This window comes from Kribbella sp. NBC_01510 (assembly GCF_045040325.1).
In the GTDB taxonomy this organism is placed as follows: Bacteria; Actinomycetota; Actinomycetes; order Propionibacteriales; family Kribbellaceae; genus Kribbella.
The window spans coordinates 7,838,513-8,066,354 of record NZ_CP109418.1 but is presented as its reverse complement, the minus strand read 5'-3'; the positions used below and the strand labels follow the sequence as shown (position 1 = coordinate 8,066,354).

General features: G+C 69.0%; 213 protein-coding genes (2 of these 213 cut by a window edge). 125 read left to right on the top strand and 88 right to left on the bottom strand.

What is annotated here, in order from left to right:
• A protein-coding gene (locus OG558_RS39425) for a helix-turn-helix domain-containing protein (RefSeq protein ID WP_405067583.1) crosses the window boundary here: on the bottom strand, positions 1-413 show its 5' portion. It extends 235 nt beyond the left edge of the window; the window shows 413 of its 648 coding nt (coding positions 1-413); it begins with the start codon at positions 411-413; its stop codon lies off the left edge, out of view.
• A gap of 227 nt (positions 414-640) precedes the next feature.
• On the opposite strand from OG558_RS39425, the gene OG558_RS39420 reads away from it, so the two are divergent.
• Positions 641-1,297 (top strand): response regulator, encoded by a 657-nt coding sequence (locus OG558_RS39420; RefSeq protein WP_405067582.1) that lies wholly within the window; start codon positions 641-643, stop codon positions 1,295-1,297.
• Between the two features lie 44 nt (positions 1,298-1,341).
• On the opposite strand, the gene OG558_RS39415 is transcribed toward OG558_RS39420, so the two are convergent.
• From OG558_RS39415 to OG558_RS39405, 3 genes are all read right to left on the bottom strand, one after another.
• A complete protein-coding gene (locus OG558_RS39415; protein WP_405067581.1) occupies positions 1,342-1,845 on the bottom strand; it encodes a flavodoxin domain-containing protein in 504 nt (167 codons plus the stop codon).
• 71 nt (positions 1,846-1,916) lie between these two features.
• Positions 1,917-2,741 carry a universal stress protein gene (locus OG558_RS39410; protein WP_405067580.1) on the bottom strand — a complete coding sequence of 275 codons (825 nt, stop codon included), beginning with the start codon at positions 2,739-2,741 and terminating at the stop codon, positions 1,917-1,919.
• The gene (locus OG558_RS39405; protein ID WP_405067579.1) at positions 2,738-5,116 is read right to left on the bottom strand and encodes a phosphoketolase; all 2,379 of its coding nucleotides are present in this window, start codon (positions 5,114-5,116) and stop codon (positions 2,738-2,740) included. The genes OG558_RS39410 and OG558_RS39405 overlap by 4 nt, the downstream gene beginning before the upstream one ends.
• A 128-nt stretch (positions 5,117-5,244) precedes the next feature.
• Here OG558_RS39405 and OG558_RS39400 point away from each other — a divergent pair, with 128 nt between their 5' ends.
• The gene (locus OG558_RS39400; protein ID WP_405067578.1) at positions 5,245-7,953 is read left to right on the top strand and encodes a GNAT family N-acetyltransferase; all 2,709 of its coding nucleotides are present in this window, start codon (positions 5,245-5,247) and stop codon (positions 7,951-7,953) included.
• Here OG558_RS39400 and OG558_RS39395 read toward each other — a convergent pair whose 3' ends face one another.
• The 8 genes from OG558_RS39395 to pta all read right to left on the bottom strand — a co-directional run bounded on the left by OG558_RS39395 (position 7,954) and on the right by pta (position 18,199).
• Positions 7,954-9,321 carry an MBL fold metallo-hydrolase RNA specificity domain-containing protein gene (locus tag OG558_RS39395; RefSeq protein ID WP_405067577.1) on the bottom strand — a complete coding sequence of 456 codons (1,368 nt, stop codon included), beginning with the start codon at positions 9,319-9,321 and terminating at the stop codon, positions 7,954-7,956. It lies immediately after the preceding gene.
• Positions 9,318-9,677 carry a hypothetical protein gene (locus OG558_RS39390; protein ID WP_405067576.1) on the bottom strand — a complete coding sequence of 120 codons (360 nt, stop codon included), beginning with the start codon at positions 9,675-9,677 and terminating at the stop codon, positions 9,318-9,320. The genes OG558_RS39395 and OG558_RS39390 overlap by 4 nt, the downstream gene beginning before the upstream one ends.
• A complete protein-coding gene (locus tag OG558_RS39385; RefSeq protein WP_405067575.1) occupies positions 9,674-10,651 on the bottom strand; it encodes an Acg family FMN-binding oxidoreductase in 978 nt (325 codons plus the stop codon). Before OG558_RS39385 ends, OG558_RS39390 begins: the two co-directional genes overlap by 4 nt.
• A 98-nt stretch (positions 10,652-10,749) precedes the next feature.
• The gene (locus OG558_RS39380) at positions 10,750-12,495 is read right to left on the bottom strand and encodes a GAF domain-containing protein (protein ID WP_405067574.1); all 1,746 of its coding nucleotides are present in this window, start codon (positions 12,493-12,495) and stop codon (positions 10,750-10,752) included.
• Positions 12,496-12,517: 22 nt separating this feature from the next.
• Positions 12,518-12,973, bottom strand: coding sequence for a pyridoxamine 5'-phosphate oxidase family protein (locus OG558_RS39375; RefSeq protein WP_405067573.1), 456 nt, complete (start codon positions 12,971-12,973; stop codon positions 12,518-12,520).
• A gap of 122 nt (positions 12,974-13,095) precedes the next feature.
• On the bottom strand, positions 13,096-14,829 hold the full coding sequence (locus OG558_RS39370; protein WP_405067572.1) for a GAF domain-containing protein: 1,734 nt from the start codon (positions 14,827-14,829) through the stop codon (positions 13,096-13,098).
• 86 nt (positions 14,830-14,915) lie between these two features.
• Positions 14,916-16,121, bottom strand: coding sequence for an acetate/propionate family kinase (locus OG558_RS39365; RefSeq protein ID WP_405067571.1), 1,206 nt, complete (start codon positions 16,119-16,121; stop codon positions 14,916-14,918).
• Complete coding sequence (gene pta, locus OG558_RS39360) at positions 16,118-18,199, bottom strand: phosphate acetyltransferase (protein WP_405067570.1); 2,082 nt, start codon at positions 18,197-18,199, stop codon at positions 16,118-16,120. The genes OG558_RS39365 and pta overlap by 4 nt, the downstream gene beginning before the upstream one ends.
• A 114-nt stretch (positions 18,200-18,313) precedes the next feature.
• On the opposite strand from pta, the gene ppdK reads away from it, so the two are divergent.
• Positions 18,314-21,028 carry a pyruvate, phosphate dikinase gene (gene ppdK / locus OG558_RS39355; protein WP_405067568.1) on the top strand — a complete coding sequence of 905 codons (2,715 nt, stop codon included), beginning with the start codon at positions 18,314-18,316 and terminating at the stop codon, positions 21,026-21,028.
• 60 nt (positions 21,029-21,088) lie between these two features.
• Entirely contained in the window at positions 21,089-21,319 is a 231-nt protein-coding gene (locus tag OG558_RS39350; protein ID WP_329478735.1) for a hypothetical protein, read from the top strand.
• Here the strand turns inward: OG558_RS39350 and OG558_RS39345 are convergent, their stop codons facing one another.
• Positions 21,320-23,710 carry a glycoside hydrolase family 65 protein gene (locus OG558_RS39345; RefSeq protein ID WP_405067567.1) on the bottom strand — a complete coding sequence of 797 codons (2,391 nt, stop codon included), beginning with the start codon at positions 23,708-23,710 and terminating at the stop codon, positions 21,320-21,322.
• Positions 23,707-24,690, bottom strand: a complete 984-nt coding sequence (locus tag OG558_RS39340) for an Acg family FMN-binding oxidoreductase (RefSeq protein WP_405067566.1) — start codon at positions 24,688-24,690, stop codon at positions 23,707-23,709. Before OG558_RS39340 ends, OG558_RS39345 begins: the two co-directional genes overlap by 4 nt.
• 191 nt (positions 24,691-24,881) lie before the next feature.
• Here OG558_RS39340 and OG558_RS39335 point away from each other — a divergent pair, with 191 nt between their 5' ends.
• Positions 24,882-25,571 (top strand): CBS domain-containing protein, encoded by a 690-nt coding sequence (locus tag OG558_RS39335; RefSeq protein WP_329478729.1) that lies wholly within the window; start codon positions 24,882-24,884, stop codon positions 25,569-25,571.
• A gap of 37 nt (positions 25,572-25,608) precedes the next feature.
• On the opposite strand, the gene OG558_RS39330 is transcribed toward OG558_RS39335, so the two are convergent.
• Genes OG558_RS39330 through OG558_RS39320 form a run of 3 tightly spaced genes read right to left on the bottom strand, consistent with a single transcriptional unit; the run spans position 25,609 to position 27,424 of the window.
• Positions 25,609-26,475 (bottom strand): universal stress protein, encoded by an 867-nt coding sequence (locus tag OG558_RS39330; RefSeq protein WP_329478727.1) that lies wholly within the window; start codon positions 26,473-26,475, stop codon positions 25,609-25,611.
• The gene (locus OG558_RS39325) at positions 26,472-27,152 is read right to left on the bottom strand and encodes a helix-turn-helix domain-containing protein (protein WP_405067565.1); all 681 of its coding nucleotides are present in this window, start codon (positions 27,150-27,152) and stop codon (positions 26,472-26,474) included. Before OG558_RS39325 ends, OG558_RS39330 begins: the two co-directional genes overlap by 4 nt.
• Before the next feature lie 59 nt (positions 27,153-27,211).
• Positions 27,212-27,424: a DUF1918 domain-containing protein gene (locus tag OG558_RS39320; protein ID WP_405067564.1), complete on the bottom strand. Its 213-nt coding sequence runs from the start codon at positions 27,422-27,424 to the stop codon at positions 27,212-27,214.
• A gap of 253 nt (positions 27,425-27,677) precedes the next feature.
• Here OG558_RS39320 and OG558_RS39315 point away from each other — a divergent pair, with 253 nt between their 5' ends.
• The 14 genes from OG558_RS39315 (at position 27,678) to OG558_RS39250 (ending at position 39,673) form a co-directional block, all read left to right on the top strand.
• Entirely contained in the window at positions 27,678-28,118 is a 441-nt protein-coding gene (locus OG558_RS39315; protein ID WP_405067563.1) for a hypothetical protein, read from the top strand.
• Positions 28,118-29,044 (top strand): hypothetical protein, encoded by a 927-nt coding sequence (locus OG558_RS39310; protein WP_405067562.1) that lies wholly within the window; start codon positions 28,118-28,120, stop codon positions 29,042-29,044. The genes OG558_RS39315 and OG558_RS39310 overlap by 1 nt, the downstream gene beginning before the upstream one ends.
• Positions 29,031-30,350 carry a V-type ATPase 116kDa subunit family protein gene (locus OG558_RS39305; protein ID WP_405067561.1) on the top strand — a complete coding sequence of 440 codons (1,320 nt, stop codon included), beginning with the start codon at positions 29,031-29,033 and terminating at the stop codon, positions 30,348-30,350. Before OG558_RS39310 ends, OG558_RS39305 begins: the two co-directional genes overlap by 14 nt.
• Complete coding sequence (locus OG558_RS39300) at positions 30,347-30,724, top strand: ATP synthase subunit C (protein WP_329478714.1); 378 nt, start codon at positions 30,347-30,349, stop codon at positions 30,722-30,724. Before OG558_RS39305 ends, OG558_RS39300 begins: the two co-directional genes overlap by 4 nt.
• Positions 30,721-30,942: a hypothetical protein gene (locus OG558_RS39295; protein ID WP_405067560.1), complete on the top strand. Its 222-nt coding sequence runs from the start codon at positions 30,721-30,723 to the stop codon at positions 30,940-30,942. Before OG558_RS39300 ends, OG558_RS39295 begins: the two co-directional genes overlap by 4 nt.
• Positions 30,939-31,466: a V-type ATP synthase subunit E family protein gene (locus OG558_RS39290; protein ID WP_405067559.1), complete on the top strand. Its 528-nt coding sequence runs from the start codon at positions 30,939-30,941 to the stop codon at positions 31,464-31,466. Before OG558_RS39295 ends, OG558_RS39290 begins: the two co-directional genes overlap by 4 nt.
• Complete coding sequence (locus tag OG558_RS39285) at positions 31,463-33,181, top strand: V-type ATP synthase subunit A (protein ID WP_405067558.1); 1,719 nt, start codon at positions 31,463-31,465, stop codon at positions 33,179-33,181. Before OG558_RS39290 ends, OG558_RS39285 begins: the two co-directional genes overlap by 4 nt.
• Entirely contained in the window at positions 33,178-34,563 is a 1,386-nt protein-coding gene (locus tag OG558_RS39280) for a V-type ATP synthase subunit B (protein WP_405067557.1), read from the top strand. Before OG558_RS39285 ends, OG558_RS39280 begins: the two co-directional genes overlap by 4 nt.
• Entirely contained in the window at positions 34,560-35,171 is a 612-nt protein-coding gene (locus OG558_RS39275; RefSeq protein ID WP_329478702.1) for a V-type ATP synthase subunit D, read from the top strand. Before OG558_RS39280 ends, OG558_RS39275 begins: the two co-directional genes overlap by 4 nt.
• Positions 35,168-35,626: a universal stress protein gene (locus OG558_RS39270; protein WP_405067556.1), complete on the top strand. Its 459-nt coding sequence runs from the start codon at positions 35,168-35,170 to the stop codon at positions 35,624-35,626. The genes OG558_RS39275 and OG558_RS39270 overlap by 4 nt, the downstream gene beginning before the upstream one ends.
• Positions 35,623-36,291, top strand: a complete 669-nt coding sequence (locus OG558_RS39265; protein ID WP_405067555.1) for a dienelactone hydrolase family protein — start codon at positions 35,623-35,625, stop codon at positions 36,289-36,291. The genes OG558_RS39270 and OG558_RS39265 overlap by 4 nt, the downstream gene beginning before the upstream one ends.
• A 75-nt stretch (positions 36,292-36,366) precedes the next feature.
• Entirely contained in the window at positions 36,367-37,347 is a 981-nt protein-coding gene (locus OG558_RS39260) for an ATP-binding cassette domain-containing protein (protein WP_405067554.1), read from the top strand.
• A gap of 2 nt (positions 37,348-37,349) precedes the next feature.
• On the top strand, positions 37,350-38,516 hold the full coding sequence (locus OG558_RS39255) for an ABC transporter permease (RefSeq protein WP_329478695.1): 1,167 nt from the start codon (positions 37,350-37,352) through the stop codon (positions 38,514-38,516).
• On the top strand, positions 38,513-39,673 hold the full coding sequence (locus OG558_RS39250) for an ABC transporter permease (protein ID WP_405067553.1): 1,161 nt from the start codon (positions 38,513-38,515) through the stop codon (positions 39,671-39,673). Before OG558_RS39255 ends, OG558_RS39250 begins: the two co-directional genes overlap by 4 nt.
• Positions 39,674-40,384: 711 nt before the next feature.
• Here OG558_RS39250 and OG558_RS39245 read toward each other — a convergent pair.
• From OG558_RS39245 to OG558_RS39230, 4 genes are all read right to left on the bottom strand, one after another.
• Positions 40,385-42,349 carry a DUF222 domain-containing protein gene (locus OG558_RS39245; RefSeq protein WP_405067552.1) on the bottom strand — a complete coding sequence of 655 codons (1,965 nt, stop codon included), beginning with the start codon at positions 42,347-42,349 and terminating at the stop codon, positions 40,385-40,387.
• A 279-nt stretch (positions 42,350-42,628) separates the two neighbouring features.
• Positions 42,629-43,504, bottom strand: coding sequence for a hypothetical protein (locus OG558_RS39240; RefSeq protein WP_405067551.1), 876 nt, complete (start codon positions 43,502-43,504; stop codon positions 42,629-42,631).
• 386 nt (positions 43,505-43,890) lie between these two features.
• Complete coding sequence (locus tag OG558_RS39235) at positions 43,891-44,475, bottom strand: CBS domain-containing protein (RefSeq protein WP_405067550.1); 585 nt, start codon at positions 44,473-44,475, stop codon at positions 43,891-43,893.
• 157 nt (positions 44,476-44,632) lie between these two features.
• Positions 44,633-45,112 (bottom strand): HPP family protein, encoded by a 480-nt coding sequence (locus tag OG558_RS39230; RefSeq protein WP_405067549.1) that lies wholly within the window; start codon positions 45,110-45,112, stop codon positions 44,633-44,635.
• 275 nt (positions 45,113-45,387) lie between these two features.
• Here OG558_RS39230 and OG558_RS39225 point away from each other — a divergent pair, with 275 nt between their 5' ends.
• The 3 genes from OG558_RS39225 (at position 45,388) to OG558_RS39215 (ending at position 47,992) form a co-directional block, all read left to right on the top strand.
• Complete coding sequence (locus tag OG558_RS39225; RefSeq protein WP_405067548.1) at positions 45,388-46,275, top strand: universal stress protein; 888 nt, start codon at positions 45,388-45,390, stop codon at positions 46,273-46,275.
• A gap of 89 nt (positions 46,276-46,364) precedes the next feature.
• Positions 46,365-46,973, top strand: a complete 609-nt coding sequence (locus OG558_RS39220; RefSeq protein WP_405067546.1) for a hypothetical protein — start codon at positions 46,365-46,367, stop codon at positions 46,971-46,973.
• A gap of 272 nt (positions 46,974-47,245) precedes the next feature.
• The gene (locus OG558_RS39215) at positions 47,246-47,992 is read left to right on the top strand and encodes a DUF4386 domain-containing protein (RefSeq protein WP_405067545.1); all 747 of its coding nucleotides are present in this window, start codon (positions 47,246-47,248) and stop codon (positions 47,990-47,992) included.
• Between the two features lie 183 nt (positions 47,993-48,175).
• Here OG558_RS39215 and OG558_RS39210 read toward each other — a convergent pair whose 3' ends face one another.
• The 4 genes from OG558_RS39210 to OG558_RS39195 all read right to left on the bottom strand — a co-directional run bounded on the left by OG558_RS39210 (position 48,176) and on the right by OG558_RS39195 (position 52,231).
• The gene (locus OG558_RS39210) at positions 48,176-48,463 is read right to left on the bottom strand and encodes a hypothetical protein (protein ID WP_405067544.1); all 288 of its coding nucleotides are present in this window, start codon (positions 48,461-48,463) and stop codon (positions 48,176-48,178) included.
• Between the two features lie 157 nt (positions 48,464-48,620).
• Positions 48,621-50,189 carry an FAD-dependent monooxygenase gene (locus OG558_RS39205; RefSeq protein WP_405067543.1) on the bottom strand — a complete coding sequence of 523 codons (1,569 nt, stop codon included), beginning with the start codon at positions 50,187-50,189 and terminating at the stop codon, positions 48,621-48,623.
• Positions 50,162-50,728, bottom strand: coding sequence for a hypothetical protein (locus OG558_RS39200; RefSeq protein WP_405067542.1), 567 nt, complete (start codon positions 50,726-50,728; stop codon positions 50,162-50,164). Before OG558_RS39200 ends, OG558_RS39205 begins: the two co-directional genes overlap by 28 nt.
• Before the next feature lie 153 nt (positions 50,729-50,881).
• Entirely contained in the window at positions 50,882-52,231 is a 1,350-nt protein-coding gene (locus tag OG558_RS39195) for a ferric reductase-like transmembrane domain-containing protein (protein WP_405067541.1), read from the bottom strand.
• Positions 52,232-52,421: 190 nt separating this feature from the next.
• Here OG558_RS39195 and OG558_RS39190 point away from each other — a divergent pair, with 190 nt between their 5' ends.
• Positions 52,422-53,897: a serine/threonine-protein kinase gene (locus tag OG558_RS39190; protein ID WP_405067540.1), complete on the top strand. Its 1,476-nt coding sequence runs from the start codon at positions 52,422-52,424 to the stop codon at positions 53,895-53,897.
• A gap of 128 nt (positions 53,898-54,025) precedes the next feature.
• Positions 54,026-54,664 carry a VIT family protein gene (locus OG558_RS39185; protein ID WP_329478666.1) on the top strand — a complete coding sequence of 213 codons (639 nt, stop codon included), beginning with the start codon at positions 54,026-54,028 and terminating at the stop codon, positions 54,662-54,664.
• A 39-nt stretch (positions 54,665-54,703) separates the two neighbouring features.
• Here OG558_RS39185 and OG558_RS39180 read toward each other — a convergent pair whose 3' ends face one another.
• From OG558_RS39180 to OG558_RS39160, 5 genes are all read right to left on the bottom strand, one after another.
• Complete coding sequence (locus tag OG558_RS39180; protein ID WP_405067539.1) at positions 54,704-55,105, bottom strand: arsenate reductase ArsC; 402 nt, start codon at positions 55,103-55,105, stop codon at positions 54,704-54,706.
• Positions 55,102-55,851, bottom strand: coding sequence for an MIP/aquaporin family protein (locus OG558_RS39175; RefSeq protein WP_405067537.1), 750 nt, complete (start codon positions 55,849-55,851; stop codon positions 55,102-55,104). The genes OG558_RS39180 and OG558_RS39175 overlap by 4 nt, the downstream gene beginning before the upstream one ends.
• A complete protein-coding gene (locus tag OG558_RS39170) occupies positions 55,848-56,513 on the bottom strand; it encodes an arsenate reductase ArsC (RefSeq protein WP_405067536.1) in 666 nt (221 codons plus the stop codon). The genes OG558_RS39175 and OG558_RS39170 overlap by 4 nt, the downstream gene beginning before the upstream one ends.
• Positions 56,510-57,214: a helix-turn-helix domain-containing protein gene (locus OG558_RS39165; RefSeq protein WP_405067535.1), complete on the bottom strand. Its 705-nt coding sequence runs from the start codon at positions 57,212-57,214 to the stop codon at positions 56,510-56,512. The genes OG558_RS39170 and OG558_RS39165 overlap by 4 nt, the downstream gene beginning before the upstream one ends.
• Before the next feature lie 78 nt (positions 57,215-57,292).
• Entirely contained in the window at positions 57,293-57,661 is a 369-nt protein-coding gene (locus OG558_RS39160; protein WP_329478656.1) for a metalloregulator ArsR/SmtB family transcription factor, read from the bottom strand.
• 79 nt (positions 57,662-57,740) lie between these two features.
• Between OG558_RS39160 and OG558_RS39155 the strand changes: the two genes are divergently transcribed.
• The 3 genes from OG558_RS39155 (at position 57,741) to OG558_RS39145 (ending at position 60,661) form a co-directional block, all read left to right on the top strand.
• Positions 57,741-59,141 carry an FAD-dependent oxidoreductase gene (locus OG558_RS39155; protein WP_405067534.1) on the top strand — a complete coding sequence of 467 codons (1,401 nt, stop codon included), beginning with the start codon at positions 57,741-57,743 and terminating at the stop codon, positions 59,139-59,141.
• A gap of 161 nt (positions 59,142-59,302) precedes the next feature.
• Positions 59,303-60,001, top strand: a complete 699-nt coding sequence (locus OG558_RS39150; RefSeq protein WP_405067533.1) for a hypothetical protein — start codon at positions 59,303-59,305, stop codon at positions 59,999-60,001.
• A 75-nt stretch (positions 60,002-60,076) separates the two neighbouring features.
• The gene (locus OG558_RS39145; protein ID WP_405067532.1) at positions 60,077-60,661 is read left to right on the top strand and encodes an AAA family ATPase; all 585 of its coding nucleotides are present in this window, start codon (positions 60,077-60,079) and stop codon (positions 60,659-60,661) included.
• Here the strand turns inward: OG558_RS39145 and OG558_RS39140 are convergent.
• The 3 genes from OG558_RS39140 to OG558_RS39130 form a co-directional block, all read right to left on the bottom strand.
• On the bottom strand, positions 60,634-61,692 hold the full coding sequence (locus OG558_RS39140) for a YbhN family protein (RefSeq protein ID WP_405067531.1): 1,059 nt from the start codon (positions 61,690-61,692) through the stop codon (positions 60,634-60,636). The two genes, OG558_RS39145 and OG558_RS39140, sit on opposite strands and share 28 nt — an antisense overlap.
• Before the next feature lie 29 nt (positions 61,693-61,721).
• Positions 61,722-61,976: a DUF308 domain-containing protein gene (locus tag OG558_RS39135; protein ID WP_405067530.1), complete on the bottom strand. Its 255-nt coding sequence runs from the start codon at positions 61,974-61,976 to the stop codon at positions 61,722-61,724.
• A gap of 136 nt (positions 61,977-62,112) precedes the next feature.
• Positions 62,113-62,676, bottom strand: coding sequence for a cysteine dioxygenase (locus OG558_RS39130; RefSeq protein WP_405067529.1), 564 nt, complete (start codon positions 62,674-62,676; stop codon positions 62,113-62,115).
• 227 nt (positions 62,677-62,903) lie between these two features.
• Between OG558_RS39130 and OG558_RS39125 the strand changes: the two genes are divergently transcribed.
• Positions 62,904-63,092, top strand: a complete 189-nt coding sequence (locus OG558_RS39125) for a hypothetical protein (protein WP_329478640.1) — start codon at positions 62,904-62,906, stop codon at positions 63,090-63,092.
• Positions 63,093-63,266: 174 nt separating this feature from the next.
• Complete coding sequence (locus OG558_RS39120) at positions 63,267-64,007, top strand: alpha/beta fold hydrolase (protein ID WP_405067528.1); 741 nt, start codon at positions 63,267-63,269, stop codon at positions 64,005-64,007.
• Between the two features lie 69 nt (positions 64,008-64,076).
• Here OG558_RS39120 and OG558_RS39115 read toward each other — a convergent pair whose 3' ends face one another.
• The 3 genes from OG558_RS39115 to OG558_RS39105 all read right to left on the bottom strand — a co-directional run bounded on the left by OG558_RS39115 (position 64,077) and on the right by OG558_RS39105 (position 66,266).
• Complete coding sequence (locus tag OG558_RS39115) at positions 64,077-64,751, bottom strand: sigma-70 family RNA polymerase sigma factor (protein ID WP_405067527.1); 675 nt, start codon at positions 64,749-64,751, stop codon at positions 64,077-64,079.
• Positions 64,752-64,930: 179 nt separating this feature from the next.
• Entirely contained in the window at positions 64,931-65,767 is an 837-nt protein-coding gene (locus OG558_RS39110) for an alpha/beta fold hydrolase (protein WP_405067526.1), read from the bottom strand.
• A gap of 82 nt (positions 65,768-65,849) precedes the next feature.
• The gene (locus OG558_RS39105) at positions 65,850-66,266 is read right to left on the bottom strand and encodes a 4-oxalocrotonate tautomerase family protein (protein ID WP_405067525.1); all 417 of its coding nucleotides are present in this window, start codon (positions 66,264-66,266) and stop codon (positions 65,850-65,852) included.
• On the opposite strand from OG558_RS39105, the gene OG558_RS39100 reads away from it, so the two are divergent.
• Positions 66,247-67,413 carry a LuxR C-terminal-related transcriptional regulator gene (locus tag OG558_RS39100; RefSeq protein ID WP_405067524.1) on the top strand — a complete coding sequence of 389 codons (1,167 nt, stop codon included), beginning with the start codon at positions 66,247-66,249 and terminating at the stop codon, positions 67,411-67,413. The two genes, OG558_RS39105 and OG558_RS39100, sit on opposite strands and share 20 nt — an antisense overlap.
• 11 nt (positions 67,414-67,424) lie before the next feature.
• Here the strand turns inward: OG558_RS39100 and OG558_RS39095 are convergent, their stop codons facing one another.
• Entirely contained in the window at positions 67,425-68,120 is a 696-nt protein-coding gene (locus OG558_RS39095; RefSeq protein ID WP_405067523.1) for an alpha/beta fold hydrolase, read from the bottom strand.
• 124 nt (positions 68,121-68,244) lie between these two features.
• Between OG558_RS39095 and OG558_RS39090 the strand changes: the two genes are divergently transcribed.
• Entirely contained in the window at positions 68,245-71,037 is a 2,793-nt protein-coding gene (locus OG558_RS39090; protein WP_405067522.1) for an ATP-binding protein, read from the top strand.
• A 91-nt stretch (positions 71,038-71,128) separates the two neighbouring features.
• On the top strand, positions 71,129-71,872 hold the full coding sequence (locus tag OG558_RS39085; protein ID WP_405067521.1) for a metallophosphoesterase: 744 nt from the start codon (positions 71,129-71,131) through the stop codon (positions 71,870-71,872).
• 18 nt (positions 71,873-71,890) lie between these two features.
• Here OG558_RS39085 and OG558_RS39080 read toward each other — a convergent pair whose 3' ends face one another.
• Together OG558_RS39080 and OG558_RS39075 are read right to left on the bottom strand one after the other, a co-directional pair.
• Positions 71,891-72,667, bottom strand: coding sequence for a phosphotransferase (locus tag OG558_RS39080; RefSeq protein ID WP_405067520.1), 777 nt, complete (start codon positions 72,665-72,667; stop codon positions 71,891-71,893).
• A 33-nt stretch (positions 72,668-72,700) separates the two neighbouring features.
• Positions 72,701-74,041 (bottom strand): PLP-dependent aminotransferase family protein, encoded by a 1,341-nt coding sequence (locus OG558_RS39075; RefSeq protein WP_405067519.1) that lies wholly within the window; start codon positions 74,039-74,041, stop codon positions 72,701-72,703.
• A 103-nt stretch (positions 74,042-74,144) separates the two neighbouring features.
• On the opposite strand from OG558_RS39075, the gene OG558_RS39070 reads away from it, so the two are divergent.
• A complete protein-coding gene (locus tag OG558_RS39070; protein ID WP_405067518.1) occupies positions 74,145-74,960 on the top strand; it encodes an alpha/beta fold hydrolase in 816 nt (271 codons plus the stop codon).
• Complete coding sequence (locus tag OG558_RS39065; RefSeq protein WP_405067517.1) at positions 74,957-75,712, top strand: SDR family NAD(P)-dependent oxidoreductase; 756 nt, start codon at positions 74,957-74,959, stop codon at positions 75,710-75,712. Before OG558_RS39070 ends, OG558_RS39065 begins: the two co-directional genes overlap by 4 nt.
• Position 75,713: 1 nt before the next feature.
• On the opposite strand, the gene OG558_RS39060 is transcribed toward OG558_RS39065, so the two are convergent.
• On the bottom strand, positions 75,714-77,123 hold the full coding sequence (locus OG558_RS39060) for a purine-cytosine permease family protein (RefSeq protein WP_405067516.1): 1,410 nt from the start codon (positions 77,121-77,123) through the stop codon (positions 75,714-75,716).
• A gap of 106 nt (positions 77,124-77,229) precedes the next feature.
• On the opposite strand from OG558_RS39060, the gene OG558_RS39055 reads away from it, so the two are divergent.
• Positions 77,230-78,795, top strand: coding sequence for a PucR family transcriptional regulator (locus tag OG558_RS39055; RefSeq protein WP_405067515.1), 1,566 nt, complete (start codon positions 77,230-77,232; stop codon positions 78,793-78,795).
• Positions 78,796-78,799: 4 nt separating this feature from the next.
• Here OG558_RS39055 and OG558_RS39050 read toward each other — a convergent pair whose 3' ends face one another.
• On the bottom strand, positions 78,800-79,393 hold the full coding sequence (locus tag OG558_RS39050; RefSeq protein WP_405067514.1) for a DUF1989 domain-containing protein: 594 nt from the start codon (positions 79,391-79,393) through the stop codon (positions 78,800-78,802).
• Positions 79,394-79,509: 116 nt separating this feature from the next.
• On the opposite strand from OG558_RS39050, the gene OG558_RS39045 reads away from it, so the two are divergent.
• Both OG558_RS39045 and OG558_RS39040 read left to right on the top strand, forming a co-directional pair.
• Positions 79,510-80,637 (top strand): tRNA-dihydrouridine synthase, encoded by a 1,128-nt coding sequence (locus OG558_RS39045; protein ID WP_405067513.1) that lies wholly within the window; start codon positions 79,510-79,512, stop codon positions 80,635-80,637.
• The gene (locus OG558_RS39040; protein WP_405067512.1) at positions 80,634-81,503 is read left to right on the top strand and encodes a polysaccharide deacetylase; all 870 of its coding nucleotides are present in this window, start codon (positions 80,634-80,636) and stop codon (positions 81,501-81,503) included. The genes OG558_RS39045 and OG558_RS39040 overlap by 4 nt, the downstream gene beginning before the upstream one ends.
• Before the next feature lie 2 nt (positions 81,504-81,505).
• On the opposite strand, the gene OG558_RS39035 is transcribed toward OG558_RS39040, so the two are convergent.
• Complete coding sequence (locus OG558_RS39035; RefSeq protein ID WP_405067511.1) at positions 81,506-81,955, bottom strand: winged helix-turn-helix transcriptional regulator; 450 nt, start codon at positions 81,953-81,955, stop codon at positions 81,506-81,508.
• 137 nt (positions 81,956-82,092) lie between these two features.
• On the opposite strand from OG558_RS39035, the gene OG558_RS39030 reads away from it, so the two are divergent.
• From OG558_RS39030 to OG558_RS39015, 4 genes are read left to right on the top strand one after another with little or no spacing between them, the layout of a single operon-like run.
• Positions 82,093-83,004, top strand: coding sequence for a nitrilase family protein (locus tag OG558_RS39030; RefSeq protein ID WP_405067510.1), 912 nt, complete (start codon positions 82,093-82,095; stop codon positions 83,002-83,004).
• A 4-nt stretch (positions 83,005-83,008) separates the two neighbouring features.
• A complete protein-coding gene (locus OG558_RS39025) occupies positions 83,009-84,274 on the top strand; it encodes a hypothetical protein (protein ID WP_405067509.1) in 1,266 nt (421 codons plus the stop codon).
• A complete protein-coding gene (locus OG558_RS39020; protein WP_405067508.1) occupies positions 84,271-85,614 on the top strand; it encodes an amidase in 1,344 nt (447 codons plus the stop codon). Before OG558_RS39025 ends, OG558_RS39020 begins: the two co-directional genes overlap by 4 nt.
• Before the next feature lie 14 nt (positions 85,615-85,628).
• The gene (locus OG558_RS39015; protein WP_405067507.1) at positions 85,629-86,042 is read left to right on the top strand and encodes a hypothetical protein; all 414 of its coding nucleotides are present in this window, start codon (positions 85,629-85,631) and stop codon (positions 86,040-86,042) included.
• Between the two features lie 4 nt (positions 86,043-86,046).
• Here the strand turns inward: OG558_RS39015 and OG558_RS39010 are convergent, their stop codons facing one another.
• Positions 86,047-86,241: a hypothetical protein gene (locus tag OG558_RS39010; RefSeq protein ID WP_405067506.1), complete on the bottom strand. Its 195-nt coding sequence runs from the start codon at positions 86,239-86,241 to the stop codon at positions 86,047-86,049.
• Positions 86,242-86,445: 204 nt separating this feature from the next.
• Between OG558_RS39010 and OG558_RS39005 the strand changes: the two genes are divergently transcribed.
• Complete coding sequence (locus OG558_RS39005; RefSeq protein ID WP_405067505.1) at positions 86,446-87,006, top strand: DJ-1/PfpI family protein; 561 nt, start codon at positions 86,446-86,448, stop codon at positions 87,004-87,006.
• A gap of 58 nt (positions 87,007-87,064) precedes the next feature.
• The gene (locus OG558_RS39000; protein ID WP_405067503.1) at positions 87,065-87,388 is read left to right on the top strand and encodes a plasmid stabilization protein; all 324 of its coding nucleotides are present in this window, start codon (positions 87,065-87,067) and stop codon (positions 87,386-87,388) included.
• A 9-nt stretch (positions 87,389-87,397) separates the two neighbouring features.
• On the opposite strand, the gene OG558_RS38995 is transcribed toward OG558_RS39000, so the two are convergent.
• Complete coding sequence (locus tag OG558_RS38995; RefSeq protein ID WP_405072275.1) at positions 87,398-88,039, bottom strand: GAF and ANTAR domain-containing protein; 642 nt, start codon at positions 88,037-88,039, stop codon at positions 87,398-87,400.
• A 138-nt stretch (positions 88,040-88,177) separates the two neighbouring features.
• Positions 88,178-88,825: an HAD family hydrolase gene (locus OG558_RS38990; protein ID WP_405067501.1), complete on the bottom strand. Its 648-nt coding sequence runs from the start codon at positions 88,823-88,825 to the stop codon at positions 88,178-88,180.
• 62 nt (positions 88,826-88,887) lie between these two features.
• On the opposite strand from OG558_RS38990, the gene OG558_RS38985 reads away from it, so the two are divergent.
• Together OG558_RS38985 and OG558_RS38980 are read left to right on the top strand one after the other, a co-directional pair.
• Positions 88,888-89,907, top strand: a complete 1,020-nt coding sequence (locus OG558_RS38985; protein ID WP_405067499.1) for a DUF4037 domain-containing protein — start codon at positions 88,888-88,890, stop codon at positions 89,905-89,907.
• A gap of 3 nt (positions 89,908-89,910) precedes the next feature.
• A complete protein-coding gene (locus tag OG558_RS38980) occupies positions 89,911-90,972 on the top strand; it encodes a mandelate racemase/muconate lactonizing enzyme family protein (protein WP_405067498.1) in 1,062 nt (353 codons plus the stop codon).
• 572 nt (positions 90,973-91,544) lie between these two features.
• Here OG558_RS38980 and OG558_RS38975 read toward each other — a convergent pair.
• On the bottom strand, positions 91,545-93,254 hold the full coding sequence (locus tag OG558_RS38975) for an MOSC domain-containing protein (protein ID WP_405067497.1): 1,710 nt from the start codon (positions 93,252-93,254) through the stop codon (positions 91,545-91,547).
• A 152-nt stretch (positions 93,255-93,406) separates the two neighbouring features.
• Entirely contained in the window at positions 93,407-94,858 is a 1,452-nt protein-coding gene (locus OG558_RS38970; RefSeq protein ID WP_405067496.1) for a sulfatase, read from the bottom strand.
• Between the two features lie 85 nt (positions 94,859-94,943).
• On the opposite strand from OG558_RS38970, the gene OG558_RS38965 reads away from it, so the two are divergent.
• From OG558_RS38965 to OG558_RS38945, 5 genes are all read left to right on the top strand, one after another.
• On the top strand, positions 94,944-95,960 hold the full coding sequence (locus tag OG558_RS38965) for an acetylxylan esterase (protein WP_405067495.1): 1,017 nt from the start codon (positions 94,944-94,946) through the stop codon (positions 95,958-95,960).
• A 76-nt stretch (positions 95,961-96,036) separates the two neighbouring features.
• Positions 96,037-96,450: a VOC family protein gene (locus OG558_RS38960; RefSeq protein WP_329478578.1), complete on the top strand. Its 414-nt coding sequence runs from the start codon at positions 96,037-96,039 to the stop codon at positions 96,448-96,450.
• Complete coding sequence (locus tag OG558_RS38955; protein ID WP_405067494.1) at positions 96,447-97,412, top strand: RNA polymerase subunit sigma-70; 966 nt, start codon at positions 96,447-96,449, stop codon at positions 97,410-97,412. Before OG558_RS38960 ends, OG558_RS38955 begins: the two co-directional genes overlap by 4 nt.
• A gap of 21 nt (positions 97,413-97,433) precedes the next feature.
• Entirely contained in the window at positions 97,434-98,180 is a 747-nt protein-coding gene (locus OG558_RS38950; protein WP_405067493.1) for a beta-phosphoglucomutase family hydrolase, read from the top strand.
• Complete coding sequence (locus OG558_RS38945) at positions 98,177-100,549, top strand: glycoside hydrolase family 65 protein (protein ID WP_329478570.1); 2,373 nt, start codon at positions 98,177-98,179, stop codon at positions 100,547-100,549. The genes OG558_RS38950 and OG558_RS38945 overlap by 4 nt, the downstream gene beginning before the upstream one ends.
• A gap of 7 nt (positions 100,550-100,556) precedes the next feature.
• Here the strand turns inward: OG558_RS38945 and OG558_RS38940 are convergent, their stop codons facing one another.
• Both OG558_RS38940 and OG558_RS38935 read right to left on the bottom strand, forming a co-directional pair.
• Entirely contained in the window at positions 100,557-100,829 is a 273-nt protein-coding gene (locus OG558_RS38940; protein ID WP_329478569.1) for a hypothetical protein, read from the bottom strand.
• Between the two features lie 104 nt (positions 100,830-100,933).
• Complete coding sequence (locus OG558_RS38935; protein ID WP_405067492.1) at positions 100,934-101,764, bottom strand: hypothetical protein; 831 nt, start codon at positions 101,762-101,764, stop codon at positions 100,934-100,936.
• A 156-nt stretch (positions 101,765-101,920) separates the two neighbouring features.
• Between OG558_RS38935 and OG558_RS38930 the strand changes: the two genes are divergently transcribed.
• The 3 genes from OG558_RS38930 to OG558_RS38920 all read left to right on the top strand — a co-directional run bounded on the left by OG558_RS38930 (position 101,921) and on the right by OG558_RS38920 (position 105,044).
• Positions 101,921-103,036 carry a DNA glycosylase AlkZ-like family protein gene (locus tag OG558_RS38930; protein WP_405067491.1) on the top strand — a complete coding sequence of 372 codons (1,116 nt, stop codon included), beginning with the start codon at positions 101,921-101,923 and terminating at the stop codon, positions 103,034-103,036.
• Positions 103,037-103,108: 72 nt separating this feature from the next.
• On the top strand, positions 103,109-104,542 hold the full coding sequence (locus tag OG558_RS38925) for a ricin-type beta-trefoil lectin domain protein (protein WP_405067490.1): 1,434 nt from the start codon (positions 103,109-103,111) through the stop codon (positions 104,540-104,542).
• Between the two features lie 13 nt (positions 104,543-104,555).
• Positions 104,556-105,044, top strand: coding sequence for a DinB family protein (locus OG558_RS38920; RefSeq protein WP_405067489.1), 489 nt, complete (start codon positions 104,556-104,558; stop codon positions 105,042-105,044).
• A 33-nt stretch (positions 105,045-105,077) separates the two neighbouring features.
• Here OG558_RS38920 and OG558_RS38915 read toward each other — a convergent pair whose 3' ends face one another.
• Together OG558_RS38915 and OG558_RS38910 are read right to left on the bottom strand one after the other, a co-directional pair.
• Positions 105,078-105,707 carry a hypothetical protein gene (locus OG558_RS38915; protein WP_405067488.1) on the bottom strand — a complete coding sequence of 210 codons (630 nt, stop codon included), beginning with the start codon at positions 105,705-105,707 and terminating at the stop codon, positions 105,078-105,080.
• Positions 105,704-106,234, bottom strand: a complete 531-nt coding sequence (locus OG558_RS38910; protein ID WP_405067487.1) for an RNA polymerase sigma factor — start codon at positions 106,232-106,234, stop codon at positions 105,704-105,706. The genes OG558_RS38915 and OG558_RS38910 overlap by 4 nt, the downstream gene beginning before the upstream one ends.
• 142 nt (positions 106,235-106,376) lie before the next feature.
• Between OG558_RS38910 and OG558_RS38905 the strand changes: the two genes are divergently transcribed.
• Positions 106,377-106,904: a hypothetical protein gene (locus OG558_RS38905; protein WP_405067486.1), complete on the top strand. Its 528-nt coding sequence runs from the start codon at positions 106,377-106,379 to the stop codon at positions 106,902-106,904.
• On the opposite strand, the gene OG558_RS38900 is transcribed toward OG558_RS38905, so the two are convergent.
• Positions 106,845-107,612 carry an SDR family oxidoreductase gene (locus OG558_RS38900; protein ID WP_405067485.1) on the bottom strand — a complete coding sequence of 256 codons (768 nt, stop codon included), beginning with the start codon at positions 107,610-107,612 and terminating at the stop codon, positions 106,845-106,847. The genes OG558_RS38905 and OG558_RS38900 overlap by 60 nt on opposite strands.
• Before the next feature lie 44 nt (positions 107,613-107,656).
• A complete protein-coding gene (locus OG558_RS38895; protein WP_329478556.1) occupies positions 107,657-107,845 on the bottom strand; it encodes a DUF1918 domain-containing protein in 189 nt (62 codons plus the stop codon).
• A gap of 203 nt (positions 107,846-108,048) precedes the next feature.
• Here OG558_RS38895 and OG558_RS38890 point away from each other — a divergent pair, with 203 nt between their 5' ends.
• On the top strand, positions 108,049-109,017 hold the full coding sequence (locus tag OG558_RS38890) for a zinc-binding alcohol dehydrogenase family protein (protein ID WP_405067484.1): 969 nt from the start codon (positions 108,049-108,051) through the stop codon (positions 109,015-109,017).
• 3 nt (positions 109,018-109,020) lie between these two features.
• On the opposite strand, the gene OG558_RS38885 is transcribed toward OG558_RS38890, so the two are convergent.
• From OG558_RS38885 to OG558_RS38865, 5 genes are all read right to left on the bottom strand, one after another.
• Positions 109,021-109,665, bottom strand: a complete 645-nt coding sequence (locus tag OG558_RS38885) for a LysE family translocator (RefSeq protein WP_405067483.1) — start codon at positions 109,663-109,665, stop codon at positions 109,021-109,023.
• 54 nt (positions 109,666-109,719) lie between these two features.
• Complete coding sequence (locus OG558_RS38880; RefSeq protein ID WP_405072274.1) at positions 109,720-111,015, bottom strand: sensor histidine kinase; 1,296 nt, start codon at positions 111,013-111,015, stop codon at positions 109,720-109,722.
• A gap of 133 nt (positions 111,016-111,148) precedes the next feature.
• The gene (locus OG558_RS38875) at positions 111,149-111,802 is read right to left on the bottom strand and encodes a phosphatase PAP2 family protein (RefSeq protein ID WP_329478551.1); all 654 of its coding nucleotides are present in this window, start codon (positions 111,800-111,802) and stop codon (positions 111,149-111,151) included.
• A 3-nt stretch (positions 111,803-111,805) separates the two neighbouring features.
• Positions 111,806-112,483 carry a response regulator transcription factor gene (locus OG558_RS38870; RefSeq protein WP_329478550.1) on the bottom strand — a complete coding sequence of 226 codons (678 nt, stop codon included), beginning with the start codon at positions 112,481-112,483 and terminating at the stop codon, positions 111,806-111,808.
• A gap of 45 nt (positions 112,484-112,528) precedes the next feature.
• A complete protein-coding gene (locus OG558_RS38865; RefSeq protein ID WP_405067482.1) occupies positions 112,529-113,356 on the bottom strand; it encodes a PIG-L deacetylase family protein in 828 nt (275 codons plus the stop codon).
• An 81-nt stretch (positions 113,357-113,437) separates the two neighbouring features.
• Here OG558_RS38865 and OG558_RS38860 point away from each other — a divergent pair, with 81 nt between their 5' ends.
• The 8 genes from OG558_RS38860 to OG558_RS38825 all read left to right on the top strand — a co-directional run bounded on the left by OG558_RS38860 (position 113,438) and on the right by OG558_RS38825 (position 123,969).
• The gene (locus OG558_RS38860) at positions 113,438-114,451 is read left to right on the top strand and encodes a lysylphosphatidylglycerol synthase domain-containing protein (RefSeq protein WP_405067481.1); all 1,014 of its coding nucleotides are present in this window, start codon (positions 113,438-113,440) and stop codon (positions 114,449-114,451) included.
• Positions 114,448-115,527 (top strand): glycosyltransferase family 4 protein, encoded by a 1,080-nt coding sequence (locus OG558_RS38855; RefSeq protein ID WP_405067480.1) that lies wholly within the window; start codon positions 114,448-114,450, stop codon positions 115,525-115,527. Before OG558_RS38860 ends, OG558_RS38855 begins: the two co-directional genes overlap by 4 nt.
• On the top strand, positions 115,524-116,900 hold the full coding sequence (locus tag OG558_RS38850) for an FAD-dependent oxidoreductase (protein WP_405067479.1): 1,377 nt from the start codon (positions 115,524-115,526) through the stop codon (positions 116,898-116,900). The genes OG558_RS38855 and OG558_RS38850 overlap by 4 nt, the downstream gene beginning before the upstream one ends.
• Positions 116,897-117,604, top strand: coding sequence for an SDR family NAD(P)-dependent oxidoreductase (locus OG558_RS38845; protein ID WP_329478545.1), 708 nt, complete (start codon positions 116,897-116,899; stop codon positions 117,602-117,604). Before OG558_RS38850 ends, OG558_RS38845 begins: the two co-directional genes overlap by 4 nt.
• Positions 117,605-117,648: 44 nt before the next feature.
• Complete coding sequence (locus OG558_RS38840) at positions 117,649-118,809, top strand: hypothetical protein (protein WP_405067478.1); 1,161 nt, start codon at positions 117,649-117,651, stop codon at positions 118,807-118,809.
• Positions 118,806-119,729: a decaprenyl-phosphate phosphoribosyltransferase gene (locus OG558_RS38835; RefSeq protein ID WP_405067477.1), complete on the top strand. Its 924-nt coding sequence runs from the start codon at positions 118,806-118,808 to the stop codon at positions 119,727-119,729. Before OG558_RS38840 ends, OG558_RS38835 begins: the two co-directional genes overlap by 4 nt.
• Positions 119,730-119,839: 110 nt before the next feature.
• The gene (gene yicI / locus OG558_RS38830) at positions 119,840-122,065 is read left to right on the top strand and encodes an alpha-xylosidase (protein ID WP_405067476.1); all 2,226 of its coding nucleotides are present in this window, start codon (positions 119,840-119,842) and stop codon (positions 122,063-122,065) included.
• Positions 122,062-123,969: a beta-galactosidase gene (locus tag OG558_RS38825; protein ID WP_405067475.1), complete on the top strand. Its 1,908-nt coding sequence runs from the start codon at positions 122,062-122,064 to the stop codon at positions 123,967-123,969. The genes yicI and OG558_RS38825 overlap by 4 nt, the downstream gene beginning before the upstream one ends.
• On the opposite strand, the gene OG558_RS38820 is transcribed toward OG558_RS38825, so the two are convergent.
• From OG558_RS38820 to OG558_RS38810, 3 genes are all read right to left on the bottom strand, one after another.
• The gene (locus OG558_RS38820) at positions 123,945-124,970 is read right to left on the bottom strand and encodes a LacI family DNA-binding transcriptional regulator (protein ID WP_405067474.1); all 1,026 of its coding nucleotides are present in this window, start codon (positions 124,968-124,970) and stop codon (positions 123,945-123,947) included. The genes OG558_RS38825 and OG558_RS38820 overlap by 25 nt on opposite strands.
• Positions 124,971-125,059: 89 nt before the next feature.
• Positions 125,060-127,039 (bottom strand): glycoside hydrolase family 36 protein, encoded by a 1,980-nt coding sequence (locus OG558_RS38815; protein WP_405067473.1) that lies wholly within the window; start codon positions 127,037-127,039, stop codon positions 125,060-125,062.
• Positions 126,951-127,886: a DMT family transporter gene (locus OG558_RS38810; RefSeq protein ID WP_405067472.1), complete on the bottom strand. Its 936-nt coding sequence runs from the start codon at positions 127,884-127,886 to the stop codon at positions 126,951-126,953. The genes OG558_RS38815 and OG558_RS38810 overlap by 89 nt, the downstream gene beginning before the upstream one ends.
• 40 nt (positions 127,887-127,926) lie before the next feature.
• Here OG558_RS38810 and OG558_RS38805 point away from each other — a divergent pair, with 40 nt between their 5' ends.
• The 4 genes from OG558_RS38805 (at position 127,927) to OG558_RS38790 (ending at position 133,729) form a co-directional block, all read left to right on the top strand.
• On the top strand, positions 127,927-128,424 hold the full coding sequence (locus tag OG558_RS38805) for a MarR family winged helix-turn-helix transcriptional regulator (RefSeq protein WP_405067471.1): 498 nt from the start codon (positions 127,927-127,929) through the stop codon (positions 128,422-128,424).
• A gap of 214 nt (positions 128,425-128,638) precedes the next feature.
• A complete protein-coding gene (locus OG558_RS38800; RefSeq protein WP_329478530.1) occupies positions 128,639-129,631 on the top strand; it encodes a glycosyltransferase in 993 nt (330 codons plus the stop codon).
• A complete protein-coding gene (locus OG558_RS38795) occupies positions 129,628-132,192 on the top strand; it encodes a YfhO family protein (protein ID WP_405067470.1) in 2,565 nt (854 codons plus the stop codon). Before OG558_RS38800 ends, OG558_RS38795 begins: the two co-directional genes overlap by 4 nt.
• An 82-nt stretch (positions 132,193-132,274) precedes the next feature.
• On the top strand, positions 132,275-133,729 hold the full coding sequence (locus OG558_RS38790) for a glycosyltransferase family 87 protein (RefSeq protein ID WP_405072273.1): 1,455 nt from the start codon (positions 132,275-132,277) through the stop codon (positions 133,727-133,729).
• On the opposite strand, the gene OG558_RS38785 is transcribed toward OG558_RS38790, so the two are convergent.
• The 5 genes from OG558_RS38785 to OG558_RS38765 all read right to left on the bottom strand — a co-directional run bounded on the left by OG558_RS38785 (position 133,726) and on the right by OG558_RS38765 (position 138,958).
• Complete coding sequence (locus tag OG558_RS38785) at positions 133,726-134,652, bottom strand: threonine/serine dehydratase (RefSeq protein ID WP_405067469.1); 927 nt, start codon at positions 134,650-134,652, stop codon at positions 133,726-133,728. The two genes, OG558_RS38790 and OG558_RS38785, sit on opposite strands and share 4 nt — an antisense overlap.
• Before the next feature lie 21 nt (positions 134,653-134,673).
• Positions 134,674-135,522, bottom strand: a complete 849-nt coding sequence (locus tag OG558_RS38780; protein ID WP_405067468.1) for a RimK family alpha-L-glutamate ligase — start codon at positions 135,520-135,522, stop codon at positions 134,674-134,676.
• Entirely contained in the window at positions 135,479-136,822 is a 1,344-nt protein-coding gene (locus OG558_RS38775) for a glycosyltransferase 87 family protein (RefSeq protein WP_405067467.1), read from the bottom strand. Before OG558_RS38775 ends, OG558_RS38780 begins: the two co-directional genes overlap by 44 nt.
• 214 nt (positions 136,823-137,036) lie before the next feature.
• Positions 137,037-138,311 (bottom strand): DUF2064 domain-containing protein, encoded by a 1,275-nt coding sequence (locus OG558_RS38770; RefSeq protein ID WP_405067466.1) that lies wholly within the window; start codon positions 138,309-138,311, stop codon positions 137,037-137,039.
• Positions 138,308-138,958, bottom strand: coding sequence for a glycosyltransferase family 2 protein (locus OG558_RS38765; RefSeq protein ID WP_405067465.1), 651 nt, complete (start codon positions 138,956-138,958; stop codon positions 138,308-138,310). Before OG558_RS38765 ends, OG558_RS38770 begins: the two co-directional genes overlap by 4 nt.
• A gap of 122 nt (positions 138,959-139,080) precedes the next feature.
• Between OG558_RS38765 and OG558_RS38760 the strand changes: the two genes are divergently transcribed.
• Complete coding sequence (locus OG558_RS38760) at positions 139,081-139,779, top strand: response regulator transcription factor (protein WP_405067464.1); 699 nt, start codon at positions 139,081-139,083, stop codon at positions 139,777-139,779.
• Positions 139,776-140,933, top strand: a complete 1,158-nt coding sequence (locus tag OG558_RS38755) for a sensor histidine kinase (protein WP_405067463.1) — start codon at positions 139,776-139,778, stop codon at positions 140,931-140,933. The genes OG558_RS38760 and OG558_RS38755 overlap by 4 nt, the downstream gene beginning before the upstream one ends.
• On the opposite strand, the gene OG558_RS38750 is transcribed toward OG558_RS38755, so the two are convergent.
• Positions 140,916-141,950 carry an NAD-dependent epimerase/dehydratase family protein gene (locus OG558_RS38750; protein WP_405067462.1) on the bottom strand — a complete coding sequence of 345 codons (1,035 nt, stop codon included), beginning with the start codon at positions 141,948-141,950 and terminating at the stop codon, positions 140,916-140,918. The two genes, OG558_RS38755 and OG558_RS38750, sit on opposite strands and share 18 nt — an antisense overlap.
• The gene (locus OG558_RS38745; protein ID WP_405067461.1) at positions 141,947-142,720 is read right to left on the bottom strand and encodes an S-methyl-5'-thioadenosine phosphorylase; all 774 of its coding nucleotides are present in this window, start codon (positions 142,718-142,720) and stop codon (positions 141,947-141,949) included. The genes OG558_RS38750 and OG558_RS38745 overlap by 4 nt, the downstream gene beginning before the upstream one ends.
• Positions 142,721-142,806: 86 nt before the next feature.
• Between OG558_RS38745 and OG558_RS38740 the strand changes: the two genes are divergently transcribed.
• Positions 142,807-143,292, top strand: coding sequence for a hypothetical protein (locus OG558_RS38740; protein ID WP_405067460.1), 486 nt, complete (start codon positions 142,807-142,809; stop codon positions 143,290-143,292).
• Positions 143,289-144,257 carry an RNA polymerase subunit sigma-70 gene (locus tag OG558_RS38735; RefSeq protein WP_405067459.1) on the top strand — a complete coding sequence of 323 codons (969 nt, stop codon included), beginning with the start codon at positions 143,289-143,291 and terminating at the stop codon, positions 144,255-144,257. Before OG558_RS38740 ends, OG558_RS38735 begins: the two co-directional genes overlap by 4 nt.
• Here the strand turns inward: OG558_RS38735 and OG558_RS38730 are convergent.
• Positions 144,239-145,894: a bifunctional 3'-5' exonuclease/DNA polymerase gene (locus tag OG558_RS38730; protein WP_405067458.1), complete on the bottom strand. Its 1,656-nt coding sequence runs from the start codon at positions 145,892-145,894 to the stop codon at positions 144,239-144,241. The two genes, OG558_RS38735 and OG558_RS38730, sit on opposite strands and share 19 nt — an antisense overlap.
• Positions 145,895-145,961: 67 nt before the next feature.
• Between OG558_RS38730 and OG558_RS38725 the strand changes: the two genes are divergently transcribed.
• The 5 genes from OG558_RS38725 (at position 145,962) to OG558_RS38705 (ending at position 150,246) form a co-directional block, all read left to right on the top strand.
• Positions 145,962-147,317: a PLP-dependent aminotransferase family protein gene (locus tag OG558_RS38725; protein WP_405067457.1), complete on the top strand. Its 1,356-nt coding sequence runs from the start codon at positions 145,962-145,964 to the stop codon at positions 147,315-147,317.
• A 74-nt stretch (positions 147,318-147,391) separates the two neighbouring features.
• The gene (gene pdxS / locus OG558_RS38720; protein ID WP_405067456.1) at positions 147,392-148,291 is read left to right on the top strand and encodes a pyridoxal 5'-phosphate synthase lyase subunit PdxS; all 900 of its coding nucleotides are present in this window, start codon (positions 147,392-147,394) and stop codon (positions 148,289-148,291) included.
• Entirely contained in the window at positions 148,288-148,860 is a 573-nt protein-coding gene (locus OG558_RS38715) for a DUF6891 domain-containing protein (RefSeq protein ID WP_405067455.1), read from the top strand. The genes pdxS and OG558_RS38715 overlap by 4 nt, the downstream gene beginning before the upstream one ends.
• A complete protein-coding gene (pdxT, locus tag OG558_RS38710; RefSeq protein WP_405067454.1) occupies positions 148,857-149,450 on the top strand; it encodes a pyridoxal 5'-phosphate synthase glutaminase subunit PdxT in 594 nt (197 codons plus the stop codon). The genes OG558_RS38715 and pdxT overlap by 4 nt, the downstream gene beginning before the upstream one ends.
• Before the next feature lie 34 nt (positions 149,451-149,484).
• Positions 149,485-150,246 (top strand): YebC/PmpR family DNA-binding transcriptional regulator, encoded by a 762-nt coding sequence (locus tag OG558_RS38705; RefSeq protein ID WP_405067453.1) that lies wholly within the window; start codon positions 149,485-149,487, stop codon positions 150,244-150,246.
• A gap of 167 nt (positions 150,247-150,413) precedes the next feature.
• Here OG558_RS38705 and OG558_RS38700 read toward each other — a convergent pair whose 3' ends face one another.
• The 10 genes from OG558_RS38700 to OG558_RS38655 all read right to left on the bottom strand — a co-directional run bounded on the left by OG558_RS38700 (position 150,414) and on the right by OG558_RS38655 (position 163,386).
• The gene (locus tag OG558_RS38700) at positions 150,414-151,277 is read right to left on the bottom strand and encodes an alpha/beta fold hydrolase (protein WP_405067452.1); all 864 of its coding nucleotides are present in this window, start codon (positions 151,275-151,277) and stop codon (positions 150,414-150,416) included.
• Between the two features lie 91 nt (positions 151,278-151,368).
• A complete protein-coding gene (locus tag OG558_RS38695) occupies positions 151,369-154,059 on the bottom strand; it encodes a Tat pathway signal sequence domain protein (RefSeq protein WP_405067451.1) in 2,691 nt (896 codons plus the stop codon).
• The gene (locus OG558_RS38690) at positions 154,032-156,614 is read right to left on the bottom strand and encodes a Tat pathway signal sequence domain protein (RefSeq protein WP_405067450.1); all 2,583 of its coding nucleotides are present in this window, start codon (positions 156,612-156,614) and stop codon (positions 154,032-154,034) included. The genes OG558_RS38695 and OG558_RS38690 overlap by 28 nt, the downstream gene beginning before the upstream one ends.
• Positions 156,611-157,504, bottom strand: coding sequence for a carbohydrate ABC transporter permease (locus OG558_RS38685; protein WP_329478503.1), 894 nt, complete (start codon positions 157,502-157,504; stop codon positions 156,611-156,613). The genes OG558_RS38690 and OG558_RS38685 overlap by 4 nt, the downstream gene beginning before the upstream one ends.
• 13 nt (positions 157,505-157,517) lie before the next feature.
• On the bottom strand, positions 157,518-158,516 hold the full coding sequence (locus tag OG558_RS38680; RefSeq protein ID WP_329478501.1) for an ABC transporter permease subunit: 999 nt from the start codon (positions 158,514-158,516) through the stop codon (positions 157,518-157,520).
• A gap of 3 nt (positions 158,517-158,519) precedes the next feature.
• Positions 158,520-160,070, bottom strand: a complete 1,551-nt coding sequence (locus OG558_RS38675; RefSeq protein ID WP_405067449.1) for an extracellular solute-binding protein — start codon at positions 160,068-160,070, stop codon at positions 158,520-158,522.
• Positions 160,067-160,690: a YesL family protein gene (locus OG558_RS38670; RefSeq protein WP_405067448.1), complete on the bottom strand. Its 624-nt coding sequence runs from the start codon at positions 160,688-160,690 to the stop codon at positions 160,067-160,069. The genes OG558_RS38675 and OG558_RS38670 overlap by 4 nt, the downstream gene beginning before the upstream one ends.
• 131 nt (positions 160,691-160,821) lie before the next feature.
• Complete coding sequence (locus OG558_RS38665) at positions 160,822-161,451, bottom strand: DUF1961 family protein (RefSeq protein ID WP_405067447.1); 630 nt, start codon at positions 161,449-161,451, stop codon at positions 160,822-160,824.
• A complete protein-coding gene (locus OG558_RS38660) occupies positions 161,451-162,488 on the bottom strand; it encodes a LacI family DNA-binding transcriptional regulator (RefSeq protein WP_405067446.1) in 1,038 nt (345 codons plus the stop codon). The genes OG558_RS38665 and OG558_RS38660 overlap by 1 nt, the downstream gene beginning before the upstream one ends.
• A gap of 397 nt (positions 162,489-162,885) precedes the next feature.
• Positions 162,886-163,386: a GNAT family N-acetyltransferase gene (locus tag OG558_RS38655; RefSeq protein ID WP_405067445.1), complete on the bottom strand. Its 501-nt coding sequence runs from the start codon at positions 163,384-163,386 to the stop codon at positions 162,886-162,888.
• A gap of 308 nt (positions 163,387-163,694) precedes the next feature.
• On the opposite strand from OG558_RS38655, the gene OG558_RS38650 reads away from it, so the two are divergent.
• The 13 genes from OG558_RS38650 to OG558_RS38590 all read left to right on the top strand — a co-directional run bounded on the left by OG558_RS38650 (position 163,695) and on the right by OG558_RS38590 (position 178,617).
• On the top strand, positions 163,695-165,578 hold the full coding sequence (locus tag OG558_RS38650) for a hypothetical protein (RefSeq protein WP_405067444.1): 1,884 nt from the start codon (positions 163,695-163,697) through the stop codon (positions 165,576-165,578).
• A 781-nt stretch (positions 165,579-166,359) separates the two neighbouring features.
• On the top strand, positions 166,360-166,827 hold the full coding sequence (locus OG558_RS38645; RefSeq protein WP_405067443.1) for a hotdog fold domain-containing protein: 468 nt from the start codon (positions 166,360-166,362) through the stop codon (positions 166,825-166,827).
• A gap of 10 nt (positions 166,828-166,837) precedes the next feature.
• Positions 166,838-168,010: an enhanced intracellular survival protein Eis gene (eis, locus tag OG558_RS38640; protein WP_405067442.1), complete on the top strand. Its 1,173-nt coding sequence runs from the start codon at positions 166,838-166,840 to the stop codon at positions 168,008-168,010.
• A gap of 71 nt (positions 168,011-168,081) precedes the next feature.
• Entirely contained in the window at positions 168,082-168,678 is a 597-nt protein-coding gene (ruvC, locus tag OG558_RS38635) for a crossover junction endodeoxyribonuclease RuvC (protein ID WP_405067441.1), read from the top strand.
• Complete coding sequence (gene ruvA, locus OG558_RS38630; RefSeq protein WP_329476161.1) at positions 168,675-169,277, top strand: Holliday junction branch migration protein RuvA; 603 nt, start codon at positions 168,675-168,677, stop codon at positions 169,275-169,277. The genes ruvC and ruvA overlap by 4 nt, the downstream gene beginning before the upstream one ends.
• A gap of 3 nt (positions 169,278-169,280) precedes the next feature.
• A complete protein-coding gene (ruvB, locus tag OG558_RS38625) occupies positions 169,281-170,333 on the top strand; it encodes a Holliday junction branch migration DNA helicase RuvB (protein ID WP_405067440.1) in 1,053 nt (350 codons plus the stop codon).
• Between the two features lie 225 nt (positions 170,334-170,558).
• Entirely contained in the window at positions 170,559-170,993 is a 435-nt protein-coding gene (gene yajC / locus OG558_RS38620; RefSeq protein WP_405067439.1) for a preprotein translocase subunit YajC, read from the top strand.
• Between the two features lie 123 nt (positions 170,994-171,116).
• Complete coding sequence (gene secD, locus OG558_RS38615; RefSeq protein ID WP_405072272.1) at positions 171,117-172,817, top strand: protein translocase subunit SecD; 1,701 nt, start codon at positions 171,117-171,119, stop codon at positions 172,815-172,817.
• Entirely contained in the window at positions 172,817-174,016 is a 1,200-nt protein-coding gene (gene secF / locus OG558_RS38610) for a protein translocase subunit SecF (RefSeq protein ID WP_405067438.1), read from the top strand. The genes secD and secF overlap by 1 nt, the downstream gene beginning before the upstream one ends.
• Positions 174,016-174,555, top strand: a complete 540-nt coding sequence (locus OG558_RS38605) for an adenine phosphoribosyltransferase (RefSeq protein ID WP_329484905.1) — start codon at positions 174,016-174,018, stop codon at positions 174,553-174,555. The genes secF and OG558_RS38605 overlap by 1 nt, the downstream gene beginning before the upstream one ends.
• Before the next feature lie 284 nt (positions 174,556-174,839).
• Complete coding sequence (locus OG558_RS38600) at positions 174,840-177,038, top strand: bifunctional (p)ppGpp synthetase/guanosine-3',5'-bis(diphosphate) 3'-pyrophosphohydrolase (protein ID WP_329484906.1); 2,199 nt, start codon at positions 174,840-174,842, stop codon at positions 177,036-177,038.
• A gap of 40 nt (positions 177,039-177,078) precedes the next feature.
• On the top strand, positions 177,079-177,651 hold the full coding sequence (locus OG558_RS38595; RefSeq protein ID WP_405067437.1) for a GrpB family protein: 573 nt from the start codon (positions 177,079-177,081) through the stop codon (positions 177,649-177,651).
• A gap of 309 nt (positions 177,652-177,960) precedes the next feature.
• Entirely contained in the window at positions 177,961-178,617 is a 657-nt protein-coding gene (locus OG558_RS38590; RefSeq protein ID WP_405067436.1) for a hypothetical protein, read from the top strand.
• 3 nt (positions 178,618-178,620) lie between these two features.
• On the opposite strand, the gene OG558_RS38585 is transcribed toward OG558_RS38590, so the two are convergent.
• Positions 178,621-179,520, bottom strand: coding sequence for a hypothetical protein (locus tag OG558_RS38585; protein ID WP_405067435.1), 900 nt, complete (start codon positions 179,518-179,520; stop codon positions 178,621-178,623).
• Between the two features lie 190 nt (positions 179,521-179,710).
• On the opposite strand from OG558_RS38585, the gene OG558_RS38580 reads away from it, so the two are divergent.
• From OG558_RS38580 to OG558_RS38570, 3 genes are all read left to right on the top strand, one after another.
• Entirely contained in the window at positions 179,711-180,292 is a 582-nt protein-coding gene (locus OG558_RS38580; protein ID WP_405067434.1) for a papain-like cysteine protease family protein, read from the top strand.
• Positions 180,293-180,294: 2 nt separating this feature from the next.
• The gene (locus OG558_RS38575; protein ID WP_405067433.1) at positions 180,295-181,104 is read left to right on the top strand and encodes a hypothetical protein; all 810 of its coding nucleotides are present in this window, start codon (positions 180,295-180,297) and stop codon (positions 181,102-181,104) included.
• 226 nt (positions 181,105-181,330) lie between these two features.
• The gene (locus OG558_RS38570; RefSeq protein WP_405067432.1) at positions 181,331-185,185 is read left to right on the top strand and encodes a hypothetical protein; all 3,855 of its coding nucleotides are present in this window, start codon (positions 181,331-181,333) and stop codon (positions 185,183-185,185) included.
• 38 nt (positions 185,186-185,223) lie between these two features.
• On the opposite strand, the gene OG558_RS38565 is transcribed toward OG558_RS38570, so the two are convergent.
• Positions 185,224-186,450 (bottom strand): DUF349 domain-containing protein, encoded by a 1,227-nt coding sequence (locus tag OG558_RS38565; protein ID WP_329476171.1) that lies wholly within the window; start codon positions 186,448-186,450, stop codon positions 185,224-185,226.
• A gap of 234 nt (positions 186,451-186,684) precedes the next feature.
• Here OG558_RS38565 and OG558_RS38560 point away from each other — a divergent pair, with 234 nt between their 5' ends.
• The 3 genes from OG558_RS38560 to aspS are packed head-to-tail and all read left to right on the top strand — an operon-like array spanning position 186,685 to position 190,497.
• Entirely contained in the window at positions 186,685-187,374 is a 690-nt protein-coding gene (locus OG558_RS38560) for an MBL fold metallo-hydrolase (protein WP_405067431.1), read from the top strand.
• Positions 187,375-187,384: 10 nt separating this feature from the next.
• Positions 187,385-188,716, top strand: coding sequence for a histidine--tRNA ligase (gene hisS, locus OG558_RS38555; protein WP_405067430.1), 1,332 nt, complete (start codon positions 187,385-187,387; stop codon positions 188,714-188,716).
• Positions 188,713-190,497, top strand: coding sequence for an aspartate--tRNA ligase (gene aspS, locus OG558_RS38550; RefSeq protein WP_405067429.1), 1,785 nt, complete (start codon positions 188,713-188,715; stop codon positions 190,495-190,497). Before hisS ends, aspS begins: the two co-directional genes overlap by 4 nt.
• 9 nt (positions 190,498-190,506) lie before the next feature.
• Here aspS and OG558_RS38545 read toward each other — a convergent pair whose 3' ends face one another.
• Positions 190,507-191,178, bottom strand: coding sequence for a class I SAM-dependent methyltransferase (locus OG558_RS38545; protein ID WP_405067427.1), 672 nt, complete (start codon positions 191,176-191,178; stop codon positions 190,507-190,509).
• An 82-nt stretch (positions 191,179-191,260) separates the two neighbouring features.
• Between OG558_RS38545 and OG558_RS38540 the strand changes: the two genes are divergently transcribed.
• The 4 genes from OG558_RS38540 to OG558_RS38525 all read left to right on the top strand — a co-directional run bounded on the left by OG558_RS38540 (position 191,261) and on the right by OG558_RS38525 (position 194,801).
• A complete protein-coding gene (locus OG558_RS38540; RefSeq protein ID WP_405067426.1) occupies positions 191,261-191,725 on the top strand; it encodes a helix-turn-helix transcriptional regulator in 465 nt (154 codons plus the stop codon).
• On the top strand, positions 191,722-192,150 hold the full coding sequence (locus OG558_RS38535; RefSeq protein WP_405067425.1) for a VOC family protein: 429 nt from the start codon (positions 191,722-191,724) through the stop codon (positions 192,148-192,150). Before OG558_RS38540 ends, OG558_RS38535 begins: the two co-directional genes overlap by 4 nt.
• A gap of 50 nt (positions 192,151-192,200) precedes the next feature.
• Positions 192,201-192,554, top strand: a complete 354-nt coding sequence (locus OG558_RS38530; protein WP_405067424.1) for a GntR family transcriptional regulator — start codon at positions 192,201-192,203, stop codon at positions 192,552-192,554.
• 231 nt (positions 192,555-192,785) lie between these two features.
• Positions 192,786-194,801, top strand: coding sequence for a GxGYxYP domain-containing protein (locus tag OG558_RS38525; RefSeq protein WP_405067423.1), 2,016 nt, complete (start codon positions 192,786-192,788; stop codon positions 194,799-194,801).
• 52 nt (positions 194,802-194,853) lie between these two features.
• Here OG558_RS38525 and OG558_RS38520 read toward each other — a convergent pair whose 3' ends face one another.
• A complete protein-coding gene (locus OG558_RS38520) occupies positions 194,854-195,456 on the bottom strand; it encodes a hypothetical protein (protein ID WP_405067422.1) in 603 nt (200 codons plus the stop codon).
• Between the two features lie 107 nt (positions 195,457-195,563).
• On the opposite strand from OG558_RS38520, the gene OG558_RS38515 reads away from it, so the two are divergent.
• From OG558_RS38515 to OG558_RS38440, 16 genes are all read left to right on the top strand, one after another.
• Positions 195,564-196,361, top strand: a complete 798-nt coding sequence (locus OG558_RS38515) for a GNAT family N-acetyltransferase (RefSeq protein ID WP_405067421.1) — start codon at positions 195,564-195,566, stop codon at positions 196,359-196,361.
• A gap of 44 nt (positions 196,362-196,405) precedes the next feature.
• Entirely contained in the window at positions 196,406-198,919 is a 2,514-nt protein-coding gene (gene secA2 / locus OG558_RS38510; RefSeq protein WP_405067420.1) for an accessory Sec system translocase SecA2, read from the top strand.
• Positions 198,920-198,995: 76 nt separating this feature from the next.
• Positions 198,996-199,637 (top strand): VC0807 family protein, encoded by a 642-nt coding sequence (locus OG558_RS38505; protein ID WP_405067419.1) that lies wholly within the window; start codon positions 198,996-198,998, stop codon positions 199,635-199,637.
• 58 nt (positions 199,638-199,695) lie between these two features.
• Positions 199,696-201,063: a replication-associated recombination protein A gene (locus tag OG558_RS38500; protein WP_405067418.1), complete on the top strand. Its 1,368-nt coding sequence runs from the start codon at positions 199,696-199,698 to the stop codon at positions 201,061-201,063.
• Positions 201,064-201,429: 366 nt separating this feature from the next.
• The gene (locus OG558_RS38495; RefSeq protein WP_405067417.1) at positions 201,430-202,257 is read left to right on the top strand and encodes a hypothetical protein; all 828 of its coding nucleotides are present in this window, start codon (positions 201,430-201,432) and stop codon (positions 202,255-202,257) included.
• 515 nt (positions 202,258-202,772) lie between these two features.
• Positions 202,773-203,060 (top strand): hypothetical protein, encoded by a 288-nt coding sequence (locus OG558_RS38490; protein ID WP_405067416.1) that lies wholly within the window; start codon positions 202,773-202,775, stop codon positions 203,058-203,060.
• A 19-nt stretch (positions 203,061-203,079) separates the two neighbouring features.
• A complete protein-coding gene (locus OG558_RS38485; RefSeq protein WP_405067415.1) occupies positions 203,080-203,208 on the top strand; it encodes an excalibur calcium-binding domain-containing protein in 129 nt (42 codons plus the stop codon).
• 140 nt (positions 203,209-203,348) lie between these two features.
• The gene (locus OG558_RS38480; protein ID WP_405067414.1) at positions 203,349-203,759 is read left to right on the top strand and encodes a DUF948 domain-containing protein; all 411 of its coding nucleotides are present in this window, start codon (positions 203,349-203,351) and stop codon (positions 203,757-203,759) included.
• Entirely contained in the window at positions 203,756-204,028 is a 273-nt protein-coding gene (locus tag OG558_RS38475) for a DUF6167 family protein (protein WP_405067413.1), read from the top strand. The genes OG558_RS38480 and OG558_RS38475 overlap by 4 nt, the downstream gene beginning before the upstream one ends.
• Positions 204,029-204,033: 5 nt before the next feature.
• A complete protein-coding gene (gene alaS, locus OG558_RS38470) occupies positions 204,034-206,703 on the top strand; it encodes an alanine--tRNA ligase (protein WP_405067412.1) in 2,670 nt (889 codons plus the stop codon).
• On the top strand, positions 206,703-207,161 hold the full coding sequence (gene ruvX, locus OG558_RS38465) for a Holliday junction resolvase RuvX (RefSeq protein ID WP_405067411.1): 459 nt from the start codon (positions 206,703-206,705) through the stop codon (positions 207,159-207,161). The genes alaS and ruvX overlap by 1 nt, the downstream gene beginning before the upstream one ends.
• Positions 207,158-208,354, top strand: coding sequence for an endolytic transglycosylase MltG (gene mltG / locus OG558_RS38460; RefSeq protein ID WP_405067410.1), 1,197 nt, complete (start codon positions 207,158-207,160; stop codon positions 208,352-208,354). Before ruvX ends, mltG begins: the two co-directional genes overlap by 4 nt.
• 121 nt (positions 208,355-208,475) lie before the next feature.
• Positions 208,476-209,300 (top strand): shikimate dehydrogenase, encoded by an 825-nt coding sequence (locus OG558_RS38455; protein WP_405067409.1) that lies wholly within the window; start codon positions 208,476-208,478, stop codon positions 209,298-209,300.
• Entirely contained in the window at positions 209,287-210,759 is a 1,473-nt protein-coding gene (locus OG558_RS38450; RefSeq protein ID WP_405067407.1) for an FAD-binding protein, read from the top strand. Before OG558_RS38455 ends, OG558_RS38450 begins: the two co-directional genes overlap by 14 nt.
• Before the next feature lie 13 nt (positions 210,760-210,772).
• Complete coding sequence (locus OG558_RS38445; RefSeq protein WP_405067406.1) at positions 210,773-211,813, top strand: DUF2330 domain-containing protein; 1,041 nt, start codon at positions 210,773-210,775, stop codon at positions 211,811-211,813.
• A gap of 32 nt (positions 211,814-211,845) precedes the next feature.
• On the top strand, positions 211,846-212,553 hold the full coding sequence (locus tag OG558_RS38440) for a prepilin peptidase (protein WP_405067405.1): 708 nt from the start codon (positions 211,846-211,848) through the stop codon (positions 212,551-212,553).
• Between the two features lie 9 nt (positions 212,554-212,562).
• On the opposite strand, the gene OG558_RS38435 is transcribed toward OG558_RS38440, so the two are convergent.
• A complete protein-coding gene (locus OG558_RS38435; protein ID WP_405067404.1) occupies positions 212,563-213,684 on the bottom strand; it encodes an ADP-ribosylglycohydrolase family protein in 1,122 nt (373 codons plus the stop codon).
• Between the two features lie 131 nt (positions 213,685-213,815).
• Here OG558_RS38435 and OG558_RS38430 point away from each other — a divergent pair, with 131 nt between their 5' ends.
• From OG558_RS38430 to OG558_RS38405, 6 genes are all read left to right on the top strand, one after another.
• Positions 213,816-214,079, top strand: a complete 264-nt coding sequence (locus OG558_RS38430; protein WP_328520013.1) for a type II toxin-antitoxin system Phd/YefM family antitoxin — start codon at positions 213,816-213,818, stop codon at positions 214,077-214,079.
• Positions 214,076-214,486 (top strand): type II toxin-antitoxin system VapC family toxin, encoded by a 411-nt coding sequence (locus OG558_RS38425; RefSeq protein ID WP_405067403.1) that lies wholly within the window; start codon positions 214,076-214,078, stop codon positions 214,484-214,486. The genes OG558_RS38430 and OG558_RS38425 overlap by 4 nt, the downstream gene beginning before the upstream one ends.
• A 44-nt stretch (positions 214,487-214,530) precedes the next feature.
• Complete coding sequence (gene aroC, locus OG558_RS38420; protein ID WP_405067402.1) at positions 214,531-215,736, top strand: chorismate synthase; 1,206 nt, start codon at positions 214,531-214,533, stop codon at positions 215,734-215,736.
• Positions 215,733-216,242 carry a shikimate kinase gene (locus OG558_RS38415; protein ID WP_329476198.1) on the top strand — a complete coding sequence of 170 codons (510 nt, stop codon included), beginning with the start codon at positions 215,733-215,735 and terminating at the stop codon, positions 216,240-216,242. Before aroC ends, OG558_RS38415 begins: the two co-directional genes overlap by 4 nt.
• Positions 216,239-217,339, top strand: coding sequence for a 3-dehydroquinate synthase (gene aroB / locus OG558_RS38410; RefSeq protein ID WP_405067401.1), 1,101 nt, complete (start codon positions 216,239-216,241; stop codon positions 217,337-217,339). The genes OG558_RS38415 and aroB overlap by 4 nt, the downstream gene beginning before the upstream one ends.
• Positions 217,340-217,438: 99 nt before the next feature.
• Positions 217,439-218,521, top strand: a complete 1,083-nt coding sequence (locus tag OG558_RS38405) for a Gfo/Idh/MocA family protein (RefSeq protein ID WP_405067400.1) — start codon at positions 217,439-217,441, stop codon at positions 218,519-218,521.
• Here OG558_RS38405 and OG558_RS38400 read toward each other — a convergent pair.
• On the bottom strand, positions 218,482-220,506 hold the full coding sequence (locus tag OG558_RS38400; protein WP_405072271.1) for a HelD family protein: 2,025 nt from the start codon (positions 220,504-220,506) through the stop codon (positions 218,482-218,484). The genes OG558_RS38405 and OG558_RS38400 overlap by 40 nt on opposite strands.
• A gap of 54 nt (positions 220,507-220,560) precedes the next feature.
• On the opposite strand from OG558_RS38400, the gene OG558_RS38395 reads away from it, so the two are divergent.
• The 3 genes from OG558_RS38395 to OG558_RS38385 all read left to right on the top strand — a co-directional run bounded on the left by OG558_RS38395 (position 220,561) and on the right by OG558_RS38385 (position 222,522).
• The gene (locus tag OG558_RS38395; protein ID WP_405067399.1) at positions 220,561-221,151 is read left to right on the top strand and encodes a TetR/AcrR family transcriptional regulator; all 591 of its coding nucleotides are present in this window, start codon (positions 220,561-220,563) and stop codon (positions 221,149-221,151) included.
• A gap of 19 nt (positions 221,152-221,170) precedes the next feature.
• Positions 221,171-221,608 (top strand): type II 3-dehydroquinate dehydratase, encoded by a 438-nt coding sequence (aroQ, locus tag OG558_RS38390; RefSeq protein WP_329484908.1) that lies wholly within the window; start codon positions 221,171-221,173, stop codon positions 221,606-221,608.
• A 242-nt stretch (positions 221,609-221,850) separates the two neighbouring features.
• Entirely contained in the window at positions 221,851-222,522 is a 672-nt protein-coding gene (locus OG558_RS38385; RefSeq protein ID WP_405067398.1) for a LuxR C-terminal-related transcriptional regulator, read from the top strand.
• 50 nt (positions 222,523-222,572) lie between these two features.
• Here OG558_RS38385 and OG558_RS38380 read toward each other — a convergent pair whose 3' ends face one another.
• The 3 genes from OG558_RS38380 to OG558_RS38370 all read right to left on the bottom strand — a co-directional run bounded on the left by OG558_RS38380 (position 222,573) and on the right by OG558_RS38370 (position 227,436).
• Positions 222,573-225,299 carry an ATP-binding protein gene (locus OG558_RS38380; RefSeq protein WP_405067397.1) on the bottom strand — a complete coding sequence of 909 codons (2,727 nt, stop codon included), beginning with the start codon at positions 225,297-225,299 and terminating at the stop codon, positions 222,573-222,575.
• 590 nt (positions 225,300-225,889) lie between these two features.
• Positions 225,890-226,531 (bottom strand): NAD(P)-dependent oxidoreductase, encoded by a 642-nt coding sequence (locus OG558_RS38375; RefSeq protein WP_405067396.1) that lies wholly within the window; start codon positions 226,529-226,531, stop codon positions 225,890-225,892.
• A 2-nt stretch (positions 226,532-226,533) separates the two neighbouring features.
• The gene (locus OG558_RS38370) at positions 226,534-227,436 is read right to left on the bottom strand and encodes an EamA family transporter (RefSeq protein ID WP_405067395.1); all 903 of its coding nucleotides are present in this window, start codon (positions 227,434-227,436) and stop codon (positions 226,534-226,536) included.
• Between the two features lie 73 nt (positions 227,437-227,509).
• Here OG558_RS38370 and OG558_RS38365 point away from each other — a divergent pair, with 73 nt between their 5' ends.
• On the top strand, positions 227,510-227,842 hold the 5' portion of the coding sequence (locus OG558_RS38365; protein ID WP_329476207.1) for a MarR family transcriptional regulator. Its footprint extends 165 nt past the window's final position; the window shows 333 of its 498 coding nt (coding positions 1-333); its start codon is at positions 227,510-227,512; its stop codon lies off the right edge, out of view.

The following is a 227,842-nucleotide window of genomic DNA, read 5'->3' as shown; positions in this document are numbered from 1 at the left end:
GCCGCGGTCCGGAAGATGATCAGGTCGTTGAGGTAGCAGTAGTTGACCGGGAAGACCACGAGCTCGTCGGCTCCGTTGTACGCGATCCGGCCGACATCACCGGCGTCGATGAGCTTCACGCACTCCTCCTTGCGCATCGGCTCGAGTACGGGCGCGGTCGGTGACTGCCGAGGGGTTCTGGGCCGATAGGGCCCGGTCAGGTCGCCGACGCTGATGTCGAGGGCACGCGACAACCGGATGAGCTCCGCGCCGGTGAGAGCGAACGCCCGGGTCTCGATGTTCTCGATGCGCTCCGTGCTCACGCCGGTCCGCTCCGCGACTTCCGCCGTACTCAGGCCGAGGGCCAGCCGGCGGCCCCGAATGCGGATGCCGAGGTCGCTCGGCTTGCCTGTGGTCCCTGATCTGGTGTCCATCGGAGTCCGCCTTCCCATCGATTTCTGCAGTTCCAGACAATCAGGCGGGCACCCGGGCGGGCAGGGCATGATGTCCTGAAGAACCAGGGCCGGTCGGCACGTTCGCGCCGAAGGTCCCGCCCGGGGTAGGACCGTTGCCCCTGGCGCGTACCGCGCGGGGAACGAGATCCTGATGTGGGCGTGCCGGGCCACGTCGTACGGTGGGTGAAAAGCCGAAGGAGACGGTGATGACGATCAAGGTGTTTCTGCTCGACGACCACGAGGTGGTCCGGCTGGGACTGCACCAGCTGCTCGACGCGGAGCCGGACATCGACGTCGTCGGTGACGCCTCGACCGCCGCGGAGGCGATCGCGCGGATCCCCGCCGTACGCCCCGATGTCGCGGTCCTGGACGTCCGGCTGCCCGACGGCGACGGCATCACCGTCTGCCGCGAGATCCGTTCGTCGATGGAGACTCCGCCGGCCTGCCTGATGCTCACGTCGTACTCCGACGACCAGGCGCTCTTCACCGCGATCATGGCCGGCGCGGCCGGCTACCTGCTGAAGCAGATCCACGGCGACGCCCTGATCGACGCGGTACGGCGGATCGCCGCCGGCGAATCGCTCCTCGACCCGACCATGACGATGAAGGTCCTGGAACGCCTCCGCCACCCGGTCGCCGACGAGGACCCGAGGTACGCCGCGCTCACCGAGCAGGAACGTCGCATCCTCGCCGAGATCGCCGAAGGCAAGACCAACCGCCAGATCGCCCAGTCGCTCTACCTGGCCGAGAAGACCGTCAAGAACTACGTCTCCTCGCTGCTGCGCAAACTCAACCTCGAACGCCGCACCGAGGCAGCCGTCTTCGCCATCGAACACTCGAAGAACCACCCGCAGCAGCGGTAGGTGGCCACTTCAGCAGCCGAGGAAGTGCCCGGTGCAGCCGGTGGCTAGTGCCGGCCGGCGGGGATGGCGGTGCTGATGTCGGCGGCCCAGGCGCGGATCTTGGCCCAGTCGCGGGAATCCCCGGCCAGGTTGCCTTTGGCGAGTCGGCGGGCGAGGAAGCCTTTGGCGGTGGCGGCTTCGAGCCGGCCGGCGAAGGTGACCGCTGGAGTGGCTCCGATGTCGCGCGCGAGACGGCGTACGGCGGGAGGCATCTGCTGGTCCTGGTCCTTGTCGGGGCCGACCGGGCCGCTGTGGAACAGCCAGACCTGGCGCGTGCGCAGCTCGTCGACGTTCGCCCGCAGGAAGTGGACGGCTTCGCGCCGCCAACGGCGGATGTAGATCGCGCTGCCGAGCACGACAGCGCCGTACGGATCGATGGTACGGACCTGAGCGACGTCGAGGACGTCGACGTCGTGGCCGTGCTCACGCAATTCGGCGCCGATCGCCTCCGCGATGCCGGCGGTCGCGCCCATCTTGCTGGCGTAGGCGACCAATACCTTCCTGGACATCGAGACCTCCTTGTTGTCACCCCAAGCACACCAGTCGCGGGCACGGCCCCGGCAGTGCCGAACGGCCTCGGCTAGCGGGCCTCAGGGCCCTCGATCGCCGCGCGTGGGATGACGGCGACCGGGCAGGCGGCCTGGTGCAGCATGGTCTGGCTTACGGAGCCGAGCAGCAGCCCGGCGAAGCCGCCGCGACCGCGGGACCCGACGACCAGGAGTTGTGCGTCGGCGGACCACTCGAGCAGAAGTTCTGAGGGATGACCGGGCACCTCGATCACCTCAGCGGTCCGCGCGTCCGCGTGAGCCCGGAGCGCGGCCGTGAGGTCGTGGTCGTCGTCCTCGTCGTCCGCCAGGACCGTCACGATCCGGGCGGCGAGTTCGTGTCGCCTCGCATACTCGAGCCCGAAGTCGACCGCCGCGTCGGCGGCCGCGGACCCGTCGTACCCGATCACCACCCGGCTGCCCACCAAGGAGTCGTCGCTGGGGCGTACGACGACCACCGGACAGTGCGCGTGGGCGGCGAGCTCCAGTCCGGTGGAGCCGACGAGCAGGCTGACGACCCGCCCGGACGCCCGGCTGCCGATCACGATCAACCCGGCGTCCCGGGACGCGGCCAGCAGAACCGGCGTGGGAAAGCCATCGACCCGCTCTGCTGTGATGGGCACACCAGGGTCGAAGCTGTGCGCCACCTCGAGCGCCTCCGCGACGATCTTGTCGCCGGCGGCGCGCAGCCCCGGCGCCATATCGCTGGGTCCGAGCGGAACCCGGAACTCCGCCCACACGAACGCGTGCACCAGCTGCAGACCGACCCCCCTGGCGGCGGCCTCGGCGGCACCCCACCGGATCGCGTTCTCGGAGTCGGCCTCGCCGTCGATGCCGACGACAACCTTCTTCGCCGTCACGTCGACGTCCCTGGCCAGCGCCAGTTCGTGATCTCGGGCATGTCCTCGCCGTGGGCCAGGATGTAGGCGTGGTGTCGCGCTCGCTGGTCGATGAGCCATTGGCGGATCTCGGCGGCCCGCTGACCGAGCCCGGGGACCCGGTCGATGACGTCGAGGGCGAGGTGGTAGCGGTCCAGGTCGTTGCGGACCACCATGTCGAACGGCGTTGTGGTCGTGCCTTCCTCCTTGTAGCCACGGACGTGGAGGTTGTGGTGGTTAGTCCGCCGGTAGGTGAGCCGGTGGATCAGCCACGGGTACCCGTGGTAGGCGAAGATGACGGGCCTGTCCGTCGTGAACAGCGCGTCGAAGTCGGCATCGGCCAAGCCGTGGGGATGCTCGCTGGCCGGTTGCAGGCGCATCAGGTCGACCACGTTGACGACCCGGACCTTCAACGACGGCAGGTGCTCGCGCAGCAGGCTCACCGCGGCGAGCGTCTCCAGCGTCGGTACGTCGCCCGCGCACGCCATCACCACATCGGGTGAGCCGTCGTCGTTGCTCGCGAAGTCCCAGATGCCGAGGCCGCGCGCGCAGTGCAAGGCGGCGTCCTCGGGGCCGAGCCAGTCCGCCTGGGGCTGCTTGCCGGCGACGATCACGTTGATGTAGTCATGGCTGCGCAGGCAGTGCTCGGCGGTCGACAGCAGCGTGTTGGTGTCCGGCGGCAGGTAGACGCGGATCACCTCGGCCTTCTTGTTCACCACGTGGTCGATGAATCCGGGGTCCTGATGGGAGAAGCCGTTGTGGTCCTGCCGCCAGACGTGCGAGGTGAGCAGGTAGTTGAGCGAGGGGATCGGTCGCCGCCACGGGAGCGAGCGGGTGACCTTGAGCCACTTCGCGTGCTGGTTGACCATCGAGTCGACGATGTGCACGAACGCCTCGTAGCAGGAGAACCAGCCGTGCCTGCCGGTCAGCAGGTAGCCCTCGAGCCAGCCCTGGCAGGTGTGCTCGCTGAGGATCTCCATCACCCGGCCGTCCACCGCCAGGTGCTCGTCGGTGGGCAGGACCTCGGCGTTCCAGGCTTTGCCGGTGACGTCGTACAGGGCGTCCAGCCGGTTGGAGGCGGTCTCGTCCGGACCGAAGACGCGGAAGTTCCGATGCGGCAGGCTGGCTCGCATCACGTCGCGCAAGTAGTCGCCGAGGACCCGCGTGGGCTCGTGGTCGGTTTCGCCCGGGCCGGCGACCGGTACTGCGTACTGCGTGAGCTCCGGCAGCTCGAGGTCCTGCGATAGCAGGCCGCCGTTGCTGTGCGGACTGGATCCCATCCGGCGGTCATCAGGTGGTACTTGCGCGAGCAGCCGGGCAACCGGCCGGCCGTCGGCGTCGAACAGTTCTTCCGGCCGGTAGCTGCGCATCCATTGCTCGAGGAGCCGCAAGTGGTCCGGTGACGTCCGTACGTTCGTCAGCGGCACCTGATGTGACCGCCACGTCCCTTCGACCTGCAGGCCGTCGACCTCGTGCGGTCCGGTCCACCCCTTGGGCGTGCGGAGGACGATCATCGGCCAGCGGCGACGAGGTGTTCCCTCATGGGCGCGCGCTTCGGCCTGGATCTCGGCGATCTCGTCGAGCACCTGGTCGAGGGTCAGCGCCAGAGCCTGGTGGACGTGCTCGGGCTCGTCGCCGTCGACCAGGTACGGCTGGTAGCCGTAGCCCTCGAACAGCCGGGTCAGTTCGTCGTCACCGATCCGGGCCAGTACGGCGGGATTGGCGATCTTGTAGCCGTTGAGGTGCAGGATCGGCAGGACCGCGCCGTCGGTGCGGGGATCGAGGAACTTGTTCGAGTGCCACGAAGTCGCCAGCGGGCCGGTCTCGGCCTCGCCGTCGCCGATGACGCAGGCAACGACCAGGTCCGGATTGTCGAGTACGGCGCCGTACGCGTGGCTCAGGGAGTAGCCCAGTTCGCCGCCCTCGTGGATCGAGCCGGGCAGCTCGGGGGCGACGTGACTCGGGATGCCGCCGGGGAAGGAGAACTGACGGAAGAGCTTCGCCATCCCGTCGGCGTCCCGGGACACGTCCGGGTAGGTGTGGCTGTAGCTGCCTTCGAGCCACGTATTCGCCGCGATGGCCGGCCCGCCATGTCCCGGACCGATGACGTACATCATGCTCAGGTCGCGCCGTCGGATCACCCGGTTGAGGTGCGTGTAGAGCATGTTCAGTCCAGGCGTCGTACCCCAGTGACCGAGCAGGCGTGGCTTGATGTGCTCGGGCCGCAGCGGTTCGGTGAGCAGGGGGTTGCCGAGGAGGTAGATCTGGCCGGCGGACAGATAGTTGGCCGCTCGCCAATAGGCGTCGAGGTCGGCCACCTCGTCGGCGGACAGGGGCTTACCGATGAGCTCATCCATGGCTCCCAGCGTCGCGGCAGCGGGCAGTGCTCACCCAGAGTCGAAGGTCCCGCCGTCGTGGGACCCATCGGCACTGGCCTTTGCAGGCTTCGCCGCGGTGAGCTGGTGGGGTGTCGGAAGGAGACGCCATGACGGCGGTCGAGCAAGTGGGTGGGCGGTCCGGCGCGGGTTGGGATGTGCTCGCCTCGGACGGTTCGGTCGTGCGGATCCGTCCGCTCCGGGAGGACGACGAGCCGGCGCTGGAGGCGATGAACCGGCGGGTGTCGGACCGGTCGATCTACCTGCGATTCTTCGGGATCAGCCGATCCAACGCCGACCAGCACACGCACCACTTGGCGACAGTCCACGACGACGGGCATGTCGCGGTGGTGGCCGAGTACGGCGGCCAACTGGTGGGCGTGGCGAGTTACGAACCGCTGCGCGCGGGTGAGGCCGAGATGGCCTTCCTGCTGGAGGATTCGGTGCACGGCCGGGGGATCGGCACCCTTCTCCTCGAGCAGCTCGCAGCGATGGCCCGGGAGAACGGGATCCAGCGGCTGCGCGCCGACACCCTGGCCGAGAACGCGGGCATGCTGCGCGTGTTCGCCGACTCCGGTTTCGAACAGGTCCGCAGGCTCGACAGCGGTGTGGTCGAGCTGGTGCTGGATACGGCGTACCGGCCCTCGACGCTGGAACGGATGGCCGACCGCGAGCGGGCGGCTGAAGACCGTTCGCTGCACCGGCTGTTCTCGCCCCGCGCGGTGGCCGTGATCGGCGCCGGCCGGAACCCTGGCGGGATCGGCCACGAGGTCCTGCGGAACCTTGTCAAGGGCAACTTCACCGGACCCGTGTACGCCGTCAATCCGCACGCGGACCGGGTCGCGGACCTGCCGTCGTACCCGTCGGTCGCGGACGTGCCCGGTGAGGTCGATCTCGCGATCATCGCGGTCCCGGCCGAGCAGGTCCGGCAGGTCCTGACCGAGTGTGGCGCCAAGGGCGTGGGGGGAGCAGTTGTGCTGACCTCGGGCTTCTCCGAGCTCGGGGCTGCCGGGCACGAGGCGCAGCGGGAGATCCTCGAGGTCGCCCGCCGGAACAGCATCCGGCTGATCGGCCCGAACTGCCTCGGGCTGGTGAACACCGACCCGGCGATCAATCTGAACGCGACCTTCGCCGAGGTCTCGCCCACGCGCGGAACGCTGGCGATCGCGGCGCAGTCCGGTGCCGTCGGCATCGCGGTGCTCGATCAGGCGGCCCGGACCGGGCTGGGCATCTCCGAGTTCGTCTCCCTCGGCAACAAAGTCGATGTCAGCGGCAACGATCTGCTGCTGCACTGGTGGGGCGACCCGCGGACCGCGGTGATCGGGCTGTACCTGGAGTCGTTCGGGAACCCGCGCAAGTTCGGCGGGCTGGCCCGCCTGGTCGGCCGGACGAAGCCGATTCTCGTCGTGAAGGGCGGTCGTTCGGCGGGTGGCCGGCGGGCCGGCGCCTCGCACACTGCCGCGGCGTCGACTCCTGAGACCGCTGTGGACGCCCTGTTCGCGCAGTCCGGCGTACTGCGGATGGACACCGTCGAGGAACTGGTGGAGACGGCCCGGGTGCTGAGCGTCCGGCCGTTGCCTCGTGGCCGTCGGCTCGCCGTCGTCGGCAACGCGGGTGGTGCGGGAGTGCTCGCCGCTGACGCGGCCGGCCGGCTCGGTCTCGAACTGCCGGAGCTGAGCTCGGCTGTTCAGGGTGAGCTGGCGGCGGTCGGTGCGGTGGGCAGCGGCAACCCTGTCGACCTCGGCGCGGCCGCGTCTCCGAAGAGCCTGGCCCGAGCCTTGAAGGTCATCGTCGAGAGCGGCGAGGTCGACATCGTGCTGGTCTGCTATGCCGCGACGCGCGCCGGCCGGGTCGAGGACATCTACGACGCTGTCGCCAGGACCGCGACCCAGGCCGAGGTGCCGATCGTCGTGAACTGCGTCGGTGCGACTCACGCCGCGCCGGAGGTCGCGCTTGCGGACGGCCGTCGCTTGCCGGTGTTCCCGTTCCCGGAGAGCGCCGTGCGCGCGTTGGCCCATGCCGTTCAGTACGCCGAGTGGCGGTCGCGGCCGCAGGGCGTCGTACCGGAGCTGGCGCGGGTCGATGGTGTTGGAGCGCGAGCCGTCGTGCGGTGGTTCCTCGAGCAGAGCCCGGACGGTGGCTGGATGGGGCCGTTGCAGGCCGGCCAGCTTCTGCAGTGCGCCGGGGTTCCGGCGATCCCGGTCCTCGCCGCGTCGACTCGTTCCGAGGCGATCCGGGCGGCGGAGTCGGCGGGGTATCCGGTCGCACTGAAGACTGCTGCGCCCGGCGTCCTGCACAAGACCGATATCGGCGGTGTGCGGGTTGGGTTGGCGAACTCGGTGCAGGTGGCCACGGCGTACGACGAAGTTGTCGCCGCGGCCGGGGACCCGCAGGTCGTGGTGCAGGCGATGGCACCGAGTGGGACCGAGTTGGTGATCGGCGTGGTGCGGGACCGTCTGTTCGGGCCGCTGCTCATGGCCGGTAGCGGTGGCATCCTCACCGACCTGCTGGCCGACCGCCAGTGGCGCGGCCTACCGCTCACGGACCTCGACGCCATCGAGACGCTGCACTCACTGCGCTGCGCACCACTGCTGGCCGGCTACCGCGGCGCCCAAGCTGCGGACCAGGAGGCCGTTTTGGACGTCATCCACCGCATCGCCTGGCTCGCCGAACAGGTCCCCGAGCTGGCGGAACTCGACATCAACCCGCTGATCGCCGGCCCGTCCGGCGCCTTCGCGGTCGACATCCGAATGCGCCTCACACCGGCGAACCCCGAACCCGACTGGCACGCCCGCCGCATGCGCGCGGACGATGCGTGATCAGAGCCGGATCCGCTCGAGGTGGCTCGGCGCCACCGCGGTCCAGTCGAGCTCGTCCTGGATCCTCCGGACGAGTTCGGCGCGGGCGTGGTCCTCACCGTGCACGACGTGGACGACCTCCGGTGCCCGAGGCGTTGCGGAAAGCCACCCGATCAGCTCGTCGGAGTCGGCGTGCGCGGAGAACTCCGGCAGGCCGACTACCTGTGCGCGGACCGGGACGTAGCGGCCGTGGATCTTGACCGAGCGGGCGCCGTCGAGCAGCGCCCGGCCACGGGTGCCGGGAACCTGGAAGCCCGGGAGTACGACGGTGTTCCGGGCGCTCGGTAGCAGTCGGGCCAGGTGGTACAGGACCCGGCCGCCGGTGGCCATGCCGGACGCCGAGATGACAATCGACGGACGGCCGGGATCGCTGATCCGGATGGATTCCTCCACCGAGTGAACCAGGCGCAGGTCGCCGGGATCGAAGGGGTCCGGGCCACCGACGACCTCTGGCCGGAGCTCGGGTGACTTGGCGTCGACAGCCGCGCGATAGACGTTCAGCGCGGCCAGGGCCATCGGGCTGTTCACGTACACGGGCAGCTTGGGGATCAGGCGATCGTGAGCCAGACCAGTGAGCTCGTGCAGCAGGACCGCGGTCCGGTCGATGGCGAACGCGGGCATCAGGACGACACCGCCGCGAGCGGCCGTCGCGCTGATCAGCCGGGCCAGCCGGGCGTGGTCGAGCGGCTGATGGCGGCGATCGCCGTACGTGGACTCGACCAGGATGGTGTCGACGGCCGGCGGAAGTTCGGGTGGCAGGAGCAGCGGATGCTCCTGACGGCCGAGATCGCCGCTGACCAGCAGGCGGCGGTCGTCCTGCTCGAGGACGGCGAAGGCCGAGCCGAGGATGTGGCCGGCGCGATGGAGCGTGACCGTGGCGCCGCCGGGCAACTCGGCCTGACCGACGGACGGCCGGAACTGGCCGATGGCCCGCTCGGCATCGGCGGTGTCGAACAAGGGCAGCGGCGGATCGTGACGCGAGTACCCACCCTCGCGGGCGTGCTCCGCGTCCTCCACTTGGAGATGCGCGGCGTCGCGCAGCACGATCGCTGCAACCTCCGCTGTACCCGGGGTGCAGATCACCGGGCCGTGGAAGCCCTGGCGAACCAGGCTGGGCAGGTAGCCGCAGTGGTCCAGGTGCGCGTGGGTGAGGACGACGGCGGACAGTGATGCCGGGTTCACCGGGAACGGATCCCAGTTGCGCCGGCGCCAGCGGGCGTCGCCCTGGAACAGGCCGCAGTCGATCAGGATCCGCTGCTCGTCCTGCTCGACCAGGAACTTGCTGCCGGTCACCGTCCCGGCGGCGCCGAGGAAGGTGAGACTGGTCATCGCACGTCTTCGAGTGATCGCCCGTCCCGCAGAGCGGTTCGGGAGAGGGCGCGCAGTGCAGCCACTGTCTCGGCGATCTCCTCGTGGGAGGTGGGCGGGTGGACGGTTCGGTAGAGGTCGTTGCGGAGGTCTTCGAGGCGGTCGACGAGGTGCTCGATCTCGTGCGAGACGACCGCGTCCTGTGGCTGCTGGTGCGCGACGAGGGGCAGGATGTGGCCGCGGAAGGCCATGATCGTGTGCTGCGCTTCGGCGAAGCGGCGTTCCTCCAGGAACCAGCTGTCCGAGGCACTGTTCGCCGCGATGGTCTCGAGGTCGGCCTCCCAGCGGTCGATCTCCTGTTGCAGGGTGGTGGTCATGGCTGCTCCTTGGTGGTTCGGAAGTCGGCGATCGGCCGGCGGGCAGTTCCGACGCCGGGATGGCTGCGACTGAAGCGGATGATCATGTGGGCGTGCCCCGGCCGCTGGGTGAGGCGCTGCACCTTGCGGCGCAGGTCCTCGAACTCGAGCGGCTGGTTGAGGAACGACGCGCTGACGCCCTCTCGGGTCGCGGTCAGCAGGACACGTTCGAGCGCGGCGCCGGCGGTGACCTGGTCTGCGGGCTCGTCGAAGTCGGTGGACAGGATGGCGAGATCCGGGTTGGCCTCGAAGGTGCCCTGATCGCGGGCCCGGTCGGTCGGCCGGGTGGCCAGGTCCCGAACGGCCGCCGGGTAGCTGGCGGATCGTGGTCCGAGCGCCGAGCTCGGCACTCCTTCGGTGGTGCGCTCACCGCCGACCCAGTGGGCGCGTTCGGCGCGGCGATGCCAGTCCCTGATCTCACGCAGGTCGGTGTCGAGCACCAGGTCGAGCACGGCGCGGATCTCAGGTTCGCCGAGCCACGTCAGCTCGGCACCCTCGGCGAACGCCGCCCGCAGCAGACCGACGCGGATCTTCTCGGCCAACGGCGTCGGATCGGATGGGCGCCGGTCGGTGTGTCGGCGCGGAATCTGCTCGGCGAGGTTGCGAAGGTCGTCGTCCTGGGCGCTCGTGGGTTCGATGACGATGCGGGCCAGCAGGTCGGGTTCTTCCGGGTACGGCGCGAGGCCGAACCAGGTGCCGTAGCCGAGTGCGGCGGCCGCGCAGCGCAGGTTGAAGGTCGCGGCACCGGCCGCGATCCGCATCGCCCGGCCAGTGGGGTCCTCGGCGGGCAGGGTGCGTGAGCCGTCGAGGAAGAGGTCGATGACGTGACCGTTCACCTCGAACCGCCACGGCTGGGTGTTGTGCATGCTGGGCGCGGCGATGGCCGCTGCGAGCAGGCTGTCGACGTGCTCCGCCGGCAAGTGCTGGTCCGACATCGGTGGCTCCTCCCACTGGTGATACCTCAGCTTCGCGCCAGGGAGGAGGGTGGCGCTGCGGGCAAGAGTCCCGATTCGGGAGGCCCTTCGGCAGTCGGTCAGTCGCCGATCGGCGCCCTGAACTCCACCACCGTGCCGTGCGGCTCGTTGCCGGTGAGCTGGACGCTTCCGCCGAGGGCCTGAGCGCGCTCGGCGAGGTTGCGCAGCCCGCTTCTGCGATCGCTGGTCCCGATGCCGACGCCGTCGTCGGAGATCCGGGCCATCACCTCACCTGAGCCGACCGCTATCTCGACCGTCGCGTGGGAGGCCTGGGCGTGCCGGACGACATTGGACAGCGTCTCCCGGACGGTGGCGAGGATCTGCGGGCGGACGGGATCCGGTACGACGGTGTCGATCGGGCCGGTGCAGATCAGCTGGGGCCGGAATCCGAGTGGTTCGGCGTACTCCGCGACGAGCGCCTGAACGTCGCCGCGCAGCGAACTGGATTCCGGTGTCTGCTGAAGCTGGAAGATCGCGGCCCGAAGATCGTGGATGGTCGTGTCGATGTCCTCGACCGCCCGGCTGAGTCGATGCTGATCTTCGGGGCGGGCAAGCCGATGCATGCCCTGGAGTTGCAGCCCGGTGGCGAAGAGCCGCTGGATCACCAGATCGTGCAGATCCCGGGCGATCCGGTCGCGATCCTCGAGCACCGCGAGCACGTCGCGGTCGTGCTGCGCCTGGGCGCGTTCCAGGGCCAAGGTGGCCTGGCCGGCGAACATCCGGATCAGGTCCGTGCCCTCGGACACTCGCGTGGTGGACCCGTGTTCCATGGCGACCACGAGCAGACCGCCGGTGCCGGTGCCGCCGGCCGGCAGCGGCACCGTCGTCGTCCGCGCGAGGTCGGCCGCCTCGGGGAACTCGGTGAGGCCGCCGGTGTCCTTCAGCACCTGAGCCAGATCCTCGATCACCACCTGGGCGTGCCCGGTGATCGCGTGGCCGACCACCGGAAGGTCGGCCGGGACATGGCGGCCGAGGAAGCGCTCGAACTGCGGTGGTCCGTCGACTGCCCGCACGACGAGGTCGGAGTCCTCGATGAGCAGCACCGCTGCCACGAGTGCCCCGGACAGTTCGCGGGATCGCTGTGCGATCAGTTGGAGTGCTTGCCCGGGTTCGAACTCGCCGAGCATCAGCTGCGTGATCTCGGCGGTGACCTCGTGCCAGCGCCGGCGCTGCTCGGTATCGGCGTACAGCCGGGCGTTGTCGATCACGACCCCGGCGGCAGCGGCGAGTGCGGTCACCGTGCGTTCGTCGTCCTCGGTGAAGTCGGCGCCGCCGGTCTTCTCGGTCAGGTACAGGTTGCCGAAGGCGTGCTCGCGGGTCTGGATCGGAACACCGAGGAAGCTCTTCATCGGTGGGTGGTTCGCCGGGAAGCCGTACGAGCGCGGGTCCTCGGCGAGATCGTGCATGCGGATCGGTTCGGGGTGCTCGATCAGCAGACCCAGGATGCCGTGACCCTCGGGGTACGGGCCGATCGCGGCGATCTGCTCGTCGGTGACACCGTGGGTGATGAAGCGGACGAGCCGCTTGCCGTCCGGGCCGACGACACCGAGAGCGCCGTACTGGGCACCGGCCAGTTCGCAGGCGGCGCTCACGATGCGGTCCAGGGTGCTGTTCAAGTCGAGGTCGGCGCCGATGCCGACGACCGCGTCGAGGAGGGCGCGCAGGCGCTCCTGGGTGTCCATGACCTCGTCGACGCGGCCGAGGACCTCCTGCAGGAGGGCATCAAGACGCACCCGGGACAAGCCTGCGAACTCCAGCGCTCCTTCGTCCCAGCTTCCACTCCCTGACCGTGAGCCCTCAGCCACGGGTCCAAGGTACTCGAAAATATCACTGCTGGTGTGAGCTCGCGGCCCGAGGACGCTGCCCCCAGGGAACCAGGCGCCGCCCGTGGACGGATTCGATTCCGAGCCGGACCAGCTGTGGATCGTCCATCGGCAGCCACGAATGCAACGGCACGGTCTGGCGGAGCTCGGCGGTCTCCTCCGGGGAAACCACGGACAAGTGCCCGATGGCGGTCACGGTCCAGCCGAGGTGACGCTCGAGGTCCACGTCATCGGCCTCGAAGGCGACCACGTCACCCCGCTCCGCGGCCCGGAACTTGTCGCCGGTCGCGGTGCTGAACACGATCGTGTCGTCGTCCAGCACGAAGTTCACCAGCCGGACGGCGGGGAGACCGCCGTAGGTGTAGACCAGCCGCCCGAGCGGGACCGACTCGAGCAGCTCCAGGCAATCTGCCCGGCTGACGATCTGCAGACGCGAGTGATCGAACTGCTGCGTGCTCATGGGGGCCTCCCTGCGGTGGACAAACCAACGATCATCTGGCGGAGAGCGCCGCAGTAGGGCCGAAAGTCCCTGACTCCACTGGGACTCGGAGCAAGCGATCGTCGGGGCCCGGCGAGACGTGATCAGTTCAACGGGGTGCGCAGCTCCACCACGGTGCCGGTCGGCTCATTGAGACCGATGTGGACGGCGCCACCGAGTGCGGCGGCCCGCTCGCGAAGGTCGCGCAGGCCGGTCTGATGGGCATCAGGAGGCAGACCGACGCCGTCATCGGCAACCCGGGCGACGACCTCCTGGCCGGTGACGATCACCTCGACGGTAACGTGCGTTGCCCGTGCGTGGCGTACCACGTTCGACAGCGACTCCCTGATCGCGGCGAGGATCTGCGGACGGACAGCGGCGGGTACGGCGGTGTCGAGCGGCCCGGTGCAGGTCAGCGCGGGCCGGAAGCCCAGCGGCTCGGCGTACTCTGCGACCAGCGCACTGACATCCGCGCGCAAAGAGATGTCGTCGGGGCGATGATGGAGCTCGAAGATGGCGGCGCGCAGATCCGTGATGGTGGCGTCGATGTCGGCGACGGCCCGGCCGATCCGTTCCCGGACGTCCGGCCGTGCCACCTTGTGCATTCCCTGCAGTTGCAGGCCGGTCGCGAACAGCCGCTGGATGACGAGGTCGTGCAGGTCCCGGGCGATCCGATCCCGGTCCTCCAGGACGGCGATCGTCGACCGATCGCGTTGTGCTTGAGCGCGCTCGAGAGCGAGCGTCGCCTGGTTGGCGAACATCCGGAGCAGATCCGTCCCCACCGTCACGGAGAGGGTCGCGCTCTGGCTGGCGGCGACGATCAGGAGCCCGCCCGTACTGAGGCTGCCGGATGGAAGTGGCGCGATGATAGTGCGCCCGAGCATCTCGACCTCCGGGACCTCGGTGAGTATGCCGTGTTCCTTCACGAGTTGGGCGGCGTTCTCGATCACCACCTGCTGATCACCGCGCATGATGTCGCCCAGCACCGGAAGATCGGCCGGGATCTGCCGTCCGGTGTACGGCTGGAACGCCGCCGGGCCGTCGACGGCCTCGATGACGAGTACGTCGTCGAGCACGAGCAGAACCGCCCCGACCAGGGAACCGGACACCTCTCTGGCCCGGCGGGCGATCAGTCGCAAGGCATCGTTCGGGTCGTAGTCACCGAGCATGAGCTGGGTGATCTCCGCGGTCACCTCGTGCCAGCGTCGCCTGCGTTCGGTGTCGGCGTAGAGGCGGGCGTTGTCGATCACGACTCCCGCCGCCGCGGCCAGCGCGGTCAGGGCGCGCTCGTCGTCCTCGGTGAAGTCCGCACCGTCGGCCTTCTCGGTGAGGTAGAAGTTGCCGAAGACGTGGTCCCGGGTGCGCACCGGCAGACCGAGAAAGCTCTTCATCGGCGGGTGGTTCGCGGGGAAGCCGAACGATCGGGGGTGTTCGGACAGGTCGCGCAGGCGGAGCGATGCGGGGTGATCGATCAGCGCGCCCAGCAGGCCGTGTCCCTCGGGTAGTGGCCCGATCGCCGCGATCTCTTCGGCGGTGACACCGTGGGTGATGAACCGGCTCAGCCGCTTGCCGTCCGGTCCGACCACGCCCAGCGCGCCGTAGCGGGCGCCGACGAGCTCACAGGCCGAGGTGATGATCCGGTCCAGCGTGCTCGTGAGGTCGAGGTCGGCGCCGATGACGACGACGGCGTCCAGCAGCGCACGCAACCGCTCCTGCGAGTCCATGATCTCGTCGACGCGGCCGAGAAGCTCCTGCAGGAGGGCGTCGAGCCGGACCCGGGACAGCCCGGCGAACTCCAGCGCGCTCTCGTCCCAGCGATCGCTCGGGGCCTCACTCACATACCCAAAGCTAACCGGTCGTCACCAGTGGCGGAACTGCCCGGCCAAGCGGCGGGCAGATCGTCGCCGTTCATCAGAGCCATCAGTCACGCCCCCGAACCGTGACGTACGACGCCGAGGGTCTCGCGCGCGATCTGCCACTCCTCGTTGGTGGGGACCACGAACACCGCGACCTCGCCGGCATCGGTGGAGATGCGGTGCGCTCCGGAGAACGCTGCGTTGTTCCGGTTGCTGTCGATGGCGATCCCGAGGCGTTCCAGACCGGCCAGAGACGCAGCCCGGACCTCGGCCGAGTGTTCACCCACACCGGCGGTGAAGACGACGGCGTGGACTGTCCCCAGGACGGCGTAGTAGGCGCCGACGTACTTGCGGATCCGGTGGCAGTAGACGTCGAAGGCGAGACTGGCGTGCTCGTCACCCCGTGCGCGCAGTCGCGACAGTTCACGGAAGTCGTTCTCGCCGGCCAGGCCTTTCAGTCCCGATGCCGAGTTGAGCGCACGGTCGATCTCGTCCACGGACATGCCCAGTTCCCGCGCCAGGTAGGCCGGGATCGCGGGGTCCACGTCGCCGGAGCGGGTCCCCATCACGAGTCCCTCCAGCGGAGTCAGGCCCATCGAGGTCTCCACCGACCGGCCGCCCAGAACGGCCGAGGCCGAGCACCCGTTGCCGAGGTGCAGCACGATGACGTTCGTCTCGGCCGGATCACGTCCGAGCAGTCGAGCGGTCTCGTGGGAGACGAACGCGTGCGATGTTCCGTGGAAGCCGTAGCGGCGGACCCCGTGGTCCTCCAGCCAGGTCAGCGGCACCGCGTAGGTGTAGGCGTGCGGAGGGAGCGTTTGATGGAACGCGGTGTCGAACACGGCGACCTGTGGCAGGTCGGGGAAGAGCCGGCGGGCGACCCGGATTCCCTCCAGGTTCGCCGGGTTGTGCAGCGGGGCGAGCGGTACCAGCCCGGTCACTTCGGCGAGCAGTGCGTCGTCGATCGGCGCCGAAGCCGAGAACCGGGAGCCTCCGTGGACTACGCGGTGGCCCACCGCCCTGAGGTCGAGGTCGGCGAGTGATGGCCCGTGCTTGTCGAAGGTATCGATCGCCGCGCGCAGCGCATCCTCGTGGGTGAGTATCGACCGCGTCGTCTCGGTCTCGCCGGCCGGGCCGCGATGGACGTGGCGGCCCTCGCCTTCCCCGATGCGCTCTACCAGGCCGGCGGCCGCCGCTTCACCGGTGCGGGCGTCGACCACGCTGTACTTGAGCGACGAGGAGCCGGCGTTGATCACCAGGACGTGGTCGCTCATTGCGTGCGGCTCCCGGCGGCCTGGACGGCGGTGATCGCGACGGTGTTGATGATGTCTCGTACGGTCGCTCCGCGCGACAGATCGTTGACGGGTCGGCGCAGACCTTGCAGGACCGGCCCGACCGCGACGGCGTTCGCCGAGCGCTGCACCGCCTTGTAGGTGTTGTTGCCGGTATTGAGGTCGGGGAAGATGAACACGGTCGCCCGGCCCGCCACCGGCGAGCCGGGCAGCTTCGTCCTCGCCACCGCGCTGTCGATCGCGGCGTCGTACTGAATCGGTCCCTCGACCGGCAGCTCCGGTGCTCGTTCGCGGATGATCATCGTTGCCTTCGACACCTTTTCGACGTCGGTCCCCGAACCGGAGGTCCCGGTCGAGTAGGACAGCATCGCGACCCGCGGTTCGATGCCGAAGGCAACCGCTGTCGCGGCCGAGGAGATCGCGATGTCCGCGAGCTGCTCGGCGGTGGGATCCGGGTTGACCGCACAGTCGCCGTACACCAGGACCTGGTTCTGCAGGCACATGAAGAACACCGAGGAGACGACGGAGACCCCGGGCACGGTCTTGACGATCTCGAGCGCGGGCCGGATGGTGTGGGCGGTGGTGTGCGCCGCGCCGGACACCATGCCGTCGGCGAGGCCGAGCTGGACCATCATCGTGCCGAAGTACGAGACGTCTCTGACCAGCTCGCGGGCTCGGTCCAGGTCGATCCCGCGATGCTTCCGGAGCCGGTGCAGCTCGTCCGCGAGCCGCTCGGCGAGATGGTCGTGCTCGGGGTCGACGATCCGGGCGGCCGCCACGTCGGCGCCGAGTGCGGCGGCCTTCGCGCTGATCACCACCGGATTCCCGAGCAGGGTCAGGTCGGCCACTCCACGGCGGAGCAGGACGTCCGCGGCCCGCAGGATCCGCTCCTCCTCGCCTTCGGGCAGGACGATGTGCTTGCGGTGGGCAACTGCTTCGTCGATCAGCTGGTGCTCGAACATCAGCGGCGTCACCGCGTTGCTGCGCGCGACCTCCAGTTGATCGAGGAGGGCCTCGCCGTCGACGTTCTGCTCGAACAGGGACAACGCCGCGTCCACCTTGCGCGGCGAGTCCTTCGTGAGCCTGCCGCGGACGGCGGTCAGTGCCGCCGACGTGGCCTGCGTGTCGAGAGTGGTCTCGAGGATGGGCAGTGTCACCCCGACCCCGTCGAGCAGCCGCTGGACCTGCGCCGGCAGCGTGAAGCCGCCATTGAGGACGACCGCGGAGATCTGCGGGAAGTTGAGCGACGCGTGCGCGACCAGCACCCCGAGGACCACCTCCGGCCGATCTGCCGCAGTCACCACCGCTGCGCCGTCGAACAGCCTGTCGAGCACGTTCGGCATCGTCATCCCGGCGACGACGAGGCCGGTGACCTCTCGCGTCAGCAGGGCGGGATCACCCCTCAGCAGACGGCCTTCGACCGGGACCATCAGGTCCGCGACCGTGGGCTGAGTGAGGAGCGGCTCCTCCGGCAGGGCGAACGCCGGTGCACCGGCGCCTACCAGTACCGCGACGGTGTCAGCGAGGTGGTGGGGGGTGACGCGGTTGGCGACCACCGCGGCCAGCGAACCGTGGTTGCCGCGCAGTTCCCCGACAGCCATGTCGGCGATCATCCGAACCTCATGCGGGCTGCGCTGGAACCCGTTGAGGACGAGGACGACCGGTGTGCCCAGGTTGGCGGCGATCTTGGCGTTGAAGGAGAACTCTGTCGGAGTCCCCACATCGGTGTAGTCGCTGCCGACGACGAGTACGGCGTCGACGTGGTCGGCGATCTCGTGGTAGCGCTGCACGATCGCGTCGAGCGCGGCGTCGGGGTCCGCATGCACCTCGTCGTACGTGACGCCGAGGCTCTCGCCGTACGCCGACTGGACCGCCTCGTGGGCGGTCAGGAGGTCCAGTACGTAGTCCCGACCACCGTACGTCGCCGTGTCCGGACGAACGATGGGACGGAACACAGCCACCCGTTCGACCCGGCGCGACAGTTGCTGAAGCACTCCGAGGGCGACCGTGGACTTTCCGGTGGACCCCTCCACCGACGCGATGTAGACGCTGCTCCCCATGCCTGCACCCTAACCACTCACGGCGACCGCAGCGGACTGGTCCTCGAACGGGACCTTCGGCCCTGTGCCCGCGGCGCGAGGGACAGGACCGTGGGAGAGGGAGGTGGCATACACATGACCACAATGCCGACGACCGGTCGCTACGTCTTCGACTTCGCCGAAGGGAGCATGGACCAGAAAGAGCTACTCGGTGGGAAGGGCGCCAATCTCGCGGAGATGACCCGGCTGGGGCTCCCGGTTCCGCCGGGATTCACGATCGGGACCACGGGGTGCCGTGCCTATCTGGAGACCGGAGACCTGCCGGCCGGGCTGGCCGGCGAGATCACGGCGCACCTCGGCCGGCTCGAACAGGTGATGGGTCGCCGGCTGGGTGACCCGGCGGACCCGCTGCTGATCTCGGTCCGCTCGGGTGGGAAGTTCTCGATGCCCGGGATGATGGAAACCATCCTCGACATCGGGCTGACCGACGAGTCGGTCCACGGGCTGGCGAAGCACTCGGGCGACGAGCACTTCGCGTGGGACTCCTACCGGCGGCTGCTGCAGATGTACGCGCGTACCGTTCTCGACGTCCCGGACGACCTGCTGCAGGCGGCCGTGTCCACGGAGTACGCCGAGTGGGGCGTCGGGACTCCTGAGGAGCTGCCGGCCCCGGCGATCGAACGTGCCTGTACGGCGCTGAAGCAGGTGATCGCCGACCACGCAGGCCGGCCCTTCCCGCAGGATCCGGCGGAGCAGCTCGACCTCGCGGTCCGTGCCGTCTTCCGCTCGTGGTCGACGCCTCGGGCTCGCTTGTACCGGCGCCAGGAGCACATCCCGGACGACCTCGGCACAGCGGTCAACGTGATGGCGATGGTCTTCGGCAACCGCGGTCCGGACAGCGGCACCGGTGTCGCCTTCACGCGCGACCCGGCGTCGGGTGCGACCGGGGTCTACGGAGACTACCTCCAGGACGCTCAGGGCGAGGACGTCGTCGCCGGGGTCCGCAACACCGTTCCGTTGGCGCGGCTCGCCGACATCGATCCGGTGAGTTATGCCGGACTGGTGACCGCGATGACCACCTTGGAACGGCACTACCGCGACTTGTGTGACATCGAGTTCACGATCGAGCGTGGCCGGCTGTGGATGCTGCAGACGCGGGTCGGCAAACGTACCGCCGGGGCGGCGTTCCGGATCGCGGTCCAGTTGGTCGATGAGGGCCTCATTACCCTCGACGAGGCATTGTTGCGCGTCAGCGGCGCCCAGCTCGGACAGTTGATGTTCCCACGGTTCGGCGAGCGGCACGGCGTACCGGAGTTGGCCCACGGTGTGCCCGCCTCGCCGGGTGCCGCGGTAGGAGTCGCGGCCTTCGACTCCGAGGCGGCACAGCGGTTCGCCGCCGACGGCCGGCACGTCGTTCTCGTCCGCCGGGAGACGAACCCCGACGACCTGCCCGGCATGCTGGCAGCGGTGGGGATCCTCACCACTCGAGGTGGCAAGACCTCCCACGCCGCGGTCGTCGCTCGAGGAATGGGCAAGACCTGTGTCTGCGGCGTGGACAGCCTGTCCGTGGACCCGGTGGCGCGTCGCGCTGTCACGGCCGAGGGTGCCGTCGTCGAGGAAGGCGACGTGCTCTCACTGGACGGGACGACGGGCGTCGTCTACCGCGGTGAGGTTCCTGTGGTGGCCTCTCCGATCGTGGAGTACTTCGAGGGCCGTCTCAGCCTCGCCGAGGCGGACGACCTGGTGCGTGCGGTCGACCGGCTGCTGCGGCACGCGGATGTCCGTCGCAGGCTCGGCGTCCACGCGAATGCCGACACTCCCGCGGACGCCGAGCGCGCCCGGCAGTTCGGCGCGGGCGGCATCGGGCTGTGCCGGACAGAGCACATGTTCCTCGGTGAGCGTCGCAGGCTCGTCGAGCGGCTGGTGCTCGCCGAAGGTGCCCCGGACCAGCAGACGGTGCTCGAGGAACTGCTGCGGCTCCAGCGCGACGACTTCGTCGGGATCTTCCGGGCGATGGCCGGTCTGCCGGTGACCGTGCGCCTGATCGATCCGCCGCTGCACGAGTTCCTGCCCGACCTGACCGACCTGTCGGTGCGGGCGGCCGTCGGCCGAGCCACCGGCACGCCCGACGTCGACGCGGAGCGCCTGCTGCCGGCGGTCCAGCGGATGCACGAGAGCAACCCGATGCTGGGACTGCGCGGTGTCCGGCTGGGCATCGTCATCCCGGGGCTGTTCGAAATGCAGGCCAGGGCGATCGCCGAGGCGGCCGTCATCGTGACGGGCGAGGGCAAGACGGTGCTCCCGGAGATCATGGTGCCGTTGGTGGCCGGCGAAGCTGAGCTGCACCTGGTGCGGCAGGAGATCGAAGGTGTCCTCGCCGAGGTGGCGACCCGAACCGGCCGCACGGTCCCGACCCGGATCGGCGCGATGATCGAGGTGCCGAGGGCGGCGCTGGGTGCCGAGCAGATCGCCCGGTCCGCCGACTTCTTCTCGTTCGGCACCAACGATCTCACCCAGCTGACCTGGGCGTTCAGCCGCGACGACGTGGAGGCATCGATCTTCCCGCGCTACTTCGACGCCGGGATCTTCGCGGTCTCGCCGTTCGAGTCGGTGGATGTCGTGGGTGTGGGCCGTTTGGTCCGGATCGCCGTCGCCGAGGGACGCAGCGGCAACCCCGACCTGGTCATCGGTGTCTGCGGTGAGCACGGCGGCGACCCGGCGTCGATCGCCTTCTTCGCCGAGGCCGGGCTGGACTACGTCTCCTGCTCCCCGTACCGCATCCCGATCGCCCGCCTCGAAGCCGGCCGCGCCGCTGTGGCGCCGACCTCGGCGGACAGCGACACACGCTGAGCAATGCGGGCCTGGCCGACCTCCCTTGCCGGGGAGGTCGGCCAGGCGCATGGTGGAGACGTGGCCGGAACCAAGTGGCACGACCTCAGTCCTGGCAGGCGCCGTGTCATCATCGCCGGTGCCGCCCTCGAGAGCGCCTTGAAAGCTGCCGCCCTCGCTGACCTGGCGCGCCGCCCAGCGACCGAGGTCAGAGGCTCCAAGGCACTCTGGGCGCTCGCGATCACGCTCATCAACGCGGTCGGTGCGGTGCCGATCGCCTACTTCGTCTATGGCCGCCGACCGTCCAGCTGATCAGCTGGACGGCCAGGTGTGGGACTCGCCGGCCTTCAATTGCCGCGTTCGGCCGAAGCAGCGCACGGTGATCGGCGCGCCCGGGCCGGGATCGACGGTGAGCGTCAGCCCGCTGGTGGACACTTCGGCGACGAGACGGTGTCCTCGGTAGCGCAGCACCATCCGGAGTGTGCCGAGTTTGCCCGGCCAGTGCGGCCCGAAGCGGAGTACGTCGTTCGACGTGCTCAGGCCGGTGAAACAGCGCTGGATGAGATCGGCACCGCCGGCCATCGCGGCAAGGTGGATGCCCTCGGCGGTCGTGCCTGTCTGGCTCGGATCGCCGGCGTCGCTGTGCAGTGCCTGTTCGAGGAAGCCCAGAGCCCGATCGGGATCGAGCATCGCCAACCCCCAGGCGTGCACAACCGCGCTCAGCGACGAGCCGTGGCACGTGCGGGCCAGGTAGTACTCGACCGTGGCGCGGATCGTTTCGGCGGTCAGCGGGTAGCCGAGCCTTTCCATCAGCTCGCGCAACTCCCGGCGGGGCAGGAGGTACAGCAGCATCAGTACGTCGGCCTGCTTGGAGACCTGGTACGCCGTGACGTCCTGCCCCTCGGCTTCGAGGATCCGGTCCAGCCGGCGAATATCGCCGTACTCGGCCCGGTAGTGCTCCCAGTCGAGCTCGGAAAGCTGCTCGTATCCCTCGAACTGGCTGATCACCCCGTCGTGGAACGGGACGTACATCCGACGGGTCAGTTGGTCCCAGTGACTCAGTTCCTCGGCGCGGAGGCCGAGGGACTCGACCAGCTGCGTGCGCTGCCAGTCCGGTAGCAGCGCGAGGGCCTTCGCGGCCACGCCGAACAGCCAGACGGCCATCACGTTCGTGTAGGCGTTGTTGTCGATCCCAGCGGCCGGCTGATCGGGATAGCCGGTGTGGAACTCGTCGGGTCCGACCACACCGCGGATCACGTACCGGTCGCGACCCTGGTCGTACTCCGCGAGGCCGGCGAAGAACCGCGCCACCTCGACGATGACCTCGGCGCCGTAGTCGCCGAGGAATGCGAGGTCGCCGGTCAGCTCGACGTACTGCCACATGGTGTAGGCGATCGCCAGGCCGACGTGCCGTTGCCGGAAGGTCGCGTCCTCGCTCCAGCGACCGGACAACGGGTTGAGATGCAGCCGCTGGCTCTCCTCGCGGCCGTCGCTGCCGGACTGCCACGGGTACATGGCTCCCGGACAGCCCGCCAGCCGAGCCGCCAGCCGGGCGGCGGGCAGCCGCCGGTACCGGTACAGCAGCAGTGCCCGCGTCAGCGCAGGCATGCGCAAGGTGAGGACCGGAAAGACGAACAACTCGTCCCAGAAGATGTGGCCCCGGTACGCCTCCCCGTGCAGGCCGCGAGCGGGTACGCCGGCATCGGTGTCGGCGCTGTACGGCGAGACGGATTGGAGCAAGTGGAAGAGGTTCAACCGGACAGCGGCCAGGGTGCCGTCGAACGGCTCCTCGAGATCGAGCGAGAACTGCCGCCACAGGTGTGACCAGGCCAGCACGTGGGCGTCGCGCAGTTGGTCGAAGCCGCGCGCGTTCGCGACTGCGGTGCGGCTGGCCAGCAGCGGTTCGGAGATCCCCGGGTCCCGCGAGCCGTAGAGCGCGGCCACCTTCTCGGCGGTGACGACGTCTCCGCTCCGGACCGGGACGACGACCTCGGCACAGGCGGATGTCGCGTCCGTCCCCGAGGTCCACTCCGTGATCGGCGATCCGTTGTGGGCGGCAACGGTTCGCGTCGCGACGGCAACCCGGTGGCGGGATTGCGACGTCGTCGCCGCGACCATGAGGTTGCCATCAGCAACCGTTGCGGAGACGTCGGTCAGATGCCGGCCGGACAGTTTCCGGTAGCGCTCGACTCCGGCGTTCCGGACGGCTCCGTTCACCGCGGTCCCGAGCCGTAGCCGGCCCTCCCAGTTGAGGACGGTGACGGCCAGGGTCTGGCCGGCCAGGTGTGGCTCGGCCATGCTGGCGAAGCGCCGTTCCACAGCCTGAACCTCCCGGCCGTGCGGATCGCGGAGCCGGAACCGCCGGGTCAGCACGCCGCGCAGCAGGTCCAGCTCCTGGTCGTGCTCGACCACCTCGCAGTTCTCGGGAGTGAGCCAGTCGCCGTCGTCGATGGCAGCCGTCAGCGGCAGCCAGTCCGGCAGGTTCACCAGGCTCTCGTTCTCGAGTACGTGGTCGTTGACCTGGTCGGCCAGCCGGTTGTAGTAGCCGGCCAGGTACGTCCCCGGGTAGTGGTGTTCGCCCGCTACCGCACCCGCCCACGCCCCTCTGGTCGCGAAGTACCCGTTGCCGACGGTGCACAGCGCCTCACGGCGCCGCTCGTCGGCCGGGTCGTAGCCACCGAACCGGTGGACCCAGTCGTTCATGGCTCGAGACCGACCCAGCTGGTCGCGTCCCGCCACGGGCGGCGGCCGGTGTGTTCCTCGGCCTGGGCCGGATAGCCGATCCGGAGGATCATCTGCGGCCAGCTCCGTCCGCCGATCAGGTCCCGGACCTGTGCCCGCAAGGTCGGGTACTCCAGCGCCTGATTGAGGAAGGAGACGGCCAGCACCGAGGAAGTCGCGGCCAGCAACACACGCTCCAAGGCCAGGCCGGCCAGCACCCAGGCGGGCTCGTCTTCGTCCCCGGTGGCGAGCACGGCGATGCGCGGGCGCTGTTCGAAGACGGCGTGCTCCCGGCCCGGTGTGTCGAGACCCGTCGCCAGATCCCGGACCATGGCCGGATCGGTAGGCACCGGCCCGAGTGCGGAGTCCGGTACGCCGTCGTGCGGCCGCTCGCCGCCGACCCACCGGCCGCGCTCCAGCAGGCGGTCCTCGTCGTGCGAGTCGAGGTCGTCGGCCTGCCGCAGGAGCTGCCCGAGCGTCCGGGTGGCATCGTCGTCCAGCCAGTGCAGTTCGGCACCATCGATCTCGGCAGCGTCGGTCAGCGCGCTGATGACGATCGGTGGGATGGCCTGGTCGAGCATCGGGCCGCGATAGGTGTGCCGGCGCGAGATCTCGCCGTACAGGGCGGACAGGTCGGCGATCAGGCCGCTGCGATCGGACAGGTAGATCCGGGCGACCAGGTCCGGTTCGGCCGGGTCGGGCGCGACGGCGAACGTCGACTCGTGCCCGAGCATGGCGGCGGCAACCCGGAGGTTGAACGCCGCCGCGCCCAGACCGATCCGGATCGCCCGCCCGGCCGGGTCGGCGACGGGCAGGACCAGGTCCTCGTCGAGCCGGACGTCGATCACCGGCCCGGCGACCTCGAACCGCCACGGCTGGGTGTTGTCCATCGACGGAGCGTGGACCGCGGCGGCGAGCAGAATGCCCACCTCGTCGCCGGTCAGTGCCTTGGTGGTGTTCACGGGCGTCCTCCTCGTGCGGTCACTTCCAGGACACGGCAACGGGTGGGCGGCCGGCAGGGCCGTCAGTCCTGAACCAGGCGGGTCCATGGTCGGCGACCGAGCCCTGTGGCGGCAGGACCGGGACCTTCGGCCCTGCGCGCGCGATCGGCCGGCTCGTGGAATGGGAGTGGACGCCTTGCCGAGGGGGAGTTATGAAGCACCGGCTGACGGTCGCGGACGTGATGACCACCGACGTCATCACCGTGCCCGACGACGCGGGATTCAAGACAGTGGCCGAAGTGCTGGCCGAGCACCACATCAGCGCCGTACCGGTGGTCGACCGGTACGGCACCGTGGTCGGCGTGGTCTCGGAGACGGATCTGCTCCGCAAGGAGCAGTTCCAGCGGGCCCGCCGATTGCCGTGGTTGCTTCGCTGGTGGCACCACCGATCGCGGTCGAAGGCGGCCGCCGTGACCGCCCGGACGCTGATGACGCGCCCGGCGGTCACCATGACCGACGGCTCGACCCTCGACGAGGCGGCCCGCCGGATGGCGGCGCGGAGCGTCACCCGACTGGTCGTCACCGACGCCGGCGGCGACGTCATGATCGGCATCGTCACCAGGTCGGATCTGCTGCGCGCGTTCGTTGCTCCGGACCACGAGATTCTCGCGCGGGTACGGCGTGACCTGGTCGAGCACGCGCTGGGGGACGACCCATTCGGGGTGGAGGTGACGGTGGCCGACGGTGTCGTCACTCTGACCGGGGAACTCGACGACCGGAGCATGGCGGCGACCGCCGAGCGGCTGACCCGTGAGGTCGACGGGGTGGTCGACGTACGCAACGAACTCACCTGGGCGTTCGACGACACCGTCCCGGCCCCTGGCGCCACCGACTTGCAGTAGGCAGCCGGCTACCTACTGCTGAACGTGTCTTCCTGAGTCAGCGGACGACCGCGACCGGGCAGGGTGGGTGGTGGACGAGGGCGCGGCTGGTCGAGCCGAGCAGGAGGCCACGGAACGCGCCACGGCCCCGGGATCCGACCACGAGGAGTTCAGCGGACCGGCCGGCGGAGAGCAGTGCGTCGTGCGCGGTCCCGTGGACGAGAAGCTCGTCCACGGGGACGTCCAGGTACTTGTCCCGGTGGCCGGCCATCGACTCGGCCAGCAGCGCCGCGCTTTCCTCTTCGAGGGTGTCGAGGTCGTAGACAACAGGCAGCGGATCGTTCGCGCCGGTGCTGATCGGGTCGTGCCAGGCCATCACGGCCATCAGCGTCGTCTGCCTGGACTCGGCCTGCTCGAAGGCGAACTCGATCGCTTGGAGTGAGCACTTGGAGCCGTCGACTCCGACGACGATCCCGCCCGCCTGGCCGGACTCCCACCGCGGCGGTACGACGACGGCCGGACACGCCGCGTGCGTCGCCACGTGGGCCGATACCGATCCCATCGCCAGGTCCCGGAACTCGCCGAGGCCCCGGGAGCCGACCACGACCAGCTCGGCGTTCATTGCCTCCTGCAACAAAGCCGGTGCGGCGCCACCGAAGGTGACGACGGCGTCGACCAGCAGGCGCGGAAAGGTCTCCCGGATCTCCTGGGCGGCTTCGGCCAGCAGGTGTTCGGCCGTGACCCGCAGCATGTCGGTGGGGAGCGGAACCGAGGGGATCCCCAGTGGGCTGCTGAAGAACGGCAACGGCTGGGCGTAGGTGAGGCGCAGTCGCGCCGATCGGCGGTCGGCCTCATCGGCCGCCCACCAGACCGCGGTCTCGCTCGCGGGAGACCCGTCGTACCCGGCGACGACCGTGGTGATCATGGGTGACTTCCTCCCGTCGTCGCGTCGTGCCCGGCGCGGACCCGGCGACCGGTGATGCAGGTCGGTGTGATCACAACGTAGACCTGGCGGTCACCACCCGCCCAGGGGTCGACCGTCGTACTGAGCAACGAGGCTCGGTCGGAGTCGGCGTGCCGGGCGGGGCCGTCGATCAGGACGCTCCAGCCTTGGCGCATGCCCTGGTCGAAGCGGTCCACCTCGAAGGCGACCGGTCCCTCGCCGTACTGCGCGATCGATGTCGTCGCCGCGGTCCGGAACACGATGCCGCCGTGGTGTACGGCGAAGTTCACCGGGAGAACGTGCAGCCGGCCGGCCCACTCGAAGGCGACCCGGCCGATGCCGCCGGGTTCGATCAACCGGAGGCATTCCTGCTCGCTCAGCTCGGCCAGGACGGCGCGCAGGGCGGCGCGACCGTGACCCGGGGGCTGTTCGGGGATCGCGCCGAGAAGCTCGGCGACAGTGGTGTCGAGGGCGTCGGCGAGGCGGATCAGGGTGCTGGTGGTCAGGGCGACGGGCGCATGCTCGACCCGGGCCAGGTAGCCGGAGTCCATCCGCGCCCGGGCGGCCACCTCCTCGCGGGTCAGCCCCAGTACGCTGCGGCGTCTGCGGACGCGCCGGGACAGATCTCCGCCGCCGTCCGGCTGCTCGTTCGCGGTCATCTGCGGTGCCTCCACTCGAGAACCTCGCTGTTCCACCAGCCCAGCCACCTGTCCGCCGCTCAGCGGCCGTGCGCCTGCTTCATCTGTTCGGCGGTGAGGATATGAGCGCCCGCGCTCGGGATGACCAGGGTCTCGGTCCCGGTGTCGTCCCAGCGAACGATGTACGGCGGCGAGCCTTCGGGGCCGTGGACCTCCAGGATCAGACCGTGACGTTTCGGCTCGTCGAGATGGGTGCCTTCGATCATCAACCAGTCGCCAGGTGCCGCTTTCATGGTCGTGCTCCTCCCGGTGAGGGCTGCCGGCGGTCCGCCGGCGCGCCCACCCTCAGCTGACACCTGAACGGGGCGCTACGGCAGGGGCCAAGTTCCCGCGGGCTGGGACCGAAAGGCCTTCGCCCGGCCGGAGGTCCCTTGTCCGGGGTGGTCGGGACCTTGTGCCCTGGGAAGAGCCTGCGCCGCGCGGCCACGATGCTGATAGACCCGGAGCGCGGTGACTGGGACCCGTGACAACCGAACGGGGGGTGCGATGAGCGTGATGCTGGATCGGCTGCGCCGCTTCCGCCCCGTTGGTTCCCCGGGAGGAGCCGGACCGGTCGGCGTGCCTGTGGACCACCGCCCCGGTGTTCCTACCGAACTCGTCGCGGTCTTCGACGCCCTGGACGGTGTGATCGCCGAGTGCCAGGAGATCCGCGCGAGCGCCGAGCAGACGGCGGCCGAACTGATCGAGGAGGCGCAACGCGAGGCGGCCGGCCTGGTTGCCTCCGCTGCCGCCCGTGGAGCCGCCGAGCGCGCCGAGGCGGCAGCCGCGATCACGGCCGGCGGGGATGCCGTGGCCGAGCGCACCCGGACCACCGCGGCAGCTGAGGCGGAAGTGCTGACCCGGCGCGGCCGGCAGCGGATGGACGAGCTGGTCGCCCTGATCCTCGACCGGGTTCGAGCCGACGCCGGACGAGCCGGAGCGGCGTGATGGGCGCGGGCTGGGTGGCCGCTACCGTCCGGGCGAAGGCGATGGCACGGCGACGCATCGGAGCCGGTGCGGCCCGGCGGATCGCGGGCTCGCCGAACCTGTCCGATGGGCTCGGTCTGCTCCGCGGTACGGCGTACACGAAGGCGTCGGCACCGGGCACGTCCCTGCCGGCGGCAGAGCGGCTGGTCGCGGCCGCGGAGCTGTGGCAGTTGCGGGTGCTGGCGGGCTGGCTGCCCAGATCGGCGGTCGGACTGGCCCGGGCACTGGGCGCGCGTTACGAACGCGCCAACATCGAGACGCACGCGCGGAGCCTCGCCGAGCCCGGCCGGTCCGGGCAGTACTACGACCTCGGCAGCCTGGCGCTGTCCTGGCCACGGATGGCCGGGACGACCTCGCCACAAGCTCTCCGTGAAGCGCTCGCGGCCTCGCCGTGGGGCGATCCGGGCGACAGCACGGTGGAGGCGCTGCACGACGTACTCGCGCTGCGCTGGCTACGGATGGTTGCCGCCGAGGCGGCCCCGACGATCGAGTGGGTGACCGGTGCAGCAGCCCTGCTGGTGGCCAAACAGTTGCTAGTAACAACTACTGGACCAGCCGACTGGCTGGTCCGGGCCGCGGCTCCGTTGGTCGGGACGAACTGGGTGCGGGCGGGTTCGGTGTCTGCGCTGCGCGAGGCGATCCCGGTGGCCGGCCGCTGGGTCCTGGAGGGTGTCGACGCCCCGTCCGGCCTCTGGCGTGCCGAGACAGGTCTCGCCGTCCGGATCGAGTCGGACGGCTTTCGGCTGCTGCGTCACGGAACGCCGGATGTGGAGCCGTTCCTGGGCGCGATCGCCGTACTGGCGGTCGACGGCTGGCGGGTGCGGGTCGCGCTCGGGGACGCGGCGCTCGGCGCCGGACCGGGGGAGGTGCTCGATGTCCTGGCGTGACGCCGTGCGGCCGGTGCGGATGCAGCGGATCGGTCTGGTCGTCCCGGCCGAGCAATCCCGTGAGCTGCTCGCGCGGCTGGACGCGGCCGGTGTGGTCGACCTCGATCCGGTGCAGCCCGAGGTCGAGCTGGCCGTCGCCGCGGAGCGCGAACCGGGCTGGTCGGCTCGCGAGACTGAGTTCCGGCGGCGAACGGCTCAGGCGGTCGCTCACGGTCCCGTCACGGCCTGGCTCGGCTGGACACCGAGTGCGGCGATGCCCGGCCTGACCTCCGAGGTGACCTCGATCGGCGGCGCCGCCGTACCTCTCTCGCAGCCTCCGGGCATCCAGCCGCCGACGTTGTTGCGGCAGCAGGGTCGTGGCCAGTCCTTCGAACTGCTCGTGCAGACCTATACGACGGTGCCGTACGCCGATGTGGATCCGTCTCTGGTCGCCGGGATCGTCTATGTCGCGATGTTCGGGATGATGTTCGGCGACGTCGGTCACGGTTTGCTCCTGCTGATCGGTGCGGCGATCGTCCGCAGCGGACGGTTCGCCCGGCTCGCGAAGATCCGGCGGGCCTGGCCGTTCCTGGCCGGCGCGGGCGCGATGAGCGTCGTCTTCGGCTTCTTGTACGGCGAGATGTTCGGTCCGACCGGCTTGGTGCCGGTGCTCTGGCTGTCCCCGATCGACGCCGTCACCACCTTGCTGCTGACGGCGATCGGTGTCGGCGCGGTGCTGCTGGGCGGTGCGTACGCCCTCGGCATCGTCAACCGCTTCCGTGAGGGCGGTTGGGGTTTCGCCCTCTATGCGCGGACCGGCATCGCCGGCAGCCTGCTGTTCCTGGCGCTCGGTGGTGTTGTCGCCGGCATCTACTTCGACATCGGCGGTATCCTGCTCGCTGCCGTCCTGGTCGCGATCGCCGGGTTGGTGCTCACCTTCGTCGGTCTGCTCGCCGTGGCCGGTGGTGGCTCCGCCGGAGTGCTGCAGGCGGTGGTCGAGTTGTTCGATGTGGTCGTCCGGCTCGGCTCGAACGTCGTCTCGTTCGCGCGCCTCGCCGCCTTCGGCCTGACCCACGCCGCGCTCGGTGCGATCGTCTGGCTGGGCGCGACCGCCCTGTGGGGCGGCGGTTCGCCGGCGGGCCGGCTGGGTGCCGTTCTGGTGTTGCTCATCGGCACCGCCGTCGCGTTCGCCCTGGAGGCGCTGGTCGCAGGCATTCAGGCCCTTCGTCTCGAGTACTACGAACTGTTCTCCCGGGTCTTCGAGTCCGACGGGCGGCCGTTCCGTCCGTGGCGGCTGCCCGCGGAGGACATGGAGGTGACACCGTGAGAAGTTTCCTTCGCCGGCATCCCTGGGCGGCGGCCCTGCTGACCGTGCTGAACGTCGTACTGCTGACCGCGGGGATCGCCTTGCTGATCACCATCGTGACCGCGGACTGGGGGTTTGCGGCCGGCCGGCCGGAGGTGGCCACGGCAACCGCGGCCGCGGCCAACGGGTCTGCCCTGCTGGGTGCGGCCATCGCGGTGGCCGGCTCTGCGATCGGCGCAGGCATCGCGGTCGCCTACACCGGCGCCGCGGCCTTGGCCGCGATGAGCGAGCGGCCGGAGTTGTTCGGCCGGGCGATGGTGGTCGTCGGACTCGCCGAGGGCATCGCGATCTACGGCCTGATCGTCGCCCTGATCCTGGTGGGCCAGGCGAGATGACCACGGTCGCCGTGCTGGGAGAGCCGGTCCGCACCTCAGGGTACGGACTCGCCGGTGCAGAGTTGCTCACAGCAACTACACCCGACGACGTACGGCGGTGCTGGCACGACCTACCCGTTGACGTCGGGGTGGTGCTGCTGACGCCGGCCGCCGCTGACGCGCTCGGCCCCGAGGTGTTGGAGTCCGCCGCAGTGCTGACGGTGGTGTTGCCACCATGAGCCGTCCGCTCACGTCGATCGCCGACGCCGCCCTGGAGCCGGTTCGGACGGCGTTGCGTGCGGCTGCCCGCGCCGATGCCGCGGAGGTGCTTCGGAAGGCACACCAACGCAAGGACGAGCTGCTCGCCGATGCACGACGTACCGCTGACGAGATGCTGGCCACGGCTCGCGCTGACGGAGCGGCCGAAGCGACTGCGGTCGTGAATGCTCGGCTCGCTCAGAGCCGCCGGGACGGGCGCCGGAGCATGCTCACGGCACAGCGAGACCTCTACGACGAGCTGCGGTGGCGGTGTCGTGCTGGGGCGAAGGCCCTGGCCGAAAGCCCTGGATATGAAGAGCTCCGGCGCCACCTGGCCGAACGAGCTCTGGCTCAGCTGGGTTCCGACGCGACGGTGGCGGACAGTGCGGACGGCGGCGTACTGGCTTCGGCTGGTGACCGGCGGTTGGACCTGACCCTTCCGACGTTGGCGGAACGTGCTCTGGAGCGGTCGGGTGCGGAGGTGGCAGAGCTGTGGGCGGCATGACGCAACCGGGCCGGATTCGGCGCATCAACGGTCCGCTGGTCGAGGTACGAGATGTGCCGGACACCGCGATGTACGAGGTGCTGGAACTCGGTGACCTCCGGATCCCGGCCGAGGTCGTCGCGATCAGCGGTGACACCTGCACCTTGCAGGCCTTCGAGTACACCGGGGGCCTGCGGGTCGGCGACTCGGTTCACCGCACCGGGCGCCCACTGTCCGCCCGTCTCGGACCAGGCCTGCTGGGACAGGTCTTCGACGGATTGCTGCGTCCGCTGTCGACCGCGCCGACGTGGTTGTCTCCGCAGCAATTGTCCCTGGAGGAGTCCGCAGGGGATCGTTGGCACTTCGTGCCCGGTATGGAACAGGGACACCAGGTGTCGCCGGGCACGGTGCTCGGAGTGGTGACAGGTTCGGGAGCGATCGAGCACCGCGTGCTGGTGCCGCCGGGAGTGACCGGGGAGCTGCGATTGCTCGCCGAGGCCGGCAAGGTGCCGGCGGACGCGACGGTGGCGCGCGTCGGAGACGTCGACGTGGGTTTGTTCGAGCAGTGGCCTGTCCGCCGGCCGCGGCCGTTCGAGCGCCGCGAGGAGACCTTCGTCCCGCTGCACACCGGGCAGCGCGTGCTGGATCTGCTGTTCCCGATCGGTGCGGGGTCGACGACCGCGGTGCCGGGCGGATTCGGCACCGGCAAGACTGTGCTGCTGCAGCAGGTGGCGAAATGGTGCGATGCCGACGTCATCGTGTACGTCGGGTGTGGTGAGCGCGGCAACGAGATGGCGGACGTGCTGGGCGAGCTGGCTGAGCTCGCCGATCCGCGCACCGGTGGGCGGATGATCGACCGTACGGTGATCCTCGCCAACACGTCGAACATGCCGATGATGGCGCGAGAGGCCAGTGTGTTCACCGGCGTCACAGTGGCGGAGTACTTCCGGGACATGGGATATCACGCGGTCGTCGTGGCCGACTCGACCTCGCGCTGGGCCGAAGCGTTGCGGGAGTTCGCGTCCCGAACGGGAGCGCTGCCCGCGGAGGAGGGGTATCCGGCCGACTTGTCCTCGGCACTCGCCGCGTTCTACGAACGAGCCGGCCGGGTCCGGACGCACGGCGGCCAGGTCGCCGCCGTCACGGTCGTCGGTGCCGTGTCCCCACCCGGTGGTGACCTGACCGAGCCGGTCACCACCGCGACTGAGCGATTCGTCCGCGGCGTCTGGTCGCTGGACCGCGACCTCGCGTACGCGCGCCACTATCCGGCCGTCAGCTGGGCGGCGTCGTACTCGCACGACGTGGCCGCCGTGGGTGCCTGGCACGCCGGTCATGGGAACCAGGGCTGGGCCGCGCGGCGAGCCCGGGCGATGACCCTGCTGGCCGAGGCGGCGCGATTGACCGAGCTCGCCGAGATCGTCGGCACCCGGACGCTGCCCGGGCGCGAACGCATGACGATCCTCGGCGGCCGGCTGCTGCGCGACACGGTCCTGGCCCAGAGCGCGCTGAGCGCGGTCGATGCCAGCTGCACCGTCGAGCGCGGCGCTGAGCTGCTCCAGTTGGTGCTCGATGTCGTCGACCGCTGCCTGGCGCTGGTCGATCGAGGGGTGGCGGCGACGGAGTTAGAGGAGTTCGATTTCGGCGCGCTGATCAGGGCGCGGGAGGACGCTCCCGAGCAGGCGGATCTCGAGCGGTGCCGGACCGAGATCCTGACCGCGTTGGAGGCGTTGCCATGAGAACGGGTTCAGACCTCGAGTACGGCGCTGTCGAGTCGCTGCGTGGATCGCTTCTGGTGGTGCGTGGCGTCCGTGACGTGGGTTGGGACGAGTCGGCCGTCGTACGGCTGGACGACGGCACCGAACGCCACGGCGTCGTGCTGGAGGTGGCCGACGACCTCGCCGTACTGCACGTGCTGGAAGGCACCGACGGGATGCGCCTCGGCGGGGTCCGGATCGGGTTCAGCGGCAGCCCGTTCCGGATCCCACTCGGTTCCGGCTGGCTCGGCCGGATCTGTGACGGGCGCGGCGAGCCATTGGACGGTGGCCCGCCGGTGCTCGGCTCGATCACCGCGCCGGTGAATGGTTGGCCGCTCAACCCGGTCGAGCGGGAGCCACCGCGGCAACCGGTACTGACCGGCGTGTCCGGGATCGACGCGCTGACCACACTGGTCCGCGGGCAGAAGCTGCCGATCTTCTCGATACCCGGCCTGCCTCACCTGCAGCTCGCGACGCAGATCGCGGCCCAGGCCTCCGCGGTGGGCGACCCCTTCCTGGTCGTCTTCGCGGCGATGGGCCTGCCACATGCCGACATCGACTTCGTTCGTACGGCGCTGGAGGGGCGAGCCGCCGCGGGGGAGCTGGTGATGCTGCTGAACAGCGCGGACGACCCGGTGATCGAACGGTTGCTGACGCCCCGGATCGCCCTCACGGTCGCGGAGCACCTGGCCTTCGATCTGGGCAGCCACGTGCTGGTGGTGATGGCCGACATGACCAGCTACTGCGAAGCGGTGCGCGAAGTGGCGGCGGCGCGTCAGGAGATCCCGGCCCGGCGTGCCTATCCGGGCTATCTGTACAGCGATCTGGCTTCGCTGTACGAGCGGTGCGGCCGGATCCGGGGCCGGCCCGGTTCGGTCACGATCATGCCGGTCCTGACGATGCCCGCCGGTGACATCACCCATCCGGTGCCGGATCTGACCGGGTACATCACCGAAGGACAGATCGTGCTGGCCGAGGATCTGCATGCGCGCGGCCTTTACCCGCCGCTAGACGTACTCAGTTCGCTGTCGCGGTTGATGCGCCACGGTGCCGGCCCAGGCCGGACCAGAGCCGACCACCTGGACCTGGCCGCCCAGGCGATCGCCGCGCTCGCGCGGGCTCGGCAGGCCGCCGAACTGGCAGACCTGATCGGCGGCGGTGCGCTCAGCGCCATCGATCGCGGCTACCTGGCTTACGCCACTGCGCTGGAGGATTCACTGCTACGCCAGCGAGTTGACGAGGCGCGGAGCTTCGACGAGACGCTGGACCGGCTGTGGCAGGCGGTGTCGGTGTTGCCTCGGCGTGAACTGACCATGTTGTCGCGCGCCTTGCTGGACGAGCATCTGCCGGGCGGTGGACGATGAGCGGCGCGGCGGCCACCGGCCGCGCCGGACGGCTCGCACTGACCGCCCGACTGGCGACCGCACGGCGTGCGGTCGAGTTGCTGGATCGCAAACAACGAGCGCTCGCGGTGGAGTGCGAACGGCTGGAGTTGGCCGCCGCTCGAGCTGCCGAGACCTTCGAGCAAGAGTCGCGTGTTGCGACCAACTGGCTGCGGCGAAGTACTGCGCTGGACGGTCAACGCGGTCTGCAGGCGTCGACCCCATTGGCTGCCGCCGACGTCACCATCGGATATGACGTGACCATGGGTGTGCGACATCCGACCAGTGCCGAGATCCGCTTCGTTCCGCGGCCCGAACCGGCCGGAAGCTCTGCCTTGGCCTATACGGTCGAAGCCCACCGCACCGCGCTCCTCGCCGCGGTACGGCTGGCCGCGGCCCAGCGCGCGGTCGCCCAGGTCGCCGCCGAGCTGGCGCTGACCCGGCAGCAACAACGCGCGCTCGAACAACGCTGGATCCCCAAGCTCGACCGGCGGCTGGCCGAGATTGTGCAACGCCTTGACGAGACAGAGCGCGAGGAGAACCTGCGGCTGCGCTGGGCGGCGGCGAATGCGTCCCGGGAGGACCGATGACGGACCGGTTCCTGGTGGTGGTGGACGACTCGGCGGCGGCCCTGCATGCAGCGCGAGTGGCGGTCGACCTGGCCGCGGCGGCCGGCGCAAGGCTCACGCTGGTCACGGTCGTCGAGGACCACGTGCTGGACGCTCGGCTCAGTGCAGCCGCGATCCCGGATGCGGCGAGTCGACGGGCTCGGGGTGCGGTGGCGATGGTGAGCCGGGTCGCCACGATGGCGGATCGCCAAGGCGTGGCAGCCGAGACGGAGGTGCTGTCCGGGCACGGCGCCGAGCAAGTGCTGGCGGCCGTCGGCCGATGCGGCGCGGACCTGATCGTGGTCGCGCGGGAACCACGGCTGCCGGCCGGCAGCCGCATGGCGCCGGTGAACGTCGAACACTTGCTGGAATTCGCCGATGTCCCGGTCCTGGTCGTGCCGCCCGCGCCGAAAAGACAGCATCAGGAGGCGCCATGAGAACCGAATCGCTGGAGAGTTCCTACCTGGCTCTGCCCGACGACGGAGGTCCGTTCGCCGGTGTGGTTGTCGTTCATGAGGCCTTCGGGCTCAACGACAACATCCGCGACATCTGCGGCCGGTTCGCCGGCGAGGGATATGCGGCCCTGGGCGTGGACCTGTTCGAGGGACGGAGCCGTGCCGCCTGCATGGCCCGGATGCTCGTGGGCGGCCTGGCCGGCAACCTCGACTATTACGGCGTTCCCGGCCTGAAGGACGCGCTCGGGAGGCTGGCGGGCCATCCCGAGGTGGACGGCGAGCGGATCGGTGCCATCGGGTTCTGCCTCGGCGGATCCATTGTCCTCACCTGGGCCTGTACCGAAGCCCGGCTGACGGCTGTCGCCCCCTTCTACGGCTCTGCTCCGAGACCTCGCGAGGCGATGAGGAGGTTGTGCCCCGTGGTCGGCTCCTGGCCCGGGAAGGACTTCACGACCAAAGCTGCGGGCGTACTGGAGACCGAACTGACGGCCGCCGGTATCGCGCACGATCTGAAGGTCTATCCGGGGGCCAAGCATGCGTTCTTCAACGACCGATGGCGCAACTTCCAACCGGATGCGGCGGCTGACTCGTGGCGGCGGGTCCTGGCCTTCTTCGAAGAGCATGTTCGTGAACGCCCGACTGGCTGAGGCATCGCCGATGGTCCCGCGAAAGGGGGACTGTCTGCCCTGACCGTGGCTGCGGGTGGGGCAGACGCTGGACTTATGTACAGCGTCGCGACTGTTCCCGCGCAGGCCGGCCCGGCCACTAGTCAGGTGCTGGTCGCGTCGCATCTGGGCAAGCGGTTCGGGGATCGGGTCGCTGTCGACGACGTCAGCTTCGAGGTGGCGGCGGGGGAGACGTATGGCCTGCTCGGGCCGAACGGCGCCGGCAAGACGACGACCATCCGGATGGTGTGCGGGCTGCTCCGTTCGGATGCCGGCAAGACTCTGATCGCCGGCCGGCCGGTCAGCACGACGGCGACCGCGGCGAAGAAGTGCGTCGGCTACGTGCCGCAGGACATCGCGCTCTACCCCGATCTGACCGCGCGGGAGAACCTGAGGTTCTTCGGCCGTCTCTACGGGCTGCACGGCAAGGCCCTGAATCGCCGGGTCGGCGAGGTGCTGGACCTGATCGGGCTGTCGGAGCGGGGTCGCGACCGGGTCGAGTCGTTCTCGGGCGGGATGAAGCGGCGGCTGAACATCGGTGCCGGTCTGCTGCACGAGCCCACCCTGCTGGTTCTCGACGAGCCGACCGTGGGGGTGGATCCGCAAAGCCGGCACGCCGTGATGGAGAGCGTGCGCGCCTTCGGTGCGGCAGGTATGGCGGTGCTCTACACCACGCACTACATGGAGGAAGCCGAGCGGTTGTGCGATCGCGTCGGCATCATCGACCACGGCCGATTGGTTGCCGAGGGCACCCGTCGTGAGCTGGTCGCGCAACTCGGTGAGCACGACCGGATCGATCTGACGGCGACCGGTGACCTCGGCGCGCTGGCCGACCGCTGCCGTCGCCTCGACGGGATCGACCGCGCGGACGTGAAGGACGGTGAGGTGCAGTTGCTGGCCCGTGACGGACGTCGGCTGCTGCCCGCCGTACTGGAGGCCGCGGAGCACCTGGGTACGCCGGTTCGGTCGGTCGAAGTGGCCGAGCCCGACCTGGAAGCAGTGTTCCTGCACCTGACCGGCACTGCCTTGCGGGAGTGATCGTGAACGCAGCCCTCGTGATCGCCGCCAAGGATCTGCGCCAGCGCTTCCGGGACCGCTCGGCCATCATCCTCGGCTTCGTCGCACCCGTGCTGGTGGCTGCTCTGATGAGTTTCGCCTTCTCCTCGGTGGAGGCCTTCCATGCCGATGTCGCACTGGTGGACAACGACCACGGGCAGATCGCCGTCGCCTTGCGTACGGCGCTGAGCGGGCCGGACCTGTCCGACGTCCTGACGGTGAAGCCGGTCGGTGACGAGCAGCAGGCCCGCAAGTTGGTGGATCACGGCGACGTCGGCGCCGGCCTGGTGATCCCGCCGGGGTTCAGTGCGTCGGCAGTTGGTGACGAACCGATCGGCTTGACGGTGCTCGGCAGTCCGGACAACCCGCTGGAGGCACAGGTCGCCCGGGCTGTCGCGGACGCCTATGTCGCACAGCTGAACGCCGACCGATTGTCCGTGCATGCCGCGCTGGCGGCCGGAGTGCCGCCGAGCCGGACCGCGGAGTTGGCAAAGGCGGTGGCCGGCCTCAGGTTGCCCGAATCGGTCGAGGCTCGCGCGACGGGTTACCGGCAGTTGACGACCGCCAGCTACTACGCGCCGGCGATGGGCATCATGTTCATCCTGTTCGCGATCGGCTTCACCGCGCACAGCTACTTCGCCGAGCAGCGCGACAGCACCCTCGAGCGGATCAGCGCCGCACCGATCCGGCGGGGCGTCGTACTGCTCGGCAAATCGCTGGCGGCCTTCGCCTACAGCGTCGCGAGTCTGACCAGCCTCGCCGTGGTGTCCTCGTTGGCGTTCGGCGCCCAGTGGGGTCCACCGATCCCGGCCGCGGCGTTGATCCTGGCGATGTCGGCGGTCCTGGTCGCCCTGACCGCTCTGGTGATCGCGGTCTCGCGGACCGAACGGCAGGCCGACGGGATCGCGATGATGATCACCTTCACCCTGCTGCTGCTCGGCGGGAACTTCGTCCTGATCAGCCAGGCACCCGAGACATTGCGCAAGCTGGCGCTGCTCACGCCCAACGGCTGGGCGCTGCGTGGCTTCACCGACCTCGCCACGGGCGCGGCCGCAACGAGCGTCGTTCGGCCTGTTCTTGTCATTCTCGGTATGGCCGCGCTGGTCGGCGTACTCGCCGCGGCAGTTGGTCGCTGGAGGGCCGCCTCATGACAGCTCTGGCTGTGGCCAGCGCCTCGCTGCGCCGGATGCTGCGCGACCGGACGGCGCTGTTCTTCGTCGTGCTGCTGCCCGTTCTCGTGATCGCGATCATCGGCACAGTCGTGAGGAACCCGGGTGGCTTCCGGATCGGCGTCGTGTCAGCACAGGCCTCCGGGCAGCCGCTTGCCGGCACCCTCGTCGACGACCTCGGCGCCACCGGACCGGTGCATCTCCAGTCCGACGAGCAGACCGCGCGTACGGCGTTGCGGCGCGGCGAACTGGACGCGGTGGTGCTGATCCCGACCGGTCTGGAAGCGGCACTGTTGCGGGGACACGACGTGGTGATTCCGGTGCTGGCCGGCGGCGCGGAGTCGACGCAGAGTGCCGTACGATCCGCCGTCTCCGCCGCGGTGGCGCGGCACGCGGAGCGGATCCAGGCAGCTGCGTTCGCCGCCCGCAAGACCGGTAGCACCGTCGCCGAACAGTTGCCCAGAGCCACTGCTTTGCAACGGGTCACTCCACGCATCACGGTGAGCACCGAGAACGTGGCCAGCGGCAGCAACTACCTTCCACTGGGATTCGGGTACAGCGCGCCGACCATGCTGGTGCTGTTCGTGTTCATCAACGCACTGGCCGGTGGCGCGACGGTCGTCCAGACCCGCCGGCTCGGCATCTACAGCCGCGCGCTGGCGGCGCCTGTCCGGGCGCGTGACCTGGTGCTGGGTGAATCCTTGTTCTACCTGACGTTCTCGCTGCTGCAGTCGGCGCTGATCATCGGCACCGGATCGTTGCTGTTCGGCGTCAGCTGGGGCAACCTGCCGGCGGCGATCGCGCTGGTTGTCACGTGGGCGCTGGTTGGCACCGGCGCCGGGATGCTCAGCGGCGCCGCGTTCAAGACCCCGGACCAGGCATCGGCGATCGGGCCAGTGATCGGCATCGCGTTCGCCATGCTCGGCGGCTGCATGTGGCCACTGGAGATCGTGCCGGACAAGGTTCGCATCCTCGGTCATGTGACCCCGCACGCTTGGGCCGTGGATGCCTGGATCACTGTGCTGTCGCGCGCGGGCGGTGTCGCGGACATCGCGACGAACCTGGCCGTGCTCACCGGATTCGCCGTCGGGATGCTCGCGCTGGCCTCGGTCCTTCTCCAGCGCCGCCTGAGCAGCTGACCGGTTGTTTCGCCTCCTCTGGACCCGCATCGCTTTCGTCTGCGGCCGGTGATCGCGTCCGTCGCGCTTGTGCGTGGTCGGTGACCGCGTCCGTCGTACTTGTGCGTGGTCGGTGACCGCGTCCGTCGTACTTGTGCGTGGTCGGTGACCGCGTCCGTCGTACTTGTGCGTGGTCGGTGACCGCGTCCGTCGTACTTGTGCGTGGTCGGTGACCGCGTCCGTCGTCGGGATACGGAATCTCGCGTGGCTTGCTGATGATGGCAGCGGCGTCGCTGACGCCGTGGCCGAGGCAAATCGCATCGATCCAGCTCGGAATACCTGAACCTGTCGTACTCGGTAGCCCCTACTGGCGGGATGAGGGTCGGTTGTCTGTCTGTGGCTGGACATGCGCCGGCATAGTGGGGCCGTTTCAGCGGTGGTTCTTGGTGGTGCTCGTTCAGGCCGCGGCGGTGTTGCCGCGATGCCCGGTGGATTCGCGCCGTGGGCCAGCAGCGCGACGGCCGGGTTCCGAATCGTTGTCGCCGTCCTTGTCGTGGTCGCCGCCAGGTTTGCTGTTATCGGACTCGGAGGCAAGGTCGCCCCACGGATCGAACGTCCGATCGACGCGCCCGCACTCCACGCCCGCGCTCCGGGTTGGCGCCAGGGCTGACGGCGTACCGGGGGTGATGTCCGCCTCGGGTTTGCTCCGGCGGTGAACGGTTCGGTTCGGGATCACCGCATCGCCCCAGACGTCTGTGCAATCCGGGCCTCCGTTGACTGGCACCTTGGGTCGTGTGGTCGGCTGTCGGAGTCTTCGCCCCAGGGGTCGAACGTGCTGGTGGGTGGGCGCGGCGGTCCGGGTTCGGAGGTCGGGCCCTGGTGGTTCTGGTGCTTCTGCTGGTCGTGGGTGTCGGGTGCACGGTGGTCGGGGGTGTCGCCCCAGGGGTTGAGGCGTGCGGTGTCGTCGGGGGTGATCCAGGGTGGGTCGGTGTCGCGTGGCCAGGCGCGGGCGGGTGCGCCGGGTGTGGTCACCCCGGGTGTGGTCGCGTCGGCTGCTCCGCGCGTGGATGAGCGGGGTGTCGGTTTGGTGGTGTTGGGTGTGGTGGTTGGTGGCCGGTATCTGTCGCGGGGGACGGGGTTTGGGGTGGCCCAGGCGGGGCGGGCGACCTCGACGATGCCGTTGGTGATCTGGATGGTCCAGTGCCCGGCGTGCAGATCGCGGTGACACCGTTTACACAGCAGCACGAGGTTCGTGATCTTCGTGGCGCCGCCGTCGATCCACGACTTCACATGGTGGGCGTCGCAGTAAATGGGTGGGGCGCCGCAGCAGACACAACCCTTGTCGCGGGCGATCAGCGCTTTGCGGATCGGGCCGGTCGCGAGCCGCACGGTGGTGCCGACATCCAACGGCTGGGAGTCCGAGCCGAGCACGATCGGCAGGATGTGGGCGTCGCAGGCCAGCCGGCGGATGGTGGCCGCCGACAGGGCGTCGCCGTAGATGAGGTGGCCGAGTTTGTCGGCGGTGGCGGCTTTGAGGTCGTTGTAGTCGATGGTGACGGTGATGTGCGGCTTCGGGCCGTGCCCAGGGATGAACCCGAGCGGGCGATCCCTACCGGCGCCGATGTCGCTGGTGGTCGACGGTGAGCGGGGATCGGTGGGCAGGTGCGGCTGCATCGCGTCGGGGATTCGCGCGGTGTCGGTGGTGGCGGCAGTGTCCGTGGGCGCACTGGCGCTCGTGGAGGCGCTCGCAGGGGCGGCTGTGGCGGTGTCTGCGGGCGCGGTGGCGCGTGTGGTGGCGGCGGTGGTGGTGGTGGCTGTGCCCGTTGTGGGGTTTGTGGTGGTGAGGAGGGTGGTGAGGGCGTCGGCTTGGCGTTTGGTGCGGGGGCGGGGGTCGGGGGCGCCGTCGATGGTTTTGTGGGGTTTGGCGTGGGTGTGGATGAGGGTGCGGAACAGTTCGGCGTTGTCGTTGGCCAGGTAGCCGGTGAACGCGACGCCGTTGGCGGCGTTCTTCAGGGTGAGGGTTTCGCGGTCGTAGGCTTTTTGTTCGGTGGGTTCGGGGCCGTCGGTGTCGAGGCGGTCGCGGATGAGCCGGCCGGCTTTGCGCAGGTCGAGGGGGCCGTGGGTGCGGCCGAGTTCGACCAGTTGCTGTTCGGCGACCTGCAGGTCGTCGGCCGCGACGGTGGTCGGGATCTTGTCGAGCGCGGCCACGATCGCCTCGGCCTGCGCCGGATGCAGCAACACCCCCACCCCCGCACAGGTCCCGCCCGCACCATCCACACCCGCACCATCCGCAGCCGCGCCGTGCTCGCCGTCGCTCCCATTCCTGTCGCTCGTGTCGCTGTCGCTCGCGTCGTCGTCGGTCAGGTCGCTGTCGCTGGCGCCGGTATCGGTCGTTGGGTTGTCTGTCAGGGGGTTGGGGTCGGGGAGGGCGGCGGCGACGGCGGGGTATTTGGGCAGGGTGGTGGCGAGGTGGACGTCGCGGCGGGCCTTGGTGGGGTCGATGCGGTAGCGGAAGGTCAGCAGTCGGGCGGTGGTGCCGGCTCCGAGTTCGTGGGCGTGGCCGGTGGTGTCGAGGCCGGCGATGAGGTGCAGGGCGAGGGTTTCCAGGCGGGCGATCTCGGCGTAGGTGGCGTCGAGAGTGGACAGCATGTCGCTGCCGCTCATCGACCACACCGGTCGCTGTCCGAGAATCTCCATACACAAACTGTAAACAGCTCCGGGGACAGTTTTCAAACCCGGATGCCCTTGTTTTCAAGGGATTCCGTTCACAAGAGGTTGTCCACAGAAGTGCCGACTTGTGGACAACGACCGGATCGAGGTACTCGCGTGTGGTAGGCCTGCGACCGCAGATATCATTGCTGCAAGCAACTAGCTCGAACGCTGGTCCGGGGCCGCCCTGACCGCCCTGGCCGCGACTTCGCCGCGGTTGAGGACGCCGTCCTGTCGATCGAGGGCCGGGTTACAGGATCTGTGCGGTCAGTTGGCCGGGGCGGGGTGCAGGCCTGTGATGGCAAAAGCCTCGACGCCTTGCAGGTGACCGCCGGTCGAGGCGACGACGGTCAATGCCGAACCGGTCGCGCCGGTGAAGCTGACCCGGGCCGACCACGGTTGCCGTTCACCTCCGGCGGGGAGGCAGCAGTACGTACCGATCGGCTTGGTGGACGATAGCTGTCGGACGTCGACCCGGATGGATTCGTCGACACCGGTGATCAGCCCACCCACAGTCAACGGCGAGGTCACGGTTGCGCCGTACCGGGGGTGGTCCAGAGTGAGGGTGGTGTCGATGGTCCCGACGACCTCCCATGGCGCGTCCAGTCCCAGACTGATCCGGACGAGGTGCAGTGTCGCGGCGTGGGCGAGTCGGCCTTCGGCCTGGTATCCGACGCCGATCCGCGCTTCGTCACCGCTGACCGAGCTGGACACCACCCGGTCGACCTCGGTGAAGCCAAGGTACCCGGTCGTGAACGACAGCGCCGTCTGCTCCGGATCGAGATGCCAGGGCTGATGTCCGCCACTGCGATAGCTGCGTTGCCATGCTGCCGCGCCGGCGACCGAGCTGAACGGCCACAGGGCCTGGTAGGCAAAGGGCCCCACGGTCGTGGTGGGCTTCGACGGTGTCGGCGATGGCGTAGGCGTCGTACGGGCGGATGTCGTCGGGGTCGCGCCGGCCGACGGGGGTGCGGCGACGCCCGGTTCCGATCCCGTGTCCCGGAGGAGTACGACGGCCAGCACGGCGATCAATGCGATGCCGGTGACCGCGGCGACGACGATCGCGATCCGCATCCGCCGGGTTGCCCGGCGCAGTGGAGCCGGATCGCCGCCGGGAAGGTTGTCAGGGCCCGTGGTGGTCATCGCTCCGCCTCCCGAATCTCAGCGCTGTGGAGCGAGGGAAGCCCACCACCGCTACTGCAGCGGGCCGAGATGTACGGTGCACGGCTGAGAGCCGTTTCTCCGTACCCTTTCGCCTGGCTTCCCTCGCCCACTTCCATTGCAGCTCCGATGCCCCGCCGGACGCAGGGCCGAAAGTCACTACTCCGAAGGCCTCTCGGGTCAGGCGCTGAGGAAGCTCACACAGTCGGCCATGGACAGTGTGCTCGCGGTGGGTGTCTCGATCAGGGCTGCTCCGTGCGGGCCGTCCGGATGCGGCGGGCGGCGACGGTCAGGCCGGGGATGATCGCGAAGGCGGCGGCGTTCACCACTCGGACGCGGCCGCGGACGGCGGTCGCCGGACCGGCAGGTCAGCAGATGCGAACGGCGATGACGCCGCGGACAGTGCCGGCCAGGGAGTCGGCGAGGTTGCGGTCGCGGGGGTCGGCCGGACCGGTCACCGTGACGACTCCGTCGCGGACGTCGACCTGCCAGCCAGGGTTCTCGGCCTGGATGATTTCGCGAACCTCGGCGCGGATCCGGTCGTCCCGGCCCGCCAGCAGGTGGATGACGTCGCTGCGGCTGATCATGCCGATGACGTGGCCGTGGTCCAGCACCGGCAGGCTCTTCACCATCGTCGACCACATCAGATCGATCGCGACCTCCAGTTCGTCATCGACGTCGACGGTGGCCACCAGATGGCTCATCACGTCCGCGATCCGGCGTGCCGGCGTGTCTGTGGTCGTCCGGACGGTGGCCTTGGGGACGCGGTCGTCCAGCAGGCCCTCCTCCTGGACGAGGTCGGCCTCGCTGACGATCCCGACCAGGATGCCGGCCGTGTCGACGACCGGCATGGCGGTGATCTTCCGATCGTCGAGGAGCCGGAGCGCCTGGCCGATCGGCGTCTGCGCCGTCACGGTGACCGCGGGTGTGGTCATCAGGTCGCGGATCAGCATCGTCATCACCTCGTTCTGCCGGCGGTTCCGGCGTCTGTCGCGCGGAACTCGTGCGCGTCGTCGTGGCGGATGAGTCTCCGGCGCGTCTACTTCTACGATGTCCTGGCCACGAGGGCGATCCCAGAGACAAAGGTCCCGGGCGGCACAGGATTTGTCTTCAGTGGTGGTTGCGGACTGCGTCCACGCCGCGCGCCGTACCGCAGGAGGCCTCGAACTGGCAGAAGCGGCTCGGCGAAGGGAGCAGGCGGGTCATGTCACCGCGGCCGACCGTCCCGACCACATGGTCGTTCTCGACGACCGGCAGCTGCTCCAGCATCATCGACCGCATCAGGTCGACTGCCACGTCGATCTGGTCGTCAGGACTGACGGTGACGACGTGGTGAGTCATCGCGTCGCCGACCCTGCGCGATGGCGTCGTACCTGCGACGCGCCCGGCCGATGCCAGGACGCGGTCAGCGACCAGAGCCTCGTCCTGGACGAGACCTGTCTCGTCGATGATCCCGATCAGAGCGCCGCGGTCGTCGACGACGGGAATCGAGCCGACCTGCTCCGTACGCATCAACCACAAGGCCGTCGCGGTTGAGGACTGCGTCATCACGGTCACCGCCGGAGTGGTCATCACCTCGCGGATCAGCATTGTCCTCACCTCTTCGCGCCGCCGACTGTTCTGCCTTCAGCGTCCAGTTGGTCAGCTGAACCCGGCAGGGCCGGAAGACCCGCAAAGGGTCCTGCCGTGCGCAGGTATCGATCCGCGGGAGTCGCCGGGTGGCTTTGGTCCCGAATCGGAAGGCACTCCGGCCCTGGATGGGGCCCGGGGGCTGGGGTGACGGTGGAGCCAGGTTCGTCCGACGTACCGCCGGCGACGACATCGACGCGCGCGCGGGTAGAGAAGCAAGCAATGAGGCACTGGTCATGAGAGAGCGGATCACGATCGCCGTCGGGATCGACGACAGTTGGTCCGCGAACGGCGCCGTCGACTGGGCGCTGTACGAGTCAGGGCTCAGTGCCGCTTCGATCAGGGTGCTGCACGTGGTCGGCGACCGGCCGCCGGCGGGCCTGTTCCACGACGGACGTGGTGCCACCGAGGCGGGCAAGCGGCTGGTGGCCGACGTCCGCGAGTACCTGGATCACCGTGACAGCAATGGGCTGCACACGGCCGTCGTGCTGTCCGGTACGCCGGCGCACATCCTCGCGCAATCCACCGGGAACGACCGGATGCTCGTGGTCGGGCGGCACGGGCGTGGCATGCTGGGCCGGCTGCTGATCGGTTCCACGGCCGAAGCCGTGGCGTACGGCGCCGAGACGGCGGTGGTCGTCGTACCGCCGAAGTGGAGTCCGGGCGATCGGGACGCGCCGATCGTGGTCGGGGTGGACGAGCTCGAGTACTGCGAGTCAGCGGTCGACTTCGCGGTCGGCCTGGCCGGGGAGCGGCGGGCTCCGGTCCGCTTGGTGCACGTCTGGGACATTCCCACGATGTTCACCGGAGACGAGCCCGACACGGCGGGCACTGCCGAAACCGCGCGCCGCTACTACGGCGACCGGTTGGATGCGACAGTACGGCGGTGCCGCGACAAGTACCCCGGCGTCAGCATCGAGGCTGAGCTCAGGCGCGGCCACCCGGTCGCCGGATTGACCGACGCCGGCCGCGAGGCAGGCGCCCAATTGCTGGTGGTCGGCGGCCGCAGTCACCGGCGGATGATGGCGCTCCTGCTGGGCGGGACCGCCCGCGGCATCCTGCAGCACGCCACCGGCCCGACAGCCATCGTCCACCAACCGGGAACGCGACCCGCCCAGACCTAGGTCCGGCCTGTTCTCCCGGCCTGCGGGACTTTCGGCCCTGCCACGAGCAGCGGCGGACAGGCATGGTGTAGAGAGGGGAGGAGTTCGCGATGAGCATCGGCCGGAGCAGGTCTGGGGAACTGTGGGTGCTGATGCGGGCGCGCCGGCTCGGGTACGGGCGCAACCCGTTGCGGCGCCGAGTGGATCGGATCGAGTCGGCGATCGTGTTCGGTGCCGTGCTCGCCGCCCTGTTGATGATTCCAATCGCTGCCGCAACGGGCACCGCCGTACGGAACGCGAGTGAGCACGCCGCGGCACATCGGCGCGCGGTTCTGACCCAGGTACAGGCACGGACGTTGGAGGACACCGAGTCGGCCCCCGACGGAACTGGACAGGTCGATACCACGGTCCGAGTGACGTGGATCGATCCGGCCGGCCGGCCCCACGAGGGGCGGGCGAACGTTGCGTTCGGGACGAAGAAGGACGCCGAGGTGATTGTCTGGCTCGACAGTTCGGGTGCGATCACTCTTCCGCCGCGGCCCGCCGGAGACAGTGCGGCGATCGGCAGCGCGGTCGGATTGAGCCTGGCGATGGTTTCGTGGCTGCTGATCGCCGGCCTGGCGCGACTGTCCGTCGTACCACTGAACCGACGCCGGATGCGCGCCTGGGAACGCGAGTGGGAGATCGTCGCCCCCCGCTGGCGCCACCGCCAGGGCTAGTTCGCGCGACGCAACCTGTGGATGGAATCGAGCCTGTTATGACGACTACACGAGGCGCTGATCGCGGAGGAGGAATACGCAGCCGCCACCACCCAAGCGATCCTCGATGTCGTTTCCTCGGTCCAAAGCGGAACACCGCTGGTCAAGTGAGCCAGGGCTGGGTGGTGGACAGTTCCAGTGGGAAGGAACATGCTGAGGCTTGAGCGGTCGCATCGTGCGTTTGGGGACCGGAGGGGGTTGCCGAGTTATGTCCGCTCGGGGGGCGGTTTCAAATGGACACGGGCACGGATCGCTACAGCAGCACGGTGAATGCGAGGAAGATTGCCGCCCTGACGGGTTGGTTGATGGTGGTCACCTTCGTCGCCTCGATCCCGGCGTACTTCATCCTCTACGCGCCGGTGCGGGATCACCCCGACCGCATCACCGGAGCCGGAGCCGACCCCACCTCGAGCGTGGCCTTGGGCGCGACCCTCGAACTAATCGTCATCATCGCCAACATCGGCACCGCCGTGGTGCCGTACGGAATCTATAGGCGATATAGCGAAAGCCTCGCTCTGGGCTACGTCGCAGCACGTCTCGTCGAGGCCACCTTCATCGCCATCGGTATCGTCAGCATGCTCACGTTCCTGTTGATGCGGCAGGAAGGCACGGCCGGCACGGACGCCGCTCTCGGCCAGGCTTTCGTCGCGATTTACGATCGGGCATTCCTGATCGGACCAGGCTTCTGCGCCGGCGTCGCGAACGGAATAATCCTGGGCTACCTGATGTATCGGTCTGGTTTGGTGCCACGAGGCATGACGATGTTGGGGCTCATCGGAGGTCCGCTGATCGTCGTCTCGGGCATCCTGGTCATGTTCGATGTCATCGAGCGTGGCGGCACGGTGCAGGGCGTCGCGACGATTCCGGAGTTCTTCTGGGAGTTGTCGTTCGGTATCTACCTCATCGTCAAGGGATTCAAGCCCGCTCCGATTCTGGCTGGGCTGGACGGCGGATCTGTCGCCCGCAGTGAGAGTTCGTAGCCGGCCGTCGCTAGCCCGAGGGGGGACCGATCATGAAGCGCAGGCAGGTGATGATCCAGCGGCCGAAGCGCCCGCGCCGGCCGGAGACTCTCGACCTCCGTACGCCGTCCGGCCGCATCCTGCCGTTCTGACCTCGTTTCGCCGGGCGGGTGTTGGTGGACAGAACGACGCTGCGCCGCGGCGTCAGCGCTCGGCGAGCAGGCGGGCGATGACGTCGGACTCGGACGTGAGCTCACGTCCGAAGGTGATCAGCTCGTCCTCGGTCAACGGCAGGAGCAACGGCGGGTACGGCCAAGGCTCGGTGCCCGGCTCCGCGCTGTCTGTCCGGCCGGTAGCCGGGTCTGCCGCGCGCCGCCGGCCGAAGAGACGCCAGGAGCGGGCCGGGCGCTGCGGATCGCGCTGGGCGTCAGCGAACTCGGGGCGCGCCCACACCTGGAAGAACCACGGTACGCCGAACAGGAAAGGTGTCATCTCCGTCACCGCCAGGAACTCCGCCGCCGCACTCGCGCGGGCGACATCGGGAACGTCATCTCCGTCCGACGATCCCCGCCTTCGGCACCCGCCCGGCAGTGCGTTCCGGCCCGAACCCCAAGGCCAAAGGTCCCCATCGCGACGGTCTGACCGACAGTCAGCAGGCGCCGGGTGGGACGGCTCCGACGAGTTCGAGCCACGCCCGGAGGGCGCCCGGGTCGGTCGTGCTCGACTGGTAGCCCAGGTGGCCATCAGGGCGGACGGCCACGATGCCCTGACCCGGCCGGCTGCTCAGGTGGTGCACCTGAACACGGGGGCCGAAGTCGTCCGAACCCAGCAGTTGCGCGTCGCGCTGGAGCAGAACGTGCACGCCTGGCGACGCAGTGAGTTCGTGCAATCGGACCGTTCGCCCATCGCTCGTCACGGTTGCGTCCGGCAACCGGTCACCGGGTCGGAGGTGTCGATCGATCATCGACGTCCTGGGTCTCGACAAGACACTGCCGCGGTAACTCACTCTGAGCTGGGACAGCGTGCGGACGGCCTCGGCGACCAACCGCCGCTGGCGGAGGAAGAGCGGAACGGCGGGAGCCGCGAAGGGCGCCAGCGTCCCGCGAACGAAGGCCGGCAGCGGATGTGTGGACGCTTCGGCGAAGAAGATCAGGTGCGTCATGGCCAGCACCTGCCGCGCGACCGGCCGACGTTCCTGATCGTAGGAGTCGAGCAGTTCGGTCCGCTCACCGCCTCCGGCGTACGCCAGCTTCCAGCCCAGGTTGACCGCGTCCTGGATCCCGAGGTTCATGCCCTGCGCGCCGGCGGGGGAGTGTGTGTGGGCCGCATCGCCGGCCAGGAAGAGCCGGCGATCCCGGTACGCCGCGGCCAACCGATGCTGCACGCGGATCCGGGCTGACCATTGGACGTGGCCGATCGCGATGTCCTGCGTGGACTCGTCGAGCAACTGCTGGAGCTCTACGGCGGGCACCGGCGGCCCGATTCCCTCGACGACAGGCCCCTGAGCCGGCCGGGTCGCGAGCAGTCGCCATCGCGCGCCCTCCCCGAGGGCGAAGAGGAAGAGCAGGCCGCCCCGCCCGGCGGCGACATGCAGGACCCCCGGGGCCAGATCGCCATCCAACTCCAGGTCAGCCAGCACGACCTCCTCGTTGTAGGCCGCGCCCCGCCAGCCGATTCCGGTGAGCGTACGCACGGTGCTCCCCGGACCGTCGCAGCCAGCCACGAATCGGCACGATGCCCGCGTGATTCCGTCTGCCGACCGGAGTGTGGCCCGGACGCCGGCGGTGTCCGGGGCGATGTCAATCAGTTCCACACCGCGATCGATGCGGACGCCGCGCTGCGTAAGGGCCTGCGCGAGGACACTCTCGACGTCCATTTGCCTCACCAGGGTCAGGTGCGGAAACGCGGTGTCGGGCAGGAGGAACTCGGCCAACGGGACAGACACCCGGCTTCGGCCCAGATGCAGCTCGGCGCTCGGCGACGCGTCGCCTCGGTCGAGCAGCTCTCCGGTCACGCCGAGAGGTCGAAGGCACTCCAACGTCCGCGGGTGCATGATCATCGCCCGCGAGGGGCGGAAGGCCTCGTGGCGCCGTTCCACGACCCGGACGGTCGCACCGTGAGCGTGAGCCTGGAGAGCCGTCGTCAGTCCGGTCGGCCCTGCGCCGACCACGAGGACATCGACGGGCTCGCTCAGCTTGCGCCGACCATGCGCCACCATGCCCCCTGGTTCGCCGGTTGGACGGGGTCCTGTAGGTGCGGATCGCGAAGCAGTTCGTCGCGTCGCATATCGGGCACCACGTGGTAATGGATCGAGCCTCTCACGCTCACGAGCTCGAGCACCCGCCACAGTGCGCGCGCATACGCCTCGGCCGGCTCGGCGCCGTCCCACTCGTAGAGTCCCCGGTAGGTGCCGACGTCGTCATGGGCCAACCACAGCTTGGACACGAAGCCGGGGAAGCCGACAAACAGCGGGGTGTTGAACCAGGACACCCACCGGAACACGGCGTGTCCCCGGCCATGCACACCACGCAGCCGAAACGCGACCACCAGTACGCACGGATCCGCCGGGGTGGGCCGATCGACCACGGTCTCCCGGTACACCCGGCCCCGTGTCCCATCGGCGAATCGAAGCCATCTGCCGACGTACTTGCGCGGCTGATGCACGCGTCGTTGTGCCAGCAGCCGCATCGTGGACGCGACGCACCGGCAAACCGCAGCCAGCGCGACAACCCTGGGCAAAGGATGCTGCACAGTCATGAGCCCTCCCTCCACTCAACTCCAGCCTTCTGCGGGCTTCCCTTGCGTGACACGGCCGATGGACACGCGTTCACCAGGTCTTTCAGCGCCAGCCGGTGGCAAGTCCGCGTGTGCGTGCAGGAAGGCCGGGCCCGTCTCGTTGTGGATCGAGCGTCAGACCGAGCTGAACAGTTCCGTGTGGACGCGGCGCAGCGGGACTCCGAGGTCACGCAGGTCCTCGCAGATCCCGGACACCATCGTCGGCGGACCGCAGAGGAAGTAGTCGAGGTGCCGGGCACGCCGGGGCAGCACCCGGGACAGCAGGTGAACGTCGATCCGGCCGACTTCGCCGCGCCATTGGTCGCCCGGGGACTCCACGACTTCGATCACCTTGAGGTTCAGCCGACCGCGGAGTTCATCGATGCTGGGGCGCAACAGCATCCGGTCCTCGGTCCGGGCTCCGACGATCAGCCGATGCCGGCGCTGGTCGCCGCGATCGGCGAGCGTGCGCAGCATGCTCAGCAGTGGCGTGATCCCGACCCCGCCGGCAATCATCACGAAACCCTCCGAGGCGGTGTGTCCCTCGATCGTGAATCCGCCGTACGGGCCGTCGAGGTACACCCGCCGGCCAGGCCGTAGTGCGCTGACCAGTTCGGTGAAGTCGCCGAGCGCCTTGATCGTGAACTCGACGTGTTCGGGATGCTCGGCCGTCGAGGCAACGCTGAACGGGTGCTCCTCGAACACGAACGGCGTCGAGCCGATCTTGATCCAGGCGAACTGGCCGGCGTGGAACTGCATGCCGTCGTGACCGTCGGCCCGGAGCACCAGGGTGACGGCATCACCGGGCTCCGGGCGCACGGTCTCGACGCTGTACACGTTGCGCCGGGCTTGCAGCGGTAGCCAGATCCATCGGCGTGCGGCGAGCCCGGCCGCCAGGCCACCGACGAGGACGAACCAGCCGCCGAGCAGTGGATGGTGGACCAGATGGCCGAGGAACCACACATGCAGCCAGGCACCGGCGAGCACGATCGCCGCGAGGCCGTTGTGCACCAGTCGCCAGCCCTCGTAGCGCGGCTGGCGGCGACGGCGCCGGATGGCGAGACCGATCATCAGGACCAGCGCCGCGGTCGACGCCGTCGCGGCTCGTGCCGCCCAGGTAGTGTGCCAGAGTTCGAAGATGTGCAGTCCGCGTGGGTCGACGAAGAGCACGACTACCACGTGCACCAGGACCAGGACTCCGGCCAGCATGGCGATCACGCGATGAATCCGGAGCACCGTCTCGATCCCGAAGGTCGCGACGAGTCGCCGGAGCCGGGCGGGAAGCACCACCGCGACCGCCAGCGCCGAGAATCCGACGATGCCGGCACTCAGCGCCAGCCCTTCGCCCGGCCTGATCCGGCTGCCGCGCAAGACGAACCAGGTGAGGAGGAACGGAAGCAGAAGGACGGCGATGTACCCGGCGAACCAGCGCAACTTCGCAGCTGGTCCGTACATCCGCATCGAGGTAGGTCGATGGGACGACATGCGTGACTTCTCCTGGCAGTAGGGGCCCCGATGGCTCAGACGGCTGAGGGTATACCCGCGGCGCCCCGCGTCGATGCATCGAGTCAATGGCTGTCCCGGCTGCAGCCGGACATCATCACTCCGCTGTTGGGTGCGCTTGCGTTACCAGGCTGTTATCTGTATTTTCCCACTCCTAGAGACGGAGGCATGGGTGGGCGACGAGTTGCTCACGGGGAGATACGACATCCGCGGTCTGCTGGAGCGAGACGAGACGGATGAGCGGTGGCTGGCGGTGGACTTGGCGATGCGTCGTCCGGTGGTGATCTGGTTGTCGCAGCCAGGCCGTCGGATCCGTGTCCCGGACGGGAAACCGGCGCACGGTCGACTCCCGGTGGCCGGGGTCGTGCACCCGAACGTCTTGCGGATGTACGACGCAGGCCGTGCCGCCGACGGCCGGGATTACCTCGTCACAGAGTTCGTCGAGGGAACTGACCTCGCGGCGCTGGTGCGCACCCGCGGGCCACTGCCGGGGGCACAGGTCGCCGACGTGGCCGTACAACTGGCGCGCGGTTTGGAGGCCGTCCATGCGACTGGGGCCGTGCTCGGCCGCGTGGAGCCTCGAGCCCTGCTACTGACCGACAGCGGCAGCGTGAAGATCACCGGGCCGTCCAACGCACTCACGGTGGACCCCGACACCGGCCGGCCGGCCGGTGATCCGGCCTACATCGCACCGGAGCGCGCGTCCGGACAACCGGCGAGCACCGCGAGCGACTGGTACGGCCTCGGTTGTGTGCTCCATCAGCTCTTGGTCGGACGGCCGCCTTTCACCGGCGACGCCGAGTCGGTGCCGGCGTCGCAGGTCGGCGTACCCGTGACTCCTGTGCAACAGTGGCTTCCGGACGCCGACAACCGTGTTGCGAGCCTGATCGACGGGTTGCTGGCCAAGGACCCGCGCCAACGTCCGGCGTCGGCCACGGAGTTCGAAGCCCGTCTCGCGACGGCGCCGGAGCGGACCCTGGTCCTCGCGGTCCCAGTCGCCGACACAGACCCATCTCGGTCGGACACAGCCTCTGATGTGCCGGTCATCCGACTGACCGTGCCGCCTCCCTTGTTCCGGCGCCGGACGCCGATCATGGCCCGTGCTCGCCGCCTGACAGGGGCGGGCAGCGTGGTCAGCGCGGTCATCGTCGTGGCCGCCGGCGCCGTGCTGTTCGGCGCCGCCGGCGAAGAACAGGCACAGAGCACCCCTGCGTCGATCGATATCCGGCCGAGCCATCCGGTTCTGGCGAGCTCGCCGCCGCGCCCGCGAGCGTCGTCGACGGGGCGGCCGAGCCGGAACGAGCCGACGCCCCGGCCAACAGTCGTCACGACGAGTCCGGTCACCCATTCCAGTCCAGCGCCTGATCCAGCGGCCCGGCTCCGCGGTCTGGCCGTTCTCCTGCGCGCCGACCGGCGTGCGGAGCACAACCAGCGAGTTCAATCGGCGGCGGCACTCTTGGATCAGGCGGCTGCTGCCGTCACCGACAGGAGTCCGGCCACGGACCTGGTCCGCGCCGCCTTCGAGCAGCTCGCGGACGCTGAGCGGTCAGACAGCTGGCATCCGAGCGGCTCAGAGTCGACAGTGCTCAGGGCGCTCGGATACCGCTCACCGATGACAACCCACAGGCGTAGTCGACATGACAACTGAAGCTCCGGCCGAGCGGCACCAGGACGGGAGGCTGAAGCAAAGTGTCTCGGCGTGACGAGGCTGCAACCCACCCTGGTGAACCGCATCGTGGGGGACTGGCCGGACGTCTGAACTGGCTTCGTGCCGGTGTGCTGGGCGCCAATGACGGCATCGTCTCGACAGCAGGGCTGGTCGTCGGAGTGGCCGGCGCGACCACTTCGACGACCGCCATCCTGACAGCGGGCGTGGCAGGCCTGACTGCGGGTGCGGTCTCGATGGCGCTGGGCGAGTACGTCTCGGTCAGCAGCCAACGTGACTCCGAGCAAGCCCTGCTGGCGAAGGAGCGAGCAGAGCTGGCCGCGTCACCGGAAGACGAGTTGGACGAGTTGGCTGCTCTTTACGTGGACAAAGGCCTGCGCCCCGAGACGGCAAAGCTGGTTGCGGCCGAGCTCACCGAGCGGGATGCTTTCGCGGCGCACGCCGAGGCCGAGCTCGGGATCGACCCCGATGAGCTGACCAACCCTTGGCACGCTGCCGGCGCGTCCGCCCTGGCTTTCACCGTGGGCGCGTTACTGCCTTTGGTCGCGATCTTGCTTCCACCGCCGGGAATCCGTGTCCCCGTCACCTTCGCCGCCGTTCTGCTCGCCCTGGCCGGAACCGGCGTGCTGAGCGCACGCCTGGGCCAGACTCGATGGGCGCCCGCCGTCAGCAGGCTCGTGGTGGGTGGCGCCATCGCGATGGCGGTGACGTTCGGCATCGGACAACTCGTTGGCTCCTCCGTCTTCTGAGGCTCGGCGATGTCGGTTTCGGCGATCGCCGTCGAGACGTCATGCGGCCTGTAGTTCGGCGACGAGCTTCTCGATCCGGCTACGGATGTCGTCGCGGACTTCGCGGACGATCTCGATGGGTTGGCCGGCGGGGTCGGTGAGTTCCCAGTCTTCGTAGCGTCTGCCGGGGAAGATCGGGCACGCGTCGCCGCAGCCCATGGTGATGACGACGTCGCTATCGCGCACGTCTTCGGTTTCGAGGATGTGCGGCACGGCGCCGGTGATGTCGATGCCGACCTCGCGCATCGCCTCGACGGCGACGGGGTTGATCTGGCTGGCGGGCTCGGACCCGGCGGACCGGACTTCGATGCGGTCGCCGGCAAGGTAGCGCAGCCAGCCGGCGGCCATCTGTGAGCGGCCGGCGTTGTGGATGCAGACGAACAGAACAGCGGGCTTGCTCACGCGGACGCTCCTGTGTGGGTGGTGTCTGATTGAGGTGTGGCCACGTTGTCCGCGGCCTCGCTCGCGCGGGGGTAGAGGACCACGACGAGGGCAGCGCCGAGGATGGCGCCGAAGGCTTGGAAGAAGATGAAGCCGGGCACCGAGCTGGGCGCGATGCCGGCGAAGGTGTCGCTGAACGCGCGCCCGATCGTGACCGCCGGGTTGGCGAACGAGGTGGACGAGGTGAACCAGTACGCGGCCCCGATATAGGCGCCCACGGCAACGGGTGCGAGCCGAGCGCGGCCGGACCAGGCCAGCGCGAAGATCAGCAGGATCAGACCGGCCGTGGCAACAGTCTCGCCAAGGTAGAGGTGTCCGGCAGATCGGTGCTTGGTTGACCAGGAGACCGCGGGCTCGCCGTACATGAGGTTCGCGAGAATCGCCCCGGCGACGCCGCCGCCGATTTGAGCGGGGATGTAGGCGGCGAGGTCGCGGCCCGTCAGCCCGCTGCCTGTGCGCTGGCCGAGCCACCAGTCGATCACGGACACGGCCGGGTTGAAGTGGGCGCCGGACACGGGACCGAGCATGAGGATCAGTACTGCCAGCCCGAGCGCGGTGGCGAAAGAGTTCTCCAGGAGCTGTACGCCGGTGTCGCTGGGCGACAGGCTGGCCGCGGCGATGCCGGAGCCGACAACGACGGTGACGAGCAACCCGGTCCCCAAAGCCTCGGCGACCGCGCGGCGCCACAACGGTTGTGCGTGGCTCATCCGCGGCTCACCGGTACGGCGAGTTCGTCGAGCAGGACGCGGACGCGGCGTTCGATCTCGTCGCGGATCGGGCGGACGTCGGCGACGTCGAGTCCATTGGGGTCGTCCAGGTCCCAGTTCTCGTAGCGCGTGCCGGGGAAGATCGGGCACGCGTCGCCGCAGCCCATCGTGACCACCACGTCGGCGGCGCGGACAACCTCGTCGGTCCAGGGCTTGGGGTATTCGGTGGAGATGTCGATGCCGCGTTCGGCCATCGCGCCGGCAGCGGCCGGGTTGATGTCGATGCCGGGTTCGGAGCCGCCGGACCAGGCGATCGCGTTGTCGCCGGCCAGGTGCTGGAAGAACCCGAGCGCGATCTGCGACCGGCCGGCGTTGTGGACGCAGAGGAACAACACGACGGGTTTGCCGTCGTCGCGATGACCTTCGACCCGCGCGAGTGCTGTGAGGCGTTGCCGCGCGAACCGTTCGGCCAGCAGGGGGAGGAAGTTGGGGATGGTGCTGCCGGTGACGAACTGGTCGTAGCTGGAGTGCAGGAACCGTTCGATCGTCTCCGGACCGTAGATGTCGGAGAACTCATCGGTGAGTCGTACGGAGGCGGTGCGCAGGGCGAGATGTTGGTCGATGGAGAGGTCGGCGTGCCGGTGCCAGGTGAGTTCGGTCATGGTGTGCTCCGGGTGGAGTCGGTCGCCTCGGGCGACAGTGCAGGCGCCAGCCGATCGATCCGGTCGGCGATCTCGGTGTAGGCGGACTCGAAAGCCGCGTCGGTGTCCATCGGTGCCGGATCGGGAATCGACCAGTGCAACCGGGGCCGTTGCTCGGACGGCAGATGCTCATAAGCGTTGTCGCACACGGCGATCAGCAGGTCATCGCGTCGTACGACGTCACCCAGGTTGGAGGTGTGCCAGTCAACGGGGTTCAGACCGTGGCGGCGGGCGATCTTCAACGCCCGTGGATGGACGCGCTCGGCCGGTTGGGTGCCTGCGGAGACGGCCGGCACATGGCTGCGGCGCGACCAGATCGCCGCGGCGAGTTGTGAGCGTGCGGAGTTCTGGGTGCAGACGAACACGACCCGTTTCGCCGCGAGCAGCGCAGGAGTGGCGATCGCGGTCAGCGCGTCCGGTTGGAGCTGGACATAGGTACGCCGACGGTCACCCTCGGACCGGGTTCGCAGGACCAGGCCGGCATCCTCCAGCACCTTCAGATGATGGGCGACCAGGTTGGTCGGCAGGTCCAGCGCAGCCCCCAGCTCGCCCGGCGCCGCGTCACCCGCGACCAGAGTGTCCACGATCGCGAGCCGCGCAGGATCGCCGAGTGCCGCATGGATGCGGGCTCGTTCAGCCAAGGTCAGTCGCTCAGTGTTCATTGACTCAATGCTCACTGAGGTATCTGCCGGAGTCAAGCCGGCGTGGCCTACATCAGTTCAGATCGGCGCGACCGTGAATCAGCGAGGCGACACAGGCTCCGGCACAGCGAGAAGAGTCGAGATCCATTGCAGCCGTTCAGGCACGGGCCAGTAGTAGACCCATGTGCCCCGCCGCTCGCAGTCGACCAGGCCGGCCTCGCGCAACACCTTCAGATGATGGGAGATCGTCGGACCGCTCACCTCGAACTGTGGGGTCAGGTCGCACACGCACATCTCATCGCCCGCGGACGTGATCATCGACAGGAGGCGGAGCCGGATCGGGTCGGCCAGCGCCTTGAACACCGCCGCGCCCTCGGCCGCCCCGGCTGCATCGAGTGCAGCATCGGAGATCGGCGCACAACAGCCACCGGTCCCGACGGGCGTCAGCGTGAGTTCCTGTTTCGACATAGGTCTATCTTGACTCTTGTCTAATCACGAGGCAAGCTAACTGTTGTTTCGATGATCTTCTAGACAGGGAGTTGGAATCGTGAGCGAGCAGACAGCGGCGCCGGTGGTCGTCATCGGTGCGGGGCCGGTCGGCCTGGCCGCGGCAGCACACCTCGCGGAACGCGGGCTGGACTTCGTCGTGCTGGAGTCCGGGCCGACCGTCGCGGCGGCGATCGGTGAATGGCGGCATGTGAAGCTGTTCAGCCCATGGCGCTACGACATCGACTCCGCCGCCCGGCGCCTACTCGAGGCGAGCGGATGGACGGAGCCCGACCTGGGCACGCTCCCTACCGGTGGTGACCTGATCGACTCGTATCTCGCACCGCTGACCAAGACGCCACAGCTCAACGACCGCATTCGGTACGACGCAACCGTCGTCGCCGTCACCCGGGTCGGCTTCGACCGAATCCGCACCGCCGGCCGCGAAGCCGCGCCATTCCTGATCCGCCTTGCCGGCGGAGCCGAGCTACTCGCCTCCGCGGTGATCGACGCCGCCGGCACCTGGCGCAAGCCGAACGTCCTCGGCGGTTCCGGCATCCCCGCCCAAGGTGAAGCCACCGCAGCGGACGGCATCGTCGACGCCCTGCCCGACGTCCTTGGCGTCGACCGTGATCGCTACGCGGGACGTCGTACCGCGGTCGTCGGTGCGGGTCACTCGGCAGCGACTACCCTCCTCGACCTGGGCGAGCTGGCTGAGCAGGTTCCCGGGACCGAGATCGTCTGGGTCGTGCGCGGCACCGACCAGGCCCGCACGTACGGCGGCGGCGAGGCCGACGAACTCCCCGCCCGTGGCGCGCTCGGAAGCCGTCTCAGGAAGTTGGTCCAGTCCGGGCACGTCGAGTTGGTCGGCTCGTTCCGGATCGAAGCGATCACCCGCACCGCCGACCGCCGCGTCGAACTGGCTGCCGGCGAACGCCGGGTCGTGGCCGACACCGTGGTGAACTCGACCGGCTTCCGCCCGGACCACGACTTCGTCTCCGAACTGCGCCTCGACCTCGACCCGATCATGGGATCGACCCGCGCTCTCGCCCCGCTGATCGACCCGAACCAGCACTCCTGCGGCACCGTCCCGCCCCACGGGGTCGACGAGCTCGCGCACCCCGAACCCGGGTACTACGCGGTCGGCGCGAAATCCTACGGCCGGGCACCGACGTTCCTCCTCGCCACCGGCTACGAACAAGCCCGCTCGGTCGTCGCCGCACTGGCCGGGGACTGGGACGCGGCCCGCGACGTGCAGCTCGACCTACCCGAGACGGGTGTCTGCTCGTCCAACCTCGCGTACGGCGGCACTGACGACGAGGCCGGCGGTTGCTGCGGCCCGGCACCCCAAGCCGTAGAGATCTCCGCGCCGGCGGGACGCGGCCTGGCCACTGGGATCAGCGGCGGCCTGCTGACCGTCATCGAGGACACCTCCACCAAGCAGTCGGGCTGCTGCGGCTGATGATGGCGTGGGCACCGGCGTACGTCGGTCCGCGGTTCGGTGCGGCTGCGCTGGGCCTTGGACATGATCCGGCGGACACGCGCATACCTGCCCCACGCGGGGTACCTGACCAATCAGACGTTGGTGGTTGGTCTGAGGAGGCGTGTACCAGGGTGACCCGCATGAACGAACGGACGACGACGCAGGCGCATCCGGGTGAGCCGCGGTTGCCGGCTGCCGTCGGGGTGGTGGCGGCGATCGGGCTGTACGCCCTCCTGCCCAGTGCGCTGCAGATCGGGCCACGGTTCGTGGTCCCAGGGCTGGAGTTGCTGTTGTTCATCCCGTTGGTCCTGGCCAATCCGCGCCGGATGGGCAGGCAGAACCGGTTGCTGAGGCGACTGTCGATCGGCCTCGTGTTGCTGATCGCGTTGTCCAACACGACCGCCCTCGTGCTGCTGATCCGATCGCTAGTCGCAGGAGACGCGGAGGCAGGTGGTCAGTTGCTGGCAGCCGCTGGGCAGGTGTGGCTCACGAACGTTCTCGTCTTCGCGCTCGCGTATTGGGAGCTCGACAGGGGCGGTCCGGTCACCCGCTTCCGGGTGGCGCGGCCGCGACTGCCCAACGCGGACTTCCGCTTCCCGCAGGACGAGGACCACGACGCGATCAGTGAGGTGGCGCAGCGGTCATCGGCCAAGTCCGGCTGGGCGCCGGGGTTCATCGACTACCTCTATGTGTCGGTCACCAACTCCTCGGCCTTCAGCCCGACCGACACCATGCCACTGTCCGTCCGGGCCAAGCTGTTGATGGCTGTCGAATCGGTCTCGGCGCTGATGATTTCGGTCCTGGTCGTCTCGTTCGCCGTCGGCCTGCTCGGCCACTGACCAACTAGCCCGGTGGCGGGTGGTCAACGCTGCTCAGATCGGCGAGACTTGCCAGTTGAGCGGCAGGACATCGATATGGGCGTCTCCAGCGGTGGACCCGGAACGGGCCTTCTAGACCGGCGCGTCGAGCGCGGGGCAGTGGATCGGGTGCTTGACCGGGCACGGGCGGGCAACAGCGCCGTGCTGGTCGTGCACGGCGAGCCCGGGATCGGCAAGACGGTCGTGCTGGATTATGCGGTGCGCCGGGCGTCGGCATCGGACCTGCGTGTGGTCCGGGCGTCGGGCGTCGAGTCGGAGCTGGAGCTCGCGTACGCCGCGCTCCACCAGCTGTGCGTGCCGTTCATCGGACCCCGGCTGGAGCAGCTGCCGAGGCCGCAGCGTGACGCGTTGGCGGTCGCATTCGGGCTTCGGGAAGGGCCGGCACCGGATCGTTTTCTGGTCGGCCTGGCCGTCTTGAGCCTGCTGGCCGCGGCGGCGGAGGACCAGCCGCTGGCCTGTGTGATGGATGACGCACAGTGGCTCGACCGCGCCTCGGTGCAGTGTCTGGTGTTTGCGGCGCGGCGGTTGCTGGCCGAGCCGATCGCGCTGATCTTCGCCGTACGTGGGGCTGGTGGTGACCCACGCGGCGTACGTCAGCTCCGGGCGTTGCCGGATCCGTAGCGCTGGCGGAAGAGCAGGTACGCCACGCCTCCGGCCAGGAGCGGGAGCCAGTACGAGACGATGCGGTAGAGCAGGGTCGCCGCCAGGGCGTCGCCGCCGGGCACGCCCGCGAGAGTGAGCGTCGTGACGAGGCCGGCCTCGACGAAGCCGAGGCCGCCGGGGGTGAATGGCAGGAGCGTCAGGAGTTCGCCCGCGACGTACGCGAGAAGGACGAGCGACGGGTGCGGGTCGGCTCCGACGGCGTGAAGGGCGGCGAGCAGCGCGAAGTAGTCGAACAGGCTGTTGCCGGCGGCCGCCAACAGTGTCGCCTTCCAACGCTTGCCGACCGTGGTGCGAACGAAGTCGCGATCCGCGAGCAACTTCTGCGGAACGTCGGTCACGTGCTTGCGTCGTCTGACGGTCGCGTTGAGGAGCCACTGAACGGCGCGGCCGGCCCGTTCGACGGGTTTGTCGCTGACAAACACCGCCGTACCCACTGCCAGGATTGTCACGAGTACGGCGACGCCGAGGTAGGCCGCCGTCGCCAGGCTGTGGTTGACCGCGGCACCGCCCAGGATCGCTGGTAGCGCCAGCACGGGCAGGGAGAACGTCGTCGCCATCTGCAGGATCGCGGCCGCGCCGTACGCCGTGACGATGTCCTGTGTTTCGGCGATGCGGGCCTTGCGCAACATCGCGGTCGCGGCCGCTGTGGACGTGGCGCCACCGCCCGGCAGTGCGTGGCCGGCGGAGAACCCGGTGAGCTGGGCGGCGGCGACGGGGAACCAGGCGCGCGTGCCCAATGCGATCCGATCGACCTCCCACAGGCACACATAGCTTGTGATCTCGCAGGCGAGCGCCAGGATCGCGAACGGCCAGTCCAGATGCTCGAGCGATCGCCATGAGCCGAAGACCGAAAGCAGACTCGGGAGCACCAGGTACAGCGACACGCCGCCCAGCACGAGATAGGCGGCCGGGCGTACCTTCGGCCACCACCCGCCTTTCCCTCCTGCCGGCGGCTGCGGCGCCGCGGACTTGCCAGGGTCCGCGGTCACGTCAACCTCGCGCCCTCCGGTCGAGCGACCTACGTCGCGGAGGTCATCCGCCCGACGGTTCGGCCCGCCGAACGGAGCTGGAACGCGAAGACGATCTCCATGATGCCCAGCACGAGCAGCCACACGCCGAGGACGACAGCGAGTGTCAGCAGGGAGATCCCCGGCCAGACCAGGACCATGACCCCGAGGAGCAGAGCGATGATTCCGTAGGCCGGCGGCCAGCCCCAGTGCCGCCCGGCTCCGCGCAGAAGTTTCGTCGTGTGGTCAGCGAGCACATCGCTCATTCGAACCCCTCCGATCGGGCACGTAGGCGCTCCGGCGTGATCGTCCGTCATGCAACCAGAGCGGCGAGCGTATTCGAGGCTACTCTCACCGACTCCGGAGCCGCGTCATTCCGTTGCGGGCAACAGTCGATTTGCTTCAGTCGAGGGGACGGAGCTCGTCGGCGTACGAGACGGAGGTGCGGCGCAGTACGCCGTCCTTGACGGAGTACTGGCCCATCCGCCACAACGGCGGGCTGTAGGCGTGCACGGTGACACTGCCCTCGCCCAGGCCGGTCAGGCGGTGGATGTGATCCGGGCCGAAGCCGTAGACGTCACCCGCGGCGACCTCGGTCTCGATCGAGTCGACGCCGATCGCCAGGTTGTGCTCGACCACGCTGCCGCGAGCAACCGCCACCGCGCCGGACGAGACGTCGTGGTCGTGCCAGCCGGTGTCGTTGACCGGCGTCCAGCAGATCAGCCAGACGTCGACGTTGGCGTCGCGGTGCAGCGAGGCGAACACACGTTCGTCATCGCTGTAGCTGACCTTGTCCTCCCACAGGTGTGGCTGCGCCGCGATCGAGGCCGCGAGCTCGGCGAGTTCGCTCGGGTGCAGGTCCCGGCCGGGAAGGGTCTTCAGCGACAGACAGCCGTTGAGCTCCACGAGCCGGCCGGCCCGGCGCGCGGGAACGCCGGGCATGTCAGGGTCGGGCTGGGCAGTCATCGCACTCCCTCTCGGAGTCGGTACAGGTGCAGTCGTTTGCCTGTCTCGACTATCTCGATCACACGCGCGCCTGCGAATCCGAGAACCAACTGATCCGCCGCGCAGAGTCTGCAGGTCGGCATCGCGCTGCCACGGGATGCGATTGTCACGGAATGGGGTTGTGTCTGGTCCTAGCTTTGGGATGAGTGGATGCCGGATGGCGTCTGCGTTCTTGGGAGCGGGCAAACATGGCGATTCTGATGAAAGCGGAGGCGCTCGCGATCATTCGTCGCGCCTACGGACCTGATGTTGCCGATTCGGTGGCGGATCAGTTGCCAGATCGGATCGACCCTGACAACGACGCGGACGCGGAGTTGCTGGTCGGTCTCGGCCTGACCCGGGACGGCCTGGCCGGCGCGCTCGGCGGCGAGCTCTGAAGCGACCTCGCGGAAGAGCCGGCGACTCGTGTCACACGGCGGGGTGGTGTCCGGTCTTTAGAACCGAGCCGATCAAGACGCAGTCGGCTCCGACTCCGCTCCGGCGAGGAGTGTCGCCAGCACAGAGGTCCGCCGACAGTTGGAGCCGTCCTTCGCACGGAATAGGACAGATCGATGACCAGTCCCGACAATCACGGAAGCCCGCCCACCATCGTGCTGGTGCACGGAGCGTGGGCAGATGCCTCGAGCTGGAGCCGAGTCGTGTCGACGCTCCAGCACGAGGGCTACAAGGTCAGGGCGATCGCCAATCCGCTGCGATCACTGTCGGGCGACGCGACGTCCGTCAGGGCGTTCCTGGACAGCTTGACCGGCCCGATCGTCCTGGTCGGCCACTCGTACGGCGGTGCCGTGATCACCAACGCGGCCACCGGAAATCCCAACATCAAGGCACTCGTGTACGTCGACGCCTTCGCACCCGACACCGGTGAGAACGCGACGGCCCTCGCCGGGCCGGATTCCGCGCTGTCCGTCGACCCGACGACCGTTTTCGACCTTGTCCCCCCGACGTTCCCGCCGACCGCGGCCAGCGATCTGTACCTCAAGGAGTCGACGGTCTTCACGTCGTTCGCGAACGGGTTGAGTGACGATGAGAAGGCGGTCGTGTTCGCCACCCAGCGGTCGGCCACCGTGGGTGCACTCGGCGAGCCGTCCGGAACGCCGGCCTGGCGGACGATCCCGTCCTGGTACGTCCTCGGCACGCGGGACAAGATCATCCCGCCCGGCGTCCAGCGGTCGATGGCCGAGCGGGCCGGCTCCACGATCGTGGAGTTCGACGCCGGCCATGTCGGCCTGATGTCGGACCCCAAGACCGTCACTCAAGTCATCGAGCAGGCTGTGCGAGCGACCGTCGGCTAGCCGGACGGATGGGGTCAGGGCATCGAGCCGATGCGACTCGATGCCCTGACACCGACGTTCGGGATACCGTCAGGCCGCCAGATCGGCGGTCAGGAGTTCTTCGAAGCCGGTGAGGTCGCCGGCCCGGGCCGCGTCGAGGAATGCGTGCAGGAAATGCCGATGGAGGGCCGGCTTCACGGTTCTTTGTTTGTCGGCGGCGATCCGTTTGCGGGCTCGGCAGACGAGTTGTCTGCTGTTGGCGGGGCCGAGGTGGAGGAGTTGCGAGATTCGCGGGTAGGGGTAGTCGAAGGCTTCGCAGAGGATGAAGGCGGCGCGTTCCTTGGGGGTGAGGTTGTCGAGGACGACCGCGATGGCTTGTTCGAGGGCTTCTTGGTGGTCGGCTGTTGTGGCTGGGTCGTTGCCGGTGTCGGCGGGTTCGGGTGCGGTGGGGGTTTCGCGGCGTCGCCGGGCGGACTGGCTGACGTTGATGGCGAGGCGGGTGGTCATCGTCGCCAGGAGTGCCTGCGGGTTCCCGACGACCGTGCGGTCGGTCTTCTGCCAGCGAAGCCAGGTCTCCTGCACGATGTCCTCGGCCTCGCTCGTGCCGGCGAGGAATCGGTACGCGATCGCCAGCAGCCGCGGTCGCACTCTGAGGAAGGTCGCGACCGCCTCGTCGATATCGCCGCCGGCTCGTCCGGTGTTCGCGGTCTGGACCGCAACGTTGTCCCCGTCGTTCCCCGTCCGCCTTGCTTCTCTGGCGTTCACGCTCCCGGCTCCTTCCTGCTCGGCGGGCATCTCGCAACGCCCTTGCCATCACAGTGCGGGTGCCGATCCAGTCCTCGCGCCTCGGGAAGTCCGTGGGTGGTCACGTGGTCCCGGCCGACCACGAGATCGTGGCCAACCACGTACTACGACAGGGACATGCCGGGTCAGTCGGTGCCTCGTCACAGGAAGGCGTGGACGTCCGCGGCGAACTCGGTGTGGTGCTGGAAGAGGAATCCGTGGGCAGAGTCGGGGTAGATCTTGATCCGTGCGTGCGGGATGAGGCCCGCCAGCAGGTACGAGTAATGCGGCAGGATCATCGGGTCGCTGTCGCCGTTCGTGACGAACACGGGGACTTCGATGGCGCTCACCCGTTCGAGCAGTGCGTGGTTGGGGACACCCCAGTCACAGACGGCGTCGTACTGCGCGAGCCGGGTCGCCCACGTGGTCTGGTCGTCGCGGTCGGTGGTGCGGGCCGCCATCCGGCCGAAGGCGTCGATCCCGGCCTGCCGGCTGGTCTCGGAGTTGGCGAAGAAGACGCCGAGCACCCCGGCCGGGTTGGGTTGCGGTTGGCCGACGGCGCCGATCACGTCCGGCGCCCAGCCGTGCATGCCGGCCGCACCCTGCGGCGCTGACGAAGCAAGGACGAGACGACGTACGGCGCTCGGCCGGATCAGCGTGATCTCCTGCGCCACGAAGCTGCCGAGGGAGAAGCCGACGAGGTCGACCTGCTCGAAGCCCATCGCGTCCAGGAACGCCAGCGCGTCTCGCGCCATCTCCGCGACCGACCGCGGCGTACTCCCGCCGGACGCACCGACACCAGTGTTGTCAAAGGCAACGACTCGCCGATCGGCCGCGAGTGCGTCGACCAGAGCGGGATCCCAGTTGTCGAGGTTCCCCCGGAAGTGCTGCAGCAGAACCAGCGGTACGGCGCCGTCGCCGGACTCGCGGTAGGCGTAGTCGATCCCGTTACCCGCCGTGACCCGTTTGGTCGGGGCATCGACGTACGTGACTGTCACCCTTCTCCCTCCTTCACCCTCCAGGAAGCACCTACAGCATCACCCGAACACTTGAGGCCGACTAGTGCTCCGCCACGGCGAATCACTGGTGGGACTTGAGGTCCGCGATCTGGGCGTGGGCGGCGAGGACGAGCTCGTCGTTGGTGTTGGCGTGGCCGCCCAGGCCCCAGCCGCCGGGTGCGGCTTCGGTCAGCAGGACCCAGGTCCGGTCGGTGAGGCCGGGGTCGCCGGCGGCGGTGGCGACGATCCGGGTGAGTTCGTCGACGACGGCCAACTGCTTGTCCCGGTCGAGGGCGCCGGCGTTGGTGAGGACCTGGACTCGGACGTAGGTGCTGTCGCCGTCGACGTTGGACAGGCTGTCGGCGGGTAGCTCGTGGACGAACGCGGACCGGGCCGCGATCGTACGTGCCCTCGAGCGGCTTCCCGAGCCTGTCCGGCCGCCGGCTGATTGGCCGGACGGCCTCGCCGACGAGCAGCGGGTGTGGGTACGCGCGTGCACCGAGCCGCTGATCGCACACGCGGACGGCGTCGGTCAGCTGCACCGGATCGCCGCCCGGGCAGTGACCGATCTTGCCAAGCTCGGCGCGTCGGCCTGGTTGCTCGACGAGACCGAACTCGCAGTGCGGCTACTCCGCGAAGCGCTGAGCCGGCTCCGCGCACCCGGAATGCTGGGGCGCAGTGGGGCCGCGCTGTCCGCGCTCCAATGGGCGTGCATCGACAGCGGCCGCTGGGACGAAGCGCTCACAGCGGCCCGGGAAGCGAGCGACGCTGCCGCCGCGTACGGTATGGAGACCGTCGCGGCGACTGCTGACCTCTGCACGGCCTCGATCCTCGCCTTGCGCGGCGATCACGAGCAGGTGCAGTCACTGCTGACCAGTGCGGCGACGTACACCGACGAGCGGGAGTATCGGTCGATCGCTGCCCGCGCCCGCCATGCCGCAGGGATGGCCGCGTTCGCGCAGGGCAACTTCCTCCCGGCCTTTGCCCAGATGCGGCAGCTCTTCGACGCGGACGGCGAACCCCTGCACCATCACGTTTCCTACTTGGCCATCGGCGATCTCGCCGCCGCCGCGGTACGGGCCGAGCGTCGGCTCGAGGCGCGGACGTTGATCGAGCGCGCGCTGGTTCCGGTCGAGGAGAGCAGCGGCCCCCGGCTGCACCAGCTCGCGGCGCGCGCCCGCGCCCTCCTCACGGAACCCGTGGACGCAGAGGCCCACTTCGACAAGGCTCTGGCCGATCCTGCGGGGGAGCAGTGGCCGTTCGAGCGGGCCCAGTTGCGGCTCGACTATGGCGAATGGCTGCGCCGGCAGCGACGGATCAATGACGCCAAGCCCATCCTGGCGACCGCCCTGGAGACATTCCGCCGACTGGGCGCGGCACCCTGGACCCGACGTGCGGAAACGGAGCTGCGCGCCTGTGGCGTAGCCGAGCCGGTCACGCCGACAGCACCCGACGCCCTCGCCGAACTCACCGCACAGCAGCGCGAAATCGTCATCCTCGCCGCCCGCGGCCTCACCAACGCCGAGATCGGCGACCGCCTTTTCCTGTCACCGCGCACCGTCGCCTCGCACCTCTACCGCTCGTACCCGAAGCTAGGCATCACCGGCCGCCACCAACTCCACAACCTCACCACCCCGGAGCACTAGCGCCGATCGGGTCAGGCGAGAGAGTCGACCGCGGTGTTGATCAGGTCGGCTACTGCTTGGGGCTGCGAGACGTAGACCGAGTGGCTGCCGGGGATCTCGCGGACGGTCGCGCCGGCGCGCTCGGCCATGGCGCGCTGGGCCGGTGGCGGGATCATGTGGTCGTCGGCGGCGACCAGGTACCAGGTCGGCTTGCTCCGCCAGCCGGGGTCGGTGACCGAGCCGGCGAGTGCGTCGACGCCCCAGGGGACCTGCGAGTCGGCCATGAACGCGGCTTCGTCGGCCGGCAGGTCGCCGGCGAACGAGTCGTGGAACTTCTCCCGGTCGAGGAACAGGTAGCCGTCCCGGGGCGGCAGGATCGGCGGAACCGGTGCTCCCGGCGGCGGGTCGGCGATCAGCGTGTTCACGGACTCACCCTTGTCGGGGGCGAACGCCGCGATGTAGACGAGTCCGGCGACGCGCTCGTCGCTGCCGGTCTCGGTGACGACGACACCGCCGTACGAGTGACCGACGAGGATCACCGGGCCGTCGAGCTCGTCCAGGACCTGCTTGGTCGCGGCCACGTCACCCGCGAGCGACACCGTCGGGTTCTGCACGATCGCGACCCGGTGCCCCTGGGCCCGGAGCCGGTCGTACACGCCGCGCCAGCCGGAACCGTCGACGAATCCGCCATGGATCAGTACGACGGCCGGTCGGGTGCTGGTGTTCATGGTGTTCCTCCTTCATCGGTGGGATCACCGGCGACGCTAGGTGTGGGCCGACGGCCGAGGCATCAGGGATACCCCTCGACCGCGACCCTCGATCCCGTCTGCGACTTGCAGGATGATGACCCTCGTGAGTGAGGTATCAGCGGCCGCGTACGGGTTGTTCGGCCGGGAGGACGCCGTACGCGTGATGAGCGACGTCGTGGACCGGGGTGGAAGTGCGGTCGCCGTCGGCGAGCCCGGTACGGGCAAGAGCAGCCTGCTGAAGGTCGCGGATCAGTTGGCCCAACGCCGGGGGCGAAGGGTGCTCTCCGTGACACCAACCCAATTCGACCGGGGACTTCCCTTCGCCGGGCTGGCCGAACTGGTCGGCCAGTGTCCGGACGGAGCGGAGCGGGATCTTCCGGGTCCGCAGCGGCACGCCTTGGCGGTTGCTCTGCAGCGTGTCGAGCCCGACGGCCGGGAGGTCGACGCCTTGGCGGTGCCGTTGGCGGTCCGAAGTCTGCTGACGCACCTGTGTACGTCGGAACCGGTCGCGATCATCATCGACGACCTGCAGTGGCTGGACCAGGCAAGCGTCGGGAGCCTGAGCTTCGCACTCCGCCGTATCGCCGGCGAAGCTGATCGGTTGAGCGTCCTGATCGGAACCCGACCGGACCCGGGCACCGGTGCCGACCTGATCCGGTGCCTGCCCGAGCCTGGACACGAGTTCACGCTGCCTCCTCTGGAGGAGTGGGCGATCGGCCAGCTGCTTCGCAAGCGCCTGGGCACGCGATGGACTCCGCCCCTGTCCGCCGGGGTGGCTCGGGCGAGCGGAGGGAATCCGTTCCTGGCTCTCGAGATCGCGCGGGCCATGCAAGCCGACGTGTCCAGCTGGCGGGGGAGTGCGCAAGCCGGCCACGATCCGGTCCTTCCCGTGCCGCCAGGGCTGGTCGACCTTCTGCACGAGCGCGTCGCACGACTTTCGCACCAAGCACGCGAGGTCCTCTTGCTGGTGTCGGCGGCGGGCCGGCTCACCGTGGCGCAGTTGCAACAGTTCGTCGCGGAAGACCAACTGCGGTCGGCTCTCGAAGCTGCCAGGGACGCAGATGTGGCACGTGTCGGCGCCGGGTCGGTCGTTGCCTTCACCCACCCGTTGCTGGCTTCGGCCATGTACGACGCCGCGGCACCGGACGCACGGCGTCGTACGCACGGCTTACTCGCGGAAAGGCTCGAGGATCCGGTCGAGCGCGCCCGCCACCGGTCGAAGTCGATCACCGCCCCCGATGAAGCGGCGGCCGGCGACCTGGAACGCGCAGCCGAAGTCTCCCGGCGCCGTGGCGCCCAGCAATTGGCCGGTGAGTTGCTGGAAGGAGCCGCGCTGGCCACCCCGTCCGATCTGGGCACCGCCGACGGCTTTCGTCGGTGGCTCCGCGCCGTGGACACATACATCGACGCCGGCGACATCCTCTCGGCGAGGTCGGCCCTGGACAAAGGGTCGGCGCTTGCCGCTGTCCCGCAGCAGCATGCCCAGGTACTGGCGCGGCAGGCCAAGCTGGCCGACGACCTCAGAGGGTCTCGGGTCCTCGCCGAGCAGGCGTTCCGGCTGGCACCGCCGGGCGAGGTCCGTGCGGAGATCCTGCAAACGCTCAGCGAGCAGCGCCGGATGGAAGGTCACGGGCGCCTCGCGCTGCGGCTGACCAAGATGGCGATCACCGAGGCGGGCGCGGCCGGGCGTCCGGACATCCAGCTCGTCGCGCTGTACCAGCGACAGTCCATCGAGCAGCTCTGGGGATTGGGCGATCCGGAGCAGACAGTGCGCGAGATGGAGCGACTGGTCGAGAGTTCGCCACTCGAGCTGTCCCCGGCCGAATGGGCCGGCGCCCGAGCGTTCTACGCGGGCTGGAACGATCACCGGGCCGAACGGGTCGTCCGCGACGCCATCGCGCGCGCCGTCGACGCCGGCCGGTACGGCGATCTGTCCAGCCTCTACATCTGGTTGATCCTGGTCCTGATCCGTGCCTCGAAGGTGCGGGAGGCTCAGGCCGCTCTGGACGAAGCGGATCGCCTGGGTGCCTGGACGACCTTGGGTCTGCAGGAGAACATGGCCCGCATCCTGATCAGCGAATACGCGGGCGACCTCGATGCGGCTCGCGACGTGGCCGAGCGCGCGGCGGCGCGCTCGAGAGCCGGCGGGTTGAGGTATTGGCTGGGTGGCTTTCTGGCACAGCTCGGCTTCGTCGAGACCTCCGCACGGAACTGGAACGCGGCACTCGAACCGCTGCGCGAGCTCGCGGAGATCTTCGCGAGCACCAAGCTGGTCGACCTGGAGCAACTGTTGTGGCCTGTCGACCTCGCCGACGCCGCCTTACAGATCGGCGCACTGCAGGACGTCGAGACGGCCATTGTCCTGCTGCGACGCCAAGGCGCAGCCGGCCGGCCGGAAGCCGCAGTGGCCGCGGACCGCTGCCAGGCCCTGTTGAGCGCTGCGCGTGGTGACTTCGACGGCGCTGTGAAAGAGCTCCGCAGGATCGTCGACGAACCGGGATCCGAGTGTCCGTTCGAGGCGGCTCGTTCCCGGCTGGCTCTGGGCCAGGTCTACCGGCGCGCCGGATACAAACGCCTGGCCGAGGAAACGCTGAGCGCGGCCGCGAGCATGTTCGAGGAGCAGGGCGTCCCGCGCTGGGCGGAACGAGCCAGGGACGAAGCCGGTCGGGTCGGGCTGCATCCCACCACCAACATGCTCACGGCAACGGAGCGCCGCGTCGCCCAGCTGGTCGGAGCAGGACACTCCAACCAGGAGACCGCCGCCGAACTCTTCCTGTCCGTCAAGACCGTCGAAGCCAACCTGACCCGGATCTACCGGAAGTTGTCGGTCCGCTCGAGGACAGAGCTGGCTCACCACTTGAACAAACTGAAGCCGACGACTGCCTCAGACCAATAGTCACTTGCTGAGGTCACTCTGCGTATCGTAGGGTCTCTAACGGAAGAACGGACAGCTTCCATTAGGACCTGCCAGCGGAGGAGACAGTGAGATGACAGCACTCTTTGCACAGATCAGTGACCTGCATCTGGACGGCACCGAACGGGCGACTCGTCGTGCCGTCCGCGTCATGGACTACCTGCGAGCCCTGCCTCGCCCGGTCGACGCTCTGCTTGTCACCGGGGACATTGCCGATCACGGCGAGGAGGCCGAATACGAGGAGGCGGCTCGGATCCTGACCGCATCCTTCCCGGTGCTGACCTGCCCCGGGAACCACGATGTGCGCCCGGCGTACCGCAAGGCTCTGCTGGGCGAGGCGCCGGACGACGGCCCCATCAATCAAGCGCACCACATCGCCGGGACCACCATTCTGATGTGCGACTCCACGATCCCGGGCCGCGATGAGGGACGCCTGGACGCCGAGACCCTCGCGTGGATCGACTCCACCCTCGCCGAACTTCCGCGTGACGCCTCAGCGCTGATCGCGTTCCATCAGCCACCGGTCGAGCTTCACCACCCGATGCCCGACTCCGGCATGCTCGAACAGCCCGGACAACTGGCCGACCTGCTCGACGCGCATCCGGAGGTCGCCGCGGTCATCACCGGCCACGCTCACACCGCAGCGGCGTCGATCTTCGCCACGCGGCCTTTGATCGTGGGGCCGGCGATCACCTGGACCTTGCGGATGCCGTGGGAGGGTGACGAGGCCGCAGACCTCGAGCAGCCACCCGGGCTGGCCTTCCACGTCCTGGACGACAACGGCCGCCTGACCACCCACTACCGCGTCGTCCTCTGATCCCGGCTCGCCGGATCCTTACACCAGAGAGTCGCGCATCAGGATCAACGACTGCGCCGCCTTGAAGTAGCCCGCGGCATGGTTCTCCTCAGCATGAACCGCGAATGCGGGGTCCTTTCGGGCGACCTGGCCGGCGATATGAGCTCCCATGCCGTAGAGCCTGATCACAGCGGTGTCCACGATCTCGCGGGCCTCGATGCCGAGACCGTAGCTCTCGAGGAAGAGTCGCAGCCTCCGCCGTCGATCCGGCTCGTCCAGCCAGCCCCACGCAGCGAGATCTGCGCTGGGATGGAACGGGACGAACTGATGCGCCGCGTACGCCAGGTCCCAGACCCTGCTGGACGGCCGTGCCGTGTCCCAATCGATGATGCCGCGGACTTCGGTCCCGTCGAAGAGGATGTTCCACGGCGCCAGGTCGTTGTGACCGATGCAGTCCACCACAGGCGGGCCGGCGATCTCGTAGCTCAGACCGGGCATCAGGCTCGACATCTCGAAGCCCTGGCTTGCGTCGTGTACCTCACGAATCGCGCGCGCGACGTTGGCCAGCGCTTCGTCCGAGCGGACATCGTCAGACAGCGGTGGGTAGCCGGTGTCGCCCGCGATGAAGGTCAGCCGCTCCGCACCATCGGCCGCGATACCGAGGAATCGCGGAGTCAGGGCGCAGCCCCTGGATTCGAAGTGCTGGAGGAGGCGGTGGATCTCGGAGTTGTCCTGTCCCGGATATCTGTGGACCTCGTCTCCGGCACGTCTCGGCTTGGCGAACCGGCCGCCGGCCAGTTCGGGTACGTCGTCCACGGGACTCCTTCTCGCCTGATGTGCTTCGGCTTCTCACTCGACCCCGACGTCCTCCGGCAGCCCGCGCGCGATCTGCGCGAGCGTGTCAAGCGCGCCGGCAAGTTGGTCGTACGGCGGGGACGCGAGAGCCAGGCGTACTGCGTTGGGAGCGCGTCCGGGAGTGACTGCGAACGCGGCCGCGGGGCTCACCGCGATTCCGTGCCGAGCGGCAGCGGCGACGAACGTATCAGCACGCCACGGCTCCGGCAGGCTCCACCAGCAGTGATAGGAGCGGACGTCGGCCTGAACCGCGAAGCCCTGCAGGCGTTCGCCGACGAGGTGCTGCCGCGCTCGTGCGTCGGCTCGCTTCCGATCCTGGATGGTGTCCGCGGTGCCGTCGCCGATCCATCGGACCGCGGCGTCCAGCGCGAACCGCCCAGCTGACCAGGCGCCGGATCGCAGTGCCGCACCGAGCCGTGCGGTCAGGCGGGCGGGCGCCACCAGGAAACCAAGCGTCAGGCCTGGTGCGATCCGCTTGGACAGGCTGTCGACGAAGATCGTGTGGTCCGGCGCTGCCGCTGCGAGCGGCGGCACGGCGTCGGCGGCGAGGAACCCGTTCACGTTGTCCTCGATCGCGACCAGGTCGAGGCGTTGCACCAGCTCCGCGAGCTCCGACCGACGGGCGGCGGGCATGGTGATACCGAGCGGGTTGTGCAGTGTCGGCTGGAGATAGATTGCACCGAGCCCACCGGAGCGACGCGCACTCCGTACGGCGCTGGGCAGCACGCCGGACTCGTCGACCGGCAAGGGGATCAGCTCCACTCCGAGCCGGCTCGCGATCGACTTCACCACGGGGTAGGTCAGTTCCTCGACGCCGAGGCGTTGGCCGGCGGGCACGAGGGTCGCGATAGCGGCTGCCAGCGCCTGCCGGCCGCTTCCCGCGCAAAGTATGGTCGCGGGCTCCGGAGCCCAGGCGCTCGTACGGAGCAACTCAGCGGCTGCCTCTCGCGCCGCCGGAGTGCCCTCGGCGCCGACGGGCCGCAGGGCGGCGCCGAGCGCGTCGGTGCGCAACAGTCCTGCCAGGCTTTTGGCCAGCAGTTCGGGTTGATCGGGCAGCATCGGGAAGTTCAGCTCGAGGTCGATGCGTGCGGTGGCCGGCTCGGACAGCAAGGGCTCGGTCCTCGGCGGCGCGGCGCGGATGAACGTGCCACGGCCGACTTCGCCGACGGCCAGGCCTCTGCGGATCAGTTCGCCGTACACCCGCGCCGCGGTCGAGTCGGCAATGCCGTGCTGGCGGGCGAACCGCCGCTGAGGTGGGAGCCGATCACCGGGGCGCAGCCGTCCGCCCGCGACGGCGGCGGCGACCTCGTCGGCGATCAAGCGATAATCCTGCATGGGTCCTCACGATTGCACCGAGTGCAATGAAATTATTGCACTCGTATCTTGTCCCGAATAGCATCGAGTGGCAACAGGGTCGAAGCATCTGTGAGGACTGATCATGAGCACTGCGCAGATCGGCGGCATCACCGTCGGCTATGACGACATCGGGGCGGGGACACCGCTCGTGCTGGTGCACGGGCATCCCTTCGACCGCAGCATGTGGCGGCCGCAGACGGAACGCTTCGGCGCGGACGGGTGGCGCGTGATCGCCGCCGACCTGCGGGGGTACGGCGACACCACGGTGGTGCCAGGGGTGACGCCTCTGGAGGTCTTCGCCACTGACATCATCGGATTGCTCGACCACCTGGGGATCGAGCGCTTCGCACTCGCCGGTTTGTCCATGGGCGGCCAGATCGCGCTGGAGCTGTATCGGCTCGTGCCGGAGCGGATCCGTGCGTTGGTCCTCGCCGACACCTTCCCCGAGGCGGAGACCGCCGAGGGCAAGCGGCAGCGCAACGAGGTGGCTGATCGGCTGCTGCGCGAAGGAATGTCCGAGTACGCCGACGAACTGCTGCCGAAGATGATTGCGCCGGGCACCATCGAGGCGCGGCCCGAGGTCGCGCGGCACGTCCTCACGATGATGCGGAACGCTCCGGCCGAAGGCGCGGCGGCGGCTCTTCGCGGCCGGGCGGAACGGCAGGACTACGTGGACCTGCTGCGGCGGATCGACGTACCGACGCTCGTGATGGTCGGCCGCGACGACGAGTACACGCCGGTGGAGTGGGCGACCAGGACGGCCGGCTACATCCCCGGAGCCGAGTTGGTGGTGATCGACGGCGCGGGTCACCTTCCCAACCTCGAACGACCGGAGGAGTTCGGCCTCGCACTGGCGGAGTTCCTGAAGCCGATGAGCGACGGAGTTGATGCACGGTGACGGCGCCGCGCACCGTCCTGGTCACCGGCGCGAGCTCCGGCTTCGGAGCCGCTGTCGTCCGTCGCTTCGCGAACGATGGCGCCCGCGTCGTCGCGGCGGCGCGGCGAGCCGACCGGTTGGCCGGACTCGCCGCCGACCTCGGTGCGGACGTCCTTCCGGTCGTCCTCGACGTCACCGATCCGGAGGCGGTCGCGCGGATCCTCGGCGACCTGCCTGAGCAGTTCGCCGCGATCGACGTGCTGGTGAACAACGCGGGTCTGGCACTCGGTCTCGAGCCCGCGCACCGCGCCGACCTGGCCGACTGGGACCAGATGATCGACACCAACTGCCGCGGTCTGGTGCATGTCACCCGTGCGGTCGTTCCCGGCATGGTGGAGCGAGGCGGTGGTCAGGTCATCAACCTCGGATCGGTCGCCGGCAGTTATCCATATCCCGGTGGGAATGTGTATGGCGCGACCAAGGCTTTCGTTCACCAGTTCAGCCTGAACCTTCGCAGGGACCTGCACGGTACGGGCGTTTGGGTGACCTGCGTCGAGCCGGGGATGGCGGCGACCGAGTTCTCCGCCGTTCGGTTCGCCGGCGACCAGGAGAAGGCCGAGGCCGTGTACGACGGGATGCAGCCGCTCACTGCGGACGATATCGCCGACACCATCCACTGGGTGGCCACCCGCCCCGCGCACGTCAACATCAACACCATCGAACTGATGCCGACCGCCCAATCCTTCGCACCCTTCCAGGTAGCCCGCGGGTAAGTCAGCTGGTTTCCAGGGTGAAGTCGGCGGATCTGAGGATGACCCGGCGGCTGGCGAGGTAGTAGAGGCCTCCGCCGACCAGGGCCCCTGATAGCCAGGAGAAGTCGGTGTTGTGGAGAGCAACCGCGATGGGGCCCTGCATGGCCGGGACCAATCCGTATTGCCAGCTCCAGCCGGCGACCAGGCCCAGCAGCAGGCTGACGAGTGCCCGGACGTTCCAGCGGCCGTACGGCGAGTTGGCCGCATACAGACCTGGGATGTCCAGGCGACCCCGGCGGAGGATCAGGTAGTCGACCGCGACGATGGCGCTCCATGGGCTGATCCAGACCAGGATCGAGACCATCCAGCTGTCGAAGGCCTGCCCGAAACTGCCGGCGCGCACGAACACGACCAGGACGGCGGACGCGACCACGCCGGCCAGGAGGGTGACCTTCCACCGCGCAGCCTTGATCCCGATGGAGAGTGCGGCGAGCGAGCACGAGTACAGATTCAGGATGTTGGTCGCGACCGGACCGTGCATGATCAGCAGGAGCACGGGCACGGCCATGACGCCGAAGGCTTCAGTGACGAGAGCGGAGGGGTCGCTGCTCGTGCCCGCGCCGGCCAGGCAGGCGCCGAGGGCCGCGAGCCAGACGGTCGGGACGTACATCCCGAGGGCAGTGGCCCAGAAGACGGATCGGCTGGACGCCTCGGGCCGGACGAAGCGGCTGTAGTCGGCGGAGTACGGCAGCCAGCTGATTCCCCAGCCGACACCGATAGCGGTCATCAACTGGGTCATCGCCGTCAGCTTGTCGGCCGGCGTGCTCGCGGTGGCCGCGGTCCAGTGCAGCTCCGTCCGGCTGAGCGCGAGCACCGTCATGATCGCCATCACCAGCACCGTCAACGGGACGGTGTACTTCTCGAAGGTGCGGATCGCGTAGAACCCGTACAGCGCCAGGCCGAGCTGGACGATCATGATCGCCGCCGCCACGCCGTACTCGAGACCGGCGCCGCCCCGGATGCCGAGTTTGCCGAGTACGGCTAGGACGAGGTCGAGGACGACCCAGGTGTTCACGCCGACCCACGCCATCGTCAGCAGGCATTGGATCAGGCCCGGTACGACGGCACCGTAGCGTCCGAACGGCGCCCGGCCGAGCACCATCTGGTTGACGGCGGTCCGGTGACCGATGACGTTCAGCAGGCCGAACAGTCCGCAGCCAAGGACATTGCCGATGGCAACGATGAGGACGGTCTCCAGCAGGCTCAGGCCGAGGGTGATGCCGAGCGCGCCGAGGACCCAGTTGATCGGAGCCAGGTTGGCGCCGGCCCAGATCCAGAACTGCTCACGGGGACTGGAGTCCCGGTCGGCCGGCGGGATCGGGTCCACGCCGTGCGCGTCGAACGGCACTGCCTCGGGTGCGGGGGTGGTCATGGCGGCCTCCAGTGGATCGAGTTGGCTCAGAAAACCAGCCGTGACCACGTCGGGGCAGTGGGTAGATGTCTAGTGAATCCGGGCTCTCACTGGATATGTTCACACCATGCTGAGTCTGGCGGCGCTTGTCGGCAATCGTGCGCTCGAACTGAAGGTCCTGGTCCCCGGCCCGACGGGGGCGCTCGACCGCGAGGCCCTGTGGGTGCACAACACCGAGTTGCCCGACCCGTCGCCGTACGTGCGGGCCGGCGAGATCGTCCTCACCAACGGGTTGTGGCAGCACGAGACGTCCGCCGGCGCGTTCGTGGCGAGCGTTCGCCGGGCCGGCGGAGTCGGCATCGTCTTCGGCCTGCGTCAGGAGACACCGGTCACGCCCGACGGGTTGGTCGAGGCCTGCCGGCAGGAGGGTCTGCCGCTGGTGGAGATCTCGATCGAGGTCCCGTTCACCGCGGTGACCGAGGCCGCTTCGGCGATCCAGGCCGATCGGCGCCGGGACGCACTGGTCGGCATGGTTCGGCGCGGCGACGCCTTGGCGTCCGCGATCTCGCGCGGTGCGGGAGCCTCGGGTGTGCTGGCCGTGCTGCGGAAGGAACACGACGTTCCGCTGGTAGTGGTCGACCGGATGGCGCGGCAGCTCGCATCCACCGGCGGCGAGTTGTCGGCCGAGCAGCGGCGAACGGTGGCCGACGGCCTGGCCCGGCACCCGCCGCCGCTCGAGATCGACCTCGGGGCAGATATCGGCCGTGCGACGGTGTTCCTGGTCGGCGCGGTCGGCGACACCGACGCCGCGCTGCTGTGTCTGCGGCCGGTGAGCCGGCTGGGGAGGGCGGAGCAGGAGGCGCTCGACCAGGCCGCGCGCTTCCTCAGCCTGGAGGTCGCCAAACAACAGGCGATCCAGGCGATCGAGTCGCGGTTCGCCAGCGAGTTGCTCGACATGATCCAGTCCGGGCCGCAGCGGGCGGCCGAGGTCGCCGACCGGCTGCGGGCGTTCGGTGTGGACCCGTCGGCCGAGCTGGTCGTTCTCACGGTCGCCTTCGCCGACGGTGCCGAGTCGACCTTGCCGGGACTGGCCGAGACGGTCGGTGAGTTCTTCCTGTCCCAGAGCCTGGCCGTTGCCGTCGCCGCAGGCAGCCAGGACGTGGTCGCCGTCGTACAACGTCCTCGACGGGATCTCGGCAAGCTGGCCAGCGAGCTGTGCTCCGCGGTGCGGACCCGGTTCTCCGATCGGCGGCCCGTCGTCGGGCTGGGAGACACCGCTTCCTCGGCGGCGGAGCTGCGGCAACCGCTCGTGCAGTCTCGCGAGGCGTGTCAGGTGCTGCGGCGCCGGCGCGGCGGTCCGGCGGTCGCGTCGTTCCGGGAGCTGGGCACTCACCGGCTGCTGCTCGGCCTCCAGGACGCCGCGACGCTCCAGGGGTTCGTGGACGGAGTGCTCGGACCACTTCGCGAGCACGACAGACTGCGCGACAGCGAGCTGGAGACCACGCTGCGGGCGTTTCTTGCGAACGACGGACAGTTCGCCGCCACCGCGACCGCGCTCTACGTGCACGTCAACACATTGCGGAACCGGCTGGCGAAGATCACCGAGCTGACCGGTCGCGACGTCGCCCGGACCGAGGACCGGGTCGATCTCTACCTCGCCCTCGAGGCGGGCGACATGGCGAAGTCGCGGTAGCGGGTTACCGCAGTACGTCGACGGCGAGGTCGGTCGGTGCCTCGCCGTTGATCACCGTCAGGTCCTGCGGGCAGGCCGACACCACCACGACGCAGTCGAGTTCGGCGCGGAACGTGATCGAGTCGCCCGGACGAGTTGCCGCAGGCAACCAATCCAGCGTGTTCCCGGCGCCGATCGGGACCCGCATGAACACGTTGACCGGCTGCGGTATGAGGTCGACGCCGAGCGCATCTCGCAGGTTGCGCGCACACGACGGATGATCCGGTACGCCGAGAGCGGCGTATCGGGCGTCGTCACAGGCCGCGATGAGCAGGTCGTGCACGCCGGGCGACGTGTCTTCGACCAGCGTGAGAATGGGCCGGCGTCGATCGGTCACAAAGGCCTCACCGACGGCCGGGAACAGGCGGCTGACGGCGGCCCTGGTGTGGGAGGCGCTCAGGTGTTCCGCGGTGATGCCGTCCGGCGTGGCGACGTATGCGAAGAGGTCACCGACCTGTGCTCCGGCGAGGTCGACGACCCGAACGTGGTCACCGCGCTGGACTCGGACTGCTCGTCCGGTCCGTGCCGGGACGGTGGTGCGCGAGATGGTCTGTGTCATGGGGCAACCCAACCAGGAGGGCTGCCCGGATTCAGTGGAGAATCCTCCAGCGCAGGCCCGGTTCTCTGTGGCCGACTCCATCGCGAACGGGGTCGACGGATGGTGCAGTTGTCGGCATGGATCTGACAACCACGAGCCTCCACCCCGCCCTGGAACCTGCCGAACTCTCCGGCCTCGCGCTGGCGAACCGGTTCGCCGTCGCACCGATGTCCCGGGTGTCGGCCGCACCCGACGGTGTGCCGACGCCGGAGATGGCCGGCTACTACGCCGAGTTCGCCGAGGGCGGGTTCGGTCTGGTGATCACCGAGGGGATCTACCCGGATTCGTCGTACAGCCAGGGGTATCTGAACCAGCCAGGGCTGAGCACTTCGGAGCAGGTCGACGGCTGGCGAGAGGTGACCCGCCGGGTGCATGCCGCCGGGCGCCCGATCCTCGCGCAGCTGATGCACGCGGGCGCGCTGTCGCAGGGCAACCCGCATCGCTCGGAGCGCGTCGGGCCGTCCGCTGTCCGGCCGATCGGCGAGATGCTGACCGAGTACGGCGGCAGCGGTTCCTGGCCCACGCCACGCGAGCTCGCCGTGGCCGAGATCGAGGAGATCGTCGCGGGATTCGCCGCGGCGGCGGTGCGAGCACATGACGCCGGCTTCGACGGAGTCGAGATCCATGGCGCCAACGGGTATCTGCTCGACCAGTTCCTCACCGTCTACACCAACGAGCGCGCCGACTCGTACGGCGGTCCTGTCGCGAACCGGATCCGGTTGACCGCCGAGGTCGCGGCCGCCGTAGTGGCCGCGACCCCCTCGGATTTCGTCCTCGGGGTCCGGCTGTCGCAGACCAAGGTGAACGACCTCGACTATCGCTGGCCGGGCGGCGCTCACGACGCCGAGATCATCTTCGCGACCCTGGCCGACACCGGCATCGGCTACCTGCACGTCGCCAGCGAGGGGCGCAACTGGCTCGACACCGCCCGGTTGCAGGGCGGTCACACGATCACCGGACTCGCGCGACGGGTCAGCGGCTTGCCGGTGATCGCGAACGGCGGGATGCACGACCCGGAACAGGCGGATCGGGTGCTGACCGACGGGCACGCCGACCTCCTGTCGCTGGGCCGGGGAGCCTTGGCGAATCCTGACCTGCCGCAGCGCCTTGCCGACGAGGCGGAGCTGGCTCGCTTCGATCGCCGGATGCTGGAGCCGGCAGCAACATTGGCCAACGCCCTCCAGTGGCAGACTGATCAGCCATGACGGATTCGACGTGGCACGGTGGGGCGGCCGCTGTTGTCACGCTGACCTTCGACGTCGATGCCGAGACGCCGATCCTGGCAGCGGGCCGCCGGTACGCCGATCATCTGATGACGATGTCGCACCAGGCCTACGGGCCGGACGTCGGAGTGCCACGGATCCTGGAGTTGCTGGCGGAGCTCGGCGTACCGGCGACGTTCTTCGTTCCAGGGTGGGTGGCCGAGCACCGACCGGGGCTGGCGGCAACGATCGTCGAGCGCGGCCACGAGGTCGCGCATCACTCCTACAGTCATCGTGCGCCGACCTCGCTCGGCGCGGCCGAGGAGCGTGCGGACTTCGAGCGGGCACTGGCGGTGTTCGATGCCCAAGGCATCGAAATCCGTGGGCACCGGGCGGCACTGTGGGAAGCGACGCGGGTCACGCTCGACCTCATCGCCGAGCACGGGCTCGCCTACGACTCGTCGCTGATGGGGGATGACCGGCCCTACCGGCTCGAGGTCGACGGCGGGATGTTCGTGGAGTTACCGGTGCACTGGTCGCTGGACGACTGGGAACAGTACGCGTACCTGCCGTCCCCGCAGATCGGGTCGGTGATCGAGTCGCCGCGGAAGGTGCTCGAGATGTGGCGGGCGGAGCTGGACGCGATGCGCCAGTACCGCTGCTTGTTCAATCTGTGCATGCACCCGTTCCTGACCGGACGTCCGAGCCGGCTGGTGGCATTGCGCGAACTGATCGAGTACGCCCAGTCGTGCGGCGACGTCGCATTCGCCCGCTGTCGCGACCTCGCTGAATCGGCAGCGGCCGACCCGACGCTGCTGCCTCGAATCCCACCCACGGTCACGCCGGACCCGGGCACCTATCCCGACTGAGCTCAGTGCGAGACCTTGCGGACGAAGGTGTCCGACGAGGTCACCGTGCGGCCGGTCGCGTCGATGACCTCGAGCCGTTGCAAGGGTCGTTCGTTGGCGGCGTCGAGGAGAACGGAGTGCGGCTCGCCGTCCTCGAACAGGTGATCCTCACCCCACTGCCGCAGCGCGACGACGATGCTGAACAGTTCGCGACCCTTCTCGGTGAGCGCGTACTCGTGGTAGGCGCTGCCGTCGGCGGCGGGCACCACCTCCAGGATGCTCGCGCCGACCAGTTCCTTCAGTCGCGACGCGAGGATGTTCCTGGCCAGCCCGAGGCTGCGCTGGAAGTCGCTGAACCGGGTGATCCCGTCGAAGGCGTCGCGAACGAGCAGGAGTGACCAGCGGTCGCCGATGATGTCGACCGCCCGGGCGACCGGGCACTCCGCCCCCTCGTGGCTCACGCGTCGCGCCATGTCACTCCCTTACCGATCGATCCGCCCACAAGTTTTTCTTCGCAACTGGTTGCAAGTATAAACCAGCCGCTGCTACGGTCCCTCGCATCGGTTTCAAGTTGAAACCAGTTGGTGCGGGGCAGAACAGAGGAGAGACCATGACGGAGCAGTCGGAGGCCGGCCGGGACACCAGGGTGAGCCCGGTGCGCGTGGCGGTGGTGCAGTTCGAGCCGCACGTCGGAGTGGAGAACCTGAAGGCCAACGCCACCGCCGTGGAAGAGCGGTTGACGACTGCCGCCGATCACGGCGCGGGCCTCATCGTCCTTCCCGAACTCGCGACCACGGGCTACGTGTTCGAGACCCGCGAGGAGGCGTACGCGCACTCCGAGCCGGTGCCCGGCGGCCGCAGTGTCGACATGTTCACCCGGATCGCCGCTGAGCGGGACGTCTACATCGTGGGGAACGTCGTCGAACAGTCGAACGGAAGGCTCTTCGACACCGCGGTCCTCGTCGGCCCGGACGGCTACATCGGCCGGTACCGCAAGACCCACCTGTGGAACAACGAGAAGCTGTGGTTCACCCCGGGCGACGAGGGGTTCTCGGTGTTCGACACGCGGATCGGCCGGATCGGGCTGCTGGTCTGTTGGGACATCTGGTTCCCCGAGACCGCCCGGATCGTCACCCAGCTGGGCGCCGACATCATCTGCATCCCCACTGGCTGGGTCTGGACCCCGCCGCCCCTGTACGACGCGAGCGGTGTGTGCATGGCCGCACATCTGACCATCACGGCCGCGCACGCCAACAACGTCTTCATCGCCACCGCGGACCGGATCGGTCAGGAGCGCGGCGCCGGCTTCATGGGCAACTCCCTGATCGCCGGCACGAACGGCTGGCCGGTGGACCGGATCGCCGGACCGGACGAGGACACGATCATCTACGCGGACATCGACCTCACCGCCGCGAGGACCGCCCCGATCTGGAACCAGCTCAACGACCTGCATCGCGATCGCCGTACCGATCTGTACGACCAGATGCTCGGCTATCGCGGCGCGGCGCCGCTGCCGCGGTGACGTGATGACGACGACGGTCGGCCGTCCGGGCAGCACGCTCCGGCGGTACCGGGTCGAGTACGTCGCCGGCGGCATCCTTCTCGTGGTCCTGGTCGCCTGGGTGTTTGCTGCAGGCAACGAATCCGGTGGGCAGGTGTGGGATGGCCGCTACGCCGATGCGCGGGGCCTGGCCCTGTGGTTGATCACCTCCATCAGCGAACCGCAGTACTACGCCGTCGCCTCGGCCGGCGCGTGCCTGCTCGTGGGTGGCGCGATCGGGCACCTGGCGGATCGGAGGTCATGGAAATGGCGAGGTTTCGTGCAGGCCTGCGGCACCGGGCTCTGGCCGTGGGCTGCGGGCAGCGCGATCGGGCACCTGGCGGATCGGAGGTCATGGAAATGGCGAGGTTTCGTGCAGGCCTGCGGCACCGGGCTCTGGCCGTGGGCTGCGGGCAGCGCGCTCCTGAGCTTGCTGCTGGGCACCATTGCGTGGGGGTGGACGCTGGAGCCTGGCATCTGGCAGCCCCTCTTCGTGCCGCTCGTCTCCGTGGCGCCGGCCATGGTCGTGCTCTACGGTCCCGGACGGATCGTCGGCCTGACGGCGGCCATCACCGGAGCGCTGTTCGCTCCACCGGCGTCGATCGCCGCGGTCGACCTTGTCTGCAAGCCATTGGAGCTGCCTCTGGTCGTCGGCGCAACCAGCGGGATGTGGATCGGCGCCCTCGTCGCGTTCTCTCTCGTCCGATTCCTGCCCTGGATGCCCGCGCCTGGCGCCTGGCGGGCAGCCAAGGCAGATGACCCCGATCCACGCACCGCTTCCTGGCTGTGGGTCCCACGCCGCGCGCTGGCCGACTTCACCGAAGCGCAGTTCTTCGGTAACGAATGGGCGAGCGCCGCGATGCTTGTCGGGGCCGTCGTCGCCTACGCGATCAGCCCCTCGGCGCTGGTCTACGGCTCGGGTCTCTTCCTGGCTGTCCTTGCCGCACAGGCCGTCACCGCATTGACCGGTGTCCTCATCTGGCGCAGGCGTTGGCATGCCCACGGCTTCTACCCCACATTCGTACCGGTTGTGTCGGTCGCCCCGGCCACCGTGCTGGCCTTCGGTGGGACGGTCCCAGCCGTCCTCCTGGGCGCCCTGGTCGGCGCACTCATCGCTCCGCCGGTCGCAGCTGCGATCTCGCGCCGCCTCCCGGCGTCCTTCCATCCCTTCATCGGCAACGTGGCCTCGATGAGCGTCTGTACGGCGGTCATCGTGCCTGTCCTCGGCCTGATCCCTGGAGTCGCCTCATGACCGTCACTCCCAGCATCACCGAGCTCTCGCGCGCCTTGCGCAGCGGCGAGACCTCGGCCACAGACCTGGTCGGCAGAGCGCTGCGCCGGATCCACGAGCTCAACCCGACCGTGAACGCCTTCGCGCTGATCGACGAGGAAGGTGCCTACAGTTCGGCGCGCATCGTGGACGAAGAGCGGGCAGCCGGTATCGATCGCGGCCCGCTCCACGGCGTACCGGTCGCAGTCAAGGACCTCATCGACATGGAAGGGCTCCCGACCACGTGCGGATCGGCAACCTCCTTCGGCGCCACGGCCACGGAGGATGCCGAAGTCGTCAGGCGACTGCGTGACCGCGGTGCCGTCATCGTCGGGAAGACGACGCTGCACGAGTTCGCCTATGGAGCGACTGGTGACCGCTCCGTCCATGGGCCGTCGCGCAACCCGATCGACCCCAGCAGGATGTCCGGCGGCAGCAGCGGTGGGAGCGCCGTGGCCGTAGCTGCGGGAATGGTGCCGCTCGCGATCGGCACGGACACCGCCGGTTCCGTCCGGGTGCCGGCCGCGCTGTGTGGAGTGGTCGGCTTCAAACCCACTTACGACGCGATCTCGACCAAAGGCGTGTATCCGCTGGCACCGAGCCTCGACCATGTCGGCCTGTTCGCGACAACCGTCGAGGACGTGCGCCTCGGATATGACGCACTCGCCGACCAACCGACGTACGACGCGGAGCGTGGGGGCGAGGTGGTCGGATGGATCTCGCCTCGTGACATCGCGATGACCGACCCACGCGTCGAAGCGCTGGTCCGCGATGTTCTCGACCGCTCCGGGTTCGCTGTCGAGGAAGCGCCACGGTTCCCGCGGGCGCCTGGCGACCAGACCTGGTTCGAAGCCTTCACGACGCTGCAAAGCAGCGAGGCCTTCCGCGTACACGAGCACCATCTGGACGGTGACCGCGAGCTCATCGACACCGAGGTCTTCGCACGACTCCAGGCCGGAGGGCGGGTTCAGCCTGGGCGCTACGCCCAGGCTGAACACGCTCGCGACTACCTGCGGGCAGTCGTGGATGGGATGCTGCGGGACTTCGACATCCTGGCCCTCCCGACGGTGCCGATCGTCGCACCAGAGATAGGGGCCCGCAGCATCCATGTCGCCGGCAACGACCTCGAGGTCCGGTCGGCGCTGCTTTCGCTCACCAGCCCCTGGAACCTGACCGGGATGCCGGCGATCAGCATGCCCGCCGGACACCTCGACGGTCTGCCGGTGGCGATCCAGCTTCTGGTAGCCCCCGGCAACGAACACAAGCTGTTCGCGGTAGCTCGAGAACTGCAGGCGACGCAAACCACCGCCCAGTCACGCTGAAGAGGAGAGATCTCATGCCGTCCATCCAGATCGACCTGCCGATCACCATCGACGCAGCCGCCAAACAAGCCTTGGCCCACCGCGTCGGTGTCATCTACGGAGCAACGATGCAGGTGGCCATGGACCTCCTGACGGTCTCCGTGCACGACCTGGGCGAAGGCGGCGTCTGGCGGTGCCACGAATCCGGCCCGCCCACACCCTCGGCCCTCATCATGTGCGACATCCGCCAGGGCCGCCCCGACGAAACCCGGGCAGAGCTGGCCCAGAGCCTGATCGACGTGTGCGTCGACATGTTCGACCTGGACCGGCTCTGGATGAAGGTCGAGTTCACCCAGCACGCCGGCAACGAGATGTACCACCCCCATCTCAACGGCTTCAACTCGGACTGGAAGGGCGACGAAAGACGAAGTCAGGCCCAGGCCGGATGAGGACTCACCCGACGTGAGGCCGGTGGCCCGGCTCCTGACGTGGGGCGCGCTGCTCGCTGCCGGGGATGGTTGGCAGTGGCAGCTGAGAGGCCTGGTACTGCGCCAGGTTGTACTGGCCGGTGGTGTCCGGCAGCGTCGGCGCGTGCTTGGTGTCGCCGAACCGGAACGCACCGGTCAGGTCGCCGACCGTGTCGTTCATCAGGTCCTCACATCCACGTGCTGAGGCGCCGATCATTCGGCGCTGTGCCACCGTCGGACCGCGACGTAGCTTGCCGCCGATTCCCGGATGACCACCGGGCGAACGTCCGACGACCAGCAGCAGCACCGCAGGGACCACCCTTGACCGGTGTTGGGGTGCGGAGGAGGCTGGCGGTGGTGACGGACGCTGCGAAGGAGATGCATGATGGCGAAGGTTCTGATTCTCACCGGTGATGCCGCGGAGGACCTGGAGGTGTTCTACCCCTACCAGCGGTTGCTCGAGGAGGGGTACGACGTTGACATCGCCGCGCCGGCGGTGAAGAAGCTGCAGTTCGTGGTGCACGACTTCGTGGACGGCTTCGACACGTACACCGAGAAGCCCGGCCACACGTGGCAGGCCGACGTCGCGTTCGCGGATGTGGATCCGGCCGACTACGTGGCGGTGGTGATTCCCGGTGGGCGGGCGCCGGAGTACATCCGCAACGACGCGGATTGCCAGCGGATCGTCAAGCACTTCTACGGCGAATCCAAGCCCGTCGCCCAGCTCTGTCACGGACCGCTCATTCCCGCGGCGGCCGGTGTCCTGAACGGTCGCAAGACCTCGGCGTACCCGGCCCTGGAGCTCGATATGCGCGGCGCGGGAGCCGAGTGGGTCGACGGCGACGCGGTCGTCGACGGCAACGTCGTGTCCGGACGAGCCTGGCCTGATCACCCGGCCTGGATGCGCGCCTTCATGACGATCCTGAAGGAGCACGCACCGGCGTAGACCGGGGATTGTGCTGTTGCGCGGCGGGTACCGGCGGGCTACGGGAAAGGAGTAGACCATGCCGGCAGGATCGAGCCCGAAGCGGGAGCGGCAGTACGAGCACATCAAGGCCGGGCTGAAGAAGCGCGGCCGGAGTGAGGACACCGCGGAGGAGGTCGCGGCGCGCACGGTGAACAAGGAACGGGCGCGGTCGGGTGAGGCGAAGCAGAAGAGCCGGAGCTCGACGCACGACATCTCGTCGAGCCGGCGTGGTGGGCTGCGCTCGCACACCGGGTCGAAGGGCCGGACCAAGGAGCAGCTCTACAACGAGGCGAAGCAGAAGAACGTCAAGGGCCGGTCGAAGATGACCAAGGCTCAGCTGGCGAAGGCCGTGGGGCGGTAGCCGGCCCGGTCAGCGCGGGAGCTTCCGGGTGTCGATCAGTTGCTGGGCGACGTCGCGGAGCTTGGTGTTCGTGTCCTGTGAGTAGCGCTTCAGGATGGCGAACGCGCGGTCGCCGTCGACGGCGTACCGCTCCATCAGGATGCCCATCGCCTGGCCGACCAGCTTGCGGGCGTCGACCGCGGCCGACATCGTCTGCTCGTGCCGCGCGGTCGCGAGCGCGACGGTGGCGTGGCGGGCCAGGATGTGGGCGATCGCCTCGTCGTCGGTGTCGAAGGCGTCCGGCTGCGGGCTGTACAGACCGAGTACGCCGACAGTCGGCGAGGCTGCGTCACCCAGAGCCAGCGGTACGTCGAGCACGCTGCGGACTCCGAGAGCGGTGACCTTCGCCGCCCAGTCGGGCCAGCGGGTGTCGGTCGTGGTGTCGCGGACCAGTACGGTCGCCCGGTCGCGCATCGTCGCGAGCAGCGGACCGTCCTCGCCCTTCATCTGGAACTGGTAGATCTCCGCCACGACCGGGTCCGTCACCGCCGGTACCTCGGGCTGCCCGCCGCGGGTGTACAGGGCGACGCCCGCATAGCTGCAGTTCAATGCCTGGAGCGCGAACTGGACGACCGCATCGACGGTCTCGTCCACGCCGTCCGCCTCATGCATCTCCAACGCCAACCGCGCGAAGGTCGCGGCCACGCGACCGTTCGCCTGCGCGTTCTCCACTGAGCTGTCACCGGTTGAAGCTCTCAGCCGAGCTGTGTCCTCCATAGCTCCATCATGCCCTCACTGCCCATCCCGGTGTCAGGGCTCGAGGAGGTGGAGGGCTTCGGTGACGGTGTTGGTGACGGGAGCGCCGGTGGATTCGAGGGCGGACCGGCTCATGGCGCCAGTGGTGACGAGGATGGAGTGGGCGCCGGCAGACCGGGCGGCGTGCGCGTCGTCGACCACATCACCGATCAGGACGACCTCGGCGGGATTGAGGTTCTGGGCCTCGAGGTGGCGGATCAGGCTGTCGGCTTTCGAGTCGCCACCGACGTCACCGGCCAGGCCGTCGATGCGGGCGAAGTACTGCGTGAGGCCGAACTCTTCGATGGTCGGGGTCAGCCGGGTGTGGAACCACATCGACAGCAGCGACTGACTGCGGCCGCTCTCGTTCCACTGCCGCAACGCGTCCGTCACCCCTGCTGCGAGACCGCAGGTATGCAGGAGTGCGTCGTACCGGTCGTGGAAGAGCTTGTCGACCCGAGCCCACTCCTCGTCGTCGAGCGCGCGGCCCAGGATCCGCTCGTACGTCGCCCGCAGCGGCCGCGCGTACGCCGCCTGCCACTCGGGCCAGCTCAGCTCCGCCCGGCCGAACCCGGCACACACCTCGTTGACCGCGGCCAGCACGACCTGGTTGTCGTCCAGGAGGGTCCCGTTCCAGTCCCAAACCACATGCGAAACACTCATCACCCGCGACACTCTAGACGGACGACGATCGGGTGCGACGTCGAGCTGTTGAGGAGGCAAAGGTGGAGTTTCGTGGTGCGGGGGAGCTCGGGGTCGGCTTTCACGCCGAGGTGATCGCGCCGTTGGTGGGCGAGGTCGGGTATGCGGCGGGGCTTCTGGGGTGGGGGTCGGACGTACTGGGCTATGACACCGAGCGGTCGACGGATCACGGGTGGGGTCCGCGGGTAGTGGTGTTGGTGGATGCGGGAGAGGTCGAGCGGGTGCGAGCGCTCGTGGAGACTGGGCTGCCGGAGGAGTATCAGGGCTTCGCGGTCCGATTCGGGTGGGACGGTCGGGAGCCGGGACACCATGTGACGGTCGCGACGCTGGGGGATTGGCTGCGCGGGCAGTTGGGGTTCGATGCCTCGCGGGGGATCGGCCTCGAGGATTGGCTGGTCACTCCACAGCAGCAGATTCTCGGAGTCGTTGCCGGGCGCGTGTACGCCGACGACGGCCGGCTGGAGGCGGTCCGTCAGGCCCTCGCTTGGTATCCGGATGAGGTGTGGCGCTGGCTGCTCGCGTGTCAGTGGTCTCGCATCGCGCAGGAAGAGGCGTTCGTCCAGCGCACCCACGAGGTCGGCGACGAGCTGGGGTCGCGGATCGTGGCCGGGCGGCTGGTGCGGGATGTGATACGGCTGGCCTTCCTGCAGTCGCGGACCTATGCGCCCTACTCCAAATGGCTCGGTACGGCGTTCGCCCGGTTGGGGCACGAGGACGGGCTGGACCAGGCGCTGGCGGAGGTGGTCGCCGCCGATGACTTCAGTCAGCGTGAGCGCGCCCTGGTGACGGCGTACGAACTGGTCGCCCGTCGGCATAACACCCTCGGGATCACGGAGGTGATGGACCCGTCGCCACGGCCGTATTTCGACCGGCCCGCGATGGTGGTGGGGGCTTCGCGGTTCGTCGACGCGTGCCTCGCCACGGTCGAAGATCCCCGGCTGACGAGGCTCGGGCGGTTCGGAGCGATCGATCAGTTCGCCGACAACACCGACGTCCTGAGTGCTCCGGGCGCGTACCGTCGGCTGGTCGGTCTCTATCGTTGAACGATGACACTTGCCAGGCATGTCATCAGAGCTGTCACAACCGCCGAGATCGGCCACCGGTACGTCCGTCCCGTCGGGCGCAACTCGTTCCGTGGTGATCACGGCAGTGGCGGGACGGCAACGGCGTACGTCGTCGAGACGGATCGTGGGGCCACCGGCTGGGGACTTCCCTTGTCCGCCGGGGATCCGGCGCGACTCGTGGGCCGGAATCTGGCCGAGCTGATCGACCCGGATCGAGGCGTGATCGACCCCGCGGCCGAGTTCCTCGACTATCCGCTGCACGATCTGGCGGCGCGGATCCTGCAGGTGCCCGTCTACGCGATGCTCGGGGCCGCGGGTACTCCGAGGGTCCGGTGCTACAGCGGCGGCATCTACTTCGACGATCTCGATGCGGCGGAGGGGATCGAGGTGATCCGGGCGAACCTTCGCCAGGACCACGAGCTCGGGTTCCGCGACTTCAAGCTGAAGCTCGGACGCGGGTACCGCTGGATGGACCCGCAGGCCGGCCTCGAGCGGGACATCGAGGTGACCCGGCTGGCTCGCGAGCTCCACCCGGACGCCGAGATCCTGGTGGACCCGAACGACGGCTACACGGTGAACACGCTGACGGCGTACCTGGACGCGGTCGGGGACTGCCGGCTCTACTGGATCGAGGAGCCGTTCGCCGAGCGCTGGGAGGACTTCCGTTTCCTGCGCGAGCTGCTCGGCACCTCCGGGCCGAAGATCGCGGACGGCGAGTTCGATCCGGACGAGGAGCACATCGTCAGGCTCGCGCAGGAAGGGCTCCTGGACATCGCGCTGATGGATGTCATCGGCCACGGCCTCACCGCGTGGCGGCGGACGATGCCACGCCTCGTCGACGCGTCCACCGAAGCCTCCCCGCACGCCTGGGGCCTGCCCCTCAAGACCCTGTACGCCGCTCACCTCGCCGCCGGACTCGGCAACATCCCCATCGTCGAAGGCGTCCCCGGCCACACCGAGGGCACCGACGGCGACGGCTACACGCTGGCGGACGGGCACGTAACGCTGTCGGAGCAGCCCGGGTTCGGCATCAAGTTGCCGTAGTCAACGTTTGCGTCGACGTCGCGAACGGGCAGATTGACAAGTTGGAGGGCTCTTCTGCTGGATGTGTGGGTGGTTTCGGAGCGTGTTGCGTGGTGCTCCTGGTCGGTTCCCGCTCCGTCCCGGCCTCACCCGGTGTGGTGGCGGTGCGGACTGTCGACGGTCGGCCGCTGTTGGTCGGTGCGGGTATGTCTGGGCAGCGTCACCCACCTGGATCGGCAGACTCCCCCGACCCCGATCTGACTCGAGGGAGAGGCCTGGCCATGGGTCCGTGGCGCTGGAGGGTGTGGGCACGCAGATACCGGCCCCGGGGTGCGCCCTGTTCTGTTCGGGTGGAGGGTTTTCTGCCGGTTCGGGGAGGGTTTTCCTCCCGGATCGGGCTAAAACCCTCCACGCACCAGGACTCCGACCCCACCGAACCCCACTGACCAGGTGATGGACGATTGCCTGAGCCTGGGTCGGCCAGCCGACCGCGAACACGTCCTGTCGAAAAGTCCGCTGTACCGCACCCACCCCCAGTACCACCACCCCCACCCACACATCAGTCAGAAGAGCCACTTGGAGCTTGAATTCCACTACATGTCCAGAACCAGGTCGGTGGTTGGGCGAGAACAGCAGATGAGGACCTGGCCGTCCGGCGGTGATTCCAGCGGAGTGGGGGAGTAGGCGACCTCTCCGGACAGCAACGGCGTCACGCACGTCTGGCACACGCCGGTGCGGCAACTGAAGCGCGTCGGGACGTCGCAGGCGTCGGCCAGGTCGAGCAGACTGCCCTCGCCACCTGGCGTCGAGAGGCCGCTGCGGGCGAACGTCACCAGCGGCCCGGTGCCGAGCTCGGCAGGTTGGTGGGGTGGACGCAGCGTCTGGTTGACGATGCCCGGGTTGGTCGACGGCAACGCACTGAACAGCTCGGTGTGGATCCGCTCGATCCCCACGGCGGTCAGCGCCTCGCGCATGTCCGCCATGAACGCGACCGGGCCGCAGATGTACGCCGTCGCATCGACCGGGAGCGCCAGGTCGACCAGCTTCTCCTTGGTGAGCCGCCCACCGGATGAGCTGTAGTAGACGTGCTCATGGGCATGCGGCAGCGTGCCCAGCACATCGTTCGCTTCTGCGGCCAAGGGGTGTTCCGCTGGTCCGCGGGCGGTGTAGATCCACCAAATTTCGCGAGTACTGCGCGCGGCCGCGAGCGCATGCAGCATCGCCATGACCGGTGTGACGCCGATACCGGCCGACACCAGCACGACCGGCTCGGTGCCGTCCTCGAGCACGAACTCGCCTCGCGGTGCCGCAACCTCCAGTACGGCGCCGGGCCGCAGCCGGCTGGTCAGGTAGCCGCTCGCGATCCCGTGTGGCTCGTGTTTGACGCTGATCCGGTAGCTGCCGGTCCCGGGCGTGGAGGACAGCGAGTAGCTGCGCACCGGGACCGGCTGTCCGGCGTCCGGCAACCGGAACGTCAGGTATTGGCCCGGCCGGGCCGCAGGCAGGTCCATGCCGTCGGTCGCCGCCAGCCGGATCGACGAGACGGTCGGGGTTTCGGTGACCACGTCGGTCACCCGTAACGCACGGAAGCCCTCCCAGGCGGGCGGTGTCGCCACCGATGTCCCCGCTGCCGTGAACGTACCCGCGCCGGTCGCATCGGCCTCCAGGAGTTCACGGAACGACCCCTGCCAGCCGGGGCTGAGGGCCGGGATCTTCAGGGCACGACGCACACCGTCGAGGTCTCGATGCGGGAGATAGAGCAGAGCGTCGGTGTCGGCCACGCTCAGCGCGCCCGGACCGGTCCTGGTCTTGACGATCGCGTCACCGGCCTCGACCCGGCCCTCGGTGATCACCCGGAAGTAGAACCCCGGCCGGTGGTGGGCGACCAGCAGCGCCGGCAGCTCCGGCTCGCCCATCCGCAGACCGACCCGGTAACAGGTGACCCGTGGCTGCGTCACCTCGAACTCGGCCTCGCCGATCCGGTACCGGTCGCCGATACACACCTCGTCGTCCGGCAACCCGTCGACCGTCAGGTTCTCCCCGAACTGCCCGTACACGAAGTCGTCCCGGCCGAAGTGCTGCTCCCAGTGGTGGTACGACTCGATCTGGTAGACGAACACCGCGCGTTGCTCACCGCCGTGACCGGCGGTGTCGCCCTGGCCGTCGCCGTCGAGGTTCAGCCGCCGTGCCATCACCGGACCGTCGACCTGCTCCTTCCAGACGCCCGTGAAGACGGTCTTGCCGTTCCACGAGACGTTCTTCGGTAGGCCGACATTCACCGACAGCAAACTGGCACTGGTCATCCCGAGCGTTCCTCCACGGTCAGGTTCAAGCGTCCTCGTAACCCCACGCGGCACCGCGAGCGTCGCCGATGTCGTAATCGCTGCACAAACCCTTGTAGGGACAGAATGTCTGACTCTCGACCGGTGTCAACGCTCGACCAGGTGCTGCCGCGCTAGCTCCACGGCCACGTCGGGTGCGGGGTCGACGGGCCGGTGTACGGCGTGTCCGCGTAGTGCTGCTGCAGTTCGGCGAGCTGGTCGGTCAACGCCGCACGGGTCTCGGCGTACGCCGGATCGTCCGCAAGGTTGACCAGTTCCTCCGGATCGTTGCGCAGGTCGTACAGCTCCCACTCCGCAGCGAAGATCCGGTCCGACGACCCCGGTACGCCGAGGCCCGCGCCGTAGTAATGGATGAGCTTGAACTCCTTCGTCCGTACGCCGTAGTGCGCCGGAGCGTGGTGACTCGGGTCGTCGTGCTCCCAGTACCGGTAGTAGATCGCGGACGGCCAGTCCGGAACGTCCGTTCCGCGTAGCAACGGCAGGATGCTGCGGCCCTGGGACGTCGGCAGTGCGACCGCGGCCTCCAGCCCGGCCATGTCGAGGAACGTCGCGGCGAAGTCCACGTTGGTCACCATCGCGTCGCAGGTGCCGCCGGCCGGGATCTCCGGGGGCCAGCGGATCAGCATCGGCATCTGCAGGGACTCGTCGAACATCAGCCGCTTGTCGTACCACCCGTGCTCACCGAGGAAGAACCCCTGGTCGGAGGTGTACACGACGACGGTGTTGTCGCGGAGCCCTTCGTCATCGAGGACGTCCAGCAACCGGCCGACGTTGTCGTCGATCGACTGCACGCACTGCAGGTAGTCCCGCAGATAGCGCTGGTAGTTCCACCGCATCCGCGCGTCCCGGTTCTCCGGGCCGCGCAGCTCGGCCGGCAGTTCCTCGCCGAGCTCGTCCGCACCGAGGTCGTCCGCCACCGACATCCGCACGCCGCGGACCGCCTGGCTCCGGGTGGAGTAGTCGTCGAGCAGTGTGGCCGGCTCCGGGATCGATCCGACCGGGTAGAGGTGCTTGTGTTTCTCGTCCGGAACCCACGGCCGGTGCGGCGCCTTGTGGTGCACCAGCAGCAGGAACGGCCGGTCCGGATCGCGCTGCCGGATCCAGTCGATGCTCTGATCGGTAACGATGTCCGTCGCGTAGCCGGGCACGATCCCGGCGCCGTCCGGGCCGATCATCAGCGGATCGACGTACTCGCCCTGCCCGGGGAAGACCCGCCACGCGTCGAAGTGCCGCGGGGCGGACTCCGGTCGCTCTCCGAGGTGCCACTTGCCGAACAGCGCGGTCTGGTAGCCGATGTCCTTCAGCACTTCCGCGAACGTCGGCACCCGGTAGTCGATCTCGGTGTAGATCGACGCCACCCCGTTGACATGGCTGTAGGTGCCGGTCAGGATCGACGCCCGCGACGGAGAGCAGATCGAATTGGTGCAGTACGTCGCATCCATCCGGACCCCGTCCTGGGCCAGCCGGTCCAGGTGCGGAGTGCTGTTGACCTTGCTCCCGTACGCCGAGATCGCGTGGGCGGCGTGGTCGTCGGACATGACGAAGACGATGTTCGGACCAGGCATCAGCTCACCTTAGCGGGAAGTTGTCCGGTATTGGAGATCGCTTACCGCCGGCGTCCGGTTCGGCGTAGGTTTGTTGCTCATGGCCATGTTCGATCTTTCTCTCGACAAGCTCCGCGGATACCGGCCCGAGGTGGCCGCACCCGCCGACCTGGTCGATTTCTGGCGCCGCTCGATCGAGAAGGCGCGCACCGACGACCTGTCCGCCTCGTTCACCGCGATCGACAACAAGCTCGCCGTGATCGACACCTACGACGTCACGTTCGCCGGCTTCGGCGGTGCGCCGGTCAAGGGCTGGCTGCACGTGCCGGCCGGCGCCACCGGTCCGCTCCCGACCGTCGTGCAGTACTTCGGTTACTCGGGCGGCCGTGGCTTCCCGCACGTCACGAACCTGTGGGCGCAGGCCGGGTACGCCCACTTCGTGATGGACACCCGCGGTCAGGGCTACAGCGCCGGCGGCGGCAGCGGTACGCCCGACGACAGCGCGTACGCCGGTCTCAACCACACCCCGGGCTTCATGACCGCGGGCATCACCGACCCGGAGGCGTACTACTACCGCCGCGTCTTCATCGACGCCGTCCGCGCACTCGAGGCCGCCAAGGCGTCCCCGCTGGTCGACCCGGACAAGATCATCGTCACCGGCGCCAGCCAGGGCGGCGGCATCTCGATCGCGGCGGCCGGGCTCGCCGGACTGGCCGGGATCGACTTGCTCGGCTGCGCCCCCGACGTGCCGTTCCTGTGCCACTTCGAGCGGGCGCTGCAGATCACCGACGAGGATCCGTACGGCGAGATCACCCGGTACCTGAAGGGTTTCCGCCACGACGTCGATGCGGCGCTGCGGACGCTCAGCTACTTCGACGGGGTGAACCTGGGCCGGCTGGCCACGGCGCCCACGCTGTTCTCGGTCGCGCTGATGGACGCCATCTGCCCGCCGTCCACGGTCTTCGCCGCCTACAACCACTACGGCGCCCGGCCTGACGTCGCCAAGGACATCGAGGTCTACAGCTACAACGAGCACGAGGGCGGTCAGACCTACCAGCAGCTGGCCCAGCTCGACTGGTTCGCGAACATCTTCGCCGCGAAGGAGTCATCGACGGACCGATGAGTTTCCGGTGCGAGCGGCGTTACACGGTCACATGCGTCGGTCAGACTGAGACCGACCCGACCGCAGGAGGCCGTCAATGGACTGGAAACTCGAACTCGTCATCGTCCCGGTAACGGATGTGGACCGGGCGAAGAAGTTCTACACCGACCAGCTCGGGTTCCACGAGGACGTCGACCACAGTGTCGGGGAGTCGTTCCGCGTGGTGCAGCTCACCCCGCCGGGGTCGGCGTGCTCGATCACGATCGGCATCGGGCTGACGAAGGCGGCGCCCGGGACCTACCAGGGCACGCACCTGGTGGTGAACGACATCGAGGCGGCCCGGGCCGAGCTGGTCGAGCGCGGGGTCGAGGTCAGCGAGCCGTTCCACTTCACCGCCGAAGGACAGCAGACCGGTCTGAGTCCGAACCGGAGTGACTACGAGACCTTCCTCAGCTTCTCGGACCCGGACGGCAACGGCTGGACGGTCCAGGAGGTCGGGAAGACCAAGTGAGCACGCTGGAGGAGTTGGCGTTCGCGGGTGACGAGTCCGCGTTCGCCGACCTCGCCGGACGGCACCGGCGCGAGCTGCATGTGCACTGTTACCGGATGCTGGCGTCGTTCGACGACGCGGAGGACGCCGTGCAGGAGACGCTGCTGCGGGCCTGGCGCGGACGGGACAGGTACGACGGGCGGACCTACTTCCGCGCGTGGCTGTACCGGATCGCGACCAACGTCTGTCTGGACGTCGTACGACGGCACACCCGGCGTACGGCGGCACCCGGGGAGGTCTCGTGGTTACAGCCGTACCCGGACCGGATGCTCGACGAGATCGCGGCACCCGCCGACGAGCCGGATGCCGTCGCGGTGGATCGGGAGACGATCGAGCTGGCGTTCCTGATCGCGCTGCAGGCATTGCCCGCGCGTCAGCGGGCAGCCCTGATCGCGCGGGACGTGCTCGGGTGGTCGGCTGCGGAGACCGCCGTACTGCTCGAGACCAGTGTGGCTGCGGCGAACTCCGCACTGCAGCGGGCGCGGGCGACGATGCAGCAGCGGTTGCCGGCTCGTCGTACCGACTGGAGTGCGCCGCGGCCGACCGCCGAGGAGCGCGACGTGCTGGATCGGTTCATCGACGCGCATGAGCGGTGTGACGCCGCGGCGGCGATCGCGATCGCGGCCGAGGACCTGCGCGTGTCGATGCCGCCGAACCCGCTGACCTTCGACGGCCTCGCCGCCGTCCTGCCACTGTTCGAGCGGGCGTTCGGTCCGGATCGGGACGGCGAGTGGCGGCTGGTGCCGACGTCGGCGAACCGGTTGCCGGCCGCGGCGTCGTACCTGCTGCGGCCCGGGGACACGGTGTACCGGGCCTTCAAGCTCGACGTGCTCCGGGTCAGCGACGGCAAGGTCGTCGAGATCATGACCTTCGGCTACTCCCGTTTCCCGGCGTTCGGACTCCCGGACCGATTGACGACCTGAGGCACGGCCTAGTCTGGGGACATGCTGCTGGGACTACCCACGGGGATCCGGGCCTGCTTGTTCGACCTGGATGGTGTGCTCACCGACACCGCCGCCGTTCATGCCGCCGCGTGGAAAGAGATGTTCGACGAGTTCCTCCGTGCCTACGCGCAGCGGCAGGGAATCCCGTTCGTGCCCTTCGACGCGCGCAAGGAGTACGACGCCTACGTCGACGGCAAGCCGCGGGCCAACGGGGTGCGGGACTTCCTGACCGCGCGCGGGATCAGGCTGCCCGACGGTACGCCGGACGATCCACCGACCGCGATGACGGTGAACGGCCTCGGCAACCGGAAGAACGTGGCGGTCCAGCGGCGGATCCGGACCGAGGGCGTGCACGTGTTCGAGGGTTCCCGGCGCTACCTGCAGGCCGCCGTCCAGGCCGGACTCCGGCGAGCCGTGGTGTCGTCGAGTGCGAACACCCACGAAGTACTGGATGTCACCGGACTCGCGCAGTACGTCGAGCAGGTCGTCGACGGCGTGACGATCAGGACCGAAGGGCTGCGGGGGAAGCCCGCGCCGGACACGTTCCTGGCCGCGGCCAAGGGCTTCGGGATCGACCCGTCCGAGGCGGCCGTGTTCGAGGACGCCCTGGTCGGCGTGTCGGCCGGCCGGTCCGGACACTTCGGGCATGTCATAGGTGTCGACCGCGTCGGACAGGCCGACGAGCTGAAGATCCACGGTGCCGATGTCGTGGTCCGCGACCTGGCCGAACTGCTGGAGGGTGAATGATCGACCGCGGGCATCATCCGATCGAGCCGTGGCGGTTGCGGGAGACCCGGCTCGCGCTCGACAAGCTGGCTCAGTCGGAGTCGTTGTTCGCCTTGTCGAACGGTCACATCGGGCTGCGCGGCAACCTCGACGAAGGCGAGCCGTACGCGATCCCCGGCACCTACCTGAACTCGTTCTACGAGCAGCGACCCCTCCCGTACGCCGAAGCCGGCTACGGCTACCCCGAGTCCGGTCAGACCCTGGTCGACGTCACCAACGGCAAGCTGATCCGGTTGCTGGTGGACGACTCGCCGTTCGACGTCCGCTACGGCTACCTGACCAAACACGAGCGGTCGCTGGACTTCCGCACCGGCATCCTGCAGCGCGACGTGGACTGGACCTCGCCCGGTGGCAAGCGGATCCGGGTCCGCAGCCGCCGGATGGTGTCGCTGACCCAGCGGGCGGTCGCCGCGATCGAGTACATCGTCGAGCCGGTGGACCAGCCCGCGCGGTTCGTGATCCAGTCCGAGCTGGTCGCGAACGAGACCCAGCCGAAGCTGTCCGACGATCCGCGGGTGGCCGCCGTACTGGACAACCCGTTGAAGCCGGTCAGCCACGACGGCGGGGAGAACGGCGTCGTCCTGATCCACCGGACGACGCGCAGCCGGCAGTTGATGGCGGCCGCGATGAGCCACGAGGTGGACACCTCGGTGCGCTACGCGATGGACCTGGATGTCCGCGAGGACTGGGCCCGGTCGACGGTGATCTGCCAGCTCCAGCCCGGCGAGAGTCTGCGCGTGGTGAAGTACCTGGCCTATGGCTGGTCCAGCCTGCGGTCGGAGACCGCAGTCCGGGACCAGGTCGCGGCTGCGTTGGCGAGTGCGCGCTTCTCCGGCTGGGACGGGCTGACCGCCCAGCAGACCGAGTTCCTGGACGACTTCTGGGACGGCGCCGATGTGGAGGTGCATGGCCATCCGGAGTTGCAGCAGGCCGTGCGCTTCGCGCTGTTCCACATCCTGCAGGCCGGTGCCCGGGCCGAGCGGCGGGCCATCCCGTCGAAGGGCCTGACCGGCGCCGGGTACGACGGTCACACGTTCTGGGACACCGAGGGCTTCGTGCTGCCGGTCCTGACCTACACGATGCCCGACGCTGCCGCGGATGCGTTGCGCTGGCGGCACTCGATCCTGCCGTTGGCTCGCGAACGGGCCGAGGTGCTGGGGCTGCGCGGCGCGGCCTTCCCGTGGCGGACGATCCGCGGTCAGGAGTGCTCTGGCTACTGGCCTGCCGGTACGGCGGCCTTCCACATCAACGCGGACATCGCCGAGGCGGTGATGCGCTACCACCGGGCCACCGCCGACGATCAGTTCCTCGAGGAGGTCGGGCTCGAACTGCTGGTCGAGACGGCCCGGCTGTGGATCTCACTGGGCCACCACGACCGCAACGGCCGCTGGCATCTGCCGGGCGTGACCGGACCCGACGAGTACAGCGCTGTTGCCGATGACAACGTCTTCACCAACCTGATGGCGGCGCGCAACCTGCGCTCGGCGGCGGAGACCGCGGCCCGGCTGCCGGCCACGGCCCGCGAGCTCGATGTCGACGCGGAGGAGGAGGCCGCCTGGCGCGACGCCGCCGCCGCTGTGTATGTGCCGTACGACGAGGATCTCGGCGTACACCCGCAGTCGGAGGGTTTCACCGGGAACGCCGTGTGGGACTTCGAGGCGTACAAGGACAAGTACCCGCTGATGCTGCATGCGGCGTACTTCCAGCTGTACCGCATGCAGGTGGTCAAGCAGGCCGACCTGATGCTGGCCACGTACTGGTGCGGCGACGCGTTCACGCCGGAGGAGAAGGCGCGGAACTTCGACTACTACGAGCGGCTGACGGTCCGGGATTCGTCGTTGTCCGCGTGTGTGCAGGCCGTGATGGCGGCGGAGGTCGGTCACCTGGACCTGGCCTACGACTACGCCTACGAGGCGGCGCTGATCGACATGCGGAATCTGCACCACAACACCGGCGACGGTCTGCACATGGCGTCGCTCGGCGGTGCCTGGAGTGCCCTGGTCGCCGGCTTCGGTGGCCTGCGGGACCGGGAGGGTTGTCTGTGTTTCGATCCCGCGCTGCCCCAAGGCCTGTCCGGGCTGAACTTCGCGATCCGCTGGCGTGGGGTCCGGCTGAAGGTGGAGATCGATCCGGTGTCGGTGAAGTACTCGGTGCACGACGGCGAGGGCGCTCAGGTGACAATCCGGCACGCGGGGGAGGACATCACCGTCACCGCGGACAAGCCGGTGATCCGGACGCTGGACAAGCGCACGCCGTTGCTGCCCCGCCCGCCGCAGCCACCCGGCCGCGAACCGCGGGCCGCGATGGCGAGCAACGAGCGGGACCTCTAGCCGGGGCTCACTTCTTGTTGCGCGACGTCAGCTGGTTGCGGGCCGACAGCGACTCCGCGGTGCCGACCAGCAGCACCGAGGAGATCACGGCGACGATGAAGCCGAGCACGTTCAGCTCGAAGATGCCGCCGGTGCCGAGCAGGCTCGCGATCGTGCCACCGATCACGGAGCCGGCCAGTCCGAGCAGCAGCGTGGCGAGCAGACCGAGCTTCTGCTTGCCGGGCGTGAAGAGCCGGGCCAGCGCTCCGATGATGAGTCCGGCGATGATGAAGCCGATCATGTCTGTGTCCTCCGAGTGCTATTGGGTCTCTGCATCCAGTGTCCGGGCCCGATGGGGTCCGGTGCAGTGGAGTTCACCCTGATCGCACCCGGAGCGGACCCTGGTCAGGCGTGCGCCAGCGCTTCGAAGAGCCTGGTGGTCTCGAGCAGGCGCGGGGTCCGCTCGAGCACGTTCAGGACAGTGGTACCGGTTCGTTCGGTGGCGCGCTCGTCGTGGCCGAGCAGTTCCTTGTAGCCGGCCCGGCAGGTGGACTCCGCGCCGAGGATCTCGGCGTACAGCTCGACGTCCGCCAGGTCGGGATGCGCCCTCAGCAGTTGCAGAGTGTTCTTCACGCACCGGATCAGCGTCGGCCTGGCCTTGTTCGACTGGAACCGTGAGAGCAGCTGATCGGCCAGCCCCTTCGCGACGAAGTACTCCGCACTCGACACCTTGTCCCGCAGGTAGCGCACGCCGGCGGCCTCGCGGATGTCGTCGGTGAGCGCGCAGACCGCCCACTGCGGCGGCACGATGAACACCTGCGTCGCCGGTACGTACGCCGGCAGCCCGCGATCAGGGCCGAGGGGGCCGCTGTTGGTCACCGCGTTCAGCGCCGCCTTCGACGCCTGGTCGGTCGGATTCGCGTAGGGCGCCGTGACCAGCCGGGACGCGAAGCTCGCATCCGGTACGACGATGACCGACAGGCTGCCGGTGTTCTGCAACAGCAGCGACGTGTGGGTCGGGTCGGTGCTGGCGTCGAGCCGCACCCCGTCCATCTGGGACTCCGGTTCGAGCGGCTCGGTGGACTGCGAGCAGTCCGTCGCCGGCTTGAGGACCGCGGTGGGGGTGCGCGGGATGACGATCGACGGGGTCCCGACCGTACCGTCGCCGGAGTCCGCGCCCTCCGCACTCGAACAACCCGCGACGGCGACCGTCGCGATCAAGACCGCAAAGGGCATAAGCGCCCGACCACGCACCGCCACGATGACCCCCTGCACCGCCGAGCTCCCAGGTCCCCACCTGCTCGGTTGGCCCTCAGTCTCGCATCACGCGGAGTAGTTGGACAACCGTCCCGGCGGCCGCGAACTGTCCTGGGCGTGGCTTAGCCTCGCGGTATGACTGTCCATCAGCTGTCCCGGCGCGACGCGCGGCGCCTTGCGGTCCGGGCGCAACTGCTGACGAGTGAGCGGCCGGCCGGGCTGTTCGAGGTGGTCGAGGGGCTCAACGTGCTGCAGCTGGATCAGACCGCCCACGTTGCGCCCAATGCCGATCTCGTCGCGTGGAGCCGGCTCGGATCGTCGTACGACGTGCGCGAATTGGCCGACGCGCTGGCGACGCAGGAGCTGCTGGAGCTGCGCGGGTTCGTGCGGCTGCCGCAGAGTCTGGCGCTGTTCCGGGCCGAGATGGCGGAGTGGCCGGCCGGCAGGAGGCCGGATGGGAAGCTGCTCGACGACCAGGTGTACCGCCGCGACTGGGTCCAGGCGAACGAAGGCTGCCGGCTCGACATCCTCGAGCGGCTGCGTCAGGACGGCCCGTTGCTGATGCGCGACCTGCCGGACACCTGCGTCGTGCCGTGGAGGTCGAGCGGCTGGACCAACAACCGGAACGTTTCACAACTGCTCGAGTTCATGATGCAGCGCGGCGAGGTGGCGATCGCGGGCCGCGACGGTCGCGACCGCCTGTGGGACCTGGCTTCGCGGGTGTATCCCGACGAGCCGCTGGTCCAGGTCGAGAAGGCCCGGCAGATCCGGGACGAGCAGCGACTGCGCTCGATGGGCATCCTGCGGGCGAAGGGCCCTGCGTGCCCGGGCGAGCCGCTCGATGGCGGCGTCGCGGGCGAGCCGGCCGTCGTCGACGGTGTCCGCGGTGAGTGGCGCGTCGACCCGGAGCTGCTCGACCGGCCCTTCTCCGGACGTACGGCGCTGCTCTCGCCACTGGACCGATTGGTGTACGACCGGAAGCGGATGACCGAGCTGTTCGAGTTCGACTACCAGCTGGAGATGTACAAGCCGGTCGCCAACCGCAAGTGGGGCTATTTCGCGCTCCCGATCCTGCACGGCGACCGCCTGGTCGGGAAGGTCGACGCCACGTCGGACCGCAAGGCCGGCGTCTTCCGGGTCGACGCGATCCACGAGGACGCGCCGTTCCCGAAGTCGCTCGGCACCGCCGTCCACCGCGAACTCCGCGACCTCGCGCAGTGGCTCGACCTGGAGTTCGTCGTCATGATGTGATGCCGGTCACATCTGATGTTGACGCAAACACAAGGCATTGACGGTCCCAGATGTCTACGTGAACATCGCCGCGTGAGATCAACAGTTCGCCGTATTGCCGCCGCAGCGCTCGCTGCCACCGCCATCGCAGCTGCCATCACCATCCAGGCCGAGGCGTCACCGACCGCGACGCCGGCCGCACCCGCCGCCGCGCAGGCGGGCGGCCCGGCCGGGACCAACGACTTCCGGGGAGTGAACTGGGCCGATCCGCGGGACAACTACGCCGACGACGAGGTGGTCCCGTCCGGACTGAGTACGACGGACGACTACGGGACGACGTACCGGAAGGCGACCGGGATCGTGGGCGAGTTCCGCAACGAGCTCAAGGCCAACACGATCCGCCTGCCGATCAACCCGTCGAGCGTCGGGACCACCTGGTGGAGTTCCTACCGCGGGGCGATCGACGCGTCGGTCGCGAGCGGCTTCAAGGTCATCCTCAGTTACTGGGAGGCCGACAACGCCAAGGACGGCCGGGTCGACGATCCGGTCCAGTACGCAGCGATGTGGGACACGGTGGTGAAGGCCTACGCCAAGAACCCGCACGTCTACTTCGAGCCGATGAACGAGCCGTTCGGCTACTCGCTGACCGAGTGGGTGTCGCTGACCTCGTCCTGGATCGCCCGGCACAGCAACGTTCCGCGCAGCCGGATCGTCATCTCCGGCACCGGCTACAACGACAACGTCACCGGTGTCGGTGCGGCGCCCGAGCTGACGGGCACGCTGCTGTCGCTGCACTTCTACGGCTTCTGGGCCTCCGACACGACCGAGGCGGCCTGGCTGGCGAACCTGCGGCCGCGGATCGGTTCGTACGGCTGGCGCACGATCATCGACGAGGCCGGCTCGCCGATGACCATCGGCCTGAACTACGGCAACCACGAGGGCAACGTTTACACGGCGTACCTCGGAGCGCTCACCCAGGTGGCGAACGAACAGAAGATGGGCATCGTCTACTGGCCGGGGCTGCGCACCGGCGACTCGTACTCGATGACCACGCAAGTCGGTCCGGCCGACCTCCAGGTCAACAGCCAGAGCGGTCGCGCGCAACTGTGGTGGGGCTTGGGCCTGCTGAAAAAGGAGCCCACGAACACCCTGCCGCCCGCTCCGCCGGGTGAGCCCCTGCGTGGCGTGGCCAGCGGCCGGTGCGTCGACGTACCCGGCTTCTCGACGACTCCCGGTACGGCGCTCGACCTGTGGGACTGCAACAACGGCGGCAACCAGTCGTGGAACTACACGGCCGACAAGCAACTCACCGTGTACGCCGACAAGTGCATGACCGCCGGCACCTCGGTCACGATCGAGGCCTGCACCGGTGCCGCCAATCAGGCTTGGGAAGTCAACGCCGACCAGACGGTCACCAGTGTTGCCATCCCCACTCTCTGTCTGACCGCCACCGGGACCGGCAATGGCGCAGCCGTCAACACCGCCCCCTGCAACGGCTCCGACGACCAGAAGTGGACCCGCTCCTGAATACAGTCTCCCGATGGAGAGCTTGGTTCGTACGGCGGGGGAGCGTGAGGTACTCGAAGCGTTTCTCGACTCGCATCGGCAGGTCGCGGTGGACAAACTCCGCGGCCTGTCCGAGTCGGACGCGCGCCGCCGGCTGGTGCCATCGCTGACCACACCGATCGGGTTGGTGAAGCACCTGGCCGCCGTCGAGCGGAACTGGTTCCAGCACATCCTCGCCGGGCGCCCGCGGGACGAGATCGCCGGCGACGCGCGCGGCGGCGACGCCAGTTGGCAGATCGAGGACGCTGAGACGGTCGCCGGGATCATCGCGGCCTTCGAGGAGGCCTGCGCGGAGTCGCGACGGATCGCGGCCGGCCTGCCGCTCGACCACGTCGTGTCCCGCGAAGACGTGGACGACGTCTCACTCCGCTGGATCTACGTGCACCTGATCAGGGAGCACGCCCGGCACGGCGGCCACGCCGACATCCTCCGCGAGCAGATCGACGGGGTCGCCGGCGCCTGATCGGGCCGGCTCTCCGCGCCACCGCGGCGACGATCAGGGCCCCGAGATCCGGCGATTGAGGGAGAAGAGCCGGCCGAGGATCGGCATCAGGACGATGTTGAGGCCGTGCAGTACGCCGATGATCAGCAGGATGCCGCCGATCCGGCCGGCCTCGAAGGCGACCTGGGCGGGCAGGACGCCGAGGCCCCAGCTCTCCCGCGGTTCGAAACTGACCGTGAACAGGATGTAGGCGGTGAAGATCAGGTAGTACACGATGTCGGTCAGCACGAGGTAGCTCTTGCCGGTCTGCGGATTGTCGTGGAAGACATCCGCCGCGTAGGCGCGGCCGAACCGTTTGATGAACGGCCCGAGCCACAACGCCAGCCCGATCAGCAGAACATCGGTGAACACCTCGAGGATCCACCAGTCCAGTGTCAGGTGACCGTTCGGCGCGCGTGGCGTGAAGAGCAGGATGATTGCTGCCAGCAACACAATGCCGCCGGCCAGGATCACCAGGGCCCGGGTGATCCGGCGCCGCCGGGCCCGGTCGTCGGCGATGCTGCCGAGCACCCGATCGAACAGGTCGGGTGCCGGTGATCGCGTCGCCGCCGGGTCCAGGGCGTCGTACAGGCGGCGCTCGACCTCGGTCGGCTCGTCGCCGGGAGTGCTGGGTCGCTGGGTCATCCCTGGACCTCCAGATCGGTTTTCAGCGCGCGCAGGCCGCGTTGCAAATGGGTCTTGACCGAGTTCGGCGACAGGCCGAGTGTGTCGGCGATGTCGGCGATCGACAGTTCGAGGTAGTAGCGCAGCACGACGCAGTCCCGCTGGCGCCGGGGCAGTGCGCGCAGCGCCGCGATCACCGCGCGCCGGCTCTCGCTCTCGGTCGCGTGGTCCTCGGCCGAGCGGTCGTCCGGGTCGGCCGGGAGGCGGTGACGGAGCGAGACCAGGCCGCGGCGGTTGTGGTCACGGGCCAGATTGATCACGATCGAGCGCAGGTACGCCGCCGCCCGGTCCTGGTCGTGGATCCGGTGATGGTTACGGGCCAGCCGCAGGAACGCCTCCTGGACCAGGTCCTCGGCCGCGGTCCGGTCGTCGACGAACCACCGGGCGAGCTGGACCAGGCGCGCGGCCTCGGTCCGGAACAACGCGACCACCAGCGCGTCGGCATCCGGCCGCACCTCGTCGGCGGTCAGCTTCGCAGCCGTATCCATAGCCCCCATCACCCCTACGGACGAGTGACCCGCCGGATCGGGTGACAGCGCAATCAGAGATCTTTTGCTGTCACCCGCGGCCCGGCGGTGCCTCGTCTGTCGTAGTGATCCGTGCTCCCAGCATGGACGTCAAGGGGGAGAGATGACAGTAAGGGTGCTGACCACGACTGCGGCCGGACTGGGTCTCGGGCTGAGCTGGGGGATCGCCGCCCGGGTCTGGATGCGGCTGATCTCCACCGAACCGGAGTTCAGCTGGACCGGGACCGTCGGGATCCTCATGCTGACCGGGCTCTCCGGTCTGGTCCTCGGTCTGTTGTGCGGCGTCCGCCGTACCGGCCGGTCACGATGGTGGCGCGTCCTCGCCGTGTTGTGTCTGCCGATGTTCGCAAGCCCGGGGATGATCTTCTTCCCCGCGTTCCTGCTCGGCGGCCTGCTCTACCTGCCGCACCTCTGGGCGCGGCTGCTGGGCCTCGTCGGGATCGCCCTGTCCCAGGTCGGGCTGTGGGTCACCACCCGCGAGGATCCCGTCAGTCCCTGGGTGCTCCACGGCGGCTTCCTCATCCTGTCGCTGACCCTCGCAGCCGGGGCGGCCGAGCTCTACCGGCCGCGCTCAGGCGAAGCCGCCGTTGCTCATGAGGAGTTGGCCGTTGATCCACTGACCGCGCGGTGAGCAGAGGAAGTCGACCAGGTTGGCGGTGTCCTCCGGCGTACCGAGGCGAGCGAGCGGGGTCTCCCGGATGCCGGCGGCCCGGATGTCGTCGTTCATCCAGCCGGTGTCGATCGGGCCGGGGTTGATCACGTTCGCACTGATGCCGAGGTGGGACAGCTCGTGCGCGGCGGCCAGCGTGATCCGGTCCAGCGCGCCCTTGCTCGCGCCGTACGGGAGGTTGTTGACCGTGTGATCGCTGGTGAGCGCGACGATCCGGCCGGTGCCGGGCGCTCCGGTGAAGCGGCGCCCGTACTCGCGGATCAGCAGCCAGGTCGCCCGGGCGTTCACGGCGAAGTGGCGGTCGAAGCTCTCGATGGTCGTGTCGAGGATGCCTGAGTCGACGGACTCGCAGTGACACATCACCAACGCCGTGACGTTGCCCAGCCGCTCCTCGGCCGCGGCGAAGATCCGCTCCGGCGCCGCTGGGTCCACCAGGTCCGCCTCGATCGGGACCGCGGTCGCGCCGAGCTCGGTCAGCTCCTTGGTGATCTCGGCCGTCGCGCCGGACTGGACGCCCCAGTCCATGCGTTCGTCGTACGCCGTCCAGTAGGTGAACGCGATGTCCCATCCGGAGGCCGCGAGCCGGCGGGCGATGCCGGCGCCGATGCCGACGGTGCGGCCGACGCCGGTGACGAGGGCGACTGGGCGTTGCGTGTCCGGCTGCGTCATGGGGCGATCCTGCTGGATGGCAGGTCAGGCGGCAACCGGATTCTTCACTGCGCGTGGATGATGTGCGCGTCCGGGCCGGGGAAGAACAGGGACTCGGTGTCGGTGTCGCTCCAGTGCACCAGGTACGGCGGGGCGCCGTTCGGGTCGTGCACCTCGACGATCTCGCCCTGCCGCCGGTGCGCCGACAGATGGGTGCTCTCAACAACAACCTGGTCGCCCGCCGCGGCCTTCACCGGACCCACCCGCTCTCGCCGTTCATCAGTCTCTCCTCGTCGCTGGTCGGGGCGACGACGACCCATCGCCCGGGCACACCCCCAGCTTGGCCCCACAGCCCCGCCCGCACCACCCCTCAGCCGCTGAATCTGACCGCGCCCAGGCCTTGCCAGGATGTGAGATCACCGCCGGCCGTGGCCTGTTCGCGTGTGACGGTTGGGGCATGCGCGCTGTCGGATTCACGAAGATCAACGGGGAGATCGTCGAGCTGGAGCGGCCGGTGCCGGAGCCGGGCGCGGGTGAGGTGCTCATCCGGGTCTCGCACGCCGGAGTCAACTTCGCCGAGGTCCAGCACCGGCGCGGTGACTTCGGGGAGCCGGAGCCAGAGGGCGACGTGCCTGGGCTCGAGGCGGCGGGCGTCGTGGCAGCGGTCGGACCGGCGGTCAGCGGACTCGCGGCCGGCGACCAGGTGACGGCGTACCTGCCCGGCTTCGGCGGATACGCGGAGTATGCGATCGCACCGGCCGCGTTCACCTATCCGATCGGGGATCTCGATCCCGTGGTGGCGGCGGGCGCGCCGACGGTGCTGACCACGGCGTACGGACTGCTGGCCGGCGCCGGGCGGTTGGCGGCCGGGGACACGGTGCTCGTGCATGCCGCGGCCGGCGGGGTGGGCACGGTCGCGGTGCAGATCGCGAAGGCGCTGGGTGCGGGGAAGGTGTTCGGCACGGTCGGTTCGGCGGACAAAGTGGCGTACGCGCGGCAGTTCGGGTACGACGAGGTGGTCGTGCGTGACGGGTTCGCGGATCAGATCCGGGAACTCACCGGCGGGCGCGGAGTCGACCTGGTGCTGGACTCGGTCGGTGGGCAGACCCGCGCGGACAGCCTCGGCGTACTCGCGGTGTTCGGCCGGCTGGCGGCGTACGGGGACGCGGGGAACCATCCGGATCTGACCCTGGCGGTCCGGCCGCTGTGGAAGAGCAACCAGTTCGTCGGCGGGTTCAACATCGGGGATCTGGCCCGCCGTGGTCCGGAGCTCGTCACCCGCTTCGGCCGTGCCGCGCTGGACCTCGTGGCCGCCAAGAAGGTCCACATCGACGTCACCGACGTACTGCCGCTCTCCGACGCCGGCGTGGCCCTCGACCGCCTGGCCACCGGCGCGAACCGCGGCAAGCTGGTCCTGTCCGTCTGATCGTCAGTGGATGTCGGTGGCGAGGCGGGCGGCGAGGGCGGCGAAGATACCGGCGGTGACGCGCTCGAGACGGCGGCGGACGCTGCTACCGGCGCGGAAGAACCGCTCGGTCAGACCGCCCGCGACCAGCGCGACGGTGGCGTCGACCGGGAACCCGACGGCGATGAAGATCCCGCCGAGCACCAGGAACTGCGTGGTCGCCGGCCAGCTGCCCGCGCCGGTCGTGACGAACTGCGGCACGAACGCCAGATAGAACAGAATCACCTTCGGATTGGCCAGGTTGGTCAACGTCGCCATCAGATAGGTCCGGCGAAGCGTCCGCTTCGGTAGCTCCAGCGTCTCGTCGGGCTCGCCGACCTCCTGCCGGCTGGCACGCCAGGTCAGGTAGGCGAGATACAGCAGGAACGCGGCACCAGCGACGCGTACGCCGTTCAGCACCTGAGGTGCGGCCTGGATGAGCGCACCGAGCCCCACAGCGACGGCCACACTGTGCACGGCCAGACCGGTCGACATCCCGGCCGCGGCCACCACACCGGCCCGGCGCCCGCCGACCGCCGCATTGGCCACGATGAACAACATGTCCGGTCCCGGTACGACGCTCACCAGGAAGACGGCAACCACGAACCCCAGCACTACCGACAGATCCATCCACTCATTTTCGCCCTGGGTGGTCCGCGACGGTGGGGTATTTCCGACCCGTGGTCAGCGGGGAAGGATGATGGTCGCGGTGGTTCCGCCGTCGGGGGAGGGGCTGAGGGTGATGGTGCCTTGGTGGGCCCGGGTGATCTCGCGAGCTATGGACAGCCCCAGGCCGGAGCCTCCGCTGGCACGGGCTCGGCTGGTGTCCAGGCGGACGAAGCGTTCGAAGACGCGGAGGCGATCGGCCTCGGGGATACCGTCACCGTCGTCGGCCACAGTGATCACGGCTGATCCGTTCTGCTCGGCCGCGGTGAGGTGGACGGTCGTGTGGGCGGCCCGCGCGGCGTTGTCGACCAGGTTTCTGAGCACTTGACTGAGCCGGGCCGGATCGCCGACCACGCGGACGGGATGAACCTCGCTCGTCACGGTGAGATCCGGTGCGGAACTCCGCAACCGCTGGAGCTCCGCCGCGACCAGGTCGTCGACGTCGACGTCCGTACGCTGCATCCGCAGGCCGGTGTCGTCCGCTTTCGCGAGCAGCAGCAGATCCTCGACCAGCCGCCGCATCCGCTCGGTCTCGGCCTCCATCACCAGATGCAGTTCCTGCCACGCATGCCCGGTGCTGTCCGCTTCGATGACCTCCAGCGCCGCCGTCAGCGTGGCCAGCGGCGACCGGAGTTCATGGCTCGCATCCGACACGAACCGCCGCTGCATGGCCTGCCCGGTCTGCAGCCGATCGAGCATCTCGTTCATGGTCGCCGCGAGCCGCGCGATCTCGTCCCGGGTCGCCGGCACCGGCACCCGCTCGGTCAGATCTCCCGACCCGATGCCCTGCACGCGCGCCCGGATCCGTTCCACCGGCCCGAGCGCCTGCCCGACCAGCAGCCAGCCCGCCACCCCGACCACGATCAGCAGGACCGGGAACCCGATCAGCAGGTACTTCGCCACCGTGGCCACCGTGTCGCGCTGGGTCTGCACCGACGATGCGACCACCACGGTGTACGTCTGGCCGCCGTACGACGCTCCCTGCGTGACGATGAGGTACGCGTGGTCGTCGTCGAGCAGCGGCATCTCACCGACCTCGGCCCGCAGGACCACCCCGGACGCGGGCCGGAGATCCGTCAGTGGCCTGCTGTTGACGCGCGTCGACGAGGCGGCGACCACCCGCCCGGACGCGTCCAGGACCTGGATCAGCTGGCTCGGCCGGGTCGCGTCGGTCAGGTCCCGCGCGAGTCCCGCCGTACCCTCCTCGGACACCTGGCCGGCCACGTCGGCGAGCCGCCCGTCGGCCGCGTCCGACACACCGGTGATCAGCGCGCGCTGGAGGAGCAGCAACAGTACGGCGGCGCCGAGTCCCATCGCCACGGCGACAACGATGACGGCTGCCGCGGTCGACCTGCTCCGGACGCTGGCGCGCCGCAGCCCGACTCCGATCCTCCGCCACGCGGCCAACACACCGTTCCTTCCCGGCAACCGAGGCTCCCGCACCCCATCATCCTCCCGGGCGCCGCGTGTAGTACGCACCGGTCGCGACCAGGCTCAGCCAGGTTGCAGCCAGCAACCACCCGGCCAGGATGTCGGTCGCCCAGTGGTAGCCGAGATAGATCCGGCTGAGCCCGATTCCCACGCTGAGCAGGACGGCGATCGCCGTACCGGCAATCCGCCACACCAGCCCGACCCGCAGCATCCACAACAAGCCGGCCATCGTCAGGAAGAACACGGCCGAGTTCAACGTGTGCCCGGACGGGAACGAGTACGACGTGTCCACGGCGCCGAGCACGTAGCCGACGCCCGGCCGCTGCCGCTCGACCAGCAACTTGATTCCGTACGTGAGCGCGGCAGAGCCGGCCATCGCGACGAGCAGCAGCACGGCAGGCCGCCGACTCTTGGTCACGCGCCAGAGCACCAGGGCAGCGATCAGCGTGAACACCATCAAGACCGGTACGTCGCCCAGGAAGGTCAAGGCCCGAGCCACGTCGGTCAGCTCCACGGTGCGCAGCCCGAGCACGTCGTGGGCCAGCCCGGGGTCGTCAGCAGCCAGTCCGTTGGATTCGCGCACCGAATCGGCCAGCCCGGCCACCGCGGCGACGCCCACGCCCGCAATGACGAGACCGGGCGCGACCACCACCAAACGCCGAACAGCCACGCCTCAGCCGCCCTCGGGATCGAGGCGGTAGCCCATGCCGCGGATGGTTTCGATGGAGTGCCGACCGAAGGGGCCGTCGATCTTCAGGCGGAGGTAGCGGATGTAGACCTCGACCACGTTGGGATCGCCGTCGAACGCGGGGTCCCAGACGCTGGCCAGGATCTCGAGTTTGCTGACGGTGTCGCCGCGGTGACGCATCAGGAACTCGAGCAGGCCGTACTCCCGGGGCGTGAGCGCGATCTCCTTCCCGGCCCGTTCGACCCGCCGCCGGGCCGGGTCGAGCACCAGGTCGCCGGCGGTCAGCACCACCGGCCGCTCCGGACCGCCGCGCCGGATCAGCGCCCGCAACCGGGCGATCAGGACCAGGAAGCTGAACGGCTTGGTCAGGTAGTCGTCCGCACCGAGATCGAACGCATCGGTCTGGTCGTACTCCCCGTCCTTCGCGGTCAGCATCAGCACCGGCGTCCACACCCCGCGCTCCCGCAACTCCTCGAGCACCTTGTACCCGTTCAGCTTCGGCAACATGATGTCCAGCACGATCACGTCGTAGCTGTTCTCCGTCGCCGCCCACACCGCGTCCTCGCCGTCGTGCACCAGCTCGACCACGAACCCGGCGTCGGTGAGACCACGGCGGACCGTGTCGGCCAGCCGGACCTCGTCCTCCACCATCAGCACCCGCATGGTCTCAGTTTCACCGCCGCTCGCTGAGGATGGGCTGAGAGCCACTCATCGGAGCGTCGCGAACACGTCGTCGAGGCGATGTCCCGGGGTCCGGCCGTGCTCGACGTACCACTCCCGCCCGAGCACCCGCCGGAACAGCCGCGGCGGCAGCTTGAGCAGCAGCCCGAGCGTCCGCGCACCGTCGTCCGAGCTCGCCTGACTGGCGTGCGCCCGGAACGCTTGCCGCTTCTGGTCCGCATACGCACGGACGTCGACACAGTGCGTGATCGCCGACGCGGGGGAGTACGCCCCGTCGTAGTCGGCCGCCCGCACCGCCGGCAGTACGCCGGGAATCGCCTCGACCACTCGGATCAGCCGCCGGATCAGCCGCCGGTCGATCGTTGCCTCCAGCACCAACGGCGTACCGGCCTGTGCGGCCGCATAGACGCCGACCGCATACACCTGCTGGTGGTCCGGATGCCCGTAGCCGCCGGCCGGATCGTAGATCGTCAACGCGTCGGCGCCCTCGGCCCGGAGCAGCTCGATCAACGGCGCCGCCGCCTCCTCGACGGGGACACGACTGAACGCACCGTCCGCCACCGGACCCGCCGACCCCGAGTCGGGGAACCCGAACCGCATGACCCGCGCACACCCCAGCGCCGCCGCCGAGCTGTCCAGCTCGTCCCGCCGGTACGCCGCCAGCCGGCCCGCCATCCGGTACGACGAAGCGGCCGCACCCGCCTCGCCGTCAGTGGCGACCGCCAGGACGACCCGATGCCCTTCCGCCGCGAGCCGGGCCAACGTGCCGCCCATCAGCAGCGCCTCGTCGTCCGGGTGCGCGTGGAAAGCCACCAGCGTGAACCGGGCAGCGTCGGTGTCCTGCGGATGTGCCACTTCCCGAGCATCGCACGGCCGCCAAGGGCCGCCCGACTCGCTCTCAGGATCCTCTCAGCAGCTGCCTTCCACGATGGTGCGATGAAGCCCAGAGCACCCCGCCGGGTCGTGACCTCAGTCCTGAGCGGGCTGGCGACCGCCGCCCTGGTGGTTCTGCTGCCGCGGGCGGTAGGTGCGACCTGGGGCGAGGTCGGAGCCGTCCTCGGCCGGGTTTCCGCCGGTGCGGTCATGGTCCTCGCGGTCGTCTGGATCGCGGGGTTGTGGGCGCATTCGTTCGTCCTGGCCGCGTCCCTGCCAGGACTGACGAAGCGCCGCGGCCTGACGCTGAGTCTGACCGGCAGCGCCGTCTCGAATGTGCTCCCGCTCGGCGGTGCGGCCGGAACCGGCCTGAACTTCGCGATGGTGCGCCGCTGGGGGTTCAGCAGGTCCGCGTTCGGTGGCTTCCTCGCCGTCACGACCCTGCTGAACATGATCTCCAAACTCGGGGTGATCGCGGTCGCGCTCGCGCTGGTGCCGATCCTGCACAGCGCGTCGGTGTTCGGTGCGGCGAGTCTGGTCTTCCTTCCGGTGCCGCTCGCCGTGGTGGCGGTCGTCTGGATGCTTGCCGACGAACGGGTCGCCGCCGGCATCGGCGCCGCACTGGACAAGATCCTCCGCCGCAAGCCGGGCCGGCTGGCGGGCAAGATCCCGGAGTTGCGTCGTTCGATCCTGCGGGTCATGCGCAACGGCTGGCGTCCGATGACGGCCGGCATGCTCGCGTACCTCGCGCTGCAACTGGCCCTGCTCTGGCTCTGCTTCCATGTGCTCGGCATCTCCTTCGCCCTTCCGGTGCTCTTCACCGCGCTGGCCGTCGAGCGACTGCTGACCCTGGTCGCGATCACCCCGGGGGCAGCCGGCGTGGTCGAGGTGGGCACCGCCGCCGCGCTGGTCGCCCTCGGCGGCGACCCGGCCGGCGTCGCGGCCGGGCTCATCCTGTTCCGCGGTTTCACCTACGCCATGGAGATCCCGGTCGGCGGCATCACGCTGGCGATCTGGTTCGGCATCCAGCACCGGACCCGAGCACGCTCGGCCGAGCTGGAGGCGGTCGCCGGATGAGGATCGCCCTGGTCAGCGACTGCTACCTCCCACGGCTCGGTGGGATCGAACTCCAGGTCCACGACCTCGCCGGACAGCTGATCCGCGCCGGCCATCAGGCCACCGTCTTCACCGTCACCGACGGTCCGCCCGCGGCCGGCGACGTCCCCGTCGTACGACTGCCGGCGCTCGGCGGCATACCGTTGCCAGCAGCAACCGATCTCCTGCGCCGGGCGCTGGACAAGGTCGACGTCGTGCACGCCCACACGTCCCTGGTCTCGCCACTCGCCTGGCGCGCGGCGCGGGTCGCACCGGCCGCCGTGATCACCATGCATTCGTTGCCCAGCCCGACGATGCCGTGGCCGCTCGCGCACCTCGACCGGTACGTCGATCCGGCCCGCTGGACCGCGGTCAGCGAGGTGGTGGCCGGCGTACTGCGTCGATCGTTGCCCCATCGGCCGGTCGACGTACTGCACAACGGCATCGATCCCACGCACTGGCGAACCCCCAGGCCTGGCAGGCATCCGCTGACCATCGTGAGCACGATGCGTCTCACTCGACGCAAGCGCCCGCTGGCCCTGCTGCGTACCTTCGAGCGGATCCGCGCCCTCGTGCCACCCGACGTGGACGTCAGAGCCGTCATCGTCGGCAGCGGACCGCAAGCCGCGGCGGTGGCCGCCGAGACCCGGCGTCGTGGCCTCGCGGACTGGGTCGAGTTGCCGGGACGCCTGACCCGCTTCGAGATCCAGCAGTTGTACGCCGCCGCCGATGTGTATCTCGCGCCGGCCGGACTGGAGTCCTTCGGAGTCGCCGCCCTGGAAGCGCGCTGCGCCGGTCTGGCCGTGGTTGCGATGGCATCCGGTGGTGTCGGCGAGTTCATCCGGCACGGAGTCGAGGGCTACCTGGTCGACTCCGACGTCGAGATGGGCGAGACCACCGCCGCGCTCCTCACCGACGTCGCCCGTCTCGCGCGGATCCAGCAACACAACCGCGACACGGTTCCAGCCATGACCTGGGAGCACGTCATCCCGCAGCATCTGACGACGTACCAGACTCAGGTGTCTCTCAGTGCACTGACCCTAACGTCGGCATCGTGACCCCCGACGACTCCAGCACGACCGAACTGTCCGGCTGGGGGCGGACGACTCACAAGCACACCCGGGTACGACGGCCGGACACGCAGGGCGGTGTGGTCGACGCAGTACTGGCCGAGCCCGAGGTGACGATCCGCGGCGCCGGCAAGAGCTATGGCGACGCGGCGCTGCCCGGTCAGGGGGTCGTGCTCGATATGACTGCGCGCGACCGGATCATCTCGTTCGACCAAGGCAACGGGGTGATCGTGGTGGAAGCCGGCGTACTGCTCAAGGAGATCGCGGAGCAGGCGCTGCCGCTCGGATGGCTGCTCCCGGTGATGCCCGGCACCGAGTGGATCACTGTTGGCGGAGCGATCGCGTCCGATGTGCACGGTAAGAACCATCCGGGTGCGGGATCATTCGGCCGGCACGTCCGGTGGCTCGCATTGCTCCGCTCGGACGGCGTGCCCACCCAACTGTCGCCCGGCCAGGACGCCGACGCCTTCTGGTCGACGATCGGCGGCATGGGCCTGACCGGCGTCATCCTGCAGGCGGCCATCCAACTCCACCGCGTCGAGACCGGCTGGGCCGTCCGCGAGCGCCACCGGACCGAGTCCCTGCGCGACACCCTGTCCGTCCTCCGAACCCTGGCCACGCACCAGGAAGCCGACCCCGATCACCACGTCGTCGCCTGGCTGGACGTCCACTCGACCGGCACCTCCCTCGGCCGCGCCCTCATCGACGAGTTCCACCCGGCCACCAGTACAGATCTCCCCGCCGCTGTCCCGCCGTTCCCGGAACGCCGCGGACGAAGCACGGCGGCCCGGCCGATCCGCTCTCTGCCCGGGCCGGGATTGATGTCGAGGGCAACGATTCGGGCCGCGTCGGCGGCCCGGTGGCACCTGAGCCGGGCCGGGCGTCAACTGGTTCCGCTGCATTCGGCGCTCTGCCCCCTCGATCGGGCCGAGTCCTGGCCGGCGGCGTTCGGGCGTGCGGGATTGATCCAGTACCAGTTCGCCGTTCCGCCGGAGGAGGGGCACGTTGTGGGGGAGGTGCTGGGCTACCTGGCGACGCACCGGATCGCGCCGGCGCTGGCGACCCTGAAGAATCTCGGCCGCGGGTCCGGCGGGCTGTTGTCGTTCCCGATTCCCGGCTGGACGTTGGCCGTCGACCTGCCGGCGCGCTGGTTGCACGACCCGGACGCGTTACGGTCGATCGACAAGCTGGTCGCGGCCGCCGGCGGCCGGGTCTACCTCGCGAAGGACGCCCTCAGCGACCCGGACCTCATCCCGGTCATGTATCCACGGCTGCCGGTCTGGCAACGCACGCAGGCCCGCCTGGACCCGGATCGCCGCTGGACGTCCGCCCTGGCCGAGCGCCTGGGCCTGCTGCGATGACCGACGGGACCGCCTTGCTCGTCGGCGGTTCGTCGGAGATCGGCATCGCCGTACTGACCGAGCTGCTCGGGCCACCGCCGCGGCGGGTTGTGCTGGCGGGACGGCCGAGTAGCGAGCTGTGGTGGAACGCCGAGAAGCTCCGCGACCTCGGCTACTCCGTGACGACGGCGCAGTACGACGCCTGCCTGCGGGCCGACGAGATCGACGGGATGCTCGAGCACGCCTGCGCGGACCATCCACTCGGCCTCGCGGTGGTGGCAGTCGGCACGATGACTGAGGAGTCGTTCGCCGACGGCATCGTCGTGAATGGTCTGTCCGTCGCACTGTTGCTGCGAGCGTTGGTGCAGCGCGGACCTGAGCAGATCGTGCTGTTGTCGTCGGCTGCCGCGATCAGGCCGAGGCAGTCGATCGCGGCGTACTCGCTGGGCAAACAGCTCGCCGACTCGACGGCCGTTCTGCTCGCGCGCCAGGCCGCGGAGTCCGGCGTACGGATCCTCGTCGTACGCCCGGGTTTCGTCGCGACCCGGATGACGGCCGGCCAGTCGAAGCCGCCGCTCGCAACCACGCCGGACCGTGTCGCCCGACGGGTCGCGGGCGCGGTGCGCAGCGGTCAGACGATCGTCTGGGCGCCACGCACGATGGGACTCGCCGTCCGGATCCTCAACCTGCTGCCGCGCAGGATGCTCCCAGCCGCCTGGCGCTGAGCGCTCTCCGGATCCTCTCAGGCTCCTCCGGATCTACTGAGGGCATGAAGCAGAATGCACACCGACGCCGTCGCCGCCGAGTCCGGAAGCGCTGGATCGCGTTGGTCTGCTGCCTGTTGCTGGTCGTCCCGGCGGTGTCCTATGTCCGGGCGCTGCTGTATCCGGGTAACGCGAGCTTCTCGGTCCGGACAGTCGAATGGTTCCGCGACCACGGTGGTAGCCCGATCGTCGACGCCATCGAGAACTGGAAGTACTCACGCAACCAGCCGCCCGCTACCGGCACCCCGAGCGACATCACGGCACCCAGTGTGACCGTCCCGGGCGCCCCGGCCACCGCGGGCCGCTCGACCGGTGCGACCCATGCAGCGGCCGCGACTCTGCCGGTCGTCAAGGTGCTCCCCGGCGTACGAGCGCTGCCGCACGAAGGCGCCTGGTCGGTTGCCCGGCAGACGACGGCCGGCAAGCCGTTGCTCTGGACAACCTGGTTCCGGCCCGATCCGGCGCACCTGCCGGTCTCGGTCGCTGCCGCGCTGATCCCGCAGTCCGCGAACCGTCTGGTCCTGATGCCCGGCACTCGGGAACCAGTCGTCGGCATGGCCTCCCGCCACGGCTACTCGGTCCCCTCGACCGATCACGCCGCCCTGGTTGCGACCTTCAACAGCGGCTTCAAGATGAAGGACTCGCATGGCGGCTGGTGGACCACCGAGTCCGCCGCCGTGCCGCTGGTCGACGGTCGCGCGTCCGTAGTCATCTTCCGCGACGGCACCGCGCGGATCGGTACCTGGAACCGGACCGTCCGGATGACGCCGGACGTCGTCGCGGTCCGGCAGAACCTCGATCAGCTGATTGTCGACCATCGGATCGTCGACGGGCTGACCGGCAACGCGAACGGCGCCTGGGGGAGCTACCGTAGCCAGTACCAGTACACCTGGCGGTCCGGACTCGGAACCGATGCCCACGGCAACTTGATCTACGTGGCCGGCCAGGGCCTGACGCTGGCCACGCTGGCCGCGGCGATGCAGCAGGCCGGTATCGCGCAGGGTATGGAACTGGACATCCACGCCGCGATGGTCAGCTTCGACATCGAGCAGCCCGGGCCGCACGGCACCGTCACCGGCCGACGGCTGCTCGCCTCGATGAACTCGCCGTCGGATCGCTACCTGGTCGACGACCAGCGCGACTTCTTCTACGTCGTGGTCAAGTGACAGACGTCCGTACGCCGGCAGTCGTCCCGCGCACCGAGTCATCGGCCCGGTCCTTTCTCAAGCTGAGCCGGCCGCGCCAGTGGCACAAAGCCGTGATGCTCTTCGCCGCACCCGCGGCGGCCGGCGTGCTCGACCAACCCCTCGTCCTCCTCGAGGCAGCGCTCGCAGCCGTCGGGTTCACGCTGCTCGCGATCGCGATCTACGCCTTCAACGACGTCCGCGACGTCGCCGACGACCGCCGTCACCCCCGCAAGCGCCTGCGCCCGGTGGCGGCCGGGTCGATCAGTCCAGCCCGCGCCGTGTTCTTCGGTTGCGTCGCCGCGCTCCTCGGCCTCGCCGTCACGTCGACACTCGGATTGTCGACGTTCCTACTCGGCGTGAGTTACCTGGTCGCCCAGGTGCTGTACGTGCTGAAGCTGAAGCACGTCGCGGTGGTCGACCTGATCCTGGTCGCACTCGGCTTCGTCCTCCGCGCGGCCGCCGGCGGAACCGCGACCGGCGTGCCCGTGTCGCACTGGTTCCTCCTCGTCTCCCTGTTCGGCGCCCTGTTCCTGGTCACCGGCAAACGCAAGGCGGAACGGATGGCTGCGGGGGAGGCCACGGAACCGCAGGCCGCGGTCAGTCGCCCTGTGCTGGCGGCCTACCCGGACGGCTGGCTCGACCAGGTGATGACGGTCGCGTTGCTCGGCGCCGCGCTCTCGTACGGCTCGTGGGCATTCCAGCACCTCGGGTACGACGTCTACCGCGAACTGCTGGCGATCTCGTTCCTGCCGTTCCTGACCGGGCTCCTGCGCTACGCGTTGATCGTCTCGACGGGCAACGGCGAGGTCCCCGAACGCGACCTGTTCCAGGACCGCGTGCTGCTGATCGCCGGCCTCACCTGGGTCGCCCTGGTCGGGACCGGTCTGTACCTGGCCTGAGACTCGAGCCGACCCAAACTTGACGGCGTGAAATCACCCGACCTAGCGTTGTCGAAGCGCTTCGACTGCGCCGCCCAGAGAAGGCTTCAGCTCGAGAGAGGGCTTCCCCGATGAAGTTCACCGATGGGTACTGGCAGTTGCGGGCGGGACTGACGCGGCTGCGGCCGGCCGAGGTCGAGAGTGTGCAGGCCGGCGAGCGCGAGCTGACGGTGTTCGCGCCGGCACACCGGATCGAGCGGCGCGGGGACACGCTCAACCAGCCGATGTTCACGGTGACGTTCTCGTCGCCGGCCCGTGGCGTGATCGGTGTCCGGATCGCCCACCACCTCGGCGGGCTGCCCGCGCGGCCGTCGTACCGGCTGGACACCGACGACGATCATCCGGTGAAGGTGGACGTCGGCGCCGCCGAGGCCCGGTTGACGTCGGGTGAGCTCAGCGTGGTCGTCCGGCTCGACGGGCCGTGGCACGTGCGGTTCGAGCAGGATGGGCGTCCGCTGACGAACTCCGGCGCCCGCAGCATCGGCCTGATCACCGATGCCGACGGCAAGCACTACCTGCACGAGCAACTCGCGCTGGGCGTCGGCGAGACGATCTACGGTCTCGGCGAGCGCTTCGGCCCCCTGGTGAAGAACGGTCAGATTGTCGACAGCTGGAATGCCGACGGCGGCACGTCGAGCGAGCAGGCCTACAAGAACGTCCCGTTCTACCTGAGCAGCAAGGGGTACGGCGTCCTCGTCGACAGCCCGGCCCGGGTGTCGTTCGAGGTCGGCTCGGAGGTCACCTCGCGCAATCAGTTCAGCGTCGAAGGCCAGGAGCTCGGGTACTACGTGTTCGCCGGCCCGACTCCGAAGGACGTCCTCCGCCGCTATACGGGCCTGACCGGCCGGCCCGCCCGCGTTCCCGCCTGGTCGATGGGGCTGTGGCTGTCGACGTCGTTCACCACCGACTACACCGAGGAGACGACGAGCGCGTTCGTCGACGGGATGGCCGAGCGCGACCTGCCGTTGAGCGTGTTCCACTTCGACTGCTTCTGGATGCGGCAGTTCCATTGGTGCGACTTCGTCTGGGATCCGATCGCGTTCCCGGAGCCGGCCGGGATGATCCGCCGCCTGAAGGATCGCGGCCTGCGCATCAGTGTCTGGATCAACCCGTACATCGCGCAACGCTCGGTCCTGTTCGAGGAGGGCCGCCGGCTCGGCTACCTGCTCAAACGGCCCGACGGTTCGGTCTGGCAGTGGGACCTGTGGCAGGCCGGCATGGCGATTGTCGACTTCACCAACCCCGACGCGACCGCCTGGTACCGCTCGAAGCTGCAGGAGCTGATCGACCTCGGCATCGACTGTTTCAAGACCGACTTCGGCGAGCGCATCCCGACCGACGTCGCCTGGCACGACGGGTCCGACCCGGAGCGGATGCACAACTACTACGCGCAGCTCTACAACGCCGCCGTCTTCGGCCTGCTGGAGGAGAACCGCGGCGATGGCGAGGCGGTGCTGTTCGCGCGCTCGGCGACGGCCGGCGGCCAGCAGTTCCCGGTGCACTGGGGTGGCGACTGCGAGTCGACGTTCGAGGCGATGGCGGAGTCGTTGCGCGGTGGGCTGTCGCTGGCCGCGTCGGGGTTCGGCTACTGGAGTCACGACATCGGCGGGTTCGAGGGCACGCCGGACCCGGCGATCTTCAAGCGGTGGGTGCCGTTCGGGCTGCTGTCCTCACACTCGCGCCTGCACGGCTCGTCGTCGTACCGGGTGCCGTGGGCGTTCGACGACGAGGCGGTCGACGTACTGCGGAAGTTCACCAAGTTGAAGCTCTCACTCATGCCGTATCTGATGACCGCGGCGGCCGAGGCGCATCAGGACGGTGTGCCGATGATGCGGCCGATGGTCCTGGAGTTCCCCGACGATCCGGCCGCCGCTTACCTGGATCGCCAGTACATGCTCGGCCACGATCTGCTTGTCGCGCCGGTGATGAGCTTCGACGGCGAAGTCTCGTTCTATCTGCCGGGCGGGCGGTGGACTCACCTTCTGTCCGGTGAGGTGATCGCCGGTCCACAGTGGGTGCGGCAGACACACGGATTCGACAGCCTGCCGGTGCTGGTCCGCGAGGGCGCGGTGATCCCGTTCGGGGCGGTCGACGACCGGCCGGAGTACGACTGGGCCGATGGTGTCGAATTGCGCTGGTTCGAGCCGTCCGAGGGCGTGACGACGACTGTCGAACTGCCGGACGCCAACGGGGGAGTGGCCGCGGTGATCGAGCTCAGCCTGCGCGACGGCCAGGCCGAGTCCCGGGTGATCGAGGGTGTCTGTGACCGCTACACCGTCAAGCTCTCCAGCTCATGACGCGACTTTGGTACGGCGGGGACTACAACCCGGAGCAGTGGGATCCGCCGGTGTGGAAGGAGGACGTCGACCTGATGCGTCGGGCCGGCGTGAACCTGGTGACCGTCGGGGTGTTCTCCTGGTCGAGCCTGGAACCGTCCCCTGGCCGGTACGAGTTCGGCTGGCTCGACCGCGTACTCGAATTGCTGCACGACGGCGGTGTGAGCGTGGATCTGGCCACACCCACCGCGTCGCCACCGCCGTGGTTCAGCCGGCTCCATCCGGAGGCGTTGCCGGTCACGGCTGACGACGTACGTCTGACGCATGGCAGCCGGGACACGTACTGCGCGTGCGCGCCGGCGTATCGGGAGGCTGCTCGGGGGATCGCGCGGGCGCTGGCCGAGCGCTATCACGATCACCCGGCCCTGGCGATGTGGCATGTGCACAACGAATACGGAACGACGTGTCACTGCTCGCTGGCCGCGGAGCGTTTCCGGACGTGGTTGCGGGAGCGGTACGGCTCGCTCGACCGGTTGAACGAGGCGTGGACGACGGCGTTCTGGAGTCAGGGGTACGGCGAGTGGGAGGACATCCAGCCGCCGCGGAAGACGCAGTACCTGGTGAATCCGACGCAGTTCCTCGACTACCGGCGGTTCTGGTCCGACGAGTTGCTGGCGGCGTATCTCGAGCAGAAGGCCGAGCTGCGGAAGGTTTCGGAGCTGCCCATCACGACGAACTTCGTCTTCGGCGGCTGGGTGCCGGTGAACCATGCGCGGTGGGCGGCGGAGGTCGATGTCGTTGCCATCGACCACTATCCGGACCAGGCCGGGATCGGCGCGGAGGAGCAGACCGTGTTCGGCGCCGATCTGGCCCGATCCTGGGCCGGCGGGAAGCCGTGGCTGCTGATGGAGCAGGCGGCGGGGACGCTCAACGACGGGCATCGGCTGCACCCGAAGGAGCCTGGGCGGATGGCGCTGCACAGCCTGTCGCATATCGCCCGTGGTTCGCAGGGTGCGCTGTCCTTCCAGTGGCGAGCGTCGCGCGGCGGGGCGGAGATGTACCACTCGGCGATGGTTCCGCATGCCGGTGCGGACAGCAGGATCTTCCGTGAGGTCGCGGAGCTCGGGTCGGTGCTGCCTCGGCTCACCGAAGCGGCTCAGAGTGAGGTCGTCGCGGACGTCGCGATCCTGTGGGATGTCGAGTGCTGGTGGGCGATGCAAGGCACGCATCTGCCGTCGTCGTCGCTCGACTACCTGGCCGCAGTGCGGACTGCACACCGGCAGTTCTGGCACGCCGGGGTGACGGTCGATTTCGCGTCACCTGCCGCGGATCTCTCGTCCTACAAGATGGTTGTCGTCCCCAGTCTGTACGTGGTGAGTGACGAGGCTGCAGCGAATCTGGCCGCGTATGTGGAGCGTGGCGGCCAGTTGGTCGTCGGGTACTTCAGCGGGATCGTGGATCCGGATCTGCGGGTCCGGCTCGGCGGATATCCGGGTGCGTTCACGGAACTGCTCGGAGTGCGGGTCGAGGAGTTCCATCCGTTGCCGGTCGACGGCGAGGTCGCGTTGTCGTCCGGCGGGCGCGGGCGGCTCTGGAGCGAGGACGTGCGGGCGGTGTCGGCCGAGGTGGTCGATCGGTACGCTGGAGGCGTCCTGGACGGGAAGCCGGCCATCACGCGCCGCGACGTCGGCGCTGGATCGGCCTGGTACGTGTCGACCGAGCTGGATGACGAGACCGCCGAGAGATTGCTGGGCTTGTCGGAGTCGCCGGTGGAGATCGTTCGGAGACGATCCGGCGACACCACGTGGACCTTCCTGTTCAACCACGGTGACGCGGAGGTCGTCGTACCGGCTGATGGGAGCGAGCTGGTCGTCGGCGAGCTGCCGTTGCGGCCTGGTGGCTATGCGGTCGTGCGGTCGGTCTGAGGGGCCTGGGAGGTGCTCCCGCGCGCGGTGAGCGTGGGCGGGAGCAGGGTCAGCTCGGGTACGTCGCCGCCCGCGAGCTTGGTGATCAGCGCTTCGACCGCCTGATCGCCGATCCGCTCCGCCGGGATGGTGACCGACGACAGCTGCGGTACCTGCCGTTCGGCCACGTCGTCCGCGCAGATCGCCACCAGCGACATGTCCTCGGGCACCCGGCGGCCGAGCCGGCGCAGGACGTCGAGGAGCGGGCCGATGATCGGCTCGTTCTGGACCACGAGTCCGGTGATGTCCGGGTGGTCGTGGAGGAGCTGCTCGACCGTGTGCAGGACCGCGTCGAAGGTGTGCTCACAGGGCGTCTCGACCCCGAACACCGCGCGCCGCCCGGCAGCCTCGGCGAACCCGGTCAGCGTGCGTTGCGCGAACCCGGTCTGCCGTTCGTACACGGCGGACGGCGTCCCGAGCAGCGCCAGCGACCGGTGGCCGAGGTCGGCGAGATGCTCGACGCAATGCGCGCCCGCGGCAACGAAGTCCAGGTCGATGCAGGTCAGCCCGTCGGCGTCGTCCGGGTAGCCGATCAGCACCGAGGGCATCGGCAACTCACGCAGCACTGGGACCCGCTCGTCGTGCAGCTCGACGTCCATCACCACGAGGGCGTCCACGAGCGAACTCTGCGCGACCCGATCGAGCCCGTCCGGACCCTCGTCGGCGGTCAGCAGCAGTACGTCGTGGTCGTACCGGCGGGCCGTGGTCACGACCGCGATGGCGAACTGCATCATCACCGGGACATGCATCCCGGTGCGCAGCGGGATCACCAGGGCGAGCACGTTGGACCGTTGGCTGGCCAGCGCCCGGGCGCTCGCATTCGGCCGGTAGCCGAGCGCTCGGACGCTGCGCTGCACGCGGTCGCGGGTGTCGGTCGAGATCGACCGCTTCCCGCTGAGCACGTAGGAGACCGTGCTGGTCGCGACTCCGGCATGGCGGGCGACGTCCGCGATCGTGACCATCGTCGTTCCCTTCGTGTGGTTCCCCCTTTCTACCGCAGTCGAAGCGCTTCGACTAGCCCGCGCTTTCGACACGCACGGGGCGTTTTCGCCTAGCCCAGCTGGATGATCCGCGCCGACGGCTCGGGCAGGCCGGTTCCGACCGTGAGCTTGTCGCCGGACCAGGTGTAGGTCCAGCCGTCGGCGGCGGTCGGGAAGAGCGGCGTGATGGATGCCTGGGGGAGGGAGAGGGTGATTTCGGCCGGGCCGGCGGCGCGATGCCACAGGCCGAGATAGTTGCCGAGTCCGAGAACGACCCATTCGTCCTCCCAGTCCGGCAACCCGAGCGGCCAGTGTGGGACGAGGGTTTCGAGATCGTGGAGTACGACGCGATGCGCGGCGACCGCGGACCGGACCAGTTCGCGCTCGGAGTCTGTCATCTGGTTGAGGTGGCCGGACAGGTAGAGGCGACCGAGGATGCCGTTCGCCAGGGCGAGCGTGAACTCCTCCCGCGTGGTGCTGGTGATCGGGTAGGCCCAGTGGCCGGCTTGTTCAGGCAGGACGGCGGTCGGCGCGGCCGCGGTGATCGTTGGGTAGAGCAACGGGTGTTGCTGGTCCGAGGTGGATTGCATATGCAGCCGGGACAGCATCGCGTAGTCCATCCGCATCGCGCCGGACGCGCAGTTCTCGATCAGCAGGTCTGGGTGCCGGGCCTGGACTCCGTCGAGCCAGTCGAGCAGAGCCCGTTGGTGTTCGAGAAGTCCGTGGCCGAGCGACGTACCGCCCTTGTCGGTGCCGGGACCGGTCATCGTGTTGTTGTCGAACTTGAAGAAGCCGACCCCGAAGTCGGAGACCAGCCGGTCGACCGTGTCGTCGAGGTGCTGGCGGGCGAGCGGGTTGCGCAGGTCGAGCAGGTAGCGGCCGTGTTCGGCGACGCGGATGCCGTGCCGGGTGAGGAACGCGTCGTCCGGGAGTTCACGGGCGATCGGTGCGTCGACGCCGATCACCTCCGGCTCGAGCCAGAGGCCGGGCACCATGCCGCGCTGGTGGATCCGCTCGATCACCTCGCCGAACCCGTTGGGGAAGCGCGTGGTCGACGGCTGCCAGGCGCCGACCGTGCTCCACCAGTCGCCCTCGGCGTACCAGCCGGCGTCGATGCAGAAGTAGTCCGCGCCGACCTCGGCCGCCGCGTCGATGAGCGGGAGCAGCTTCTCCGTCGTCGGGTCGCCCATCAAGGTGTTCATGTAGTCGTTGAAGATGATCGGCATCCGGTCGTCGACCGGACGCCGCTTCCGCAGCGCGCGACGCTGGCGGGTGAGTGCGGCGAACGTACTGTCGCGATCGGTGCCGGCGACGAGCGAGACCGGCACCGTCGTGAACGAATCGTCCGCGGTCAGTCGCACGTTCCACTGGTGTTCTTGGTCGGTCGGGCCGCTCAGCAGCAGGTAGCCGCCATGCCGGTTCTCGCCGAGCTCGTAGTGCCACGGGCCGTTGTGCTCGATCTGCCAGCCGAGTGCGTACGACGTCCCGACCAGGACCCCTACGGGCAGCCGCTCACCGCTCGACCACGACCCGGTGCTGCTCACGGCGTGCCGGCTCTTCGAGACGGGGTAGTGCGGGTCGCGAACGATCTGCGGCAGGCCGCCCGAGCGCAAGGACTGCACCGACCAGCGGTTCTCCGCCATCCAGTCGTTGGCCGCGGAGTGCAGGTCGGCGTCGACGGACTCCAGGCCGACGACCAGGGACGACAGGAAGTCCAGCACGAGTTCGCCCGGTCGGGTCAGCGAAGCCTCGGACCACGCGCGGACCCCGGCTCGTGCCTCGAAGACGCTGGTCACGCGGAGCCCGGTCTCGGGCTCCTCTTGGACGATGCGCAGCGTGGAGCCGGTGTCCTCGTGGCTCACATACCGGAGGCGTTTGCCGAGGATCGTGTCGACATGGCGGTTGGTGCCGGGGGAGCGCCCGTACCCGATGGCCGAGACCTCCACCAGCGGTTGCGGCGTCTCAGCTGAGGCTCTGGTGGTCAGCCGTACCGGTCCGCCGTCGATGGTGAACGTCAGGGTCAGCTCGGGCGTGCTCCACTCGAGGTGCATCGATAAACCTTAGCTGGCTGGCCGCGATCCCGAGTAGCACCAGCGCCAGTCCGACCACCTGTCGGACGGTGAGCACCTCGCCCGACACCAGGACGCCGAGGAGTACGCCGGTGACCGGGTTGAGGAGTCCGATCAGCCCGACGGTCGCGGCGCTCAGGTGGCGCAGGCCGGTGAACCACGCCGTGAACGCGAGGGCGGTCGCGACCAGTCCGACGTACGCGAAACCGGCGAGCGCTGGTCCGTCCAGGCTCGGCGGCGTTCCCTCGAAGATCACCGCGAACGGGACCAGCACCAGGCCGCCCGCGATCAGTTGCCAGGACGTTGTCGCGAGCGGCCCGTCGGCCCGGCCCCACTTCTTCGCCAGGACGTATCCGCAGGACGACATCGTCAAAGCGGCTACCGAAGCCGCGACTCCGCGCAAGTCGACCGGCTGCGATCCCGCACCGAGCAGGAGGCAGACGCCGGCGATCCCGGCCGCGGCCCCGGTGAGCACTTGCATGGTCGGTCGCTCGGAGAGCAGTCCCCAGGCGAACAACGCCATGGTCAGCGGCGACGCGGACATGATCGTCGACGCCAGGCTGACCGGCAGCAGCTGCGAGGCGAGGTAGATGAGAGCGAAGAACGCGCCCATATTGCAGACGCCGAGCAGCAGGGACCGCCACCACCACACTCCGCGCGGAAGGCGCCGGGCCAGGCAGAGCAGAAGTATGCCGGCGGGCAGTGCGCGGAACACAGCGCCGTACAGCGGATAGCCGGTGGGCAGGTACTCGTGGGTGACGAAGTAGTTCGTGCCCCAGGCCACCGGTGCGATCGCGGTGACGAGTGCCCAGCGCAAGGTATTTTCCATGGAAACTACTATATCTTCCCAGGAAGATATAGTGAACGGCGTGACCGATGATCATGTGGCGAGGATCCAGGCGGAGTGGCGGAGCGAGCGGCCGGATGTCGACACCAGCCCGCAAGGCGTGATCGGCCGGCTGCACCGGATCGCGAACCACCTGACCGGTGAACTGACCCTGCTCTATGCGAAGTACGGACTCTCGGAAGGCGAGTTCGACGTCCTCGCGGCACTGCGTCGCGCGGGTGCGCCGTACGAGCGGGCTCCGGGGGAGATCGCGCTGCACACGATGGTGACCACCGGTGCGGTCACCAAGCGCGTCGACCGGCTCGAGCGGGCCGGGCTGGTCCAGCGGCGCCGCAGCGATGCGGATGGCCGGGGTCGCGTCGTCCGCCTCACGCCGGCCGGACGTCGCTTGTTCGACCAGGCCTTCACCGCCCACATGGCCAACGAGGAACGCCTGCTGGCTCCGCTAGACCGGGCCCAACGTGCTCAGCTCGAGCAGCTCCTCACCACGTGGCTCGGGGACCTCGAGCCGCCGAACTGAGGAGTTTCCACTCCGGTTGTTCGGAGAGTCGTCGCGGCCTCACGGTCCGATCCGAAACGGCACGATTTTGTGGTCTAGATGACAATTCTGGCCGGCGATGCAACTTCTGCGGCGGTTCGGGACATCTATGCAGTAGCTGGGGGGCGCTTGCTGAGGCACGCGATCCAGCCGAACACGGGGCTGCCGGTCGCGGTGGTCTGCTGAGCGAGGGGAAATGACTGACGTGCAGGACTTTTCCGGCACCGACATCGCGGTGATCGTGCCGTGTTACAACGAGGCCGCGGCGGTCGGGAAGGTCGTCTCCGAACTCCAGGCGTCGTTGCCGACGGCCAAGATCTACGTCTACGACAACAACTCCACGGACAACACCGCCACGATCGCCGCGGCGGCCGGCGCGATCGTGCGGCACGTGGCGCGCAAGGGCAAGGGCAACGTGGTCCGCCGGGCCTTCGCCGACGTCGAGGCCGATGTCTACCTGCTGATCGACGGTGACGACACCTACGAGGCGGCGCGGGCGGCCGAGCTCGTCCGCGTCCTGCTGACCGGTCCGTACGACCAGGTCATCGGCGTCCGGAAGCACTCGAACGTCGCCGCCTACCGGCCCGGCCACACCCTCGGCAATCGCGTCCTGACCGGTGCCGCCGGCGCGTTGTTCGGCCGGGAGATCACCGACATGCTGAGCGGTTATCGCGCGTTCTCGCGCCGGTACGTGAAGTCGTTCCCGGCCCTGTCGCAGGAGTTCGAGATCGAGACCGAGCTGACCATCCACTCGCTGCACCTGCGGGTGCCGGTGGCGGAGATCCCGGTCGGCTACAAGGAACGGCCCAGTGGCGGGGAGAGCAAGCTGCGCACCTATCGCGACGGCGTGCGCATCCTCCGCTGGATCCTCAGCTTGACCCGGCTCGAGCGGCCCACGCTGTTCCACGGCGCGCTGGCCGCGCTGCTCGGCGTGGTGGCGCTGATCCTCGGCGTGCCCGTCGTACTGGAGTATCTCGACACCGGCCTGGTGCCGAGGTTCCCGACCGCCATCCTGGCCTCGTCGATCGGGCTGGTCGCCATCCTGATGCTGGTGCTCGGCTATCTGCTCGACGCGGTCGGCCGCAGCCGGCAGGAGGCCGCCCGGCTGACCTACCTCAGGCACCCGGCGCCGGCCGTCACCGCAGAAGTGCGACTGCCGATCGAGTCGCCACAGGTTGCTCGCCGATGAGGCTTGCCCGGACATTCGGCCGCCGGCACTGGCCGGTCCCGGTCGCCGCCGCGGCAGCCGGAGCGACATTCGTGGCGAGCGGAATCATCCGCGGCACGTACCCGTTCGGCGACGGTCATCGAAGCACCAACGACCTCGGTCAGCAGTTCGTGCCGATGTACGCACACTTTCGCGACATCGTCACCGGTCAGGCGCCCGGCGATCTGCTCTTCAACTGGTCGAGCGGCTTCGGCGTGCCGTTCCTCGGCGACCTGATGGCGTACGTCGGTTCGACCCTGTCCTGGATCGCACTCGTGCTGCCCCGCGATCGGATCGACCTGGCGCTGTTCCTGGTCGCCGTGGCCGCGATCGCGCTCGGCGCCGGCGCGATGACGGCGTACCTGCGCCGGCTGCGTCCGACCGGACCTGCCTGGCTGGCCGTGGCGGGCGGCGTCTCGTACGGCGCCTGTGCCTGGGCGATCGACGACGCGGCGTACATGACGGTGTGGCTGAACGGCATGGTCGCGTTCCCGGTGATCTGCCTGCTCTGCGAATGGATCCTGCGGCGCCGGTCGGCCACGTCGTTGCTGGTGACGCCGTTCGTCGTCGCGCTGCTGTGGACGTCGCACTTCTACACGGTGTACATGGCAACCATCGGCGCGGGCATCGTCGTGGTGGCCCGCATCCTGTCGTACGACGCCTTGGTGTCGTGGCGCGATCGTCTGATCGCCGCAGTGCGCTGCATAGTTGCCGTGGGCCTCGGTATCGGGCTGGCGGCTCCGTTGCTGGTGCCCACGTTCCAGGTGATCCGCGCCGCCCGGCCGAGCCCGAAGACGACGTTCCAACCGCACGACGCGGTCGAGTTCCTGTCTCGGCTGCTCCCTGGCAGCGAGGGCGTCGGAACCAGCCCGGGACTCGCAGTCGGCACACTGATGCTGCTGCTCGCGCTGAGCTTCCCGCTCAACCGGGCGATCGCGGTCCGCGAGCGGGCCGTGTGGTCCGTCCTGGTGGCGTTGACGCTGCTCAGCATGCAGGTCCGGTTCACCCACGAGGTCTGGCACGGATTCGACTCGCCGAACGGTAGCCCGTTCCGCCAGGCGTTCGTCGTCGCCGGGATGCTGGTGATCATCGGCTGGATGTCCGCCGCGTCCGGACTGCGATCCGTGGTGAGCGTCGCCGTACCGGTCGGGCTCGTCATGGTCTTGTATGCCGTGACCTGGAACGTCCGCTACATCACCGGCACCACGCACATCGCCGTACCGATCCTGACTGCCGTTGCCGTGCTGGCGTGGCTGGCGAGCCGCCGGCCGGTGCCGGACTGGGTCCGTCGCGGTGCGGTGGCGTTGCTGGTCGGCGCGGTACTGGTCGAGGTGACCATGTCGGCGGTCGCGATCGACGTGGCGCGCGGGAAGATTCTGAGTGCTGCCGCGCCTTGGGGGGAGGAGCAAGACGGGCTTCGTTCGCTGGTGATGTCCGCCGACGACTGGCCGCTGCATCGGGCGGCGCCCGGGGCAGAGGTGTCGGTGAACGATCCCATGTTGATCGGCGGCGAGGGACCGCAGTACTACTCGAGCACCATCCCGGACGACGTCTCGCGGGAGCTGATGGGACTCGGGTTCGGGTACAGCTCCTACGGGCGAGCCACGGTGGACCCGCAGAACCCGGTGGTCGACGCGGTGTTCTCCGTCCACGCCCGCGTGGTGGTCGACTCCGGGGTGCACGACGCCGAGAGGCCACGACTTGCGACGAACGACGGTGTGGCGCCGCTGGTCACCGTGCGTTCGACCAAGGCGTGGGCTTCGACCGACCCGGCGCCGTACGGGTTGCAGGAGAGCGCGCTCGGCGCCGACGTCTACACCGTCCCGACGCTGAGGCCCAAGCAGGTGCCCGGTGTGAGCGTGTCCGACCGGCAGGGGAACCTGTTGATCGCTCCGGTTGCGGGTGCCGCGAAGCCGGTCGAAGCGCGATTCGTCGCCACGTGCCGGGCCGGGTCGGAGGCTTACCTCGCCGCGCCCACCTTCGTCGGTGAAGTGCTCGTCGAAGGGTCCGGCTGGCAGACGGTGCTGGATCCGAAGGCGAAGCGGCCGGGGGTGTACTCCGGTGCGCCGATGCGACGGCTCGGGAGGGTCGGCGCGGACGGCGTCGTCGAGTTGGCCGTGCGGGTCCGGGGACCGGCCCGGCTGCCGGCGTCGGCCATCGGTTGCCTGGATCGTCATCTGCTCACCGCGGCCGTGGGGCGGCTGAACGCGAGTAAGCCGGCCGCGGTGAGCGTCGGGGGCCACAGTCTCGACATCCGCCTCACGCCCGGGGCCGCGGGCACTGTGGTGATCGGCGTGATCCGCATCCAGGGATGGCGGTGCTCGGTCGACGGCGGTGCTGCTCGCTCACCGAGCGTGCGCGCCGGCCTGATGGCGGTGCCGGTCGGTGCAGGCGCCTCGGACGTCTCGTGCGTCTACCGGCCGGTCGGCACCCGCATGGGCCTGGCCGTGGGTGCGATCGCTCTCATGGGCCTGGTCCTGATCGCTGGTGCACTGCTGCTCATGCGCCGCCGCTCGGGTGGGCGGATCGCGGCCGACGGATGACGGCGCGCGGGGGCTGCTTCCGGACTGGTCCAGCAACGGGTGGGTAACCTCTCCTGGTCGCCAGGTGAGCCGATAGGAGATGATGCCCACCGTGACCGGACCACGTACCCAGGACGCGCAGGACCGGCAGACGCCGTCGGAGGTCGATCCGGCCGTCGCCGGGCTGACCGTTGGGCTCGGTGGGCCGATCGGGCGGTTCGCCCGGCTCAGTTCGTCCTGGTGGACGCCGCTGCGGATCGCGCTCGCGGTGTGCACGATCACCTTCGGTCTCGGCGTACTGCAGAAGGCGCCGTGCATGGAGGCCGGGTGGGACCGGCAGAGTTGGCGGCCGTTCAAGGCGCTGTGCTACTCCGACATCGGGTTCCTCTACCAGGAGCGCGGGTTCGCCGAGGGCAACCGGCCGTTCCTGGACACCGGCAACTACCCCGTGCTCGAGTACCCGGTGCTCACCGGCGGCTTCATGGAGGTCGCGGCACAGCTCACCTGGCTGATCACCGGTGACCCGAAGAAGGACCTGACTGTCGAGCAGAAGCGCGACACCGCCGGCGTGTTCTTCGTGGTGAACGTGGTGCTGTTGTTCCTCTGTGCGCTGCTCATCGTCGGCCTGACGGTCGCCACCGCGCGTGGGGTCGAGTCGCGTCCGGGTGCGGCCCGTGGCCAGCCGCTGGACGCCCTGTACGTCGCCGCCGCGCCAGTGCTGGCGTTGACGTCGACGATCAACTGGGACTTGTTCGCGGTCGCACTCACAGCCGGGGCGATGTACGCGTGGTCACGCGGCAGACCGATCTGGTTCGGCATCCTGCTCGGGCTCGGGACGGCGGCGAAGTTCTACCCGTTCCTGCTGCTCGGGCCACTGCTGATCGTGTGCATCCGAGGCCGCAAGCTGTGGCCGTGGTTCCAGGCAGCGGTGGCCGCGGCGGTCGCCTGGGGTCTGGTGAACGCGCCGATCTACCTGCTGGCGAAGAACGAGTGGATGTCGTTCTGGACGTTCAACGACCAGCGGGAGAGCGACTACGGCTCGATCTGGTACGTGCTGAAGCTGGCGAAGCACGAGGTCGCGGACGTCAACCAGCTGAACATCGTGATCTTCGCCGGACTCTGCCTGTCGATCGCGATCCTCGGGTTGATGGCGCCGCGCCCACCGCGCTTCGCGCAGCTGGCGTTCCTCGTGGTGGCGGCGTTCCTGCTGATCAACAAGGTGTACTCACCGCAGTACGTGCTGTGGCTGCTGCCGCTGGTGGCGCTCGCGCGGCCGCGGTTGCGGGACTGGCTGATCTGGCAGGCGTGCGAGTGCTTCTACTGGATGCTGGTGTGGATGCATCTGGCCCAGTTCCTGGCACCTGGGAATCCGGAGATCCCGGACCGGATCTACTGGTTCGCGGTGATCGTGCGGATGGCCGGCACACTCTGGCTGATGCTGGTGGTGGCGCGCGACATCCTGCTGCCGGAGAACGATCCGGTCCGCCAGGGCAATCTGGTCGACGATCCGAGTGACGGGGTCAGCCCCGGCGCCCGGGCCCGGCTCGCGCCTGCCTAGAGCATCAGCTTCGCGACATCCAGGTTGCCGCCGCTGACGACAGCGGCGGTGACGCCTTCCGGTTGAAGGCCCTGGATGAGTGCGGCGAAAGGTGCGGCGGCCGCGGGCTCGAGGGCGAGCTTGGTGCGCGACATGACCAGTCGCGTCGCCTCCAGCAGCGCGTCCTCACTCACGCGTACGACGCTGTCGACGTACTGCTGGATGAGCGGGAAGTTGCGCGTGCCGCAGACCGGCGCCGCTAGCCCATCGGCGATCGATCGGGCCGTCGGGAGCTTCTGCGCCGAACCCGCCGCGAGGCTGCGGCTGACCACGTCGGCCTGCTCGGGCTCGATGCCGATCACGCGGATCTCCGGCTTCACCAGCTTGACCGCCAGCGCGACGCCGGAGATCAGCCCGCCGCCGCCCACCGGGACGAGCACGGTGTCGACGTCGGGGCGGTCCTCCAGGAGCTCCAGCCCGAGGCTGCCGTGGCCGGTGATCACGTCCTCGTCGTCGAACGGGTGGACGCCGGTCAGCTTCCGCTCGTCCCGGATCCGCTCGTACTGGGCCATCAGGTCGCCCTCGACCAGCTCGACGGTTGCGCCGTACCCGCGGGCCGCGTCGATCTTGGCCGGTACGGCGGTCCTGGCCATCACCACGGTCGCCGGGACACCGGCGTCCCGCGCGGCCCACGCGAGCGCGCCGGCCGCGTTCCCCGCCGAGACGGTGATCACCCCGCGCTCCCGCTCCTCGGCACTCAACCGGAGCAGCTTGGTCAGCAACCCGCGCACCTTGAAACTGCCGGTCTTCTGGAACAGCTCGGCCTTCAGCACGAACTCGCCGCCGAAGCGTTCGTTCAGCGCGGTCGAGGTGAGGACCGGCGTCCGGTGAATCCGGCCCTTCAGCTGGTCAGCGGCCTGGCGAATGTCCTCGAGGGTCGGCATACCGCCGACCCTATCGGTCGCTCAGATCCGGGCAGCCACCGCGGAAGCGAGCTTCTGAGTGGCTTCGGGGGACTGGGGGAAGAACAGGTAGGGCTCGATCAGTTCGAGCTCCATCAGGAGGAAGCGGCCGTTCACCACCAGGCCGTCGACGCGGGCGTAGAGCGGGTGGACGCCGGCCGTGGTGAGGACCGTGCGCGCACTCTCCAGTACGGCGGGCGGCGGGTCGGCCGGGGTCGCGGCGCCGCCGAACATCAGCTGGACCCGGTAGTCGCCGGCCACCGGACGCTGCACGACCGCGTGGCTGAACTCGCCGTCGATGAACACCAGGGACCACTCGCCGTCGGTCTGGACCTCGGGCTGGAACGGCTGGACCAGGTAGACGGTGTCCGGAAGCTCGTCGATCGCCTGGTCGAGCTCAGGAGACCCGGCGATGCCGCGGATCGTGTGCGTGGCGCCCGCGCCCACGGTCGGCTTGATGACGATCTCCTGACCGTTGAGGCCGGTGACGACCTCGCGCAGGCCCGCGCCGGCGCCGATCTGGGACGGCACGATCGCCACGCCACGCTCGCGCAGTTCGAGCAGGTAGCGCTTGTCGCCGTTCCAGCGGACCAGGTCGGAGTCGTTGAACACCGGTACGCCGGCCTTGTCGAGCTGGGCGAGCCATTCGGTGAAGTCGTCGTACCGCTGGTGGTAGTCCCACACCGAGCGCAGCAGGATCGCGTCGTACGCGGACCAGTCGACCGACGGGTCCGTCCAGACCTCGGCCACCGGGTCGAGGCCCGCGGCGCGGAGGGCGTCGACGAGCGGGAGGTCGTGTTCGTGCAATTCAGCCTGTTCGGCCGACGTCGCGAGGGCGATGCGTTTCGTCACGCCGATCAGTGTTGGCAGGCAGTGGGCGCGGCGTCAAACGGCTTTGGCGATCAGCCCGATGACGGAGCGTGATGGCGGTGACAACGATGACGGCGGCGACGAGGTGGATCAGGCCCTGCCGGGTGTCGTGCCCGAAGCTCGCATAGGCCAGGTACGAGGCCAGGGGTACGGCGATCCACTCGGGCCGGCGCGCGAGCACCGCCAGCGCGATCAGGGGGAGGCCGTACCACGGGTAGGTGGGGGTGGCGACGAGGAGTGCGGCGCCGTACAGCCAGCAGCAGGTGACGGCGATCGGCTCGTGTTTGGACCGGTGGAAGGCGAGTACGGCGAGGGCGACCGCGAGTACCGCCGCGGCGAGCTGACGGACCTCAGGAGGCAGCAGGAGCGCGAGAATCGCCGATCGGGAGCTGCCGTCGTCGAAGCCTTCCTGGGCCAGATAGCCGGGCAGGAAGCCGAGCACCAAGGTGCCGGCGGCAACCAGGTAGGGGACGTACGACGCGGCGAAGGTGCCAACGGCAACTACCGGCCGCCGGGCGCGGAACGCGGGGAGCAGCAGGAGTGGGAGGAGCTTGACGCTCGCGGCGGCGCCGAGAAGAACCGCGGCCAGCTTCGGCCTTCGGGTCGTGGCGATGACGGCGGCTGCGATCAGGAGAGCGGCGAGGACGTCGACGTGTGCGGCGTTGCCGGCTTCGAGGGCGACGATCGGTGACCAACCCCACAATGCGGCCCACCGGGGATTGTCTACTGCCAGTAGCCAGGTGAGTACGACGGCGAGCAGTGCGGCGGCGATTTGCAGGCCGAGGGTGCCCGCGGACCACGGCGTGACCAGCGCGACCGCGGCGAAGTACGCCTGCGCCACCGGCGGATAGATGGTCGGCACCCGCGGCCGGTTGATCCGGGTCCTGGGGTCGTCAGCGGACAGCGCTGCGAGCGCGGCCGGATCCTTCGGCACCCGCGGCGGCCCTGTCACTCCCGACCGCTGGTCCGGCGACAGCCCCGGGAACAACACCGGATCCCGGAGTCGCGCCAACGCGTCATCCAACGGCACCTGCGAGTACGGCGAACTGCCGGACAACTGCACCCGCCCGTCCCACACGTACCGGTAGGCGTCCGTGCTGGTGATCGGCGCCTGAGTCAGCCCCGGCACCTGACAGACAGCCGCAACCAGCACCACCCCCAGCACACCCAGCCCTTTGACCCGCCACACCACCCCCGCGACCATCAGGCTCCCCACCACCAACACCACATTCGGCCACCAACTGGACGCCGACGCCACAACGACCGCCACACTCGCCGCCACCGCGACCCCTCCGCCGGCGGCGCCCCCGACCCAGGCACGCCGACTTTGTGCACCAGGTCCGTGCCCGGAGCCCGAAATCATGCGGACACCATGCACAAAGTCGCAGATCGCGGCGAATGCGGCGAGCGCGGCGAAGCGGCAGCGACGAGGGCAGGGACGAGGGCGCCGGCGAGGGTGGTGGCTGCGGCGGGGCGGTGGCTGCGGCGGGTCGGCATCAGGCGATCCGTGCCGGGGTGGTGGTCCGGCGGAGGGCGAGGAAGGCTCGGTGGCCGGCTCGCCAGTCCTCGGTGGCGTGCAGGTGGGCGGCGGAGGCGTGGCGGAGGACGGCGCGCGCACCGACTCTTGCCCAGGGCAACGGTGTCGAACGGCGGCCGGTGGAGCTGCGGAGGACGATCGGGGCGGTGTCGTCGAGGTCGTCGTCCGGGTCGACCTCGACCAGCACCAGCCCGTCGGGGCGGATGAGCTCGGCACACCGCCGGAGGAGGTCGGCCGGATCGCCGCCGATGCCGATGTTGCCGTCCATCAGCAGCACACTGCCCCACCGCCCCTCGCCCGGCAGGCGGTCCTGCACCGGCCGCCGGAGCGCCGCCGCACCCCGAGCGGTGGTGAGCGACACCGCCCGCGGCGAGACATCCACGCCGAGCGCCGGTATCCCCCGCTCAGCCAACGCGGTCACGATCCGTCCCGGTCCACAGCCCACGTCGAGGACCGGCCCTTCGCACCGGCTCAGCGCAAGCCGGTCGACCTCGTCGGCGGGCGACTGCCACCGATCCAGTTCCGACAGCGACGGCACGGTCCGCCCATCGATGCCGGTAGCAACGACTCTCGCCGTACCCCCGAGCGCCTGCTCGAACAGCAGGCCCGGATGGGCCGCGTGCTGCAACCGCCGATAGAGCCTCGAGACTCGCAACGACGGATACGCGGCCGCGAGGTGCGCCGCATCGTGCGGCGTGTCCATGTCTCGCAGGGTCGGCAACAGCAACACCCGCAGCCCGAGCATCCTGAGCCGTCGCAACTGGTCGATACCGGTGTGATCGGTCGACATCGGTACGCCGATCAACGCGCGCCGATCGGGCACCCGCAACCCGAGGCACCAGTAGCCGCCATCGTCGGTCAGCCCGAGTACGGCGTCATGCCCGGACCACCGGAATCCCAGCAGCCCCGGCGTGAGCTGTGGCGTGTCCATGCCGACCAGAAGCATCGGCGTACCGTCGAACGCGTCCTCGAACGCCGCCGCCAGCCGCTCGTTCAGCCCGCCCCCGCGCTGCCCGATCACCTCGAAACCGTCCGGAAGCCACGGCCCAGGATCGCCCTCGAGCGCGAGAACGCGTCGCGAGGCCGGCGTCGAGCGGACGGCACTCAGCGTGTCCACCAGCGAGGCCCGCGCCAGCGCCGCAGCCTCCGCGGCGGTGAATTCGGTCTGCAGCCGCGTCTTCACTCGCCCCGGCACCGGCTCCTTCGCGATGACGATCAGCGTCCCGCGAGTCATCGCGCCAGCACCTTGGACATGTCGAGGACGGCCCGCGCCGCGCCGAGCGGCGTCCCCGTGACCTTGGAGCGACCGGAGCGCGGCAGGTAGTCGACGTCGACCTCAGCGATCCGCCAACCGGCATCGGCCGCGCGTACGACGGTCTCCAGTGGGTACCCGGATCGCCGGTCCAACAGACCGAGGCCGAGGAGTGCATCCCGCCGGGCCGCCCGCATCGGGCCGAGGTCGTGCAGGCGCACTCCCGTACGGCGTTTGATCCGCCGGGACAACTCGGCGTTCGCCAACCGGAGATGCCAGGGCCAAACGGCCCGCGAAACGGGTCGACGGCGGCCGACCATGAGATCGACACGGCCGGCCAGCAACGGCGCGGTGACGCGGACCAGTTGCCGCGGATCGAGCGACGCGTCGGCATCCATGAATGCGACCACCTCGGCCTCGGCCGCCTCCAGGCCCGCATGACACGCGGCGCCGTACCCGCGCGGCTCGCACCGTACGACGATCGCGCCCAGGCCGGCGGCGACCTCCGCCGATCCATCGGTGGAACCGTTGTCGACGACAACGGCCCGGACGCCGGCCGGCAGCCGTTCGAGCACCCAGGGCAGGGCGGCGGCCTCGTTCAGGCACGGGAGGACGAGATCGACTGACACTCTTCGACCGTAGGAAAGATCGGGTGGCGCCGGCGGCCGAACGCGGCTACGGCTCTCTTACGGCGTTCGCCGCCGCGGGCCGGACCGGGCTAGGCCCCGTCCGGACGATCTAGGCTCTGACCGTGGCTACTCGTGTACTCGTCGTCGACGACGACCCGACCGTGTCCAACGTCGTCTCGGCGTACCTGACCAAAGCCGGGTACGACGCCCGCGTGGTGGCGGACGGGGTCGCGGCGGTCGAGGTCTGGCAGCAGTGGAAGCCGTCGGTCGTCGTACTGGACGTGATGCTGCCCGGACTGTCCGGGCTCGAAGTGCTGCGCCGGATGCGCGCGGCCGACGACGGCGCCGCGGTGATCATGCTGTCCGCGCGGGGCGAGGAGGAGGACCGGCTGGTCGGGCTGGAGGTCGGCGCGGACGACTATGTGGTCAAGCCGTTCAGCCCGCGCGAGCTCACGCTGCGCGTGCAGGCGCTGCTGCGTCGCGAGGAACGGCTGGCCGGCCTCGACCTGACGCCGACCAAGATCAGCGCCGGTCCGGTCATGGTCGACACCGCGGCGCGGCGTGCCTCTCTGGACGGGGCCGAGCTGGCGCTGACGCATCGGGAGTTCGATCTGCTGGCGTTCCTGGTGTCGCATCCGGGCAAGGCGTACACGAAGGCCGAACTGCTGCGCCGCGTCTGGGGCTGGGACTTCGGTGACTCGTCGACCGTCACCGTGCACGTTCGCCGGCTGCGGGAGAAGATCGAGGTCGATCCGTCCGATCCCCGGTTGGTCCTCACGGTGCCGCGGACGGGCTACCGGTTCGTCGGAGATGCCGAATGAACAAGGACATGTTCACGATCCTGGCGCTCACCACGCTGTGGACGTTGATCGTCGCCGGGCTCGGAGCGGCAATCCTGTGGCAGTTCCGGCGTCGGTCGTTGCGGATCACGATGATCGTGGCCGCGCTGGCGCCGATGGCGGCCGCCCTGGCCGCGGTACTGCAGAGCGTGCGGGCGATGTTCATCTCCGAGCACGACTCGTGGGTGGTGCTGTGGACGCTGGCGTTCGCGGCATTGCTCGGACTGGGGATGTCAGTGCTGCTCGGGCACTGGATCAGCACGGGCTCCCGGGACGTTGGCCGTCGGTTGCGTCACCTCGGTACGTCGTACGAGCCGACGGCCGAGCTGACTGGCGCAGTACCGGCCGAACTGGCGGAGCTGACGGACGAGCTGGAGATGACACGTCGCAAGCTCGCCGCGTCGCACGAACGGGAGCGCGCGCTGGAGGCGAGCCGGCGGGAGCTGGTCGCGTTCATGTCGCACGATCTGCGGACGCCGCTGGCCGGATTGCGGGCCGTGTCCGAGGGACTCGAGGACGGCGTGATCGACGACGTACCCGGTGCGCTGCGGCAGATGCGGGCGACGGTCGACCGGATGACCGGTTTGGTCGATGACTTGTTCGAGCTGTCCCGGTTGTCGGCGGCGCCTCCGCCGCGGCATCGGTCCGCGGTCAGTCTGCGCGAGCTGGCGGAGGACGTGGCGGGGGAGAACGGTGAGCATGCCCGTTCGTCCGGGGTTCGGCTGGCAGTGTCGACGCCGACAGACGACGATCGGCTCGCCGTCCAGGGCGATCCGGACGAGCTGACCCGCGCGGTCACCAACCTGGTCGGCAACGCGATCCGCCATACCGCACCCGGTGGAACCGTCACCCTGGCCGTCGACCGCGAGCCCGACGGCCGCGTCCGCCTCGCGGTCAGGGACGGCTGCGGCGGAATCCCCAGCGACGATCTCGACCGGGTCTTCGACATCGGCTGGCGCGGCGACGAACAGCGGACACCCGAATCGGCGTCCACTGGCGAAGGTGCCAGATCGAGCGGCGGCGGCCTGGGGCTCGCGATTGCTCGCGGCGTCGTCGAATCACACGACGGCAACATCGCCGTGAGCAATATCGACGGCGGCTGCGCCTTCCAGATCGACCTACCCGCGAGCGTTTGAGAGCAGGTCCGCGAGACCGGTGGTGAGGTCGTAGCCCGGCTTCCAGCCCAGTTCGTTGCGGAGGCGGTCCGCGGACGCCGTGATGTGGCGGACGTCGCCCAGGCGGTACTGGCCGGTGACGACCGGCGCCGGGCCGTCGTAGGCGCGCGAGAGTTCGGTGGCGACGTCGCCGATGGTGTGGATGGTGCCGCTGCCGACGTTGTACGCCGCGAACGGGGGCTGGTGGGGGAGTGCGGCGGCAGATGTGGTCACGGCGGTGGCGATGTCGCGAACGTGGATGAAGTCGCGGCGCTGCCTGCCGTCCTCGAAGACCTTCGGTGCCTCGCCGCGTTCCAGCGCCGAGCCGAAGATCGCCGCGACTCCGGCGTACGGCGTGTTCCTCGGCATGCCAGGTCCGTAGACGTTGTGGAAGCGGAGCGCGGTCACCCTGCCGCCGGTCTCGCGCGCCCACGTCTGGGCAAGGTGCTCACCGTTGAGTTTGGTGGCCGCATAGGCGTTCCGAGGATCGAGTACGGCGTCCTCCTCGACGAGACCCGGGTGGAGTTGGGCGCCGCAGACTGGGCACGGTGGTTCGAAGCGGCCCGCGTCCAGGTCTTCGGTGCGGCGTGGACCGGGGGCGACGCGGCCGTGGCGATCACAGTCGTAGCGGCCCTCGCCGTACACGACCATCGAGCTGGCGTAGACGAGGTGTTGGATCTTGGCGTGGGCGAGTTGCCGGAGCAGGACCGCCGTACCCAGGCTGTTGCTGGAGACGTAGTCGTCCAGATCGTCGAGGTCGACGCCGAGTCCGACCTTCGCCGCCAGGTGGATGACGGTGTCGATCCCGTCCAGTGTGGCCGCGACTGTCGCCGCGTCACGGACGTCGCCGACGACCAGACCGGGACGTGGCGCCGGCTGGTGCGCATGGACATCCGGCCGGAAGGAATCGAGGACGATCACGTCGTGGCCCTCGGCAACGAGCTGGTGACGGACGTGCTGCCCGATGAATCCGGCCCCGCCGGTCAGCAGCACTCTCACCGCGCCGCCGTCCCGTCGAGGGCGTGCCGGCAGGTGCAGTCGGCGTCCGGCTTGGGGAGCTGCCCGATCACGTTCCTGAGCAGGTCCTGCAGTCGCTCGATGCTGCCCTTGAACGCGGTGAAGACCTCGGCCTGCGTGACGCCAGTGCCCGACTCGACGCCCGCATCGTGGTCCGTGACGACGGCGATCGAGGTGTAGCAGAGCGCGAGTTCGCGAGCGATCGCCGCCTCGGGCGCTCCGGTCATGCCGACGACCGACCAGCCTTGTGCCGCGTGCCACCGCGACTCGGCGCGGGTGGAGAAGCGCGGTCCGTTGATCACCACCATCGTCCCCTCGGGTACGACGTTGCCCGCGGCAATCACCGTCTCCCGGCCGGCCGGACAGTACGGGTCGGCGACGGACGTGTGCACCACCGGCTGGTCGTCGTACACCGTCTGAGCCCGGCCCCAGGTGCGATCGACGTACTGATCGGGGACGACGAACGTGCCCGGCACGAGCTCAGGCTTGAGCGAACCGACCGCACACGGCCCGAGAACCTGCCGTACGCCGAGCTCGCGCAAGGCCCACAGGTTGGCGCGATAGTTGACCCGATGCGGCGGGAAGCGGTGATCGGCCCCATGCCGGGGGATGAACGCGACCTCCCGCCCGTCGAGGTCGCCGACCACCGGCGCCTCGCTGGGCGGGCCGAACGGGGTGTCGATCTCGACGGTCTGTGTGTCGGACAGGAACGTGTAGAAACCGGAACCGCCGATCACGCCGATGTCAGCCATGATCCCGACGGTAGTGCCGCCGGGCGCGGCGACTACCGGATTCGCCCGGACCGTCAGCGCTCCGTAATCGATGATCGAATGGTGCTGTGAAGGTGTCCTGGGCGCTGCTCGCGATCGGCGTGGTGCTGCTGTTGTTCGGCGCTTACGCGAGCTGGACCGCCGGCCGGCTGGACCGCCTGCACCAGCGGGTCGAGATCGCCCGCGCCTCCCTGGAGACCGAACTCGCCCGGCGCTCCGCCCTGGTCGCCGAGCTGGCCGGCACCGGCATCCTCGACCCGGCGTCGTCCCTGCTCCTACTCGACGCGGCTCATTGGGCCCGGACCGCCTCGCTGGAGACGCGTGAGCAGGCCGAATCGGCGTTGACCCGTGCTTTCCATGCCACCGGCACCGACAAGGAACCGTGGGCCGGCGAACTGAGCCTGGCGATGCGGCGGGTCCAGTTGGCGCGGCGTTTCCACAACGACATCGTGGTGTCGACGCGCGACCTGCGGCAGCGCCGGCTGGTGAGGTGGTTCCGGCTGGCCGGCCACGCGCCGATGCCGGGCACGATCGAACTGGAGGACGGCAGTTGACCTTCGCGGAGGAGGCCGAGCGGTACCGCCACGAGCTGCGGGTGCACTGCTACCGGATGCTCGGCTCGTACGACGACGCCGAGGACATGGTGCAGGAGACGTTCCTGCGGGCGTGGCGCCGGCGCGACGACTTCGAGGGTCGCTCGTCGTTGCGCGCCTGGCTCTATCGCATCGCCACCAACGCCTGCATCGACGACGTACGCCGCAAGCAGCGAGTCCTCCCGTACCAACTCGAACCGGCGTCCTTCCCCGCCACCGCCCTCCCACCGCGCGAGGACGTGCCCTGGCTCCAGCCGTTCCCCGACATCCTGCTGGACCGCGCGGACGAGCCGGATGCCGTTGTGATCCGTCGCGAGACGATCGAGCTCGCGTTCCTGATCGCGATCCAGCACCTTCCACCCCGGCAGCGCGCGGTCCTGATCTTCCGCGATGTCCTCGGCTGGCCCGCCAGTGACACCGCGTCGGTCATGGAGCTGACCGTTGCCGCCGTCAACTCCGCCCTCCAGCGAGCCCGGCCCGTGCTCGGCGAACACCTTCCGTCGCACCGGTCGGAGTGGTCGGCCACTCCGTCTGCTGATGAGCACGACCTGCTGCAGAAGTACGTAGCCGCCTGGGACGCTGGTGACCCCGCGGCGCTCGCAGCCCTCATGCACGAGGACGTCCGCATCACGATGCCGCCGTACCCGTTCTGGTTCGAGGGCCGGGCCGCGGCCGAACGCGTGCTCGCCGCCAACCTCGACCCGGCCGGGAACGCCTACCGTGGCACCTGGCGTTTCCTGCCGACCGCGATCAACCGCCAGCCCGCGCTCGCCGCCTATCTGCGCGGCCCGGGCGAGACCGTCTACAGCCCGTTCTCCGTCGACGTCTTCCGCGTCGAAACGAACCTGATCGCCGAAATGACCGCCTTCGAGATCACCGAGTTCTCCCGGCTCGGCCTGCCCGGGCACTACTTCGCGTCGGCGTAGGTCTCGACGGTGGCGGTGGTGAAAGCGAAGTTCGTGGGGGTCGGCCCGAAGGTGAGGGTGCCGGCCAGGGTGCTGGCGGACTGGATCGCTTCGGTGACCACCGAGGCTTCGTCGGCCGGGCAGTGGACGATCACCTCGTCGTGCTGGAAGAAGACGAGCTCGGCCTTGAGATCGGCCAGTGACTGGCGCAGGGCGGCGAGCATCAGCAACGCCCAGTCGGCGGCGCTGCCCTGGACCACGAAGTTGCGGGTGAAGCGGCCTCGGGCGCGGGCGTGACGAGCGTCGGTCTGGGGCTCGTCTGCTGGTGGTCCTTCCAGCATCGCGGCGTCCAGAGGAGTGCCGGACGGTGGGCAGGTCCGGCCCAGATAGGTGCGGACGAGCCGTCCTTCCTCACCGGCGCGCGCGGCGTCGTCGACGTACGCAACCGCCAACGGGAATCGCTTCCGCAGCATGGCGAGGTTCTTGAGGCCGTCGCCGGAGGTCTGGCCGTAGATGGCGCCCAGTACGGCGACCTTGGCGGTGGCGCGGTCACCCGAGAACGCCTTGTCCGAGACAGCCTTGTAAAGGTCGCCCGGGTCGCTCGCCACCTCCATCAGAGCCGGGTCGCGCGAGATGGCGGCGAGAATGCGGGGCTCCAGTTGGGAAGCGTCCGCGACCACCAGACGCCAACCAGGATCGGCGACGACGGCACGGCGAATGACCTTCGGGATCTGCAGACCGCCACCGCCGTTGGTGATCCAGCGACCGGAGACCGTGCCGCCCGGAACGAAGCCAGGCCGGAACCGGCCGTCATGGACCCAGTCGTGCAGCCAGGACCAGCCGTTCGCGGTGTAGATGCGATAGAGCTTCTTGTACTCGACCAGTGGTGCGACCGCCGGATGGTCGATCGTCTCGAGCTCCCAGCGGCGGGTCGACTTCAGCTGATACCCGGCCTGTTTGAACGCCTTCAGCACGTCGGCCGGCAGATCCGGTCGCACCCGCCGCCCGAACGCCGCTGACACCTCGTCCGCGAGCTCGGTCAGCCGCCGCGGCTCCCCGGTCCCGCCGAACCGATCGCCGAGCAACTCCGTCAGTACGGCGCGATGCGCCGACTCGCTCCACGGCAGGCCGGCGCGATCCATCTCGGCCGCGATCAGCATCCCCGACGACTCCGAGGCCGTGAGCAGCCGCATCCGGTCCGGATGCTCCGTGAGACCGTGCCGCCTGAGCTGGTCGGCGTACATCCTCAGGAGAGCGTCGAAGGCGACGGGTTCGGCAGCGATCTCGAACAACGACGACTGCTCACCAGGCACGACGCCCCGCAGCGGTGGATCCGGCGGCACAGGCTGACCACTCAACCGTGCCCAGGCGGCCGCCGCCGATCGCGGCTCACCCAGCCGGCCCTCGTGCCCGAGCAAGAGGCCTTCGCTGTTCTCGATGTCGTAGCAGCGTTCCACCCGGACGCCGCTCGCCAGCAACCGCGGATAGATCTCGGCCGACGACCGCCACACCCACCGCGTCACCTGCGGACGCGAAGCCACCGCGGTCGCGAGGTCCGGCTCGTGCACCGCCTCACCGGCAGGCTGCCCGTCCGGATGTAGCGCGACGAGGATTGCCCCGCCACCCTCCTCCGGCGCGATCGCCCACCGCTCGTCCATAGGCAAATACAAGCACCCGGGACGGACAGTTCTCGGAGGGTCAGGCCAGTGGTGGGAGACTGGACTTATGTGGCGGGAGAATGACCTGGACGCGGCGGACGGGACGAAGACCGAGCAGGTCGAGGCTCTCGTGCTGCGCCGGATCGAGCGGGGTGACCTGTCGATCGGATCCCGGCTCCCCTCGGAGCGGGTGCTGGCCGAGCGACTCGGGTTGAGCCGCGTGACCGTCGTCCGGGCGCTGGACCACCTGCGGGCGGACGGCGTACTGGAGACGAAGCGCGGCTCCGGCACGGTCGTCCGGCCTATCGACCGCCTCCTGGACCCGATCGCGCCCGCGTCGACCGTCACCGCGGGGGACCAGCCGGTGCTCGACCTACGCTTCGCGACGACCGCGGCACCGCACGATGTCGCCGAGGTGGCAGCGCAGATCGTCGAGGACGGCCTCCCGCAGGCCATGGGTGGCGACGGTCCGCCGCCGGGCGGGTCTATCGAGCTGCGTATGGCGCTCGCCGAGCGACTGACCATGGAGGGCGTACCGACCGAGCCGGATCAGTTGACGCTGACCGTGGGCGCAGCAGCCGGCCTGAATGCCGCACTGGCCGGACTGGACCTCGGACCGGGTGTCGCGATCACCGAGACACCGACGTACCCGGCTGCCTTCGATCTGCTCCGCAAACACCGCCTGGACGTCGCCGGCTGGCCCGCAGGCGTGTGGGACACGGATCAGCTCACCCACCTCTGCCGACGGCACCGGCCCAAGGTCATCTACCTGCAGGCGGACAACCACAACCCGACCGGACTCAGTCTCCCGGCGGACCGTCGTACGGCGGTAGTCGAGATCGCCAGGCGGTACGGCGCTGCCCTGATCAGTGACGAGACCATGCGACCGCTCTGGCTGGCCAGCGGGGAGCAAGCCGAACCACTGAGTCGCTATCCGCGCACTGTGAGTGTTGGCTCGCTCTCGAAGACGGTGTGGGGCGGACTGCGCGTTGGGTGGGTCCGTACCGGCAAACAGCTCAGACGACGCATCAACACGGCCGCACAGCTCAGCGTGGCGTCACCCAGTGCACTGGACGACCTCTTGGCCCAGGCGATCGTCCACCGGCTCGACAAGGTGATCAGCCGGCGCCGGACCCGCCTGCGCGCCAACCTCGCGGCGCTGGAGACGGGCCTCAGGACGCTCGACGGTGTGGCCTGGCCCACGCCCACTGGCGGGATGACGCTATGGCTGGAGTTGACCGAAACCAGAGCGCGCCGAGTGCTGGAGGCAGCCCGTGGGCACGGCCTGCTGCTGGGCGCCGGCGACCTGTTCACGCCCGAGGGCACCGACCGAAGGCACATCCGGATCCCGTTCACCGCACCGCCCGCGACGCTGCGGCTGGTAGTCGCCCGGCTGGGGGAAGCGCTGGCTCAGTCCACTTGATCCGAGGTGGACTGAGGATCGGTGCCGTCGTCGACCTAATCTGGACAGTGAGCCCCACGACCAGGAGGAAAGCAGTGACGGAGAACGAGACCCCTCAGACCGGTACCGCGAAGGTCAAGCGCGGCATGGCGGAGATGCTCAAGGGCGGCGTGATCATGGACGTCGTCACCGCGGAGCAGGCCAAGATCGCCGAGGACGCCGGTGCGGTCGCGGTGATGGCGCTGGAGCGGGTTCCGGCCGACATCCGCGCGCAGGGCGGCGTCTCCCGGATGAGCGACCCGGACATGATCGACTCGATCATCGGCGCCGTCTCGATCCCGGTGATGGCCAAGGCCCGGATCGGTCACTTCGTCGAGGCGCAGGTGCTGCAGAGCCTCGGTGTGGACTACATCGACGAGTCCGAGGTCCTGACCCCGGCCGACTACGCGAACCACATCGACAAGTGGAACTTCACCGTTCCCTTCGTCTGTGGCGCGACCAACCTGGGCGAGGCGCTGCGCCGGATCACCGAGGGCGCGGCGATGATCCGCTCCAAGGGCGAGGCCGGCACCGGTGACGTGTCCAACGCGACCACCCATATGCGCCAGATCCGCCAGGAGATCCGCAAGCTGCAGAACCTCCCCGAGGACGAGCTGTACGTCGCCGCCAAGGAGTTGCAGGCGCCGTACGAGCTGGTCAAGGAGGTCGCGCAGGCCGGCAAGCTCCCGGTGGTGCTGTTCACCGCCGGTGGCATCGCCACCCCGGCCGACGCCGCGATGATGATGCAGCTCGGTGCCGAGGGCGTGTTCGTCGGCTCCGGCATCTTCAAGTCCGGCAACCCGGCCCAGCGCGCCGAGGCGATCGTCAAGGCCACCACCTTCTACGACGACCCCGACGTACTCGCCAAGGTCTCCCGCGGTCTGGGCGAGGCCATGGTCGGCATCAACGTCGACGAGATCCCGCAGCCGCACCGGCTCGCCGAGCGCGGCTGGTGACGACACCGGAAGGTCTGCTGGCGGTGGACGAACGGACCGCCCGGGAGCTGCGGGGACTGGCCCGCGTCCTGGTGCGGTCCGGGTACGCCGACCACGCCGCCGTCTCGGCCGCGTTGACGGAGGCCGTCCAGGAGGACGCACCGTCGATGGACGCGGCCGCTCTGGTGCCGCTGCTGATCGGCGAGGCCTTCATGGATCTCCAGGCCGAGGCCGCCGACTGGCCGGCGACCACGGATCCTGACCGGCTCGACGCCGTACTGGCCGAGCTGGAGTCCCGCGGCGTCGTGGTGGTCCGCTACACGGCGGACCACCACGCCGCCAGGCAGGTGCTCGAGGCGGCCGCGGATCCGAAGGGCCTGGTGTTCTTCACCGACACGGACGTCTGGCACGCGGTCGACTTCGGCATGCTCGAGCTCAAGCTCTGGCACCCCGACACCGCCAATGTGGCGCCGGGCGAGCCGCTGCTGGAGGACGTGCTGTCGCTGCTACACCACTACGACCTGCCCGCGGTCTTCGACGAGGGCCGCATCGAGGTCACGCTCGACTGGCAACGAAGGGTGACGCTATGACCGTGATCGGTGTGTTCGCGTTGCAGGGGAACGTGCGTGAGCACGTGGCGATGCTGACCGAGGTCGGCGTCGAGGCCCGGCCGGTACGGCGTCCGTCCGAGCTGGAGCAGGTGGACGCGCTGGTGCTCCCGGGTGGTGAGTCGACCACGATGGACAAGCTGGCCCGGGCGTTCGAGCTGTTCGAGCCGTTGCAGAAGCGGATCGCGGACGGGATGCCGGTGTTCGGCACCTGCGCCGGGATGATCATGCTCGCGAACGAGATCACCGGCGGGATCGAGGGCCAGGAGACGCTCGGCGGACTCGACGTGACGGTCCGCCGGAACGCGTTCGGGCGGCAGGTGGACTCGTTCGAGGCGGACCTGGAGTTCGCCGCGTTCGACACGCCGTACCACGCGGTGTTCATCCGGGCACCGTGGGTGGAGCGGGTCGGCCGGGACGTGGAGGTACTCTCGACGGTGAGGTCGGGCCCCACCGCGGGTAGGATCGTCGCGGTTCGCCACGACCGGCTGCTGGCCACGTCGTTCCATCCGGAGATGACCGGGGACGCCAGGCTGCACGGCTACTTCGCCGAGCTGGTCCGCAGCCTCTGAGTCAGTTGCAGCGGTAAGAAGGGTTGGGTTCGCCATGTCAGGCCACTCCAAGTGGGCCACCACGAAGCACAAGAAGGCCGTCATCGACGCGAGGCGCGGCAAGCTCTTCGCGAAGCTGATCAAGAACATCGAGGTGGCCGCCCGGATGGGCGGTGGCGACCCTGGCGGGAACCCGACCCTGTACGACGCCATCCAGAAGGCGAAGAAGACCTCGGTCCCGAACGACAACATCGACCGCGCGATCAAGCGTGGTTCCGGCGCCGAGGCCGGTGGCGCGGAGTACCAGACGATCATGTACGAGGGCTACGGCCCGAACGGCGTCGCGATGCTGGTCGAGTGCCTCACCGACAACCGCAACCGGGCCGCTGCCGACGTGCGTACGGCGATGACCCGCAACGGCGGCTCGCTGGCCGACCCGAACTCGGTCGCGTACCTGTTCAACCGCAAGGGCGTCATCGTCGTCGCCAAGGACCAGGACGGGAAGTCGCTGTCCGAGGACGACGTGATGGAGGCCGTGCTCGAGGCCGGTGCCGACGAGGTGAACGACCTCGGCGAGTCCTGGGAGGTCGTCACCGAGGCCACCGACATGGTCGCGACCCGGACGGCGCTGCAGGACGCCGGCATCGACTACGACTCCGCCGACGTCCAGTTCGTCCCGTCCATGACGGTCGAACTCGACGCCGACGGCGCCGCCAAGATCTTCCGCCTGATCGACGCCCTCGAAGACAGCGACGACGTCCAGAACGTCTACGCCAACTTCGACGTATCGGACGAAATCATGGCCGAAGTCGGGTAATGGTGATGGGGCGGAAGTTGGCGTTGCGCCGCTGTGCCCGATTCCACGTATCGGACGAAATCATGGCGGAAGTCGGGTAATGATGATGGGGCGGAAGTTGGCGTTGCGCCGCTGTGCCCGATTCCACGTATCGGACGAAATCATGGCCGAAGTCGGGTAATTGCGCGTCAGCGAGTGGTGTCCCTGGCCAGGAACTTGATGACGGTCTGGACGAATTCGTCCGGACCATCCACCCACGGACTGTGCGCGGCACCCGCCTGGAGGATGTGCTCGCCGCGCGGGAAGAGTCCAGCCACCTCGGCGGCGGAGTCCGGACGCGGGGAACCGTCCAGCTCACCGGAGATGACCAGGACGGGCACATCCAGTTCAGCCAGTACGGCGCGGGCGCCGTCCGCGCCGTCGAAGGCGCCCGGGGCCAGGTAGGCGTCCGCCGCCTCCTCGTCGAACCACTCCTCGCACGCGGCGGCGTGCGCCTGCGCGGCGGCATCCCATCGACCGTAGGAGAGGCGGTCGAGCAGCGTGAAGTCCGCGCCGCTCGCCTCCCCGGACACAGCCCGCTCGAAGGCCGGCCGGACCTCCTCGTACCAGGGCTCCTCCTGGCGCAGTTCCAGCGCCTCGCGACGCCGCTCGACGGGGAAGTCGATCCCGGCGGTGCGCGCCCGCGCGCAGACCAGGACCAGCGAGCGCACCCGCTCCGGGTAGCGGGCCGCGTAGGCCAGCACGAGATCACCAGCGGCCGAGTGGCCGAGAAGATCCAACTGCTCCAGTCCGACGGCGACGCGCAGTGCCTCGATGTCCTCAGCCTGCCGGTCCACCCGGAAGCTCGCGAGGTCTGCGGGCCTGGCCGAGTCTCCCGTGCCGCGCAGGTCCAGCAACACCAACTCCCGCTGCGCGGCCAGCCCACCGAGGTCGCCGAAGTAAGCGGAGCGCATCATCGGCCCGCCGGGGATGCAAACGAGCGGTCGGTCACCCCCCGAGCCCTTTCGGTGGTAGGCGAGGCGGGTGCCATCGGGCACGTCGAAGGTCAGCATGAGCGGGATACTTGCAGGTGGCACGATAGCCCGCCACGGAATAAGCGACCTGGTTGCGATGGCACCACGCCTCCCGGCTCGAGTTGGCGGGCTACGGGTTGACGATCTGGTTGCCTACCAGGGCGAGGGTTTGGATGGCGGCCAGGCCGTAGAGGGCTGTGGTGTTGGTGGAGACCCACTTGGCGGCTTGAGTTGGGTTGAGGGTCGAGGTCACCTGCTCGGACGACCAGGGGAGGTTCGGGCCGTAGCCGTCGCCGGTGTAGAACTCCTTCCAGGCCCGCGCGGCCAGGTCGTCCCGGTTCAGGCGTACGGCGGCGTACGCGGTGAGTCGCGAGTGGCCCTGGCGGAGGATGAGGTTGCCGAAGTACGCGCCACACTCGGCCGTCTGCTCGGCGCGGGTGGCGTTGAAGAGGCGGCAGTACTGCAACCACGCCGCCTCGAACGCCGGCAGGTCCACCAGGTCGATCAGTTCGGCGCAGATCTCCACCTGCCCGAACATCGCGCTGAGGTGCGACACGCTGACGGTCTTCTCCGTCACCGGTGCGAACCGGCCGGTGTCCAGGTCGTACAGACCGCTCCCGGTGACGAAGCCGTTCGGCATTGCGCCGATCGTCTCCATCGTGCCGAGAAGCTTGCTGTGGGCAACGTCGGCCTTCGGGCCCTGCCGCTCCCACTCGGTCAGCCACGCGGCGGCCAGACCACTCCAGTCGGTACCGAGGCCGATCGACAGCGCATGCGGGTCCGGCTCGTACGGCTCGGTCCTGATCTTCCGCAGCGGATCCAGCACCAGGAACGTCCGGTCGGAGTCGACCAGCTCCGACAGCAGGTCGCCGGTACGCTCGTCGGCCGTCAGGTAGTAGTAGAACCGCCGGTAGATCGCCGTACTGATCCGCTGCTGCTTCGCACTGTCCGCCCAGTGCTGTACGCCGTGTCGCGTCCCCAGTCCGGCCCACTGCCCGAGGTGATAGACGTCGACCTCACCAGTGTGTCGCGTCATGGCCTCGGCGAACCGGAAGATGTCGGCCCGGCCGGTCCGCAGGAACGAGTACCAGAGCCAGAGATCCGGCGACAGCTCCGAGTTGTCCCACGCGTACCCACCCACGTCGTACCGCCACACCAGCCGGTCCTCGTCGAACGTGTGCATGATGTCGCCGTAGTCCCAGAACCCGTACCAGTGCCGCGACTCGACCTGACCCCGGTAGAAGTCGAACAGGAAGTCCAGATGATCCTCGATCGACTTCTTCGCCGGCACCGATCGATCCACCGGCGTGACCAGCCCACCGAAGACCCGCGTGTTGACGATCTGGTCCACCGGGTTGATCAACTGCGGTGGCGTTCGCACCTGGTCAGCCATGTCACCCAGCCGAGCAGCCGTCGGAGTCGCCGCCAGCGCCCAGAACGTCAGCTCGGACGTCCGCGCGATCCCGTAGGGCGTGCCGAAGGCCGGCTCGTAGTCCTCATACGTGATCTCGAGCGCGTCCAACTGCTTCGGGTAGGTGTCCTCGCCCATCCCGTCGTGGTAGAACCGCGTGTCCATGGCACCGGCCTCAGGCGACCACAGCCACACGGTGACCTCGGCCTCCTCGGTCGCGGCGCCACGGATGTCCAGCTGGGTGGGGTGACGCTGCCAGAAGTCCCTCAAACCAAAGGCGAACCCACCACTCACGCCACCGACGTACCCGAGCCCGGACGCGCGCCCGCCCTGATCGACCGAGACCCAGCCGAACCCCTTCTTGGTCCGCTTCTTCACCGTGAAGCCGTCGGCGTTCAGCTGACTCAGCGAATAGTCACCCCACTCGGGGATCCATTGCAGCCGCGTCGTCACCCGCTGGTCCCACGTAGCCGGATCAGGCAGCTTCGTCCCAGCGATCTGCGCTGCACGGACGGCGGCACCCGGGTCACGCCGCAACCCGGTGATCCCCTTCACCGCCTCGGACACCATGCCATGGCCCTCGCCGACGAACCGGACGTGCCGGTCGTACGCCGCATCCCGCAACGGCACCCGGAAGCGCACACCGAGCCCGGCGATGTAGTCCTTCTGCCCATCGCGGTCGTAGACGAACGTGTGCACCATCCGCACGTTCTCCGCCCCGGCCACGAAGTACAGCCGCACCGAGAACGGCAACCACGTCTTGCCCTTCCGCGACTTGTGCCGGCCGTCGATCCGCACCACCGCGCGGACCGGTCCCGCCTGCTCGACGGTGACGCCCGTGATGTCGCTGTCGTAGCGTTCCCGGACGCTGCCGCCTTCCTCGTCCTCGGCGATCTTGTCCTGCTTCAGGTTGACGAGCTCGCCCTTCCGGGCGATCAGCGTGTCACCACGCCAGATCTGGCTGACCAGCTCCGAGCCGCTCTTGCGGATCCGGGTCTTGATCACGCCGGTGTCGACGTCGACGTACGTCTTCTCGTTCTTGACGGTGACCGGTTGCGCGGCCGCGGCCGCCGTACCCGGGCCGAGTGTGTACGACTCGGCCGGTGCGTCGACCGCGATCGCATGCGCACTCCACTTCAGGGACCCGTCCGGCCAGTACGCGGTCGGCCAGCTCTGCACCGGTACGGCGCTGCCGTCGGCGGCCGTGAGTGCGAACGACTGGTTCGCCGGTACGGCGCCTTTCGGCCACGGCGTACCCCAGGTCGTCACGGCTGCTGTGCTCGGCTTGCCTTCCAGCCAGCTGAGCTTCACCTCGGGTACGTCGGCCACAGCCGTGGTGCCGGTGTCGAGCAGGGACGCTGCAGGTACGGCGGCCATACCTGCTAGGACAGTGCGTCGGGAGACCTCCATGCCTTTTCACCTCTGTCAGGTCGGTGTTCAGGGATCAGGGACAGGTTCTGGATCGCTGCCAGCGCGTACTGCGACGCGCCGTTGGTGCTGACGAACGCGGCCTCGTCGACCGGCATCAGTGCGCCGTCGATCGCGGTGGTCCGCCACTCCGTTTGACGTTGCATTGCATTGCGGTTGAGCTGGTCGCCTTCGTCGACGAAGAACTTGTGCCAGGCCAGCCGGGCCAGCTCCGCGTCCCCGCTGCGGCTGGCGGCGTACGCGGCGAGCCGGCTGTGGGCCTGGACGAGTGAGATGCCTTGGAGCGGTTGACCGACCTCGGCGGCCTGCTGCTCGGGCGGCAGCAGGTAGAGCCGGCAGTAGTCCAGCCACGCCTTCTCGAACCCGGGTACGTCGAGGTCCAGGTCGATGAGCTCCGAACAGATCTCGGGCAGCCCGAAGAGCGACGACAGGTGTGACACCGCGATGGAGCGTCGGCTCGTGTCGAACCGCCCGGTGGACAGGTTGAGCCGCGCATTGCCGGTGAGGAAGCCGTAATGGAGTGCCGCGATGTCGGCCATCGTGCCGACCAGCCGTGCCCGGGCCCGCTCGTCCCCGTGCCGCTCCCACCGCGTGAGCCACGCCGCGGCGAGCGCACCCCAGTCCACGCCCAGCTCGACAGACAGCGCATGCGGGTCGGGGGAGTAGACGTCAGGTCGCACCTTGCGCTGGGGATCGACGACCAGGAACATCTCCTCGATCGTCGCCAACTCGTCCATCAGGTCGCCGGTCCGCTCGTCCGCGGTGAGGTAGTAGTAGAAGCGCCGATAGATCGCGTTGGAGATGCGCGCCTGCTTGCAGCTGCACCCCCAGTGCTGCACGTTGTGCCGCGAACCGAGACCCTTCCACCGGCCGAGGTGGTGTACGTCGACCTCGCTGGTGTGCCGGGTCATCGCCTCGGCGAATCGGAACACGTCCGCCCGACCGGTCCGCAGGTACTGGTACCAGAGCCACAGATCCGGCGAGAGCTCGGAGTTGTCCCACGCATAGCCGCCGACGTCGTACCGCCACGTGTGCCGGTCCCGGTCGTAGGTGTGCATGACGTCGCCGTAGTCCCAGAACCCGTACCAGCGCCGTTGCTCTCGCTGTCCGACGTAGTACTGGAAGAGGAAGTTCAGCCGCGCCTCGATGTCCTGGTGGTCGGCGGTGGGCAGACTCCAGCTGCCGAAGACACCCGTCTCCAACAGCCGTCCTGGAGCGACGGCGAGTAGACCGGGGGAGTTCAGCAGCGCTGCGTGCTCGGCCAGGTCGTCAGCGGACGGAGTGGTGTCGTGGACTCGCAGTGTCAGCTCATGGGTACGCGCGATGCCGTGAGCGTTTCCGAAGCCCGGTTCGTAGTCCTCGTAGGTGATCTCGAGTCCTTCGAGCTGTTCGGCGTGCGTGTCCTGGTCCATGCCGTCGTGCCAGTAGCGCACGTCCATGGCCGGTGCACTGGGCGACCACATCCAGGCCGTCGCGGTCGCGAGGTCGGTGGCCGCGTTGCGGATGTCCAGGCGGGTCGGGTGGAGCTTCCAGAAGTCGCGGAGTCCGAAGCCCAGTCCGCCGCTGACACCACCGACGTACCCATAGCCTGGCGATCTGGTGCCGGCCGGGATCGTCACCCACGCATGATCCGCGCCGGTGCGCTTGTGCAGCGTGAAGCCGTCGGCGCTGCCCTGGTCGAGGGTGTAGTCGGTCCACTGCGGGATGAGGTGCAGACGGTCCGACACCTCAGAGTTGGGGATCTCCTCGACCGCATGGCCTGCCACCTGCTCACGTCGTACGTCCTCACCTGGATCGCGGCGCAGACCGGTCAGACCGCGGACTGCCTCGGTGAGGAAGCCGGACGGCCCGGCCAGGCGGATGTGGCGGTTGTGGGGTTCGTCGCGCATGACCACGTCAGCGCTGAGTCCCAGCCCGGCCAGGAAGTCCCGGTCGGGATCGCCGTCCCAGATGAAGCTGTGCACGATGCGTACGTCGGTGGCGCCGGCGTAGAAGTAGAGCCGGACGGAGAACGGCAGCCAGTCGCCGTGTTTGCCTTCCAGCCTGACCACCGCGCGGACCGGTCCGTCCTGCTCGACAACAAGATTGTCGACAATCGCCGTGGTCTGTTGCCGGTGACGCCCCAGATCCTCGTCCGGCGCGTCTTGTCGCACGCTGACCAGCCGGACCTCGCGCACGACCTCCTGGTCGCCGTCTGCGATCGAGGCGATCAGCGACGGCTTGCGCAGCGTCCATGTGACCTCGCCGGTCGTCACCCGGACTTCAGCACCGGACCGCGTCACTTGGACCGGCCGGCTCGGCGTCGTCGGCGCGCCGGTGACGAGTTCGTACGACGACTCCGGGTGCTCGGACGGGCCGATCGCGTGGGCGGACCACTTGATCGAGCCGTCCGGCCAGGTCGCGGTCGTCCAGCTCTGCACCGGCGTACCGTCGGCGATCGCGAACCGGGTGCCCTCGGCAACCGTGCCGCGCGGCCACGGGACGCCCCAGGAAACGCCTTGCCGGCAAGGAGTTTCCAGCCATTGCAGTGTGGTCATTCTTTCACCGATCCGATCAGGACGCCTTTGGCGAAGTGCTTCTGCAGGAACGGGTAGAAGAGCAGGATCGGCAGTGTCGCCACCACCACGACCGCGAACTTCAGGCCCTGCTCCGGGAACGTGACGGTCTCCAGTTGCTGCAGCACGTTCGCCGAGTCGGCGTTCGCCGCCGTGAGCTGGCGGACGATCATCTGCAGCGTCCACTTGTGGCTGTCGTCGATGTAGAGCAAAGGCGACATGTAGTCGTTCCAGATCCCGACCGCGTAGAACAGCGAGAACGTCGCGATGATCGGCTTCGACAACGGCAGCACGATCCGCAGGAACACGTTCAGCTCGTTGCAGCCGTCGATCCGGGCCGCCTCCTCCAGCGCCTCGGGCAACTCCTGGAAGAAGCTCTTCACCACGATCAGGTAGAACGGGTTGATCGCCAGCGGCAGGATCAGCGCCCAGTAGCTGTCCAGCAGACCCAGATCCCGCACCACCAGGTACGTCGGGATCATGCCGCCGGTGAACACCAGCGTGAAGATCACCAGATTCAGTACGAGTGCCCGCCCCGGTAGGAACCGCTTCGCCAACGGGTAGGCCATGGTCAGCGTGAGCACCAACTGGATGACCGTGCCGACCGCGGTCACGCCGATCGTGGTCAGCAACGCCCGCACGAACGTGTCGGTGGAGAAGATGTAGTGGTAGGTGTCCGTGACGAACCTGTGCGGCCACAGGAAGAACGGCCGCGAGCTGATCTCGGACTCGGTCGCGAACGACCCGGCCAGGACATACAGCAGCGGCAGGACCGTGACCAGCGACAGGGCGGTCAGCACGACGGCGTTCAGGACGTCGAACGCGCGGCTGCCGCGGGAGTCGTAGTACCGGACGGAGTGGTTGGTTGCCATGGTCACAGCCCCTTCAGAACAGGCCTCGCTGGCCCAGACGCTTGGCCAGGAAGTTGGAGCCGAAGATCAGCACGACACCGACGACGCCCTTGAACAGGCCGACCGCCGTCGCGTAGCTGAACGAACCCTGCGTGATGCCGACGTAGTAGACGAACGTGTCGAACACGTCGGCGACGTCGCGGTTGAGTGAGGTGGTCATCAGCCAGATCTGCTCGAACCCGGAGTCCATCAGATGACCGGACGTCAGGATCGCCATCACCACGATCGTCGGCCGGATCGCCGGCAGCGTGATGTGCCAGAACTGCCGCCACCGGCCGGCGCCGTCCACCCGGGCCGCCTCGTACAGCTGTGAGTCCACCCCGGCCAGTGCGGCCAGGTAGATGATCGTGCCCCAGCCGGTCTGCTTCCACAGCAACTGCAGCACGATCAACGGCCGGAACCACGCGGCCTGCGCGACGTAGTCCGTCTTCTGTCCGCCGATCAGGCTGTGGATCCAGTTCGCGATCACGCCGAAATCGACCGAGAACAGCAGGTACGTCAGCGACGCGACGATCGTCCACGACAGGAAGTGCGGGATGTAGATCAGTGACTGCACGGACCGTTTCAGCACCCGGACGCGCAGCTCGTTCAGCATCAGGGCGACGACGATCGGCGCCGGGAAGACGAACACGATCGTGAGCAGCGCGAGCAGCAGGGTGTTGAACATCAGCCGGCCGAAGTCCGGTCCGGTGAACAGCTCCTGGAAGTGCTTCAGCCCGACCCACTCACTGCCCGAGTAGCCCAGGAACGGCACGTAGTCCTTGAACGCGATGGTCAGGCCGTACATCGGCAGGTACTTGAAGACGACGAAATACGCCAGACCAGGTAGCAGCAACAGGTACAGCCAGCGGTACCGCAGCAGATCCCTCCACAACGGCACCGCACGCGTACGGCGTTTGCGCTTCGGAGGGGACGCCTGCCGCGGAGCACCCGCGGCAGGCTGTACCACCTCCGGCACCAGATCGGTGGCCATGGATCAGCCGCCGGCCTTGGCTGCCAGGTCGTTGACCTCCTGGACGATCTGCGTGCCGCCACCGTCGTACCAGCGCTTGATCTGCGCCTTCAGCTGGTCTTCGGTGATCGCACCGGACAGGTACTTGATCCGGGCGTCCGGGATGATCGTGTCCAGGGTCTGGCCCTTCGCCACCGCGGTGGGCGCGATCACGCTGAGGGCCGGGTTGAAGACCGCGGTCTTCAGGTCCTCGTTCATCAGCACGTCGAACTTCGCCCGCATCGCCCGGCTGGCCTCGTCACTCGGCCGCAACGCGTACGCACCAAGCCCGACTGAGGCGCGCGTACCGAGCTGGATGAAGCCCTTGTCCACGTCGTTCTGGATCGCCTTGACCTTCGGGTCGTCCTGGTTGATCGGTACGGCGTACTGCCCGTCGGACTTGAAGTTGCGGCCCTCGATCCCGTTGGTGAGCAAGATCGAGCCCTCCTTGGACTCGAGCTTGTCCAGCGTCTGCAGCACCTGGTCGAGCTGCTCCTCGGTCCGGATGTGCTGCTTGGAGATCGCCATCACCATGTTGTAGCCGGTGAACGGGTAGGAGAACTTCTGGCCGTCGGAGCGCTTCAGGTTCCCGACCAGGGTGACCTTGTCGAAGTCCTTCGGGTTCTTCTCCTTGAACAGGTCGAGCAGCTGCGTGGCCCGAACGTTCACGTCGATGATCATGCCGCCCTTGCCCTGCACGAACGGGTCGTTCCAGTTCGCGCTGTCCAGGGTGGCGAAGTCCGGGTTGACCAGGCCTTCCTGCACCCACTTGCGCAGCCACTCGTTGGCGGTCAGGAACTCGGGGGTGTCGAAGCCCGGGACCAGCTTGCCGTCGCGCTCACCCCACCCGTTCGGGGCGCCGAACCAGGTCTCTACGACGTCGTACGGGCTTGCGCTGGCGTAGTTGCCGGGCCACTTCGGGATGATCAGGCCGTAGGTGTCCTTCTTGCCGTTGCCGTCCGGGTCCTGGTCGGTGAACGCCTTGGCGATCGTGTAGAGGTCGTCGACGGTCTGCGGTTCCTTCAGGCCGAGCTTGGCCAGCCAGTCCTTGCGGATCACGATGCCGGAGCGCAGCAGCGGGCGGACCCGGTAGATGCCGTAGGTCTTGCCGTTGGTCATCGAGTTCTTCGCGGTCTGCTCGTTGGCCGGCTTGAGGTTCGGGTACTTGTCGAGCTTGCCGGTCAGATCCCAGAACGCGCCGGCCTCGGCGGCCTTGACGAACGAGGGGCTCTTCTCGTTCGCGACCATCACGTCCGGGATCTTGTCCGAGGCGAGCGTGACGTTCGACTTGTCGCCGTACTCGGCGTTCGGCACCCAGGTGATCTTGAGCTTCTTGCCGATCAGCTTCTCGACAGCCTGCTGCAGCTCGCCGCCCGGGTCTGGCGCGGTGCCGAACAACGGCACCATCACGGTGAGCTCGCTGCTGGCCGCCTGGCCTTCTTTGCTGTCGCCGCCGCCACCGGAGCAGGCGGAGGCGAGCAGTGCCGTCGACAGGGCGACGGTGACGGCGAGGCGCCGTCGGGAGAGGATGGTCATGAGTTCCCTTTCAGGTGCAGGCGCGCCTCGTTCTCGGCGAAGAAGCGCAGGCAGAGCCAGGTGTTGAGCTGGATCCAGCCGCCGCCGGCCAGCACGATCCCGAGCACCGGGAACTTGGCTGACACGTAGGCGATGGACACCGCGACGAAGAGCAGGACCAGCGACGACGCCGGCCGCGCGAGGGCGACCAACGATGCCTTGGGCAACAACTCGCGGACCCGGAGGTCGTAGTGCACGGCCATCGGGAGCAGATAGGCGGCGATCACCCCGAGTGCGACCAGGGCGACGAGGCTGATCAGCCGCGGGAGTGACGCCTTCGCGCCCAGCGACGCGAAGTACAGGTAGTTGCCGATCAGGAGGACGGCGGCCGCGACGAGCGGGAGCACCACGAGCGAGCCGCGGCGGAACTCCCGGCGGACCGCGATGCGGAAGGCAGGCAGTGCATGAAACGATTCACCGAAAGACCTGCGTCTGGCCAGGGAATACGCTGCGAGCGTGGCCGGGCCGATACCCAGCGCGACACCGCCGAGCAGGGTGCAGAGGATCCAGAGCGCGTTCAGCTTGATCGCCCAGACGACCTCATCCGTTGCGTTGTAGAGCTTGATGGACCAGCCACTCATGCTGCCTGCCTAGGTGTTTCGGGCGAAAAGTGATGTGACCATATAGTTGAATCGTCTCAACGTCAACGCTTCGGAAAGCGTTTGTCAGGGAGTGGTCACGGGGAGCCGGATCGAGTGCTGGGAGAAGCTGCTCAGGCCGGGCGAATCCGCAGATTCGCGTACTCGCCGATCAGCGGCGCCATCTGGCGGAAGCCGATCTTGCCGCCGGTCAGCGGCTGGTCGTCGTACCACCGGAAGCTGATCAGCTCGTTGACTGCGAACGTGATCAGGCCGCGGTCGACGGAAAGCCTCAGTTTGTAAGGACCTTGGGCGTCCTCGACGCCCGGGATCGGATCGGCGCCCTGCGCGACGAGGTGGAAGCCGTGGCTTTTGCGCAGGTTGCAGGTGTGGAAGGCACGTTCGGCCGGCCAGCGGCGGCGGAAGTACGAGACGTGGTACGTATCCAGGTCGCCGTGGTGGTACTGCTCGTACGGGCCGGTGCGCGGACTCAGCTCGAAGAGGTCCTCGCCGCTGCGGCCCTTCGCGTGGAAGAACAGGATGCACAGGCCGGGCTCGCGGATGGGCCAGAAGTCCCACTCCACGGTGATATCCGGCGGGAAGTCGTCGGGACACCAGAGCACCACGTTGGCGTCCTGGCCGTCCTCGGCCGGGCGCACGCTCTCCAGGCGAAGCCGGCCGAGCGGGAACGAGACGGCGCCGTCGCCTTCCATCCGGAAGCCGGCGAGATCGTCCGACGATGCCAGTGGGTTCTCGTACAGCATCAGCGGCGGGTGTGGTCGCTGGACTCGCGGACGATCAGATCCGGCTGGAAGATGACCTGCCGATGGCGGTGCCGGTCGGCCGCCTCGACCTCCTCCTGCAGCAGTTCCATCGCGGACCGGCCGAGCAACTCGGCCGGCTGCCGCACCGACGACAGCGGTACGGCGGCTGCCCGCGCGAAGTCGATGTCGTCGTACCCGACGATCGCCATGTCCTCCGGCACTCGCAGGCCGGCGACGGACATCGCCTGCAGGAAGCCCAAGGCGAGCAGGTCATTGGCGAGGAAGGCCGCGGTCGGGCGTGATTGCGCGGGCATCGTGGCGATCTGCTCGCCGATCGCGCGGCCCTCGACCACGCCCATCACCTCGACTTCGTAGTACTGGAGCTCGACGTTGTCCACCTGTGCGACGGTTGCGGTGATGCCGGCCATTCGGTCGGACACCTGCTGCATGGTGAAAGGCCCACCGATAAAGGCGATCCGGCGATGGCCGGCCTCGATCAGATGGTTCCCGGCGAGGCGTCCGCCGAGCTGGTCGTCGACGCTCACCGAACACAGTCCGCGGTCCGCGGCACGGTCCACCAGGACGACCGGCGTACCGCGCGCGACCAGTGCGGTCAGGCGGGGATCGGTGCTGTCGAACGGCGTGATCAGTATGCCGAGGACGCGCTGCTGCTCGAGCTGGTCGAGGTGATGCCCTTCGCGCACCGGGTCTGTCTTGCTGTTGCAGAGCATCACCACGGTGTCGTGTTCATAGGCCAGCGCTTCGGCACCTTCGGCGAGATCCGTGAAGAACGGGTTCGCGACGTCGAGTACAACCAGTCCGACAGTCCGGCTCCGTCCCGCCCGCAGGTGCCGGGCCGCCTCGTTCCGCACGAACCCGAGCGCCCGGATGCTGTCCTGCACCCGCTGCCTCGTCGCCGGCGCGACGATCCACGGCCGATTGAGCACATTGCTGACAGTGCCCACCGAAACCCCGGCCCGATGCGCAACCTCCTTGATGCTGGGCGTCGCCATCGTCCCCCGTCCAGCAGCCGTCACCGTCCGCCGCAGTCTATCCAGCCCTAATTGAATCGTCTAAATGCGCCCCGAGTACGCCGGGGAGACGGCTTCGTGGCGGCTGACTGGCCCGGGGAGGCGAGTCCGGACGGCATGCAGTACCTGCTCGGCCAGGCCAGAGGGATGCCGACCGCGCGCGTGATGACGTGCGTGAGTACGTGCTGGAGCATCTGAGCGACGAGGTCACTCGGCCGATCGACCAGCAGTTCTTGCGTGGCAGATCCGGCAGCAGGCCCCAGCACCAAGTCCCGTACCCGGCGACGGGGCTCCACCCGCGTGAACCGGCCCGCTATCCGGGCCTAGGACCTCGAAGGACTCCTGCCAGCGGGCAGCGGTGGCCGCAGCCTTCCCGCGGCAAGTCCACCAGCAAGATCACGCACTACGGCTGGACTCCTAGGTCACGCTGATACCAGGTGCCTTGCTTACCACCGAGGTCGGCCGGGTTGGCCGGGCCAACCGAGACGAACCCAGCCTTGGCCAGCACCTTCTGGGACGCGACATTCTCGCGGGAGGTGGCCGCGCGCAGTGTGCGCAGCCCGTGCCGCGCCGCCGCCAGCCGGCACAGCTCCTGGACGGTCGCGGTCGCCACGCCGCGGCCGGCGACGTTCTGCGCAACCCGGTAACCGAGTTTGGCAGTGCCGTCTTCGAGGTCGTACAGGTTGAACCGGCCCAGAACCGAGCCATCCCCGGCGACGAGCACGTAGAACGCGCAGATGCCGGCCTCTTGCTCAGCCAGCAAGGCCTTGTGCCGGTCGGTGAACTGCTCGTAGAACTCGTCGCCGCGGTCGGAGATCGAGGTAGCGAAGTAGGCGCGGTTGGCCAGCTCGAAGGCCAAGACCGCCGGGGCATGGCCGGCATTCAGTCGTTTCAACTCGGGCACCACCCGACTCTACCCAGATGGTGCGCTGAGGCCACCTGAGTTTTCCAGCGGCAGGCAGCCCCAGGATCAGGGCACATGACGGTCTACGACTGGAGTACTAACCCACTGGACGTCTGATTCACACCGGCTCCGCTGAACCGCGAGCCTCACCTGTCGGTGCCAACTCCTGAGATGCATCGTCGGCTGTGAGGTCGTCGTATATCCCTTCGACCCCGCCGTCTCGATGTGATGTTTTCCCTTGTGGATAAGGGCTTTCGGGGCCTCGCCGGATTTGCGGCAGCCTGATGGCGGTGCGTAGAATCGCACACATGTTCGAAGGAGATCTGGCGACGCTGACGACGGCCGACCTGCTGGCCTCGGCCGCCGACCACGACGCCGAGGCCCGGCGGGTCGATGCGCGGCGCCTGGAACATGCCCAGGTCTATGCCGATCGTTTCCATCCTGACGCGTGCCCGGTCCGGCCGGGCCGGCGTGCCTGCGACGGCCGGGAACGGGCGGTGGTGCTGGGTGGTGACGGGTGCCCGGAGATCCTGGAGTTCGCGGTCGCCGAGTTCGCAGTGATCCTCGGGATCTCCCCGCGGGTCGCCGCCAACTACCTGGGGCAGGCGCTGGCGCTGCGGCACCGGTTCCCCTTCACCTGGGCCAGAGTCCAGGCCGGCGACGCGACACCCTGGAAGGCCTGCCGCATCGTCGCCGACTGCGCGAAACTGACCCAGGACGCCGCCGCCTACGTCGACCAACGCATCGCGCGACTCATCGACTCCATCACCCCGTACCGGCTGAACAAGATCGTCCAGGCCGCCAAGATGCACGCCGATCCTGATTTGGCGCGGGCCGAGGCCGCCGAGACGGCCCGCGAACGGGGTGTGTTCGTCGGCCGATCCACCGAGCACGGCACCAAGACGATGTACATCAAGGCCGCCGCCGGTGCAGTGATCCGGAACAAGGCGACCCTCGACGCGATCGCCGAGGCGCTGAAGACCTTCGGCGACACCCGGTCGGTCCAATACCGGCGCGCGGACGCGGTCGGGATCCTCGCCGACCCCCGCTACACCCAAGAACTCCTCACCCAAGCCCGCCACCACCACCTCCACCTCCACAGCACCACCGACACAGCGCCGGACGCCACCGCACACGACAACACCGCTCCACCCACCACCGGAACCCCGGGCACCACCGCGGGCACCACCAAGCCCGGCGCCACCAAGCCGGGCGCGACCGTTCCGAGCACTAGCGCTCCGGGCGCCGCGAGAGGCGGGACCGCTCAGGGCAGCACCGCTCGGGACAGCACCGCTCGGGACAGCACCGCTCCGGACAGCACCGCTCCGGACACCGCCGCTCCGGACACCGTGGACCCCGAGGTAGACCCGCACGACGTCCGGGCGAGCGTCCGCGACGAGCCCCGCCCGGACGACGAGGCCGACCGCGACGCACCCCACCCCAGTAGCAGCGCCCTGCCCGACCCCCTCGACACCCCCGACACCGTGCCGATCGAACCCTTCGACCCCTCCGACCCCGGCCTACACCTCGACCCCGACGACGGCGAACCCCTGAACGCAGCCGCACGCCGCGCCCTGCACGCGCGCCTGGCACAGATCAAACACGACGCCTACACCACCCACGCCACTCGAACCGGCGCCGACCGCGCCGATAGTCCCGACCGGACCCGCGGACGGGTACGTCCGGGCCAGACCCAGATCTATGTCCACCTCACCGACCACACCCTGGCCACCGGCACCGGGGTCCTGCGCGCCGAAGCCATCGGGCCGCTGCTCGCCGACCAGTTGGCCGACCTCATCGGCCACGGCCCGTACACCGTGAAGCCGGTCATCGACCTGAACGATGCCGTCAGCGTGGACGCCTACGAGATCCCCGACCGGATCCGCGAACGCGTCAAACTCACCCACCCGGTCGAGCTGTTCCCGTTCGGCACCCAAGAGACCCACCGCGGCATGGACCTGGACCACCTCCAGCCCTACGACCCCCTCGGCCCACCGGGTCAGACCAGCACCACCAACCTCGCACCGCTCGGCCGGTACGGCCACCGGGTCAAAACCCACGCCCACGGCTGGACCGTCCACCGCCTCGACCACCAGACCCTCGAATGGACCACACCCCACGGCTTCACCTTCCAGGTGGCCCCCACCGGCACCATCAGAGTCAATCGTCCCCGAAGCGAATACCCGACCTAACCACCCTGCTCGTTCCGGCGCTTGACCGTTGCCTGTCTTCGACACCACACGACTGCGCCGACACTCCCGGCCATCTCGGCGTGTGAAGAGATATCGCCAGCCGGTGAAAGTCGCCGCCTCCGGGAGGTCGCCCGTCTCTGGAAAAGCTCGCTGCCTCTCGGCGGCCGTTCCCCGGGTGCCTTCGGCAGCGCAGATACGGCAACGGTGGCGGCGTGCACTGGTAACACCTCGGAGCCTACGGCGAAGGCGAACCCGTCGCGGTCAACGCAGACCCCGAGAAGCAGATAGAGCACGGGCGCAGCCGGCCGATGCATCGTCCTCTGGTGGTTGTTCTGGTCCCGACAGACGCAGGTGTGGCGGATGGGCGCATCCTTCGTCTGCACCAAGGCAACAAGGAGGCCCGCCATAATCCCGAGGGCATCGACCGGTCACATGGTGTGAACGATCGGGTTGGCGAGGTTGGTCGGCTGCACCACCGCTCAGGGTGCGAACCGAGCGTGCAGCTGGATTCGTCCCGCGGGTCATCGGCAAGCAGATGGTGATGTGTCGCCCCGGCCTGCTGCGGTCCAGCCTCATCCTGCTGCGCCTATGAGCGACCCTCGCAGATCAGATCCAGTTCCCCCGTGGCTGCGTCGCCGCAGGCAGTTGTCTCGCCGATTGCGTCCGGTCGTCTTGGCGCTGCGCGACTGCCGCCGGAGGCGGCCGAAAGACTGGCGCCGCGAAGCGGGGTCCTTTAGGCAGATTCTCTCGACGAAAAGTGACTCGTAGGTAACATGAGCGCATGGCGACGCAGGTGTTGGGGATGTGGGAGCGGTTGCGGGTCGTGCCCGGTGGGGAGCGGGTGTTTTCGCGGGCGTTCACGTGGCGGGCGCCGTACTTCCGGTCGATCCGGCCGCGGTTCGTGCAGGTGAGTCCGAACTATGCGGCGCTGGTGCTGCCGAAGCGGCGGGCGGTGCAGAACCACATCGGGACCGTGCATGCGATTGCCGTGTGCAACGGTTTGGAGGCGGCCATGGGGGCGTTGGCGGAGGCGACGGTTCCGCGCGGCAAGCGGTGGCTGCCGAAGGGGATGGAGGTCGCCTACCTGGCCAAGTCCACCTCCGACCTGACCTGCTCCGCCGAGACGGATCCGGGTGCGTGGACCGCGGGTCCCGACGTACCCGTGAAGGTCAAGGCCACTCGCGACGACGGCACGGTGGTTGTGGAAGGCACGATCCACCTGTGGGTGACGGACCGGCCCGCGTCGTAGGGTCGACGGCGTGACTGATGCGCTGCGGTTGGTGGACCTCACCGAAGACCACCTCGAGGACGTGTTGCGGGTCCGGAGGCAGTCGTTCGGGGCCTTGGGGTCGGGGGCCCGGGACGAGTGGTGGAAGTACGCCGTCAAGTTCCTCGAGGACGGCCGGTACGTCGGGGTCGCCGACGGGGACGAGGTGGTCGCGGCGGCTCGGTTCTGGGACTTCGAGCAATGGTGGGGCGGCCGGCGGGTCCCGATGGCCGGTGTGGCCGGTGTGGTCGTGGCACCGGAGTACCGCGGGCGTGGTGTCGGCAGCAAGTTGATGCGTGGGGTGCTGCGGCGCGCGGCCGAGAAGGGCTTCCCGCTGTCCGGGCTGTATCCGGCGACCACGGTGATCTATCGGCACCTCGGCTACGAGTTCGGCGGCTCGCGGTACAAGTTCTCCTTCCAGTCCGCGGATCTGCGCCGGCTCGGCGGCAAGGACGTCAGCATCCGGAGGGCCGGTCCCGACGACGCCGAGCGGTTCCGTGAGGTGGCGAGCCGGGTCAACGAGTCCCGGCGGGCGAACGGTCCGCTGATCTGGCCGCTCGACGAGATCGAGGAGTGGCTCGCGGACGAGGACAACACCGCGTTCCTCGCCGAGGACGGTTTCGTTCTGTACAACTGGGCGGGGGACGAGGAGTTGGGGATCGAGGAGCTGATCGCCGGCTCGGAGCGGACCGCTCGGGCGTTGTGGGCGACGGTCGGTTCGGGGTCGTCGACCGCGAAGACGGTGCATGCCTACCTGCCGCCGGCCGATCCGATCCACTTCATGGTCGAGACCGAGGCGGCGAAGTCGGCCGAGATCCAGCGGTGGATGCTGCGGCTGCTCGATGCCCCGGCGGCGATCGCGGCCCGCGGGTTCGCGGCGGGCACCGTACTGGAGTTGGACGTGCGCATCGAGGATCCCGACGTGCCGGAGAACAGCGGGGACTGGCATCTGTCGGTGGCTGACGGATCCGGGCAACTGACGAAGGCGCAGTCGTCGGGGGACGCAATCGGGGTGGGGCCGCGCGGATTGGCTGCTTTGTACGCCGGTACGTCGCTCGCCGCGCTGCGGGGAGCGGGATTGCTTCAGGGTGGATCGGTGGCCGCGGATCCAGCCATCGAGGCCGCCTTCGCGGGGCCGACACCGTACATGCTCGACTACTTCTGATCCGGCGCGTCGATTTCCGGCTGTCCGGGACCGCCGACTAGGGTTGTCGAACAAACGTTCGGAGGTGGTCCATGCGCGTGCTCGGCGTCGACCCGGGGCTCACCCGGTGCGGCCTCGGCATCGTCGAGGGCACCCCGGGCAAGCCGCCGACGCTGGTCGCCGTCGGGGTGATCCGGACGCCTTCCGACCTGGACGTGGCCAAGCGGCTGGTCCGGATCGAGGCCGAGCTGGAGGAGTGGATCACCAAGCATCGGCCGGATGCGGTAGCGGTCGAGCGGGTGTTCGCGCAGCAGAACGTCCGCACGGTGATGGGTACGGCGCAGGCGTCCGGAGTGGCCATGGTCGTCGCGGCCCGGCGCGGTCTGCCGGTCGCGTTGCATACGCCCAGTGAGGTCAAGGCCGCCGTCACCGGATCGGGACGCGCGGACAAGGAGCAGGTGACCACGATGGTCACCCGGATTCTCAAGCTGGCCGAGCGCCCGACGCCCGCTGACGCAGCCGATGCGCTGGCGCTGGCGATCTGTCACGTCTGGCGTGGTGGCGTGACGAGCAAGTTGCAGGAAGCGGCCGCGAGCCGGACGAACCTCGAGGCCCTGGCGCAGGCGCAGTCCCGTCTGCAGCTGGCCAGGTTGCGGGCCGCGGTGGCAGCACAGGAAGGCAGGAGATGATCGCGTTCGTGCGGGGGCCGGTGGCGGCCATCGGGGTGGACAGTGCCGTGATCGAGGTCGGGGGCGTGGGCCTGCAGGTGTTCTGCCATCCCGGCACGCTGGCGGGCCTGCGGCCGGGGCAGGAGGCCCGGGTCGCGACCTCGATGGTCGTGCGGGAGGACTCGCTGACGTTGTACGGGTTCTCGGACGACGACGAGAAGGATCTGTTCGAGCTGCTGCAGACGGCGTCCGGAGTCGGGCCGAAGCTGGCGCAGGCCGCGCTGGCTGTGCTGAGCCCGGACCAGCTGCGACAGGCCGTCGCGACCGAGAATCTCGCCGTACTGGTGAAAGTTCCCGGCATCGGCAAGAAGGGCGCGCAGCGCATCGTGCTGGAGCTCAAGGACAAGATCGGTGCGCCGTCGAAGACGGTCACCGGCCGTCCGCTGCAGGCGCAGGAGGCCTGGCGTGACCAGGTGCACGCCGGTCTGGTCGGCCTCGGCTGGTCGGCCCGGGACGCGGAGGATGCCGTCACCGCGGTCTCGCCGCTCGCCGCCGACAACCCGAACCCGTCCGTCCCCGATCTGCTCCGCGCCGCGCTGCGCGTGCTCTCGAAGGCGTAATCCATGGAGGACAACGTCCGGCCGCTCGTGTCCGCGGACGCGGTGGATCTCGAGGAACGCAAGATCGAGTCCGCGCTGCGGCCGCGCACTTTGGCCGAGTTCGGCGGGCAGCGCCGGGTCAGCGAGCAGCTCGAGCTGGTCCTGCACGCCGCCCGCGGACGCAACCGGGCTCCGGATCACGTCCTGCTGTCCGGCCCGCCCGGGCTCGGTAAGACCACGCTGGCGATGATCATCGCCAGCGAGCTGTCCGCGCCACTGCGAGTGACCAGTGGTCCGGCGATCCAGCACGCCGGCGACCTGGCCGCGATCCTGTCCGGGCTCAGCGAGGGCGAAGTGCTGTTCCTCGACGAGATCCACCGGATGTCGCGGCCCGCCGAAGAGCTGCTCTACATGGCGATGGAGGACTTCCGGGTCGACGTGATCGTCGGCAAGGGGCCGGGCGCGACCGCGATCCCGCTGGAGATCCCGCCGTTCACGCTGGTCGGCGCGACCACGCGCGCCGGGTTGCTGCCGGGGCCGCTGCGGGACCGGTTCGGGTTCACCGGTCACCTGGAGTTCTACGAGGCCGCCGAGCTGGAGAAGATCGTGAACCGGTCGGCCGCGCTGCTCGAGGTCGACATCACCCCGGAGGCCGCGGCCGAGATCGCGTCCCGGTCCCGCGGTACGCCGCGGATCGCGAACCGGCTGCTTCGCCGGGTCCGCGACTACGCGGAGGTACGGGCCGATGGCATCGTGACGCTCGCGCTGTCGAAAGCGGCGCTGGAGCTGTACGAGGTGGACAAGATGGGCCTGGACCGGCTCGACCGGTCCGTTCTGGACGCGCTGTGCCGCCGATTCGGCGGGGGACCGGTGGGTCTTTCCACGTTGGCGGTTGCGGTCGGCGAAGAACGTGAGACCGTGGAGGAAGTGGCCGAGCCATTCCTGGTCCGGTCCGGTTATCTGGCCCGTACGCCGCGCGGCCGCGTCGCCACGCCCGCGGCCTGGCGGCACATCGGGCTCAAGGTCCCGAAGGGCGCCACCTTCGCGGACACTCTGTTCGACACCGACGACGACTGAAGGAGTTCGACCCAGACTGACACCGAGGGAACGTCCGTGGGTGCCGGTACGTAGACACTGCGTAGCGAGTAACTCAAACGTGACCCGGTGTCATGAGGTACTTGTTGCCGCTCAGGGTTAGACTCCCCGATGGCCTGACCTCAGGCCATTCCGCTGCGACCTGCGCGCTTGAGCAGAGCGTGCCGGACGCCCGTACTCCCGATCGACGAAGGATTCTGAGACCCGATGCAACTCCTCGCCGTACCGATGGCCTCTTCCGGCGGCTCCGGCATCACGCTGCTGCTGCCGCTGATCCTGATTGTCGGGATGATCTGGTTCATGAGCCGCACGCAGCGTAAGCAGCGCAGCCGGCAGGCAGAGACGGTGGCCGCGCTCACCCCCGGCACCAAGGTGATCACCACCAGCGGTCTGGTCGGCATCGTCGAAGAGACCGACGACGAGTACGTGACCCTGGAGATCTCCGAGGGCGTGCTGGTGCAGGTGGTCAAGGCCGCGGTCGGCCGGGTCATCCCGGACGACGACGGCGTCGACGACGCGGACGAGCCGGTGATCGACGGGACCGCCAAGGACACCGTCGACGTACCGCACGCCGGCAAGGACAAGGCCGACGGCAAGGTGCAGGACGCGCCGAAGCTGCCGCCGACGCACACCGAGAACTGATTTCCGTCCCAACGGCCTGCGGCGCGACGCCCGGCGTCCACTCGACGTTGCGGCGCGCCCAGAAGCACAAAGGTTGAATCTGACGTGGCAACGACGACGACATCCAGGCCCTGGCGGAACTTGATCGCCCTGGCGGTCATCGTGGTCCTGCTGTTCGGGATCATGGCGCTGACCAACACCTGGAAGCCCAAGCTCGGCCTGGACCTGCGCGGTGGCACCACCATCACGCTGACCGCGAAGCCGGTGGCAGGCAGCGGCTCGGTGACCGCCGATCAGCTGAACGAGGCGAAGAACATCATCTCGCAGCGGGTCAACGGCGCGGGTGTCGCGGAGGCCGACATCACGACCTCCGGCGGCAACCACATCAACGTGGCCGTCCCGGGCGCCACGCAGGACGCGCTGGTGAAGCAGGTCGGCCAGACCGCGCTGCTCTACTTCCGGATCGTGTACGACGCCCAGGCGCTCGCGCCGGCGGCGACACCGACGCCGGCCCCGACCGGGACGCCGAAGCCGAGCACGACGCCGAAGCCCAGTACGACGGTGAAGCCCAGCACCACGGTCAAGCCGAGCACCACCCCGAAGGGCCGGGCCTGGACCAGTGCGCTCGGTGAAGCCACGCCGACTCCGAAGCCGAGCACGACGCCGACCGCCAAGCCGAGTACGCCGGCCGCCACACCGTCGGCGCCCGCAACGAACACCGGCGACCCATTGACCTACACCCCGGACGCGGCGACGCAGGCGGCGTTCGCGGCGTTCAAGTGCGGTGACCCGCAGACCCAGGACCCGAGCCTGCCGCAGTTCTCCTGCGATCGCAACAAGCAGTACAAGTACCTGCTCGGCCCGGCGATCCTCAGGGGTACCGACCTGGCCGATGCCAGCGCGGGCATCCCGCAGGGCGGCTTCCAGTGGCAGGTGAACCTGAAGTTCACCGGTGAGGGCGGCGACAAGTTCCTCAAGGCCACCACGAACATCTCCCAGCGCGGCCAGGGCCAGAACCTGTTCGCGATCGTGCTCGACGGGGTGACGATCTCGACGCCGAGCGTGGAGAACCCGATCCCAGGTGGCCAGGCGCAGATCACCGGCACGTTCACCGAGGCCGAGGCGCGCGACCTGGCGAACGTGCTGAAGTACGGCGCCCTGCCGGTCTCGTTCGACATCTCCTCGGTCGAGACCGTGTCGCCGCAGCTCGGTGGCGACCAGCTGACCGCGGGCATCTGGGCCGGCATCATCGGCCTCATCCTGGTCGTCGCGTTCTGCTTCCTGTACTACCGGGGGCTGGGGATCGTCGTGGTGGCGTCGCTGGGGATCGCGGGCATCCTGGTGTACCAGCTCGTCTGTCTGCTCGGCCACGCGATCGGGTTCACCCTGACCCTGGCCGGCATCGCCGGTCTGATCGTGGCGGTCGGTATCACCGCGGACTCGTTCATCATCTACTTCGAACGACTCCGCGACGAGGTCCGTGAGGGCCGCAGCCTGCGCTCCTCGGTGGAGACCGGGTGGGCCCGGGCCAAGCACACCATCATCGCGGCCGACTCGATCTCGCTGCTCGCCGCGGCGGTGCTCTACGTCCTGGCGATCGGCAGTGTGAAGGGCTTCGCGTTCACGCTCGGCCTGACCACGCTGCTCGACCTGCTGATCGTCTTCATGTTCACCAAGCCGCTGATGACGCTGCTGGCCAGGACCGAGTTCTTCGGTCACGGCCACAAGCTGTCCGGTCTGGATCCCGAACATCTCGGTGTCGAGCGGCTGCCGGGCCAGACGAAACCGTCGGCCCGGCCTGCCAAGCCGTCGTCGAGGCCCAAGCCGGTTGGAGGGGAGGTCTGATGTCGAAGCTCGGACAGCTGGGTGCCAAGCTGCACCGCGGTGAGGTCTCGTACGACTTCATCGGTCATCGCAAGCTCTGGTTCGGCATCTCCCTGGCCCTGATCGTCGTGTCGCTGGTCGGCCTGTTCGCCCGGGGCCTGGCGCTCGGCATCGAGTTCAAGGGCGGCGTCGAGTACCAGGCGAACGTCAAGGTCACCAGTAGCACCGTCGACGACTTCACGAGCGTGGTGAAGGCGACCAATGCCAAGGACCTCGGCGACCCGGTCGTGACCACCATCGGCTCCGACAAGGTGCGGGTGCAGACCAAGCCGCTGGCGCAGGACGACATCGCGAAGGTCCGGGCCGCGATCGCCAAGCAGGCCGGGATCCCGATCGAGCAGGTGACGTCACAGCAGATCGGCGCGTCCTGGGGCAAGCAGATCGCGGACAAGGCGATCTGGGCGCTGGTTGTGTTCCTCGGCCTGGTGTTCCTGGTGATCTGGGCCTACTTCCGAGAACCCAAGGCCTCAGCGGCCGCGATCATCGCGCTGATCCACGACGTGACGATCACGGTCGGCGTGTACGCGTTGGTCGGTTTCGACGTCACACCGGCCACGGTGATCGGCGTACTGACGATCCTCGGTTACTCGCTGTACGACACCGTCGTCGTGTTCGACAAGATCCGGGAGAACACCCGGGGCATCACCGGGAACAACCGGTACACCTACTCCGAGGCGACCAACCTGGCCGTCAACCAGACCGTCGTACGGTCGATCAACACCACGGTGACCGCGTTGCTGCCGATCGCCTCGATCCTCGTCGTCGGCACCGTGGTGCTGGGGACCGGTCCGCTGAAGGACTTGTCGCTGGCGCTGTTCGTCGGTGTCGCGGTCGGTGCGTACTCGTCGATCTTCATCGCGCCGGCACTGCTCGCGACCTTCAAGGAGCGCGAGCCGGGCATGCAGGCACTGCACCGCCGGGTCATGGCCAGGCGGGCCCAGGCGGCGAGCGCGGCTGCTCCGGTCGCGGTGGCGCCCGCGGGTGCTGCTGCGGGTGCGGGTGCGGGTGCGGCCGCCGCGCGGTCCGTCCAGCAGGACACGCCGCGCAAGAAGGACCGGCCGGCAGGTACGGCGCCGACGCCCGCGGCACGCCCGATGAAGGCGACTGCGGCCGGCCGGCCGCAGCCGACGCGCAAGCCGCGGTCGAAGCGCGGCAAGTGATGCGGTCGCTCGAGCAGGTCCTGACCGACGGCATCCGCGACATCCCGGACTACCCGCAGGCGGGGGTGGTGTTCAAGGACATCACCCCGCTGCTGGCCGACCACAGCGGGTTCGCCCAGGTGGTCGAGGCGCTGGCCGCCTCCGGGAAGGACGACGACGGGAACCCGGTGGTCGACAAGGTGGTCGGGATCGAGGCGCGCGGCTTCATCCTGGCCGCCCCGGTCGCGCTCGCCCTCGGCGCCGGGTTCGTGCCGGTGCGGAAGAAGGGCAAGTTGCCGGCTGCGACGTACGAGGAGTCGTACGCGCTGGAGTACGGCGAGGCGACCATCGAGGTGCACCAGGACGCGTTCGCGCCGGGGGAGCGGGTGCTCGTGATCGACGACGTCCTCGCCACCGGCGGCACGGTCGAGGCGTGTCTGCGGCTGATCCGGCGCTGCGGCGCCGAGGTGCTGGGGACGACGGTTCTGCTGGAACTCTCCTTCCTGCCGGGCCGCAAACGCCTCGCCGACGAGCAGTTGACCGCCCTCGTCACGGTGTGAATCAGTCGCCCTACCCGGCGTGTTGTCCACAGGGTGTTTCTGCCTCGTTGGCCGTCGCCCCCTAGACTGGTGGTCTGTCGGCGGAGGGACACAACGTGGGCGAAGACCCGGCGATGACGTCGGCGGTGCCGAACGTGGTACCGCAGGAGCCCCCGCGCGCGCCCATACCCGTGCGCCCGGCGCCCGTGTCGCCGCCCGCCGCCCAACCGCCCCGGCTTGCGCCCGCCCGCGTTCGCGCCCGGCTCGCCCGCCTCGGCGGCACCAGGCACCCGAACCGCGCGCCGATGCTCGAGCCGCTGTTCCGGGTCGTCCGTGCGACCCACCCGAAGGCCGACCTCGGCATGATCGAGCGCGCCTACCGGACCGCGGAGAAGTACCACACCGGCCAGCTCCGCAAGAGCGGTGACGCATACATCACGCACCCGCTCGCGGTCGCCACCATCCTGGCCGAGCTCGGTATGACGGCGCCGACCCTGTGCGCCGCGCTCCTGCACGACACCGTCGAGGACACGCCGTACACGGTCGCGGACCTGACTCGCGACTTCGGCGAAGAGATCGCCATGCTCGTCGACGGCGTCACCAAGCTCGACAAGGTCAAGTACGGCGAGTCCGCGCAGGCCGAGACCATCCGCAAGATGGTCGTCGCGATGGCCAAGGACATCCGGGTGCTGGTGATCAAGCTCGCCGACCGGCTGCACAACATGCGCACGCTCGGCTTCCTGCGGCAGGAGAAGCAGGAGCGGATCGCCCGCGAGACCCTCGAGATCTACGCCCCGTTGGCCCACCGGCTGGGTATGAACACGATCAAGTGGGAGCTCGAGGACCTGTCCTTCTCGACCCTGCACCCGAAGGTGTACGACGAGATCGTCCGGCTGGTCGCCGAGCGCGCGCCGTCCCGGGACGAATACCTCGCCTCGGTCATCGACCAGGTGCACGAGGACCTGCGCGGAGCCAAGGTGAAGGCGACCGTCACCGGCCGGCCGAAGCACTACTACTCGATCTACCAGAAGATGATCGTCCGCGGCCGCGAGTTCGGCGACATCTACGACCTGGTCGGCATCCGCGTGCTGGTCGAGTCGGTCCGGGACTGCTACGCCGCGCTCGGCATACTGCACGCGCGGTGGAACCCGGTGCCCGGCCGGTTCAAGGACTACATCGCGATGCCGAAATTCAACATGTACCAGTCGCTGCACACCACCGTGATCGGCCCGCAGGGCAAGCCGGTGGAGCTGCAGATCCGGTCGTTCTCGATGCACCGCCGGGCGGAGTACGGCATCGCCGCGCACTGGAAGTACAAGGAGGACCCGACGACCGCCGCGCCGGACGTGGCCGGTGCGCCGACCACCGAGATCGGCGGGCCGAACGAGATGCCCTGGGTGCGGCAGCTCGTCGACTGGCAGCGGGAGACCTCCGACCCGTCGGAGTTCCTCGACTCGCTGCGGTTCGAGATCAACAACTCCGAGGTCTACGTCTTCACCCCGCGCGGCGACGTGATGTCGCTGCCGACGGGGTCGTCGCCGGTCGACTTCGCGTACGCGATCCACACCGAGGTCGGGCACCGCTGCATCGGCGCCCGGGTCAACGGCCGGCTCGTGCCGCTGGAGAGCACCCTCGAGAACGGTGACGTCGTCGAGGTCTTCACCTCGAAGGCGCAGGGCGCCGGTCCGTCGCGCGACTGGCTGACGTTCGTCAAGAGCCCGCGCGCGCGGAACAAGATCAAGCACTGGTTCTCCAAGGAGCGCCGCGACGAGGCGATCGAGCACGGCAAGGACGCGATCGCCAAGCAGCTCCGCAAGGAGGGCCTGCCGCTGCAGCGCCTGCTCTCGCATGAGACGCTCACCGCGGTGGCCAACTCGCTGCGCTACCCGGATGTCACCGGTCTGTACGCCGCGGTCGGCGAGAGCCACGTCAGCGCACAGGCCGTCGTACGGCGTCTGATCGAGACGTACGGCGGTGAGGAGGGCGCGGCCGAGGATCTGTCCGAGGGCGTGCGGCTGCCGGCCAGTCGTGAGCGCCGGAAGCGGACGGCTCGCGGCGACGCCGGTGTCATCGTCAAGGGCGCGACGGATGTGCTGTCGAAGCTTGCCCGGTGTTGTACGCCGGTGCCGGGCGACGAGATCATCGGCTGGGTCACGCGGGGCGCCGGGGTTTCGGTGCACCGGGCGGACTGCGCCAACGTGGAGAACCTGCAGACCCAACCGGAGCGCATCGTCGAGGTCGAGTGGGCCCCGACCGCTCAGTCGGTCTTCCTGGTCGCGATCCAGGTCGAGGCACTGGACCGGGCCCGCCTGCTCTCGGACATCACCCGGGTCCTGTCCGACTACCACGTGAACATCCTGTCCGCGGCCCTCACCACCACCCGCGACCGCATCGCCAAGTCCCGCTTCACCTTCGAAATGGGCGACCCCACCCACCTCGGCCACGTCCTGAAGGCCGTCCGCTCCGTCGAAGGCGTCTTCGACGTCTACCGCGTCACGCAATAACTCGGTCGACACCAGGTCCGGTGCTCGGCAAGCTGGTCCGATGCCCTTTCCTGATGAGATCCACGCGTCGGTTTCAGTTGTCGACTATCAGCCGGGGTGGCCGGACGAGTTCGAGCTGATCGCCGGGAGGCTGGCTGCGGCGCTGGGGCATCGGGCGGTGGCGGTGGATCATGTCGGATCCACCTCGGTGCCCGGTCTGCCGGCCAAGGACTGCATCGACGTGCAGGTGCGGACTGCCGACCTGGACGGCGATGGGCTGGTGGAAACGATGGAAGGGCTGGGCTTCCGGCTGAGGCCGGAGCCGTGGAACGTCCTTGAGGTCTCGAGCGGTACGGAGAGCCGCAAGCGTGTCTTCGCGCCACCGGTGGGGGCTCGGTCGTCCAACATCCACTTCCGGATCGCGGGTGGGCCGAACGCTCGGTATGCGTTGCTGTTCCGGGACTACCTGCGGGCCGACGAGGCGGCGCGGATCGGCTGGGGAGCGTTCAAGCAGCGGCTGGCGGTCAGCGTGACCGACTGGGCTGACTACGGGCAGATCAAGGCACGGGCGACGCAGGTGCTGATCGCGGGCGCCGAGCGGTGGGCGCGGGAGACCGGCTGGTCGCCCAGCTGACCTGGCTGCGTTTGAGGGCCGGGGGAGACTGCGAGTATGAGCTCGTCAGGTCGGCTTGGACGTCGCGGACTGCTGGTAGCGGGTGCTGGGTTGCTGGCCGGGTGCAGTGGATCCTCGGCTGACAGTGGGCCGAGCAGTTCGGTTGCCTCGAGTCCGGTGGGGACGCCGAGTGCACCCAGCACGCCAACGGCGTCGACGGCGCCGGCTACACCGAGTGCGTCGGCTTCTACTCCCACGGTCGCGCTGCCTTCGGTGCGGGCGTGGACACCTGGGGCCGGGGAGATCCAGCCGGAGGCCAAGGCTGTGGCGGTGGCGGCTGTGGTGAAGTTGCTGCGGCCGGCTGGGACGTGGTCGGTGGTCGAGGTGATCGACGCGCAGTACGGCGGGATCCTGAGTGACTCGGCGAGTGTGCTGGTGCCGTGCCGGGTGTACACGATCAGCGGTGGGCGTGTGGTCAGCGGTGGTACGACGGTCGACGTACGGCTGAGCAAGTCGCGGGGGAGTTGGCGGGTGACGGCGACGCACCCGGCGCAGCCTGGGGCGCCGGGCGCGCGGTTGTCGGCGGCGGCGCGGCAGGTGCTGGCGAGTGATCGGATCTCGTTGCCGCCGGCATCCGCGGCCGACATCCGGTCGGGGCAGGTGCATGACAGCGTGCTCACCACGATGCTGCAGCTCGCCACGACGTACCGGATCGGGATCAGTGTGGTCCGCTCCGGTCATCCACTGGATGTCTTCGGCACCAACCGGCCGAGCGATCACCCGCGCGGGCGGGCGTTCGACACCTGGCAGATCGATGGTCACCCGGTCGTTGCCCCGAGCACCTCACGGTCGCTGATCACGTCGTACATGCGGGCGGCGGAGTCGCTCGGCTCGTACAACGTCGGCGGGCCCTACCAGCTGTCCGGTGCGGCGTTCTTCTCCGACCAGACCCACCACGACCACGTGCACGCCGGCTTCCAGACGTGAGCGTCAGTCCCACTCCCACGCGATGCCGACGGTGCCGGGATCGGTGGACGGCTCCACGACGTGCGCCCGGCCGTCGGGGGTGAGCATCAGGTCGCGCCGGACGAGGTCGGGACCACTCGTGTGGCGACGGCGGAACTCGTGCACTCGGACCGGCAGAGCGGCCCGGTCGAACTGCACCTCGAGCACGTAGTGGGCCCCACCCCACTCGTTGAACCGCTGATAGTCCATCGCCGGTAGGCCGGTCCGGTCCTCGATGTCGTAGTGCACGATGGCGGTGTCGCCGACTGCGAGCATGCGGTCGAGCAGGAGTTCACCCAGCATCGCGCCGGTGTCAGGATGGCGTGCGATCCGGCCGGTCCGGCAGCCGCTCACCGCGCGCAGGGCGATTTGGTCGACGTTGCAGCCCGGCTCGCCTTGGGCAGCGATGATCAGGCGATCCACCGGTTGTACGGCGATGACACTCTGGGTCACGCGTCTTAGGTGGCCGCTCCGGTGGGGGCCGAGGTGGAGCTCTTCGAGCACGGTCACGTTGCGGAGGCGACCGTGGGCGTCGCGGCGGAGCCGATCGAGCAGCTCGGTCAGGGCCACGGCGTAGTCGACGACGGCGTACGGATGTGTGGAGCAGGCCGGCTCGCTGCGGGCGGGTGGGATGCGGACCGTCAGCCAGCCGGTGGGCAGGTGCAGGAGCTCCTCGAGCGCGGTGATGACGGCCAGCGAGTCGTCGCGAGGGATGCGGCGGCCGCTCTGCCACGTGCTCAGCGTGGCGACCCCGACCTGCAGGCCGCGATCGGCGAGGTGAGTGCGGATCCGGTTCAGGGCGAGGCCGCGGCGCGCGATCGCCTGCCGCAGCGCCTCGGCGAACGACGTCTCAGGAGTCACAGCCGGCACCGACGATTCGATCATGGTGACGCTCCTAGGGAATGGCGGTCCGCGGCTCAGTGTAAACATTCACAGCACAGTCCGGCATCGGCTTGTCACCCGCTGTTCACGGCCGCTTCGCGTTCACAGCGGGCGGTGGCGTCGTACGCCGGTTCTTGCCGCGGCCCGGCCGGGTCCCGACGATGGACATCCACAACCCATCGCAGGAGGCTCCATGAGCAGGCTCCGCCCCCGCCGCTCCTGGTCATTGCTGCTGGCAACGATCCTCGGACTGGCCACGCTGGCTCCGCTCGCGCCGCCGGCGTCGGCCGCGCCCGGCAGCTACTACCTGAACGTCACCGGGCAGTCCCAGCAGAAGTCGAACTGGTGCTGGGCGGCGAGCGGCAACAGCATCGCGGCGTTCTACGGACGCGCGTACTCGCAGAACCAGTTCTGCAACCTGGCCTTCGGCAACAGTCAGAACGCGACCTGCCCGAACAACCAGGCCACGCTGGCGAACGACCAGCAGGCCTTCCGCTCGATCGGGATCAGCGCCGGCAGCTACGTCTCGGGCACGCTGAGCTTGAGCACCCTCGTCACCGAGATCGCGGCCGGGCGCCCGGTGATGACGCGGATCGGCTGGACGTCGGGCGGCGGTCACATGATGGACATCATCGGGTACGACTCCTCCGACTCGACGATCGAGTTCTACAACCCCTGGCCGGACGACCCGCGCTACAACTACTCGACCTACAACTGGTACCGGTCGAACTCCCAGTTCACCTGGACCCACTCCCTGTACCGGATCGGAGCCTGACCATGCCCCGCCCCAAGAACATCCTGCTCCGCTCCGCCGCCGTACTGGCCGTCGGTCTCGGACTGCTGATGACCTTCGCCGGTGGTGCGAATGCGGCGACCCCGCAACCGGTCTCCGCCACTGAGTTGTCCAAGGCAACCACTGCGGCCCAGTCACCGACCGCCCTCCGCCTGCTCGGCAGACTCGCCACCACGAGCTCCGCGAAGACCGCCGGCAAACTCACCGTCGCGCCGGACACCCACGCGATCTACGCCCTCAATCCGGCCTTCGTCCGCGACGCCTCGGCGCCCGTGGCAACCTTCTGGTACGCCGCAACTGCCGCCACCCAAGGCAATCAGTCGCTGACCGTCTTCACCGCCCTCGACGCGGCCACCGGCACCTGGCAACCGGTGAACGTAGCCAGCGGCAACACCGAAGCCCGCATGAGCACCGCAGCCCGCGGCGCCCTCGTCTTCACCGAACCCCAGATCGGCGCCTGGTACGCCCTCACCGGCACCCGGATCCGCCCCCTCAACCCCGCCGCCGCCAAGTCCATCGGCACCGCCCCCATCACAGTCGCCGCCTACCAAGACCTGGTCGCCACGCGCTACTCCGACAAACTCCCCGGCACCCACTACTCCGACCAAGGCACCGCCGGCGGCTACGACGTCGCCACTGCACCCTCCACCGACGGCTACAACGACCTCACCGCCGCACCCCCCACCGATACCTACAACGACCTCATCCTCCCCATCACCTGCGCAGCCGCACTCCTTCTGGCCCTCGCCGTCGGCGTTCTCCGCCACCGCCGCGGCAAGCCCGCCTCCAACTAAACCCTCGCCCGCCGCGAGCCAGCAGCCAGGCGAGTTTGCGCGGCACTTGACGGGCCGTGAAGGGCAGCCCGGCGAAGTAGTACGGCAAGTCGTACTCGAACATCCAGCAGGAGGCCCTCAGCGTGCTGAGAGTTGTCCACAGGGAGTGAGGTCTTGACAACAGGTTGATGGAGTGGCGAGCTTGCTGGAGGCAACAGCGCTCTCGGGGGACTAAGGGGAGTGCGGTATGACGATTGGACGGGTTCGGCTTGCCGTAGCGGCGATCGGGTCGGCGGTGCTGATAGCGGGGCTGGTGACGGCTCCGGGCAGCGCTGTTGGCAGTGCGGTGGTCGACGACACCCCGACGTTGCAGCCGGGAGCGGCGCCGCCGCGAATCAGTGAGGAAGACGAGCAGGTCCAGCTGCAGCGGGACCTGTTCTTCATGAGTCGCCGTACGGCGGGCGACCAGCCGCTCGACAACCAGCAGGCCGGAGCATTGCGTGCGGCCGCGGCCCGGGCCGCGGCCGACCTCCGTAAGAACGGGACGCCAAGTCCCGGCCCCGCGACGTTCACCGGTACCTGGACCGGCCTCGGACCGGATCCGATCGTCCAGGTGACCCGCAGTACGCCGATCTTCACCGCGATGGCCGGGCGGATCGGGGCACTGGCGATCCGGCCCAGCAACGGCCGGTTCATCCTCGGCGGTGCCCAGGGTGGCATCTGGCTGTACGATCCGGCGACCGGCACCTGGTCGGCGAAGACCGACGGCCAGCCGTCCCTCGCCATCGGCGCGCTCGCCGTGGCACCGTCCAACGACGCCATCGTGTACGCCGGTACCGGTGAGGGCGCACTGTCCGGCGACAGCTATTTCGGCAACGGCATCATGAAGTCCACCGACGGCGGTGAGCATTGGGCCCAGGTGTCCGGCGACTTCTTCGAAGGCGTGTCGACCTCTGCGCTGGCCGTCGATCCGGCCAACGCGAACCACCTCTACGCCGCGATCCTGCGCGGCCGCGGCGGAGCCCGTCGTACGACGCCTCCGGTGCACTCGCGGTACGGCGTCTGGGAGTCCAAGGACGGCGGCACGAGCTGGACCCTGCTGAAGGAAGCGAAGTCGGAGCTCAACGGCGCCACCGACCTCGAGCTGGACCCGCAGAACCCGAGCATCCTCTACAGCTCGTTCTGGGGGGACGCGATCTACAAGAGCACCGACGCCGGCGCGCACTGGGCACCGATCATGACCGGTCTGCCTGCCGCTGACTACGCCGGTACCGGGACGCGGTTCGCGCTCGGACTGTCGCATCCGGCGGGGCAGAACGCCGTACTGTACGCGGGATTCAACTGGAACGATCAGCCTTCCAGGGTCTTCAAGTCGACGAACCAGGGGGCCAGCTGGGCGATCCTGCCGGCCGGCACCGGTGCCGACACGGTCGAGGACTACTGCGCGGAGCAATGCACGTACGACAACGTGATCCTCGCGGATCCGGTGAACCCGAACATCGTCTACGCGGCCGGCCAGTTCAACTACGACATCGGATCCGGCGGCATCTTCCGGTCCGACGACGGTGGCCAGACCTGGAAGAACCTCGGCTGGGACCAGCACCCGGACTTCCACGCGGTCGCACTCGACCCGGCGAACCCGGCGCACGTCCTGATCGGCAACGACGGCGGCGTCTGGTACAGCGCCGACCGCGGCGGCCGGCCGAGCGCCACCGACCCGCTCAGCGCGGTCACGTGGCAGAACCTCAACGGTACCGTGGATCCGAACACCGCGGCGGTGACCCATCGCACCGGTCTCCAGCTCGGTCAGTTCACCTCGATCGCGAACGTGCCGACCGTGCCGGCCAGGGTCTGGGGCGGTACGCAGGACAACGGCACCGACCGTAAGTCGACGGCCTCGGCCAGCTGGTTCGACGTCGCCAGCGGTGACGGCGGTCAAGTGCTGGTCGACCCGAACGACGCGAACTTCGTGTTCGGCACGTACTTCGGCATCACCCCGTATCGCTACACCGACGGCGGAGCGGCGTTCTTCTCCAACCAGTTCATCCAGACCGGGATCAATCTGAACGACCGGGCCGAGTTCTACATCCCCTGGGTGCAGAACCAGCAGCGGACGGATCAGCTGTTCCTCGGCACCTACCGGCTGTACCGCACGGACAACGCGAAGGCTCCGTCGGCGGGTGACGTGCGGTGGAAGCCGATCAGTCCCGACCTGAGCAGCGGCTGCACCGGCGCGGCTCCCAACGGCGGACGCGGCTGCTTCATCTCGGCGATCGGCGTGGGTGGCGGCAACGCCGTCTACACCGGCGCGGAAGACGGGTACGTGTACGTCAGCCCGAACGCCCAGGCCACGGACACGCCCACCTGGACCCGGCTGGACAACGGCAAGCTGCCGAAGCGGCCGCCCACGCAGATCGCGGTCGACCCGAGCAACTACCGGATCGCGTACATCTCCTACGCGGGCTTCAACCGGGCGACGCCGTCCCGGCCCGGTCACGTCTTCAAGACCACCGACGGCGGGGCGAGCTGGACCGACATCAGCTTCAACCTGCCCGACAGCCCGGTGAACTCGATCATCCTCGACCCGTCGTACGCGAACACCCTGTACGCCGGGACCGACGTCGGACCGTTCGTCACGCACGACGGCGGCGTGCACTGGGCACCGCTCGGCTCCGGCATGCCGGACGCCGCGATCTGGCAGCTCAACCTGGATCCATCCCACCGGGTGCTGGCAGCCGGAACCCACGGTCGGGGAGCGTTCCGGAGCTTCGACACGACGGCCGTCCCGGCGCTCGTCGTGAGCAAGGTGGACGCGGGCGTGCCGGTCGGACCGTCGAGCCGGCTCGACTACGCGATCACGCTGAAGAACATCGGCAACGCCGCCGCAACCGGGGTGACGCTGACCGACCCGATCCCCGCGAACACATCGTTCCTCGACGCCGACAACGGTGGTACGAACGTTGCCGGAGTCGCGACGTGGACCGGTCTGACCATTCCGGCGGGCGGCAGTGTCACCGTGCACCTCGGCGTACGGATCGCCAGCTCGAAGAAGCTGTCCGCGATTGTCAACGACGGCGTACGAGCCACGTCCGCCGAAGGTCCCTTCACCACCGGCTCACCGGTGACGACCCCGATCGCACCGGCCTACGCCGTCGGCCTCACGCCGGCGACGCAGACCGACGGCGGTCGGCCGGGGACCACGGTGAACTACCCGCTGTCGGTCAAGAACCTCGGCTTCACCACCGACAGCTACACGTTGTCGAGCAGTGGCGGGACCGACCCGGTCGCGTTCTTCGACTCGACCTGTACGACGCCGGCCACGACGACACCGGCGGTCGCGCCAGGGGCGACGGCAGCGGTCTGCGTCAAGGTGACGGCTGGGGCGACCGGCACGAACACGGCCACCGTGACCGCGACCTCGGCCGGTAGTCCGGGGGTCACGGCGACCGCTTCGATCAAGACCATCGCGGTCACCGTCGACACCTTGCTCGTCGACAACGACAACAACTCGCCCGACGTGCAAGGGGTGTATTCGACCGCCCTGACCAGCAAGGGTGTCCAGTTCGACACCTGGGACCTCGGCGCCGACAGCAACCTGCCGCTGAACTACCTGCTCGCACACAAGAACGTCGTGTGGTTCACCGGGAACAGCTACCCGGCACCGATCACGCCGTACGAGCAACGGCTGCAGGCGTTCCTGACCGGGGGCGGGCGGCTGCTGATGTCCGGTCAGGACATCCTCGACCAGGCAGCGGGTACGACGGCCTTCGTGCACGACTTCCTGCACATCACCTGGGACGGGAGCGAGACGCAGAACGACAAGGGCACTGACGCCGTGCACGGCGTCGCCGGGAACCCGGTGACGAACGGCATCGGCACGGTGCCGCTGAACCACGCGGTCCTGGGCGCTGAGTTCGAGGACCAGATCACGCCGAACGGTGGTGCGCTGACGGCGTTCACCGATGACGCCACTCAGCCGGACTCACTGTCGTTCGCCGGGACGTACAAGGTCGTCTTCCTGGCCTTCCCGTTGGAGGCCTACGGAACGGCGGCCGACAAGGCAGACCTGATCGGCCGGACGATGACCTTCTTCGGGCCGTAAGCCCGGGCTGACGCCTGCGGGAGCGGGGCCCGCGGGCGTCAGCTGAAGTCGGTGAGGGCGTTCTGCGCCTGGGTGAGCCATTCGCGGCGGGCGGCGATGGCTTCGCGGGCCTCGGTGGCCTTGCGGGCGTTGCCTTGGGACTCCGCCTTGGCGGCCTGCTTCTCCAGGTCGGCGATGAGCGACTGGAGCTGCTTGACCGTGGCCTCGGCCCGGGCGCGGGCCTCGGGGTTGCTGCGGTTCCAGACCTCGTCCTCGGCGGCCTTCACGGCCTGCTCCACGGCGCGCAGGCGGGAGTCGATGGCGCGCATCGAGTCGCGCGGGACCTTGCCGATCTGGTCCCAGCGGTCCAGTAGCTCGCGGAGCTGCTCACGGGCGACCTTCGCGTCCTCGACCGGCAGGATGGCCTCGATCTCGACCAGGAGCGTCTCCTTGGCCTGGAGGTTCTCCACCTGCTCGGCGTTCTCCTCGGCCTGTACGGCGTCCCGCGCGCCGAAGAACGTGTCCTGGGCGGCCCGGAAACGCGCCCACAGCTTGTCGTCCACTTCGCGCGGCGCCGGACCGGCGGCCTTCCACTGCCGCATCAGGTCCCGGAAGCGGCCCGACGTCGGACCCCAGTCGGACGACGACGCGAGCGTCTCCGCCTCAGCTGCGAGCCGCTCCTTCACCACCGCGGCCTCCTCACGCTTGGAGGACAGCTCGGCGAAGTGCTGCTTACGGTGCCGGGTGTAGGTCGTCCGCGCGGAGGAGAACCGGTGCCACAGCTCGTCGTCGCTGGACTTGTCGAGCCGGGGGAGTGCCTTCCACTCGTCGAGCAGTTCGCGCAGCCGGGTCACGCCGTGCCGCCAGTCGGTGCCGGCGGCGATGGTCTCGGCCTCGGTGGCGATCTTGGTCTTGGCGGCGCGGGCCTCTTCGACCTTCGCGGCCCGCTCGGCCTTGCGCTTCTCGCGCTGCTGGGCGACCAGCGGGGTGAGCGCCTCCAGCCGGGACCGCAGGCCGTCGAGGTCGCCGACCGCCTGCGCCTCGTCGATCGAGCTGGTCACCTTCTTCACCGCGGCTCGCGCGTCGTCCGGCGACACCGTGCCCGCCTGGACCCGCTGCTCCAGCAGCTCCACCTCGAACGCCAGCGCGTCGTACCGGCGGGTGTAGAAGGCGAGGGCCTCCTCGGGGTTCGCGTCCGGCCACTGGCCGACCGCCCGCTCACCGTCCTTGGTCCGTACGAAGACCGTTCCGTCCTCAGCTACCCGGCCCCAGCTCTCTCCGGCCACAACTCGCCCCTTCCGGCGGTATGCACTGCGCTCGTGCCCATTCTGGTCAGTCCCCGGTCCATCCGCGCGAACAGGGTCCGCCTGGGCGCGTCGGGTGCTGTCCCGACGCTTATCCCTGAACAATCACAAACTCCCAGCCGTGACGCAACGGTGTTGCGTCACAATCCGGTTCGAACTCACCGCCCGCGCACCGGTAGCCTTGGGTGGTCCGGAACCGTTTCAGGAAGGTCTGTCGTGCTCATCGCCGGGTTCCCCGCGGGTTCGTGGGGTACGAACTGCTACGTCGTCGCCACCGGCCAGGGCGCGGAATGCATCGTCATCGACCCCGGTCAGGACGCGACCGCCGGCGTCGAGCGGGTGGTGCGGGAGAACAAGCTCAAACCCGTCGCCGTACTGCTCACACACGGTCACATCGACCATATGTTTTCCGTACTCCCGGTCTGCGGGACGTATGACGCCACCGCCTGGATCCACCCGGACGACCGGCACCTGCTGTCGGACCCGATGGCCGGGCTCAGCCCGGAAACGGCGCGGATGCTGCTCGGCGGGACGCACGAGTTCGCGGAGCCGGACGACGTCGCCGAGCTCACGGACGGGCTGAGCGTCGAGCTGGCGGGCCTTAGTTTCACCGTCGACCACACCCCTGGACACACCAGAGGGTCGGTCACGTTCACCACGCCGTACGACGGGCCGGAAGACGTGCCCGCGGTTCTTTTCTCCGGTGACGTGTTGTTCGCCGGGTCGATCGGCCGGACGGATCTGCCTGGGGGCGACCATCCGGCGATGCTGCATACCTTGGCCACCAAGATCCTGCCGATGCGCGACGAGATCGTCGTCCTGCCGGGTCATGGTGGCCAGACCACGATCGGCCGGGAGAAGGCGACCAACCCCTACTTGCAGGACCTGGAGATTCAGCAGATATGAGCAAGGCCAAATGATTAGACTCAGCCCACTGAGCGGGTTCCCCGAGTTTTTGCCAGCGGACCGGATCGTCGAGCAGCGGTTCCTCGACGTGATCCGGGAAACGTTCGAGCTGCACGGTTTCGCGTCGATCGAGACTCGTGCGGTGGAGCCGGTCGAGCGCCTGTCCAACCAGGGCGAGGACGCCGACAAGGAGATCTACGGCGTACGGCGCCTGGCCGCCGGAGCCGATGAGGACGCGGCGCTCGGGCTGCACTTCGACCTGACCGTGCCGTTCGCCCGCTATGTGCTGGAGCACAGCGGCAAGCTGGTCTTCCCGTTCCGCCGCTACCAGATCCAGAAGGTCTGGCGCGGTGAGCGCCCGCAGGAGGGCCGCTACCGCGAGTTCACCCAGGCCGACATCGACATCGTCGACAGCGGCGAGCTGCCGTTCCACTACGAGGTCGAGCTCCCGCTGGTGATCGCGGACGCGCTGCGCAAGCTGCCGGTGCCGGAGTTCGTGATCAAGGTGAACAACCGCAAGATCCCCGAGGGGTTCTACCGCGGACTCGGCCTGGATGACGTCACCACGGTGCTGCGGATCGTCGACAAGATCGACAAGATCGGTCCGGAGAAGGTGGTCGAGCGCCTGATCGAGGCCGGCGCGACCGACAAGCAGGCTCGGCTCGCGGTGCAACTGGCCGACATCTCCAGCACGGACACGTCGTTCGCCGACCAGGTCCGCGCGCTCGGTGTCGAGCACCCCACGCTGGACGAGGGCCTCGAGCAGCTGAGCCAGGTGATGGCCGCGGCCGCCGAGCACGCTCCCGGTCTGCTGATGGCCGACCTGCGGATCGCCCGCGGCCTGGACTACTACACCGGCGCGGTCTACGAGATCTACCTGGTCGGCCAGGAGTCGTTCGGGTCGGTGGGTGGTGGTGGGCGGTACGACTCGCTCGCCTCCGACGGCAAGACGACGTACCCGGGCGTCGGGATCTCGATCGGTGTGTCCCGGCTGGTGCACCGGCTGATCAGCCAGGGGTTGCTCAAGGGCAGCCGCAGTACGCCGACCGCCGTGCTGGTCGCGTTGAACGCCGAGGAGGACCGGGCCGACGCGATGCGGACGGCCGCGCAGCTGCGTTCGCGCGGAATTCCCGTCGAGGTGGCGCCGGCGGCGGCGAAGTTCGGCAAGCAGATCCGGTTCGCGGACCGGCGTGGGATCCCGTTCGTGCTGTTCAGCACCGAGAACGGCCCTGAGATGAAGGACATCCGCAGCGGCGAGCAGGTGCCCGCCGACCCGGCCACCTGGACGCCCCCGGCGGCCGACGTACGACCTCAGATCGACACCCTTCAGGAGAACTCGTGATCCGTACCCATTCCGCAGGCTCGTTGCGCGCCGAGAACGCCGGGCAGACCGTGATCCTGGCGGGCTGGGTGGCGCGGCGGCGCGATCACGGCGGCGTGGCGTTCCTCGACCTGCGCGACTCCACCGGCACCGTCCAGGTCGTCATCCGCGACGAGGACGCCGCGCACGGCCTGCGCTCGGAGTACTGCCTGAAGGTCGTCGGCGTCGTCTCCCCGCGTCCCGAGGGCAACGCGAACCCGAATCTGCCGACCGGGGAGATCGAGGTCATCGCCGAAGAGGTCGAGGTGCTGAACGAGGCCGCCCCGCTGCCGTTCCCGGTCGAGGAGCACCACACGACCCCGGTGAACGAGGAGGTCCGGCTGAAGTACCGGTACCTCGACCTGCGCCGCCAGGGCCCCGGTTCGGCGCTCCGCCTGCGCAGCCAGGTGAACCGCGCGGCCCGGGAGGTGCTCGCGAACCACGACTTCGTCGAGATCGAGACGCCGACGCTGACCAAGTCGACGCCGGAAGGCGCGCGGGACTTCCTCGTCCCGGCGCGGCTGCAGCCCGGCTCGTGGTACGCGCTCCCGCAGTCGCCGCAGCTGTTCAAGCAGCTGCTGATGGTGGCCGGGATGGAGCGGTACTACCAGATCGCCCGCTGCTACCGGGACGAGGACTTCCGCGCCGACCGGCAGCCGGAGTTCACCCAGCTCGACATCGAGATGAGCTTCGTCGACCAGGACGACGTCATCGCGCTGTCCGAGGAGATCCTGGCCGCGCTGTGGAAGCTCGTCGGGTACGACGTGCAGACGCCGATCCCGCGGATGACGTACGCCGAGGCGATGGCGCGGTTCGGCAGCGACAAGCCGGATCTGCGGATGGGCCTCGAACTGGTGGAGTGCACGGAGTACTTCAAGAACACGCCGTTCCGGGTGTTCCAGGCGCCGTACGTCGGTGCCGTCGTGATGCCGGGTGGCGCCGACCAGCCGCGGAAGCAGCTGGACGCGTGGCAGGACTGGGCCAAGCAGCGCGGGGCTCGTGGTCTGGCCTACGTGCTGGTCGGCCAGGACGGTGAGCTGGGCGGTCCGGTCGCGAAGAACCTGTCGGACGAGGAGCGCGCGGGAATCGCCGACCACGTCGGCGCGAAGCCGGGGGACTGCATCTTCTTCGCTGCCGGTCCGGTGAAGTCGTCGCGGGCCCTCCTGGGTGCGGCCCGGCTGGAGATCGGCCGCCGCGGTGGGCTGATCGACGAGTCGGCCTGGTCGTTCGTGTGGGTCGTCGACGCGCCGCTGTTCGAGCCGGCCGACGAGGCGACCGCCGCGGGTGACGTCGCGGTGGGTTCGGGCGCGTGGACCGCCGTACACCATGCCTTCACGTCGCCGAAGCCGGATTCGATGGCGACGTTCGACACCGACCCGGGGTCGGCGCTGGCGTACGCGTACGACATCGTCTGCAACGGCAACGAGATCGGTGGCGGGTCGATCCGTATCCACCGCGAGGACGTCCAGAAGCGGGTCTTCAAGGTGATGGGTCTGACCGACGAGGAGGCGACCGAGAAGTTCGGGTTCCTGCTCGACGCGTTCAAGTTCGGCGCGCCGCCGCACGGCGGGATCGCGTTCGGCTGGGACCGGATCACCGCCTTGCTGGCCGGCACCGAGTCGATCCGCGACGTGATCGCCTTCCCGAAGTCCGGCGGCGGGTTCGACCCGCTGACCGCCGCGCCGGCGCCGATCACGCCGGAGCAGCGCAAGGAGGCCGGCGTCGACGCCAAGCCGGAGAAGAAGGACGACGCCAAGCAGTAGCGCGGACCGTCAGGCGAGTTGCGCTCGTACCCAGGTCTTGTCGGGGGTGAGGTAGTCCGTCAGGGTCAGGCCGGCCTCGGTCAGCTGTGCGGACAGCTGCTCCTCGGTGAGGTTCTGGGTGAGGATCCGTTGCGACCAGGAGCGGCCTCCGATGGTGTGGGTCAGGGTCGCGGCCTGGCGATTGCCGGGGAGTTCCTCGACGTCGGAGACGACCAGGCGGCGGCGGTCGTTCTCCATCACGGCGGGACCGCGCAGCATGCCGGGGATCTGCTGCTGGAGGAGGACGGCGCCGCCGGGGCGGACGTGGAGGGCGCAGGTCTGCAGCAGGCGCAGGCGTTCCGCGTCGTCGGCGACGTTGATCAGGTACGACATCATCAGCACCACGTCGAAGCGGCGGTCGAGCCTGAGGTCGCCGATCGTCGAGCAGATCGTCTCGGTCTCGGTGACCCGCGCGATCATGTCCGGCGACTCGTCGACCGCGACCACCTGATGGCCGCAAGCGAGCAGCGGCCGGGTGATCCGCCCGGTACCGCAACCTAGCTCGAGAATGCTGCTGCCCGGATCGATCGCGGCGTTGATCAACTGGTCCTCACCGTGCACCGGCGTGACCTCGTAGAGTTCGATCGCACTGCCGTCCGGCGTGTGCGGTCCCGGCCCGGTCCCACCTTGTCCGACTCTCATCCCACCACCTTCGAGCAGGCTGTCGGGGAGCTCCAAGCTTTCGGTACCCGCCGAAAGTCCGCTCTGGGCCTAGGCTCGGAGGGTGGCGATCGTCGTACCGGTGGGGCTGCTGGGGCATCTGCGGCGTGCGCGGGATGTTGCTGATCGCAACTATGCGGAACCGCTCGACCTCGCCGGGCTGGCGGCGGCTGCCGGGGTGTCGAAGTACCACTTCCTGCGATGCTTCGCGGCCGAGTACGGCGAGACGCCGATGCAGTACGTCACCCGTCGGCGGATCGAGCGCGCGACCGATCTGCTGCGGGCGACGAACCTGACTGTGACCGAGGTGTGCGGACTGGTCGGATACAGCAGCCTGGGGTCGTTCTCGCAGCGGTTCACCGAACTGGTCGGGATGACGCCGACCGAGTACCAGCGGACGCAGACCGGGGCGCGGATCCCGGGTTGCTTCGTGTTCATGCTCGGGCTGAACTCCGCAATTCCGGAGAAGCAACCAGGGGCGGCTGCCGCCTACCGTCGTACTGACGACGACCAAGAGGAGGAGCCGTGATCACCAACGTCAGCCTGGTGACCGTCTATGTGAACGACATCGACGCGGCGAAGGCGTTCTACACCGACAAGCTCGGGTTCGTGCTGGGGGAGGACATCACCCTCAGCGAGGACTTCCGCTGGTGCACGGTGCACCAGGCCGACCATCCCGAGCTGGAACTTGCGTTGATGCTGCCCGGGCCGCCTCTCGACGAGGAGTCGGCCGGCTGGATCCAGCGGATCATGGCGAAAGGTTCGATGCACGGTGTCGGCCTCGCCACGGACGACTGCCACAAGACGTTCGCCGACCTGGTCGCCAAGGGGGTCGAGTACATCCAGGAGCCGGCCGATCGTCCGTACGGCGTGGAGGCGGTACTGCGGGACAACTCGGGCAACTGGCTGGTCCTGGTCGAACAGAAGCCCTACACCGCCGAAGACTTCGGCTGAACCCGGCCAGCTGAATTCCCCCGGGGCCGCCGATCCGGCATGCTGAGCGGATGGACATTTCGGTGGATCCGGTCGGGATCACGCCGCCGTACGAACAGGTGCGTGCGCAGATCGAGGCGTTGATCCGGGCCGGCGAGCTGGCCCGGGGGACGCGGTTGCCGACAGTTCGGCAACTGTCGCTGGATCTGGGGCTGGCGGTGAACACGGTCGCGCGGGCCTACAAGGAACTCGAGGCCGACCGGCTGGTCGAGACGCGCGGGCGCAACGGGACGTTTGTACTCGCGTCGCGGAGCCAGGTCGACGACGAGGACACCCGCGCCGCCGCCACCGCCTTCGCCCGAGCCGCCCGCCGCGCCGGCATGAGCTTGGCCGAGGCCACCGAGATCCTGAGCCGGGCCTGGTAGGGGCCTGTACCGAAGAACGGGTAGTAGTGGTCCCCGCCTTTGGCCGTCAGGCGTGGGCGACCCCATCAACTCCTCGATATCGGCACCACTACCCGCCCGTCGGTACGCGTGACCTCGGAAACGATTCCAAATACCTGGGGCGACGGTGTGACGAGCTATGTACACGCTGTCGTGACGTTGCTAATCTCCCGGCTGATTTGACATCGATGTCAACCTCAGGGAGTGGTCACGATGGTCTCGAGACGTGCGTTCCTGGCGGGCAGTGGCGCGGTGACGGCGGGTGGGTTCGGGTTGCTTCCGGGCCTCACCGCCAGCGCGAATGCCGCCGATCTCACGACCGGAAGCGGCTCCCGGCTCCTGCCGGTGTTCAACCGCCCGAAACGCCTGGACTACGGCGACGTCAGCAAGCTCAGCGGTGGGGATCAGACCCTGCTGACAACGTTGCAAGGCGTCGTCAATCGCACTCAGCCCGAGCTGTACTTCCTCTACGACACGGGCACCATGAGTACGCCGGACGCCAAGTGGCTGGCCGACATGCACTTGCCCACCAAGCTGTACGCGAACCCGCTGGACCTGGTCGCCAAGTACCGCAGCCGGATCCGCGGCGCGATCGTGCACGACCCCGACGTACCGGACTCGCTCAATGTCGCGACCACCTTGGCCGGCTTGGAGAACGCGGTCGTCGCCGACGCCGATCAGGCCAAGGCCCATGGGCTGCGGATCGTGAAGGACCTGCGCGGGATGTTCGACGCCGACCGCGTGAAGACCTATCGGTGGCAGCTCGACAACCTGTTCCCGCGGGTCACCCAGCAGCTGCTCGCCGGCCTGCCGCCGACCATGGTCGTCAACGTCGAGAACGTGGTCTGGCAGGAGATCGCCCGCGAGACCCGGCAGATCCGGGACTCGTCGAACCGCGGCACCTACGACCTGGACGTCTCGGCCGAGCTCGGCAAGGAGGCCGTGTACGTCCGGTTCGCCGACTCGTTCGGCGACGACGGCTGGGGTGCCTCGGTGCTTTCGGTGTCGGTGAAGGCGAACGGCACCGAGATCGCCCACTTCGCCCCGAACACCCCGGAGGAGGCGCCGTACCTGTTCGACGGCTCGCACTCGTCGATCGGTGGTGAGGGCAACCGGTTCGCCGACGGCGGCAACTACTGGATCTACCGCATCGCGCCGCCCGCGGGTACGACGTCCCTGGTCGTGACCGTGGAGATGTGGAACCAGTACCTGATCGCGGCCACCGACACCGCACCGACCCGGATCGAGCCGTTCCCGTACTTCCGCGACTACGTGGTGGCCACCAAGGCCCTGGTGAGCTGGCTGCCGCCGGGCGGCGAGACCGGGGACCTGCTCATCGAGCACTACGCCAAGTACCCGCCGCTCGCGCCGTACATGGGCTGGTTCGCCAACGATGTCTCCGGTGAGTGGGACGGCGTCGACCTCGCCTCGCAAGGTGGTTCGCCGGTGATCGCGGCCGACTTCTACATGAACGGGACCGTCCACGCCGGGTTCACGGCGCCGATCTCGGACAAGGTCCGGCCGGTGCGGCGGATCACCACGCCGAAGAACAAGGTCTACGTGACACTGACCTTCGGCGAGGGCGACAACATCCAGTACTGCCAGCGCCGGATGCGCGACATCTGGGACGACCCGAAACGCGGCGAGGCGCTGGCCAACTGGACGATCAGCCCGCTGCTTGCGGAGACCGGTCCGGGGTTGTTCAGCTACTTCCAGCGGACCGCAACGGCCAATGACCTGCTGGTCTGTGGTCCGTCCGGTGGGGGCTACACCTATCCCGGCTCATGGCCCGCCGACCAGTTGACGTCGTACCTGAAGATGTCCGGCGACTTCATGCGCCGCACCGGGATGGATCAGGTCTACGCGTACAACAACCGCCAGAACGGCCAGTGGGTGCCGTTCCCGGAGGAGATCGCCAAGGGGTATGCCGACTACACTCCGGTGAAGGGGATCATCCAGTCGTGGGACGGCGACCCACTGCTGGTCCGGCGCGGCGGACTGCCGGTGATCGGGATCTGGGGCGCACCCGGCAAGGCCGCCGAGTACAAGGCCGCGCTCGATGCGAAGATCGCGAACTGGGACGGCGCGAGCCCGCTCTTCATCGCGGGCGGGATCGGCGCCTGGTCGTGGACACCGTCCGACATGGCCGAACTCGCGCCGATGCTCGGCGATCCCTACGAGTTGGTGCTCGCGAACACCTTCTTCGACCTGCTCAATCGCGTGCTCTAGAAGGCGAAAGCGGTCGCCCGGTGGGGGAGCCGGGCGACCGCGGGGTGGGGGCTTACCAGTGGTGCGCGACGTCGATCACGAGGCGGGTGTTCGATCCCGGCCCCGCGAGCGTGTAGACGCGGAACGGGAGCCTGGCGCGGACGCCGACGCCGATCGTGGTCTGCCCCTCGAAGCTGCCCGCGGAGGCGAGCTGGCGGAGCGTTGTGTAGCCGGCCACGTTGGTCAGCTCACGGTCGTTCTTCGGCAGGTACGTCGCCTTCCCGTTGTCGTCGTACGCCGGGGCGTGGACGACGATCTGCAGTTTCGCGCCACCGCGGAGCGGGACGAGGAAGCCTGCGCCGTCGGTGTAGACGTTCGTCACGTAGCGGACGTCGTAGCCGGCTGTTCGGCCGTGCACATCGACGACGATCCTGTCGAAGCACGGATGCCGTCCGGTGCGGACGTTCGTGACGGGTGCCGGTGTCATCCGGCTGTTTGCCTCGGGCAACGATCCCCAGCCGCTCGGGCAGGCGGCGGCGACGACCGTGGCGGTCGAGGCGGTACGGGGTGCGGTGGATGATCCGGTGAGGGCCGGCGCGGCGAACGCGGCGGCCGGGACGGCCATCACCGCGAGTGCGGCGAGGATCGTCTTGGGTGTGATGTGGTGGATGTTCATGATGGTGTTCCCCCCTTGTATGGACAACTACTTGGACGACACCAGTTGCCAACTGGTTTACTTTCGAGCCTGGTGATTTCTGGTAGTCGATCAGGCACGATGTGCGGATGACGCCAGCCGAGTTGCTCGAGGTGTTCCACCGCCGGATCCGGTTGCCGGACGCCGACGCCATCCCCGGCTGGAAGCAAGAGCACGACGGCCTGGTGCATCGCTCGTACGACGACGGGCCCGACAGCGCCGGGTTCGTCGAGACACCGCGCGGTCTGGGCAACGACCCGGACGCCGTGATCGCGGACCAGGTGGCGTTCTTCCGTGACCGTGGCCTGCCGTTCGAGTGGAAGACGTACGCGTACGACGAGCCGGCCGACCTCGGCGAGCGCCTGGTCCGGGCCGGGTTCAGCCGGGAGGAGCCGGAGACGCTCATCCTCGGTGAGGTGGACCGGATCCTGGAGCGGCCCTCCGCCCTGCCGTCGAAGGTGCGGCTGCGGGAGGCCGATGGACCGGAGGACTACCACCGGATCGGCGTACTCACCGACACGTTGTGGCACAACGGGCTGGATCGGATCGTGGAGCGGCTGGCGGCCGAGGCGCGGATGTTCCCCGACCGCTTGTCGGTGTTCCTGGTCGAAGACGCGCTGAAGGCGGCGGACGGGCCGGCGGTGTCGGCCGCATGGGTCCGCTTCCACCCCGGGACCGGGTTCGCCAGCCTGTGGGGTGGCGGGACGTTGCCGGAGTGGCGGCGGCAGGGGTTGTACAGCGCGCTGCTGGTGCACCGGGCCCGGCTGGCGAAGGAGCGTGGATACGAGTTCCTCCGGGTGGACGCGTCCGAGGACTCCCGCCCCATCCTGCAGAAGCTGGGACTCCACGGGGTCACGATCACCACGCCGTACGAGTGGACACCGTGACCTGACGCGCGGAACGACGGTCCGACGCTGTACGTTTCCGGATCATGGCCCTGAAAATCGCTTCTCGCTTCCGCCGGCTGCTGCAGCGCCCCGGTTCGATCGATCTCGGCCCGTACGAGCGGCTCACCCAGCTGGTCGGCGAGGCCGAGGAATCGGTCCTGGCCCTGACCGACGAGGAGCTCACCGAGGCGGTCGCGGAGCTACGCACCACCGGCGGGCTGCACGAGGACGAGCAGATCGAGTTCCTCGCGCTGGCGCGGGAGGCGGGCCGGCGGACGATCGGCGAGCGGGCGTTCGACGGCCAGGTCGTCGGCGCGCTGGCGATGCTGCAGGGCCGCGTGGTCGAGATGGCCACCGGTGAGGGCAAGACGCTGGCCGGTGCGTTCGCCGCCGCCGGGTACGCGGTCGGTGGCCGCAAGGTCCAGGTGCTCGCAGTGAACGATTATCTGGCCCGCCGCGACGCCGAGTGGATGGGCCCGGTGTACGAGCTGCTCGGCGTGACGGTGTCGCACATCGGCCAGGCGTCCACGCCGGAGGAACGGCGTACGGCGTACGAGGCGGATGTCTGCTACGCGCCGGCTAGCGAGATCGGCTTCGACGTACTGCGCGACCGGCTCGTCACCGATGTCGCCGACCGGGTCACGGTCGAGCCGGACGTGGCGCTGGTGGACGAGGCGGACTCGGTGCTGATCGACGAGGCCCGGGTCCCGCTGGTGCTGGCCGGTGCGACCCGGACCGAGGAACTGGACGAGGACGTGGTCCAGCTGGTCCGGACGCTGCGCGCGGGCGTGGACTACGAGATCGACGGCGACGGCCGGACGGTCGCGCTGACCGACAAGGGCACGGACAAGGTCGAGGAGACGCTCGGCGGGATCAACCTGTACGAGGACGACAACCTCGACCGGCTGACCCAGATCAACGTCGCGCTGCACGCCGAGGTGCTGCTGCGCAAGGACGTCGACTACCTGGTCCGCGACGGCAAGGTCAGCCTGATCAACAACAACCGCGGCCGGATCGCGAAGCTGCAGCGCTGGCCCGACGGTCTGCAGGCCGCCGTCGAGGCGAAGGAGGCCGTGCCGGTCAGCGACTCCGGTGAGGTGCTGGACAGCATCACCGTGCAGGCGCTGGTCAAGAGCTACAAGACCCTGTGCGGCATGACCGGTACGGCGGTAGTCGTCGGGGAGTCGCTGCAGGAGTTCTACGAGGTCGACGTTGCCGTCGTACCGCCGAACAAGCCGAACATCCGCAAGGACGACCCCGATCGGCTGTATCTGACGGCCGAGCAGAAGAACGTGGCCCTGGTCGAGCACATCGCCGAGGTCCACGAGACCGGACGGCCGATCCTGATCGGCACGCACAGCGTGGAGGAGTCCGAGCAGTTGAGCGACCGGCTCGAGGCTGCCGAGGTCCCGCACGTCGTACTGAACGCGAAGAACGACGCCGAGGAGGCGGCGATCATCGCCGAGGCCGGTGTGCCGGGGACGGTGACCGTGTCGACGCAGATGGCCGGTCGCGGTACGGACATCCGGCTGGGCGGCAAGGACGAGTCGCACGACAAGGACAAGGCCATCGAGCTCGGCGGCCTCTACGTGATCGGGACCGGTCTGCACGCCTCGCGCCGGCTGGACGACCAGCTGCGTGGGCGCGCCGGGCGGCAGGGCGACCCGGGTGGCACGCTGTTCTTCGCCAGCCTCGCCGACGAGCTCGTGACGCGCTACTCCGTCTCGTCCGGTCTGCGGCCGCATCCGGACGAGAGTGGGCGCCTGACGGACCGGAAGTCTGTCGGGATGCTCGAGGGTGCACAGCGGGTCGCCGACGGCGCGAATGCCGAGCTGCACCGGACGACGTGGCAGTACCACCGGCTGACCGGGCAGCAGCGGGCGATCCTGCTCGACACCCGGGAGAAGGTGCTGGTCGACGACCTCGCGGCCGAGGAGCTGGCCGAGCGGGCCAAGGAGCGGTACGACGAACTGGTCGACGAGGTCGGCGAGGACGTGGTGAAGGACGCGGCCCGGCGGATCGTGCTGGGTCACATCGACCGGCGCTGGACGGACCACCTGGCGTACCTGGCGGATCTCCGCGAGGGGATCCACCTGCGGTCGCTGGCCGGCGGCATCGTGCACCTGAAGCCGATCGACGAGTTCAACAAGTCGGCGATCGCGTCGTTCGACACGCTGATCGCGGATGCGTGGGCGGACGCCGTCGAGACCTTCCAGGACGCCGAGATCACCGCGGACGGGCTGGACGAGGAGGCCAGCGGCATCCCGCGGCCGACCGCGACCTGGACCTACCTGGTCAACGACAACCCGTTCGGCACCGAGGCGGACCGGATCCTGGGTCGCCTCCGCAACGCGATCAAACCCGAGTCGGTGGCGGAGTCGGAGGAGATCCTCCCCGAGGAGTTCGACGAGGACGACCTCCCGGAAGAGCTCCGCGACGCGGACGACGAGGACGAGCTGCCCGAAGAGTTGCGCGACGCGGACGACGATGAGGACGAGCTGCCGGAAGAGCTGCGTGACGCGGACGAGGATGAAGAGAAGCCGGACCAGAAGGCGTAGACCTTCGACTTTGGTCTGATCGGCCGCAGCCGTCCGCCCGATGCCGGGCACCGGCCCGGCGGGCGAGTCTCGGGTCATGTCCCGCACCCGCGACCGCGTCCGGTTCCTCGTCTTCGACATCGCCACTCCGCTCGCGCTGTACTACGGCCTCCGAGCCGCCGGCGCGAGCAACGTGACCGCTCTGCTGGCCGGCACCGTGCCCGGTTTGATCAGTGCGGGGATCTCGATCGCGCGTCGCCGCCGTACCGATCTCCTGGGGGTGGCGGTGATCGTCAGCATGCTGGGGAGCGCGGTGGTGGCGGTCCTGGGTGGGGATGCCCGGCTCCTGCTCGTTCGCAACGCCTGGATCAGCCTCCCGTTCGCCGGGATCACACTGTGGTCCCTCAGGCATCCGCAACCGCTCTGCTACACGTTCACCCGCGCGATCTTTTCGTGGCGTGCAGCCGTGATGGATCGGCTGTGGGACGAGGATCCACGGTTCCGGCAGGCCTGGCGGAGGATCACGGTGCTCTGGGGGATCACATCCGTCCTCGACGCCGTGATCCGGGTCGTCGTCGCGTACACGCTGCCGATTCCCGTCGTACCCGCGATGGAGCCGGTGATCACGGTGGTCACGATCATCGCGCTGCAGATCCCCACCCAGGTGCTGCTCCGCCGCAGCGGCGCGTGGCACGTGGTCTTCGCTCCGCGGCCGGCGGCACGGCGAGCAGGCATGTAGCTGTAGCACCAGGGTGATGGATGCGGGCGCTGTCGGTGCCGGCGGATAGGCTCGGGACGTGAGTGATGGGTTGTTCGACCTTCCGGGAGCGCCGGCGCCGGCCAGGGGCGGCGGGAGTCTGGCGGACGTGGACCATACGGCGGCTCCGCTGGCCGTGCGGATGCGGCCGCGGAGTCTTGACGAGCTCGTCGGGCAGCAGCACCTGCTCGCACCCGGGTCGCCGTTGCGGCGGCTGGTGGAGGGTGACCAGCCGATGTCGCTGCTGCTCTGGGGCCCGCCGGGGACGGGGAAGACGACGATCGCGGCGGTCGTGTCGCATCAGACCAACCGGAAGTTCGTGGAGTTGTCGGCCGTCACGGCCGGGGTGAAGGACGTCCGGCAGGTGATCGACGGCGCCCGCCGGGATCTGTCCCGCGGGACCGGCACCGTCGAGACCGTGTTGTTCATCGACGAGGTGCATCGGTTCACGAAGGCTCAGCAGGACGCGCTCCTTCCCGGCGTGGAGAACCGCTGGGTGACGCTCGTCGCGGCGACCACCGAGAATCCGTTCTTCTCGGTCATCTCGCCGCTGCTCTCGCGGAGTCTCCTGCTCACGCTGGAATCCCTGACCGACGACGACATCTCGACGCTCCTCGACCGGGCGTTGACCGACGAGCGCGGATTGAACGGAGAGTTCGAGCTCGCCGAGGACTCGCGGGCGCATCTGCTGCGGATGGCCGGGGGAGACGCGCGGCGCGCGCTGACCTATCTGGAGGCCGCCGCCGGCGGAGCGCGGGCGAAAGGCGCCAAAGTCATCGACCTGAAGACGCTGGAGACCGCGGTCGACCGGGCTGCGGTGCGGTATGACCGAGCCGGAGATCAGCACTACGACGTCACGTCGGCGATGATCAAGTCGATCCGGGGCTCGGACGTGGACGCGGCGATGCACTACCTGGCGCGGATGATCGAGGCCGGCGAGGATCCGCGGTTCATCGCCCGCAGGCTGGTGATCTCCGCCAGCGAGGACATCGGTATGGGGGACCCGACCGCGCTCGGTGTCGCGGTGGCCGCGGCTGAGGCGGTGCAGCTGATCGGCATGCCCGAGGCGCGGATCAACCTCGCCCAGGCCGTCGTCGCGCTGGCCCTGGCGCCGAAGTCCAACGCCGTGATCATGGCCGTCGACGCGGCCATCGCGGACGTGAAGGCCGGCAAGGTCGGCCCGGTCCCACCCCACCTGCGCGACGCCCATTACGCCGGAGCCAAGAAGATCGGCCACGGCTCGTCGTACCAGTACTCCCACGACGACCCGCGCGGCATCGTCCCGCAGCAGTACGCACCGGACGTCGTCGACCGCACCGACTACTACAAGCCCACCCGCCGCGGCGGCGAAGCGGCGTACGCCGACCGCGTCGCCAACATCCGCAAGATCCTCAGGGACCGCGAGTGAGCCGGATGGCGTGATCCCGTGGTACGCCGAGGTTGCCGAGTGGTCGATCCAGTGTGGAAAGAGTGATGTGGGTAAGCCCTTGCCGACGGCACGCTGCTCGCACTCGATGGCATATCGCCCGCGCTCGGCACGGTGGCTTCGGTGGCGTGGGGCGGACGAGTAACACGGTGGCTTCAGTGGATTTGGAGCTGTGGACAATGTGAGGTGCCGCGTACGGGGTGCGGGCATTGTTGGGTGATGGGGAAGATCGACGGACCACCACTTGCCGTGCGAAGGCGGGAGTTGCTCGCTGTTGGGGTCACCCGAGCGCAGCTGGAGTCACCACACTGGGTATCGCCGCATTTCGGTTACCACCGGTCGGCACAGGTGAACGATCCCATCAGGCAGCGGATCCTGGACGCAACGGCGGTCATGCCGGACGGTGGCGTGGTTGGCGGCTGGGCGTCGGCGTACTTGCAAGGCGTGGCATACCTCGATGGCGGCTGGGCACGGACCGCGCGTGGCGAGCTGCGCGTCGGTGAACCCGTTCTGCTCGTGGTACCGCCGAGAAGCGTCGTGAATCGGCCAGGCATCAACACGCTGCGCGCAACCTTGGAGCCTGATGACGTGGTCGAGTGCCACGGCCTCCGGTGTACCAGCGGCGTCAGGACGACGTACGACCTACTGCGGCTTGCGCCGAATCTGACTGAAGCCGTCGTGGCCGGTGACTGCCTCCTCCATGCCGGGCTTGCGGACCCTGGCAGGATTTCGGCCTACGAGATGGCGCATCCGCGCCGGCGCGGTTTGCGGCAGCTCCGCGCCGCGCTGCCGTTGCTGAACAAGCTGGCGGCGTCTCCACCGGAGTCGAGGCTGAGGTTGCTCTGTCGACGCGCGGGACTTCCGCCGCTCGAGGTGAACGCACCGATCTTCGATGTCGACGGCACCTTCCTGGGCATCGTCGACCTGCTGGAGCCGATCTCGGGACTTGGCCTCGAGTACGACGGCGCGTACCACCGGGAGATCAGTCAACAGACGGCGGACAATCATCGCGAGGAAGGCCTCGAACGCCGCGGTCTGACGATCATCCGGGTGACGTCGGTGGACATGGCGGACGAGCCGGCATTGATCACCAGAATCCAGCGCGCACACCACGCCTGCCTGTCCGCGCCCCCCATCCACCCCCACCGCTGGACCTTCGCCCCCCGCGCTCCCTAACCCACCAACCCACCAACCCCACCAACCCACCCATCACATCGAGTGTGGGCAACGTGCGGCTGGTAAGCCCCTTCCAATCACACACCGCTCACAGTCGATGGCACATTCCCCTCATTGGCACGGTGGCTTCGGTGGTGAAGGGTGGGTGGTGTTGCTGGTTTCGGTGCCCGGTGCGTTCTGTGCTGGGATCGAGTGGGTAGGCTGCCTCTCGGCCTGGGGGTGAAGGGTTCGCACGTGACGCAGTTCCGCCTCGCTCGACATATCCGCAGTTCCGGTCCCCGACACAGCCGCCGACGTCTGCCGCTTCTGAAGCTGGGCGCACTCGCCGCGGTCGTGGTCGCACTGGCCGCCATATTGTTCTTCGTTCCGTCCCGCTCGCACGACTCGGCAACTACCCAGGCACCTCCGAGCACGACCTTGTTCAGCCCGCAGGTCGAGCGGACCTCGGGTACGACGCGGTCGGGCAAGCGACCGTCTCTCCCGGTGGGGAAGCCATTGCTGCCGGTCACCACCCCGTGGTTCCCGTCGACGCGGCCGACGCCGACCCCCAGCGCGCCGGCCCCACCGTGGTCAGGCCCGCTCTCCGGGCCGAGCCGGTCCAGCACCCCCGTCCCGCCGACCACCCTGGCGAAAACCACCCCGTCGAAACCCACCTCGACGACTCCGGCCCCAGCCAAACCGGCCACAACGACGGCCAGCCCAACGACGCCCAGCCCAACGGCGCCGAGCTCGACGACACCCAGTCCGACGACACCGAGCCCAACGTCGCCGAGTCCGACGACACCGAGCTCGACGACACCTAGCTCGACCACTCCCACAGCGGTGGTGTACAAGGACTGCGCCGAGGTCCGGGCAGCCGGCAAGGCGCCCCTGTACCGCGGTGATCCGGGCTACTCGACAGCGCTCGACCACAACGGCGACGGTGTCGCGTGCGAGAACGGCAGCTCCTGACCGTTGCCGTGGGATGACGTGCTGTCGCGGTTTGGTGAGGGACTGTGATGTGCGGGATGGTGTCCTGGAGCGGAGTGCGCCTGGACCGCGCGATAAGGTCGGGCGGTCCACGAGGTCGCAACGGAAGGTGGATCGTTTCCATGAGCGTCGGTGAAGTCGCGGGGTTGATAGCCGCCTGCGCGCTGCTCATCCTGGTGGGCCTGCTGGCCTATCCGATCCTGAAGCTGGGCAAGGTCTTCGACGAGACCCGGATCATGGTGAAAGGCGTCTCGAACGAGACCATCCCGTTGCTCGGCGAGGTGACCACCACCGTGACCACCACGAACGCCCAGCTGGCCAAGGTGGACACGATCACCGACAACGCGACCACGGTGACCACCAACGCGGCCGCGCTCATGTCGCTGTTCTCGGCCACCGCCGGCGGTCCGCTGGTGAAGGCGGCCGCCTTCAGCTACGGCGTCCGTCGCGCGCTCGGTGACCAGCAGCGCAAGGACGTCAGCCGACGGGTGAAGGAAGAGATGAAGGCCGAGCGGAAGGCGCGGAAACGGTGAAGCGGATCTTGTGGCTGATCATCGGGATCGTCGTCGGCGTGTACGCCGTCACCCGGCTGAAGAAGCGTGTTCAGGTGCTCGCCCCGGAGAGCATGCAGGAGTCCGCGGCCAAGCTCGCCGCCGCGGTCCGGCACTTCGGCGACCAGGTCCGCGAGGGCATGGAGGAGCGGGAGGCCGAACTACGCGACTCCCTCGGCATCGACACCAACAGCGCCATGCCTCCGGCCCCACCCACAACCCACCCGGACACGCGTGAGGACTACCGGTAACACCCATGGAAACCAGTGAGATCAGGCGGCGGTTCCTGCAGTACTTCGAGGACCGGGGCCACACCGTGGTGCCGAGCGCACCGCTCCCGTCGCCGGACCCGAACCTGCTGTTCAACGTCGCCGGCATGGCCCAGTTCGTGCCCTACTTCGTCGGCCAGCAGACGCCGCCGTACGCGCGCGCGACCAGCGTGCAGAAGTGTGTCCGGACCCTCGACATCGACGAGGTCGGCAAGACCACCCGGCACGGCACGTTCTTCCAGATGAACGGCAACTTCTCCTTCGGCGACTACTTCAAGGAGAAGGCGATCGAGTACGCCTGGGACCTGGTCACCCGGTCCCAGCGCGACGGCGGCTACGGCTTCGACGAGTCGGTGCTCTACGCGTCGGTGTACTACGACGACGACGAGGCGATCGACCTGTGGAAGCGGATCGCCGGCCTGCCTGACGACCGGATCGTCCGGCTCGGTATGAAGGACAACTTCTGGTCGATGGGCATCCCCGGCCCGTGCGGTCCGTGCTCGGAGATCCTGATCGACCGCGGCCCGGAGTTCGGCGCCGACCGGGACTGGGAGGCGGGCGACCGCTACCTGGAGTTCTGGAACCTGGTCTTCATGCAGAACATCCGCGGTGAGGGTGGCGGCAAGGACGGCTACGAGATCCTCGGCGAGCTGCCGAAGAAGAACATCGACACCGGTCTCGGCCTCGAGCGCGTCGCGTACCTGCTGCAGGGCGTCGACAACATGTACGAGATCGACGAGATCTACCCGGTGATCGAGCGCGCGTCGGACCTGAGCGGCCGCAAGTACGGCGTCGAGCACGTGGACGACGTGCGGTTCCGGGTGGTCGCCGACCACGTCCGCAGCGCACTGATGCTGATCGGCGACGGCGTCACCCCGGGCAACGAGCAGGGCGGCTACGTGCTGCGGCGGCTGCTCCGCCGCGCGATCCGCTCGATGCGCCTGCTCGGCTACGAGGACCCGAGCCTGGTCGAGCTGCTGCCGGTCAGCCTGGAGCAGATGAAGAAGTCGTACCCCGAGCTGGAGGCCGACTTCGGCCGGATCAGCCAGGTCGCGTACGCCGAGGAGGAGGCGTTCCGCCGGACTCTCACGGCCGGGACGAGCATCTTCGACGTCGCCGTCCGCGAGACCAAGTCCGGCGGTGCCCACCAGCTCGAGGGCGCGAAGGCGTTCCAGTTGCACGACACGTACGGCTTCCCGATCGATCTGACCATCGAGATGGCCGCCGAGCAGGGCCTGCAGGTGGACACCGAGGGCTTCAAGGCCCTGATGAAGGAGCAGCGCGAGCGGGCCAAGGCGGACGCCCGGGCGAAGAAGGCTGGTCACGCGGACACCTCGGGGTACCGGGAGCTGCGCGAGAAGGGCGTCACCGAGTTCACCGGCTACCAGGAGCTCGCGACCGACTCGCAGGTCCGTGGCCTGCTGAAGGAAGGCGTGGTCGCGCCGGCCGCCGAGCAGGGCGAGACCGTCGAGGTCGTGCTGGAGAAGACCCCGTTCTACGCCGAGTCCGGTGGCCAGATCGCCGACGAGGGCCTGATCGTTGCCGACGGCGTCAAGCTGAAGGTGCTCGACGTCCAGCGCCCGGTCAAGGGCCTGATCGTGCACAAGGTCGAGGTGCTCGAGGGTGTCGTCCAGCCGGGCCAGGACGTGCACGCCGAGGTCAACCACGAGTGGCGGGTCTCGGCCTGTCAGGCGCACTCCGGCACGCACGTCGTCCACGCTGCGCTGCGTCAGGTGCTCGGCCCGAACGCGCTGCAGAGCGGTTCGTACAACAAGCCCGGCTACCTGCGGCTCGACTTCGCCTGGTCGTCGGCGCTGGATCAGGCGACCCGGTCCGAGATCGAAGAGGTCGCGAACCTCGCGGTCCGGAAGGACCTGCCGGTGTCGGCGCAGTACATGACGCTGCCGGAGGCCCGGGACTGGGGTGCGCTGGCGCTGTTCGGCGAGACGTACGACGAGCAGGTCCGCGTGGTCGAGATCGGTGGCCCGTGGTCGCGCGAGCTCTGCGGTGGCACGCACGTGAAGCACTCGTCGCAGGTCGGCGCGCTGACCGTCACCGGCGAGTCGTCGGTCGGAGCGGGCGTCCGCCGGATCGAGGCGTTCGTCGGCCTGGAGGCGCTGCACTACCTCGGCCGCGAGCGGGCGCTGGTCCGGCTGCTCAGCGAGAACCTGAAGACCCGGCCGGAGGAGCTGCCCGCGAAGGTCGCCGACCTGAGTGAGCGGCTGCGCGCCGCCGAGAAGGAGCTCGAGCGGATGCGGGCCTCGCAGGTCCTCGCGGCCGCGGCCGAGCTGGCGAGCAACCCGCGAGACGTCTTCGGCGTCCAGTACGTCGGTCACCGCGCCCCCGACGGCGTGAACGGCGGGGACCTGCGCAAGCTGGCCCTCGACGTGCGCGGCCGGATGCCGAGCGACAAGCCGGCCGTGGTCGCTGTACTCAGCGTGAACGACGGCAAGCCCGGTGTGGTGGTCGCGCTCAACGACACCGCGCGCGAGTGGCGGCTGAAGGCCGGCGACCTGGTCCGGGTCGCGGCCGAGAAGCTGGGCGGTCGCGGCGGCGGCAAGGACGACGTGGCCCAGGGTGGTGGCACCGATCCCGGTGGCTCCGACGAGGCACTGGCTGCGGTGGAACACACCGTCGGCCAACTCGTCACTGGCTGATGAGAACGGGCGTGCGCCTCGCGCTGGACATCGGCGATGTCCGGATCGGCGTTGCCAGCAGCGATCCGCACGGAATCCTGGCGACCCCGGTGGAAACGGTCCGCCGAGGGCCTGGTGATCTGGATAGGATCGCGGCACTCGCCGCCGAACTGGAGGCGTTCGAGATCGTGGTCGGGCTGCCCCGCTCCCTGTCCGGGGGCGAGGGGCCGGCCGCGGTGAAGATCCGGGAGACGGCGGAGCTGGTGCGGACAAAGGTGCAGGAGGGCAAGGCGGACACGGCGGTGCGGCTGGTGGACGAGCGGTTCACCACGGTCACCGCCGAGCGCATGCTGCGGGAACGGGGAAAGAAGGGTTCCAAGCGGCGCGCGGTGGTCGACCAGGCCGCCGCGGTCGTGATTCTGCAACACGCGCTCGACCTCGAGCGCGAGACCGGCAACCCGCCCGGGAGGCCTCTGTGAACGGACCGTCGTTGGACGAAGACCTGAGCGAGAGCGACGACCTCGGCTCCGGGCTCGGGTTGCGCCCGGAGACCCGGGTCGAGCGCCGGGCGAACCGGCGCAAGGCCCGCGGCCGGCGCGCGTTCGGCTGCTTCGCCGGCCTGATCTCGCTGCTGGTGGTCGGCGCCCTCATCGCGGGCGCGGTGATCGGGTTCGGCAAGGGCAAGGACGCGATCGAGCAGATGTTCGCCGCGCCGGACTACTCCGGCACCGGCAGCAAGGAAACGGTGGTCGTCGAGGTCGCCAAGGGTCAGGCGGCCGCCTCGATCGCGGACACGCTGGAGAAGAAGGGCGTCGTGAAGAGCGCCCGCGCGTTCGAGAAGGTGGCCAAGGCCGACTCGCGGTCGCTTCAGATCCAGGCCGGCACCTACACGCTGCACAAGCAGATGTCGGCCAAGGCCGCGCTCGCCCTGATGCTGGACACGGCCAAGTCGATCCTGGTCACCCGGATCAGTTTCCGGTCCGGCCTGACCAAGGCCGAGGTCAGCGAGACCCTGCAGAAGTCGAAGCTGAAGCTGCCGGCCGGCGCCGCCGCGGGCGCGCTGGCGAAGCCGGCTTCGCTCGGGTTGCCGGCGTACGCGCACAACAACGCCGAGGGCTTCCTGTACCCGGGGACGTACGACGTGCCGAAGGGCGCGACGGCGTACACGATGCTGAAGCTGATGACGGCGCAGTACGCGAAGAACGCGAACGAGCTGAACCTGGTGAAGACCGCGCAGGGCAAGAAGCTGGATCCGTACCAGGCGGTGATCGTGGCCAGCATCATCGGCGCCGAGACGAACCGCCCGCAGGACTACGCCAAGGTCGCCCGGGTGATCTACAACCGGCTGCGGATCGGGATGAAGCTCCAGATGGACTCGACCATCCACTACGTCGTCGGCAAGGACGGCGGCGTGTTCACGACGCCCGAGCAGCGCCAGATGGACTCGCAGTACAACACCTACAAGAACAAGGGCCTCCCGCCGACGCCGATCAACTCGCCGACCAAGGAGACCCTGCGGGCGGCGATCAACCCGGCGCAGGGGCCGTGGCTCTACTTCACGCTGATCGACCTCGACACCGGCGAGACGGCGTTCGCCAGTACGCCGGAAGAGCACATGCAGAACGTGCAGAAGCTGCAGACCTGGTGCGCGGCCCACAAGGGCCGCTGCTGATGGCTGTATTGAATTGCCGCGCCTCCGGCACGGCGGGGTCATGGGGCTTTTACTCCCGTCCTTCCCTCGTCGCTTCAGTCGCTTCGCTCCCTACGCTCCTCAGTCCAGGCCGGGAGGCCCCATGACCCGGTGCGCCGTGCTCGGGTCGCCGATTGCGCACTCGTTGTCACCGGCGATGCACCGGGCCGCGTACGCCGCGCTCGGTCTGGACTGGCGGTACGACGCGTTCGAGGTCGAGGAGGACGAGCTCCGCGGGTTCGTGGCGACCCTCGGCGAGGACGTCCGCGGGTTGTCGCTGACCATGCCGTTGAAGCGGGTGGCGCTCGACCTGGTCGACACCGTCGATCCGGTCGCGGAGCTGATCGGCGCGGCGAACACGATGCTGTTCGAGCCGGACGGATCACGGTCCGCGCACAACACCGACGTACCCGGGCTGGTGAACGCGTTCGCCGAGCACGGCATCACCGCGGCCGACACGGCCGTCGTGCTGGGTGGCGGCGCGACCGCCGCATCCACGCTGGCGGCGTTGCGCGCGATGATGGTCACCGAGGTGACTGTCGTCGTCCGGGACGTCGCCAAGGCCGAGCGGCTGCGGGACCTGGCGGCCGAGCTCGGGCTGCGGACCTCGGTCGCGGACTTCACCCAGGTCGAGCAGATCGGTGGGTTCGATCTGTGCGTTTCGACGCTGCCCGGCGGTGCCGTCGACCCGTGGGCCGAGCACTTCGCAGGCGTCGCGCCGGTGGTGTTCGACGTCGCCTACCACCCGTGGCCGACCCGGCTCGCGATCGCCGCGCACCGGATCGGTACCGAGCTGTTGAACGGACTTGATCTCCTCGTGCACCAGGCTGCGCTCCAAGTGGAGATGATGACTGGTAGGACGCCGGCACCTCTGGCGGCCATGAGGGCAGCCGCTCGTGAGGAGCTCGGGGATCGTGAGCCAGTTTGACCGCCGAACGGTACTGAAAGCAGGTGGCACCCTCGTTGCCGCCGCACTGACCAGTTGCTCGGACGCGAAGAAGGCGAGCGCAGGCCCTGCGGCCGACACCCTCGCCGCGGCCGCTCCGAACTGGAACAGCTTCGCCCGGTCCCTGACGGGCCGCCTGTACCTGCCCGCGTCGCCCGGCTACGCCTCCTCGCACCTGCTCTTCAACCCGCGCTGGGACACCGTCCAGCCGGGTGCCGTCGTGAAGGCCGCGAACGCCACCGACGTGCAGAAGGCGATCAACTTCGCCCGGGCGAACAAGATAGTGCTGGTGCCGAAGAGCGGCGGCCACTCCTACGTCGGTGCGTCGACAATCAGCAAGGGGATGCAGCTCGACGTTGGCGCGATCCGGGGCCTGAGCTACGCGAACGGCGTCGTTACCATCGGCGCCGGAGCCCACCTGTACGACGTGCACGCGTTCCTCGACAAGTACGGACGCTCCCTGCCGACGGGGACCTGCCCGACCGTCGGGATCGCCGGGCTCGCGCTCGGTGGCGGGATGGGCATCCACACCCGCGCCTTCGGCCTGACCTGCGACCGGATCCTGTCGATGGGCGTCATCACCGCCGACGGTACGGCGCGCAACGTCAGCGCGGCCGTGGACCCGGATCTGTTCTGGGCGTTGCGGGGCAGCGGCGGCGGGAACCTCGGCGTGGTCACCTCGTTCCGGATCTCCACAATTCCGGGGACGAAGCTCGGGTTCTTCCGGCTGACCTGGCCGGAGTCGCAGGCGGCGGCCGTCGTGCGCGGCTGGCAGAGGTTCGCCCAGTCCGCGCCGATCACCTCCTGGGGCAACCTGCACATCGATGCCGTCAGCAACGGCACGCTGTCGATCCACGTGCTCGGCATCTCCACCACCGGCAACGCGACGGCCGCGGCCGCGCAGCTCGAGTCGTTCGTCGGGTCGAGAGCGTCGGTCCGTTCGATCACGGTGAAGACGCACATGGAAGCCGTGACGTATCTCGGCGGAGGGACGACCAGCCCGCGGACCGGGTTCCTGGCCGGCTCCGACGTACTCAAGGGGCCGATGAACGCGGCCACGATCACCGCCCTGCTCGGCGCGGTGAAGGCGGCGGCGCGGGCCAAGACACCGGCGTCGGCGATCCTCGACCCGCTCGGCGGGCAGGCGACCAAGCAGCCGGCGGGTGGCGCGTCCTGGCCGTGGCGATCGGCCCTCGGCGTCGTCCAGTGGTACTGCGGGACGCCCGCACACCCGACCACGGCGCAGCTCAAGGTGGCGCAGACGTTCATCACCAACGGGCATCGCGCGGTCCGCGCGTACTCGGCCGGCGGGTACGTCAACTACGTTGAGACCGGTCGCTCGGTCAGCACGTACTACGGCGCGAGCCTGGCCCGGCTGCAGACGGTCAAGAAGAAGTACGACCCGGCGAACTTCTTCCACACGAGTTACACCCTCGGCTAGATAGTCTCCCGCCGTGAAACTTTGGCGGGTCGTCGCAGGAGTGCTGGTTGCCGGATTCGTCGCGGCTGGTGTGACGCCCGCCTGGGCGTGCGCGTGCGGCGGCTACCTACCGGATGCCCAATCGCGCGCTCGTGCGTTCGGCGAGAACGCGCTGGTCCAGCACGACGCGGGGACCGAGAAGATCACGCTGTCGATGGCGATCAACGGCTCGTCGAAGAAGGCGGCCTGGATCATGCCGGTGCCCGCGGCGGCCAAGGTCGAGCTCGGTGACGACGACGTGTTCTACCGGCTGGACCGGATGACAAGGCCGAAGACGGTGATCCGCAAGACCTACTGGCCGTTCCGGGACCTCGGCATCATGGGCAGTGGCGACCCCCTTGCCGCTGCGGCGCCGGGTGCCGGGGTCAGCGTGCGGCAGCAGATGGTGCTCGGGCCGTTCCAGGTCGCCCGGCTCGGCGGCTCGAGCGGATCCGCGGTGACGGACTGGCTCCGCACGAACGGGTACGTCGTACCGGCCACGCTGGCCGCGAACCTCACGCCGTACCTGACGGAGAAGTGGGAGATCGTCGCCGTGAAGCTCGCGCCACGGCAGGCCGGCGAGAGCCTGAGTGGGGCGACGCCGCCGTTGCGGCTGACGTTCGCGTCGGACCGGATCGTGTACCCGATGCGGCTGAGCAAGGGCGCATCCACCGCGCAGACGGTCACCGTGTACGTCGCGGCCGCGCATCGCGTCGACGCCACCAAGCTGCCGGACGCGGACGTGAAACCGGACCTGCTGTTCGCCGGCCGGGTCGAGGACGACGCACTGGCGAAGCCGGCCGACTATCTGACCGCGTTCACGGTCACCTATCGCGATCCGGGCCGGATCACCGACGACTTCACCTTCGCGCCGGCGGCGACCGACGACGGGTTCCAGCGGGTCGAGTACGTCACCGAGAACGACGGTCTGTGGAGCACGATCGGGGTGCTTCTCGGCGGCCTGCTGCTGCTCGGTGCCGGTGCGGCGGTGATCGCCAGGGTGCTCGTCCGGCGTTCATCCACAGGACGGGCGTAGCCGCGGGCCGAAATCGTCTAGGCTCCTGGATCGTGCCGGCAGACAACGCGTTGCTCGCCGCCGGGATCGGCGTGGTCTTCTGCGGCGTCTCGGCGTACGTGCTCGCGCCCTTGCTGCTGCGGAGCATCCCTGAGCCGGTCCTGGAGGAGGGCGAGACGAAGGTCCCGTACGCCGCGCTGGCCGGTCGGCGGGCGGCGTACTGGTGTGGCGGTCTGGCCGCGGTGTCCGGGGGACTGCTGGGGCTCATGCTCGGAATGTCGGCCGTCCTGCCGGCGTGGTTGTTGCTGGTGGTCGCCGGGTCGGTGCTCGGGTACATCGACGCGCGGACCCGGTTTCTGCCGTCGGTGATCATCTGGCCGACGTACGCGCTGGTCGGGCTCGCGCTGCTCGGTGCCGCGGTGGTGTCGGGGGAGTGGGGCTCGCTGCGGCGGGCGGTGCTTGCGGGGGCGATCGGGTTCGCGGTGTTCTACGTGCTCTGGTTCGCGTTTCCGCGCGGAGTCGGGTTCGGCGACGTCCGGCTGTCCGGGCTCCTCGGGCTCGCGCTCGGCTGGCTCGGCTGGGGTGAGTTCGCCAGCGGCTTGTACGGCGGATTCTTCCTCGGCGCGATCGTCGGGATCGTCCTGATCGTGGGCAAGGTGATGACCCGCAAACAGATGGTCCCCTTCGGCCCCTTCATGCTGGTCGGTGCCTTGGCCGGCGTGTTTCTGGGCGCACCGCTCGAGCGGTTGTACGTCGGATAGCCGGTCTAGTCACCAGCCGGGGTAGCGGGTGATCCAGGTGGTGTGTGGTCCGTAGTCGCCGTGCAGCCGCTTGGAGGCCTCGGTGAACTCCAGTGCGAAGTCGTCGGCCAGCTGGAGGATCACAGGGCGACCCTCGACGGTGAAGACGAGCTCTGGCGGCAGCGCCGTCTCACCGTGGAGGGCGCCGAGGATGTTCCCGCAGATGGCGCCGGTGGAGTCGCTGTCGCCGGAGTGCGTGACCGCCAGCGCGAGGGCGTCCAGGAACTGCTCGGGCGCGGGGTAGGCGAGGGCAGCGTAGACAGCGATCGCCAGCGCCTCTTCCGCGATCCAGCCGCCGCCGAGTCGCTCGACTGTCACCGGTCCGCGCCCGGCCCCTGTCGCTGCCAGGTGGCGGGCGAAGGAGAGCGTCGTACTGGTCTCCTCGTGGTTCGGGTGCTGCACGAGCAGGGCGGTGGCGGTGTCGAGGGCCGCGTCGAGGGTGGCGCCGCCGCAGATCTCGTGGACGATCGCGGCCAAGGTGCCGGCGGCGAGCTTGCCGGTCGGGTGGCCGTGCGTGTAGCCCGCGGCGGTCGCGGCCGAGTCGAAGACCCAGTCGGTGGGGAACACAGCCGGCAGCAGTCCGAACGGCGCTACCCGCATCACACCGCCACAGCCCTTGGAGTCGTTGGTGGCCTCCGCGCCGAACTGCGGGATCCGCGGCTCGCCCTTGCGTGCTTCCGTCAGCGCGTTGAGGCACGTCGTACCTGGTGCTCGCCGGGCGTACAGCCACTGTTCGGCGTGCAGCCAGCCGTCCCGCTCGCCAGTCGGTCCGGGCTGGGTCTGTGTGTCCAGCCAGCGGTCGTACGCGTGCTGCACCACCGCCACCGTGAAGCCGAGGCCGCGATCGGTCCGCACGCCGGCCCGGATCAGCCCTTCGACGGTGAACAGCGTCATCTGCGTGTCGTCGGTGATCGTCCCCGGCGGCCACCCGGCCGGCCCGGAGACGAAGGCCCGGAGCCGGTCCGGGTGCTCGGCCACGATCGACGTGCCGTCCTGGAACTCGACAGGCCCACCCAGCGCGTCGCCGATCGCCCCGCCCAGCAGACTCCCGCGAACCCGCGCGCGCCACGTCTCTTCCGCCACCCGATTCATGCCAGAACCCTACCGACGGTGGTGCCAGCGTCCTCGCCCTCCGCGACGGCCTCACCGAAGACACCCCCACCTGCCGCTGGGTTGAGTGATTCTGTCCAGTCTGTCTAGACTGTTTCATGAGGTGATCGGTGATGACGGTGACGGCTGGACAGTGGCAGCTGCAAGAGGCGAAACAGCATTTCAGTGAGTTGATCCGCGCCGTTCAGACGGATGGTCCGCAGTTCGTGACGAAGCACGGACAGCAGGTCGCCGTGGTTCTGGACATCGTGGACTACCGGCGGATGACGGGAGTGGAACTGGTGGACTTCAAGCATTTCCTGGCCTCGGCGCCGGATCTGAGCATGCTCGAGATCGAGCGCTCGACCGCTCCGGTGCGGCAGGTCGAGTTCGAGTGAGCTTCCTGCTCGACACCAACGTGGTGTCGGAGTTCCGGAAGAAGTCTCCGGATGCCGGCGCCTCGGACTGGCTCGGGTCGGTCCGGTCGAGTCAGCTGTACCTGAGTGTTCTGGTCGTGGGAGAGATCAAGCAGGGTGTCGAGCGGCTCGCGGCGCGAGACCCGAAACAGGCGGCCGTGATCGAGGACTGGCGGCAGCGCCTCGTCCGTGGGTATGCGGACCGCATCGTCCCGGTGTCGCTGGAAGTCGCCGAGACCTGGGGCCGCCTGAACGCGACGGCCCCGTTGCCGCTGGTCGACGGTCTGATGGCCGCCACCGCGCTCGTCCACGACTGGACGTTCGTCACCCGGAACCACTCCGACGTCGAGCGGACCGGCGTACGACTCCTCAATCCCTTCTGGAACTGAGACCGGCGTCTGCGGGCTGGCACCGGGCGTGAAAGAATCTCGGCATGCTGCGCTGGCTTACTGCCGGCGAGTCGCACGGACAAGCGCTCGTCGCCGTACTCGAAGGTCTTCCCGCCGGGGTTGAGGTCACCACTGATGACGTGGCCGATGCCCTGGCTCGTCGTCGGCTGGGTTACGGCCGCGGGGCTCGGATGAAGTTCGAGCGGGACGAGGTGACGTTCCTCGGCGGGTTCCGGCACGGCCTCACGCTCGGGAGCCCGGTGGCGATCCAGGTCGGCAACACCGAGTGGCCGAAGTGGGAGCAGGTGATGAGTGCGGACCCGGTCGACCCGGCGACACTGGCGGACCTGGCCCGCAACGCTCCGCTGACCCGCCCGCGGCCCGGACATGCCGACCTGGCCGGCATGCAGAAGTACGGCTTCGACGAGGCCCGCCCGGTGCTGGAGCGCGCCAGCGCCCGCGAGACCGCGGCCCGGGTCGCCCTCGGTGAGGTTGCGGCCCGGTTCCTCCGGCAGGCGTACGGCGTGACGATCGTCAGCCACGTCGTTGAGCTCGGCACCGTCAAAGCGCCGTACGGCGTCATCCCGGAGTACTCCGATGTCGAGAAGCTGGACGCGGATCCGGTGCGCTGCCTGGACACGGACGCGAGCAAGGCGATGGTCGCCGAGATCGACGCCGCCCAGAAGGCCGGCGACACGCTCGGCGGCGTGGTCGAGGTGGTCGTGGACGGACTCCCGCCGGGCCTCGGCAGCTACGTGCACTGGGACCGCCGGCTCGACTCCAAGCTGGCCGGTGCGCTGATGGGCATCCAGGCGATCAAGGGCGTCGAGCTCGGCGACGGGTTCGAGCTCGCCCGTACGCCGGGGTCGCAGGCACACGACGAGATCGTCGCCGAGGACGGCACCATCCGCCGGGCCAGCGGCCGCTCGGGTGGCACCGAGGGCGGTATGAGCACCGGCGAGACGCTCCGGGTCCGGGCCGCGATGAAGCCGATCGCGACCGTCCCGCGCGCGCTCCGCACGATCGACACCACGACCGGCGAGGCCGCGTCCGCGCATCACCAGCGCTCCGACGTCTGCGCCGTACCGGCCGCGGGCATCGTGGCCGAGGCGATGGTCGCGCTGGTGCTGGCCGACGTCGCGCTGGAGAAGTTCGGCGGCGACTCGGTGGCCGAGTCCGCGCGCAACCACAAGGCGTACCTGGCGAGCCTGCCGACCACCATCACGCCGCGGGAGTGGGCCGAGCAGTGAGTCCTCTCGTCGTTCTCGTCGGGCCGCCCGGATCGGGCAAGTCGACCGTCGCCGCACTGCTGTCCGAGCGGTTGCACGCCCGGCACCGCGACACCGACACCGATGTCGAAACCGCTGCGGGCCAGCCGATCTCGGACATCTTCGTCGACTCGGGTGAAGCACACTTCCGTGCGCTGGAGCGAGCTGCGATCGTGGCCGCGCTCGCCGACTCCGGCGAAGTGTTGTCGCTGGGCGGTGGTGCGATCCTCGACCCCGACACTCGTGCCGACCTGGCCGGTCAGACGGTGGTCTTCCTCGACGTCAGCCTCGGCGAGGCGGCGAAGCGCGTCGGTCTCGGCGTCGCGCGGCCGTTGCTGCTGGGCAACGTCCGGACTCAGCTGCGCAACCTGATGGAAGCCCGCCGACCGCTGTACGCCGAGGTCGCCAAGCTGACTGTGGTCACCGACGAGAAGACGCCCGAGCAGATCACCGACGAGATCCTCAGTCAGCTCGGAGCCCGCGGGTGACCGGCGAGTCGACCCGGATCAGGGTGACCGCGGCCGCGCCGTACGACGTTGTCATCGGCAACAATCTGCTCGGTGAACTGCCTGGCCTGCTGGGCGACGGCGTGCAGCGGGTCGCCGTCGTCCACCCGCGCGCGCTGCGGACCAGCGGCGACGCGATCCGCGACGACCTGACCGCCTCCGGGTACACCGCGCACGCGATCGAGATCCCGGACGCCGAGGACGCGAAGACCGCCGAGGTGCTGGCCTACTGCTGGTCGGTGCTCGGTCAGGCCGGCTTCACCCGCTCCGACGCGATCGTGAGCATCGGCGGCGGGACGACGACCGACCTGGCCGGCTTCGTCGCCGCGACCTGGCTGCGCGGGGTGAAGGTCGTGCACATCCCGACGACGCTGCTCGGGATGGTCGACGCGGCCGTCGGCGGGAAGACCGGGATCAACACCGCCGAGGGCAAGAACCTGGTCGGCGCGTTCTGGGAGCCGGCCGGCGTGCTGTGCGACCTCGCCGCGCTGGAGACGCTGCCTCGCAACGACTATGTCAGCGGTCTCGCCGAAGTGGTGAAGTGCGGATTCATCGCGGACCCGGTGATCCTCGACCTGGTCGAGAAGGATCCGGCCGGCGCGACCAGTCCGTCGTACGACGCGACCGAGGAACTGATCGCCCGATCCATCCAGGTGAAGGCCGACACGGTCGGCGCGGATCTGCGTGAGCGGACCACCACCGCCGGGGGCCGGATCGGCCGCGAGGCGCTGAACTACGGGCACACGCTCGGCCACGCGATCGAGCGGGTCGAGCGGTACAAGTGGCGGCACGGTGCCGCGATCAGCATCGGCATGATCTTCGTCGCCGAGCTGGCCCGCGCGGCCGGCCGGCTCGACGACGCGACCGCTGACCGCCATCGCGCCGTACTCGAATCCCTCGGCCTCCCGGTCGGCTACCGGGCCGACGCCTGGCCGCAGCTCCAGGACGCGATGAAGCTCGACAAGAAGACCCGGGCCGACCGGCTCCGCTTCGTCATCCTCGACGCCCTGGCCAAGCCGACGATCCTCGAGGCCCCGGACCCGAGCCTGCTCGTCGCGGCGTACGCCGAGATCAGCTGAAGCCGTGGCCGGAAACGGTCACCTGCTGGACCAGGCCTTGTACATCGGTGCAAACCCCTCAAGGATATTTGGAAAGGGCTTTCCGACCTGAGGGGCTGCATGTCTGACAGCAAGCACCGGATCGCAATCGTCGGCACCGGCGGGATCGCCAACTCCCATGCCAAGGCGGTCACGTCGCTGCCCGAGCGCGCCGAGCTCGTCGCCGCGGTCGACGTCGACCTCGACCGGGCGAAGGAGTTCGCGACCAAGTGGGACATCCCCGCGGTGTACCCGAGCCTGACCGAGCTCCTCGCGGCCGGCGGCGTCGACCTCGTCCACCTGTGTACGCCGCCCAGCTCACACGTGCCCTTGGCCGCCGAGTGCCTGGCGGCGGATGTCGACATCCTGGTGGAGAAGCCGCCGACGCTGTCGCTCGACGAGCTCGACGCGTTGCTGGAGGCGGAGAGCGCGTCAGCTGCTCAGGTCGCCTGCATCTTCCAGCATCGGTTCGGGGCCGGGGCGGTGCGGTTGCGCGAGCTCGTGGCCGACGGCGTTCTCGGCCGGCCATTGGTTGCCTTGTGCAACACCACCTGGTACCGCGACGACGCGTACTTCGCGGTGCCGTGGCGGGGCACCTTCGAGGTCGAGGGCGGCGGCCCGACGATGGGGCACGGGATCCATCAGTACGATCTGCTGCTGTCGATCCTCGGCCCGTGGGAGAAGGTGACCGCGCTCGCGGCCCGGCAGGCGCGGCCGACGCGGACCGAGGACGTGTCGATGGCACTGGTCACCTTCGAGAACGGCGCCATCGCCTCGGTCGTCAACTCCCTCGTGTCGCCGCGGCAGACGTCCCAGCTCCGCTTCGACTACGAGAACGCGACGGTCGAGCTGGAACATCTCTACGGCTACAAGAACCCCGATTGGACGATCACCGCGGCACCTGGTCAGGAGTCGGTGAGCGATGCCTGGTCCACCGATCTCCCCGACGTCGCGAGCGGGCACGCTGCCCAACTGGCCGCGGTTCTCGATGCCCTGACTACGGGTGCGCCGGCGCCGGTCACCCTCGCCGAAGCTCGCAACACGGTCGAGTTGGCCGCCGCCATCTACGCGTCCGCCTTCACCGACAAGCCGGTCCGTCGCGGTGAGCTGACCCGGGGGACTGGCTATGCCGAGCGCATGGGCGGCCCGGGCGCGCCCTGGTAAGTCAGCTCGCTCGGCAGGTCGCGGGTGTGCAGGACGTCGAGGCGGGAGACGGCTCGGGTCAGCACAACGTAGAGGCGGTTCAGGCCGCGGGGCTCGGCGCTGACGATCTCGGCCGGTTCGACGGCGATCACGTGGTCGTACTCGAGGCCCTTGGCCAGACTTGACGGTACGACGGCCACCCGGCCGTCGCCGTCCGGCGGGACGGATTCGATTCCGGCCGCCTTGAGCGCATCGGCCAGGGTCGCGCTGTGGTGGTCCGCGGTGATCACGCCGATCGAGCCGTCGTACTCGAGTGCTGCGTGGACGGCGGTCACGCAGCCCGATGGGAGATCGTCGACCCGCGTGATCGTCAGTTGCCCGTCGGAGCGGAACGAGGTGGTCGGCGGCACCGAGACGCCGAGCGGCTTCAGCAGCCGGTTGGCGATCTCCACCACGGCTGCCGGCACGCGGTACCCGGTGGTGAGCGCGACCACCTCGGTCGACGGCTTCCCGAGGTGCGTCAACTGTGTCTCCCAGTCGCCGGCCGCCCAGGTCGTCGTCCCTTGAGCCAGGTCGCCGAGCACAGTGATCGAGCCGTGCTCGCTGCGGCGGGCGATCGCGCGGCACTGCATGGGGGAGAGGTCCTGCGCTTCGTCGACGATCACGTGGCCGTAGGTCTGCCCGCGTTCGAGGAGGGCGCTCACCTCGTCGAGCAGTACGGCGTCCGCCGCGGTCCAGCGTGCGCTCTTCGCCTTCCGCGGCCGAGGCCAGGCGATGGCTCGTTGCTCCTCCCTGGTGAGGATGCCGTCGGCTGCGGTCGCCAACTGCTCGCGGTCGCTCAGTAGCTCGGCCAGGATCTCGTCGGCCTTGACGTTCGGCCAGACGGCCTCGACCGCCGGCTTCGCGGCTCGCGCCATCGCCCGGAGCCAGACCGCGTTGCAGTTCTGACCGCGCGCCTCCGCCTGACGCTGCAGTGCGGCGACGATCCGAGCGGTCACTCGCTCGCGGCCGATCAGGTACGCCGTCGCCTCCGCCCGGGCCTCGGCCACCATCTCGTCGAACTCGTGCTGATTGACCCGCCACTTGTACGACCCGTCAGCCACGACCACGGCCTGGTCCGGCCGCCCGATCCGCCCGTACACCGCGTTCCGCAGTACGTCGGCCATCCGCGGATCGTGCTTGATCGCGGCTATCTCCGGCTCGTCGATGCTCCGGATCGTGCCGCCCAGCAACTCCTCGACTGTTGTCTGCTCGACGTCGACCTCGCCGAGCGTCGGCAGCACGGCCGAGATGTAGTGCAGGAAGGCACGGTTGGGGCCGAGCACGAGTACGCCGTTCCGCCGCAGCCGCGACCGGTGTGCGTAGAGGAGGTAGGCGGCCCGATGCAGTCCGACCGCTGTCTTCCCCGTGCCGGGTGCACCTTGGATGCAAACCGACAGCTCCAACTCGGTCCGCACCAGCGCGTCCTGCTCCGGCTGAATCGTGGCCACGATGTCGCGCATCGGACCGACCCGGGCTCGCTCGATCTCCCGCCGGACGAGATCGCTCGAACCCGACAGCGCGCCCGAGGTGAGGTGCTCGTCCTCGAAGCTGGTCAGCGTGTTGCCCGACCAGCCGAAGCGGCGACGGGTCTCAACCCCTTGCGGCTCCACGGCGGAGGCTTGGTAGAAGGCGGTCGACACCGGGGCTCGCCAGTCGATCACCATCGGCGGGCGCCCGATCGCATCCGAGATGTGCCGCCGGCCGAGGTAGTACGTCTGGCCACGGTGCTCGCCGGCGCCGGGCTGCGCGCCGTACCGGATCAGCCCGAAGAACGGCGGGTTGTCACCCTCCTCGCCCAGGTCGCGGGCGAGCGTCTTGAGGTAGTAGCCGAGCCGCTCGGCCGTGTACCGATCGCCCCACGTGTCCTCGCCGACGAGCACGTTCTCCCGCGCGCCGGCCACCATCCGCCGCAACGCCTCCCGGCACCGCTCGGCGTACTCGCCCTCCCCGCCCAACTCTTGCATCACGCTCCCGAAAAGTTAACCCGGTCAATCTTCTGACTAGGTTAACATGACGTCGTGACCGGACTCCGCGCCCGCAAGAAGCAGCAGACCCACGACGCCCTCTCCGAGGCGGCGATCACGCTGTTCCTCGAGCGCGGCTTCGACGAGGTCTCGGTCACCGACATCGCCGCGGCCGCGAGCGTCTCCAAACCCACCCTGTTCAAGTACTTCCCGACCAAGCAGGATCTCGTCCTGCACCGCATCGCCGACCACCAGCACGAAGCCGCCAGAGTGGTCGATGCCTCCGCGGCACCCCCGATCGAGGCCCTCCGCGACCACTTCCTCGATGGCCTCGACCGCCGCGACCCGGTCACCGGTCTCAATGACCACCCAGCCGTGCTCGCGTACAACAACCTCGTCTTCACCACTCCGGCTCTGGAGACTCATCTCGCGCAGTTCGTCGCCGGCGACCAGCAGGCCCTGGCGGTTGCCCTGGGCAATGACCTCCGCGCCGAGATCACCGCGGCCTGCCTGATCTCGGTCCATCAGGTGCTCAGCCGCCGCAACTGGCAAGCCATGAGCTCCGGGACCGCGGCCTCCGTCTACTACCCGACGGCTCGCGCCGAGGCGGTCACCGCCTACAACTCGCTGGCCGCTGGGCTCTAGGGTGGGTCGGGTGACTGATGTGCGTAGGCGAGTGCTGGTGCTGAACGGGCCCAACTTGGGGCGGCTGGGGTCTCGGGAGCCGGAGAAGTACGGGTCGACGACGTTCGCCGAGTTGGTGGGGGAGTGCGAGAAGGCGGGTGCCGAGCTCGGGCTGGAGGTCGAGGTGCGGCAGACCGATGACGAGGCTGAGCTGGTCGGCTGGTTGCACGAGGCGGCTGACGGGCGGATCCCGGTGGTGCTGAACCCGGCCGCGTTCACCCACTACTCGTACTCTCTCCGCGACGCCATCGCCCAGCGGACCGCTCCGCTGATCGAGATCCACCTCACCAACCCCGCCACCCGCGAGGAGTTCCGGCACACCAGTGTCGTCGCGGGCGTGGCCACCGGCACCATCGCCGGCTTCGGCCTCGACTCCTACCGGCTCGCGCTTCGCGCCCTCACCACCCTTCCGGAGTAACCAAACTGCCCTTTCGGGCATCTAGAGGGTGTGGGCACACGTCGCGGCCCGGCCAGGAGATCGGGGTGAGACACCGGTGAGAGGCGGATGGTTCACTGTAGGCGTGGGGTCCTGCTACCGGCCGTCACCGGTCTGAAGGCGGGCAGAAGGTTCGGCGGCACGATCGAATCGACGATTTGGCGGTTCGTGTGACTGCGGATTCGATCCGTTCTGTTCATCAACGCTCTGGGGGAGTGACAAGCATGATCACGCAACAAGGCATACCTGTCTGGGTGAAAGCGCTGGACCCGTTGTCGCAGTTCGGGCTGCTGCACGCGCTCAAGCAGCGGCCGGAGGTCGCCCTGATCAGCGACGCCGACCTGGCGGCCCTGCAGCAGAGTCCGCCGCCCGACCAGGGCACCGCCCCGCCAGTGGTCGCGTTGGTCGCCGTCGACTCGCTGGACAGCGGAGCCGTCCAGGTCCTCCGGGCGGCGACACAACGGGGGTGTCGCCGGACCGTGCTGATCGGCAGCACGATCGACGACGACGCGCTGATGACCGCGGTCGAGCTGGGGGTGTCCGGTGTGCTGCGGCGTACCGAGGCGACGGCCGACCGCATCGTGCACCTTCTGCAGGCCGCCGCGGCGGGTGACGGCAGCCTGCCTCCGGATCTGCTGGGCAGGTTGCTCGGTCAGGTGTCGCGGATGCAGCGGCACGTGCTGGCACCGCGTCGGTTGTCCGACACCGGGCTGTCCGACCGCGAGACGCAGGTGCTGCGGCTGGTGGCCGACGGCAAGGACACCCAGGAGATCGCCCGCGAGCTGTCCTACTCGGAGCGGACGGTGAAGAACGTCCTCCACGACGTGACCAGCCGCCTGCAACTGAAGAACCGCTCGCACGCCGTCGCCTACGCCCTCCGCGAAGGCCTCATCTAACCCAGCATCACTCCGCCGGCCCTCGCTCCCCGCGAGGGCCGGCTTCTTTGCTAGTGGCTGTGGTCTTGGAGGAGCTCGGTGACCAGGCTGTCGATGGACAGGTGGCGGGCCGACTCGGCGATGCGGTCCGCTTCGGGGCCGAGGGCCTGGCGGCACAGCGTCCAGGCATTGGCGAGGGCGGCGAGTTCGTCGGCGATGAACAGTGGGGCGCTGATCTCCTCGCGCTGGTGTTCGGCGGTCGTGAGCAGGCGGACCGCCAGATCGTGGTGGCCGGCGGCGGCCTCGACCGAGGCGAGCAGGCCGAACGCGTCCAGCACGCCGACGGAGTAACCGACGTTCCGCGCGGTCCGCAGGATGTCCAGGCCGCGGTCCCGGGCTGCGGCGGTGTCGCCCGCTTGGAAGTCCATGATCCCGAGGTTGCCGCCGGCAATCACCATGCCCTGGTCGTCCTGCAGTCCGGACCAGACGGCGTACGCCTCCTCGAACATCGTCCGGGCCTCGACCGGGTACCCGAGCTGCCGGAGTGCCAGACCCGAGCAGTTCAGCGCCCCACCCAGGAGTACGCCGAAGTTCAGCCGGCGCGTCAGCAGCTCCGTCTCGTGGGCATGGTCGAGGGCGGCGTACTCGTCGGCCAAGCCGAGGCTCGTCAGTGTGAGTCCTTGCAACGCGATCGCGAGTCCGCGGTCGTCACCCAGCGCGCGGTAGATCTCCACGCATTCCAGGCCGATGTCGCGCGCCTCGGCGTACCCGCCGCTGAAGCGAGTCTGGACCGCCAGCGCGGCGGCGCGCTCGGGTGAGCCGGGCGCGAGCATGGCGAGGGATCCACGCAACCAGCCGCGGGCCTGGGCCATCATGCCGCGGTAGTACCAGTGCCAGGACAGCGGCGCGACGATCTCGCTGACGCGACCGGGGTCGTTGCCTTCGCTGAGGCACCAGTCGAGCGCGGCCAGCAGGTTGGGCTCCTCGGTCCGCAGCCGCCGCGCTGCCACCGGCTCGGGCAGGGACGACCGCTGGTTCAACCGTGCATAGTGCTCACCGAACTTCGCCAGCCCCGCGCACCACGTGACATGACGCGCCCGTACGGCGGCCTCCTCACCGGAGGCCCGCAGTCGCTCATGCCCGTACTCGCGGACGGTCTCCAGCAGACTGAACCGCTCGTCGTCGTCCATCGTCACCAGACTCCGGTCCACCAGTACGGCGAGGAGCTCCGCCACCTCATCGACGCGGATTCCGTCGCCTCCGACGATCGCCTCGGCGGCCTCCAACGTGCAGCCCCCGGCGAACACCGACAGCCGGCGAAGCGCCGTACGGACTGGTAGTTCGAGCAGCTCGTGACTCCAGTCGAGGGCGGTCCGGAGGCCCGCGTGCCAGGGTCCCGCGTCGCGGATCAGCAGGCGGTCGTCGATCCGGTCGGCGAGTTGCCGCACGGGAAGGGTTCGGGTCAGGCCGGCAGCGAGCTCGATAGCGAGGGGGAGACGGTCGACGGCGGCGCAGATCTGGTCGACGGCGGGGCTTGCCTCGACCCCGCCGCGATCGCAGAACAGCGCGACCGCGGCCGTCGCCGAGAGTGGGCCGATGCGCTGGACATGCTCGTCGGAGAGCTCGAGCGCGCGCTGCGAGGTGACGAGGATGGACAGGTTGGCGGCCTTGACCCGCAGTTCGTCGATGACCGGGCCGATCTCGGCGGTGAGGTGTTCGGCGTGGTCGACCACGAGCAACGCGCCGGCGAGCAGTTCGGCGGCCTGTCCGATCGAATCACCGTTGCTGTCGGCACCGATCGCCGCGGCGAGGGCTGCGACGAGGTTGTCCGCGGCGTGCAGTGGGGCGAGGCCGAGCCAGGCGACCGGACGACCCTCGCCGACGGCTTGTGCGGCGACCTCGCGGGCGAGCCGGGTCTTGCCGGCTCCGGGGTCGCCGAGCAACGTGATCAGGGTCGAGCGGGTGAGGTCGCTGAGCAGCTCGGCTTGTTCGTGCCGGCGGCCGACGAAGCTCTTCGCTGCCGTGGGCAACGAAATCCGGGGCATCGTGGGGCGATGGCCGCGGAGGTCGTCCTCGATCGCGACGGTCTCCGGTGCGGGGTCGATGCCGAGTTCGTCGGCGAGTTGGTGGCGCAGACTCCGGAGCCGGTCGAGCGCCTCCGCTTGCCGGTCGGAGCGGGCGAGTGAGAGGGCGGACAGGCCGACCAGGCGTTCGTGCAGTGGATGGGCGGCGACGAGACGTTCGAGGTCGGGGCCGATGGGGTGACCGAGAGCCAGGCCGGCCTCGGCCCAGGCCAGTTGAAGCTCCAGTTGGAGGGACTGCAGGCGTCGCCGTTGCGCTGCGACGAAAGGGATGTCGTCCAGATCGCCCAGTGGCTCACCACGCCAGAGGTCGATCGCCGTCGCTGCCGTCGCGAACACGCCGGCGTTGTCGTCAGTTCGCCGTACGGCGTCGATCGTGGCGAGCGCACGCTCGGCGGCGATCAGGTCGGCAGGCTCGGCCCGCAGGCTGAACCCCGCCGGACTCCGGTCGAGGGCACCCGAGAACTCACCCAGCGCACCACGCAGCCGGGACGCCAGCACCCGCAGCCGCGCGGTCGGCCGGGCCGCGTCCGCGTCAGCCCACAGATCCCGGATCAAGATGTCATCGGCAACCGGTTCACCCCGGGCCAACGCGAGCCGCACGGCCAACGCCCGAGCCAGCGGTTGCCGCACCGCAAGCCGCACCCGGGCAGCCGTCATCACCTCGGCCGGGCCAAGGACATCGACCTGCAGGAGCAGGTGCCTCGTCGCTCTCACCCCCAGTGGAGGACGTCGTACCCGCCGATCTTAGAGCCCCGCCCCTTCGGCAACCCGGAAGGTCCCCCGGTACGGCGCCATCGCACCAGCCCGCCGGCGTTCCCCATACCTACCGTCGAACACCAACCCGCCACCCCCGCTCCCGCGACACTCCCACCCCCCCGCGGGCGCTTCCCGGCGGCGCACAGCTGCCCGTCGTACGACCGTTCGGGCGAGGCGGCGTGGTGACTCGCGGAGTGAAGCCGGTCGCGCTGTCGCGGGCTGCTTGCGGCGAGTGGAGCCGGCCGCGCAACGCGGTTGTTCTAGTGCGGCTTTGAGAGGTTGCCCCCAGAGGTGATGGGTTGCACAGCCAGAATGTCAAGCGGCAACCCACCAACTCAGGCGGCAACCCACCACCTCAGGGGGTGACAACCCGCGGCGTGCTGACGCGGCGATCTTGAGGTGGAGCGGATTTTGCTCCCGGATCACACTCCCGGATCGGCCGGAATCCTCCCCATCTGTTGCCGGCGCAGTGTGGTGACCTGGGAGGTGAGGCCAGTGCTGTCGTCGTCTGGCTGCTGGCGGCACCACCAACCTCCGGCCGGGTACGGCTAATAGCCCACGGTGAAGCGGTGGCGTATGTGTTGTGGCTGCTCGGCCTCGTCCAGCAAGGCGATTGCGAAGTCTTCGATGGAGAGGTGGGAGTTGCCGTGGGCATCGGTGAGGAGGTGGTCTGTTCCCTTGCGGTAGGTGCCGGTGCGGGTGCCTGGTTCGAGGAGGGCCGGGGGACTGACGTACGTCCAGTCGACGTCGTCAGCTTCGCGGACCAGGGCGAACTGTTCGTTGCAGGCAAGGGCGATCGGGCGCAGAAGGGCTGGGAAGTCTGGTGCGTCCTCGAGCATGTGGTTCGTGCCGGGGACGATCAGGCCGGCCGCACCGCCGACCAGGATCAGGCGTACGCCGCTGGACCGGAGACCGATGACGAGGCCTTTGGCCGCTTGGACCAACTCGGCTTCCTGACCGGGCTGCGGACGGGTCGCACTGATGGCGACGTCGTGGCCGGCGCTCAGGGCGGCGACGTCATCCGGGTCGGACGCGTCGCCTCGGCGGATGTGTAGAGCGGGAGAGGCGGGGAGTGTCGCGAGGCGGCTGAGGGTTCGGCTCACTGCCGTCACCTCGTGGCCGCGGGCGAGGGCGTCGTGGACGACTCGGCTGCCGACTGCGCCGGTGGCGCCCCAGACGAGGACGCGCATCGTCAGCTCCTCTCTCCGGCTGCCACGAGGACGGGCGCTGGACTGACTGGCCTCGTCCTGCGCCGTACCTGGGCGCTGATGAGCGCGGCCAGCACGATCAGGCCGCCGATGGCTTGGGCGGTGGTGAGGCGCTGGTCGAGCACCAGCCAGCCGAGGGTGGTGGCGGTCACCGGGCTCAGCAGCCCGAGGAACGTGACATCGGTGGGGGACAGCTCCCGAAGGCCACGGAACCAGAGGGCATACGCGACCGCGGAGCCGATGATCGTCAGGTAGGTGTAGCCCGCGATGTTCTGCAGGGTGAACGCAGGCGGTGCACCCTCGACCAGGAACGCGACGGGCAGCAGCACCACACCGCCGGCGACGAGTTGCCAGCCGGTGGTGGCCAGCAGGGGAGCTGGCGACGTCCAGCGCTTGCTCAGTACGACGCCCAGCGCCATGACGACCGCTCCACCAAGGGCTGCGAGCACACCCCAGGTGTCGAGCTGGGCGTTGGCCCGGAGGACCAGCATGCCGACCCCGAACACACCGGCGATCGCAGTAAGGACAGTCCGCAGCGACAGTCGCTGACCCAGCAGACCGGTAGCCAGCAGCGCGACGAGCAACGGCTGGATCGCGCCGACTGTCGCGGCCACGCCACCTGGCAGCCGGTAGGCGCCGACGAAAAGCAGTGCGTTGAACGCCCCGATGTTGAGCGTGCCGAGGACCAGCGATCGCCACCACCAGCTGCCGCGCGGCAGCGTGCGGGTGATCGCGATCAGCAGCAGTCCGGCCGGCAGGGCCCGGAGCAGCGCGGCGAGGAGCGGACGGTGTGGTGGAAGGAGCTCAGTGGTGACCAGATACGTGGTGCCCCAGAGCATCGGCGTGATCGCCGTGACCAGGAGGAGTGAGACTCGATTGCTTAGCACTAAGATAAAGTATCTCAGCGCTAAGCAACTTTCAATACCTCACCGCTAAGCGAGTTGGCCGTAAGCTGGACAGATGGCAGATCACGTCGACCTGGTGCTCGAGCAGTGGAGCGAGCAGCGGCCCGACCTGGACGCGTCGCCGATGGGCGTCATCGGCCGGCTGAGCCGGCTGAGTCAGCTGTTCGACGGCGAGCTGCGGCGCAACTTCGCGCGGCACGACCTCGACCGGGCGTCGTTCGACGTCCTCGCGACCCTGCGGCGCAGCAACTCCGAGCACAGCCTGACCCCGGCCGGTCTGATGCGCTCGTCGATGGTGACGTCCGGAGCGATCAGTCAGCGGCTCGACCGGTTGGAGGCCCGCGGACTGGTCACGCGGGCGCCGAGTGAGACCGACGGGCGCGGCGTT

What these genes read in the sequence shown, in the direction of transcription:
- OG558_RS38755 (WP_405067463.1), top strand. Translation starts at nt 139,776, where the DNA reads ATGAACAAGGACATGTTCACGATCCTGGCGCTCACCACGCTGTGGACG.
- OG558_RS39375 (WP_405067573.1), bottom strand. Translation starts at nt 12,973, where the DNA reads ATGAGCACGCAGCAGTTCGATCACTCGCGTCTGCAGATCGTCAGCCGG.
- OG558_RS38965 (WP_405067495.1), top strand. Translation starts at nt 94,944, where the DNA reads ATGTTCGATCTTTCTCTCGACAAGCTCCGCGGATACCGGCCCGAGGTG.
- OG558_RS39415 (WP_405067581.1), bottom strand. Translation starts at nt 1,845, where the DNA reads ATGTCCAGGAAGGTATTGGTCGCCTACGCCAGCAAGATGGGCGCGACC.
- OG558_RS38815 (WP_405067473.1), bottom strand. Translation starts at nt 127,039, where the DNA reads ATGCACCTCGAGTGGAGCACGCCCGAGCTGACCCTGACGTTCACCATC.
- OG558_RS38505 (WP_405067419.1), top strand. Translation starts at nt 198,996, where the DNA reads ATGTCCCGCACCCGCGACCGCGTCCGGTTCCTCGTCTTCGACATCGCC.
- OG558_RS39385 (WP_405067575.1), bottom strand. Translation starts at nt 10,651, where the DNA reads ATGTCGGACCAGCACTTGCCGGCGGAGCACGTCGACAGCCTGCTCGCA.
- ruvX (WP_405067411.1), top strand. Translation starts at nt 206,703, where the DNA reads ATGAGAACGGGCGTGCGCCTCGCGCTGGACATCGGCGATGTCCGGATC.
- OG558_RS39165 (WP_405067535.1), bottom strand. Translation starts at nt 57,214, where the DNA reads ATGAACACTGAGCGACTGACCTTGGCTGAACGAGCCCGCATCCATGCG.
- OG558_RS39320 (WP_405067564.1), bottom strand. Translation starts at nt 27,424, where the DNA reads ATGAAAGCGGCACCTGGCGACTGGTTGATGATCGAAGGCACCCATCTC.
- OG558_RS39335 (WP_329478729.1), top strand. Translation starts at nt 24,882, where the DNA reads ATGAAGCACCGGCTGACGGTCGCGGACGTGATGACCACCGACGTCATC.
- OG558_RS39265 (WP_405067555.1), top strand. Translation starts at nt 35,623, where the DNA reads ATGAGAACCGAATCGCTGGAGAGTTCCTACCTGGCTCTGCCCGACGAC.
- OG558_RS38980 (WP_405067498.1), top strand. Translation starts at nt 89,911, where the DNA reads ATGACACTTGCCAGGCATGTCATCAGAGCTGTCACAACCGCCGAGATC.
- OG558_RS39230 (WP_405067549.1), bottom strand. Translation starts at nt 45,112, where the DNA reads ATGCTGATCCGCGAGGTGATGACCACTCCGGCGGTGACCGTGATGACG.
- OG558_RS38575 (WP_405067433.1), top strand. Translation starts at nt 180,295, where the DNA reads ATGCCCCGCCCCAAGAACATCCTGCTCCGCTCCGCCGCCGTACTGGCC.
- OG558_RS39245 (WP_405067552.1), bottom strand. Translation starts at nt 42,349, where the DNA reads ATGGAGATTCTCGGACAGCGACCGGTGTGGTCGATGAGCGGCAGCGAC.
- OG558_RS39395 (WP_405067577.1), bottom strand. Translation starts at nt 9,321, where the DNA reads ATGACCAGTCTCACCTTCCTCGGCGCCGCCGGGACGGTGACCGGCAGC.
- OG558_RS39215 (WP_405067545.1), top strand. Translation starts at nt 47,246, where the DNA reads ATGGACACGGGCACGGATCGCTACAGCAGCACGGTGAATGCGAGGAAG.
- OG558_RS38920 (WP_405067489.1), top strand. Translation starts at nt 104,556, where the DNA reads ATGGAGAGCTTGGTTCGTACGGCGGGGGAGCGTGAGGTACTCGAAGCG.
- OG558_RS39260 (WP_405067554.1), top strand. Translation starts at nt 36,367, where the DNA reads ATGTACAGCGTCGCGACTGTTCCCGCGCAGGCCGGCCCGGCCACTAGT.
- OG558_RS38690 (WP_405067450.1), bottom strand. Translation starts at nt 156,614, where the DNA reads ATGACCACACTGCAATGGCTGGAAACTCCTTGCCGGCAAGGCGTTTCC.
- OG558_RS38595 (WP_405067437.1), top strand. Translation starts at nt 177,079, where the DNA reads ATGCCCTTTCCTGATGAGATCCACGCGTCGGTTTCAGTTGTCGACTAT.
- OG558_RS39025 (WP_405067509.1), top strand. Translation starts at nt 83,009, where the DNA reads ATGACGACGACGGTCGGCCGTCCGGGCAGCACGCTCCGGCGGTACCGG.
- OG558_RS38525 (WP_405067423.1), top strand. Translation starts at nt 192,786, where the DNA reads ATGGTCTCGAGACGTGCGTTCCTGGCGGGCAGTGGCGCGGTGACGGCG.
- OG558_RS39075 (WP_405067519.1), bottom strand. Translation starts at nt 74,041, where the DNA reads ATGCAGGATTATCGCTTGATCGCCGACGAGGTCGCCGCCGCCGTCGCG.
- OG558_RS38970 (WP_405067496.1), bottom strand. Translation starts at nt 94,858, where the DNA reads ATGCCTGGTCCGAACATCGTCTTCGTCATGTCCGACGACCACGCCGCC.
- OG558_RS38480 (WP_405067414.1), top strand. Translation starts at nt 203,349, where the DNA reads ATGAGCGTCGGTGAAGTCGCGGGGTTGATAGCCGCCTGCGCGCTGCTC.
- OG558_RS39210 (WP_405067544.1), bottom strand. Translation starts at nt 48,463, where the DNA reads ATGACACCTTTCCTGTTCGGCGTACCGTGGTTCTTCCAGGTGTGGGCG.
- OG558_RS38705 (WP_405067453.1), top strand. Translation starts at nt 149,485, where the DNA reads ATGTCAGGCCACTCCAAGTGGGCCACCACGAAGCACAAGAAGGCCGTC.
- OG558_RS39085 (WP_405067521.1), top strand. Translation starts at nt 71,129, where the DNA reads ATGACAGCACTCTTTGCACAGATCAGTGACCTGCATCTGGACGGCACC.
- OG558_RS38580 (WP_405067434.1), top strand. Translation starts at nt 179,711, where the DNA reads ATGAGCAGGCTCCGCCCCCGCCGCTCCTGGTCATTGCTGCTGGCAACG.
- OG558_RS39160 (WP_329478656.1), bottom strand. Translation starts at nt 57,661, where the DNA reads ATGTCGAAACAGGAACTCACGCTGACGCCCGTCGGGACCGGTGGCTGT.
- OG558_RS38790 (WP_405072273.1), top strand. Translation starts at nt 132,275, where the DNA reads ATGCCCACCGTGACCGGACCACGTACCCAGGACGCGCAGGACCGGCAG.
- OG558_RS39005 (WP_405067505.1), top strand. Translation starts at nt 86,446, where the DNA reads ATGGCGAAGGTTCTGATTCTCACCGGTGATGCCGCGGAGGACCTGGAG.
- OG558_RS38680 (WP_329478501.1), bottom strand. Translation starts at nt 158,516, where the DNA reads ATGGCCACCGATCTGGTGCCGGAGGTGGTACAGCCTGCCGCGGGTGCT.
- OG558_RS39220 (WP_405067546.1), top strand. Translation starts at nt 46,365, where the DNA reads ATGAGCATCGGCCGGAGCAGGTCTGGGGAACTGTGGGTGCTGATGCGG.
- OG558_RS38885 (WP_405067483.1), bottom strand. Translation starts at nt 109,665, where the DNA reads ATGGATCTGTCGGTAGTGCTGGGGTTCGTGGTTGCCGTCTTCCTGGTG.
- OG558_RS38855 (WP_405067480.1), top strand. Translation starts at nt 114,448, where the DNA reads ATGAGGATCGCCCTGGTCAGCGACTGCTACCTCCCACGGCTCGGTGGG.
- OG558_RS38870 (WP_329478550.1), bottom strand. Translation starts at nt 112,483, where the DNA reads ATGCGGGTGCTGATGGTGGAGGACGAGGTCCGGCTGGCCGACACGGTC.
- alaS (WP_405067412.1), top strand. Translation starts at nt 204,034, where the DNA reads ATGGAAACCAGTGAGATCAGGCGGCGGTTCCTGCAGTACTTCGAGGAC.
- OG558_RS39050 (WP_405067514.1), bottom strand. Translation starts at nt 79,393, where the DNA reads ATGACACAGACCATCTCGCGCACCACCGTCCCGGCACGGACCGGACGA.
- OG558_RS39345 (WP_405067567.1), bottom strand. Translation starts at nt 23,710, where the DNA reads ATGAACGACTGGGTCCACCGGTTCGGTGGCTACGACCCGGCCGACGAG.
- OG558_RS39225 (WP_405067548.1), top strand. Translation starts at nt 45,388, where the DNA reads ATGAGAGAGCGGATCACGATCGCCGTCGGGATCGACGACAGTTGGTCC.
- OG558_RS39250 (WP_405067553.1), top strand. Translation starts at nt 38,513, where the DNA reads ATGACAGCTCTGGCTGTGGCCAGCGCCTCGCTGCGCCGGATGCTGCGC.
- OG558_RS39240 (WP_405067551.1), bottom strand. Translation starts at nt 43,504, where the DNA reads ATGACCACCACGGGCCCTGACAACCTTCCCGGCGGCGATCCGGCTCCA.
- OG558_RS39290 (WP_405067559.1), top strand. Translation starts at nt 30,939, where the DNA reads ATGAGCCGTCCGCTCACGTCGATCGCCGACGCCGCCCTGGAGCCGGTT.
- OG558_RS39095 (WP_405067523.1), bottom strand. Translation starts at nt 68,120, where the DNA reads ATGAACACCAGCACCCGACCGGCCGTCGTACTGATCCATGGCGGATTC.
- OG558_RS38800 (WP_329478530.1), top strand. Translation starts at nt 128,639, where the DNA reads ATGACTGACGTGCAGGACTTTTCCGGCACCGACATCGCGGTGATCGTG.
- ruvA (WP_329476161.1), top strand. Translation starts at nt 168,675, where the DNA reads ATGATCGCGTTCGTGCGGGGGCCGGTGGCGGCCATCGGGGTGGACAGT.
- OG558_RS38890 (WP_405067484.1), top strand. Translation starts at nt 108,049, where the DNA reads ATGCGCGCTGTCGGATTCACGAAGATCAACGGGGAGATCGTCGAGCTG.
- OG558_RS38930 (WP_405067491.1), top strand. Translation starts at nt 101,921, where the DNA reads ATGACTGTCCATCAGCTGTCCCGGCGCGACGCGCGGCGCCTTGCGGTC.
- OG558_RS39150 (WP_405067533.1), top strand. Translation starts at nt 59,303, where the DNA reads ATGAACGAACGGACGACGACGCAGGCGCATCCGGGTGAGCCGCGGTTG.
- OG558_RS39285 (WP_405067558.1), top strand. Translation starts at nt 31,463, where the DNA reads ATGACGCAACCGGGCCGGATTCGGCGCATCAACGGTCCGCTGGTCGAG.
- OG558_RS38725 (WP_405067457.1), top strand. Translation starts at nt 145,962, where the DNA reads ATGTGGCGGGAGAATGACCTGGACGCGGCGGACGGGACGAAGACCGAG.
- yicI (WP_405067476.1), top strand. Translation starts at nt 119,840, where the DNA reads ATGAAGTTCACCGATGGGTACTGGCAGTTGCGGGCGGGACTGACGCGG.
- OG558_RS38990 (WP_405067501.1), bottom strand. Translation starts at nt 88,825, where the DNA reads ATGAGTGTTTCGCATGTGGTTTGGGACTGGAACGGGACCCTCCTGGAC.
- OG558_RS38940 (WP_329478569.1), bottom strand. Translation starts at nt 100,829, where the DNA reads ATGATCGGCTTCATCATCGCCGGACTCATCATCGGAGCGCTGGCCCGG.
- OG558_RS39200 (WP_405067542.1), bottom strand. Translation starts at nt 50,728, where the DNA reads ATGACTGTGCAGCATCCTTTGCCCAGGGTTGTCGCGCTGGCTGCGGTT.
- OG558_RS39070 (WP_405067518.1), top strand. Translation starts at nt 74,145, where the DNA reads ATGAGCACTGCGCAGATCGGCGGCATCACCGTCGGCTATGACGACATC.
- pta (WP_405067570.1), bottom strand. Translation starts at nt 18,199, where the DNA reads ATGGGGAGCAGCGTCTACATCGCGTCGGTGGAGGGGTCCACCGGAAAG.
- OG558_RS38650 (WP_405067444.1), top strand. Translation starts at nt 163,695, where the DNA reads ATGTTCGAAGGAGATCTGGCGACGCTGACGACGGCCGACCTGCTGGCC.
- OG558_RS38570 (WP_405067432.1), top strand. Translation starts at nt 181,331, where the DNA reads ATGACGATTGGACGGGTTCGGCTTGCCGTAGCGGCGATCGGGTCGGCG.
- OG558_RS38685 (WP_329478503.1), bottom strand. Translation starts at nt 157,504, where the DNA reads ATGGCAACCAACCACTCCGTCCGGTACTACGACTCCCGCGGCAGCCGC.
- OG558_RS38995 (WP_405072275.1), bottom strand. Translation starts at nt 88,039, where the DNA reads ATGCATGAGGCGGACGGCGTGGACGAGACCGTCGATGCGGTCGTCCAG.
- OG558_RS38375 (WP_405067396.1), bottom strand. Translation starts at nt 226,531, where the DNA reads ATGCGCGTCCTCGTCTGGGGCGCCACCGGCGCAGTCGGCAGCCGAGTC.
- pdxT (WP_405067454.1), top strand. Translation starts at nt 148,857, where the DNA reads ATGACCGTGATCGGTGTGTTCGCGTTGCAGGGGAACGTGCGTGAGCAC.
- OG558_RS39365 (WP_405067571.1), bottom strand. Translation starts at nt 16,121, where the DNA reads ATGAGCGACCACGTCCTGGTGATCAACGCCGGCTCCTCGTCGCTCAAG.
- OG558_RS38795 (WP_405067470.1), top strand. Translation starts at nt 129,628, where the DNA reads ATGAGGCTTGCCCGGACATTCGGCCGCCGGCACTGGCCGGTCCCGGTC.
- secF (WP_405067438.1), top strand. Translation starts at nt 172,817, where the DNA reads ATGTCGAAGCTCGGACAGCTGGGTGCCAAGCTGCACCGCGGTGAGGTC.
- OG558_RS39280 (WP_405067557.1), top strand. Translation starts at nt 33,178, where the DNA reads ATGAGAACGGGTTCAGACCTCGAGTACGGCGCTGTCGAGTCGCTGCGT.
- OG558_RS38745 (WP_405067461.1), bottom strand. Translation starts at nt 142,720, where the DNA reads ATGGCTGACATCGGCGTGATCGGCGGTTCCGGTTTCTACACGTTCCTG.
- OG558_RS39040 (WP_405067512.1), top strand. Translation starts at nt 80,634, where the DNA reads ATGACGGATTCGACGTGGCACGGTGGGGCGGCCGCTGTTGTCACGCTG.
- OG558_RS38515 (WP_405067421.1), top strand. Translation starts at nt 195,564, where the DNA reads ATGACGCCAGCCGAGTTGCTCGAGGTGTTCCACCGCCGGATCCGGTTG.
- ppdK (WP_405067568.1), top strand. Translation starts at nt 18,314, where the DNA reads ATGACCACAATGCCGACGACCGGTCGCTACGTCTTCGACTTCGCCGAA.
- OG558_RS39420 (WP_405067582.1), top strand. Translation starts at nt 641, where the DNA reads ATGACGATCAAGGTGTTTCTGCTCGACGACCACGAGGTGGTCCGGCTG.
- OG558_RS38400 (WP_405072271.1), bottom strand. Translation starts at nt 220,506, where the DNA reads ATGCAAGAGTTGGGCGGGGAGGGCGAGTACGCCGAGCGGTGCCGGGAG.
- OG558_RS38675 (WP_405067449.1), bottom strand. Translation starts at nt 160,070, where the DNA reads ATGACCATCCTCTCCCGACGGCGCCTCGCCGTCACCGTCGCCCTGTCG.
- yajC (WP_405067439.1), top strand. Translation starts at nt 170,559, where the DNA reads ATGCAACTCCTCGCCGTACCGATGGCCTCTTCCGGCGGCTCCGGCATC.
- OG558_RS39330 (WP_329478727.1), bottom strand. Translation starts at nt 26,475, where the DNA reads ATGATCACCACGGTCGTCGCCGGGTACGACGGGTCTCCCGCGAGCGAG.
- OG558_RS39130 (WP_405067529.1), bottom strand. Translation starts at nt 62,676, where the DNA reads ATGACTGCCCAGCCCGACCCTGACATGCCCGGCGTTCCCGCGCGCCGG.
- OG558_RS39275 (WP_329478702.1), top strand. Translation starts at nt 34,560, where the DNA reads ATGAGCGGCGCGGCGGCCACCGGCCGCGCCGGACGGCTCGCACTGACC.
- OG558_RS39010 (WP_405067506.1), bottom strand. Translation starts at nt 86,241, where the DNA reads ATGAACGACACGGTCGGCGACCTGACCGGTGCGTTCCGGTTCGGCGAC.
- OG558_RS38730 (WP_405067458.1), bottom strand. Translation starts at nt 145,894, where the DNA reads ATGGACGAGCGGTGGGCGATCGCGCCGGAGGAGGGTGGCGGGGCAATC.
- OG558_RS39000 (WP_405067503.1), top strand. Translation starts at nt 87,065, where the DNA reads ATGCCGGCAGGATCGAGCCCGAAGCGGGAGCGGCAGTACGAGCACATC.
- OG558_RS39400 (WP_405067578.1), top strand. Translation starts at nt 5,245, where the DNA reads ATGACGGCGGTCGAGCAAGTGGGTGGGCGGTCCGGCGCGGGTTGGGAT.
- ruvB (WP_405067440.1), top strand. Translation starts at nt 169,281, where the DNA reads ATGGAGGACAACGTCCGGCCGCTCGTGTCCGCGGACGCGGTGGATCTC.
- OG558_RS38960 (WP_329478578.1), top strand. Translation starts at nt 96,037, where the DNA reads ATGGACTGGAAACTCGAACTCGTCATCGTCCCGGTAACGGATGTGGAC.
- OG558_RS38840 (WP_405067478.1), top strand. Translation starts at nt 117,649, where the DNA reads ATGAAGCAGAATGCACACCGACGCCGTCGCCGCCGAGTCCGGAAGCGC.
- secA2 (WP_405067420.1), top strand. Translation starts at nt 196,406, where the DNA reads ATGGCCCTGAAAATCGCTTCTCGCTTCCGCCGGCTGCTGCAGCGCCCC.
- OG558_RS39035 (WP_405067511.1), bottom strand. Translation starts at nt 81,955, where the DNA reads ATGGCGCGACGCGTGAGCCACGAGGGGGCGGAGTGCCCGGTCGCCCGG.
- OG558_RS39170 (WP_405067536.1), bottom strand. Translation starts at nt 56,513, where the DNA reads ATGACCGAACTCACCTGGCACCGGCACGCCGACCTCTCCATCGACCAA.
- OG558_RS39015 (WP_405067507.1), top strand. Translation starts at nt 85,629, where the DNA reads ATGCCGTCCATCCAGATCGACCTGCCGATCACCATCGACGCAGCCGCC.
- OG558_RS38900 (WP_405067485.1), bottom strand. Translation starts at nt 107,612, where the DNA reads ATGACGCAGCCGGACACGCAACGCCCAGTCGCCCTCGTCACCGGCGTC.
- OG558_RS38880 (WP_405072274.1), bottom strand. Translation starts at nt 111,015, where the DNA reads ATGGGACTCGGCGCCGCCGTACTGTTGCTGCTCCTCCAGCGCGCGCTG.
- OG558_RS38695 (WP_405067451.1), bottom strand. Translation starts at nt 154,059, where the DNA reads ATGGAGGTCTCCCGACGCACTGTCCTAGCAGGTATGGCCGCCGTACCT.
- OG558_RS38935 (WP_405067492.1), bottom strand. Translation starts at nt 101,764, where the DNA reads ATGCCCTTTGCGGTCTTGATCGCGACGGTCGCCGTCGCGGGTTGTTCG.
- OG558_RS38845 (WP_329478545.1), top strand. Translation starts at nt 116,897, where the DNA reads ATGACCGACGGGACCGCCTTGCTCGTCGGCGGTTCGTCGGAGATCGGC.
- OG558_RS39125 (WP_329478640.1), top strand. Translation starts at nt 62,904, where the DNA reads ATGGCGATTCTGATGAAAGCGGAGGCGCTCGCGATCATTCGTCGCGCC.
- aroC (WP_405067402.1), top strand. Translation starts at nt 214,531, where the DNA reads ATGCTGCGCTGGCTTACTGCCGGCGAGTCGCACGGACAAGCGCTCGTC.
- ruvC (WP_405067441.1), top strand. Translation starts at nt 168,082, where the DNA reads ATGCGCGTGCTCGGCGTCGACCCGGGGCTCACCCGGTGCGGCCTCGGC.
- OG558_RS38810 (WP_405067472.1), bottom strand. Translation starts at nt 127,886, where the DNA reads ATGGAAAATACCTTGCGCTGGGCACTCGTCACCGCGATCGCACCGGTG.
- OG558_RS38545 (WP_405067427.1), bottom strand. Translation starts at nt 191,178, where the DNA reads ATGAGAGTCGGACAAGGTGGGACCGGGCCGGGACCGCACACGCCGGAC.
- OG558_RS38770 (WP_405067466.1), bottom strand. Translation starts at nt 138,311, where the DNA reads ATGACTCGCGGGACGCTGATCGTCATCGCGAAGGAGCCGGTGCCGGGG.
- OG558_RS38785 (WP_405067469.1), bottom strand. Translation starts at nt 134,652, where the DNA reads ATGCCGACCCTCGAGGACATTCGCCAGGCCGCTGACCAGCTGAAGGGC.
- OG558_RS38860 (WP_405067481.1), top strand. Translation starts at nt 113,438, where the DNA reads ATGAAGCCCAGAGCACCCCGCCGGGTCGTGACCTCAGTCCTGAGCGGG.
- OG558_RS38950 (WP_405067493.1), top strand. Translation starts at nt 97,434, where the DNA reads ATGCTGCTGGGACTACCCACGGGGATCCGGGCCTGCTTGTTCGACCTG.
- OG558_RS39405 (WP_405067579.1), bottom strand. Translation starts at nt 5,116, where the DNA reads ATGGATGAGCTCATCGGTAAGCCCCTGTCCGCCGACGAGGTGGCCGAC.
- OG558_RS39030 (WP_405067510.1), top strand. Translation starts at nt 82,093, where the DNA reads ATGACGGAGCAGTCGGAGGCCGGCCGGGACACCAGGGTGAGCCCGGTG.
- OG558_RS39060 (WP_405067516.1), bottom strand. Translation starts at nt 77,123, where the DNA reads ATGACCACCCCCGCACCCGAGGCAGTGCCGTTCGACGCGCACGGCGTG.
- OG558_RS38600 (WP_329484906.1), top strand. Translation starts at nt 174,840, where the DNA reads ATGCTCGAGCCGCTGTTCCGGGTCGTCCGTGCGACCCACCCGAAGGCC.
- OG558_RS39390 (WP_405067576.1), bottom strand. Translation starts at nt 9,677, where the DNA reads ATGACCACCACCCTGCAACAGGAGATCGACCGCTGGGAGGCCGACCTC.
- OG558_RS38430 (WP_328520013.1), top strand. Translation starts at nt 213,816, where the DNA reads ATGACGGTGACGGCTGGACAGTGGCAGCTGCAAGAGGCGAAACAGCAT.
- OG558_RS39055 (WP_405067515.1), top strand. Translation starts at nt 77,230, where the DNA reads ATGCTGAGTCTGGCGGCGCTTGTCGGCAATCGTGCGCTCGAACTGAAG.
- OG558_RS38905 (WP_405067486.1), top strand. Translation starts at nt 106,377, where the DNA reads ATGACAGTAAGGGTGCTGACCACGACTGCGGCCGGACTGGGTCTCGGG.
- OG558_RS39145 (WP_405067532.1), top strand. Translation starts at nt 60,077, where the DNA reads ATGGGCGTCTCCAGCGGTGGACCCGGAACGGGCCTTCTAGACCGGCGC.
- OG558_RS39205 (WP_405067543.1), bottom strand. Translation starts at nt 50,189, where the DNA reads ATGGTGGCGCATGGTCGGCGCAAGCTGAGCGAGCCCGTCGATGTCCTC.
- OG558_RS39045 (WP_405067513.1), top strand. Translation starts at nt 79,510, where the DNA reads ATGGATCTGACAACCACGAGCCTCCACCCCGCCCTGGAACCTGCCGAA.
- OG558_RS39325 (WP_405067565.1), bottom strand. Translation starts at nt 27,152, where the DNA reads ATGACCGCGAACGAGCAGCCGGACGGCGGCGGAGATCTGTCCCGGCGC.
- OG558_RS39020 (WP_405067508.1), top strand. Translation starts at nt 84,271, where the DNA reads ATGACCGTCACTCCCAGCATCACCGAGCTCTCGCGCGCCTTGCGCAGC.
- OG558_RS39175 (WP_405067537.1), bottom strand. Translation starts at nt 55,851, where the DNA reads ATGAGCCACGCACAACCGTTGTGGCGCCGCGCGGTCGCCGAGGCTTTG.
- OG558_RS39135 (WP_405067530.1), bottom strand. Translation starts at nt 61,976, where the DNA reads ATGAGCGATGTGCTCGCTGACCACACGACGAAACTTCTGCGCGGAGCC.
- OG558_RS39235 (WP_405067550.1), bottom strand. Translation starts at nt 44,475, where the DNA reads ATGCTGATCCGCGACCTGATGACCACACCCGCGGTCACCGTGACGGCG.
- OG558_RS38645 (WP_405067443.1), top strand. Translation starts at nt 166,360, where the DNA reads ATGGCGACGCAGGTGTTGGGGATGTGGGAGCGGTTGCGGGTCGTGCCC.
- OG558_RS39295 (WP_405067560.1), top strand. Translation starts at nt 30,721, where the DNA reads ATGACCACGGTCGCCGTGCTGGGAGAGCCGGTCCGCACCTCAGGGTAC.
- OG558_RS38825 (WP_405067475.1), top strand. Translation starts at nt 122,062, where the DNA reads ATGACGCGACTTTGGTACGGCGGGGACTACAACCCGGAGCAGTGGGAT.
- OG558_RS38820 (WP_405067474.1), bottom strand. Translation starts at nt 124,970, where the DNA reads ATGGTCACGATCGCGGACGTCGCCCGCCATGCCGGAGTCGCGACCAGC.
- OG558_RS38520 (WP_405067422.1), bottom strand. Translation starts at nt 195,456, where the DNA reads ATGAACATCCACCACATCACACCCAAGACGATCCTCGCCGCACTCGCG.
- OG558_RS38945 (WP_329478570.1), top strand. Translation starts at nt 98,177, where the DNA reads ATGATCGACCGCGGGCATCATCCGATCGAGCCGTGGCGGTTGCGGGAG.
- OG558_RS38665 (WP_405067447.1), bottom strand. Translation starts at nt 161,451, where the DNA reads ATGCTGTACGAGAACCCACTGGCATCGTCGGACGATCTCGCCGGCTTC.
- OG558_RS38915 (WP_405067488.1), bottom strand. Translation starts at nt 105,707, where the DNA reads ATGACCCAGCGACCCAGCACTCCCGGCGACGAGCCGACCGAGGTCGAG.
- OG558_RS39315 (WP_405067563.1), top strand. Translation starts at nt 27,678, where the DNA reads ATGAGCGTGATGCTGGATCGGCTGCGCCGCTTCCGCCCCGTTGGTTCC.
- OG558_RS39310 (WP_405067562.1), top strand. Translation starts at nt 28,118, where the DNA reads ATGGGCGCGGGCTGGGTGGCCGCTACCGTCCGGGCGAAGGCGATGGCA.
- OG558_RS38700 (WP_405067452.1), bottom strand. Translation starts at nt 151,277, where the DNA reads ATGCTGACCTTCGACGTGCCCGATGGCACCCGCCTCGCCTACCACCGA.
- OG558_RS38530 (WP_405067424.1), top strand. Translation starts at nt 192,201, where the DNA reads ATGGACATTTCGGTGGATCCGGTCGGGATCACGCCGCCGTACGAACAG.
- OG558_RS39305 (WP_405067561.1), top strand. Translation starts at nt 29,031, where the DNA reads ATGTCCTGGCGTGACGCCGTGCGGCCGGTGCGGATGCAGCGGATCGGT.
- OG558_RS38910 (WP_405067487.1), bottom strand. Translation starts at nt 106,234, where the DNA reads ATGGATACGGCTGCGAAGCTGACCGCCGACGAGGTGCGGCCGGATGCC.
- OG558_RS38385 (WP_405067398.1), top strand. Translation starts at nt 221,851, where the DNA reads ATGATCACGCAACAAGGCATACCTGTCTGGGTGAAAGCGCTGGACCCG.
- OG558_RS38605 (WP_329484905.1), top strand. Translation starts at nt 174,016, where the DNA reads ATGCGGTCGCTCGAGCAGGTCCTGACCGACGGCATCCGCGACATCCCG.
- OG558_RS38585 (WP_405067435.1), bottom strand. Translation starts at nt 179,520, where the DNA reads ATGATCGAATCGTCGGTGCCGGCTGTGACTCCTGAGACGTCGTTCGCC.
- OG558_RS38975 (WP_405067497.1), bottom strand. Translation starts at nt 93,254, where the DNA reads ATGACCAGTGCCAGTTTGCTGTCGGTGAATGTCGGCCTACCGAAGAAC.
- OG558_RS38435 (WP_405067404.1), bottom strand. Translation starts at nt 213,684, where the DNA reads ATGAATCGGGTGGCGGAAGAGACGTGGCGCGCGCGGGTTCGCGGGAGT.
- hisS (WP_405067430.1), top strand. Translation starts at nt 187,385, where the DNA reads ATGATTAGACTCAGCCCACTGAGCGGGTTCCCCGAGTTTTTGCCAGCG.
- OG558_RS39270 (WP_405067556.1), top strand. Translation starts at nt 35,168, where the DNA reads ATGACGGACCGGTTCCTGGTGGTGGTGGACGACTCGGCGGCGGCCCTG.
- OG558_RS39195 (WP_405067541.1), bottom strand. Translation starts at nt 52,231, where the DNA reads ATGTCGTCCCATCGACCTACCTCGATGCGGATGTACGGACCAGCTGCG.
- OG558_RS38670 (WP_405067448.1), bottom strand. Translation starts at nt 160,690, where the DNA reads ATGAGTGGCTGGTCCATCAAGCTCTACAACGCAACGGATGAGGTCGTC.
- OG558_RS38405 (WP_405067400.1), top strand. Translation starts at nt 217,439, where the DNA reads ATGTCTGACAGCAAGCACCGGATCGCAATCGTCGGCACCGGCGGGATC.
- OG558_RS38455 (WP_405067409.1), top strand. Translation starts at nt 208,476, where the DNA reads ATGACCCGGTGCGCCGTGCTCGGGTCGCCGATTGCGCACTCGTTGTCA.
- OG558_RS39120 (WP_405067528.1), top strand. Translation starts at nt 63,267, where the DNA reads ATGACCAGTCCCGACAATCACGGAAGCCCGCCCACCATCGTGCTGGTG.